This window comes from Corynebacterium lehmanniae (genome assembly GCF_043161975.1).
Classification (GTDB): Bacteria; Actinomycetota; Actinomycetes; order Mycobacteriales; family Mycobacteriaceae; genus Corynebacterium; species Corynebacterium lehmanniae.
The window spans coordinates 1023484-1249608 of sequence record NZ_CP170998.1 but is presented as its reverse complement, the minus strand read 5'-3'; the positions used below and the strand labels follow the sequence as shown (position 1 = coordinate 1249608).

At 65.1% G+C, this 226125-nt stretch carries 217 protein-coding genes, 1 tRNA gene and 2 pseudogenes (2 of these 220 cut by a window edge); 117 read left to right on the top strand and 103 right to left on the bottom strand.

The genetic code is table 11. The features are described from left to right. Window positions 1-580: the 3' portion of a CPBP family intramembrane glutamic endopeptidase gene (locus ACF3NP_RS05970; RefSeq protein WP_181888113.1), read on the top strand. It extends 113 nt beyond the left edge of the window; the window shows 580 of its 693 coding nt (coding positions 114-693); the start codon falls outside the window, past its left edge; it ends in the stop codon at window positions 578-580. 8 nt (window positions 581-588) lie between these two features. Here the strand turns inward: ACF3NP_RS05970 and glpX are convergent, their stop codons facing one another. Then, a complete protein-coding gene (gene glpX / locus ACF3NP_RS05965) occupies window positions 589-1599 on the bottom strand; it encodes a class II fructose-bisphosphatase (protein WP_181888114.1) in 1011 nt (336 codons plus the stop codon). A gap of 122 nt (window positions 1600-1721) precedes the next feature. Between glpX and ACF3NP_RS05960 the strand changes: the two genes are divergently transcribed. Next, the gene (locus tag ACF3NP_RS05960) at window positions 1722-2303 is read left to right on the top strand and encodes a DUF4245 domain-containing protein (protein ID WP_392399110.1); all 582 of its coding nucleotides are present in this window, start codon (window positions 1722-1724) and stop codon (window positions 2301-2303) included. Here ACF3NP_RS05960 and ACF3NP_RS05955 read toward each other — a convergent pair. Both ACF3NP_RS05955 and xseA read right to left on the bottom strand, forming a co-directional pair. Beyond that, window positions 2269-2532, bottom strand: coding sequence for an exodeoxyribonuclease VII small subunit (locus ACF3NP_RS05955; RefSeq protein WP_181888116.1), 264 nt, complete (start codon window positions 2530-2532; stop codon window positions 2269-2271). The genes ACF3NP_RS05960 and ACF3NP_RS05955 overlap by 35 nt on opposite strands. A gap of 10 nt (window positions 2533-2542) precedes the next feature. After that, complete coding sequence (xseA, locus tag ACF3NP_RS05950; RefSeq protein ID WP_392399109.1) at window positions 2543-3784, bottom strand: exodeoxyribonuclease VII large subunit; 1242 nt, start codon at window positions 3782-3784, stop codon at window positions 2543-2545. Between the two features lie 95 nt (window positions 3785-3879). Between xseA and ACF3NP_RS05945 the strand changes: the two genes are divergently transcribed. Continuing rightward, complete coding sequence (locus ACF3NP_RS05945) at window positions 3880-4857, top strand: 4-hydroxy-3-methylbut-2-enyl diphosphate reductase (protein WP_392399108.1); 978 nt, start codon at window positions 3880-3882, stop codon at window positions 4855-4857. 16 nt (window positions 4858-4873) lie between these two features. On the opposite strand, the gene ACF3NP_RS05940 is transcribed toward ACF3NP_RS05945, so the two are convergent. From ACF3NP_RS05940 to ACF3NP_RS05930, 3 genes are read right to left on the bottom strand one after another with little or no spacing between them, the layout of a single operon-like run. Next, window positions 4874-5560: a DUF6542 domain-containing protein gene (locus ACF3NP_RS05940; RefSeq protein WP_392399107.1), complete on the bottom strand. Its 687-nt coding sequence runs from the start codon at window positions 5558-5560 to the stop codon at window positions 4874-4876. 11 nt (window positions 5561-5571) lie between these two features. After that, a complete protein-coding gene (locus ACF3NP_RS05935) occupies window positions 5572-6618 on the bottom strand; it encodes a DNA recombination protein RmuC (RefSeq protein ID WP_392399106.1) in 1047 nt (348 codons plus the stop codon). Window positions 6619-6649: 31 nt separating this feature from the next. Continuing rightward, window positions 6650-8029, bottom strand: a complete 1380-nt coding sequence (locus tag ACF3NP_RS05930; RefSeq protein ID WP_392399105.1) for an AI-2E family transporter — start codon at window positions 8027-8029, stop codon at window positions 6650-6652. Window positions 8030-8123: 94 nt separating this feature from the next. On the opposite strand from ACF3NP_RS05930, the gene ychF reads away from it, so the two are divergent. Further along, window positions 8124-9209, top strand: coding sequence for a redox-regulated ATPase YchF (gene ychF, locus ACF3NP_RS05925; protein WP_392399104.1), 1086 nt, complete (start codon window positions 8124-8126; stop codon window positions 9207-9209). Here ychF and ACF3NP_RS05920 read toward each other — a convergent pair whose 3' ends face one another. After that, window positions 9210-9560 carry a VOC family protein gene (locus ACF3NP_RS05920; RefSeq protein ID WP_181888124.1) on the bottom strand — a complete coding sequence of 117 codons (351 nt, stop codon included), beginning with the start codon at window positions 9558-9560 and terminating at the stop codon, window positions 9210-9212. A gap of 332 nt (window positions 9561-9892) precedes the next feature. Between ACF3NP_RS05920 and ACF3NP_RS05915 the strand changes: the two genes are divergently transcribed. Then, window positions 9893-10174 (top strand): type II toxin-antitoxin system RelE/ParE family toxin, encoded by a 282-nt coding sequence (locus tag ACF3NP_RS05915; protein ID WP_005290974.1) that lies wholly within the window; start codon window positions 9893-9895, stop codon window positions 10172-10174. Between the two features lie 34 nt (window positions 10175-10208). Further along, the gene (locus ACF3NP_RS05910) at window positions 10209-10469 is read left to right on the top strand and encodes a HigA family addiction module antitoxin (RefSeq protein WP_239306094.1); all 261 of its coding nucleotides are present in this window, start codon (window positions 10209-10211) and stop codon (window positions 10467-10469) included. A 13-nt stretch (window positions 10470-10482) separates the two neighbouring features. Here ACF3NP_RS05910 and ACF3NP_RS05905 read toward each other — a convergent pair whose 3' ends face one another. From ACF3NP_RS05905 to ACF3NP_RS05890, 4 genes are all read right to left on the bottom strand, one after another. Then, window positions 10483-11073, bottom strand: coding sequence for a putative glycolipid-binding domain-containing protein (locus ACF3NP_RS05905; RefSeq protein WP_392399103.1), 591 nt, complete (start codon window positions 11071-11073; stop codon window positions 10483-10485). Window positions 11074-11121: 48 nt separating this feature from the next. Further along, the gene (arfB, locus tag ACF3NP_RS05900; protein ID WP_392399102.1) at window positions 11122-11565 is read right to left on the bottom strand and encodes an alternative ribosome rescue aminoacyl-tRNA hydrolase ArfB; all 444 of its coding nucleotides are present in this window, start codon (window positions 11563-11565) and stop codon (window positions 11122-11124) included. 75 nt (window positions 11566-11640) lie between these two features. After that, a complete protein-coding gene (gene relB / locus ACF3NP_RS05895) occupies window positions 11641-11850 on the bottom strand; it encodes a type II toxin-antitoxin system RelB family antitoxin (protein WP_392399101.1) in 210 nt (69 codons plus the stop codon). A gap of 2 nt (window positions 11851-11852) precedes the next feature. Further along, window positions 11853-13181 (bottom strand): hypothetical protein, encoded by a 1329-nt coding sequence (locus ACF3NP_RS05890; protein ID WP_311389534.1) that lies wholly within the window; start codon window positions 13179-13181, stop codon window positions 11853-11855. A gap of 109 nt (window positions 13182-13290) precedes the next feature. Here ACF3NP_RS05890 and ACF3NP_RS05885 point away from each other — a divergent pair, with 109 nt between their 5' ends. Then, window positions 13291-13710 (top strand): VOC family protein, encoded by a 420-nt coding sequence (locus tag ACF3NP_RS05885; RefSeq protein WP_311389533.1) that lies wholly within the window; start codon window positions 13291-13293, stop codon window positions 13708-13710. A gap of 43 nt (window positions 13711-13753) precedes the next feature. On the opposite strand, the gene ACF3NP_RS05880 is transcribed toward ACF3NP_RS05885, so the two are convergent. Then, entirely contained in the window at window positions 13754-14827 is a 1074-nt protein-coding gene (locus ACF3NP_RS05880) for an FUSC family protein (RefSeq protein ID WP_392399100.1), read from the bottom strand. Between the two features lie 142 nt (window positions 14828-14969). Here ACF3NP_RS05880 and ACF3NP_RS05875 point away from each other — a divergent pair, with 142 nt between their 5' ends. The 5 genes from ACF3NP_RS05875 to ACF3NP_RS05855 are packed head-to-tail and all read left to right on the top strand — an operon-like array spanning window position 14970 to window position 19183. After that, on the top strand, window positions 14970-15809 hold the full coding sequence (locus tag ACF3NP_RS05875) for a CPBP family intramembrane glutamic endopeptidase (RefSeq protein ID WP_311389531.1): 840 nt from the start codon (window positions 14970-14972) through the stop codon (window positions 15807-15809). Window positions 15810-15820: 11 nt separating this feature from the next. After that, complete coding sequence (gene chrA / locus ACF3NP_RS05870; RefSeq protein WP_392399099.1) at window positions 15821-16978, top strand: chromate efflux transporter; 1158 nt, start codon at window positions 15821-15823, stop codon at window positions 16976-16978. Between the two features lie 17 nt (window positions 16979-16995). Beyond that, on the top strand, window positions 16996-17418 hold the full coding sequence (locus tag ACF3NP_RS05865) for a GNAT family N-acetyltransferase (protein WP_392399133.1): 423 nt from the start codon (window positions 16996-16998) through the stop codon (window positions 17416-17418). A gap of 9 nt (window positions 17419-17427) precedes the next feature. Continuing rightward, on the top strand, window positions 17428-18066 hold the full coding sequence (locus ACF3NP_RS05860) for a Fic family protein (protein ID WP_392399098.1): 639 nt from the start codon (window positions 17428-17430) through the stop codon (window positions 18064-18066). A gap of 16 nt (window positions 18067-18082) precedes the next feature. Beyond that, window positions 18083-19183, top strand: coding sequence for a Dyp-type peroxidase (locus ACF3NP_RS05855; RefSeq protein ID WP_392399097.1), 1101 nt, complete (start codon window positions 18083-18085; stop codon window positions 19181-19183). Here the strand turns inward: ACF3NP_RS05855 and ACF3NP_RS05850 are convergent. Beyond that, window positions 19166-20197, bottom strand: coding sequence for a sensor histidine kinase (locus ACF3NP_RS05850; protein ID WP_392399096.1), 1032 nt, complete (start codon window positions 20195-20197; stop codon window positions 19166-19168). The genes ACF3NP_RS05855 and ACF3NP_RS05850 overlap by 18 nt on opposite strands. After that, complete coding sequence (locus tag ACF3NP_RS05845; RefSeq protein WP_449257610.1) at window positions 20194-20868, bottom strand: response regulator transcription factor; 675 nt, start codon at window positions 20866-20868, stop codon at window positions 20194-20196. Before ACF3NP_RS05845 ends, ACF3NP_RS05850 begins: the two co-directional genes overlap by 4 nt. Before the next feature lie 89 nt (window positions 20869-20957). Between ACF3NP_RS05845 and ACF3NP_RS05840 the strand changes: the two genes are divergently transcribed. Together ACF3NP_RS05840 and ACF3NP_RS05835 are read left to right on the top strand one after the other, a co-directional pair. Beyond that, window positions 20958-21797: a DUF418 domain-containing protein gene (locus ACF3NP_RS05840; protein WP_392399095.1), complete on the top strand. Its 840-nt coding sequence runs from the start codon at window positions 20958-20960 to the stop codon at window positions 21795-21797. Continuing rightward, window positions 21778-22617 carry a trypsin-like serine protease gene (locus ACF3NP_RS05835; RefSeq protein ID WP_392399094.1) on the top strand — a complete coding sequence of 280 codons (840 nt, stop codon included), beginning with the start codon at window positions 21778-21780 and terminating at the stop codon, window positions 22615-22617. The genes ACF3NP_RS05840 and ACF3NP_RS05835 overlap by 20 nt, the downstream gene beginning before the upstream one ends. Here ACF3NP_RS05835 and ACF3NP_RS05830 read toward each other — a convergent pair. From ACF3NP_RS05830 to ACF3NP_RS05805, 6 genes are all read right to left on the bottom strand, one after another. Next, window positions 22614-23717, bottom strand: a complete 1104-nt coding sequence (locus ACF3NP_RS05830) for a hypothetical protein (protein ID WP_181888136.1) — start codon at window positions 23715-23717, stop codon at window positions 22614-22616. The genes ACF3NP_RS05835 and ACF3NP_RS05830 overlap by 4 nt on opposite strands. A 47-nt stretch (window positions 23718-23764) precedes the next feature. Beyond that, window positions 23765-25750 (bottom strand): bifunctional metallophosphatase/5'-nucleotidase, encoded by a 1986-nt coding sequence (locus tag ACF3NP_RS05825; RefSeq protein ID WP_392399093.1) that lies wholly within the window; start codon window positions 25748-25750, stop codon window positions 23765-23767. A gap of 72 nt (window positions 25751-25822) precedes the next feature. Then, complete coding sequence (locus tag ACF3NP_RS05820) at window positions 25823-26365, bottom strand: DUF488 domain-containing protein (RefSeq protein WP_239306031.1); 543 nt, start codon at window positions 26363-26365, stop codon at window positions 25823-25825. A gap of 25 nt (window positions 26366-26390) precedes the next feature. Then, on the bottom strand, window positions 26391-27923 hold the full coding sequence (locus ACF3NP_RS05815; protein ID WP_392399092.1) for an HNH endonuclease signature motif containing protein: 1533 nt from the start codon (window positions 27921-27923) through the stop codon (window positions 26391-26393). Between the two features lie 107 nt (window positions 27924-28030). Then, window positions 28031-29152 carry a hypothetical protein gene (locus tag ACF3NP_RS05810; RefSeq protein ID WP_392399091.1) on the bottom strand — a complete coding sequence of 374 codons (1122 nt, stop codon included), beginning with the start codon at window positions 29150-29152 and terminating at the stop codon, window positions 28031-28033. Window positions 29153-29189: 37 nt separating this feature from the next. Continuing rightward, the gene (locus ACF3NP_RS05805) at window positions 29190-29687 is read right to left on the bottom strand and encodes a DUF1707 SHOCT-like domain-containing protein (RefSeq protein ID WP_392399090.1); all 498 of its coding nucleotides are present in this window, start codon (window positions 29685-29687) and stop codon (window positions 29190-29192) included. A gap of 48 nt (window positions 29688-29735) precedes the next feature. On the opposite strand from ACF3NP_RS05805, the gene ACF3NP_RS05800 reads away from it, so the two are divergent. Beyond that, window positions 29736-30509: a MerR family transcriptional regulator gene (locus ACF3NP_RS05800; RefSeq protein ID WP_392399089.1), complete on the top strand. Its 774-nt coding sequence runs from the start codon at window positions 29736-29738 to the stop codon at window positions 30507-30509. 20 nt (window positions 30510-30529) lie between these two features. On the opposite strand, the gene ACF3NP_RS05795 is transcribed toward ACF3NP_RS05800, so the two are convergent. The 4 genes from ACF3NP_RS05795 to ku all read right to left on the bottom strand — a co-directional run bounded on the left by ACF3NP_RS05795 (window position 30530) and on the right by ku (window position 34623). Beyond that, complete coding sequence (locus ACF3NP_RS05795) at window positions 30530-31282, bottom strand: ABC transporter ATP-binding protein (protein ID WP_181888141.1); 753 nt, start codon at window positions 31280-31282, stop codon at window positions 30530-30532. A 4-nt stretch (window positions 31283-31286) separates the two neighbouring features. Next, a complete protein-coding gene (locus tag ACF3NP_RS05790) occupies window positions 31287-32372 on the bottom strand; it encodes a FecCD family ABC transporter permease (RefSeq protein WP_392399088.1) in 1086 nt (361 codons plus the stop codon). Between the two features lie 3 nt (window positions 32373-32375). Then, complete coding sequence (locus tag ACF3NP_RS05785) at window positions 32376-33626, bottom strand: ABC transporter substrate-binding protein (RefSeq protein ID WP_392399087.1); 1251 nt, start codon at window positions 33624-33626, stop codon at window positions 32376-32378. 115 nt (window positions 33627-33741) lie between these two features. Then, a complete protein-coding gene (ku, locus tag ACF3NP_RS05780; RefSeq protein ID WP_392399086.1) occupies window positions 33742-34623 on the bottom strand; it encodes a non-homologous end joining protein Ku in 882 nt (293 codons plus the stop codon). Window positions 34624-34658: 35 nt separating this feature from the next. Between ku and ACF3NP_RS05775 the strand changes: the two genes are divergently transcribed. Together ACF3NP_RS05775 and ACF3NP_RS05770 are read left to right on the top strand one after the other, a co-directional pair. Continuing rightward, entirely contained in the window at window positions 34659-36953 is a 2295-nt protein-coding gene (locus tag ACF3NP_RS05775) for an ATP-dependent DNA ligase (RefSeq protein ID WP_392399085.1), read from the top strand. A gap of 10 nt (window positions 36954-36963) precedes the next feature. Continuing rightward, window positions 36964-37455 carry a 2'-5' RNA ligase family protein gene (locus ACF3NP_RS05770; RefSeq protein ID WP_392399084.1) on the top strand — a complete coding sequence of 164 codons (492 nt, stop codon included), beginning with the start codon at window positions 36964-36966 and terminating at the stop codon, window positions 37453-37455. Here ACF3NP_RS05770 and ACF3NP_RS05765 read toward each other — a convergent pair. Next, on the bottom strand, window positions 37452-38180 hold the full coding sequence (locus ACF3NP_RS05765) for a spermidine synthase (protein ID WP_392399083.1): 729 nt from the start codon (window positions 38178-38180) through the stop codon (window positions 37452-37454). The two genes, ACF3NP_RS05770 and ACF3NP_RS05765, sit on opposite strands and share 4 nt — an antisense overlap. Before the next feature lie 81 nt (window positions 38181-38261). Between ACF3NP_RS05765 and ACF3NP_RS05760 the strand changes: the two genes are divergently transcribed. After that, a complete protein-coding gene (locus ACF3NP_RS05760; protein WP_181888147.1) occupies window positions 38262-38771 on the top strand; it encodes a pyridoxamine 5'-phosphate oxidase family protein in 510 nt (169 codons plus the stop codon). 18 nt (window positions 38772-38789) lie between these two features. Here the strand turns inward: ACF3NP_RS05760 and ACF3NP_RS05755 are convergent, their stop codons facing one another. From ACF3NP_RS05755 to ACF3NP_RS05735, 5 genes are all read right to left on the bottom strand, one after another. Continuing rightward, entirely contained in the window at window positions 38790-40241 is a 1452-nt protein-coding gene (locus ACF3NP_RS05755; RefSeq protein WP_392399082.1) for a DHA2 family efflux MFS transporter permease subunit, read from the bottom strand. A gap of 42 nt (window positions 40242-40283) precedes the next feature. After that, a complete protein-coding gene (locus ACF3NP_RS05750) occupies window positions 40284-41735 on the bottom strand; it encodes a DUF4185 domain-containing protein (protein WP_392399081.1) in 1452 nt (483 codons plus the stop codon). A 138-nt stretch (window positions 41736-41873) separates the two neighbouring features. Continuing rightward, complete coding sequence (locus ACF3NP_RS05745) at window positions 41874-42293, bottom strand: cupin domain-containing protein (RefSeq protein WP_181888149.1); 420 nt, start codon at window positions 42291-42293, stop codon at window positions 41874-41876. A gap of 53 nt (window positions 42294-42346) precedes the next feature. Then, complete coding sequence (locus ACF3NP_RS05740; protein ID WP_392399080.1) at window positions 42347-43399, bottom strand: hypothetical protein; 1053 nt, start codon at window positions 43397-43399, stop codon at window positions 42347-42349. 21 nt (window positions 43400-43420) lie between these two features. Next, window positions 43421-44329, bottom strand: a complete 909-nt coding sequence (locus ACF3NP_RS05735; protein WP_392399079.1) for a DUF808 domain-containing protein — start codon at window positions 44327-44329, stop codon at window positions 43421-43423. Between the two features lie 114 nt (window positions 44330-44443). Here ACF3NP_RS05735 and ACF3NP_RS05730 point away from each other — a divergent pair, with 114 nt between their 5' ends. The 5 genes from ACF3NP_RS05730 (at window position 44444) to ACF3NP_RS05710 (ending at window position 48083) form a co-directional block, all read left to right on the top strand. Next, a complete protein-coding gene (locus tag ACF3NP_RS05730) occupies window positions 44444-44803 on the top strand; it encodes a DUF2218 domain-containing protein (RefSeq protein ID WP_392399078.1) in 360 nt (119 codons plus the stop codon). A 132-nt stretch (window positions 44804-44935) separates the two neighbouring features. Continuing rightward, window positions 44936-45529, top strand: coding sequence for an ECF transporter S component (locus tag ACF3NP_RS05725; protein WP_392399077.1), 594 nt, complete (start codon window positions 44936-44938; stop codon window positions 45527-45529). Continuing rightward, complete coding sequence (locus ACF3NP_RS05720) at window positions 45530-46861, top strand: ABC transporter ATP-binding protein (protein ID WP_392399076.1); 1332 nt, start codon at window positions 45530-45532, stop codon at window positions 46859-46861. It abuts the gene before it with no gap. Beyond that, a complete protein-coding gene (locus ACF3NP_RS05715; protein WP_392399075.1) occupies window positions 46858-47619 on the top strand; it encodes an energy-coupling factor transporter transmembrane component T family protein in 762 nt (253 codons plus the stop codon). The genes ACF3NP_RS05720 and ACF3NP_RS05715 overlap by 4 nt, the downstream gene beginning before the upstream one ends. Beyond that, a complete protein-coding gene (locus ACF3NP_RS05710; RefSeq protein WP_239306013.1) occupies window positions 47616-48083 on the top strand; it encodes a nucleoside/nucleotide kinase family protein in 468 nt (155 codons plus the stop codon). The genes ACF3NP_RS05715 and ACF3NP_RS05710 overlap by 4 nt, the downstream gene beginning before the upstream one ends. Here ACF3NP_RS05710 and ACF3NP_RS05705 read toward each other — a convergent pair. The 6 genes from ACF3NP_RS05705 to ACF3NP_RS05680 all read right to left on the bottom strand — a co-directional run bounded on the left by ACF3NP_RS05705 (window position 48070) and on the right by ACF3NP_RS05680 (window position 55533). Further along, window positions 48070-50037 carry a dipeptide ABC transporter ATP-binding protein gene (locus ACF3NP_RS05705; protein ID WP_392399074.1) on the bottom strand — a complete coding sequence of 656 codons (1968 nt, stop codon included), beginning with the start codon at window positions 50035-50037 and terminating at the stop codon, window positions 48070-48072. The genes ACF3NP_RS05710 and ACF3NP_RS05705 overlap by 14 nt on opposite strands. Continuing rightward, on the bottom strand, window positions 50034-51110 hold the full coding sequence (locus tag ACF3NP_RS05700; RefSeq protein WP_392399073.1) for an ABC transporter permease: 1077 nt from the start codon (window positions 51108-51110) through the stop codon (window positions 50034-50036). The genes ACF3NP_RS05705 and ACF3NP_RS05700 overlap by 4 nt, the downstream gene beginning before the upstream one ends. Before the next feature lie 11 nt (window positions 51111-51121). After that, window positions 51122-52105 (bottom strand): ABC transporter permease, encoded by a 984-nt coding sequence (locus ACF3NP_RS05695; RefSeq protein ID WP_181888158.1) that lies wholly within the window; start codon window positions 52103-52105, stop codon window positions 51122-51124. A 135-nt stretch (window positions 52106-52240) separates the two neighbouring features. Beyond that, window positions 52241-53947, bottom strand: a complete 1707-nt coding sequence (locus tag ACF3NP_RS05690; protein ID WP_392399072.1) for an ABC transporter family substrate-binding protein — start codon at window positions 53945-53947, stop codon at window positions 52241-52243. 374 nt (window positions 53948-54321) lie between these two features. Further along, on the bottom strand, window positions 54322-54858 hold the full coding sequence (locus ACF3NP_RS05685) for a DUF402 domain-containing protein (RefSeq protein WP_392399071.1): 537 nt from the start codon (window positions 54856-54858) through the stop codon (window positions 54322-54324). 3 nt (window positions 54859-54861) lie between these two features. Further along, a complete protein-coding gene (locus ACF3NP_RS05680) occupies window positions 54862-55533 on the bottom strand; it encodes an Rv1157c family protein (RefSeq protein WP_392399070.1) in 672 nt (223 codons plus the stop codon). 164 nt (window positions 55534-55697) lie between these two features. Between ACF3NP_RS05680 and typA the strand changes: the two genes are divergently transcribed. The 8 genes from typA to ACF3NP_RS05640 all read left to right on the top strand — a co-directional run bounded on the left by typA (window position 55698) and on the right by ACF3NP_RS05640 (window position 63768). Further along, window positions 55698-57614, top strand: a complete 1917-nt coding sequence (typA, locus tag ACF3NP_RS05675) for a translational GTPase TypA (RefSeq protein WP_392399069.1) — start codon at window positions 55698-55700, stop codon at window positions 57612-57614. A gap of 11 nt (window positions 57615-57625) precedes the next feature. Then, window positions 57626-59338 (top strand): ABC transporter family substrate-binding protein, encoded by a 1713-nt coding sequence (locus tag ACF3NP_RS05670; RefSeq protein ID WP_392399068.1) that lies wholly within the window; start codon window positions 57626-57628, stop codon window positions 59336-59338. Then, on the top strand, window positions 59335-60207 hold the full coding sequence (gene mshB, locus ACF3NP_RS05665) for an N-acetyl-1-D-myo-inositol-2-amino-2-deoxy-alpha-D-glucopyranoside deacetylase (RefSeq protein ID WP_392399067.1): 873 nt from the start codon (window positions 59335-59337) through the stop codon (window positions 60205-60207). The genes ACF3NP_RS05670 and mshB overlap by 4 nt, the downstream gene beginning before the upstream one ends. Then, complete coding sequence (locus ACF3NP_RS05660) at window positions 60204-60527, top strand: hypothetical protein (protein ID WP_392399066.1); 324 nt, start codon at window positions 60204-60206, stop codon at window positions 60525-60527. The genes mshB and ACF3NP_RS05660 overlap by 4 nt, the downstream gene beginning before the upstream one ends. A gap of 12 nt (window positions 60528-60539) precedes the next feature. Beyond that, window positions 60540-60863, top strand: coding sequence for a ferredoxin (fdxA, locus tag ACF3NP_RS05655; RefSeq protein ID WP_181192369.1), 324 nt, complete (start codon window positions 60540-60542; stop codon window positions 60861-60863). A 4-nt stretch (window positions 60864-60867) separates the two neighbouring features. Continuing rightward, complete coding sequence (gene dapC / locus ACF3NP_RS05650; RefSeq protein ID WP_392399065.1) at window positions 60868-61968, top strand: succinyldiaminopimelate transaminase; 1101 nt, start codon at window positions 60868-60870, stop codon at window positions 61966-61968. Window positions 61969-62028: 60 nt separating this feature from the next. Beyond that, the gene (locus ACF3NP_RS05645; RefSeq protein ID WP_392399064.1) at window positions 62029-62592 is read left to right on the top strand and encodes a GtrA family protein; all 564 of its coding nucleotides are present in this window, start codon (window positions 62029-62031) and stop codon (window positions 62590-62592) included. An 87-nt stretch (window positions 62593-62679) separates the two neighbouring features. Beyond that, entirely contained in the window at window positions 62680-63768 is a 1089-nt protein-coding gene (locus tag ACF3NP_RS05640; protein WP_392399063.1) for an HNH endonuclease signature motif containing protein, read from the top strand. On the opposite strand, the gene ACF3NP_RS05635 is transcribed toward ACF3NP_RS05640, so the two are convergent. The 5 genes from ACF3NP_RS05635 to ACF3NP_RS05615 are packed head-to-tail and all read right to left on the bottom strand — an operon-like array spanning window position 63711 to window position 68969. Further along, on the bottom strand, window positions 63711-64256 hold the full coding sequence (locus ACF3NP_RS05635; protein ID WP_392399062.1) for a GNAT family N-acetyltransferase: 546 nt from the start codon (window positions 64254-64256) through the stop codon (window positions 63711-63713). The two genes, ACF3NP_RS05640 and ACF3NP_RS05635, sit on opposite strands and share 58 nt — an antisense overlap. Beyond that, window positions 64246-65220 carry a 2,3,4,5-tetrahydropyridine-2,6-dicarboxylate N-succinyltransferase gene (gene dapD / locus ACF3NP_RS05630; RefSeq protein ID WP_392399061.1) on the bottom strand — a complete coding sequence of 325 codons (975 nt, stop codon included), beginning with the start codon at window positions 65218-65220 and terminating at the stop codon, window positions 64246-64248. The genes ACF3NP_RS05635 and dapD overlap by 11 nt, the downstream gene beginning before the upstream one ends. A gap of 5 nt (window positions 65221-65225) precedes the next feature. Beyond that, on the bottom strand, window positions 65226-66590 hold the full coding sequence (locus ACF3NP_RS05625) for an amino acid permease (RefSeq protein ID WP_392399060.1): 1365 nt from the start codon (window positions 66588-66590) through the stop codon (window positions 65226-65228). After that, entirely contained in the window at window positions 66590-67978 is a 1389-nt protein-coding gene (locus ACF3NP_RS05620) for an amino acid permease (RefSeq protein ID WP_392399059.1), read from the bottom strand. Before ACF3NP_RS05620 ends, ACF3NP_RS05625 begins: the two co-directional genes overlap by 1 nt. Window positions 67979-68036: 58 nt before the next feature. Beyond that, window positions 68037-68969, bottom strand: a complete 933-nt coding sequence (locus tag ACF3NP_RS05615; RefSeq protein WP_392399058.1) for a 2,3,4,5-tetrahydropyridine-2,6-dicarboxylate N-succinyltransferase — start codon at window positions 68967-68969, stop codon at window positions 68037-68039. Window positions 68970-68998: 29 nt separating this feature from the next. Here ACF3NP_RS05615 and dapE point away from each other — a divergent pair, with 29 nt between their 5' ends. The 7 genes from dapE to ACF3NP_RS05580 are packed head-to-tail and all read left to right on the top strand — an operon-like array spanning window position 68999 to window position 73831. Continuing rightward, window positions 68999-70090, top strand: a complete 1092-nt coding sequence (gene dapE, locus ACF3NP_RS05610; RefSeq protein ID WP_392399057.1) for a succinyl-diaminopimelate desuccinylase — start codon at window positions 68999-69001, stop codon at window positions 70088-70090. A 3-nt stretch (window positions 70091-70093) separates the two neighbouring features. Next, window positions 70094-70879 (top strand): LOG family protein, encoded by a 786-nt coding sequence (locus tag ACF3NP_RS05605; RefSeq protein WP_181888174.1) that lies wholly within the window; start codon window positions 70094-70096, stop codon window positions 70877-70879. After that, window positions 70872-71723 carry a dihydropteroate synthase gene (gene folP, locus ACF3NP_RS05600; protein ID WP_392399056.1) on the top strand — a complete coding sequence of 284 codons (852 nt, stop codon included), beginning with the start codon at window positions 70872-70874 and terminating at the stop codon, window positions 71721-71723. Before ACF3NP_RS05605 ends, folP begins: the two co-directional genes overlap by 8 nt. After that, window positions 71720-72436 (top strand): glucosyl-3-phosphoglycerate synthase, encoded by a 717-nt coding sequence (locus ACF3NP_RS05595; protein WP_392399055.1) that lies wholly within the window; start codon window positions 71720-71722, stop codon window positions 72434-72436. The genes folP and ACF3NP_RS05595 overlap by 4 nt, the downstream gene beginning before the upstream one ends. Window positions 72437-72446: 10 nt before the next feature. Next, complete coding sequence (locus ACF3NP_RS05590; protein ID WP_063937446.1) at window positions 72447-72755, top strand: hypothetical protein; 309 nt, start codon at window positions 72447-72449, stop codon at window positions 72753-72755. Window positions 72756-72770: 15 nt separating this feature from the next. After that, a complete protein-coding gene (locus tag ACF3NP_RS05585; protein WP_070475087.1) occupies window positions 72771-72941 on the top strand; it encodes a DUF3117 domain-containing protein in 171 nt (56 codons plus the stop codon). A gap of 26 nt (window positions 72942-72967) precedes the next feature. Continuing rightward, a complete protein-coding gene (locus ACF3NP_RS05580; protein ID WP_392399054.1) occupies window positions 72968-73831 on the top strand; it encodes a class I SAM-dependent methyltransferase in 864 nt (287 codons plus the stop codon). A gap of 12 nt (window positions 73832-73843) precedes the next feature. Here ACF3NP_RS05580 and ACF3NP_RS05575 read toward each other — a convergent pair whose 3' ends face one another. Both ACF3NP_RS05575 and glgA read right to left on the bottom strand, forming a co-directional pair. Then, window positions 73844-75244, bottom strand: coding sequence for a GH32 C-terminal domain-containing protein (locus ACF3NP_RS05575; RefSeq protein WP_392399053.1), 1401 nt, complete (start codon window positions 75242-75244; stop codon window positions 73844-73846). After that, window positions 75241-76398 carry a glycogen synthase gene (glgA, locus tag ACF3NP_RS05570; RefSeq protein WP_392399052.1) on the bottom strand — a complete coding sequence of 386 codons (1158 nt, stop codon included), beginning with the start codon at window positions 76396-76398 and terminating at the stop codon, window positions 75241-75243. Before glgA ends, ACF3NP_RS05575 begins: the two co-directional genes overlap by 4 nt. A 67-nt stretch (window positions 76399-76465) precedes the next feature. Between glgA and glgC the strand changes: the two genes are divergently transcribed. Continuing rightward, window positions 76466-77683, top strand: a complete 1218-nt coding sequence (gene glgC / locus ACF3NP_RS05565; RefSeq protein WP_181888180.1) for a glucose-1-phosphate adenylyltransferase — start codon at window positions 76466-76468, stop codon at window positions 77681-77683. Here glgC and ACF3NP_RS05560 read toward each other — a convergent pair. Continuing rightward, window positions 77680-78354, bottom strand: a complete 675-nt coding sequence (locus ACF3NP_RS05560) for an O-methyltransferase (RefSeq protein ID WP_392399051.1) — start codon at window positions 78352-78354, stop codon at window positions 77680-77682. The genes glgC and ACF3NP_RS05560 overlap by 4 nt on opposite strands. Before the next feature lie 76 nt (window positions 78355-78430). Here ACF3NP_RS05560 and sigE point away from each other — a divergent pair, with 76 nt between their 5' ends. Genes sigE through tatB form a run of 3 tightly spaced genes read left to right on the top strand, consistent with a single transcriptional unit; the run spans window position 78431 to window position 79843 of the window. Next, the gene (gene sigE, locus ACF3NP_RS05555; RefSeq protein ID WP_239305986.1) at window positions 78431-79024 is read left to right on the top strand and encodes an RNA polymerase sigma factor SigE; all 594 of its coding nucleotides are present in this window, start codon (window positions 78431-78433) and stop codon (window positions 79022-79024) included. Window positions 79025-79041: 17 nt separating this feature from the next. After that, entirely contained in the window at window positions 79042-79413 is a 372-nt protein-coding gene (locus tag ACF3NP_RS05550; RefSeq protein ID WP_181888183.1) for an anti-sigma factor family protein, read from the top strand. Between the two features lie 10 nt (window positions 79414-79423). After that, window positions 79424-79843, top strand: coding sequence for a Sec-independent protein translocase protein TatB (gene tatB / locus ACF3NP_RS05545; RefSeq protein ID WP_239305985.1), 420 nt, complete (start codon window positions 79424-79426; stop codon window positions 79841-79843). On the opposite strand, the gene ACF3NP_RS05540 is transcribed toward tatB, so the two are convergent. Then, entirely contained in the window at window positions 79836-80972 is a 1137-nt protein-coding gene (locus tag ACF3NP_RS05540; RefSeq protein ID WP_392399050.1) for an Mrp/NBP35 family ATP-binding protein, read from the bottom strand. The genes tatB and ACF3NP_RS05540 overlap by 8 nt on opposite strands. Before the next feature lie 52 nt (window positions 80973-81024). On the opposite strand from ACF3NP_RS05540, the gene ACF3NP_RS05535 reads away from it, so the two are divergent. Both ACF3NP_RS05535 and ACF3NP_RS05530 read left to right on the top strand, forming a co-directional pair. After that, window positions 81025-81540: a general stress protein gene (locus ACF3NP_RS05535; protein WP_392399049.1), complete on the top strand. Its 516-nt coding sequence runs from the start codon at window positions 81025-81027 to the stop codon at window positions 81538-81540. Next, the gene (locus tag ACF3NP_RS05530) at window positions 81533-82246 is read left to right on the top strand and encodes a hypothetical protein (RefSeq protein ID WP_181888187.1); all 714 of its coding nucleotides are present in this window, start codon (window positions 81533-81535) and stop codon (window positions 82244-82246) included. The genes ACF3NP_RS05535 and ACF3NP_RS05530 overlap by 8 nt, the downstream gene beginning before the upstream one ends. Window positions 82247-82337: 91 nt before the next feature. On the opposite strand, the gene ACF3NP_RS05525 is transcribed toward ACF3NP_RS05530, so the two are convergent. The 3 genes from ACF3NP_RS05525 to ACF3NP_RS05515 form a co-directional block, all read right to left on the bottom strand. Then, entirely contained in the window at window positions 82338-86072 is a 3735-nt protein-coding gene (locus ACF3NP_RS05525; protein ID WP_392399048.1) for a multifunctional oxoglutarate decarboxylase/oxoglutarate dehydrogenase thiamine pyrophosphate-binding subunit/dihydrolipoyllysine-residue succinyltransferase subunit, read from the bottom strand. Window positions 86073-86195: 123 nt separating this feature from the next. Next, the gene (locus ACF3NP_RS05520; RefSeq protein ID WP_449257611.1) at window positions 86196-89804 is read right to left on the bottom strand and encodes an ABC transporter ATP-binding protein; all 3609 of its coding nucleotides are present in this window, start codon (window positions 89802-89804) and stop codon (window positions 86196-86198) included. Further along, window positions 89800-90666, bottom strand: coding sequence for a hypothetical protein (locus ACF3NP_RS05515; protein WP_392399046.1), 867 nt, complete (start codon window positions 90664-90666; stop codon window positions 89800-89802). The genes ACF3NP_RS05520 and ACF3NP_RS05515 overlap by 5 nt, the downstream gene beginning before the upstream one ends. 80 nt (window positions 90667-90746) lie before the next feature. Between ACF3NP_RS05515 and ACF3NP_RS05510 the strand changes: the two genes are divergently transcribed. Together ACF3NP_RS05510 and ACF3NP_RS05505 are read left to right on the top strand one after the other, a co-directional pair. Then, window positions 90747-92330, top strand: coding sequence for a carboxylesterase/lipase family protein (locus ACF3NP_RS05510; RefSeq protein ID WP_392399045.1), 1584 nt, complete (start codon window positions 90747-90749; stop codon window positions 92328-92330). Window positions 92331-92421: 91 nt separating this feature from the next. Continuing rightward, entirely contained in the window at window positions 92422-93270 is an 849-nt protein-coding gene (locus ACF3NP_RS05505; RefSeq protein ID WP_392399044.1) for a hypothetical protein, read from the top strand. Here the strand turns inward: ACF3NP_RS05505 and ACF3NP_RS05500 are convergent. After that, window positions 93267-93791: a hypothetical protein gene (locus ACF3NP_RS05500; RefSeq protein ID WP_392399043.1), complete on the bottom strand. Its 525-nt coding sequence runs from the start codon at window positions 93789-93791 to the stop codon at window positions 93267-93269. The two genes, ACF3NP_RS05505 and ACF3NP_RS05500, sit on opposite strands and share 4 nt — an antisense overlap. 157 nt (window positions 93792-93948) lie before the next feature. On the opposite strand from ACF3NP_RS05500, the gene ACF3NP_RS05495 reads away from it, so the two are divergent. The 6 genes from ACF3NP_RS05495 to dcm all read left to right on the top strand — a co-directional run bounded on the left by ACF3NP_RS05495 (window position 93949) and on the right by dcm (window position 101044). Beyond that, complete coding sequence (locus ACF3NP_RS05495) at window positions 93949-95169, top strand: MFS transporter (protein ID WP_392399042.1); 1221 nt, start codon at window positions 93949-93951, stop codon at window positions 95167-95169. Further along, window positions 95166-96161 (top strand): nucleoside hydrolase, encoded by a 996-nt coding sequence (locus ACF3NP_RS05490; protein WP_392399041.1) that lies wholly within the window; start codon window positions 95166-95168, stop codon window positions 96159-96161. Before ACF3NP_RS05495 ends, ACF3NP_RS05490 begins: the two co-directional genes overlap by 4 nt. A 111-nt stretch (window positions 96162-96272) precedes the next feature. Continuing rightward, on the top strand, window positions 96273-97070 hold the full coding sequence (locus ACF3NP_RS05485; RefSeq protein WP_392399040.1) for an ECF transporter S component: 798 nt from the start codon (window positions 96273-96275) through the stop codon (window positions 97068-97070). A gap of 21 nt (window positions 97071-97091) precedes the next feature. Beyond that, window positions 97092-97784: an energy-coupling factor transporter transmembrane component T family protein gene (locus tag ACF3NP_RS05480; protein WP_392399039.1), complete on the top strand. Its 693-nt coding sequence runs from the start codon at window positions 97092-97094 to the stop codon at window positions 97782-97784. Beyond that, window positions 97775-98923 (top strand): ATP-binding cassette domain-containing protein, encoded by a 1149-nt coding sequence (locus tag ACF3NP_RS05475; RefSeq protein ID WP_392399038.1) that lies wholly within the window; start codon window positions 97775-97777, stop codon window positions 98921-98923. The genes ACF3NP_RS05480 and ACF3NP_RS05475 overlap by 10 nt, the downstream gene beginning before the upstream one ends. 153 nt (window positions 98924-99076) lie before the next feature. Next, a complete protein-coding gene (gene dcm, locus ACF3NP_RS05470) occupies window positions 99077-101044 on the top strand; it encodes a DNA cytosine methyltransferase (RefSeq protein WP_392399037.1) in 1968 nt (655 codons plus the stop codon). Here dcm and ACF3NP_RS05465 read toward each other — a convergent pair. From ACF3NP_RS05465 to ACF3NP_RS05410, 12 genes are all read right to left on the bottom strand, one after another. Further along, complete coding sequence (locus tag ACF3NP_RS05465; protein WP_392399036.1) at window positions 101018-102307, bottom strand: ATP-binding protein; 1290 nt, start codon at window positions 102305-102307, stop codon at window positions 101018-101020. The genes dcm and ACF3NP_RS05465 overlap by 27 nt on opposite strands. After that, complete coding sequence (locus ACF3NP_RS05460; RefSeq protein ID WP_392399035.1) at window positions 102304-103017, bottom strand: hypothetical protein; 714 nt, start codon at window positions 103015-103017, stop codon at window positions 102304-102306. Before ACF3NP_RS05460 ends, ACF3NP_RS05465 begins: the two co-directional genes overlap by 4 nt. Before the next feature lie 73 nt (window positions 103018-103090). Next, complete coding sequence (locus tag ACF3NP_RS05455; protein ID WP_392399034.1) at window positions 103091-103984, bottom strand: hypothetical protein; 894 nt, start codon at window positions 103982-103984, stop codon at window positions 103091-103093. After that, on the bottom strand, window positions 103977-105869 hold the full coding sequence (locus tag ACF3NP_RS05450; RefSeq protein ID WP_392399033.1) for a hypothetical protein: 1893 nt from the start codon (window positions 105867-105869) through the stop codon (window positions 103977-103979). Before ACF3NP_RS05450 ends, ACF3NP_RS05455 begins: the two co-directional genes overlap by 8 nt. Window positions 105870-105951: 82 nt before the next feature. Further along, on the bottom strand, window positions 105952-106935 hold the full coding sequence (locus ACF3NP_RS05445) for a PD-(D/E)XK motif protein (RefSeq protein WP_392399032.1): 984 nt from the start codon (window positions 106933-106935) through the stop codon (window positions 105952-105954). 8 nt (window positions 106936-106943) lie between these two features. Beyond that, on the bottom strand, window positions 106944-109694 hold the full coding sequence (locus tag ACF3NP_RS05440) for a Z1 domain-containing protein (protein ID WP_392399031.1): 2751 nt from the start codon (window positions 109692-109694) through the stop codon (window positions 106944-106946). 35 nt (window positions 109695-109729) lie between these two features. After that, on the bottom strand, window positions 109730-110104 hold the full coding sequence (locus tag ACF3NP_RS05435; RefSeq protein WP_392399030.1) for a winged helix-turn-helix domain-containing protein: 375 nt from the start codon (window positions 110102-110104) through the stop codon (window positions 109730-109732). 217 nt (window positions 110105-110321) lie between these two features. Continuing rightward, window positions 110322-111281, bottom strand: coding sequence for an L-lactate dehydrogenase (locus tag ACF3NP_RS05430; protein WP_392399029.1), 960 nt, complete (start codon window positions 111279-111281; stop codon window positions 110322-110324). Window positions 111282-111365: 84 nt separating this feature from the next. Beyond that, window positions 111366-111671, bottom strand: a complete 306-nt coding sequence (locus tag ACF3NP_RS05425; protein ID WP_392399028.1) for a hypothetical protein — start codon at window positions 111669-111671, stop codon at window positions 111366-111368. 83 nt (window positions 111672-111754) lie between these two features. Beyond that, window positions 111755-113167: an amino acid permease gene (locus tag ACF3NP_RS05420; RefSeq protein WP_392399027.1), complete on the bottom strand. Its 1413-nt coding sequence runs from the start codon at window positions 113165-113167 to the stop codon at window positions 111755-111757. Window positions 113168-113619: 452 nt separating this feature from the next. After that, window positions 113620-114543 carry a hypothetical protein gene (locus ACF3NP_RS05415; protein ID WP_392399026.1) on the bottom strand — a complete coding sequence of 308 codons (924 nt, stop codon included), beginning with the start codon at window positions 114541-114543 and terminating at the stop codon, window positions 113620-113622. A 19-nt stretch (window positions 114544-114562) separates the two neighbouring features. After that, window positions 114563-115546 (bottom strand): hypothetical protein, encoded by a 984-nt coding sequence (locus ACF3NP_RS05410; RefSeq protein ID WP_392399025.1) that lies wholly within the window; start codon window positions 115544-115546, stop codon window positions 114563-114565. Here ACF3NP_RS05410 and ACF3NP_RS05405 point away from each other — a divergent pair. Together ACF3NP_RS05405 and ACF3NP_RS05400 are read left to right on the top strand one after the other, a co-directional pair. After that, entirely contained in the window at window positions 115524-117596 is a 2073-nt protein-coding gene (locus ACF3NP_RS05405; RefSeq protein ID WP_392399024.1) for a DEAD/DEAH box helicase, read from the top strand. The genes ACF3NP_RS05410 and ACF3NP_RS05405 overlap by 23 nt on opposite strands. A 109-nt stretch (window positions 117597-117705) precedes the next feature. Continuing rightward, entirely contained in the window at window positions 117706-118482 is a 777-nt protein-coding gene (locus tag ACF3NP_RS05400) for a chymotrypsin family serine protease (protein WP_392399023.1), read from the top strand. A gap of 222 nt (window positions 118483-118704) precedes the next feature. On the opposite strand, the gene ACF3NP_RS05395 is transcribed toward ACF3NP_RS05400, so the two are convergent. From ACF3NP_RS05395 to putP, 3 genes are read right to left on the bottom strand one after another with little or no spacing between them, the layout of a single operon-like run. Continuing rightward, on the bottom strand, window positions 118705-119187 hold the full coding sequence (locus ACF3NP_RS05395; protein ID WP_181888206.1) for a DUF2269 domain-containing protein: 483 nt from the start codon (window positions 119185-119187) through the stop codon (window positions 118705-118707). A gap of 33 nt (window positions 119188-119220) precedes the next feature. Continuing rightward, window positions 119221-119820 (bottom strand): HNH endonuclease family protein, encoded by a 600-nt coding sequence (locus ACF3NP_RS05390; RefSeq protein ID WP_392399022.1) that lies wholly within the window; start codon window positions 119818-119820, stop codon window positions 119221-119223. 6 nt (window positions 119821-119826) lie between these two features. Then, the gene (putP, locus tag ACF3NP_RS05385) at window positions 119827-121395 is read right to left on the bottom strand and encodes a sodium/proline symporter PutP (protein WP_392399021.1); all 1569 of its coding nucleotides are present in this window, start codon (window positions 121393-121395) and stop codon (window positions 119827-119829) included. 161 nt (window positions 121396-121556) lie between these two features. On the opposite strand from putP, the gene ACF3NP_RS05380 reads away from it, so the two are divergent. From ACF3NP_RS05380 to ACF3NP_RS05355, 6 genes are all read left to right on the top strand, one after another. Continuing rightward, window positions 121557-124661, top strand: a complete 3105-nt coding sequence (locus tag ACF3NP_RS05380) for a DEAD/DEAH box helicase (RefSeq protein WP_392399020.1) — start codon at window positions 121557-121559, stop codon at window positions 124659-124661. Then, window positions 124654-125475, top strand: a complete 822-nt coding sequence (locus tag ACF3NP_RS05375) for an SWIM zinc finger family protein (protein ID WP_181888210.1) — start codon at window positions 124654-124656, stop codon at window positions 125473-125475. The genes ACF3NP_RS05380 and ACF3NP_RS05375 overlap by 8 nt, the downstream gene beginning before the upstream one ends. A 57-nt stretch (window positions 125476-125532) precedes the next feature. Continuing rightward, entirely contained in the window at window positions 125533-126684 is a 1152-nt protein-coding gene (locus tag ACF3NP_RS05370) for a metallophosphoesterase family protein (RefSeq protein WP_181888211.1), read from the top strand. A gap of 3 nt (window positions 126685-126687) precedes the next feature. Continuing rightward, window positions 126688-129336 carry an AAA family ATPase gene (locus ACF3NP_RS05365; protein WP_392399019.1) on the top strand — a complete coding sequence of 883 codons (2649 nt, stop codon included), beginning with the start codon at window positions 126688-126690 and terminating at the stop codon, window positions 129334-129336. A gap of 11 nt (window positions 129337-129347) precedes the next feature. Further along, a complete protein-coding gene (locus ACF3NP_RS05360; protein ID WP_181888213.1) occupies window positions 129348-129821 on the top strand; it encodes a MarR family winged helix-turn-helix transcriptional regulator in 474 nt (157 codons plus the stop codon). An 89-nt stretch (window positions 129822-129910) separates the two neighbouring features. Further along, the gene (locus ACF3NP_RS05355; protein WP_181888214.1) at window positions 129911-130141 is read left to right on the top strand and encodes a PspC domain-containing protein; all 231 of its coding nucleotides are present in this window, start codon (window positions 129911-129913) and stop codon (window positions 130139-130141) included. On the opposite strand, the gene ACF3NP_RS05350 is transcribed toward ACF3NP_RS05355, so the two are convergent. Next, a complete protein-coding gene (locus tag ACF3NP_RS05350; RefSeq protein ID WP_181888215.1) occupies window positions 130138-130956 on the bottom strand; it encodes a polysaccharide deacetylase family protein in 819 nt (272 codons plus the stop codon). The genes ACF3NP_RS05355 and ACF3NP_RS05350 overlap by 4 nt on opposite strands. Window positions 130957-131023: 67 nt before the next feature. Further along, window positions 131024-131551, bottom strand: coding sequence for a YceI family protein (locus tag ACF3NP_RS05345; RefSeq protein ID WP_181888216.1), 528 nt, complete (start codon window positions 131549-131551; stop codon window positions 131024-131026). Window positions 131552-131741: 190 nt separating this feature from the next. On the opposite strand from ACF3NP_RS05345, the gene ACF3NP_RS05340 reads away from it, so the two are divergent. Next, the gene (locus ACF3NP_RS05340) at window positions 131742-132428 is read left to right on the top strand and encodes a hypothetical protein (protein ID WP_181888217.1); all 687 of its coding nucleotides are present in this window, start codon (window positions 131742-131744) and stop codon (window positions 132426-132428) included. After that, window positions 132418-132873 carry a hypothetical protein gene (locus tag ACF3NP_RS05335; protein WP_181888218.1) on the top strand — a complete coding sequence of 152 codons (456 nt, stop codon included), beginning with the start codon at window positions 132418-132420 and terminating at the stop codon, window positions 132871-132873. The genes ACF3NP_RS05340 and ACF3NP_RS05335 overlap by 11 nt, the downstream gene beginning before the upstream one ends. A 51-nt stretch (window positions 132874-132924) precedes the next feature. Here ACF3NP_RS05335 and ACF3NP_RS05330 read toward each other — a convergent pair whose 3' ends face one another. Continuing rightward, a complete protein-coding gene (locus tag ACF3NP_RS05330; RefSeq protein ID WP_181888219.1) occupies window positions 132925-133515 on the bottom strand; it encodes a hypothetical protein in 591 nt (196 codons plus the stop codon). A gap of 1007 nt (window positions 133516-134522) precedes the next feature. On the opposite strand from ACF3NP_RS05330, the gene cmtR reads away from it, so the two are divergent. Together cmtR and ACF3NP_RS05320 are read left to right on the top strand one after the other, a co-directional pair. Next, window positions 134523-134882, top strand: a complete 360-nt coding sequence (gene cmtR / locus ACF3NP_RS05325) for a Cd(II)/Pb(II)-sensing metalloregulatory transcriptional regulator CmtR (protein WP_181888220.1) — start codon at window positions 134523-134525, stop codon at window positions 134880-134882. Then, the gene (locus ACF3NP_RS05320; RefSeq protein WP_200803038.1) at window positions 134882-135481 is read left to right on the top strand and encodes a cadmium resistance transporter; all 600 of its coding nucleotides are present in this window, start codon (window positions 134882-134884) and stop codon (window positions 135479-135481) included. Before cmtR ends, ACF3NP_RS05320 begins: the two co-directional genes overlap by 1 nt. A gap of 1188 nt (window positions 135482-136669) precedes the next feature. Here the strand turns inward: ACF3NP_RS05320 and ACF3NP_RS05315 are convergent. Both ACF3NP_RS05315 and ACF3NP_RS05310 read right to left on the bottom strand, forming a co-directional pair. Further along, on the bottom strand, window positions 136670-137860 hold the full coding sequence (locus ACF3NP_RS05315) for a hypothetical protein (protein ID WP_392399018.1): 1191 nt from the start codon (window positions 137858-137860) through the stop codon (window positions 136670-136672). 569 nt (window positions 137861-138429) lie between these two features. Next, window positions 138430-139779, bottom strand: coding sequence for an IS256 family transposase (locus ACF3NP_RS05310; protein ID WP_181888223.1), 1350 nt, complete (start codon window positions 139777-139779; stop codon window positions 138430-138432). A gap of 21 nt (window positions 139780-139800) precedes the next feature. Between ACF3NP_RS05310 and ACF3NP_RS05305 the strand changes: the two genes are divergently transcribed. Next, window positions 139801-141030, top strand: a complete 1230-nt coding sequence (locus ACF3NP_RS05305; protein ID WP_181889562.1) for an AlbA family DNA-binding domain-containing protein — start codon at window positions 139801-139803, stop codon at window positions 141028-141030. 85 nt (window positions 141031-141115) lie between these two features. On the opposite strand, the gene ACF3NP_RS05300 is transcribed toward ACF3NP_RS05305, so the two are convergent. From ACF3NP_RS05300 to ACF3NP_RS05290, 3 genes are all read right to left on the bottom strand, one after another. After that, window positions 141116-141559 carry a hypothetical protein gene (locus tag ACF3NP_RS05300; protein ID WP_181888224.1) on the bottom strand — a complete coding sequence of 148 codons (444 nt, stop codon included), beginning with the start codon at window positions 141557-141559 and terminating at the stop codon, window positions 141116-141118. 61 nt (window positions 141560-141620) lie between these two features. Then, on the bottom strand, window positions 141621-144218 hold the full coding sequence (locus ACF3NP_RS05295) for a DEAD/DEAH box helicase (protein ID WP_181888225.1): 2598 nt from the start codon (window positions 144216-144218) through the stop codon (window positions 141621-141623). 2 nt (window positions 144219-144220) lie between these two features. Continuing rightward, a complete protein-coding gene (locus ACF3NP_RS05290; RefSeq protein ID WP_181889563.1) occupies window positions 144221-146224 on the bottom strand; it encodes a site-specific DNA-methyltransferase in 2004 nt (667 codons plus the stop codon). 601 nt (window positions 146225-146825) lie between these two features. On the opposite strand from ACF3NP_RS05290, the gene ACF3NP_RS05285 reads away from it, so the two are divergent. Together ACF3NP_RS05285 and ACF3NP_RS05280 are read left to right on the top strand one after the other, a co-directional pair. Continuing rightward, on the top strand, window positions 146826-147203 hold the full coding sequence (locus ACF3NP_RS05285) for a zinc-ribbon domain-containing protein (RefSeq protein ID WP_181888226.1): 378 nt from the start codon (window positions 146826-146828) through the stop codon (window positions 147201-147203). A gap of 36 nt (window positions 147204-147239) precedes the next feature. Further along, window positions 147240-148175 (top strand): zinc-ribbon domain-containing protein, encoded by a 936-nt coding sequence (locus ACF3NP_RS05280; RefSeq protein WP_181888227.1) that lies wholly within the window; start codon window positions 147240-147242, stop codon window positions 148173-148175. A gap of 48 nt (window positions 148176-148223) precedes the next feature. On the opposite strand, the gene ACF3NP_RS05275 is transcribed toward ACF3NP_RS05280, so the two are convergent. From ACF3NP_RS05275 to ACF3NP_RS05255, 5 genes are all read right to left on the bottom strand, one after another. Continuing rightward, a tRNA-Arg gene (locus ACF3NP_RS05275) sits at window positions 148224-148300 on the bottom strand. 208 nt (window positions 148301-148508) lie between these two features. Next, the gene (locus ACF3NP_RS05270) at window positions 148509-149183 is read right to left on the bottom strand and encodes a LutC/YkgG family protein (RefSeq protein WP_181888228.1); all 675 of its coding nucleotides are present in this window, start codon (window positions 149181-149183) and stop codon (window positions 148509-148511) included. Beyond that, window positions 149184-150737, bottom strand: a complete 1554-nt coding sequence (locus ACF3NP_RS05265) for a LutB/LldF family L-lactate oxidation iron-sulfur protein (protein ID WP_181888229.1) — start codon at window positions 150735-150737, stop codon at window positions 149184-149186. After that, window positions 150734-151519, bottom strand: a complete 786-nt coding sequence (locus tag ACF3NP_RS05260) for a (Fe-S)-binding protein (RefSeq protein WP_181888230.1) — start codon at window positions 151517-151519, stop codon at window positions 150734-150736. The genes ACF3NP_RS05265 and ACF3NP_RS05260 overlap by 4 nt, the downstream gene beginning before the upstream one ends. 91 nt (window positions 151520-151610) lie before the next feature. Then, window positions 151611-153281, bottom strand: coding sequence for an L-lactate permease (locus ACF3NP_RS05255; protein WP_181888231.1), 1671 nt, complete (start codon window positions 153279-153281; stop codon window positions 151611-151613). Window positions 153282-153447: 166 nt separating this feature from the next. Here ACF3NP_RS05255 and argS point away from each other — a divergent pair, with 166 nt between their 5' ends. The 4 genes from argS (at window position 153448) to thrB (ending at window position 158845) form a co-directional block, all read left to right on the top strand. Next, window positions 153448-155100, top strand: coding sequence for an arginine--tRNA ligase (gene argS, locus ACF3NP_RS05250; RefSeq protein ID WP_181888232.1), 1653 nt, complete (start codon window positions 153448-153450; stop codon window positions 155098-155100). Next, entirely contained in the window at window positions 155101-156465 is a 1365-nt protein-coding gene (gene lysA, locus ACF3NP_RS05245; RefSeq protein WP_181888233.1) for a diaminopimelate decarboxylase, read from the top strand. 86 nt (window positions 156466-156551) lie between these two features. Next, window positions 156552-157904: a homoserine dehydrogenase gene (locus tag ACF3NP_RS05240; RefSeq protein ID WP_181888234.1), complete on the top strand. Its 1353-nt coding sequence runs from the start codon at window positions 156552-156554 to the stop codon at window positions 157902-157904. A gap of 11 nt (window positions 157905-157915) precedes the next feature. Further along, window positions 157916-158845: a homoserine kinase gene (gene thrB / locus ACF3NP_RS05235; protein ID WP_181888235.1), complete on the top strand. Its 930-nt coding sequence runs from the start codon at window positions 157916-157918 to the stop codon at window positions 158843-158845. On the opposite strand, the gene ACF3NP_RS05230 is transcribed toward thrB, so the two are convergent. The 3 genes from ACF3NP_RS05230 to ACF3NP_RS05220 all read right to left on the bottom strand — a co-directional run bounded on the left by ACF3NP_RS05230 (window position 158846) and on the right by ACF3NP_RS05220 (window position 163371). Beyond that, entirely contained in the window at window positions 158846-160153 is a 1308-nt protein-coding gene (locus tag ACF3NP_RS05230) for an HNH endonuclease signature motif containing protein (protein ID WP_070474839.1), read from the bottom strand. A gap of 312 nt (window positions 160154-160465) precedes the next feature. Further along, window positions 160466-161611: a glycerol dehydrogenase gene (locus tag ACF3NP_RS05225; RefSeq protein ID WP_070474840.1), complete on the bottom strand. Its 1146-nt coding sequence runs from the start codon at window positions 161609-161611 to the stop codon at window positions 160466-160468. A 29-nt stretch (window positions 161612-161640) separates the two neighbouring features. Next, entirely contained in the window at window positions 161641-163371 is a 1731-nt protein-coding gene (locus tag ACF3NP_RS05220; protein ID WP_392399017.1) for a long-chain fatty-acid--CoA ligase, read from the bottom strand. Between the two features lie 240 nt (window positions 163372-163611). On the opposite strand from ACF3NP_RS05220, the gene rho reads away from it, so the two are divergent. The 19 genes from rho to ACF3NP_RS05125 all read left to right on the top strand — a co-directional run bounded on the left by rho (window position 163612) and on the right by ACF3NP_RS05125 (window position 179842). Beyond that, window positions 163612-165366, top strand: coding sequence for a transcription termination factor Rho (gene rho / locus ACF3NP_RS05215; protein WP_181888237.1), 1755 nt, complete (start codon window positions 163612-163614; stop codon window positions 165364-165366). Next, on the top strand, window positions 165366-166445 hold the full coding sequence (prfA, locus tag ACF3NP_RS05210) for a peptide chain release factor 1 (protein WP_181888238.1): 1080 nt from the start codon (window positions 165366-165368) through the stop codon (window positions 166443-166445). The genes rho and prfA overlap by 1 nt, the downstream gene beginning before the upstream one ends. After that, on the top strand, window positions 166432-167277 hold the full coding sequence (gene prmC / locus ACF3NP_RS05205) for a peptide chain release factor N(5)-glutamine methyltransferase (protein WP_181888239.1): 846 nt from the start codon (window positions 166432-166434) through the stop codon (window positions 167275-167277). The genes prfA and prmC overlap by 14 nt, the downstream gene beginning before the upstream one ends. A gap of 25 nt (window positions 167278-167302) precedes the next feature. Then, window positions 167303-167959, top strand: coding sequence for an L-threonylcarbamoyladenylate synthase (locus ACF3NP_RS05200; RefSeq protein ID WP_181888240.1), 657 nt, complete (start codon window positions 167303-167305; stop codon window positions 167957-167959). A gap of 6 nt (window positions 167960-167965) precedes the next feature. Beyond that, window positions 167966-169129, top strand: a complete 1164-nt coding sequence (locus ACF3NP_RS05195) for an MraY family glycosyltransferase (RefSeq protein WP_070844087.1) — start codon at window positions 167966-167968, stop codon at window positions 169127-169129. 19 nt (window positions 169130-169148) lie between these two features. Then, window positions 169149-169547 (top strand): hypothetical protein, encoded by a 399-nt coding sequence (locus ACF3NP_RS05190; RefSeq protein WP_070844173.1) that lies wholly within the window; start codon window positions 169149-169151, stop codon window positions 169545-169547. 355 nt (window positions 169548-169902) lie between these two features. Continuing rightward, the gene (atpB, locus tag ACF3NP_RS05185; RefSeq protein WP_181888242.1) at window positions 169903-170697 is read left to right on the top strand and encodes a F0F1 ATP synthase subunit A; all 795 of its coding nucleotides are present in this window, start codon (window positions 169903-169905) and stop codon (window positions 170695-170697) included. 97 nt (window positions 170698-170794) lie between these two features. After that, window positions 170795-171040, top strand: coding sequence for an ATP synthase F0 subunit C (locus ACF3NP_RS05180; protein ID WP_034999811.1), 246 nt, complete (start codon window positions 170795-170797; stop codon window positions 171038-171040). Window positions 171041-171087: 47 nt separating this feature from the next. Further along, window positions 171088-171660 (top strand): F0F1 ATP synthase subunit B, encoded by a 573-nt coding sequence (locus ACF3NP_RS05175; protein WP_070844089.1) that lies wholly within the window; start codon window positions 171088-171090, stop codon window positions 171658-171660. A 5-nt stretch (window positions 171661-171665) separates the two neighbouring features. Next, window positions 171666-172499, top strand: coding sequence for a F0F1 ATP synthase subunit delta (locus tag ACF3NP_RS05170; protein ID WP_181888243.1), 834 nt, complete (start codon window positions 171666-171668; stop codon window positions 172497-172499). An 8-nt stretch (window positions 172500-172507) separates the two neighbouring features. Beyond that, a complete protein-coding gene (gene atpA, locus ACF3NP_RS05165) occupies window positions 172508-174172 on the top strand; it encodes a F0F1 ATP synthase subunit alpha (RefSeq protein ID WP_181888244.1) in 1665 nt (554 codons plus the stop codon). 51 nt (window positions 174173-174223) lie between these two features. After that, complete coding sequence (locus ACF3NP_RS05160) at window positions 174224-175192, top strand: F0F1 ATP synthase subunit gamma (protein ID WP_181888245.1); 969 nt, start codon at window positions 174224-174226, stop codon at window positions 175190-175192. Between the two features lie 3 nt (window positions 175193-175195). Continuing rightward, window positions 175196-176707 (top strand): F0F1 ATP synthase subunit beta, encoded by a 1512-nt coding sequence (gene atpD, locus ACF3NP_RS05155; RefSeq protein WP_236883397.1) that lies wholly within the window; start codon window positions 175196-175198, stop codon window positions 176705-176707. An 11-nt stretch (window positions 176708-176718) separates the two neighbouring features. Continuing rightward, window positions 176719-177087 carry a F0F1 ATP synthase subunit epsilon gene (locus tag ACF3NP_RS05150; RefSeq protein ID WP_070474849.1) on the top strand — a complete coding sequence of 123 codons (369 nt, stop codon included), beginning with the start codon at window positions 176719-176721 and terminating at the stop codon, window positions 177085-177087. A gap of 140 nt (window positions 177088-177227) precedes the next feature. After that, a complete protein-coding gene (locus ACF3NP_RS05145) occupies window positions 177228-177692 on the top strand; it encodes a DUF2550 domain-containing protein (RefSeq protein WP_181888246.1) in 465 nt (154 codons plus the stop codon). Window positions 177693-177714: 22 nt separating this feature from the next. Further along, window positions 177715-178407 (top strand): endonuclease NucS, encoded by a 693-nt coding sequence (gene nucS, locus ACF3NP_RS05140; RefSeq protein WP_181888247.1) that lies wholly within the window; start codon window positions 177715-177717, stop codon window positions 178405-178407. Continuing rightward, the gene (locus tag ACF3NP_RS05135; RefSeq protein WP_181888248.1) at window positions 178407-178694 is read left to right on the top strand and encodes a hypothetical protein; all 288 of its coding nucleotides are present in this window, start codon (window positions 178407-178409) and stop codon (window positions 178692-178694) included. The genes nucS and ACF3NP_RS05135 overlap by 1 nt, the downstream gene beginning before the upstream one ends. A 10-nt stretch (window positions 178695-178704) precedes the next feature. Then, the gene (locus tag ACF3NP_RS05130; RefSeq protein WP_181888249.1) at window positions 178705-179007 is read left to right on the top strand and encodes an MTH1187 family thiamine-binding protein; all 303 of its coding nucleotides are present in this window, start codon (window positions 178705-178707) and stop codon (window positions 179005-179007) included. 1 nt (window position 179008) lies between these two features. Beyond that, window positions 179009-179842 (top strand): tetratricopeptide repeat protein, encoded by an 834-nt coding sequence (locus ACF3NP_RS05125; protein WP_181888250.1) that lies wholly within the window; start codon window positions 179009-179011, stop codon window positions 179840-179842. Here ACF3NP_RS05125 and glgB read toward each other — a convergent pair. After that, window positions 179839-182028, bottom strand: a complete 2190-nt coding sequence (glgB, locus tag ACF3NP_RS05120; protein WP_392399016.1) for a 1,4-alpha-glucan branching protein GlgB — start codon at window positions 182026-182028, stop codon at window positions 179839-179841. The genes ACF3NP_RS05125 and glgB overlap by 4 nt on opposite strands. Window positions 182029-182036: 8 nt before the next feature. Continuing rightward, window positions 182037-184064: a maltotransferase domain-containing protein gene (locus ACF3NP_RS05115; protein ID WP_181888252.1), complete on the bottom strand. Its 2028-nt coding sequence runs from the start codon at window positions 184062-184064 to the stop codon at window positions 182037-182039. A gap of 139 nt (window positions 184065-184203) precedes the next feature. Between ACF3NP_RS05115 and ACF3NP_RS05110 the strand changes: the two genes are divergently transcribed. The 5 genes from ACF3NP_RS05110 to ACF3NP_RS05090 are packed head-to-tail and all read left to right on the top strand — an operon-like array spanning window position 184204 to window position 189257. Then, the gene (locus ACF3NP_RS05110) at window positions 184204-184998 is read left to right on the top strand and encodes an ABC transporter ATP-binding protein (protein ID WP_236883464.1); all 795 of its coding nucleotides are present in this window, start codon (window positions 184204-184206) and stop codon (window positions 184996-184998) included. An 18-nt stretch (window positions 184999-185016) separates the two neighbouring features. Next, a complete protein-coding gene (locus ACF3NP_RS05105) occupies window positions 185017-185892 on the top strand; it encodes an NUDIX hydrolase (protein ID WP_181888254.1) in 876 nt (291 codons plus the stop codon). Beyond that, window positions 185882-187021 (top strand): THUMP-like domain-containing protein, encoded by a 1140-nt coding sequence (locus tag ACF3NP_RS05100; protein WP_392399015.1) that lies wholly within the window; start codon window positions 185882-185884, stop codon window positions 187019-187021. The genes ACF3NP_RS05105 and ACF3NP_RS05100 overlap by 11 nt, the downstream gene beginning before the upstream one ends. A 10-nt stretch (window positions 187022-187031) precedes the next feature. After that, a complete protein-coding gene (locus ACF3NP_RS05095; RefSeq protein WP_181888256.1) occupies window positions 187032-188141 on the top strand; it encodes a cysteine desulfurase family protein in 1110 nt (369 codons plus the stop codon). A 51-nt stretch (window positions 188142-188192) separates the two neighbouring features. Then, a complete protein-coding gene (locus ACF3NP_RS05090) occupies window positions 188193-189257 on the top strand; it encodes a glycoside hydrolase family 25 protein (protein WP_181888257.1) in 1065 nt (354 codons plus the stop codon). Between the two features lie 8 nt (window positions 189258-189265). Here the strand turns inward: ACF3NP_RS05090 and ACF3NP_RS05085 are convergent, their stop codons facing one another. The 6 genes from ACF3NP_RS05085 to ACF3NP_RS05060 all read right to left on the bottom strand — a co-directional run bounded on the left by ACF3NP_RS05085 (window position 189266) and on the right by ACF3NP_RS05060 (window position 194352). Then, window positions 189266-190054, bottom strand: coding sequence for a spermidine synthase (locus ACF3NP_RS05085; RefSeq protein ID WP_181888258.1), 789 nt, complete (start codon window positions 190052-190054; stop codon window positions 189266-189268). 14 nt (window positions 190055-190068) lie between these two features. Beyond that, window positions 190069-190818, bottom strand: coding sequence for an ABC transporter permease (locus ACF3NP_RS05080; protein ID WP_181888259.1), 750 nt, complete (start codon window positions 190816-190818; stop codon window positions 190069-190071). Window positions 190819-190821: 3 nt separating this feature from the next. Beyond that, window positions 190822-191568: an ABC transporter permease gene (locus tag ACF3NP_RS05075; RefSeq protein ID WP_070474859.1), complete on the bottom strand. Its 747-nt coding sequence runs from the start codon at window positions 191566-191568 to the stop codon at window positions 190822-190824. Then, window positions 191565-192479 carry an ABC transporter ATP-binding protein gene (locus ACF3NP_RS05070; RefSeq protein WP_181888260.1) on the bottom strand — a complete coding sequence of 305 codons (915 nt, stop codon included), beginning with the start codon at window positions 192477-192479 and terminating at the stop codon, window positions 191565-191567. The genes ACF3NP_RS05075 and ACF3NP_RS05070 overlap by 4 nt, the downstream gene beginning before the upstream one ends. A gap of 83 nt (window positions 192480-192562) precedes the next feature. Next, window positions 192563-193243 carry a response regulator gene (locus ACF3NP_RS05065; RefSeq protein ID WP_181888261.1) on the bottom strand — a complete coding sequence of 227 codons (681 nt, stop codon included), beginning with the start codon at window positions 193241-193243 and terminating at the stop codon, window positions 192563-192565. Beyond that, a complete protein-coding gene (locus tag ACF3NP_RS05060) occupies window positions 193240-194352 on the bottom strand; it encodes a sensor histidine kinase (RefSeq protein ID WP_181888262.1) in 1113 nt (370 codons plus the stop codon). The genes ACF3NP_RS05065 and ACF3NP_RS05060 overlap by 4 nt, the downstream gene beginning before the upstream one ends. A gap of 138 nt (window positions 194353-194490) precedes the next feature. On the opposite strand from ACF3NP_RS05060, the gene ACF3NP_RS05055 reads away from it, so the two are divergent. Further along, the gene (locus tag ACF3NP_RS05055) at window positions 194491-194679 is read left to right on the top strand and encodes a hypothetical protein (RefSeq protein ID WP_181888263.1); all 189 of its coding nucleotides are present in this window, start codon (window positions 194491-194493) and stop codon (window positions 194677-194679) included. 5 nt (window positions 194680-194684) lie between these two features. Next, entirely contained in the window at window positions 194685-195347 is a 663-nt protein-coding gene (locus tag ACF3NP_RS05050) for a hypothetical protein (protein WP_181888264.1), read from the top strand. A 59-nt stretch (window positions 195348-195406) separates the two neighbouring features. Here ACF3NP_RS05050 and ACF3NP_RS05045 read toward each other — a convergent pair whose 3' ends face one another. Next, complete coding sequence (locus ACF3NP_RS05045; protein ID WP_070569367.1) at window positions 195407-195694, bottom strand: metal-sensitive transcriptional regulator; 288 nt, start codon at window positions 195692-195694, stop codon at window positions 195407-195409. A gap of 31 nt (window positions 195695-195725) precedes the next feature. Beyond that, window positions 195726-197672: a heavy metal translocating P-type ATPase gene (locus ACF3NP_RS05040; RefSeq protein WP_392399014.1), complete on the bottom strand. Its 1947-nt coding sequence runs from the start codon at window positions 197670-197672 to the stop codon at window positions 195726-195728. Window positions 197673-197702: 30 nt separating this feature from the next. Between ACF3NP_RS05040 and ACF3NP_RS05035 the strand changes: the two genes are divergently transcribed. From ACF3NP_RS05035 to ACF3NP_RS05020, 4 genes are all read left to right on the top strand, one after another. Beyond that, window positions 197703-197927, top strand: coding sequence for a hypothetical protein (locus tag ACF3NP_RS05035; RefSeq protein ID WP_392399013.1), 225 nt, complete (start codon window positions 197703-197705; stop codon window positions 197925-197927). A gap of 114 nt (window positions 197928-198041) precedes the next feature. Beyond that, entirely contained in the window at window positions 198042-199121 is a 1080-nt protein-coding gene (gene mnmA / locus ACF3NP_RS05030; protein WP_181888266.1) for a tRNA 2-thiouridine(34) synthase MnmA, read from the top strand. A 10-nt stretch (window positions 199122-199131) separates the two neighbouring features. After that, the gene (locus ACF3NP_RS05025; protein ID WP_181888267.1) at window positions 199132-199989 is read left to right on the top strand and encodes a uroporphyrinogen decarboxylase/cobalamine-independent methonine synthase family protein; all 858 of its coding nucleotides are present in this window, start codon (window positions 199132-199134) and stop codon (window positions 199987-199989) included. Then, entirely contained in the window at window positions 199986-200369 is a 384-nt protein-coding gene (locus ACF3NP_RS05020) for a hypothetical protein (RefSeq protein WP_181888268.1), read from the top strand. Before ACF3NP_RS05025 ends, ACF3NP_RS05020 begins: the two co-directional genes overlap by 4 nt. Window positions 200370-200376: 7 nt before the next feature. Here the strand turns inward: ACF3NP_RS05020 and ACF3NP_RS05015 are convergent, their stop codons facing one another. The 3 genes from ACF3NP_RS05015 to ACF3NP_RS05005 are packed head-to-tail and all read right to left on the bottom strand — an operon-like array spanning window position 200377 to window position 201876. Next, entirely contained in the window at window positions 200377-201051 is a 675-nt protein-coding gene (locus ACF3NP_RS05015; RefSeq protein ID WP_392399012.1) for a 3'-5' exonuclease, read from the bottom strand. A gap of 43 nt (window positions 201052-201094) precedes the next feature. Continuing rightward, window positions 201095-201649, bottom strand: a complete 555-nt coding sequence (locus tag ACF3NP_RS05010; RefSeq protein ID WP_392399011.1) for a Fic family protein — start codon at window positions 201647-201649, stop codon at window positions 201095-201097. A 59-nt stretch (window positions 201650-201708) separates the two neighbouring features. Beyond that, window positions 201709-201876 carry a hypothetical protein gene (locus ACF3NP_RS05005; protein ID WP_181888271.1) on the bottom strand — a complete coding sequence of 56 codons (168 nt, stop codon included), beginning with the start codon at window positions 201874-201876 and terminating at the stop codon, window positions 201709-201711. 85 nt (window positions 201877-201961) lie between these two features. Here ACF3NP_RS05005 and ACF3NP_RS05000 point away from each other — a divergent pair. The 3 genes and pseudogenes from ACF3NP_RS05000 to ACF3NP_RS04990 all read left to right on the top strand — a co-directional run. Then, window positions 201962-202201 (top strand): annotated as a pseudogene (locus ACF3NP_RS05000) (DDE-type integrase/transposase/recombinase); the annotation flags it as partial. Window positions 202202-202406: 205 nt separating this feature from the next. Further along, the gene (locus ACF3NP_RS04995; protein WP_042529878.1) at window positions 202407-203009 is read left to right on the top strand and encodes a TetR/AcrR family transcriptional regulator; all 603 of its coding nucleotides are present in this window, start codon (window positions 202407-202409) and stop codon (window positions 203007-203009) included. A gap of 85 nt (window positions 203010-203094) precedes the next feature. Next, a complete protein-coding gene (locus tag ACF3NP_RS04990) occupies window positions 203095-204282 on the top strand; it encodes an MFS transporter (RefSeq protein WP_181888272.1) in 1188 nt (395 codons plus the stop codon). Between the two features lie 149 nt (window positions 204283-204431). Here the strand turns inward: ACF3NP_RS04990 and ACF3NP_RS04985 are convergent, their stop codons facing one another. Then, window positions 204432-204776: an ArsR/SmtB family transcription factor gene (locus tag ACF3NP_RS04985; protein ID WP_181888273.1), complete on the bottom strand. Its 345-nt coding sequence runs from the start codon at window positions 204774-204776 to the stop codon at window positions 204432-204434. A gap of 104 nt (window positions 204777-204880) precedes the next feature. Here ACF3NP_RS04985 and ACF3NP_RS04980 point away from each other — a divergent pair, with 104 nt between their 5' ends. The 3 genes and pseudogenes from ACF3NP_RS04980 to ligA all read left to right on the top strand — a co-directional run bounded on the left by ACF3NP_RS04980 (window position 204881) and on the right by ligA (window position 208519). Then, entirely contained in the window at window positions 204881-205555 is a 675-nt protein-coding gene (locus ACF3NP_RS04980) for an MFS transporter (protein ID WP_202032077.1), read from the top strand. An 8-nt stretch (window positions 205556-205563) separates the two neighbouring features. After that, window positions 205564-206275: pseudogene (locus tag ACF3NP_RS04975) on the top strand (IS6 family transposase). Between the two features lie 216 nt (window positions 206276-206491). Further along, entirely contained in the window at window positions 206492-208519 is a 2028-nt protein-coding gene (gene ligA / locus ACF3NP_RS04970; RefSeq protein ID WP_181888274.1) for an NAD-dependent DNA ligase LigA, read from the top strand. On the opposite strand, the gene ACF3NP_RS04965 is transcribed toward ligA, so the two are convergent. From ACF3NP_RS04965 to ACF3NP_RS04950, 4 genes are read right to left on the bottom strand one after another with little or no spacing between them, the layout of a single operon-like run. Next, window positions 208464-208742, bottom strand: coding sequence for a hypothetical protein (locus ACF3NP_RS04965; protein ID WP_070474869.1), 279 nt, complete (start codon window positions 208740-208742; stop codon window positions 208464-208466). The two genes, ligA and ACF3NP_RS04965, sit on opposite strands and share 56 nt — an antisense overlap. Beyond that, window positions 208739-209752, bottom strand: a complete 1014-nt coding sequence (locus ACF3NP_RS04960) for a serine hydrolase domain-containing protein (RefSeq protein WP_181888275.1) — start codon at window positions 209750-209752, stop codon at window positions 208739-208741. Before ACF3NP_RS04960 ends, ACF3NP_RS04965 begins: the two co-directional genes overlap by 4 nt. Beyond that, the gene (locus ACF3NP_RS04955; RefSeq protein ID WP_181888276.1) at window positions 209752-210216 is read right to left on the bottom strand and encodes an ArsR/SmtB family transcription factor; all 465 of its coding nucleotides are present in this window, start codon (window positions 210214-210216) and stop codon (window positions 209752-209754) included. Before ACF3NP_RS04955 ends, ACF3NP_RS04960 begins: the two co-directional genes overlap by 1 nt. A 51-nt stretch (window positions 210217-210267) precedes the next feature. Next, a complete protein-coding gene (locus tag ACF3NP_RS04950) occupies window positions 210268-210933 on the bottom strand; it encodes an ACT domain-containing protein (protein ID WP_181888277.1) in 666 nt (221 codons plus the stop codon). A gap of 82 nt (window positions 210934-211015) precedes the next feature. On the opposite strand from ACF3NP_RS04950, the gene ACF3NP_RS04945 reads away from it, so the two are divergent. From ACF3NP_RS04945 to ACF3NP_RS04920, 6 genes are all read left to right on the top strand, one after another. Continuing rightward, complete coding sequence (locus ACF3NP_RS04945) at window positions 211016-212155, top strand: cytochrome P450 (RefSeq protein ID WP_181888278.1); 1140 nt, start codon at window positions 211016-211018, stop codon at window positions 212153-212155. Between the two features lie 67 nt (window positions 212156-212222). Further along, window positions 212223-212522, top strand: coding sequence for an Asp-tRNA(Asn)/Glu-tRNA(Gln) amidotransferase subunit GatC (gene gatC, locus ACF3NP_RS04940; protein ID WP_070474874.1), 300 nt, complete (start codon window positions 212223-212225; stop codon window positions 212520-212522). A 6-nt stretch (window positions 212523-212528) separates the two neighbouring features. After that, the gene (gatA, locus tag ACF3NP_RS04935; protein ID WP_181888279.1) at window positions 212529-214010 is read left to right on the top strand and encodes an Asp-tRNA(Asn)/Glu-tRNA(Gln) amidotransferase subunit GatA; all 1482 of its coding nucleotides are present in this window, start codon (window positions 212529-212531) and stop codon (window positions 214008-214010) included. 64 nt (window positions 214011-214074) lie between these two features. After that, window positions 214075-215295 (top strand): MFS transporter, encoded by a 1221-nt coding sequence (locus ACF3NP_RS04930; RefSeq protein ID WP_236883398.1) that lies wholly within the window; start codon window positions 214075-214077, stop codon window positions 215293-215295. Between the two features lie 10 nt (window positions 215296-215305). Continuing rightward, on the top strand, window positions 215306-216337 hold the full coding sequence (locus tag ACF3NP_RS04925; protein WP_181888281.1) for a 6-phosphofructokinase: 1032 nt from the start codon (window positions 215306-215308) through the stop codon (window positions 216335-216337). Next, on the top strand, window positions 216338-216862 hold the full coding sequence (locus ACF3NP_RS04920; RefSeq protein WP_181888282.1) for a mismatch-specific DNA-glycosylase: 525 nt from the start codon (window positions 216338-216340) through the stop codon (window positions 216860-216862). It abuts the gene before it with no gap. On the opposite strand, the gene ACF3NP_RS04915 is transcribed toward ACF3NP_RS04920, so the two are convergent. Both ACF3NP_RS04915 and ACF3NP_RS04910 read right to left on the bottom strand, forming a co-directional pair. Beyond that, window positions 216820-217623, bottom strand: a complete 804-nt coding sequence (locus ACF3NP_RS04915) for a PrsW family glutamic-type intramembrane protease (RefSeq protein WP_181888283.1) — start codon at window positions 217621-217623, stop codon at window positions 216820-216822. The two genes, ACF3NP_RS04920 and ACF3NP_RS04915, sit on opposite strands and share 43 nt — an antisense overlap. Beyond that, on the bottom strand, window positions 217623-218144 hold the full coding sequence (locus tag ACF3NP_RS04910) for a hypothetical protein (protein ID WP_181888284.1): 522 nt from the start codon (window positions 218142-218144) through the stop codon (window positions 217623-217625). The genes ACF3NP_RS04915 and ACF3NP_RS04910 overlap by 1 nt, the downstream gene beginning before the upstream one ends. A gap of 75 nt (window positions 218145-218219) precedes the next feature. On the opposite strand from ACF3NP_RS04910, the gene ACF3NP_RS04905 reads away from it, so the two are divergent. Both ACF3NP_RS04905 and gatB read left to right on the top strand, forming a co-directional pair. Further along, the gene (locus ACF3NP_RS04905; RefSeq protein WP_392399010.1) at window positions 218220-219167 is read left to right on the top strand and encodes a GNAT family N-acetyltransferase; all 948 of its coding nucleotides are present in this window, start codon (window positions 218220-218222) and stop codon (window positions 219165-219167) included. Window positions 219168-219203: 36 nt separating this feature from the next. Then, a complete protein-coding gene (gatB, locus tag ACF3NP_RS04900) occupies window positions 219204-220706 on the top strand; it encodes an Asp-tRNA(Asn)/Glu-tRNA(Gln) amidotransferase subunit GatB (protein WP_181888286.1) in 1503 nt (500 codons plus the stop codon). Between the two features lie 197 nt (window positions 220707-220903). Here gatB and ACF3NP_RS04895 read toward each other — a convergent pair whose 3' ends face one another. Then, the gene (locus ACF3NP_RS04895) at window positions 220904-222307 is read right to left on the bottom strand and encodes a YkvI family membrane protein (protein ID WP_181888287.1); all 1404 of its coding nucleotides are present in this window, start codon (window positions 222305-222307) and stop codon (window positions 220904-220906) included. 178 nt (window positions 222308-222485) lie between these two features. Here ACF3NP_RS04895 and ACF3NP_RS04890 point away from each other — a divergent pair, with 178 nt between their 5' ends. Continuing rightward, the gene (locus ACF3NP_RS04890; RefSeq protein ID WP_181888288.1) at window positions 222486-223346 is read left to right on the top strand and encodes a DoxX family protein; all 861 of its coding nucleotides are present in this window, start codon (window positions 222486-222488) and stop codon (window positions 223344-223346) included. Here the strand turns inward: ACF3NP_RS04890 and ilvD are convergent, their stop codons facing one another. Together ilvD and ACF3NP_RS04880 are read right to left on the bottom strand one after the other, a co-directional pair. Next, a complete protein-coding gene (gene ilvD, locus ACF3NP_RS04885; protein ID WP_181888289.1) occupies window positions 223347-225185 on the bottom strand; it encodes a dihydroxy-acid dehydratase in 1839 nt (612 codons plus the stop codon). Between the two features lie 12 nt (window positions 225186-225197). Then, window positions 225198-225740 (bottom strand): PH domain-containing protein, encoded by a 543-nt coding sequence (locus ACF3NP_RS04880; protein ID WP_181888290.1) that lies wholly within the window; start codon window positions 225738-225740, stop codon window positions 225198-225200. A 313-nt stretch (window positions 225741-226053) separates the two neighbouring features. Here ACF3NP_RS04880 and ACF3NP_RS04875 point away from each other — a divergent pair, with 313 nt between their 5' ends. Beyond that, window positions 226054-226125, top strand: partial view of an acetolactate synthase large subunit gene (locus ACF3NP_RS04875; protein WP_236883469.1) — the 5' portion only. It continues 1722 nt past the right edge of the window; only the first 72 of its 1794 coding nucleotides appear in the window; its start codon is at window positions 226054-226056; the stop codon falls past the right edge of the window.

Here is a 226125-nt window from a genome sequence, read left to right as displayed (position 1 = left end):
CGCCGGTGTGTCCCGGACTGTGGCGCTGACGGTGCTGCCGGTTGCCGTGTTGGTCGCGTTGGCGGTGCCGACGGTGCTGCTCGTGCGCTACATGCGGCACCGCGGGCTCGAGCTCGCCTTCTCCCGGCTCGGGCGCCGGGGCTGGCACCTGCTGTGGCAGGCTCCGGCGGTGGTGCTCGGCTCTGCGGCAGCGACGTCGGTTGTCGCGCCGCTGTTCGGACTTGAGCCCCGCGGCGACTCCGCCAGCGAGACCCTCGCCCGGGACTTGGACAGCGCCGCGCCAGTGCTGCTTTTGCTGGTGGGCTACCTGCTCATCGGGCCGTTCATTGAGGAGATCGTGTTCCGCCGCGTCCTCATGAACTACTTCGACACGCTGATGCCCGCGGCGGCGAGCGTGCTGGCCACCGCGGCGATTTTCGGGGCGGCCCACATCGCGCCGCCGGCGATCGTGTTCACCTTCTTCGCCGGCATTGGCCTAGCGCTGGTGGCACGCTTCCACGGCACCATCACCGCCAGCTACATCGTGCACGTGGTGAACAACCTGCTGGCCAGCGCGGCGCTGATCGGCGCGTTGCTTTAGGCTGCGGCCTAGTTCTCCGGCTCGGTGTAGTCCACCACGGAGTAGTCCTGCAGCTTGGTCAGCTGGTGCTGGGACTCAATGAAGCGCACGGTGCCGGACTTCGAGCGCATCACCAGCGAGCGGGTGGTGGCACCGGACTTGCGGTAGGTCACGCCACGCAACATGTCGCCGTTGGTCACGCCGGTGGCGGCGAAGTAGCAGTTGTCGGAGGTGACCAGGTCGTTGATACCCAACACGCGGTCCAGGTCGTGACCGGCGGCGAGGACCTTCTCGCGCTCCTCGTCGCCTTGCGGGGCGAGCATGCCCTGGATCTCGCCGCCCAGGCACTTCAGAGCGCACGCCGTGACGACGCCCTCCGGGGTGCCGCCGATACCCATCGCAATGTCGATGGAGCTGGTGGCCTGTGCAGCGGCGATGGCGCCGGCGACGTCGCCGTCCATGATGAAGCGGACTTTGGCGCCGGCGGCGCGAATGTCGTCGACAAGCTGCTTGTGGCGCGGACGATCGAGCACGACCACCGTGATGTCGGCGGGGCGCACGCCCTTCGCCTCGGCGACCGACTTGATGTTCTCGGCGGTCGACTTCGTGATGTCGATCGCGCCGACCGCCTCTGGGCCGACGGCGATCTTGTTCATGTAGAACGCGTCCTGCGGGTTGAACATCGAGCCACGGTCCGCGGCGGCGATCACGGAGATCGCGTTCGGGCGGCCCTCGGCCATCAGGCGGGTGCCGTCGACTGGGTCGACGGCGATGTCCACGGCGGCGCCGCGGCCGGTGCCGACCTGCTCGCCGTTGAACAGCATCGGGGCCTCATCCTTTTCGCCCTCGCCGATGACGATCACGCCGTCCATCTCCACGGAGTTGATCATCTTGCGCATCGCGTTGACGGCGGCACCGTCGCCTTCGTTCTTCTGGCCGCGGCCGACCCAGCGGCCGGAGGCGAGCGCGGCGGCCTCGGTGACGCGCACCAGCTCCATCGCGAGATTGCGGTCGGGGTAAAGATCGGACTGTTCGGTCATGGGGAGGCCTTCCTAAACATGAATCACAAAAAGACCCCTCTATTGTGGCACTACCAATCGCACAATTGCCCGTTCTTCCCACCTTTAAGGGGGAAGCGGGGGCGCATGCCATACTGTTCGGCGTGGCTAGCAACAAAAAACCCCGCATCTTCCAGGACGGACGAGACATCGCGATCAACTCCGTGCTCATCATCGTGCTGATGGTCGTCGCTGTCGGCGCGACCGGGCTGTGCTCGTTTAACCCCGGCGCGCCCGAACAGGGGCCGGTCCAGGAGGTCGACGCGGAGACCTTCCTCGACTTGGAGGCGCGCGGCGTGGACTTCCCGGTGCGCTACCCGGAGATGCCGGAAGGTTGGGTCACCAACTCCGCGCGCCGCTCCATGCTCGGCGGCCAGCCGGCGCCGACCGTCGGCTGGATCACCCCGGACCGCGGCTTCATCCAGCTCACGCAGACCGGCGTCGACGCGGAGGAAGCTGCAAAGGGCGCGGACGAGAAGCCGCGCACCCTGGACCGCTCCGAGGAGATCGACGGCCGCAGCGTTGAGATCTACACCTCCGAGGAGAAGGACGTGCGCGACCTCTGGGTCGTCGACGCGGGTGACGCCCGCCTCGTGCTCACCGGCGCAGGGGAAGCCAGCGAGTTCGAGGAGCTGATCTCGACCGCGCTGGCTACTGCTCCGATTCAGGCTGCTGACGGGAACTGATCGCTTCTTCGACGCGCTTTGAGGCGCCGTCGAGAAGCACCTCGCACCGCTTCGCCAGCGCCTCGCCGCGCTCCCAGTACTTCAGTGACTCGTCCAGGCTCATCTGGCCCAGCTCGAGGATCTTCACGGTTTCGACCAGCTCGTCGCGGGCCTGCTCGTAGCTTAAGGTGGCCGGGTCCGGCAGCGCGTTGTCGTTGGCTTGGCCGGTGCCGAAAGCGTTCTCAGTCATGTTCGTGTTCCTAATCTGCTTGCGTGGTGGACATGGAGGCGGCGGTAATGGAGCCGTCGCCGACGCGGATGCGCAGCTGCGATCCGGGCGGGGACTGGTCGATGGAGGTGACAACTTCGGCGTCGGAGCCGTCGCGGGGCAGCACCTGCACCACGGCGTAGCCGCGGGCGAGCGTTGCCGACGGCCCTAGCGCGGAGACCTGGGCGCGCAAGCCCCGCACGTGCTGCGTTTCGCGCTGCAGCAGGTGGGACACGTCGCGGCGGATCAGGGCGGTGGCGCGCTCGATCTCCTCGCGGCGGCGGGTAATGGCCATCATCGGGTCGGCGAGGGCGGGGCGCGTGCGCACGGAAGCCAGGCCGTTTCGTTCGCGTTGGACCCATCCGCGCAGGGCAGCGGCCATGCGGGCGCGTGCTTCGTCGATAAGCAATCGCTCCTGCGCCACATCGGGGACCGCGCGCTTGGCTGCATCGGTGGGGGTGGCGGCGCGCACGTCCGCGACGTTGTCCAGCACCGGGTTGTCCGGCTCGTGGCCGATCGCGGAGATCACAGGGGTGCCAAGCTTTGCGACGGCACGCTGCAGCGCCTCCTCCGAAAACGGCAGGAGGTCCTCCACGGACCCGCCGCCGCGGGCGACGATGATCACGTCCACCTCGGGGTCCGCATCCAGCACCCCGAGCGCCTCGATCACCGCGGGCACGGTGGTCGGGCCCTGGACCGGGGTGTTAATGATCTCGAAGCGCACTTCCGGCCAGCGGCCTTGGGCCACGGTGACCACGTCGCGCTCGGCGGCGGAGCCGCGGCCGGTGATCAAACCGACCTTCGTGGGTAGGTAGGGAAGCGGTTTCTTGCGCGCGGGGTCGAACAGGCCCTCGGAGGCGAGCTGCTTGCGCAGCGCCTCGATGCGGGCCAGCAGCTCGCCCGCGCCCACGTGCCTGATCTCGGTCACGCGCATGGAAAACGTGCCGCGGCCCGGGTAGAAGGACGGTTTGCCCAGCACGACGACGCGGTCGCCGTCGTTAAGTGGCACCTGCATGCCCGTGAGCAGCGAGGTTTCCGCGGTGAGCTGGACGCTGGCCTGCTCCTGGGTGTCGCGCAGCGTGAGGTAGGAATACCGCCACGTGGGCTTGGTGTTGACCTGGGTGAGCTGGCCTTCGATCCACAGCCAGCCGAGGCGCTCGATCCAGCCCTTCACCGAGGTGTTGAGCTTGGACACCGACCACGGCTGCTCCGGCGAGCTCTTCGAATCTGCCACCGCATGCTCCTTTCCATTTGACTTCTGCCACGTTACCCGGCGAGCCGACACGGCCCGCCTATTGTTTTTGACGCTGATTAGTTAGGGTTGGTTCCATGACAGAACAGGGTAAAAAAGTCCTCCTCGCATCCCCCCGCGGCTACTGCGCCGGCGTCGACCGCGCCGTGGAGACCGTAGAGAAGGCCCTGGAGAAGTACGGCGCACCCGTCTACGTGCGCAAAGAGATCGTCCACAACAAGTACGTCGTGGAAACGCTGCAGGAACGCGGCGTGATCTTCGTCGACGAAACCGACGAGGTCCCCGAAGGTGCGCACCTGGTCTTCTCCGCCCACGGTGTCTCCCCGGCGGTGCGCGAGTCCGCCAAGGGGCGCAACCTGCTCACCCTCGACGCGTCGTGCCCGCTGGTGACCAAGGTGCACAACGAGGCCAAGCGCTTCGCCCGCGACGGCTACCACATCCTGCTCGTCGGCCACGAGGGCCATGAGGAGGTCGAGGGAACCGCCGGTGAGGCCCCGGAGATCACGCACCTTGTCGACGGTGTGGACGGCGTGGACCGCCTGCCCGACTTCCCGGACGACCAGAAGCTGGTGTGGCTGTCCCAGACCACCCTGTCGGTGGACGAGACGATGGTGATCGTGGACAAGCTCCACGAGCGCTACCCGAACCTGGAGAACCCGCCGAGCGACGACATCTGCTACGCCACCCAGAACCGCCAGGCCGCGGTCAAAGAGATCGCCCCGCGCTGCGAGCTGGTCATCGTGGTCGGCTCCCAGAACTCTTCGAACTCCCGCCGCCTGGTCGAGGTGGCGTTGGAAGCCGGCGCGCAGGCCTCCTACCTGGTGGACTACGCCTCCCAGATCGAGGACGAGTGGTTCGACGGAGTGAACACCGTCGGCGTGACCTCGGGCGCGTCCGTGCCGGAGATTCTGGTCAAGGAGCTGGTGGAGGAGCTCGGCCGCCGCGGTTACGCGGACGCGGAGGAAGTGACCACCACAGTGGAGACCATCACGTTCTCCCTGCCGCGCGATCTGCGCCTGCCGCGCCGCGAAACCCCGGCGGTGGCGCAGGGGTAGAACCCGGGGCTCGTTGTTAGCCCTTGTAGAGGTCCTCGCCGAGCCGGTCCGCAATCGAAGTGGAGCCGGATCGCGGGGACTTTTTCTGTGCCCGCTCGGTGCGCCCGGCGCGCTCGGTGCGCTTCACGCTGCGCTCAGAATCGGCGCGGCGCAGCAGCTCGTCCACTGACACTGCTTTGGCGCGCTCGCGCGCGCGGCGGCCTTCAGAATTCGTGCGGCGGTTGCTGCGGTTGATCCGGGTGCGCTCAGCGGTTTCGCGGCGCACCAGCTGTTCGTTGTGGCGCTTGATCAGGCGGATGCGCACAAACGCGATGATCACAGAGCCCAGCGTGACGGCGAACAGCACCGGAAACAGCTCCGTGACCGGGTAGAACACCAACAGCAGCGCAGCCTTGCCGGAGGAGCCGCCGGCCGCGATCTGGTCGCGCGACATCACCCAGCCGGCGACCACCACCGCGATCACGAACAGGATCGGCGCGCTGGCCACGTTGAGGAACAGCCCCCGCGGGTTGACCAGTGTGGCCACCACAATCACCGCGACGGCGTACAGGGCCAGAAACGGCCAGCCGATCACCCCGGTGGAAAGCGACAGCAGCACGCCGGTGAACAGCGCGGCGAAGATGATGCCAATGCCGGACCCCGTGGGCAACCCGTGAAACGTTGCGGACGGGGAGGTTGAGTTCCGGTGAGAGACATGCGACACGCCAGACGAGTCTACTCGCCGGTGTGCTCGGCAGCGTGCCGGGCACGCGAAGAAACCGGTTTCAATGCCGGGGCCTCGCCGCGCCGCGACGGCACCTGGGCCTCCTCCAGCTTGCGGGCGGTGACCATCACGCGCGAATCCATCGACGCGAGCGTGGCGTTGTAGGCCTCCACCGCCTTGTCCAACGACGAGCCGACCCGGTTGTAGTGCTCCGCCATGGTGGCCAAGCGCTGGTGCAGCTGCCCGCCTAAGCGCTGGATTTCCTTCGCGGCGTCGTTGAGCGATTCTTGGCGCCACCCCAGCGCCACGGTGCGCAGTAGCGCGAACAGGGTGGTGGGGGTGGCGATGACCACGTCGCGGGCGAAGGCGTAGTCCAACAGTTCGGGGTCGATGGAAAGTGCCGCGTCCAGGAACGGGTCCGCCGGCACGAACAGCACAACGAAGTCCGGGGTGGGCTGGAACGCTTCGATGTAGGACTTCGCAGACAACGTGTCCACGTGCGCGCGCACCAGGTGGGCGTGGCGGCGCATGAACGCCTGGCGCTCCTCCGGGTCCTCGGTGCCCAGCGCGTCCAGGTATGCCTGGAACGGCACCTTCGCGTCGACGACGATGCTTCTGCCCTGTGTGAGGCGGATGATCATGTCGGGGCGGACGCGGGAGCCGTCGATAAGCATGTGCTCCTGGGTGTCAAAATCGACGTGCTCGAGCATGCCGCCGAGCTCAACTACCCGCTCGAGCTGGATTTCGCCCCAGCGGCCGCGGGTCTGCGGGGAGCGCAGGGCGGTGATGAGCTGGTCGGTGCGGTCGCCCAGGCGTGCCGACGTGCGCCCGATCGCCTGCACCTGGCCCGCAAGCGAGGATGCGGAGACCGCCTGCTGCTTGTCCATCTCGTCGAGCTGTTCGCGCATGTCCTTCAGCGCGCGGGCGACGGGGCGTAGGTCCTGCGGGGGCTGTTGCGGGGTGGCGCGGCGCATCCAGGCGGCGCCGGTGAACACGCCGGCGATGAAGCCCGCGAGCAGGCCGGTGGCGAGGAGCAAGAGCACGGTGGCGGTCGACATAGCTGGCAGTCAACCACACCTGCCAGACACGCTAGCGTTCGGGTTCGCTCATATGTTCGCTTGGGGTGTCTTTGCTGCTGTCGCCCGACTGCCACCCACGCAACCGCTCGAGGCCGCTGTCGCGCAGCTTCCGCAGGCTGGAGGTGCCGAAGCGCTCGGTCTTCTCGTCGGCCTCCTCGTCGGCGACGGGGGCGTTGACCCATTCGCGCTCGCCGCGCCACTCCTGGCGTTTGTGCACGGACTCTGCCTCGACGATCTCCGCGATGACCCGGCCCTCGTCGGTGGTGAATTCGATGTCATCTGCGCCCAGCTCGCCGGCGTTGATGCGCAGCACCTCCAGCAGGTAGCGGTACACCACCGCGACCATCGCGGCGGTCGGCACGGCAAGGAAGCCGCCGACAAGGCCGAACAGCGTGCCACCGACCGTGACCGAAACCAGCACGATCACCGGGTGCAGGTTCATCGCCCGCGACTGCAGCATGGGGGAGAGGACGTTGCCCTCCAGCTGCTGGGTGGCCAGCACGATCGCCAGCACGATCAGCGCCTTGGTGAACCCGAGGGTGACCAGAGCGATCAGCACCGCCAGCGCGCCCGCGACCACGGCGCCGACGATCGGGATGAAGCCCGCCATGAACGTGATCAGCGCGAGCGTGAACGCCATCGGCACGCCCACGATCGCGATACCGGTGCCGATGACGATCGCGTCCACCAGCGAGCACACCGCCTGCGCGCGGATGAACCCGGACAGGGTGTTCCAGGCGCGGGTGAGCAGCTCCGTCAGGTACAGGCCGGTGCGGCCGCCGGTGGCGGAGCGCAGCCACGGCAGGAAGCGGTGCCCGTCTTTGAGAAAGAAGAAGGTGAGCACGAACAGCACCATCAGCGTCACCGACAGCCCGGCGGCGGTGTTGATGCCGGAGAACACCCCGCCGGCGATCGCGCCCGCCTGGTTCTGGATCCACCGCTGGATCTCGTTGACGCCCTCGTTGATGTTTTCTGGGTCCATGTTCAGCGGAGGGCCCTGCGCCCATAGCTGAAGGCGCTGAATGCCCTCGAACGCCTGGATGTACAGCAGGCGAGACTGGCCCACGATGTCCGGGGCGATCAACATGCCGATAAATGCCAGCACCCCGAAGAACAACAGCATCGTCAACAGGGCGGCGAGGCCGGAGGGGACCCTTTGGCGTCGTAAAGCAGCTGCGATTGGGGCGAGCACGGTGCACACGATGAGCGCGATGACGACCGGCAAAACACCGGCCCAAAACGTGCCGATAAGCTGGCCCACCGCGTACAAAAACACCGCGATGACCAGGATGCGCAGCGTGAATTTCGCCGCGGAAGCGATCCAGTCGTTGAACACAACGTTGCGGTCCACGCGGTCGTCGCGCACGGCGGTCTGGATCGGTTCACTCACGCGCACCATTATGCCCCATTGCATTTTGCTTTGCGACGGCCCACCTCACGGCCCCCTCCGAACCCCGCGCAAGCCTCCGCTAGGATGTTGCGACGTGAGCCTTACTCTTGGAATTGTCGGTCTGCCCAACGTTGGCAAGTCCACCCTGTTTAACGCCCTGACGCGCAACGAGGTGCTTGCCGCGAACTACCCGTTCGCCACCATCGAGCCCAACGTGGGCCTGGTGGAGCTGCCGGATCCGCGCCTGGACCGGCTGGCGGAGATCTTCGACTCGGAGCGCGTGCTGCCCGCTACCGTGTCCTTCGTGGACATCGCCGGCATTGTCAAGGGCGCCTCCGAAGGCGAAGGCATGGGCAACGCGTTTCTGGCCAACATCCGCGAGGCGGACGCGATCTGCCAGGTCGTGCGCGCGTTTTCCGACGACAACGTCATCCACGTCGACGGCAAAGTCGACCCGTCCTCGGACATCGAGGTCATCAACACCGAGCTGATTCTCGCCGACCTGCAGACCATTGAAAAGGCCCTGCCGCGCCTGGAAAAGGACGGCCGCAAGGACAAGGACATCGCCGCCCAGGCCGAGGAAGCCAAGAAGGCCCAGGCCGTGCTCGAAGACGGCCGCACCCTCTTCGCCGCCTCCAAGGGCGGGGAAGTGGACCTTGCGCTGCTGCACCACCTGCACCTGATGACCGCGAAGCCGTTCCTCTACGTGTTCAACTCCGACGAGGACGTGCTCACCGACGACGCGCGCAAGCAGGAGCTGCGCGACCTGGTCGCCCCCGCCGAGGCCGTCTTCCTGGACGCCCAGACCGAGACCGAGCTTTTGGAGCTTGACGACGAAGACGCCGCCGAGCTCCTCGCCGCCGTCGGCCAAGACGAACCGGGCCTGCAAACCCTGGCCAAGGCCGGCTTCGACACCCTCGGCCTGCAGACCTACCTCACCGCCGGCCCGAAGGAGGCCCGCGCCTGGACGATCCGCAAGGGCGACACCGCCCCGAAGGCCGCCGGCGTGATCCACTCCGACTTTGAAAAGGGCTTCATCAAGGCCGAGATCGTCGGCTTCGACGACCTGGACGCGGCCGGCTCAATGGCCGAGGCCCGCGCCGCCGGCAAGGTCCGCCAGGAAGGCAAGGATTACGTCATGGTCGACGGTGACGTCGTCGAGTTCAAGTTCAACGTGTAACTAGGCCTCGGGGCTGCCCACGCAGAACTCGTTGCCTTCCGGATCCTGCATCACGGTCCATACGAGTCCTGGCGCCTCGTGGGTGGTGAGTTCGGTAGCGCCCAAGTCTGTGAGGCGCTCCACTAAGGTTTCGCGTTCCGCCCCGCCAACGTCGATATGCATGCGGTTCTTGCCAGGCGTGGGATCCTCGACGCGCTGAAACCCTAGCGCTGGAGTCGAATCAACCATCACGAAATCGCCGTAATCCGCGGCGATTTCGCAGCCGGCTGCGGCTGACCAGAACTCGGCGAGCCTAGACGGATCGTGACAGTCGAAGGTAATTTGCCGGATAGTGAGGTTCGGGTCGCTCATGAGCATCATTATGGGGGCGGGGCTTAGAAAGTGCAGCCTGGTCTCCAGGCGGGGACTCAGCCTTCCGGCGTAGTGGAGCGTTTTGAATCGCGAGGGTCACTCCCGCGAGAGCGTAAGAACTCGATGTCGTAGCCTGTTTCGGCTTCGGCGACCCAAGCATCAACCTGATCTTCACTGATCGGCTTCCCGTTTATTGTCTTCACGGAAGTCACCGTAATGCGGGGCTTGCGACGGTGTGGTTGCGTAAAGTGGCTGTGCATTTGCATTCGGGTGAGCACAAACTTAACGTTGTGCGTTATTGACGCTTCGCGTTATGGGGGATAGGGTGAGACATGATCCAGTCATTCGCTGACAAGGACACTGAGCGTCTGTGGAATCGAGAGCGGGTTCGCTCGATCGATTCCCGCATTCACTCAGTAGCGCTGCGCAAGCTTCGCCAGCTTGGGTACGCGCAGACGCTCGATGAGTTACGGATTCCTCCGGGAAACCGGCTCGAGGCCTTGAAAGGTGACCGGCGGGGTCAGTTCAGCATTCGAATCAACGACCAGTGGCGGATCTGTTTTCGGTGGTCCGCCGCGGGGCCAGAGGAGGTTGAGATCGTTGACTACCACTGACAAGCTCCCTCCGGTTCACCCGGGTGAGATCCTTATGGAGGACTTTCTCAAGGAAATGGAGATCACCCAGCACAAGCTGGCCGTCTCCATCGGCGTTCCGCCCCGCCGGATCAACGAAATTGTTCACGGTAAGCGCGCTGTAACGGCTGACACGGCCCTTCGTCTAGCGAAGTTTTTCGAGATGAGCCCCCAATTCTGGCTCGGGTTACAGGCCCAGTACGACCTGGATGTGGCAGAAGACAAAATCCTGGCGGAAATCGAACGGATTCAGCCGTTCCAGGCTGCCTCGGCGTAGCAGGTCAGCGACTCTAAATGCGTCGAGCCATGTCGGGGTAGTAGACGACAACCCCATCTTCGTCGACTTCGAGCTCTACATCGACTCCTCGTGTTCCGCTTGCGTAGCGAACTTTGTGTGAGTCGATTGAACTGTAGTACTGATCCGAGGCGATCACCTGGAGGGAAGGCATATCAATCCAGGCCATGATGAGCGGAGTCTTGGAGACATCTTCTTCGAGCAACCCGAGGCGCCGGATGGGCATCGTGTTTGTCAATGGGCATAGTCCGAGATCACAGTCCAGTGCAGTTTCAAGATCAGCTGGTTGCACAATGCCAGGGGATGGGAGACCGTTCGGCTGGGTACCCGATTCTTTAGTAGTCGATGTCCACTCGCCATCTTTGGTCCGTGTGAGCTCAAGGTGGCGCTCCCAACCGTCGCCCACGACGTTGACCTCCACGTTTTGGGTTACCCAGTTCTCTACAGCACTCAGTTCCCAGCTGGCTTCGTACCCTTCCCCGACCTGGGTACCGCTAGCCGTCAAGCCAGTTCGGTGAAACTGCACTCGGGCCTCGTTCTGGATTGAGGGGTTGTCTACGTGGTGCCATGTGTAAGTCTGTTCCATGCGCCGAAGCCTACTGGCCCAGGGCGCTTGTGGTCGATGGCGACAGCTCTAGGGAATCTGAGGACGCTTCCTCGTGGACTTCAACTCCGAGCGACGCATCTTCGCTTCTCGACGGCGCCGCACCGAGCCCCTGGTCGGCTTCGTCTTGCGCCGCGGGGGAGGCGGCGGGGCGAGCGCCTCGCGCAACAGGGCAGCCAAACGCTCGCGCGCCTCGGCGCGGTTGCGGACCTGCGAGCGTTGGTTCGATGCGGCCACGGTGAGGACGGTGCCGTCCAGCCGGTGTTCGAGGTTGGTGAGGGCGCGGCGGCGTTGGGCGTCGGTAAGCGATGCGCACGCAGCGATATCGAGGGAGAGCTGCACTTTGCTGTCGGTGGTGTTGACACCCTGGCCGCCCGGGCCCGACGCCTTCGCGAACCGCTCCGTCAGGTCGGCGGCCGCGATGACCACGCCGTCGGGGATCCCCGGGCCGGGCGCGATGGTCAGGTCGTTCATGCCGACCACCCTACGTCCTTGCCCCCTGAGTCAATCAACCTAGACTGCAGCTCCAAACAAGCTTCCGATTCTCGATCACCCCAACTCACGACAAATCTCGTCCGCGGTGAACCTCTCACCGGAGTCGAACTCGAGGGCGGCACGAAGTTCTTCAACATCTTGGAGGTCTTCGACCTTTTCCATGATGGCGGATCGAGCGAATTCGGAAACAGTCATGCCTTCGGAACGCGCAAATTCGGATAGGAGCGTTGCTTCCTCGTTACTCAATCGGATCTTCAGGAACACTTTTACGCCTTCGGCTTTTTCTCGTCTCGGCCCAAGCGGAAGCCACGCCGCTTCGAGCGGGATTCAGTTTCAGCATGGTCTTCGTCAGAGGCTTGCTCGATTGCTTCTTGCGCTTCTTTTGCCCGTCGCGCTTCGATCTCTGCGGCCTTTGCAAGCAGCCGGTCTTCGTTCATGTCGCGAATCTTCTCGGTCGCCTTCTGGGCCTGGTCTACCGCGGACCGCCGGGCGCGATTCGCAGCATCGACCGTGCCTCCCGCTAGAGACATCACAGATTGGCGCCACCCCTGGACTTGGAGCTGCTCTGCTTCCTCCACGCTTAGGCGTAAATGCTGAGCAAATGCGCTGATGTTGTCGTGAATACTGTTCGCATGTGCAGTGATGTGGCGTGCGCGAAGCGGGTTAGTCACCCAAACCTGATTGCTCAGCTTCGCTGCGTCGCGGACAGCTGAATCCATCTCGAGCAAACGGCGGGTCGTTGACCCCAATCGAGCCTTTCGTGCTTCGACGATTCCTTCACGGTGGGAGTCCAGCTGGGCGGGCTCAAACTCGTTCACGTGAGCGAGTTCAAGGACGTACATCCTGTCGTGGAGATAGATGCTCCGTGCAGCTACGCCCAGCCAAATCGAGAGATCGTCTTTCAAACCGGCAAGAAGCGTTTCGAGTTTCTTTGAGTTGTTTTTGTGCTTCCGGAGCTGATCAACCGCGTCATCAAGTTGTTCGATCGCGTAAGACTCGATGCTGTTCAGTGCTGATCCGAGGTGGTCAACCTTCGACCAAGTGGTTGCGGACACGCTGCTGCTGCGCCGGTAGAGTTCGTCAGCTTCCTCAATCGTGTACTGGATGCCGCCAAGTTGAGCTAGCGCATTAATCTTGCGCTGCCGAAGGAGGTCATCGAGTTTCTCATCGATAACCTCCAGGTACTCCTTGATTTCCGCGATTGCTGCCTCAATTGCAGCCTGCGCGGCGATGCCGGCGGCAGTCGAGGCCATGACTGGAGAGAACTTCACCTCTTGGAAAGACGTGTGTTTGAAGAACTGGCTTGGGTTGTCAGCGAGCCCAAGATCGCTTCGACGCAGGACTCCTGGCACCGGTCCCGTTGACGTGCGGTGCTGAAGTAGCGCTGCAGTTTCGTCTGTCGCTTTGTAGTACTTGCCGGACTTGAACTTACGGTTGGAGATCGTGCTCAGCACATTGTTCGCGCGGAAAAGCACTTGCGGTGACATTGGCTCAAACGCGGGCGAGGAAGAGGCCGGGAAGCTGTCGTCCTCGCTCAGGATCAGCAGGCCTTCGCTGTCCGCCAAGAAAGCCAGTTCTTTACTTTCAGTCTCCATACACAGAAACAGTAGTCTTCAGGTCGTTCATTGCGCGCACTTTCTAGCGGAACCTCGCAGCTTGCGCAGGAGCTCCTCGCCTCCCACGCGTCCGCTTACACTGACACGCATGAAGACATCGCTTTACGTTTCCTTCCCCGGCAACGCCCGCGAGGCACTCGAGTTCTACCACGAGGTGTTCGGCGGCGAGCTCGACATCATCACCTACGGCGAGCAGCTCGACCGCGGCGCGCAGTTCCCGTTCGACCCGCCGCGCGACGCCGTCGCCCACGGCACCCTGACCGGACCGTTCACGCTCGGCGGCGGCGACGACCTGCAGAACAACTCCAGCACGCTGGAGCGCGGCGATTTCGGCTTCACCGCCGAGGTGGAGTCGGCAGACGAGGGCGAGCAGCTCATCGCGAAGCTCACCCGCGGCGGCGGCAAGGTCACCATGCCGTTCGCAAAGGCGCCGTGGGGAGCGCACTTTGGCGTCGTGGAGGACAAGTTCGGACTCGCCTGGAACATCTCAACTGGCGACGGGAGGTAGGGCCGCGGGGGCGGGGCGGAGTTTGCGTCGCAAAGCAAGTGCGTTAGCGACGCGGCAGCACGACCTCGGGGTACTTGCGCACGTAGCCGACCGCGATGACGACGAGTGCCGCGAACGCGCCGATCGCGGTCTCCGCGGTGCGGGCGAGCAGCATCGGCCAGACGGGGGAGGGCTCGACTGTCTGCACCATCAGCAGGGCGGTCGGGGTGATGAAGCTGGCTGCGATGGTGTAGTTGCGGGTCACGTACATCTCGGTGAGGTACTGCAGAATCACAATCCACACGACGATCTGCCAGCCCTGCATCGGGTGGGACAGAAGGAAGCCTGCCACCGCGATGCCGGTGAGAGTGCCCAGGACGCGCTCGATGGCGCGGTAGTACTGCATCTTGAACCGCGAGTTCACCAGCGGCGCGACGGCGGCGACCATGGCCCAGTAGGAGTGGGTCAGCGGGTCGAAAATAGTCACGGAGATCAGCCCCAGCACACCCGCGAGTAGCGGGGAGAAAAAGAAGCGGCTGGCTTCGACCCGGAGGCGCCGCCACGGCATCCGGCCCGCCTCGGGGGACCGGGAGGGACGCTCCGGTTCCTTCGCGTCGCCGCCTGGCCCCTCGCCGATGAGGTGGGAGATTTGGCCGAGCGCCAGGCACAATAGTGCGGCGGCGCCCGCGATGGCGAAGGCGAGTACTGGGTGGACGGGGTTGTTCAGCGAGCCGACCGCAGCCACCGAGAAAATCACAAACACCGACCCGGTCGGCTTCATGTCCGCGGCCAGCGCGATGGTCGCCCACACCGCCGACACCAGTGAGGTCACCAGCATCAACGCCCACGGGCTAAGATCCAGCCACGCCATGGTGGCGCCCACGGTCACCGACGTTGTCAGGGCGATGCCCGCAAGGACGTGGTGCTTCAGCCGCACTTGGCGGGTCATGTGCCTGCCGTACACGCCGGTGAACGCGCCGAAGTTCGCGTAGATAGCCAGATCCATGCAGCCCAGCGCGAGCAGGGTGAACATGGGGATCGCAACGCCGAGCGCGGTGCGGAAGGCGGGGATGTGGTCGCGCCGGGCAGGGCCCATCTCAAACAGCGGGCTGAAGTGGTGCAACCGGGAACCTCCCATACGCGATACGTGCTCGATTGTGGTTTTCCGCGGGCAGAGTCTAGCGCGGGCCCGGCGCCGGGGCTGATCGGCCCGTGCACATATCAACAGTCAGGCATATGATGGCCCGGTTGTTGTAACCTCGAGAAGGAGTTTCCTCACAGTGTCACACGCGGGGGAGTACGCGTTCGCGTCAAGAAACCAACCCAACTACGCCTGGTGGAGGCCGCTCGCCGAAATCGTCGCGGTCGCCGTGCTCACCGTCGCGTTCGTCGCGGTGATTGGTGTTTCCCTTGAAGCCGCGGGGGTGGATACGTCGAGCGGCGCGGCGGACAAGTACTTCGGGTACGGCTCCGTGGTCGTGGAGATCCTGGCGGTGCTCGTCGCAGTCCGGTTCATCGGGCGCAGGCCGGTTGCGTCGGTGTTCACAGGGCGAACTGGAACGAAACCTTGGGTGCCGTTCGCCGCGTACGCGTTGGCGTTTGTGGTCATCGCCGCTGTCATGGGCGCGGTCGGCGTGGTCGGTTACGGCGCGTCCTGGGACCAAGTTATTGGAGATATCCGGAGCGATCTTCCGTTGGAGCTCGTCGTTATTGTGCTCGCGGCGCTCGCGGAGGAAATGGCGTTTCGCGGCGTGTTCTTCCAGGCGTTTACGGCGTGGACCAGGCACCCGGCCGTGGGCGCGGTGCTCGCCGCGATCCCGTTCGTGGCGATGCACCCGCAGGCGTACGGCTCACCGGTCGCCTTCGCCCATTATTTCCTTGACGCGCTGCTCTATGCGCTTTTGGTGTGGGCGTTCAACAGCCTCTGGGTCGCGGTTGCGGTGCACGCGGCGTGGAACACCTTCGGCTCGGTCCAAGCCCTGGGAATCCCGAACTCGGCTGCGAGCATGGTGGCGGCATTCGCGGCTGCTGCGGCGGCTTCCGCCGTGGTGCTCGCAGTGCTACCCCGCGCCGCGTCGAGTCACGCACGGACTCCTGCTCAGCGTGGCGACGTCCGCTAGCATCACATCTTGTGCTTGAGGTATTACACATATTCACCCGCCTCGGCCTGACATCCTTCGGCGGGCCGACGGCGCATTTGGGGTACTTCCGGGACGAGTTCGTTGATAAGCGAAGGTGGCTCAGCGACGACGAATACGCCGACCTCGTCGCCCTGTGCCAGTTCATGCCGGGCCCCGCATCGAGCCAGGTCGGCATGGCAATCGGCCTCAAGCGCGCGGGCTACGGTGGCATGCTCGCGGCGTTTTTGGGCTTCACGCTGCCGAGCGTCATCCTCATGGTCGCGTTCGCGCTCGGGGTGGCGCGCCTCGGCGACATCTCGGACGCCGGCTGGCTCGCGGGACTGAAGGCGGCGGCGGTCGCGGTCGTCGCGCAGGCGGTGATGGGGATGGCCAAAAGCATCGTCACGGACCGGTTGCGCGCGGCCGTCGCGCTCGCCGCCTTCCTCATCGTCCTGCTCGTCTCACACCCGGCGGCCCAGGTCGGCGCGATCGTTGCGGGCATGCTCGTGGCCAGCTTCGCACTTTCGCCTATCGACGCCCCTCCGGCCCCCAACCGCACCTCCACCGCCAGCCGCACCGTTGGGCTTGTCAGCTTAGGAGTGTTCGCGGCGCTGCTCGCGCTGCTGCCGCTGGCCTGGCGCATGGGCACGAGCTGGGGGATGTTCGACAGCTTCTACCGCTCGGGTGCCCTGGTCTTCGGCGGCGGGCACGTGGTGCTGCCGCTGTTGGAGCAGGCCACGGTGCCCACCGGCCTGGTGGACCACGACACCTTCCTCGCCGGCTACGGCGCCGCCCAGGCGGTGCCCGGCCCGCTGTTCACCTTCGCGTCCTTTCTCGGCGCCTCGGCCGAGGGCGTGCACTGGCTGTGGGGCGCAACCCTGGCCACGGTGGCGATCTTCCTGCCGGCGGCGCTGTTGGTCGTCGGGATCATGCCGTTTTGGGACCGGCTGCGCGCCAACCCGCGCGCGGCCAACGCCCTGGCCGGCGCGAACGCGGCCGTGGTGGGCATCCTCGCCGCGGCGCTGTACACCCCGGTGTTCACCTCCGGCATCCATGGGCCGGCGACGATGGCTGTGGCGGCCGCGGCGTTCGTGACGCTGAAAAACTTCAAGGCCCCGGCCTGGGCGGTGGTCATCGGCGCCGCGGCGGTTGGGTGGGCGGTGTTGTGACTGCGCCCGTGATTCGGATGGCGACGGTGGGGGAGGCGGAGCTCGTCGCAAAGCTATTGCACGACTTCAACTCCGAGTTCGACACCCCGGTGCCCGACAACTTAGAACGCAGGTTCGCGCAGCTCATCGCCCGCGACGACGTGATCGTGGTGCTGGCGGGCGAGGTCGGGTTCGCGTATTTAACGCTGCGGCCGAGCCCGTACTACGACGGCCCGGTGGCGATGCTGGAGGAGCTCTACGTCGCCCCGGCGCACCGCGGCCGCGGGCTGGGCACGCAGATGATGGCGCGGGTGCTGTCTGAGCTCGCGGCGCGCGGGGCGGGCGAGATGCAGATCAACGTCGACGAGGTGGACGCGGGCGCGCGGCGGTTCTACGAGCGGCACTGCTTCACCAACATCGAGGCCGGATCGCGGATGCTGCTGTATATCCGGGAGCTGTAGCGTAAAGGCATGCACGCGATCGATCTGCTCGACGTCATCTACACCGCCGGTGTCGTCTTCGACGGGCTGTCCACCAGCCGTCCTGCCACCGACCGCTACCTTCGCTCGGGCGATACGGACGGGGTGCGTGGCCGCGGTGATCTGGCGTTGCTGCAGGACCTGGAGGCGGCTGCGGAGTTCGTCATCGCCACCGCCGGCGAGCCAATCACCGCGGCATATCTCGGGCGTATCAACGCACAGCTCACCCGCAGCGCCGCGCTCAACCCCGGCAAGCTGCGCCGAGCGGAACAGGGCATCGGCGTGCACACCGCCCACGGCCGGCACGAACCCGCGGCGGTCACGGCTGAAGAGCTTGACGCGCTCATTCAACAGCAGCTCAAGCTTGACGACGCCCTCCGGTCCGCCGCACATCTCTTCGTTGAAGTCGCTCGAGCCCAGCCTTTCGAAGACGGCAACAAGCGCACCGCGATCTTCGCCGCGAACAGTTACTTAATCGGCCAAGGGACAGGTGCGCTGATGGCGGTGCCGCACGACGACGCGGACCCGTCGGTGAGCCGCGAGTTTCACGATCTGCTCGCTCGGGCCTACGTCTTCGGCGAGACCGGACCGGTAGTGGACGCCCTGGTCCGGCACAACTCGGGCCAATAGGGAATACTTAACCCCCATGACGAGTAGAAACCAGGCAGAAGTTACCCAAACCGTGATCCTCCCGCAGTCGCGGGACGCGCTGTTTCTCACCCTCGGCTTCAAGGAAGGCGGCGAGGCGGCGGCGCTGGAGGTGCTGTCCAGCCTGTCCAGCCTGACCAACGGGGTGGGCTTCCGCTATCCCAAGGCGCACCTGACCGCGGTGGCCGGCATCGGTGCGAAGATGTGGGACCGCCTCTTCGCGCTGGACAAGCCGGAGCACCTGCACGAGTTTGTGGAGCTTCAGGGTGCGAAGCACCACGCGCCGTCCACCCCGGGCGATCTGTTCTTCCACATCCGCTCCGACGAGTTCGACGTCGCCTTCGAGCTGGGCCGCCGCATCAACGCGATCGTGGAGGACCACATCGACTACCACGACGAGGTCCACGCCTTCCAGTACCAGGACTTCCGCGACCCGCTCGGCTTCGTCGACGGCACCGAAAGCCCCCGCGGCCAGGAAGGCGTCGAGGTGGCGATCATCCGCGACGGCATCTGGAAGGGCGGCAGCTACATCGTCGAGCAGAAGTACGTGCACAACCTGAAGGACTGGAACGACCTGCCGGTGGAGGAGCAAGAACAGGTCATCGGCCGCACGAAGCACTCCGACATCGAACTGGACGAGAAGGCGCCGAACAGCCACGTCGCCGTCAACCAGGTCGAAGACGAGGACGGCAACGGCCTCGAGATCGTGCGCAACAACCTCTCCTTCGGCGACGCGCTGGGCAAGCAAGGCACCTTCTTCATGAGCTACGCCCGCGACCCCCGCGTCACCGAAGTGATGCTGCGGCGGATGTTCATCGGCGAGCCGGAGGGAAACTACGACCGCATCCTGGACTTCTCCGAGGCGCTGACCGGCTGCAACTTCTTCGCCCCGCCGCGCGTGTTCCTGGACCACTGCGCCGACTACGCGCACCCGCACCTGCGCGGTGAGGGCGGCCAGGAGCCGAACCAGCCGGCGATCAACCTGCCGCAGGGCAAGACGGTCTTCCCGGACCGCGCGGACGTGCCCACCTCCCACAACGCCGAGGACATCGAGGCGGCGAAGGCCCGCTTCGAGGGCGCGCTACGCAGGGAGCAGTAGCTTTACGACGAGCCCGCCCCCGGCCCGCGCCGCCAACTCAACCGAGCCGCCGTGGGCCTTCGCAATCGCCTTGACCAGGGCAAGACCCAGCCCGTGGCCGGAACCTGAGGTGCGGCGGGCGCGGGCAAACGGCTCGGTCCAGGTGGCGACCTCCGCCGGGTCGAGCTGATCGCCGCCGGATTCGACGGTGATCTCGGCGCAGGCCCCGGCGCGCCGGAGCGTGATCGACCCGCCGGTGCCGTGGATCGCGGCGTTGCGCGCGAGGTTGTCCACGGCCTGGCGGATCAGGGTGGGGGAGGCCTCGACCGTCAACGGCTCGGCGGTAACGGCCATGCCGTGGGCGGCGCCGACCTCGCGGCACACGGCGGCCAGGTCGACGGGTGCGCGGTCGCGGACCTGCACGTTGGCCAGCTGCAGCAGCGAGGAGACGGTCGCGGCGTTGCGGGCGTTGACCTCGCGGATCCGGCCCAGCGCGGGGCGCAGGTCGGCGTCGTCGCCGGAAAGCGCAACGTCGGCGACGGTCTGGATCGTCGCGATCGGGGTCTTCAGCTCGTGGGAGGCGTTGGCGGCGAAGCGGCGCTGGCGCTCGACGGCGTCGGCGAGCTCGTCCAACATGGCGTTGAGCGCCTCGGCCAGCTCGCCGACCTCGTCGCGGGGGCCGTCGTAGTCGATGCGGGCTTTCAAGTCGCCGCGGGTGACGGTGCGGGCGTCGTCGGCGATCGAGCGCAGTGGGGTGATCACCAGCCCCGCCACGAACCAGCCCACCACGCCCGCAAGCGCGGTGAGCAGCGCGAGCGCCCCGAGGGAGGCGAGGAGGATGCGGCGCAGGATCTCGTCGGTGACCGGCACGGCGCCGTCGATGACCACGCCGTCGTCGGCACCCGGAAACGACGCCATCACCGGCACCGGGGTCAGCTTCAAGTACGCGTACACCAGTCCGATCAGCGCCAGGCCGACGCCGAGAACGGTGGCCACGAACATCACCGTGATCCGCGCCCGCAGGCTCAGCCTCATCGCTCGGCCTCCGCCACGTAATAGCCGGCGCCGGTGACGGTGTGCACGATGCGCGGCTCGCCGAGCTTCTTGCGCAGGTGCGACACCGTCACGCGCGGGGAGTTGGTGAACGGGTCGGCGTTTTCGTCCCAGGCCTCCGCCAGCAGGTCCTCGGCGGAGATCACCCCGCCGCCGGCCTCCATGAGCACCCTGAGCACCGCGAACTCCTTCGGGCTCAGGCTCACCGGTTCCTCGCCGCGGGTCACCTCGCGGCGGAAGGTGTCCAGGCGCACGTCCCCGCAGCGGTACACCTCGCCGCGCGACGGCGCGTTGCGCTTCGCCAGGGCTTTCACCCGCGCCACCAGCTCCGGCAGCTCGAACGGCTTGGCCAAGTAGTCGTCGGCGCCGAGGTCGAAGCCCTCCAGCCGGTCGTCCAGCGTCCCGGACGCGGTCAGCATGATCACCCGCGTGGCGGGCTCGGACTCCACGATGCGCCTGCACACCACGTCGCCGTGCACCCCGGGCAGGTCCCGGTCCAAAACGACGACGTCGGGCGGCAGCTCGTCGATTAGCTTCAGCGCCTCAAACCCGTCGTAGGCGACGCGTGTGTGCATCCCGGCGCGCGACAGGCCGGTGGCGATGGCGTCGGCGAGGAAGGCCTCGTCGTCCACGATAAGCACCCGAATTGTCATGGTTGCGATCGTATGCGCCGCGATGTTGCGCGCGCGTAAACATCCGGGTTAACGCGGGCGCAACACGCGGGTTCGTAGCTTCAAGCGGCATGCAGACCAGAATCGTTGGAATCGACGCGGCCCGGGCGGTGGCGCTCATCGCGATGATCGTCGCGCACCTCACCGCGCCGGGCGGCATCGCAGCGCAGCTGTTGTTCGGCTTCCCCGCGGGGCTCTTCGCGTTCCTCGCCGGGGTGTCCATGGGGCTGATGCGCGCCCGGCCGGCGCAGTTCGTGGTGCGCGGGGCGTGCCTGATTGCGCTGCACTTCGCGCTGGTGCCGTTCTCCGGAACCATCGAGGTGGTCCTGGGCACGATCGGGGTCTGCATGATCGTCCTCGCGTGGGCGCCGAAGCTGGATTCGGCGTGGCTTGCCTGGCTCGCCTTCGCCGGCACGTTGGGCTCCGCGGCGCTGGCCCCGTCCAGCTCGCCGTACCCGCCGCTGATGTGGGCAGTGCTCATGGTCGCCGGGATCCTGTTCGCGCGCCGCATGCCGCTGCGCGCCGGGGCGGTCGTCGGGTGCGTGCTGTTCGCGGCCGATGTTGCGCTGCGGTGGTGGGTGCCGTTGCCCCCGCTTCTCGACGCCACCGGCCACGCCGGCGGGCTTGCCGATGTGGTGGGGACCGCCGGGGCGTCGATAGGCATCTGTTCCCTGTGCTGCCTGGCGCAGCGATGGCTGTGGTGGCTCGCGCCGCTGGGGCGGATGACGCTGACCCTGTATTGCCTGCACGTGCTGAGCGCGCAGTGGGTCGGGGTGTGGGCGAGCGTGATCGGCGCCGCCGTGATCGCGTACGGCTGGCTCACCGTGTTTAAGCGCGGGCCGCTGGAAAGTACTGTTCGCCGCCTTACGGCGGTGGTTGGAAAGGAAAATAATGAAAAAGTTGGCGTTTAGTGTTGCAGTTGGTGTTGCTTTGGCGGCGCAGCCCGCGGGGGCGATGGAATCGGAGCGGTTCGCCGGCGACGCGGCGGAGGCCGAGCCGGTGGTCTCGGTGCGCGTGGACGACTCCGACCCCGACGACGGCGTGTGCACCGGCACCGCCATCGACCCGCACTGGGTGATCACCGCCCGCCACTGCGTCGAGGCGGCCGCCAAGCCCGGCGGCTCGGTGCGCACCGGCCAGGGCGAAAACCAGAAGGTGTTCCAGGTGGACCGTCACGAGGTCGCGCCCCGCGGCGACATCGCGCTGCTGCACACCACCGAAGACCTGGGGCTTTCCACCTACGCGACGATTGCGGACACGGTGCCGTCCGGCGAGGTGAACATCTACGGCTGGTCCTCCGACGGCTCCGGCGGGTCGACCAAGCTGCCCGCCGCGGAGGCGACGGTGCGCGGAGAATCGCCGCTCGCGCTTTTCGACGCTCCGTCCGCCCTCGACGTCGCTCTAAAGCACGGGGCGCGGATCCAGCCTGGCGACTCCGGCGGCGCCATCTTCTCTGAAGGCAAGGTTGCCGGAGTGATGTCGGCCGGGCTGTTCGAAGACCCGGAAAACCCCACCGAGGAGGAGATGACCTCGAACGCCGCGGTGGCGGTGGCGCCGGTGGCGGAGCAGGCCGAGTGGATCCGCGGTGTGGTCGCGGGTTCTTCTGGGGCTGCCTCAGGGAGCGAGTCCTCGGAGCCCGCCGCCTCCCTGCGCTATGTGGTGCTCGGCCTCGGCGCGCTCGCGCTGGTGGCGGCCGGGTTCGTCATGGCGACGCGCCGCAAGGCTCGTTAGAGAATCTCCGCGCTCTTGTATTGGCTCACGCGCAGCGCACCTGTCGGCATGGAGGTGTCGGTGGGGAAGTGCACGTGCTCCGGGGCGACGGTGAGCCGGACGCGCTCGCCTTGGAGCTGCTCCCACTCGAGGCCGTCGAGGCGCTCGTTACCGCGCGCGCTGATCTCGCGCCGGCCCAGGGAGACGTACTCGGCATCGCGCGAGTACACCGAGCCGGCGTGGTGGTGGTCGGTGAACTCGCGGGGCGCATCCAGCTGGAGCAGGAGGTACTCGCTGGCGGGGTCTTCACCGTTCGGCATGCTGTCGATGAGCTCGGCGCCCGTCTTCGCCACCACGGTGCCTTCGACGACAACATCAGGCTCATCGACGGGCGCCGGACCGCGCACCTCCGGCATGGAAACCGTCAGCTCGCCGGCATCGAGGGCGGCGCGGTCCTGTGTCGGCTGCCAATCAATGGCCAAGTGGCCCGGGTGGGGATACTGCACGTTCATCTCCTCCGGCTCGGTCGGGGAGGAAAGGGTGGCGCCGTCCACGTCGTGCCAGACCGTGGAGCCGTCACCGGTGCCGCTGACCCAGTGTGCCTGGAACAGACCCCGGCCCAGCTGGGACGCCTCGACGCCGGCGCGGCTGCCGCCCGCGCCGGCAGCACCGTAGATGAGGGAATTGCTGGAGGTTTCCAGAGAGCCGCCGTCGGTGGAAAACACGAGCACGCGGGCGAAATGGTTCGAGTGCTCGTCGGAGCTCATGGAGCTCAGCAGCAACTCGGGCGCGCCGCCGCCGTTGGCCTCTACGAGCGCATAGAAGTACTCGCCGTCGGGCACGTGGTCGACCTCGTCGCGGCCCGGGCTGGGCACGTTGAAGTTGTAGGAAGCCGGGTCGTCGAGGACCTTGGCGTACTCCGCGGGCCAATCGGCGGCGCCGTCGTTTTCTGCGGTGTCGCCCTCCGGGGCCGACGGTGCCCCGATCTCGGTGGTCACCACCTCTCCCGAGTCGGGATCAACCCACTCGGTTGCGGTGACGACGACCGTCTCGCCAGCTGTGGAACAGGAAGCCAGGAAGAGGGCGCAAGCGAGTGGGGCCAGGGCGCGGGAAACCTTCATGCAGCTAACGATAAGCCAGTCGCCGCGCACCCGCGCCGGCAGGCTCGCTAACGCTTCGCGATCGGCCCCAGCACCCCATCCACCGCAAACGGGAACAGCAGGGCCACCAGGTTCGCGAGCCCGAAGGCGCCGGCGATGGCCACCGGGATGATCCAGCCGAGGTTGTCGGCGCTCGAGCCGTTGCCGACAGCGGGCTTGTTCGGCTCGGGCTTGTTCGGGGCGGGCTTGCTCGGCTCGGCCTGCCCCGCGGCGGGCGCGACCTCGACGGGCACGGTCACCTCGGTGCCGGCGTCAGTGGTGATGCGCAGTTCCTGGGCGCCAGACATCCCCGCCGGGACGGTCAGCTTCACGGTGGCGGTGCCGTACTCGTTGGCGGTCTGGTCGCCGTTGTTGGGGGAGATGGAGGCGGAACCGGAGGCGTCGCCAAGCGTTGCGGTGGCGGTGGTGGCGGCCTCGCCCTTGTCGAAGAGCAGGGAGCTGAGCTCGATGGTTGCCTCCTTGCCCGCGGTGAGCGGGGCGGGGAGGTGGACGCCCACGTTGGACTGGCCGGTGCGCTGCTTCTGGCCGGAGCTGAGCGCCTCCACCAGCGCGTTGAGGTCCACGTAGCCCAAGTTCGCGGGCTCGGAACCCTTGGTGAAGGCCTTGAAGTTGTCGCCGCCGGCGAGCAGGAAGGTCGAGCCGGCCACCACGTAGGTCTTCTCCGGGTCGATCGGGGCGCCGTCGACGGTGACCGAGGTGACCTTGGAGCCGACCGGCGCGGCCGGGTCGTAGGTGTAGGAGACGTTGTCGGAAATGCCCAGCGGGAACATGGGACGGTCCGGGTCGTCGCGCCACTGCTCCTCCAGCGCCTGTACCACGTCGGAGCCCTTCAGCTCGACGTAGGTGTTCTCGCCGCCGAACGGCTGGACGGAAAACGCCTGCTCGTAGGTGACGTCGCCGGCTTCGATCTCGGCGCGGACGCCGCCCGCGTTCATCACGCCGATGTCGGCGGTGACCGACGAGTTCTTGGTCACGCCCTGGCGGGTCGCTTCCGCGATGTAGTTGTTGAGCTGGGACTCCTTGTCGCCCGCCCTGTACAGGTCCTCGTCCGCGTGCCCGATGACCTTCTTGCCTTCGGTGCCGGCCTTGTCCAGGGCGTCCTTGATCACCGCGTCGATTTCGGGCTGCGGGGTGTCGCAGGCGCGGATCGTGTCGGCGTCGAGAAGCTCGGCGTTTCTCACGGTCAGCTTCTTGGTGGCGCGGTCGAAGCTCAGGTCCACGTTGGCAAGGTTGGCGCCGTAGGAGCCGGCCTGGATCAAAAGCGGCTTCTCGCCGGTGGGCTCGATCGACTGGTGCGAGTGGCCGAGGAACGCCACGTCGACGGCGTCCGAGAACTCGTCGGCCTTGATGCCGCCCTCGTGCACGAGTGCGATGACCACGTCGGCCTCGCCGCTATCTTTTAGCTGCTCGGCGAGTTTGTTCGTGGTTGCGACCGGGTCGTTCCAGGCGATGCCCTCGATGGACTTCGGGTTGACCAGGTTCGGCATGTCGTCGGTGATGGTGCCCACGAAGGCGACCTTCGCGCCGTCGAGGTCCTTGACCACGTAGTCCTTCGTGTTCTTCACGGTCTTGGCGTTGGCGGCGAGGTAGTCGAAGTCCGCGGCCTTGGTGACGCGGTTTGAGAAGTCCTCGGCGCCCTCGTCGAGCTCGTGGTTGCCCAGTGCGGAGACTTGGAGGTTCATCCGGTTGAGGATCTCCAGGGTGGGGGCGTCGTTGAGCAGCTTCGATGCGAAGGGGGAGGCGCCGATGTTGTCGCCGGCGGAGGTGAAGACGTGGGTCTTGCCCGCGGCGGCCTCGTCTACGGCGCACTTGAGGTGGGCTGCGCCCGGGACGTACTTCGTTTCCTCCCAGTAGCCGTGGAAGTCAGTGACGTTGGAGATGGTGAACTCGGAGGTCTCGGCCGCCAGCGCCGCCGGGGTGAACGGGGTGAAGGCGGCGGCGAGGGCGGCGGTGGTGGTCGCGGTGATCAGCTGGATGCGGTAACGGGCGGACACGAGGGGCCTTTCTTTCTTAGGTAGGTTGTGTGAGAGCAACCTTAGAAAGGCCGTTTTGCGGTGAGGTTTCTTTCAGGTGAATTCTGGGTAGCGGACAAGGAGGTCGTCGCCGACGACGGCGCCGTCGTTCAAGGTTGCATTGCTTATCGACGCCCCCTCCGCCGTGGTCCCCATAATGTGGCCAACCTCGTCCCCGTGGGCGATGAGGTGGTCGGCGATGATGCGGCGGTGGCAGCGCCACCACACCGCTTCGGAGCACATCACGGCGGTGGGGGTTTCGGCGGCGTGCTGGCGCAGTTCGGCGAGGGCGTCGGCGAACTCGCTTCCGAGGGCATGGTCGGCGTAGTTGTGGAAGCTGCGGTTGCGCCAGTTGCCGTTGAGCTCGAAGGGGACGGTGTGTGAGACGTTGCGGCGGCCGGTGAGGCCCTCGCTGCGACTGTACGCGATGCCGTGCTCGGGTAGTTGCGCGGCGAGGTGGTCGTCGTTGAACCACGGGTACTTGCGGGACCCGGGGAGTTTGCGCACGTCAACGATGGACTTCACCCCGGCTGCGGAAAGCATCGCGGTGAAGTCGTCGAAGTCGAGGTTGGAGTGGCCCACGGTGTAAATGCGCATGTCGACCACGCTACGCCCGACGCAATCACACTCGCATCGGTGTCCAAGTGTCTTTCATCGGTGGGTGGTCGGGCGGGTAGAACGCGGGGTCGCGGCCAGTGTGTTTGGCGCACTCGCATCTGCCTTTAGCGGCATAAATCCTGCTCACCGCCGAATGTTTCGCCGGGACTGATTGGTTAAATTGCAACGGGTCGCTTGGACGCCGCCGGAACCCTGACCTGCCCGTTTGCGGGTCGAAATCCATGTACCCCTTGTTAAAGGAGCCGTCTCTGTGGTCGTTGTTGCACCTGTGGTGCTCGCGACATAGCCCGGTGAGGTTTTCGATGTCGGTGTTTCCGCCTTTGATCCACGCGAGGATGTGGTGGGCCTCGCACTCCGACATGGCTGCGGTGCACCCGAGCCAGGAGCAGACCCCTTGCACCGCAAACATTGCGATGCGCTGGGCCACCGACGCCAGCCGGCTGGTGCGTCCCATCCACAGCGGCACGGAGCTGACCCCGTCGACTTGCAGCAGGAAGTCGGTTGTACCGTCCATGCCCAGGCGAACGAGGTCGAAGCAGTCCACCTCGATGCCGGTGTTGGTGTCGAAGAGCATCGCGGCGTCGCCGTCCGCGAGGTCGTCCAACGTCAGCGCAAGCACGACGGACGCGGCCCCGTCGTTAGCCTTCTGGCACTTCTCCTCGTACTGCTCAAAGATGGCGAAGAACTGATCGAATCGGCGTTGCTCCGGTGTGCGTGAATCCGCCTCGCCCTGCAGTTCCTCCGGCAGGTTCGAATTCGGCGCCAGCCCTTTGTCCATGTGCGCCTTCATTAGCGCCGCGTGGCCGGCGGTGGCGTTGATGTGGATGTCCACCATGCCGTCTGCCTTGCGACGGCCAAAGGTGGCACTCCTCTTTTCAAACCCGGCGTTCGGGTTGGAGTGGGGCGCGTGCTTCCGGTTCGCCGCGTTTACCGCCTTGCGCACGAACAGGCGCAGGTCCTCGGGGCTGCGGTGCAGTGCTTCCTCCATAGCCTCAGAATGAATGCGGGTTCGCTCGCAGGACGCGGCCTTGAGCAGTTTGTCCAGCTCGCGGCGGATAATGTCCTGCTTTTCCGCGCTGACCTTCGACGAGTTCTCGCGTGCTTTCTTCTGGCGGGCGCGTTCCTCCTCGGCGGCAGCCTCCGCGGCGGCCTGGGCTTCGGCCTCGGCATCCTCCCCGGTCATGTCGAACAGGTCTTCCACGTCCTCGGGCGGGGGAGGGGTGGGCTCCGGTGGCGCGCCGTACAGTAGCCGGCCGCGCTCGAGGCGGTTGTAGGCCTCGCCCTTGGATAGGTCCAGGCACTGCTGCAGGTAGGCGTTCGGGTAGTTGGCTCCGACGACACGTCCGGCATCGTCCCGGTCGGCGATGAAGGCGAATGCTGCGTCGATAGTTGCCTTCTTTTTAAACTGCTCCTCCAAGCGCTCCATGTCGTGCCGGACGTCCTCAAATGCGAGGGCGGAGGGGTCCTCGAACAGTGCGCTAAGTGTGCGCAGCGCTGAAGAAATCTCGTTGACGCACCGGGTGATCTCGCTGGTCATGGCCCCTCCTTCCTGCCGGGAGTGCGGTTGTTTGAAAGTGATGAACTCAATCTAACAACGCGCCCGACACGGCCATTCGAAATTAGAACATCTGTTCGAAAGGGGGATTAATTTAGCACTTCAATATCACTTGGAGAGAGGCCGAGCTGACTGCCAAAGGGGAGGCTTGCATCGGACGAGTAACCGAAGTCGCCCGCAGGAACATGCAGCCGCACCCGTTTTCCCACGTACTGGTCCCAGCCGTTGGTGTGATCTGAGGTTCCGAAATCCCAGTGCTGCACGGACCCGAGGCGGGCGAACGGACTTTCCTGTGCCACCTGGCTTCCGGCCTTGTTCGCCGTGACGCTCACGGGGGAATCGAAGACCAGCACGTAGTATACGTTGTCCGGGTCTTCATCATTCGGCGTGGGACGTCCTTGTCGCGCCTGTTCGGTCGACCACGCTTCCACGTTTCCGGTGAAAACTGCGTCACCATTTGCGGCAACAACCGCCGGTCCCTCCTCCGCAGCAGCGACGCTTCCGCTCGCACTCTCGCCGGAGGGTGGAAGCACCGTGAGGTTGCCGTCGTGAAGCGGCTGCGGGTTGCTCACCGGAATCCAATCGATGAGCTGGTGGTCCGGGAGGTGCCCTTCGCTGGGGAAGGTCTCTTGAGCGCCCCCGCTTAACGACGTGCCGTTCAACGCGAACAGCTCAGAAACGGATTCCTTGCCCAGCGACGAACCGCTGATCTGATACACGCCCCTGCCACCCGCGGACGCCCACACCGCCAACCGGCCGCCACCATTGCCGGGTGCGCCCATCACGAGCACGTCCGTGGACGCGCGGGCCTTGCCGTCCTCGCCGATGGTGAACACGATCACCGGCGTGGTGTCGCTGCCGCCGACCGCGAGTAGGAGTTCGGGCGTGCCGCCACCAGTGGCCTCAACCAGCGCGTACTCGTAGGTGCCGTCCGGGGTGTACTGCGCCGCGGAATTCACTGCATAGTCGCCAGGGTGGGAGAGGACCCATTCGTACTCGCTTTGCCAATCTGTGCCAAGCGAGGGCCCCTCGGACCCCGCATCCCTCTCAGGCGCGGCGGGATCCTCCGTGTCAGTGGCCTCGCCGGTTTCCGGGTCCACCCACTGCGTGGACGTGACCACCACGGTCTCGGGCTCGCCACCCCCGGCGCAACCCGAAACCACCCCAACAGAACCAGCTACAACAAGCGCGAACGCACGACGAAAACGCATGTACCCACTCTAACCGGCGGGCGCAGGAAACTCTCGGCTATTTCCCAAGCTCCTTGCGGCGTTCGGCGGCGAGTTTCAGCCGCTCGGCGCGATCAGCACGCTCCTTCTCCAGCAGTTCCTCGAGGACCTCGTCTTCCTCGTCGGAGATGTCGAAGACGGCGTACCAAGCGACCACCAGAATGCCCACCACCGGCCACACCACCCAGGCGTAGTCGAGATCGAGCCCGATCTGCAGCACGAAAAATACCGCCAAACCGCCGATGAGGGTGGTGTATGTCGCGGTGTCCAGCTTCCGCTTCGCGGCGAGCTTTTCCTCCAGTTCAACCTCGGACGGCTCGCGCTTCTCCAATGCGGCGGGCTCGGCCGGGAGGTCGTCGAAAAGCATCGAAAGCTCCCCGCGCGTGCGCGCAACCGCCGCCTGACCTGTGCGTTCCTCAAACTCTCCTACATCGAGGTAGCCGTCCGCGAACAGGGTGCCCAGCCGGTCCAGCGCGTCCGAACGCTCGGCATCGCCCACGCGGATTTCGTCCATCATCGCTCCCAACTTGCGCTTGCCCCTGCGGCAAGCTGTTCAATCGCAACCATGACAGATGGTAACGAGTACACAATCGGCGAGGCCGCAGAAGCCCTCGGCATTTCCACCAAGGCACTGCGCCACTGGGAGGCGCTCGGCCTCATCGCACCCGCGCGCACGTGGGCCGACCACCGCGTTTACAGCGAGGCGGACCTCGAGCGCGGCGCGGCCATCGCCCTCTACCGCGGCGTTGGCGTGCCGCTTGCGCAGATCGCGCAGCTTCTCGACGCCTCCGGGGCCACCCTCACCCGCGCTCTCAAACACCACCAGGAAGCACTCGCTTCTCGACGGCGCACGCTCGACGCCCAGCTCGCATCTGTCCAGCACCTCATTGACAACGCAACGAAAGGAACCATCAACATGGACGCAATGAAGAAGTACCTCGGCGAGGATATGCCCGCCTACCAGGAAGAAGCCGAGCAGCGCTGGGGTGATACCCCGGAGTGGGCGCAGTCCCAGGAGAAGCTCGCGCAGATGGGTGAAGGCGACTTCAAGCGCCTCAAGGATGAACAGGACGCGCTCGCCGCGGACCTGGTCAAAGCCCGTGACGCCGGCGTGGAACCCGGCTCCGAAGAAGCCGAAGCCTTGGTGGAGCGCCACCGCGCCAGCATCGCCCAGTGGTACGACGTCACCCCGGCGCGCCAACTCATCCTCGCGCGCATGTACGTTGGCGACCCCCGCTTCCACGAGGCGTACAACGGCGCGCAGGATTACCTGCTCGAGCTGGTCACCGCCCACGCGGCGGCTGAAGGTGTGGACGTGGACAACCCGCAGTGGGGCTAGCCACACCCCACTTGTCCTCCCTACACGGGGCAGACCACGGGCACACCGGCGTCGTCTAGGACGCGGGCGCGGAAGCCGTACACGTCTTCGAGCAGGTCGGGAGTGAGCACCGCATGGGGTGTGTCTTGGCCGACGAGGCGGCCGGCCTTGAGCACGAGTAGCTCGTCGCAGTAGCGGGCGGCGAGGTTGAGGTCGTGGATGGCCACCAGCGCCACCCGGTCGGTCCCGCGGACCTCGTCGCAGATGAGCTGGAGCAGTTCGACTTGGTGGCGTAGGTCGAGGGCGGACGTGGGTTCGTCGAGAAGCATGACGCTCGGCTCGCGCACCAGCATCTGCGCAACAGCGACGAGCTGGCGCTGACCACCCGACATGTCCGAGACCAGCCGGTCGGACAGATGCGTGATACCCAAACGGTGCATGACATCGGCGGTGCGCTCCAGCGGATCCCACCCGTCGACGCCGCGGCGGCGGGCGGAGACCATGACCGATTCGAACGCGGTCAGCGTGGCGCTGCTCAACAGGTCCTGCGGCACATAGCCGATCGCCTCCACGCGGTCCCTGCCGGTGAGCTCCGTGCCGCCCTTGCTGATGGTCACCGACCCCGCCGTCGGCTTTTTAATCCCGGCGATGGCTTTGACCAGCGTCGACTTGCCGGCGGCATTGGGGCCGATCAGGCCGACGACCGTCCCGCCCTCGAGCGGGCCGAACGACAACGAGTGCACGATGGTGGACCGTCCGTAGGAAACGGAGAGGTTCTGCGCGCTAACAGTCATGGTTTTAGGCCCCCTTCCGGCGGGCACGGGTGAAGATGAGGAACACGAAAAACGGCACGCCGACCAGCGAGGTGATGATGCCGATCGGGATGGCCAGGCCGGGGATGATAGACAGCGACACGGCGTACGCCAGGCTCAGCAGCATCGCGCCCGCGGCGGCCGCGGCGGGGAGGAAAAACTTCTGGTCCTCGCCCACGAGCATGCGCGCCACGTGGGGTCCGACGAGCCCGATGAACCCGATGATGCCGGTAAACGCCACAGACGCGGCCGCCAAAAACGATGCGACGAGCAGGGTGGCAAGGCGCAGGCGTTTGACGTCGATGCCGAGGGCGGCGGCGCGGTCGTCGCCAAGCCGCAGCGCGGTCAGGCGCCACGCGTTGGCCACGCAGAACGGGATCGCCGCAGCGAGGACAACAGCGAGGATGATGTTCGCTGTCCAATTTGCGCGCTGCATCGACCCCATAGTCCAGAAGACGATCTGCTGTAGCGCCTCGACGTTGGCGCCGTACTGCAGCAGCGACAGCAAGGCCTGGAAGAAGAAGGACAGTGCGATGCCGAGCAGGATCATCGACTCGGCCGTGGCACCGCGCCACACTGAAGCGCCCGCCACAATCGCCACGGCGATCAGCGCCGCCAGCGCGGCGGTGGCGGCGAGGTTGAACTGCGGGTTGGCCACCAGCGACCAGCCCATCACGATGGACAGCGCGGCGCCGAACGCCGCTGCGGCCGAGATACCGAGGGTGAACGGCTCCGCCAGCGGGTTGTCCAAAATCGTCTGCATCTGGCCGCCCGCAAGCCCCAGCGCGGCACCGCACAGCACCGCCATCACCGCGGCCGGCAGGCGCAGCGTGCGAATCACCACCAGGGTCTGCTCGTCCACCCGCTCCGGGTGGAACACCGCGTTAAATACGTCGGTCGCGGCGATGTCGATCGGGCCGACCACAACGGCGAACAGGAAACTCACCACTACCGCGACCAGCAGGCCGGCAATGGCGAAGGACTTCTTCCGCCCGCGCTTGAGGTAGCTGTCAATCGCGGTCTGGCGGGCGTCCTCGGCCAAATCGGGTTTCGCGGGCACGTGCGTGGTCATGCTCTACATGGCCTCCGGGTGCGCCGGGTCGGCGAAGAACACGCCGCTGTACTCGAACGGCAGCCACTCCTTGTGGAAGTCCTTGAAGTCCTGCGCCGGGTCCAGGTCCGCGAACTCCTCCGGGTGCAGCCACTTCGCAAACGCCTCGAGGGCGAACACGTTGAAGGGGTTGTCGTAGAACTGGTGGTAGATGGCGAAGTAGTTGCCTTCCTTTGGGGCGTCGAGAAGCTCCATGCCCGGTTGCTGCAGCGGGCCTTCGCACGTTTCGAGCACGAGGTCGGGGTTGGACTGGTAGCCCAGCTCAACGTGGCGGAAGGTGTCCGCCTTGTTCGGGTCGCGCGCCCACTCGCCGCCGGTGACGATGAGCTTGTCCGGATTCAGCTCAACCAGCTTCTCCGGGGTGAGTGTCTTCGTCTCCGGGCCGAGCACCTCGGGGCCCAAGTTGTGCCCGCCAGCGGCGGTGATCAGCGTGCCCAGGTGCACATCTCCGGCGACGGCGCAGCAATCGCTGAACCCGGCGGCCGTCCACAGCAACACATCCGGCTTATCAGTGATCTTCGCCGCCCGGTCAGTGATCTCCTTGACCTTGGCCTGGTAGAACTCGTTGTACTTCTGCGCACGCTCGCTCTGGCCGAGCAGGTCGCCCAGCAGCTGCATGGACACCGTGGTGTTTTCCAGCGGCTTTTGACGGAAATCGATGAACGCGTAGGTGATGCCGGCCGCGTCCAAATCGGAGATGAAGCCGCTTTCTTCCACGGACTTCTTCTGGTCCAGCGTCATGATCACCACGTCCGGCTTCTGCGCCAGCAGGTTCTCCACGGTGACGTCGCCCTCCTGGATCATGCCGATCTCCGGCATGTCCTTCGCTTCTGGCTGCATCTCGAAGAGTTTCTCGCGGAATGCCCCGGCCGCCTTTTCCAAGTCCTGGCCGTAGGCGACGACGTTGTCCAGCGGATTGTCCTGCAGCAGGGCAGTGGCGTACGCCGCGCGGCCCTCCGCCAGCACGATGCGCTCCGGCAGTTCGTCGAACTGGAGCGTGCGGCCGGCGGCATCGGTGACGGTGACCGCGCCCTCGGCGGATCGGGTCTGAGTTCTGGCAGCGGTGCCGCCCGCCTCTGTGCTGACTTCGGCGCTGACCTCAGTGCCGGTTTCGTTGCCGGCAGTGGGGGCCGTCTCGCCGCTCGAGCAGGCGACCAGTCCGCAGACGGTGGCAAGTGAGACGGCGAGGGTGCCGATCCGGTGTGAACGTTTCACTACGTTTCCCTTCGTTAGGTGACGTTAGCCTAAGCTAAATTGCAGGAACTATAGCGACACTAAGGTAAGCCTAAGCTGAGTGTCAACTGTCACGGGGGGAGGCGGGGGCTCGGACTTAAGCGCTCTTGCCCTTCTTTGCGGATTTCTTCCCGGACCCAGATTTCTTCCCAGACTTCCCGCCGCCGGAGGACCGCTTGTCCAGCGACGCCTTCAGCGCGGACATCAGGTCCACCACGTTGTCGTCGTCCTCGGAACCGGAACCGTCCTCCGAACCATCCGCACCGAACGTTGCCTCGGTGTCCAGGGTCTCGCCCTCTTCGAATTTCGCGTCGATGAGTTTGCGCAGCTCCGCCTGGTAGTCGTCCTCGAACTCTTCGGGCGTGAAGTCGGAGGCGTAGGACTCCACCAGCTGCTTGGACAGCTTCAGCTCCTTCTCGCCGATCTTCGCCCGGGATTTCGTGCCCTTGAACTCGTCGTCGAAGTCGAGCTCGCGTACCTCGTCGGCCCACATCAGCCCCTGCAGCACGATGACCTTGTTCACCACCCGCAGCACGCCCAACCTGGTCTTTTGCCGCAGGGCGAAGCGCACCACGGCGATCAGATCCGAATCCTGAAGCGTCTGCCGCAGCAGCAGGTACGACTTCGGGGTTTTGCCCTCGGGCGCCAGGTAGTAGGACTTCTCCAGCATCAGCGGGTCGATCTGGTCCGCGGGGACGAACTGCACGACCTCGATTTCGTCGTTGTCGGCTTCGGGCAGGGAGTCGAAGTCTTCGTCGGTGAGCACGACGGTGTCGCCGTCTTCCTCAAAGGCTTTGTCGATGTGCTTGTACTCCACCTTTTCGCCGCAGACCTCGCAGCGCCGCTCGTAGCGGATGCGCCCGCCGTCTTTGTCGTGGACTTGGTGGAATGACAAGTCGTGGTCCTCGGTCGCCCCGTACGCTTTGACGGGGACGTTGACGAGGCCGAATGTGACAGAACCTGTCCATACTGCGCGCATGCGCCTCACTCTACGCACGCCTCTACAGTGGGGCCATGGCGAACGACCAGAAGGTCCGCGTCGGCGGCCGCGAGCTCACCGTGAGCAACCTGGACAAGGTGCTCTACCCGGCCACCGGCACGACCAAAGCCGATGTCATGCGCTATTACCAGGTGGTCGCCGACGTACTCGTTCCGCAGGTCAGGCGGCGTCCGGTGACCAGGAAGAGGTGGCCCGAAGGCGTCGATAAGCAAAGCTTCTTTCGCAAAGACCTCGAGGATTCCGCGCCCTCGTGGGTGCCCACCGGCACCATCCAGCACACCACGAGCGTCAACGCGTATCCGCTTATCGACGGCTCCGCCACCCTCGCGTGGCTTTCCCAAGTCGCGGCACTCGAGCTGCACACCCCGCAGTGGCGCTTCGGCGCGGACGGCAAACCGCAAAACCCGGACCGGTTGGTGCTGGATCTCGACCCGGGCCCCGGCGCCGAACTGCGAGACACCGCCGAGGTGGCGCTGATGTGCCACGAGATCCTCGAAGACATGGGGCTGACCTGCGTGCCGGTGACCTCGGGGTCCAAAGGCATCCACCTGTATGCCAGCCTGGACGGCACCAGTGACGCCATTGCTGTGACCAAGGTGGCCAAGACCCTTGCGCAGCACCTGCAGCGCGCGTACCCGGACCGCGTCACCGCCGTCATGGCGAAGGCCGAGCGCAAAGGGCGGGTGTTCATCGACTGGAGCCAGAACAACGGGAAGAAAACCACCGTCAGCCCGTACTCGCTGCGCGGGCGCGAGCGCCCCACCGTGGCGGCGCCGCGCACGTGGGAGGAGATCGCGGACCCGGCGCTGCGGCAGCTGGAGCTCGACGAGGTCATCGCGCGGGTGGAGGACGGGCTCGACCCCATTGCGGCCCTCGGCGCGCCGGGGGAGGACCGGCTGGCCACGTACCGCGCCATGCGCGACAAAACCAAAACCGGCGAACCGGTGCCCGACGCCGCCCCGGCCCCGCGCGACGGCGAGCCGATCTTCGTCATCGGCGAGCACGACGCCTCCCACCTGCACTGGGATTTCCGCCTGGAGCACGACGGGGTGCTCGTCTCCTGGGCGGTGCCGAAGGGGCCACCGCTGGACACCGACGTCAACCGCCTCGCCGTGCAGACCGAGGACCACCCGATCGAATACGCCGAGTTCGAGGGCACCATCCCGAAGGGCCAGTACGGCGCGGGCACAGTGAAAATCTGGGACATCGGCACCTGCGAGATTGAAAAGTGGCGCGACCGCGAAATCATCGCCGTCCTCCGCGGACGCGACGGCGGCGGTTTGGGCGGCATCCCGCGCCGCTTCGCGCTGATCCGCACAGACGAGAAACACTGGCTGCTCAAGCTCACCCGTGACCAGCCCAGCGCCGCGCCCACCACAACGCCGTTCGCGCCGATGCTGCCCACCGCCGCCACCCGCGGTGAGATCACCCTCGAGCAAAAAGACGGCGCCGAGTTCGCCTACGAGATGAAGTGGGACGGTTACCGCATCCTCGCGGATGTCGGCGACGCGGTCCGCCTGCGCAGCCGCAGCGGCAAGGACTACACGCACCTGTTCCCGCACACGGACGAGCTCGCACAATTGCTTGTCGACGGCGGCCGCGTCGACGGCGAACTCCTCGCCCTCGATACCGACGGAAAACCGGACTTCTCAGCCCTGCACCACGCCGACCAACACGGCACTCGCGACAAAGGGGCCAACCTGCGCTACATGGTCTTCGACGTGCTGCGCCTTGCCGGGCGCGACCTCACCGGCGAGCCCTGGAACGTCCGCCGCGAGCTGCTCGAGCAACTCACCGAGACCGAGCACGTGGTCATCCCGCCCGCCTACACCGGCTCTTTCGACACCGCTTGGCGCGCCGCCGAAGAGCTCGGTCTGGAGGGCGTGGTGGCCAAGCGCACCGACGCCGCCTACGCGCCGGGGGAGCGCTCCCGCGCGTGGCTGAAGGTCAAGCGTGCCCTGCACCAGGAGGTGGTGGTCGTCGGCGTGCGTACCGGCAAGCGCGGCATCGCATCCCTGTTGGTTGCGGTGCCTGACGAGGCGGGCGAGCTGCGCTACGCGGGCCGTGTGGGCACCGGGTTTTCCGACGCCCAGCTCGCAGAGATCGGCCGCACGCTGCGCCGCGTGGAGCGCAAAACCCCGCCCATCGACATCCCCGCCTCCGACGCGAAGGACGCCTGGTGGGTGACCCCGAAGTTCGTCGCCGAGGTGCAGCTCGCGGGCGCGACCACGGATAACAAAGTGCGCCAGGCATCCTGGAGGGGCTGGCGCGAGGACAAGGACCCCGGCCAGGTCCGATGGGAAGTGTGAGGAGGAGACCGTGTCGCCTGAGAACATTCTGTTGCGCCTGCCCGAGGCGGAGGAGCAGGCTGTCCGCGCGATCTACGCCGAGCTCGCCGAGCGCGGCTTTCCGCAGCAGCACCAGCGCCCGCACATCTCCGTCACTTTCGCGCCCGCCATGCACCGCCGCGCCATCGCCGCGGCGAGCGACCTTTTGCCGCCCGTGTTGCCTGCAGCTTTACGACGTTCCGGTGTCGCCATCTTCGGCACCAAGTCCAAACAGACCGTGGCCTGGCTGCTCGAGGCACCGGAGGATCTCGAGCGCGCGGCCCGTGCCGTCAGCGCCGCGAACCCGGAGGGCCGCGGCGAGCGCTGGATCCCGCACCTGACCATGGGGCTGCGCCTGCCTAAACGCATCGTGCCGGACTATATAGCCGCGCTGCAGGAGGTCACCTCCCCGCACTTCAAGGAGCTGACCGCGGAGCGGGCGGTGTTCTACCAGCCGAGTTTGGGCACTGAATTCGAGTTCTAGTCGTGGACGGGCGAAGCGCCGTCGATAGGCAATTGTGTGCCGGCGAGCGGATTGTCGCTCGCGGCGACGACGACGTTGCCGTAACCGCGGCCGGCGTATGTGACCGCGGTGTGGGCGAAGACCTGCTGTAGCCCGGCAAGCGTGGAGCGGGTGCGCGGCAGGCCGGCCACATCGCCGACGTTGGCCACGAACAACCCGCCCGGAGACAGCGCGCGGTGCGCCGCCCGGTAAAACTCCACCGTGGTCAGCGGGCGGGGAGTGTCGGGGCCGGCGAAGACGTCGCGCACGATCACGTCCACCGAGCCCGGCGCGAGCGCGTGGGTGAACGCGCGGGCTTCCACCACCGCGATTTCTACGGGCGGGTCGAACGCCTCGCGCACCAGGCGGGCTAACCCGCGGTCCAGCTCGACGGCGATGTTGCGGCTGTCCCACCGGTGCTGCACGTAGCTGGGCAGCGCGCAGCCGGCCGCGCCCAGGTGCACCGCGGCAAACGGCTCCGGCAGTTCAGCGGCCTCGATGAAGTCCGCGATCCACTCCATGTAGTCGTAGCTAAGCACCTCCGGCGCGCCGGGCACGACGTACGATGACGGCACCTGGTTGACCTCCAACACGTATGCGCCGTCGCGGTCCGGGTCCGCAACGATGGTGGCGGTGCCGGTGTCGATGGGGTAAGTGCCCTCGATGCGTTTCTTCGGCGCGCGCGGTTTCCGCCTCCGGTTGGACATGGGAGTATGCATACCTGTTGTGTGGCCGGTATCGCACCCGGAACCGCCGCTGGGGGTAGGCGGGGTTGGTAGAATCGTCATATGGTGTATTTGTCGCAGGACTATATCAGTGAGCTGCCGAAGTCGCACGCCTCGCTTTCAGAGGTCGACTTGAGCCCACTTCCTCGCGACCCCAACGAACTCTTCGCCCAGTGGTTCAAAGATGCGGTGGAACACAACGTGGGAGACCCCACGGCAGTCACTATAGCCACTGTGGACGAGAAATCCCGGCCTGATGCGCGCATCGTCGACATCATTTCTCTCGACGAGAAAGGCTTCCACTTCGGCACCGCGACCCGTACGGCCAAAGTTGAGCAGCTCGAAAAGACTGATTTGGCGTCGCTGGTATTTTGGTGGCAGCCGCTGCGACGGGCGGTGCGCGTGCGTGGCACAACGTCGCGCGATTTCGGCGGCGAGCGGCTCAACGTGTGGTGCGTCAAGCCTTATCATTTCGAGTTCACCTATATCTGGGACGACCGGATGCACTCAGATCGGGTGATTTACAACATCGATGAATTCGGTGAGTGGGAACGCATCCGCATCCAACTCTGAGGCCGCTAAAATGCTGTCCTAATCGTTCCAGGACTTCGTCCGCGCGAAGAAACACGCGGCGACGGCGCCGGCGGCGATGACGGCGCACGGCAGCCAGATCGAGTTGCCCATCGCCAGCGCGAACGGCTCGTGCAGCGCCTCCGGGAGCGGGCCCGTGGTCTGGCCAGTGTTGGCCATGTTGCCGGCGCCGGTGCCGTCGCCAAGCTTTGCGGCGAGCTGCGCCGACATCATCGCCGCGATCGCCGCCGAGCCGATCACCGCGCCGATCTGGCGGGTGGTGTTGTACACGCTCGAGCCGGCGCCGGCCAGGCGCGGGTCCAGGTTGCGGGTGGCGATCATGGACAGCGGGCCCCACATCAGGGAGTTGGCCACGCCGTAGACCACAGCGACGGCGTACATCCAGCGCGGGTCCACTGCCGGGGTGGTGATCAGCGCGGAGGCGCCCATGGACGCCGCCGCCAGGGTCAGGCCGGTGATCGCGAAGGGCTTCGGGTCGTGCGCGTTGGTCAGCTTGCCGACCCACGGCGACAGCAGCCCGGAGATCACGCCCGACGGCAGAACTAGCAGCGCCGCCTCGGTGGGGGTGAAGCCCTGCACCGTCTGCACGTAGATCATCCACGGGATGATGTAGGTGGAGATGGCAAAACCCACCGTGGAGATGGTGGCGCCGGCGAGCGAAAAGTTGCGGTCGCTGAACAGCGCCAACGGCACCAGCGCGCTGTCGCCCTGCCGGGCCTGCCAGCGGAAGAACAGCACCATCGTGGCCGCCCCGAAGAGCACCAGCGCCCACACGCGCCAGTCCCAGTTGAAGTTCTCCGCCTCCTGGATGCCAAAGACCAGGCAGAACATGCTCACGGAGCTCAAACCCACGCCCATCCAGTCGAAGTGCCGGTTCGTCCTCTCCAGGCGCGGCACGTAGATCCACGCCAGGATCAGCCCGAGCACACCGACGGGGACGTTGACGAAGAAGATCCAGGGCCAACCGGAGGCGTCGACAAGCACACCGCCCAACAGCGGACCCGTCACGGTGGCAAGCCCCGCCGTGGCGCCCCACACGCCCATCGCGCCGCCGCGCTCCTTCGGGGAGAACGTGCGGATCATCACCGACATGGTTTGCGGGGTGACCATCGCCCCGCCCAGGCCCTGGAACGCGCGCGCGGCGATGAGCGCGGCAGACGACGTCGCCAAGCCGCATGCAAGCGACGAGGCGGTGAACAGCGCCAGGCCGATCAGGTAGATGCTGCGGGGCCCGAAACGGTCGCCGAGGCGCCCGGTGATCAATAGCGGTACCGCGTACGCCAAAAGGTACGCGGAGTTGACCCAGATGACCTCGTTATAGGAGGCGCCGAGGCCTTCCGAGATGGCGGGAATCGCCACCGAAACGATGGTGGAATCCACCAAGATCATGAAAAAGCCCAGCATCATCGACCACAAGGCCGGCCACGGTGAGCGAGTTGAGGTTTCCTGCACCGGGGAGATGATACTGGGCTTTGTTGGGGCCTACCGGAAGGCCTAGATCGGCAGCATCTGCTGGATCGGCTCCGGCAGCATGTCCCGATACATCGGCAGCGTCACGGCACCGATGGCGCCAACGGTCGCCAGTACGCCCAGGATGATGCCGACGGTGCGCAGGGTGCCCAGCGCCTCGCTGTCCTCGGAGGACATGAACAGCTCCGGCTTGTCGTTGACCAGGTTGTCCTCGGCCTCCATGTCCGCGGTGGTCTCGGAGCCCTGCTTGACCACCGTGACCTCCGGCTCCTCGCGCACCTCGTCCGCGTCGATGCCGTAGACCTTGTCCAGCCCCTTCACGTTGAACTGGGTGGCGGTGTAGCGGCTGTTGTCGGAGGTCTTCCACTGGGAGACGACAATGTCCATGTCGTCCAGGTGCGAGCCCGGCACGATGTAGCCGCCGTAGGGCTGCGACCAGTTCAGCGGGGTCTGCTCGTTGTCCCAGGACCCGTTCCGCGCGATCTTGGCCACGCGCACGTTGTCCCAGTTGCGCCCCAGGGTCTCGGAGATGCGCACCTCGACGTCCTGCGAGTCCTCGTTGAACATGACCAGGACCCAGTGGCCGTCGATGTAGCGCAGGCACATCTCTCCAGCCTTCACGTTGTTCTTCAGGATCGGCTCGGCGTGGTTGGACCAGTCGTCGATCTGGGCGCTGTAGCCCTCCCAGTTGCCCGGTTTGTCAATGTCTTCCGGCTTGAAGCGCCACAGGTACACGGGCGATTCGCGGCCGAACTTGGTGGAGGTGGCGTAGATGTAGCCGTCCGGACCATTGTCCCAGCTGATCAGCTGCGTCATACCGCGCATGTGGTTACCGGGGGTGGAGCTGATTTCCTTCCAGGTTTTGCCGCCGTCGTCGGACCTCCACACGTTGGAGGACACGACGGTGCCGAAGGGGGCGTGGAACGTTCCGTGGAGGTACAGCGTGCCGTCGACGTTGATCACGTCGGATGGGATCAGGGTGCTGTCGTTGATGCGGTGGTACGAGATCATGTCGCTGACCTCGGAGGTGTTGTCGATGGGGCGGAGGATCTTGATAAAGCCGTCCTCGTCCATCTTGGCCACCACGCCGACGGGGCTCATCCACCCTTGGCCGAAGTTGCCGCGGAAGGAGTCGCCGAAGATCATGGCGAACTCGCCGTTGCCCATCGGCGCCATTGCGCCCAGGTCGCCGGAGCGGAAGCCGGTGTGGGCGGAGTATTTGCCCAGCACGTCGTCCATGACCTGGATGGTGGTGCCGTTGGGCAGACGCAGCGGCTTCGACGCGGTCTTCTTCGGCGGCTCCACGGGCACCCAGGGCTTCTTTTCGCGCTTCTTCTTCGCGGGGGTGCCAGAGGAGGAAGACAGGCTGGACACGCTCGACTCTGCGTGGGCCTGGGGCACCGCCACGGCGGACAGTGCGAGGGCGCTAGCCACACCAGCGCTGATAAGGATCTTCGGGGTTGTCTGGGTGCGCATGAGGCTCGCCTTTTCTACAGATGTTGGTTAGACATTTCAGAACCATCGAGCACTCTAGCACCTGAAACGGCGCTGAGGAGGCGTTCGGAAAAGCCCGGAAACGACACGTTCGTTTCCGGGCTGTGACCTGCGTTGCGTCTAGACCGCGTCGGTCTCCTGCGGGTCGTTGTCGGCCTCCGCTTTGGTCTCGTGGCGGGTGCCGGGGGCGTGCTCCGGCGGGGCGTAGATGGAGTACAGCTTCGCCGGTGCGTCGGATTCGTTGACGAAGTTGTGCCACTTGCCGGCCGGCACGAACGCGGCCCAGTCGGCCTTGATCACTTCGTCTACTTCGAGGTTGTCCTCGGACGGGCCGATCTGCGCGCGCAGCTCGCCCTCTTCGAGGCGGAGGAACTGGTCGTGGTCGTCGTGGATCTCGGCGCCGATTTCGCCGCCGACCGGGATGGTCATCACGGTCAGCTGCAGGTTCTTGCCGGTCCACAGCGTGTCGCGGAACGCCTCGTTGTCCAGCGTCGCCTTCTCAATGTCCACCACAAACGGGTTCGGTCCCTGGTCGGCCATCATGCCTCCTCGGTTGTCGGAAGTTGTGCACACCTCAGCCTAGGAGCTTTTGCTTATCGACGGTGGCGTCCGCCCCGCCGACGCTTCCTATTTTTCCTCCTGAGCTGGACTTTCTCCACCTCGGTGAGGTAGCCGTCCCGGGTGTTTTGCGCAGCCACGGCGGTCGGCTCCGGCCGCCTCGGGGATTCGGCTTCGGCGGGCTCGTCGACGCGGCCGAACATCTCTGTCGGCGCGGAGAGTTCTTCGGGACGCGCCCCGCCTCCCAGCGAGACGTAGCGGGCCGTGTGCTTCGGCTTGACCTCGTCGGCCGGGTCGGTGGCGAAGTCGCGCTCCACGGTGACGGCCCAGCCGCCGCCGGGGAACTCGATGAGCTGCCACGGCTCCGGGCGCCGCTGCGGCGCGGCACTCAAGGCGGGGATCTGCTCGGTGCCCTCGCCTGGGCTGGCCGCGTCGAGGGCGGCCATGCCGTCGAGTATCACCGCGCGTGCCCAGAGTCCGCCGTTGGGGAACTGTGACAGCCACGCGAGTACAGCCTCACCGTCGGGCTCGGCGATGGCGCCGAGGACTCGGCCGTCGAGGGTGGCCAGCGGAGTGCCGTCGATAGGCACAAGCCCCACGAACCACTGGCCGGGGGAGCGGGCGGAAAGTTCGGCGGCCTCGAATTCGCCGACGGAGGTGTCGATGACCAGCATGTCTCCCGGCAGCAGCACCGCAGCTTCTTCGGGCGCGTTGTTGCGCGGCACCGCGAGCTGCGGCTCCGGCAGGACCACGTGCACGTCGAAACGCCCCGTGACGTTATTCAGGTTGACCGCGGCCACCGTGGCGGGCTGCAGAAACGACGAGTGGACGCGCTCCACTTCGTCGAAGTGGGCGCGCCACTCGGGCGCGACCTCGCCGAGCACAGGCCCCGGCAGCTCCCCGCCGCTGCGACGGCGCACGCGCCACGAGCGGTTCAGCGGGTTCGCCTCCAACACCACATCGACGTACGTGGTGCCCTTGCGGCCCGCAAAATCGGAGAAGAGGGCGGCCTGCGAGACGTGGTCCACCGGGACTTCCACGCCGGCACCCCACGTCGACGGGGCGAGAGAGTACTGCTTGGCTGCCATGGACAAAATTGTAGGCAGGAGCTAGCGCAGCTTCTTCACCAGCTGCACCACGCCCAGCACAATGAAACCGACGACAAGGCCCGCCACCAGGGAAACGCCGGTCTCCACCAGCCAGCCCAGCGCGCCGCCGCCGACGGCCTCCTGGCCCATGGCGATGACGTCGTGCGGCCAGTGCCAGCCGAAGACCTCGTCGAAGCCACGGATGAGCAGGTGGCCGCCCACCCACAGCATTGCCACGGTGCCGATGATGCCGATGGCGTTGAGCACGTACGGCATGCCCTTGACCAGCGCGCGGCCGGTCTTTTCGGCGTTGCCGCGCTTGATCATGCCGTGGCCGATGTCGTCGATCTTGACCAAAAGCGCCACTGCACCGTAGACGGCGATGGTGATGAAGATCGCCACCGCGATCAGCACGGCGGCTTCCATCCACACCGACTGATCCTTGACCTCATCGAGGGAGATGAACATGATCTCCGTGGACAGGATCAGGTCCGTGCGGATAGCACTGTTGACCAGCGCGTCTTCGTCCTGGTCGGACTTGTTGGCCGCCTTCTCGGCTTCCTCGTCGTCGTTGGAGGACAGCTTGTGCGCGATCTTCTCCGCACCCTCGAACGCGAGGTAGGTGCCACCGAGCATGAGAATCGGGGTCAGCGCCCACGGCGCGAACGCGTTGAGCAGCAGCGCGACCGGCAAAATGAAGACCAGCTTGTTGCGCAGCGAACCCTTGGTGATGCGCCAGATCATCGGCAGCTCGCGCGCCGGCGTCACGCCTTCGACGTACTGCGGGGCCACCGCGGCATCGTCGATGACCACGCCGGCGGCCTTCGAAGACGTCTTTGCGGTCATGCCGGCAACGTCGTCGATGCTTGCGGCGGCTTGGCGGGCGATCAGGGCGACGTCGTCGAGCAGGGCGAGTAGGCCACCGGCCATGTGGGGGTTCTCCTCGGGAGGTGGGGAAAAGTAACTTGGCCAGTATACGGAAACAGGTGTAACCGGCCTCGCGGCGTGGGGTAAGGATTGCCTAACCTCTGTTAGGGTGGTGGCATGCAGACATCACAGGCCAACGTGAAAACAGCCCGTCCCGAGCGCTACGGCAAACAGCTCGCTTCCCACTTCAGCAGGAAAGTCGAGGCGTCGTGGGACGAGGATGCCAGCGAGGGTGCGATTACATTCCCCGCGCCAGAAGATGCTGGGGAGGGCACCACGTGCAGCCTCGCTGCGGGGGAGGAGGTGCTGCACATGCGTATCGACGGCACGGCCGACGCGGTCGAGCGCTTCGAGCGCGTCGTCGGCACGCATCTGGTGCGTTTCGGCGCCCGCGACGGGCTTGTCGTGCAGTGGCAACGCGGCGACGGGCCTGGGCAAAGCTTCACAGCCTCCGAGCCGGAGCCTCCCAGCCAATGATGTAATATCTTTGCGACAACTGAATGCCCCACACGGGTGCTGCCGCGCAACAACGCGGTGGCTGAGACGCCGAGGATGTTCGGCGAACCGTAGAACCTGATCCGGGTAATGCCGGCGCGAGGAAGGAAGATTATGACGAAGAATTATTCGTGGCGTGTCATCGACATCGTCACCGCCGCGGTCCTCGGCGTGGCCTGCGGCCTGCTGTTTTGGGTGTGGAACAGCATTGGCGACGCAGGGTTTAAGGCGCTCGACGCCCTGACTCCGGGCCTGGGCGGTCTGGTTACCGGCATCTGGTTCACTGGCGGTGTGCTCGGTGGCCTGATCATTCGCAAGCCGGGCGCCGCGGTGTTCGTCGAGCTTGTCGCCGCATCCGTTTCTGCGGTACTTGGCAGCCAGTGGGGCATCGAGACGCTTTACTCAGGTCTGGCCCAGGGCTTCGGCGCCGAGCTGATTTTCTTGATCTTTGCCTACCGTCGTTTCGGCCTGTTCACGGCGGTGCTTTCCGGTATCGGCGCTGGTGTCGGCGCGTTCATCCTGGAGCTGTTCCTCACGCCGAACCTCGCGATGAGCCTGCAATTCAACCTAATCTACCTGACCTGCCTGATCATCTCCGGCGCGGTCCTCGCCGGCGTGTTCTCGTACTACCTGGTCAAGGCGCTGGCAAAGACCGGCGCGCTGGACCGCTTCGGCGCCGGCCGCGAGCGCTTCAACAACGCCGCGTAAATGTCGCCGGCCATCCAGGCACGCGGGCTGACCTACCAGCACGCCACGCGCCCGCAGCCCGCGTTTTCCAACGTCGACCTCGACGTCGCGCGCGGGGAGCGGGTGCTCATCACCGGCGATTCGGGCTCGGGCAAGTCCACGCTGCTTGCGGTCATCGCGAAGCTTATCGACGACTCCGAGGACGGCAGCCGCGCCGGCACCTTAGACGTGAACGGGATCGTCGGCATGGTGCTGCAGGACCCCGAAGCGCAGACGATCCTGTCGCGTGTGGGCGACGACGTCGCCTTCGGTGCGGAGAACCTCGGCGTGCCCCGCGACGAAATCTGGCCGCGGGTGGAGCGCGCCCTCGACGCCGTGGGCCTCGACGTCGCCCTGGACCACCGCACCGCGCACCTGTCCGGCGGGCAGAAGCAGCGCCTGGCGCTGGCGGGCGTGATCGCGATGGGCGCGGACATCCTCATCCTGGACGAGCCCACCGCCAACCTGGATCCGCGCGGGCGCGACGAGGTCATCGCCGCGGTGGACCACGTCTGCCAGCTCACCGGCGCCACCTTGATTGTGGTGGAGCACCGCCCGAAGCACTGGGCGCACGTGGTGGACTCCTACTACCGCCTGGACCAGACCGGACTTTCCCGCATCAGCGCGGACGAGCTGCCGGACGCGCCTGAGCTGCCGCCTGCGAAAAGGGTGCCGGCGGGGGTGCCTTCAGCCGTCGCAACGCAGGAGGTGCTCACGCGTTTCGGGCCGCCGCGCACCATGCGCGCGCCGGAGGGGTACTCCACCGTGATCACCGGCGAGAACGGCTCCGGCAAGACCACGCTGGTGCAGGTGCTGGCGGGGCTGACCCCGCCAGAGCGCGGCCAGGTGGAGTACTCGGAGACGATCCGGCAGGGGCTGACTGCACCGTCGATCAAGTGGTCGTCGAAGGATCTGGCCAACCGCATCGGCTACGTGTTCCAGGAACCGGAGCACCAGTTCGTCACCGCCACCGTGCGCGAGGAGATGGCGCTGTCCGGCGCGCCGCAGGAGCACATCGACGACCTGTTGCAGCGCCTGCGCCTGGAACACCTGGTGAACGCCAACCCGTTCACCCTCTCCGGCGGCGAGAAGCGGCGCCTGTCGGTGGCCACCGCGCTGGTCAACGCCCCGCAGCTGCTCATTTTGGACGAGCCCACGTTCGGCCAGGACGACCGCACCTTCGTCGAGCTCGTCGGCCTGATCCGTGAGCTGACGGAGCAGGGCGTGACCGTCATGTCCATCACCCACGATGAGGCGTTCATCGCCTCCCTGGGTGACCACATCGTAAATATCGTCGCCGGAGGCGACCGATGAACCTGCTGCGCGACATCAACCCCGTCACCCGCATCCTCGGCCTGGTGCTTCTGACCACGCCGCTGATGTTCACCATCGACTGGGTCTCCGCCACCTTCGTCCTTGCGTTCACGCTGCTCATGGTGCCTGTTTGCGGGCTGGGCTACGGCCGCTTTTTCAAGCGTGCCCTGCCGATCCTGCTCATCGCGCCGCTGGCGGGCATCCCCATGGCGCTCTACGGCCAGGCGGGCGGGGACACCTACCTCGAGTGGGGCCTGGTGCACGTCACCGAGCTATCCGTGTCACTCGCGTGGGCGGTGATCCTGCGCGTGCTCGCCATCGCGCTGCCGGTGGTGCTGCTGTCTGCGGACGTGGACCCCACCGACTTAGGCGACGGGCTCGCGCAAGTGCTGCACCTGCCGGAACGCTTCGTCATCGGCACCGTCGCGGCACTTCGCATGCTCACCCTGCTTCGCGACGACCTCGACGCCATGCGCCGCTCCCGCCGCGCCCGCGGCATCGCCGACCAGGGAAAAATCAAGTACTGGTTCTCCCTGTCGTTCGGCCTGTTGGTGATGTCGCTGCGCCGCGCCGGCAAGCTCGCCACCGCGATGGAAGCCCGCGGCTTCGGCGGGCCGAACAAGCGCTCCTGGGCGCGCGAATCCAAGCTGCACTCCCGCGACTGGGCGGTCATGGCCGCCTGCCTGGCCGTCGCGCTCGCCGCGCTCGCGCTCGCGTGGGCGACCGGCTACCTGCGCCCGGTGTGGGCGGTGCGATGACGTATACGCTGCTTATCGACGGCCTCTCGGGCTCCGGCAAAACCACCCTCGCCAACCACATCGGCTCCGTACTGGGCATCCAGGTGGTGCACCTGGACGATTTCTACCCCGGCTGGGGCGGGCTTGCCGAGGGCGCCCGCATGGTCGCCGACGACGTCCTCGACCCGGTCGCACCCGGGTTCTGGCGCTGGGACTGGGAACACAACCGGCGCGCGGAGTGGGTGCCGCTCGTGCCCGGCGCGGACCTCGTGGTGGAGGGGGTAGGGGCGGTGACGGAGGCGTCGATAAGCAAGGCGAAAGCGCGCGGGGACGTGGACACGCTGAGGGTTGTCGCGGCCGAAGAGATGCGAAAAGCCCGGGCCCTGAAGCGGGACCCGGGCTACGCACCCTGGTGGGACATGTGGGCCGAGCAGGAAAAACTCCTGCCCGCACTCCCGGTGGACGTGGAGGTTAGGAGGGGGTGACCTCCTCCGGTGTGTACACCGTGCGCACACGCGCGCGCTCCGCGTCCGGATCCGGGATCGGGATCGCCGACAGCAGCGCCTTGGTGTAAGGGTGCTGGGGGTTGTCGAAGACGTCGTCGGTTTCGCCGAACTCCACGAAGTCGCCCTTGTACATCACCGCCACGCGGTCCGACAGGTGGCGCACCACCGACAGGTCGTGGGCCACGAACAGGTAGGACAAGCCGAGTTTGCGCTTGAGCGAATCCAACAGGTTGATCACGCCCGCCTGGATGGACACGTCAAGCGCAGAGACCGGCTCGTCCAGCACGATCACCGACGGGTTCGTCGCAAGGGCGCGGGCGAGGCCGATGCGCTGGCGCTGGCCACCCGAGAAGTGGCCGGGGAAGCGGTCGATCTGCTTCGCGTCCAGCCCCACGGTGCGCATCAGCTCGGAGATGCGGGCGTCCTTGTCGCCCTCGTAGCCGAGTGCGTCCAGCGGCTCCTGGATGATTTCCTTCACCGTCATGCGCGGGTTCAGCGAGCTCATCGGGTCCTGGAAGACCATCTGGATGTTCTTGCGGGCCTCGCGGCGCTGCGCGGTGTTCATCTTTGCCGCGTCCTGGCCGCAGATGACAATGCGCGAATCCGGCTCCGGCTCGAGGTTCATAATCTCCATCAGCGTGGTGGTCTTGCCCGAGCCCGACTCTCCCACGATGGCCATGCACTCGCCGGCGCGCACGTCGAAGGAGAGGTTCTTCACGGCCTCCACGGTGCCGATGCGGCGCTTGACCAACGCGCCTTTTGTCAGCGGGAAGGCGCGGTAGAGGTTCTCTACCTCGAGCGTGATTTCGCGGTCCTCGCGAGGTATGCCCGCGTACTTGTTCTCCGGCAGTTTCGGAGCGGGGAAGAGCGGCTTGCCGTCGATTTTGCCCTCCACGATCTCATCGCGGCGGATGCAGGCGACCAGGTGCTCATCGTCGTCGCCCTTGTCCGGGACCAGGGCCGGCTCCTTGGCCAAGCACTCGTCTACGGCGATGGGGCAGCGGGGGGCGAACTGGCAGCGGTCCGCGACGTCGATAAGCATTGGCGGGTTGCCGTCGATGTACGTCAGCGGCTCGGTGGACGGCTGGTCCACGCGCGGGGTGGAGCCCAACAGGCCCACGGAGTACGGCATTTTCGGGTTGCCAAACAGCTCGTGCACCTCGGCGCGCTCCACCGGGCGGCCGCCGTACATCACTAGCACGTCGTCCGCGGTGCCGGCGACGACACCCATGTCGTGGGTGATCATGATGCAGGCGGCGCCGGTTTCGCGCTGGGCCTTCTTGATCACCTCGAGGATCTGCGCCTGGATGGTCACGTCGAGCGCGGTGGTGGGCTCGTCGGCGATGAGCACCTTCGGGTTGTTCGCGATCGCAATCGCGATGACGACGCGCTGGCGCATGCCGCCGGAAAACTCGTGCGGGAAGGAGCGCAAGCGCTTCTTCGGCTCCGGGATGCCCACCAGATCCAGCAGCTCCGCGGCGCGGTCCATCGCCTTGGACTTGGGGATGCTGTTGTGCGCCTGGATGGCCTCCACCAGCTGGGTGCCGATGTCGTAGACCGGGGTCAGCGCGGACAGCGGGTCCTGGAAGATCATGCCGATGCCGTTGCCGCGGATCTTGGACATCGCGCTATCGGATTTGCCCAGCAGCTCGTCGCCGGCGAACTTCACGGAGCCGGTGACGTTGGCGTACTCGGGGAGCAGCCCCATCACCGCGAGCGAGGTGACGGACTTGCCGGAGCCGGACTCGCCCACGATGCCGAGGGTGCGGCCGGGGTAGAGGTCGAAGTCCACGCCGCGCACCGCCCGCACCACGCCTGCCTCCGACGGGAAGGAGACGTTGAGGTCGCGCACGGAAAGCACCGGGTCGCCCGTCGGTGCCGGGGCCGCGCCGCCGAAGCCTGCGCCGCCGGGGTTGTGGATGCTGGTTGTCATGCTGCGGAACCTCCGGAGTTCGAGTTCGGGTCGAGCGCGTCACGCAGGCCGTCTGCGATAAACGCCATGGACACGGTGAGCAGGGTCAGGATCAGCGCCGGGAAGTAGAACTGCCACGGGGCGGTGATCAGCGTCGACGTGCCCGTTTGCAGCAGCGTGCCCAGGGACACGTCGGGAAGCTTCACGCCCAGGCCGAGGAAGGACAGCGCGGTCTCCGACATGATGGTGGAGACGATGCCCAGCATCAGCTGGATGATCAGCAGCGAGGCGACGTTCGGGATGATGTGGCGCATGATCGTCTTCGGGCGGGAGACACCCATGAACTTCGCGGCGCGCACGTAGTCGTTTTCGCGGATGGACAGCGACAGCGACCAGATCACACGCGCCGAGTACATCCAGCCGAAAGCGATGAGCACGACGGTGAGCACCTTCCAGTCGCCGCCGGAGCCGGAGACCAGCAGGGCGATGATGAGGAAGGTCGGCACTGCCAGAAGGAAGTGGATGACGGCCAGGACAACCTTTTCCACGCTGCCGCCGTAGAGCGCCGCGCCCGCGCCGATGAGCGCGGAGATGATGGTGGTGGCGATCGACGCCGGCACCGCGATCGTCAGCGAGCGGCCCAGGCCGTGGACGACTTGGGCGAAGAGGTCGTTGCCGGAATCCGTCGTGCCGAACCAGTGCTCTGACGACGGCGGCACGGACAGGTTCAAAAAGTCCGGGTCCTGGTAGTTCCACGGGGTGAGGAATTTACCGAAGATGGCGAGCAAGACCAGCAGGAAGAAGATGATCAGGCCGAGGACCGCAGCCTTGTTGCGCATGAAGCGGCGGAAGTAGATTTTCGACTTCCGCGTCGCGCGCATCGTCCGCTGGTCGTCGATGCTGTTGCCCTGCTTCGGGATGGGTGGGGGAGTGTCGCGCTCCTCGCTCATCACACCGTCGGCTTGGCGGCCGGTCTCGGAGATGGCGGTGAGGTCGTTGAGCGGCATGTTCGCGTGCATGCCCAGGCTGGTGGAGCTGTGCGCGCGGGGGTCTTTCAGTTTGCGGGATACGCCGCGGGAGGTGTTCGGTGCCATTTCGGTGCTCCTTAGCTCACGCGCACGCGCGGGTCGAGGGCGACGACGATGAGGTCCGCCAGGATGGCGGAGACGGCCGTCATGGCGGCGCCGAACGCGGCCACGACGACGACCCCGTGGACGTCGTTACGCGCAATGGTTTGGATGAAGTACTGGCCCATGCCCTGCCAGGCGAAGATGCGCTCCGTCATCACGGCGCCGGTGAAGATGCCGGGCACGGAGAACGCCACGGAGGTGGCCACCGGGATCAGCGAGGTGCGCAATGCGTGACGACGCACCGCCTTCGCCTTGGTCAACCCCTTCGCGCGAGCGGTGCGCACGTAGTCCGCGTTCAGGTTATCCAGAAGTAGTGTGCGCTGCATGAAGTGGTAGCCGGCGTACGAGATGATCAACAGTGACAGGGTGGGAAGCACCAGGTGTTGGGCGTAGTCCACCATCTTCGCGCCGAAGCCTTCAACACCGGGGGAGGAGGCGCCGGTGACGTAGAAGATGCGCTTGCCGGTCCACTCGTTGACCTTGAGGCCGAACCACACCACGGCGATCGACGCCACAACCACGTGGATGTTCATGGTGATGATCGAGATGCCCTGCCACATGCGGTCCGCCCGCTTGTACTGGCGCGATGCGGTGTATACGCCGAGCGCGACACCGATGATGATGGACAGCAGGGTCGCGAACAGCGTCAGCTGGGCGGAGACCCAGATGCGGTAAGAGACCTGCTCGTTGACCGAGTCGCCGAGCGGGGATTTGCCCCAGTCCCAGCGTGTGAGGATGCCGGTGAGCCAGGTCCACCAGCGCTCAAGGAGCGGGGTGTTGGGGCTCAGGTTCAACGGCTCGAGCAGAGCGTCGATCTGGTCTTCGGGCAAAGGTGGGCGGCGGCCGAAGTAGTTGGCTCGCGGGTCGAGGAAAAAGCTGGCGAGGAAGTAGGTCAGGTTGGTGGCCAAGAAAACGATCAGGCCCCAACTCAGCGTCTTCCTGAGCAGGTATCGAAACATGTGCGCTCTCAGTTCCGGTGTCAGCGGGTGTGCAGGAGGTTATTCGGCGATGCAAGTGCGGAAGCCCGCCCAGCGCTCACGCTGGGCGGGCTCACACTCATCGCGGGTGTTTCACCAGGTTGAAGGTGGGGGGAGTTACTTCGCCCAACCCACGTTCTCGATCGGCAGGACCGCAAAGGAGTTGGCGCCGTAGTTGGCCAGGCCCTTCTTCACGGCCACGATCTCGGGGCCGTTGGCGTACGGCATGATGCCGTACTGCTGCAGGGCTTCCTTCTCCAGCTCGTTGGCGCGCTTGATCTGCTCGTCCGCGTCCGCGATCTGCTGCAGTTCCTCGATCTTCTTGTCCATCTCCGGGGTGCCGGTGGCGGACTTGTTCAGCTCGGAGTCGGAGGCGTAGATCTGGCCGAAGTACGCCACGCCGAACGGGTCGGAAGAGTTGAAGCCGGACATGAACAGGTCGAAGTCGCGCTCAGCGGTGACCTTGGAGAAGTCGGATCTCGGGCGCTCCTCCACCTGGACGTCGATGCCGATGTTGCGCAGCATCGCCTGGATGGCGGAGGTGGTGGCCTGCACCATCGGGGAGTCGCCGAGGGTGACGTAGCGGATGGACAGCGGGTTCGCCTCGTCGTAGCCGGCCTCCTTCAGCAGCTCCTTGGCCTTCTCCGGGTCGTACTGGACTACTTCGCCGAAGTTGTCCTCGTAGCCGTCCTGGGTCTGGAAGAGGTTGAACGAGCCCGGCAGGTCCTCCTCGTAACCCAGGCCCTGGAAGCGGATGGCGGCGAGCTGCTCGCGGTCCACACCGCGCATGATCGCCTCGCGGACCTTGATGTCCTCCAGGCCCGGGGCAGTGGAGTTGATGGTCATGAGGAAGGTGGACGGACGCAGCGCGGTGCGGATCTCCACCGCATCGCCCATCTCCTTCGCAGTGGCCAGGCGGTCGCGGGTGCCAACGCCGGTGGCATCGAGCTCGCCTGCGCGGAAGGCGTTCAGGGATGCCTGGTCTTCCATCTGGCGGAAGGTGATCTTGTCCAGCTTCGGTTTCTCGCCCCACCACTTCTCGTTGGGTACGAAGGATGCGATGCCGCCTTCGAAGTCGACGTTTTCCACCTTGAACGGGCCTGCGCCCCACTCGGGGTGGACCTGCTTGAGGTAGGCGTTCATGAAGGTATCCGCGTCCTTGACCTGCGGTGGGACCAGGGAGTCGAAGAGGCCTTCCCACCACGGGTACGCCTGCTTGAAGGTGACCACTGCCTGCTTGTCGTCTGCGCCGCGCTCGACGGACTCGATCAGCTCGTAGCCGTCGGTGGAGTTGACCTGCACCTCCGGGTTGGAGCCGTTGTTGAACTTCCAGGTGTTCTCGTAGGCGGTCCAGTCGATCGGGGTGCCGTCGTTGTAGTTGGCCTCCGGGTTGATGGTGTAGGTGACCACGGTCTTGCCGTCGACGGTCTCGTCCTTGACGTCGGTGAGGTACGCCGGGTTCGGGTGGTAGGTGCCGTCGCCGTCGAAAAGCGAAAGCTGCGGGTTGTACTTCGTCCACAGCGAGCGGGTGTAGAGGTTCATGTTTGCGTGGAACAGGTTCTGCTGCTCGGCGATCTCGGTGATCGCGAGCGTGAGCTCGCCGCCGTCCTGGATCTGGTCGCGCTCGAGCGGGTTGTAGTCGCCCGCTGCGTTGACCTCGAGCTGCTCGCCGTTGTCACCGGATTTTTCGGCCTTGGTGTTTGCGGTGTCCTGGCCACCACCTGCGGCTGTGCCCTCGGAGTTTCCGTCCGAGGAGCAGGAGGCGAGGACGAGGGAGATGGAGGAGAGGCCGGCGAGAGCCGCGACGCGGAGGCGTTTGCTCATGGTCAGTTCCTTTCGTAGGTCGTCCGTCCGCAGATTGCTTTGCGACGGTTGCCCAAGGCGGGCAATGGTGCCGGTGGAATTTCCGGCGGCCCCTGCACACGGTTCGTACAGCACCGTTCGGTAAACACGACGTGAATCAGGTTGAACACAACCTACCGCACGTGTCACCTAGTTCACATTGTTTTGAGAAAGTATTTTGTGTTTTATGCCCAGTGGGTTTCCAGCTAATCCGAATGATCTGACAAAAAGGCACTTCAGAATACTGATCGGGCGCTGGCAATGAAAGCTGCTGAACTATAGAAAATGTGAATGATATTCATGGCACGCAAAAACCCCATCCACCAAAGCGGTGGATGGGGTGAACGCGAGGTGAACTACCCGACCGGAGTCAGCTCCACGTTGTCGGCCCACGTCAGCTCGATGCCCTGGGCGCGCAGCCACTCCATGGCGTCGTCGCCGTGGCGGGTGATGCCTTCGACGGCGGCCAGCGTGACGTCGATAGCCTTCTCCGCGTCCTCGGCGGTGATGTAGCCGGCAGAGGTGGCGGCGGCGAGCTCGTCGATGTCCAGCACGTCGATCGGGTTGCCGGTCAAAGACACCAGGTCCACGTAGAGGTCCCGGGTGCTCCACACCTCGCCGTCGACGTCGATGTCGGCGACGTCGAAGTAGAAGTCCTGTGCGCGCTCCGACCCCTCGCGGTAGTGGAAGATGTTGGCGCGCAGCCCCAGCTCCGGAAGCAGCCAGCTCTCCAGGTAGCCGAACTCCGGGTGGTCGGCGCCGCGGCCCATGTACAGGCCGAAGTCGGTGACGCGGAACGTGTCCACCTCGCGCAGAAACCCCTTCGGGTCGGTGTTGATGTTCGCTGCGGTGTCGAATGTCTCCTGCTTCACGGGGTGCAGATCGGCGGCCATTGGTTACCTCACGTCAATAGATGCGGCGGTCGGTGCGAAGGGGCAAAGCTTGTCGACGGTGCGCACACTCCCGTCAACGACTGCCAGGACCCGCCCAGGGCCCGTATCCGCGGTCGCAGACAGGGTGGCCGGTCCTGTTGGGTTAATCCCGTTATTGCCCAACGGCGTTACGCCGGTGCGGAAATTGCCCAGGTTGATCCAGTACACCTTCATCTGGCCTTGCTCTTTGGCGGCCGCTGGGGTGCCGAGTGCTGTGAAGACGAACGTGGTCTGGCCGGTCTTCGCGCCCGGGGCGGGGGACTGGGCAGGGCCTGGCACCGCGATCGCGGAGGCGGTGGAGTGCAGTCCCTCGCCGATGCAGTTGCCGGAGACTGTGGGCCAGTAGAACTGGGTGAACCGTGGGGCGTCTGCAGGCAGTGGCGGGCCGCCGATTTCGCCGCCGCCCGCGTAGAACTGCACCGCGGTGCGCAGTGCGTTGCCCACCTTCGGCGGGACGTGAGGCTGGTCCGCGAACGCGTTGACGCGCGCGACAGTCTCGGGGGTGGGCCTGCCTAGCGGGTCGAGGAAAGAGGACTGCGCAGAAGCGGTGTGCTTAGCGACGCTTCCGGTCACCAACAAACCGGCAGCACACACCGCCGCAACGACGGTCCTGGAGATCGAAAGATAGTTGTGCACTTGCGCCACATTAGTCACATCCGTAACAACGTCAAGCGGGACCGGGATATTACTGCGGGAATCGTGCGCGCGCAGGCCGCGGTTCGCTGGCGGGATAATGCGATTCGGCGCAGGCGGGAGTATCGTTTAGGCGTTATTTCCGCCAACGCAAAGGACCTATCTCTGTGTCGCACCCTGAATTTCGCAACGTAGCCATCGTCGCCCACGTCGACCACGGTAAAACCACCCTGGTCAACGCCATGCTGGAGCAGTCCGGCGTGTTCGGCGACCACGGCGAGCACGGCGACCGCGTGATGGACTCCGGCGAGCTCGAGTCCGAGCGCGGCATCACCATTTTGGCCAAGAACACCGCCATCCGCCGCGCCGGCAAGGGTAAGGACGGCGCGGACCTCGTCATCAACGTCATTGACACCCCGGGCCACGCCGACTTCGGCGGCGAGGTCGAGCGCGGCCTGTCCATGGTCGACGGCGTCGTACTGCTTATCGACGCATCCGAAGGCCCGCTGCCGCAAACCCGCTTCGTCCTCGGCAAGGCACTCGAGGCGAAGAAGCCGGTCATCATCTGTGTGAACAAGACCGACCGCCCAGATGCCCGCATCGACGAGGTCGTCGAGGAAGCCCAGGACCTGCTCCTCGAGCTCGGCGCTGGCCTGGAGGACCCGGAGGCGGCAGAGGCCGCCGAGAATCTGCTCGAGCTGCCGGTGCTCTACACCTCCGGCCGCGCAGGCCGCGCCTCCCTGGAAAACCCGGGCAACGGCAACCTGCCGGACAACGAGGACCTGCAGCCGCTGTTCGACGTCATCTACGACGTGCTGCCGGAGCCGTCCGCCGAGATCGACGCGCCGTTCCAGGCGCAGGTGACCAACCTGGACTCATCCTCCTTCCTCGGCCGTATCGCACTGATCCGCGTGTACAAGGGCGCCGTGAAGAAGGGCCAGAATGTCGCCTGGGTCCACTACGACTCTGAGGGCAACCAGCAGGTCAAGAACGTCAAGATCGCGGAGCTTCTGGTCACCGAGGGCCTGGACCGCGTCCCGGCAACCGGCGACGTGGTCGCAGGCGACATCGCCGCCATCTCCGGCGTGGAAGACATCATGATCGGCGACACCCTCTGCGACCCGGAGAACGTCGAGCCGCTGCCACGCATCGCTATCGACGACCCGGCGATCTCCATGACCATCGGCGTGAACACCTCCCCGATGGCCGGCCGCAACGGCGGCGACAAGCTCACCGCACGCATGGTCAAGGCCCGCCTGGACCAGGAGCTGATCGGCAATGTCTCCATCAAGGTGCTGCCCACCGAGCGTCCCGACGCGTGGGAGGTGCAGGGCCGCGGCGAGATGGCCCTGACCGTGCTGATCGAGACCATGCGCCGCGAAGGCTTCGAGCTGACCGTGGGCAAGCCGCAGGTGGTGACCAAGGAGGTCGACGGCAAGACCTACGAGCCGTACGACCACATGATCATCGACGTCCCGTCCGAGCACCAGGGCGCCGTCACCCAGCTGATGGCCAACCGCAAGGGCCAGATGACCTCGATGGGCAACGCCGGCTCCGGCGACTGGGTGCGCATGGAGTTCGACGTGCCGTCGCGAGGCCTGATCGGCTTCCGCACCACCTTCCTCACCGAGACCCGCGGCGCCGGCATCGCCAACTCCTACTCCATCGAGCACCGCCCGTGGGCGGGCGAGATCAAGGGCCGCCCGACCGGCTCCCTGGTCGCCGACCGCTCGGGCCAGGTCACCGCCTACGCCCTGCAGCAGCTGGCAGACCGCGGCGACTTCTTCGTCGAGCCCGGCGCGGAAACCTACGAGGGCATGGTCGTCGGCGCGAACTCCCGCGACGAAGACATGGACATCAACATCACCAAGGAAAAGAAGCTTACCAACATGCGCTCCGCCACCGCGGACGCCACGGTCACGCTGCAGAAGGCCCGCACCCTCTCCCTGGATGAGGCCATCGAGTTCTGCGACGACGACGAGTGCGTCGAGGTCGCCCCCGAGGCGATGCGCGTGCGCAAGATCATCCTCAACGCCACCGAACGCGGCCGCGCCCGCTCCCGCGCGAAGCAGAAGAACAGCTAGCCTGTTCTTCCATGCACCCAAGTAGAACGCGCCGCCCAGCCACCCGTACTGCGGCGGCGTTTTCCGTGCTCTGCCTTGCGGCGTCCTGCGCGGCCAATCCGGGCCCGCCGCCGCTGGTGGAGCCGGAGGACCGTCCCGACGCTGTCTCGGATCGCGACAACGCCGACGCTGACAGTGCCGATACCGACGCCGACGCCGACAACGCCGCCGACGAGCCAGGCACCGGTCAAGAGCCGGCCAATTCCCGCCCGCAGGCCCAGATCGGCATCGACCAGGTGCGCGCGGGGTTCAACCCGCACTTGGTCGGCGACGAGTCCGCCGTCGTGCGCGGCATCGCCGACCTTGTCCTGCCCAGCGCGTTCCAGGCGGACGGCGCGAAGGACCCGAACCTGCTTGTCGGGGCGTCGGTGCTGCCGACGTCCCCGGACGCGTTCACGGTGCGCTACATCATATCGCCGAACGCGCAGTGGTCCGACGGCACCCCGATCACCGGCGCGGACTTCGCCTACCTGTGGCGCGGGATGACACAAACCGCCGGGGTGGTGGACCCGGCCGCGTACCGCGCGGTGTCCAACGTGCGCGTCAGCGGCCCCGGCGGCAAGGTCGTGGACGTGGATTTCGCGCAACCGGTGGGGGACTGGCGGGTGCTGTTCCGCCACCTGTTGCCGTCGCACTTGCTCGCCGCGGACGCCGCCGATTTCGCGTACGCGCTGCGCAACACCGTCCCGGCGTCAGCGGGCCGTTACCTGGTGCGCAGCGTGGACCGCGCGCACGGCACCGTCACCCTGAACCGCAACGACAGGTTCTGGGGCCCGGACCCGGCGCCGATCGACATCCTCACCCTCGCCGCGGCGCGCGACACCACCCAGGTGGCGGACCAGCTGCGCAGTGGCCAGCTCGCGTTCGTGGACATGGTGCCGCAGGACACCACCGCGGATGTGCTCGGGCTAATCCCGGACGTGGACACCCGCACGTTCCCGGGCGCCCGCACCTTGGGCGTCACACTGTCCGCCACCAGCGGGCTTTCGGCGCAGGAGCGCGCCGAGGTGCGTTCGCTTATCGACGTCCCCCTGCTCGCCCACATCGCCGCCCGCCGCAGCACCGACGTGGCAGCCGCCGAACCGACCGAGCCCGGTTCGCTGGCACTGCTGCACGCCCTCGCCGCCGACGGCAAGGTGCTGCGCGTCGCCGCCGACGCCGCGGACCCGGCGGCCACCGCGGCCGCGCGCTCGCTGGTGGACCTGCTTGAAAACGCCGGTGTGCCCGCCCGCATCGTAGCCAACGAGCTGCCCGCCATCGCCGCGCGCAGCCTGCCGGCGGGCGAGGTGGACATCGTGGTGCACTGGCGCAACGACGGCGCATCCGCCGACACCGCCGCCCACACCCCCGCTGACACACTGGCCAGCCGCATCGCTTGCCCTGCAGAAACCGGCCGCGCCGGCAACCTCGCGGGTTTCTGTTCGGTGGCCGGCGACGAGCTGGCCAAAGCAATCCTTGCCGGCGACATCCCGCCAGAAACAGCGACCGAACGCGTCGCGGCGATCGAGCACCGAGAAGCGCTCTGGGTGCCCCTGCTGCGCGAGACCCGTCTGGCCGCCACCGCGGGCGGGGTGCGCGCGGCGGGCACGCAGCCGGGGCAGTGGCCCGGCGGGCTGTCGTCCGCGGGCGCGTGGACGCTGGCCGATACAGTGGGGCGGCGAACAAAAATACAGGAGGTTCCATGACCGATAGAGACCTTTCTGGCTACCGCGTTGTAGCCGTGCACGCCCACCCGGACGACGAGGCGATCACCACCGCCGGCGCGCTCGCAGACCTGTCGGCACGCGGCGCGGACGTGCTGGTGGTCACCTGCACCCTTGGCGAGGAGGGCGAGGTCATCGGCGAGCCCTACCAGCACCTTGTCGCCGACGAGGCGGACCAGCTCGGCGGGTTCCGCATCCAGGAGCTGCAGCGCTCCCTCAACGCGATCGGCGCGCGCGGGCAGTTCCTCGGCGGCGCCGGTTTTTTCCGCGATTCCGGCATGGCGGGCTCGCCGGCAAGTCAAAACCCGCGGGCGTTTGTGAATTCGGATGACGTGGCCGTCGAGAAGCTTGCTGCCATCTTCGAAGCGGAAAAGCCGCACCTTGTGCTCACCTACGGCCCCGACGGCGGCTACGGCCACCCAGACCACATCCGCGCCCACGAGATCACCCACGCCGCCGCCGAGCGCGTGGATGTCCCGCGGATTATGTGGGCGGTGCGGCTTGCCGAGGAGACCGCCGCGCTCATGCCCGCCGAGGCGCCCGAGGGCTGGCGCCTGCCCGACGACGGCGAGCTCGACGGCGTGGAATCCTCCGACGTCCGCATCGAGCTCAATGACGCCGCCTACAGCGCCAAGGTGGAGGCGATGCGCGCGCACGCTACCCAGCTGTGGATCGCGGACGGGCGCACCACCGACGTCAACCCCCACGCCGCGCTCGCCGCCGGCCCGGTGGTGTACTACGCGCTTTCTAACCTGATCATCCAGCCGATCCAGCGCGTCGAGCACTACCAGCTGGGCGCGGGGCTTCCGCTTGACGACGGAGCTTCGCTGCTCTCCGGGATTGCGCGATGACACAACCCGCAGTGCGCGACGACTTCTCCCGGGGCGAGGCGATCGCCGGGCTGGTGTGGCTCAGCGTCGGCGCGCTCGTCTCGCTCGTGTTGGAGGTGGTCTACCTCAACTGGATCTGGGCGGTTGTCGCGCTGTCGTTCAACGCGGTGCTGACGAAGACGGCACGGTTGTGGTCGGAGACCTGGGCGCTCGCGCCGCTGGGGGTGTGGGGCTGCGCGTTTTTCATTTCACTGGCCGTACTCCCGCCAACTGGCTGGTCGTTGATGCTATTTGTTGCCGGCATAGTGGGTGGCGTTTGGCCCATGATTCGTTCGAAGTGACATACTGTTGCCATGACTTACGTGATTGCTCAACCGTGCGTCGACATCATGGACCGCAGCTGCGTTGAAGAATGCCCCGTTGATTGCATCTACGAGGGCAAGCGCATGCTCTACATCCACCCCGACGAGTGCGTCGACTGCGGCGCCTGTGAACCTGCATGCCCGGTCGAGGCCATCTTCTACGAGGACGACACCCCCGACGAGTGGAGCGAATACTACGACGTCAACGTCGGCTTCTTCGACGAGCTCGGCTCCCCGGGCGGCGCCGCCAAGACCGGCCCGCAGGACTACGACCACCCGTTCGTGGCCGCCCTGCCGCCGCAGAACCAGGACTAGGCTATTGGCTCGCACTCCACTCGGATCGCGGCTGCCGGACTTTCCCTGGGACACCATCGCGGACGTGCGCGAGCGCGCCGCCGCGCACGACGGCGGGCTGATCGACCTGTCCGTCGGCGGCCCCGTCGACCCGGTCGCGCCGTCGATCCAACTCGCGCTGACCGAGGCCGCCGCGGCCCCCGGCTACCCGCAGACCGCCGGCACGCCCGAGCTGCGCGCCATCATCGTCTCTTCGCTTGCGCGCCGCTTCGGCATCGCGGGGCTGAACGAGCGCTCCGTGCTGCCCGTGATCGGCCTGAAGGAGGCCGTGGCGTGGCTGCCCACGCTGCTCGGCCTGCGCGGCGCGAAGGTGGTCATCCCGGAGGTCGCGTACCCCACCTACGAGGTCGGCGCACTCATGGCCGACTGCGAAGTCGTGCGTTGCGACGACCCCGCGGCCGCCCCGCGCGACGCCGCCTTGGTCTTCGTCAACTCCCCGTCGAACCCGACCGGGGCAGTGGCGTCCGCGGACGAGCTGCGCGCCTGGGTGGAATTCTCCCGCGACACCGGCGCGATCATCGCCTCCGACGAGTGCTACCTCTACCTCGGCTGGTCCGCCGAGCCGGTGTCCATCCTGCACCCGTCCATCACCGGCGGCGACAACACCGGGCTGCTCGCCCTGCACTCGCTGTCGAAGACATCCAACCTGGCGTCGTATCGCGCCGGCACCATCTCCGGCGACGAGGCGCTCGTGCAGGAGCTGCTGCTCGTGCGCAAGCACTCCGGCCTCATCGTGCCCGGCCCCATCCAGGCCGCCATGGTCGCAGCCCTCGGCGACGACTTGCACGAGGAAATGCAGCGCTCCACCTACGCCATGCGCCGTGTCGAGCTCATGAAGGCGCTGCCGGAAGCTGGCTTCACTATCGACGACTCTGATGCTGGGTTGTACCTTTGGTGCCGTCGAGAAGCAATGAGCTCCCGCGAAACGTTGGACTGGCTCGCGGACCGCGGCATCCTCGCAGCTCCCGGCCACTTCTACGGACCCGCAGGCGCAAACCACGTGCGTATCTCGCTGACCGCCACCGACGAGCGCATCGCCGAAGCCGCCAAGCGCCTGGTTTCTTAACTTCGACCTCCCGGGACTACACTTACGTAAGTTTTGCGTACTTTTACGAGGAGGTTGTCCGTGACGCACGAGCACGCCGCCGCACCAGCCGGCGGGAGCACCGCGGTGCGATTCGTTGCCGGGCTGCGCCAATTCCTGCGCTTCGGCATCGTCGGCGGCTCCGGCGTGCTGGTGAACTTCGTCGTGTTCTACCTGGCCAACAAGGCCCTGGAAAACGGGCTGGGACTCCATGCCAACGACATCGTCATGCAGCTCGGCCCCACCCGGTGGAACGTGCGCTGGTACCACGTCATGTACACCCTGGCGTTCGTGCTGGCCAACACCTGGAACTACCAGCTCAACCGCTCCTGGACATTCCGCGGGGTGCACGCGCGCTCCTGGCTGCGCGGGTTCTTCCCCTTCTTGGCCACCGGCGCGCTCGCGTTCGCGGTGTCGCTGACGTGCATGACGCTTTTGATGAACCCCACCACGCCAGTTGGCCTGCCGGACCACATCTTCGACGACTCCACTGGACTGCGCACCAAGTCGTACTGGGCGCTAGCCATCTCGACGTTCATTGCCATGCCGGTGAACTTCATCATCAACAGATTCTGGACCTTCGGAAAACTAAAATCTGCCTTCTAGCTGGGGATTGTGAAATTCTCAGGAAAAGTTATCCACATTTTCGACCGGGTCTAGATTTGGGGCTTGCGCGGTCATAGCTTGTCTGCCATGACGCCATTCCAAGAGTTTCTGAACACACAACCGACCATCCGCGTGCTTGAAGGCTTTGACAAGCGCGCCGCCATCGCCGCCGGCGTGATACCGAACCTGGCCAGCAAGTGGGAAGCGATCCACAAGGTCTACTTCGGCCCCACGAGGTGGACCAAACACCAACGCCTTGCCCGCAAGGCCGCCGAAGCGTTCCCGCTGAGCCAGCTGGTCTACATCGAAGACCGGTTAAAGAAGATCCCCAACGAAGCCGAGCGGTGGCGCGTGCGCCGCAAGCTGCTGGAAAAGTTCAGCACCCACCACGAGCTGAAAGCCAAGGCCGACAGGCTGATTCTCAAACCGGCCCGCACGAAACCGAAGCTGCAGGTCAGGTTCGGACGGTCCGTGCACGGCAGGCGCTCCATCCACATCACTGCCGACGAGCACGACGCCGCTGACATCGAGGCCTACCTGCGCGAGGACCTCGACCCGACCAAGCCGCCGGGGCCGCAGATGCTGCGGAGATTCCTTGACCTTGTCCGGGGATGCGGCGGAGGCCTACCTTTCGCCGTTCGCCGCCCGATTGTGGTGGTGGGGCTGGACCAGCACGTGCAGATCCTCTCCGGCGACGGAGACGACGTGATCCTCGGGCTCACCGACGGCACCACCATCACCGGCGCTGAATACCTAGCATCGGAGCCCGAACTCGCAGAGGTAGCGCTGTTCCACCCGACCGAAGGCGCGCTGAACCTGTACAACACGCAGCGCTACGCCAACGACAAGCAGCGCGACCTCGCCCGGCTGACGCTGACGGTGTGCCCGTGGCCGGGCTGCCGCCACGGTTCCGACTCCTGCGAGATCCACCACATGCAGTCGTGGGCCGAAGGCGGCGAGACGAACATGGCCAACCTCGTGCCGGTGTGCCGCTACCACAACCAGATCAACCACGACATCGCCTCGCACGCCAACCGCCGCGGCAGCGTGAAACGCGTCAAGGGGACCCCGACGTGGGTCTCGCCGAACGGCATCCCCGCGGCGAACCGGTACCACCCCTACGGGGCGATGGAGGTGCTGTTCGGCTCCGGTTCCTCGGGGGTGCGGAGGACGTAGCGGGCCAGCGTGTCCTCGTGGCCGCGCAGGCGCACTGGGTCGGGGAGAAGGCAGTCGTAGGTGAATCCCGCCTTCTCGGCGGCGCGGCGCGAGGCGGCGTTGTCCACGGCGATGTGCAGCTCCAGCCGGCGCAGACCTTGGGCGATCGCGTGGGCGGCGACGAGCCGCAACGCCCGGGTGGTCAGGCTCCGGCCCCGGGCCCATGGTGCGGTGCTGTAGCCCAACACGCCGCCGGGGCGCAGCTCGATGCTTCCGGCGTAGCGGCCGTCAACCACATACGCCCACCGCTCGACGCCGTCCGGCACAGTGGCGAGGAATTCGTCGGCGTGCGAGCCGGTGTAGGGGTGCGGCACGGTGGTCCAGCGCACCATCGCAGGGTCGTTGCTGGTGGCCACAATGTCGGCGCGCACCCCCGGCAACGAATCGACGTCGCTCCAGGGCAGCAGCGTCAGCTCCGCGTCGCGGAGGAGGGGCACGTTAGTTGGCATGCAGCGCTTCGTTGAGCTCGATGCCCTTCGCGGGCACAGCCTCGACGGAGCCGGTGACGGAGTTGCGGCGGAACTGCAGACCGTTCGCGCCGGAGAGCTCGAGCGCCTTCACCGTGGCGCCAGCGTCCTTGCTCAGAGCTTCGGCCACCGGCGCGGTGAGCACGACCTTGGTGCCGGCGGTGACGTAGAGGCCGGCTTCGACGATGCAGTCGTCGCCGAGCGAGATGCCCACGCCGGCGTTCGCGCCAAGGAGGCAGCGCTCGCCGAGGGAGATGACCTCCTTGCCTCCGCCGGACAGGGTGCCCATGATGGACGCGCCGCCGCCGATGTCGGTGCCGTCGCCGACGACAACGCCGGCGGAGATGCGGCCCTCAACCATGGAGGCGCCGAGCGTGCCGGCGTTGAAGTTCACGAAGCCTTCGTGCATGACGGTGGTGCCTTCGGCGAGGTGGGCGCCGAGGCGGATGCGGTCGGCGTCGCCGATGCGCACGCCGGACGGCACGACGTAGTCGACCATGCGCGGGAACTTGTCCACGGAGAACACAACGACGGGGCCCTTGGCGGCGAGGCGGCCGCGGGTCATCTGGAAGTCGGAGACGGCGCAGGGGCCGTAGTTGGTCCACACCACGTTGGACAGCAGACCGAACACACCGTCCATGTTGGCGCCGTGGGGGCGGATCAGGCGGTGCGACAGCAGATGCAGGCGCAGGTATACGTCGTAGGCGTCCACGGCTGGCTCGGCCAGGTCTTTGATCGCGGTTTCCACGGCCACGCGTGCGACGCCGCGCGCCTCGTCGGGGCCGACGAGCTCTTCGAAGCGGGCGTCGGGCTCTGCCAATCGACGCGTCCCGGTCTCCTCAACCGGCTCATCAACTAACGGGGCGGGGTACCAGACGTCAAGCACGGTGCCGTCGTGGGTGATGGTGGCGACGCCGCGCGCAATCGCGGAAGTTGGGGAATTCATGCCAATTACCTTACGGCACCCCGGTTTCGGGTGAGGAAGGACATGGCGACCAGGATCAACGACAGGACGCTGACGCTGATGACTTGGGAGCGCGAAGCATCGTCGAAAAGCATGAGCACCGTCAGCCCCAAAAGCGCCGCCAGGGTCACCCACGGCACCCACGACGCGCCGCGCACACGCACCGCGGAGGAACGGATGCGCGGGTGGAGTTTGATGAAGCTCAGGGTGATCATGATCCAGGTGACGATGAGGCAGCCGCCGGTGGCGGACATGATGAAGTCGATCATCCCCGGCGGGTTCCACCACTGCAGGCCCACGGCCACGAACGCGAAGAACACGGAGACGAGCACGGAGTTGCGCGGCACACCGGCGGCGTTGGTGCGCGCCATCCACGCCGGCGCGTCGCCTTCGAGCGCCTGCTGGTAGCCCAGCCGCGAGGTGCCGTAGATCTGCGCGTTGAACGCGGACAAAAGCGCGAGGACGATCACGACCTCCATGAGCCCGGCTGCGCCCGGGATGTTGGCCATCTCCAAAACGGCGGTGAAAGGCGAGTCGGCGGCGGAGTCCGCGCCGTCGATGGCGGCGTAGGGCAGCAGCAGGATGATCACGGTCACGGACCCGATGTAGAACAGCGCGATGCGCCAGATAATGGAATTGACGGCGCGCTTGACGTTGTCGGAGGGGTTTTCGGACTCGGCCGCGGCGATGGTGACCACCTCGATGCCGCCGAACGCAAACGCCACCGCGAGTAGGCCGGCGGCGATGCCGGCGATGCCGTTGGGGGCGAAGCCGGATTCGCGCACGTTGCCGAAGCCGACGAAGTCGCTGGCGGGCAGCACCCCGGCCCACAGCAGCACGCCGATGACCAAGAATCCCAGGATGACGGCGATTTTGATCATGGCGAACCAGTACTCGAACTCGCCGAAGCCCTTGACCTGCGCGAGGTTCACGGCGGTGAGCACCACCACCACGACAAGCCCGGGCACCCATTGCGGCACGCCGAACCAGCCGGCCATCATGGCGGAGGCGCCGGTGAGTTCGGCGCCGCACGCCATGATGAGCAGGAAGTAGTAGATCCAGCCGAGCAGGAATCCGGCCCAGTGGCCGAACGCCATGCGTCCGTAGGTGGCAAACGAGCCGGAGGAGGGGTGCGCGGCGGCCATTTCGCCGAGCATGCGCATCACTGCGATGACGATCAGCCCGGCAATCGCGTACGCGACAAGGATCGCGGGCCCGGCGGCGCGAATGCCCACGCCGACGCCGAGGAACAGCCCGGCGCCCACGGCGGTGCCGAGCCCCATGAGGGTGAGGTGACGCGATTTCAGGCCGGAGCCCAGATCGCTATTGCTTGTCGACGTTCCTCCGGTCATCAGGCGCCCCTATTCTTGTGCACGTTTTGGTGGATCGCGCCGGCGATGGCGATGACGCCGACGACGACGGCGACCGCGAGCATCTGGAAGCGCCCGTCCGCGTCAGCCAGCATCAGCGCGATGACGCCGGCGGCGAGGGCGATCATGACCCACGGCAGGACGTTCGGTGCCCACATGCGCACGTCGGTGATTTCGCCGGTGGCGACGAGCTTGGGGTGGATGCGCACGAACGACAGGGCGACGACGATCCACAGCACGATCAGACAGCCGCCGACCGCGTTGAGCAAAAACGCGAGCAGCCCTGGCGGGTTCCAGTACTGCAGGGCTACGGCGGCGAAGCCGAAGGCGACGGAGACGATGACGGCGCGCATGGGCACGCCGCGGGCGTCGGTGCGGGCGAAGGAGGCGGGGGCGTCGCCGCGCACGGCGAGGTTCTGTATGAAACGCGAGGAGCCGTAGATCTGGGTGTTGCAGGCGGACAGCAGCGCCACCACGATGACGGCTTCCATGATGCCGACTGCGCCCGGGATGTTCGCCAGCTCCAGCACGGCGGTAAACGGGGAGTCGGCGGCGGAGTCGGCGCCGCCGATCTCGTCGAAAGGCAGAAGCAGCACGATCAGCAGCACGGAGCCGATGTAGAACACGGAGATGCGCCAGATAATGGAGCGGATGGCGGAGTGCACGCCGGCCTGCGGGTCCTCGGATTCGGCGGCGGCGACGGTGACCAGCTCGATGCCGCCGAACGCGAACGCCACGGCCAGCAGCGCGGTGGCTACGCCGGACCAGCCGTTGGGCATGAAGCCGACTTCGCTGACGTTGCTCAAGCCCACGAACCCGCCGACGGGCAGCAGCCCGAGCCACAGCGCGACGCCGATGATCAAGAACGCGACGATGACGGCGACCTTGATCAGGGCGAACCAGAATTCGAACTCGCCGAAGTTTTTCACGGCGGAGAAGTTGATCACGGTAAACGCCACGATGGCCACCAGCGCCGGGATCCACGGCGAAATGCCGAACCAGGCGGCGACGATGGCGGAGGCGCCGGTGATCTCCACGGCCATGATCATGATCATCATGAACCAGTACAGCCAGCCGATGGTGTACCCGGCCCACGGGCCGAACGCCTGCGCGGCGTAGGTGGAAAAGGTGCCGGAGGACGGGCGCGCGGCGACCATCTCGGCGAGCATCTGCATGAAGCAGACGGTGATGAATCCGGCGATGACGTACGCGATCAGCACGGCCGGCCCGGCGGCTGCGATGCCCACGCCGGTGCCCAGGAACAGGCCGGCGCCGATGGCGGAGCCGAGGCCCATCATGGTCAGGTGGCGTGTCTTCAGTCCGCGAGCGAGCGCGGTGGATTCCGCGACGGGGGAAACTGGTGTCGACATGTCGAACACCTTAAACGCAAGCTATTGCGCCAACGGCATTATATTCCGCATTTTTGCGCTAATCGACGCCTAAAGTGCGCCGCCGCACCACCGGCGAGGTGGAAAACGGCTCGTGCTCGATGCGCAGGTCGTCGCGCCCGGCGATTGTGCGCGCGGGCACCTGCGCGCCGGCCGCCACGTCGAAGACCATGGTGTCCGGTTCGAGCATGACGCCGACGCCGATTTCGCACCGGTCGCCTAGGTCCACCCCGATCACACCGGCGGACGGGTGTAGCCGGCAGTCCCGCCCGACCCGCATCGGCGCGCGCTCGTGCTCGCTCACCCTTGACGCCATCAGCGCCGACGACAGCGACAAGTCGGTCCCGCCGCCGACCACCACGGACGACGACAAACGCCCCTCCAGCCGCGCCGGCCCCAGCGTGCCGGCGTTGTAGGACACGTAGCCTTCGCGCATCACGGACGTCCCCTCGGCCAGATACGCCCCAAGCCGCACGCGCTCGGCTTCGGCGATGGTCACCCCGGATGGCACGACGTAGTCGACCATGCGAGGCAGCCGGTCGATGCCGTAGACGTGGATCAGCCCGCGCGCCCGCAGGTTGGTCCGCACGGTTTCGAAGTTGTCCGCCAAGCACGGGCCTTTGTTGGTCCACACCACCGGCTGCAACAGGTCCAGCGCGCCGTCCATGTTGATCGTCAGCGGCTCGACCATGCGGTGCGACAGAAGGTGCAGGCGCAAAAACACGTCGTGCGCGTCGATGGGTGGCGCGTCCAGGTCCGCGATGACGGTGCGCACCGGCACGAGTTCCACCAGCCGGTCGTGGTCCGCGCCAATAAGTTTCAGAAACTTCGGGGTCAGTTCGTGGGCGCTGACGCGGTGGGTGCCGGAGGTGGCGTCGATAGGCAATAGCTCCGGCGACGGGAACCAGGTGTCCAGCACGGTGCCGTTCATGGCGATGTTGGCGATTCCGACGGCGCGCGCTCCTTGAGACATGGCTGCGAGTCTAAACGTAGGATCGCCGTGTGACTTCCTTAGATCTCTTCGCCGACCCAATTGCACTTTCTGCGGCGCTCGTGGACATCGAGTCGCCCTCGCACCATGAGGAGGCGATCGCGGACGCCGTCGAGAACGCGCTGCGCGGCCTCGAGCACGCGGAGGTTGCGCGCTTTGGCAACACGGTGGTGGCGCGCACGAACTTCGGCCTGGGCTCGAGGGTGGTCTTGGCCGGGCACATTGACACCGTCCCGCTCGCGGACAACACCCCGCACAAGCTTCTCGACGGCACCCTCCACGGCTGCGGGTCCGTCGACATGAAATCCGGCATGGCCTGCTACCTGGCAGCCTTCGCGCGCCTGGCCGAGCCGGGCAAATCCGTCCACGACCTGACCGTGATCGCCTACGAGGGCGAGGAGGTCGCGCAGGAGTACAACGGCCTGCACCACCTGGAGCGCGACCACCCGGAGTGGCTCGAGGGCGACATCGCGCTGCTCGGCGAGCCGTCCGGCGGCATCATCGAGGCCGGCTGCCAGGGCTCCATCCGCGTGTTCGTGGACGCGGCGGGCACCCGCGCCCACTCCGCCCGCAGCTGGCTGGGCCACAACGCGGCGCACGATCTGGCCGGGGTGCTCACGCGCATCGCCGCCTACGAACCGCGCGCGGTGGAGATCGACGGCTGCGAGTACCGCGAGGGCCTCAACGTGGTCGGCCTGGAGGGTTTCGTGGCCACCAACACCATCCCGGACCACGCGCGGCTGATCGTGAACTTCCGCTACGCGCCGGACCGCTCCGTCGAGGACGCCAAAGCGCACCTCGAGGAAGCGCTTTCGCTTGAGGACGGGCTCACGCTGACCTACGACGACATCTCCCCGGCCGCCCTTCCCGGCCTGGGCGACCCCGTGGCCGCCGGCCTAGTCAAGGCTGTGGGCGGGCAATTCCGCGCGAAGTTCGGATGGACGGACGTGGCGCGCTTTTCTAGCCTGGGAGTTCCCGCGGTCAACTTCGGCCCCGGCGACCCTGGTTTTGCCCACAAGAAGGACGAGCAGTGCCCGACGGACCAGATCACGCAGGTTTTCGAGCAGCTGCTGTCGTATTTGAGCGTCAACGAAAGCGAGTAGTTAATGGCCCCGCTGAACATTCCCCGCCCGGAGCGCGACCGGAAGTTGCGCGGCCCGATCGCGTTGCGCGGTTCGGACCACCAGGCGTCCACGTTCGACCAGCGCCTGCTTGAGGCGTTCGGGCACGCGGACAGTCAGTGGCGTCACGAGGACCCGTGGCGCGTGATGCGCATCCAGAGCGAGTTCGTCGCAGGCTTCGACGCGCTGAGCGAAATGCCGAAGGCCGTCACGGTGTTCGGTTCGGCGCGCCTGGGGGAGGGCACGGAGGAGTACCAGCTGTCCTACGACGTGGGCAGGGCGCTCGTGGAGGCCGGCTACGCGGTGATCACCGGCGGCGGGCCTGGGCTGATGGAGGGGCCGAACCGCGGCGCGCACAACGCCGACGGCCTGTCGGTGGGCCTGGGCATCGAGCTGCCGTTCGAGCAGGGCCTGAACGACTGGGTGGATCTGGGCCTGAACTTCCGCTACTTCTTCGCCCGCAAGACCATGTTTTTGAAGTACTCGCAGGCGTTTATTGCGCTGCCGGGCGGTTTCGGCACGATGGACGAGGTCTTCGAGGTGCTGTGCATGGTGCAAACCGGCAAGGTGACCAACTTCCCGATCGTGCTGATGGGCACCGAGTTCTGGTCGGGCCTGGTGTCGTGGATTGAGGAGCAGCTGCTGGGCCGCGGGCTGATTTCGCCGGGCGACGAGAAGCTCTTTTTGGTCACCGACTCCGTCGACGAGGCGGTGGCGCACATCGTGGATAAGCACAAGGTGATGACGGATCAGCGCCTCAAGGATGAGTAAGCCGCTCGCCGAAGTGATGGCGATTGTCAACCGCACGCCCGACTCGTTCTACGACAAGGGCGCGACGTTCGCCTCCGAGAAAGCACTTTTGCGTATCGACGGTGCCGTGTCCGCCGGAGCCAGCATCATCGACATCGGCGGCGTCAAGGCCGGGCCGGGCGACGACGTGTCCGTGGCCGAGGAAATCGACCGCGTGGTGCCGCTGATCGCCGCCGCGCGCGGACGCCACCCGGACGTGACGTTGAGCGTGGACACGTGGCGCGCGCCCGTGGCCGAGGCCGCGATCGCCGCCGGCGCGGACCTGATCAACGACACGTGGGCAGGCTTCGACCCGGAGCTGGTGGAGGTCGCCGGACAGCATCGGGTGGGCTACGTCTGCTCGCACACCGGCGGGATCACCCCGCGCACCCGCCCGCACCGGGTGCACTACTACGACGTGGTCGCCGACGTCATCGCCGAAACCACGGCGCTAGCCGAGCGCGCCGCGTCGCTGGGTGTGCCGGAGGAGCGCATCTTCATCGACCCCACCCACGACTTCGGCAAGAACACCTACCACGGCCTGGAGCTTTTGCGCCGCGTGGACGAGCTGGTGGCCACCGGCTGGCCGGTGCTGATGGCGCTGTCGAACAAGGACTTCGTCGGCGAGACCTTGAACCGTGGCCTCGACGGCGCGGACATCACCGAGCGCGTCCCCGGCACCCTCGCCGCCACCGCGTGGGCGGCCGCGCGCGGGGTGGCGGCATTCCGCGTGCACGAAGTGGAGGCCACACTCGATGTGATCCGCATGACCGCCGCCATCCAGGGCGAGATGGCCCCGCTTCACACCGTTCGGGGGCTCGCGTGAGGGTCAGCGTGGTCATTCCTGCGTTGAATGAGGAAGCGACGGTGGCGGGGGTCGTCGAGAAGTGTCTGGCATCGCACGCCGACGAAGTGCTGGTGATCGACCCGGACTCCACCGACGCCACCGCCACACTCGCGGCGGAGGCGGGCGCGCGGGTGGTGCCGTGGCGCGAGGTGGACCCCCGCGAGCCGTGGGAGGGCAAAGGCGAGGCGCTGTGGCGCGGGGTGAAGGCGGCCGCCGGCGACGTCGTGGTCTTCGTGGACGCGGACGTGACCTCGCTGGAGCCGTGGTGGGTCGACGCGCTCGCCGAACCGTTGCGCGACGACAGCATCCACCTGGTGAAGGCCTCCTACGAGCGCGCCCGCGCCGGCGGCCGCGTCACCGAACTGACCGCCAAACCGCTCCTGCGCGCCCTGTTCCCGCAGCTTACGCACATCCGCCAGCCGCTCGCCGGCGAGTACGCCATCCGCCGCTCCACCGCCCTGCGCCTGCCGTTCGTCGCAGGCTACGGCGTCGAGGCGGGCCTGCTCGTCGACGTCGCCTCCGCCCACACACCCTCTTCGATTGCCCAAGTCGAGCTGAGCCCTCGCGAGCACCGCAACCGCCCGCTGGCGCAGCTCGGACCGATGGCGGACGTGGTCTCCCGCACGATCCTGGCGCGCGCCGGGGTGGGCGAAATCCAGGTCCGCGAGCGCCCCGCCTGGGTTGCCGGTTAAACTAACCGTCATGCTTTCCTGGATCGTGCTAATCCTCATCCTCGCGCTGCTGAGCATCATCGGTGTGCGCGTGTTCGCCTCCGTCTTCGGCCGCGGCGAGGCCCAGCCGCCGATGCCGCCGACCGCCGACGTCAAGGAAGCCAACCGCCGCGCCGTGGAGGAGGGCAACTTCGGCGACATTCAGCTCGAGGTGGTGCACCGCGGCTACCGCATGGATCAGGTGGATGCGCTGCTGGAGCAGTTGGCGGGCGGCAACCTTGGGCCCGTCGAGAGGCAGGATGCTCAGGTAGAATCGTCTACGTCAACTATCGCGAAGTAAAAGGAGCGTAGACGAATGGCAGCAATGAAGCCGCGTACCGGCAGTGGCCCGATGGAAGCGGTGGAGGAGTCCCGCAAGATCGTGATGCGTATCCCGTCCGACGGTGGCGGCCGCCTCGTGGTGGAGCTGTCCAAGGAGGAGGCCGGCGAGCTCGGCCGACTGCTCACGGAGGCCGCAGAAGCCTAACGCGCCGAACGCGGTAGTATCGCCACATGCTCAACGACATTGTGGACGTGCTCGCCGACCCGGCAGACCTCACCCCGCTTCGGGGCGAAGACGATTTTTCCCGTCTCGTCTCCGAATCGGGGCATTCTTATGACGTGGCCAAGCAGGGCTACGTCACCCTCGCCGCCGGCAAGGGCATCGGGCACGAGGGTGACTCGCTGGAGATGGTCACCTCCCGCGAGACGTTTTTGTCCAACGGCCACTTCGCGCCGTTCGTGGAGGCAGTCTCCGACGCGCTCGCCGACGTTGTGGAGCGCGCCGCCGGCGACGCCGCGAACCCGGTGATCATGGAGGCCGGCGCCGGCACCGGCTACTACCTGGCGCACACCCTGGACCTGATCGAGGGCGCGCGCGGCGTCGGCCTGGACGTGTCCGTGCCGGCCGCGAAACACCTGGCCAAAGCCCACCCGCGCGTGGGCGCTGTGGTGGCGGACGTGTGGGAGCAGCTGCCGATCCGCACCGGCTCCGTGCACGCTTTATCGGTGGTGTTCGCGCCGCGTAACCCGGCGGAGTTCGCGCGCGTGCTTGTGGACGGCGGCGAGGCCGTCATGCTCGTCGCCGACCAGGGCCACCTGGACGAGCTGCGCGAGCCGTTGGGCATCCTCGGCGTCGAGGAGGGCAAGGTCGAGCGCCTCATCGCCCAGTCCGAGGGCCACCTGGTCCCCGCGGCGGAGCCCGAGCTCATCGAGTTCCCGATGCTGCTGGAGCGCGACGCCATCGCCGCCCAGGTGGGCATGAGCCCGTCGGCGCGCCACTTGGACAAAGAGACGCTTCAGGCCCGCCTCGCGGAGCTGCCGGAGCAGATGCGGGTCACCGCTCGCGCGCAGCTGATCCGCATGCGCAAGGCCTAGAGCCTCAGCGCGTTAGCGCACGTAGCCGCGGCGCCACTCGGAGTGGATCTCCGCGCCGTCGTGGGCGCGGGTGCGGATGCCGGAGCAGCCGCCGTCGAGCCACACGCGCGAGGACATGACGACGCTGCCGCCGCCGGCGTAGACCTCGATGGTGGAGCCGTCGACGATGACGGTGATGTTGTCCTCGTCCTCGTCGTTGAGCGCGGCGCTGGCGGGGGAGCCGTCCAAACGGTCGAGGGTGATCTGGTCGCCGGAGTGGGTGATCACCACGCCAGGTTCGCCGTTTCCGTCGAGGACTTCCACGATGACCGAGGAGCCCGGCGTGACCTCGCACAGCCCGGCCCACATGCGGGCGCGGTCGGTGCTGTCCACGGCGTCCGGCAGTCCCGGGGCGGGGACCTGGTAGATGCGGCCGCCCTGCAGGGTGACGCGGCGCGGCAGGGTCAGGGCGTTGGCCCAGCCTTCGGCGTCCCAGTTGGGCTCTTTGGTGGGGTCGCCGGCGCGGTCGGTGTTGGTCATGAACCCGTAGAGATAGGCGCGCTCGTACAGCTTCGCGGTTTCCACCAGGTTGTAGGTGGTGTTGCGGGGGCGGGTGAAGTCGTGGCCGTGGTCGACGATGGTGAACGGGGTGTCCACGCGGAAGGTGTGGCCGCGCAGTTCGCCGACGGCATAGACGGCGGTGTCTTTGCCGTCGCGCTCGAGGGTGACAAACAACACGTCGCGGATTTGGCCGTCCACCTCGTCGCGCAGGCGCACGATGCGCGGGGCGACCAGGGAGGCATCAAGGTCGAAGCCGGTCTCGCCCTCGAATTCGAGGATGCCCTCGAGCGTCCAGTCGCGGCCGTCGCCGGAGGTGAGCACGACCGGCTTCGGCGCGGTTTCGGGCCCGGAGACGGCGAGCATGAGCCAGCCGTCGTGGGCGTCGTCGCGGTCGGTGTCGGCGTCCCAATCGGGAACGACGCAGGGGGAGCGGAAGTTGCTCACGCCGGCGACGTCTTCGACGACGGCGCCGAGGCGGGACGCGGCCGCGGAAACGTCCAGGTCGGTGTCCTCGTCGAGGTCTGCGCACAGCTCGTCGACGTGCGGCACGTGCGCGACCTGGATCGTGTTGCCGGCCGCGGTGGCGGAGGTGAAGTACAGGTCCACGCCGTCGCCGGCGGCGGAGACGCTGCCGGCGCGCACGGCGATTTCGCCGCCGACGGGCACGATGACGTCGTTGCAGTCCACCCAGCTAAACGCGTCTTCTTCGCTTTGCTGGTGGCCCCAGCGGCTGGGCGCGTCGGGGGTGGGGCGGTACTGGTAAAACATGTTCCACACGCGCTCCGATGCGGCCCCAGTGCGGTAGATGCCGGCGGGGCCTTCGAGGATGCCGCGCTCGGCGGTGACGTGCAGTTCCGGACGGTAAACGGTCATCTGTTCAGCCCCTTGTAAATCTCTACGGTCTCTTGCGCGATGGTTGCCCAGGAAAAGTCGGTTTTGGCCCGCTTGAGCCCGGCCGCGCCCATCGCGGCGGCGCGCTCGCTATCGCCTGCGACGGCGTTGACGGCTTCGGCCAGGGCGGCCTCGAAGCCTGCGGTGTCGTTGGCATCGTAGTCCACCAGCACGCCGGTTTCGCCGTCCACGACGACCTCCGGGATGCCGCCGACGCGCGAGGCTACCACGGCGGTCTCGCACGCCATCGCCTCAAGGTTCACAATGCCGAGCGGCTCGTAGATCGACGGGCACACGAACACGTCGGCAAGCGAGTACACCTCGCGCACCTTCTCCGCGGGCATCATTTCTTGGATCCAGAACACCCCGTCGCGAGAAGCTTTGAGCTTGTCGACGAGCCCTTCGGTCTCCGCCGCAATCTCCTCGGTGTCCGGGGCACCGGCACACAGGATGAGCTGGATGTCCTCGTCGAAGGCTTGGGCGGCCTTGAGCAGGTGGGCCACACCCTTTTGGCGGGTGATGCGCCCGACGAAGGCCACGACGGGTTTGTCCGGGTCCACGCCCAGCTCCTCGGCGATGGTGCCGGAGTCGGGGTACCACTTCTGCGGGTCGATGCCGTTTAAGACGGTGTGGACTTTAGAAGCGTCGACACGCGGGTAGGCCCGCAGGACTGCCTCCTTCATGCCGGCGGAAACCGCGATGACCGCATCGGCGTACTCGAAGGCGTTCTTCTCCGACCAGGAGGAGACGTTGTAGCCGCCGCCGAGCTGCTCGCGCTTCCAGGGGCGGTCCGGCTCCAGGGAGTGGGCGGTGACCACGTGGGGGATCTCGTGCAGCTGGCCGGCCAGGTGCCCGCCGAGGCCCGCGTACCAGGTGTGGGAGTGCACCACGTCCAGCCCGGCGGCGGCGTCCGCCATGCGCAGGCCGGTGGACAGTGTCTTGATTGCCCCGTTGGCGTCCTCCAACGCGGGGTCGACGCCGTGGACATAAACGCCTTCCGCGTCGCGGGGTGCGCCCATGCAGTGCACGTCCACGTCGACGATGTCGCGCATGAAGCGCGTCAGCTCGGTGACGTGGACGCCGGCGCCGCCGTAGACCTCCGGCGGGTATTCGCGGGTGAACATTCCGACTTTCATGACCGCCGAGCCTACTTACGCGCGCGATTCCCTGCAGGGACCTGAAATTCTCATTAGCCTAGCTGTCATGAAAAGCCAGCCTCGAGTTCTCGCCATCGTACTGGCCGGCGGTGAGGGCAAGCGCCTGTTTCCGCTGACCGCTGACCGTGCCAAGCCCGCCGTGCCGTTCGGCGGCAATTACCGTCTCATCGATTTTGTCCTGTCCAACCTGGTCAACGCGGGCTACATGCGCATCGCGGTGCTGACCCAGTACAAGTCCCACTCGCTGGACCGCCACGTGGCCACCGCGTGGAACGTCTCCGGCCCGACGCAGCAGTACATCGCGTCGGTGCCGGCGCAGCAGCGCCGCGGCAAGCGCTGGTACTCGGGCTCGGCGGACGCGATTGTGCAGTCGCTGAACCTGATCTACGACGATGCGCCGGACTACGTCCTGGTCTTCGGCGCGGACCACGTCTACCGCATGGACCCGTCGCAGATGGTGGAGGACCACATCGCCTCGGGCAAGGCCGCCACCGTGGCGGGCATTCGCGTGCCGCGCTCGGAGGCGCACGCGTTCGGCTGCATCCAGGCGGACGACGACGGCACGATCACCGAGTTCCTGGAGAAGCCGTCGGACCCGCCGGGCACCCCGGACGACCCGGAGACCACGTTCGCGTCCATGGGCAATTACTGCTTTTCCACCGAGGCGCTGATCCAGGCGCTGCTGGAAGACGAGCAGAACGAGGACTCCGCCCACGACATGGGCGGCGACATCATCCCGTACTTCGTGGCCCAGGGCGAGGCGAACGTGTACGACTTCTCCCGCAACGAGGTCCCGGGCGCGACCGAGCGCGACCGCGGTTACTGGCGCGACGTGGGCACCGTGGACTCGTTCTACGAGGCCCACATGGACCTGATTTCCTCGCACCCGGTGTTCAACCTCTACAACAAGGCGTGGCCCATCCACGCGACGGAGGAGGACAACCTGCCGCCGGCGAAGTTTGTCATGGGCGGCATCGCGCAGGAGTCCATCGTGGCGTCCGGCTCCATCATTTCGGGTGCGACGGTGCGCAACTCGGTGCTCTCCACCGACGTCCGCGTGGAGGAAGGCGCCACCGTGGAAGGCTCAGTGCTGATGCCGGGCGTGCGCGTGGGCAAGGGCGCAGTGGTGCGCCACTGCATCCTGGATAAGAACGTCTACGTCTCCGACGGCGAAACCATCGGCGTGGACGCGCAGCGAGACGGGGAGCGCTTCACCGTCTCCGACAACGGCGTGGTGTGCGTGGGCAAGAGCGAGGTAATTTAGCGGCGCTTGGTCAGAAGCGTCAGCCCGCCGTCGAGAGGCAGGCGCGCAAGGGCCGCATCTTCGAGCGCAAGCGTATCGACGTAAGCGTCCGCCTCGCGCGCCGCTTCAGTGTCGCGGTCGCGGCGGGTGGGGTCGGCCACGGTGCCGTCGAGAAGCGAGCCCGCGATGACGAGCGTGCCGCCGGGGGCGAGCAGGGGCCACGCGGCGTCGATGAGCGGGCGCAGCTCCACGGCGGAGACGTCGGCGTAGATGAGCTGGTACGCGCCGGTGGCCAGGCGCCCCATCACATCCAGCGGGCGGGAGGTGAGGAAGCGCACCCGCGACGGCGCGAAGCCCGCGGCGCGGAACGCCTCCTTCGCGCCCGCCTGCAGCGCCGCTTCCGGCTCGATGCAGGTCAGGGTGGCTTTCTCGCGCAGGCCGGCGAGGATGTGCAGGCCCGCAACCCCCGCGGCAGGGGTCACCGCGACCGCACCCTGGGAGGCCTCGTTGCCCGCCGCCAGCACGGACAGCAGATCGCCCACAAGCTGGCTGGGAACCGGCACGCCGTTTTCCTCGGCGTCCTCGCGGGCGCGGGCGAGCGCTTCGCCCACCTCATCCGGCAGGTGGTCCCGTCGGGAGTCGATGTAGGTGCTCAGTTGGGTAAACGCAGTCTCACTCACACGCGCAATCATAGCGGGGCGCACATGCCCAGGGAGCTCACAGGAGACGCGCTGGATTCCGGGAGGTGAGTCTGCCAAACTACTTGCTATGACCTCTGAGGAAAGCCAGCTGTCCGGCACTGCCGCGTTCGACGCGGGCGAGGGGGCAATGCCCACCTGGTCGGAGCTGGTGCAGGAACACGCCGACAGCGTCTACCGCCTTGCCTACCGCCTCTCCGGCAACCAGCACGACGCGGAGGACCTGACGCAGGAGACCTTCATGCGCGTGTTCCGCAGCCTGAAGAACTACCAGCCCGGCACCTTCGAGGGCTGGCTGCACCGCATCACCACCAACCTGTTTTTGGACATGGTGCGCCGCCGCGCGAAGATCCGCATGGAGGCGCTGCCGGAGGACTACGAGCGCGTGCCCGGCACCGACATGACGCCGGAGGAGGCCTACAACGTGGCCAACCTGGACCCGGCGCTGCAGCGCGCGCTGGACGATCTCGCGCCGGATTTCCGCGTCGCCGTCGTGCTCTGCGACGTGATGGGCATGACCTACGAGGAAATCGGCGACACCCTCGGCGTGAAGATGGGCACCGTGCGCTCCCGCATCCACCGCGGGCGCGCGCAGTTGCGGGAGTCGCTGGAGAAGCAGGCGCTTGACGACGCGCACGCGAAGGAACTCATCCGCACCCGCTAACAAGCGACGTGATGTCAATGTCCAAACGCGAATTCAACTCCACCGACCACCTGAACCCGGAGGCGGTCGCCGCCTTCGTGGACGGCGAGCTGTCAGATGCGGCGTTCCGTCGCGCCGCCCGCCACTTGGAGGATTGCGAGGAGTGCAGCGCCGAGGTCGACGCCCAGCGCCGCGCCGCGAACCGGCTTCGCGTGGTGGATAACTCCAGCGTGCACGCCCCGGTGTCGCTGGTGGAGCGCCTGGCGGGCATGTGCGCCGAGGACCTCGACGGGGTGGGAGAGGCGCCGGGTCCGCGCGGTCGGGGCAGGAAGCTGGCCACTGACCTCGGCACCAACCTCGGCGCGGCGCTGCAGTCGGCTCTGGGCGCGCTGAAGCGCCGCGGGGAGTAGGGTGTTGTAGGTGTTTTCCAACATCGGCTGGGGCGAGATTTTCTTCATCCTGATCATCGGACTCATCGTGATCGGGCCCGAACGCCTGCCGTCTGTCGTGGAGGATGTGCGCGCGGCGATCTACGCCGCGAAGAAGGCCATCAACAACGCCAAGGCCGAGCTCAACGGGGAGCTGGGCGAATTCGAAGAGTTTAAAAAGCCCATCAACACCGTCTCCCAGTACGCGGCGATGGGCCCGCGCCGCGCGATGGCGAAGGTGCTGTTCGAAGACGAGGCAGGCACGGCGCAATCAGAGCCGGAACCCACCCGCTCCGGACCGCGTTCAGCGCAGTCGCAGCAGAGCCAGCCTGCGCCGCAGGAGCGGCCGAGGCCGGATCAGGCGGAGCGGCCGTCGAAAGGCAGGAGCTTCTCCTGGGAGGACATCACTTAACCCGTGGGTTGAGGCTCTTGCCGGCGAGCGACTCGCGGCGCACCTTCAGCTGGTCCGCCACCGCCTGGATGGCCTTGGCGGCGGGGGAGTCCGGCTCGGAGATGGTGACGGGGGTGCCGGTGTCGCCGTGCTCGCGAAGCTTCGGGTCCAGGGGGATGGAGCCGAGCAGCTTGACGTCGGAGTCCGTCAGCTGCGTCAGGCGCTCGGCGACCTGCTCGCCGCCGCCCTCGCCGAAGATGTTCATCACGGTGCCGTCGGGCATGGTCATACCGGACATGTTCTCGATCACGCCGGCGATCTTCTGGTCGGTCTGCTGCGCGATCGTGCCGGCGCGCTCGGCCACCTCCGCGGCGGCGGCCTGCGGGGTGGTCACGATGAGCAGCTCCGCGGTCGGCACCAGCTGCGCCACCGTGATGGCCACGTCGCCGGTGCCGGGCGGCAGATCCATGAACAACACGTCCAAGTCGCCCCAGTACACGTCCGCCAGGAACTGCTGGATCGCGCGGGTGAGCATGGGCCCGCGCCACACGATCGGCGCGTTGCCTTCCACGAACTGGCCCACGGAGATGTGGCGCACGCCGTGGGCGATCGGCGGCATGATCATCTCGTCGACAACCGTTGGGCCCTTGTTGTTCGAGCCCATCAGGCCGGGCACGGAGTGTCCGTAGATGTCCGCGTCCACCACGCCCACGCTCAGGCCCTGCGCGGATAGCGCGGTGGCCAGGTTCACGGTCATGGAGGACTTGCCCACGCCGCCCTTGCCGGAGGCGACGGCGAAGATGCGGGTGCGCGTGTCCGGGTCGGCGAACGGGATCGCAGGCCCGGTCTGCTCGCCGCGCAGCTTCAGCGCCAGCGCCCGGCGCTGCTCGTCGCTCATGGTGTGCAGGGTGACAGAGACGTCGCCGACGCCGTCGAGTTCCTCCAACACGGCGCGTGTGTTGTCTTCGATGGTGTCGCGCATCGGGCAGCCGGCGATGGTCAGGTAGATGCCCACGGCCACGTCCGCGCCGTCAATGCGCACGGATTCCACCATGTCCAGCTCGGTGATGGGCTTGCCAATCTCGGGGTCCTCCACGCGCTCGAGTGCGGCGAGGACGTCCTGCTCTGTGATGTTGTGTTCAGTAGCCATGTTGCCCTGCAGTATAACGGTGCCCCGCGGTCGAACGGATACACTGGTGGGCATGACAAATCCCATGAGCAACTCGTCTCGCGTGCCCGCGCGCGAGGTTCCCACGGGCTGGCCTGTCGGCAGCTTCAAAACGTACGCGGAGGCGCAAGCCGCGGTGGATGCGCTTTCTGACCGGGAGTTCCCGGTGGAGAAGCTGTCCATCGTGGGCGTGGATCTCATGCAGGTGGAGAAGATCACCGGCCGCCTGACCTGGGGCAAGGTGCTGGGCACCGGCGCGCTGTCCGGCCTGTGGATGGGCCTGTTCATCGGCCTGATCCTCTCGGTCTTCACGGAGCCGGGCTCGGGTTGGGTGACGTTTACCACCACGTTGATCATCGGCGCGATCTTCGGCGTGATTTTCGCGGCCGTGGCCTACGCGTTCACGGGCGGCAAGCGCGACTTCTCCTCGGCGACGGCGATCGTGGCGGGCCACTACGACGTGCTCTGCGATCCGGATGCCGCCCCGCAGGCGCGCGACCTCATCGCGGGCCAATTGCCTATCGACGACACGTCGCAGCCTAATGCGTAGACACACCCGCGCCCTGGCGGCACTTTCCGTGTGCGCGATCACGCTGTCCGGGTGCGCCGCGCTCGGACAGAAGAGCACCAGCAAGGAACCGATCGCGATCGGCATCGACGCCGACGACCCGGAGCAGCGCGTCCTGGGCGAGATTTACAGCCGCGTGCTGCAGCAGCTGGGCCGTCCCACTAGCGTCACCGCCGCCGATTTCTCGGCGGGCGACACGCTGCGCGTGCTGAAGGAAACGCCGGTGGACTTCGTGGTGACCTGCACCGGCCGCCTCGTGGAGGAAACCGACGTGGAGGCCGCCAAACGCCTGAAGAAAGAAGCGAAGGAGGAGCCGGCCGGGTTCTCGGACGTGGTCTACGACCAAGCCATCGCGGGCCTGCCCAGCACCCTGCGGACCGTGGATCCTTCGCCGGCGCAAAGCTGCGGGCGTTCCGGTGAGCTGCCGCAGAACATCATCCCGCTGTTCGACAAGTCCGGCTTCGACCGCGGCGAGATCAACCGCCTGAACTTCATCACCCGCGTCATTTCCACCAAGTCGCTGGAGGAGATGGTCGAGGACATCGAGGGCGGCGCCGACGTCCAGGACACCCTGGCGGCGTGGATGATGGAAAACGCCCACATCAACATCTACAACGACGAGCTGCCGGAGGCCGACGAGGACGGTGCCGCCGCAGGCGATTCCGCCGACAGCGCCGGCGCGCGCTAAACACGCATACCAGGCACGAGGAAGGGCCCCGGGGTCAACCCTGGGGCCCTAGCGCTTGTGGGGGAGCGCGGTGACGTGCTCCGTCGTCAAGCTACTTTGCAAATGCCTCCTCGAGCAGCTGCTTCTCCTCCTGCTGGTGCACCTTGGCCACACCGGTTGCGGTGGTGGACTGGGCGCGGCGGGACACGCGGACCATCTCCGGCATGTCCGGGATCAGGGTGCGCAGGTGCTCGTTGTAGAACGGCCATGCGCCCTGGTTTGCCGGCTCGTCCTGGACCCAGCGGATCTCCTTGGCGTTCGGGTAGTTCTTGAACGCATCCGAGAGGCGGTTGAACGGGATCGGGTGGAGCATCTCCACGCGGATGATCGCGATGTCGTCGCGGCCGTCCTTCTCCTTCTTCTTCGCCAGCTCCCAGTAGATCTTGCCGGAGCACAGCAAGATGGTGGTGACCTTGTCGGTGTCGCCGATCTTCTTGTTGCCGCGCTCGACGAAGTTCGGGTCGTCGATGACGGACTGGAAGCGCTCCACCTCGATGAAGTCAGCCGGCTGCGAGACAGCCGCCTTGTTGCGCAGCATGGACTTCGGCGTGAAGACGATCAGCGGTCGCTTCATCTCGCCGAGCGCCTGGCGGCGCAGCAGGTGGAAGTGGTTTGCCGGGGTGGACGGCTGAGCGATGGTCATGGAACCTTCCGCCACGAGCTGCAGGTAGCGTTCGATGCGGGCGGAGGAGTGGTCCGGGCCCTGGCCCTCGTAGCCGTGCGGCAGCAGCGCGATCAGCGAGGACATCTCGCCCCACTTGGTCTCGGAGGAGGAGACGTACTCGTCGATGATGGTCTGCGCGCCGTTGGCGAAGTCGCCGAACTGCGCCTCCCAAGCGACCACGGCTTCCTTGTTGCCCAGGGTGTAGCCGTACTCGAAGCCCATGCCGGCGTACTCCGTCAGGGCGGAGTTGAACACCTGGAAGTGGCCGCCGTCGCCGTTCTCCTGCGCGTTGTGGTCCAACGGGTTGTACGGCTCGGCGTTGTCCGGGTTGTACAGCACCGCGTGGCGCTGGGTGAAGGTGCCGCGCTGGGAGTCCTCGCCGGCGAGGCGGACAAACTTGCCCTGCTCCGCCAGGGAACCGAAGGCGAGCAGCTCGCCCCAGCCCCAGTCGATGTCGCCGTCGGTGAACGAGCCGCCGCGCTTCTTCAGCACGGACTTCAGGCGCTTGTTCGGCGTGAAGTCCTCCGGCAGGTTCGCGTACGCGTCCGCGAGGCGCTTGAACTGCTCCTCGGGGATGTTGGTGTCCAGGCCGCGGGTGAGCTCCTGGGACTCGGTGATGCCGGTCTGCTCGCTCGGCTGGCCCTTCTCCGCCTTGACGTCGGAGAAGACGGAATCCAGCTGGTCGTGGAAGTCCTGTGCTGCCTTCTCAGCGTCTTCCTCGGTAATGTCGCCGCGGCCGATGAGGTCCTGCGTGTAGCGGGTGCGCACCGACGGGTGGGAGTTGATGCGGTCGTACATGACCGGCTGGGTCACCGTCGGGTCGTCGGCCTCGTTGTGGCCGCGCAGGCGGTAGCAGATCAGGTCGATGAAGACGTCCTTGCCAAACTCGCGGCGGTACTCGGTGGCCAGCTGGGCAACCCATGCGGCGGCCTCCGGGTCGTCGCCGTTGACGTGGAACACCGGGCAGTCGAAGCCCTTGGCCAGGTCGGTGGCGTAGTAGGAGGAACGGCCGGAATCCGGGGTGGTGGTGAAGCCGATCTGGTTGTTCACCACGATGTGGATGGTGCCGCCGACGGTGTAGCCCGGCAGGCGGGACAGGTTCAGGGTCTCCTGAACCACGCCCAGGCCGGTGAAGGAAGCGTCGCCGTGCAGCATCAGCGGCACGACCGGGTGGTCCTCGCGGCCCTTGGCAAGCTTGATCTGGTCTTCCTTGGCGCGGGCCATGCCCACCAGGACCGGGTCCACGGCCTCGAGGTGGGACGGGTTGGCGGCCAGGGAGACCTTGATCTCGCCGTCGCCGAACATCTGGATGTGCTCGCCCTCGAAGCCGAGGTGGTACTTCACGTCGCCGGAGCCGCCCTGTTGGGCTGCGCGCATGTTGCCCTCAAACTCGTTGAAGATGGTGGCGACCGGCTTGCCCACGATGTTGAACAGCACGTTCAGGCGGCCGCGGTGCGGCATGCCGATGACAACCTCTTCGAGGCCCTGGCCTGCGGCGGTGTCGATGATGGCGTCCATCAGCGGGATCAGGGTCTCGGCGCCCTCAAGCGAGAAGCGCTTCTGGCCGAGGTACTTGGTCTGCAGGAAGTTCTCGAAGGCCTCGGCGGCGTTGAGCTTCTGCAGGATGTACTTCTGCTCCGGGCCGGTCGGCTTGGGCATGCCGGCCTCGACACGGTCGCGCAGCCACTCGCGCTCGTCGCGGTCCATGATGTGGGAGTACTCGGTGCCCACCTTCAGGGTGTAGGCGGCGCGCAGGCGCGACATGACCTCGCGCAGAGTCATCTGCTCCTTGCCACCGAAGCCGCCGACGTGGAAGACGCGGTCCAGGTCCCACAGGGTCAGGCCGTGGGTTTCCATGAGCAGGTCGCGGGAGTCCGGCTTGGGCAGGCCCGGCTGGTGCCAGTGCAGCGGGTTGGTGTCGGCGATGAGGTGGCCGCGGGAGCGGTACGCCTCGATCAGCTGCATGACGCGGGTGTCCTTGTTGATGCCGGTGTTCGGCTCGTCCTGTGCCCAGCGCAGCGGCGCATACGGGATCTGCAGGGAGCGGAAGATCTCGTCCCAGAACTTGTCGTCGATGAGCAGCTGGGAGATGTCGCGCAGGAACTCGCCGGACTCCGCGCCCTGGATGACGCGGTGGTCGTAGGTGGAGGTCAGGGTGACCAGCTTGCCCACGCCGAGCTCGGCGAGGCGGTCCTCGGAGGCGCCTGCGAACTCCGCCGGGTAGTCCATTGCGCCGACGCCGACGATGGTGCCCTGCCCCTTGGTCAGGCGCGGGATGGAGTGGCGGGTGCCGATGCCGCCCGGGTTGGTCAGCTGGATGGTCACGCCGGAGAAGTCGTCCATGGTGAGCTTGCCGTCGCGGGCGCGGGCGACGATGTCCTCGTACGCCTCGACGAACTCGTTGAAGGACTTGTTCTCGCACTCCTTGATGGCGGCGACGACCAGGGAGCGGGAGCCGTTCTTGCCCGGCAGGTCGATGGCCAGGCCGAGGTTGATGTGCTCCGGCTGCACCGCGAAGGACTTGTTGCCGTCCTCCTTGTAGTTCTTGTTCATGTCCGGGTGCAGCTTGGTGGCCAGGACAATGGCGTAGCCCAGGATGTGGGTGAAGGAGACCTTGCCGCCGCGGGTGCGCTTGAGGTGGTCGTTGATCAGCGCGCGGTTTTCAAACATGAGCTTGACCGGCATGTCGCGCACGGTGGTCGCCGTCGGCACCTCGAGCGACTCGTTCATGTTCTTGGCAATGGCCTTGAAAGCGCCCTTGAGCTGGAACTCGCCGGGCTCTGCCTCGACCTGGTTGACCTTGTCCAGCGGGGAGGACTTCGCCGGGGCGGCGGGGCGCTTCGGCTTCGCGGCGACCTTGGCCGCTGCCTCGTCCACCTTGGTCTCGCGGCCGTCCTGGCTCGGGGCGCCGGTGCTGCGGGAGACCTTCGGGTCAGTCTTCGGAGTGCTTGCGCTCTCGTCGGAAGGGGTGACGTTGGGGGTGCCCTTCGCGGTCTTCGGAGCGCCCTTGTTCTCGAAGAGTTCGCGCCATTCGGCGTCCACCGAGTTGGGGTCGTCCTTGTACTGCTGGAACATCTCGTCAACCAGCCAGCTGTTCTGGCCGAACGTGTTTTCGCTGCTCACGGCAGGTTCTCGCCTTCCTTCTGGGTTGTGTTCGCGGAACGTTTCTTTGACTGTAATCGTCGGCGCTGGTAACGCGCTAACTTGGGTTGTTCCTCTCCACGGGGGCCCATAGTTTCACCCCCGTTATCGGTTAACAGCCCACATATGGGCATATCTTCCGCCTGCGGAGATGAGGTCCTCGTGGCAGCCGTCTTCAATGATACGTCCTTCATCCACGACGAGTATGCGGTCGGCCCGCGCGGCTGTGGCGAGGCGGTGCGCGACGACGACGGAGGTGCGCCCCGCCATCGCCTTGTCGGAGGCATCGAGCACAGCGCGTTCGGTGGCGGGGTCGAGGGTGGCCGTGGCTTCGTCGAGAAGCAGCACCGCGGGTGTGAGCATCTCCGCGCGGGCAAGCGCGATGATCTGGCGCTGCCCGGAGCTTAAGCCCCGGCCGCGTTCGCCGACGCGCGCGTTGAAGCCGCCGGGGATGGTGCCGATGACGCCGAGGGCGCCGATGCGTTCCACCGCGGCCTGCACCTCGGCGTCCGTGGCGCCGGCGGCCCCGTAGGCGATGTTGTCCGCGACGGTGCCGGGGAAGAGGTAGGACTCCTGCGGCACCTGCGCGAGCGCGCGCCGCCACTCCGCCAGCGGGAACTCGGCGACGTTCGTCCCCGACGCGCGCACGACACCTTCCACTGGGTCGTAGAAGCGGGCCAGCAGCTTGACGACGGTCGACTTGCCCGCCCCCGTCGGACCCACGAGAGCCACGGTGGAGCCGGGCGAAAGGGACAAATCCATGCCGTCGATGACTGGCTCTGAATCCGGCGAGTAGCCGAAGGTGACGTCGTCAAGCGAAAGCTCCCCGGACGCTGCGGTGCGCGCACCGGGGCGGGTGCCGGTGTCGGGGACGGTGGTGCGCTCGGCGAGGAGTTCGCGGATGCGGTCGAAGCTGACGGTGGCTTGCTGCCAGGAGTCGAAGATTTGGCCCAGCTGCTGGATCGGGCCGTAGAGCTGGCTGAGGTACATGGTGAACGCGACGAGCACGCCGACCGACAGCGTGCCGTCCGCGATGCGGGTGGCGCCGACGCCGATGATCACCGCGGTCATGACCTGGGAGACGAACTGCATGCCGGGGAAGTACAGGCCCACCAGGCGCACAGAGTTCATGCGGATGCGCCGGTATTCGTCGCTCATCCGGGCAAAGCGCGACTCGAAGTGGTCTTGGGCGAGGTGGGTCTGGGTGACGCGGATGCCGCCGATGAGCTCGGCGAACTCGCCGTTGACCGCGGAAATCTGCGCACGCGCGGCGGCGTAGAAGCGCTTGGAGAAGTGCCGGAAGCCCCAGGTGGCCAGCGCGATGACGGGCACGGCGGCGAACGCGACGAGGGCGAGCTGGCCGTCGGTGGCCACCAGCATCACCGTCACGCCAGCGAGCGAGCCGACTGCGACGATGGCTTGGGCCAGCCCGGTTTGCAGGAAGCTGGACAGTGTGTCGATGTCCGTGGTCATGCGCGTCATGATCTTGCCGGACAGGCGCGACTCGAAGTAGCTCAAGCCCAGCTGCTGCAGGTGGGCGTACGAGCGCAGGCGCAGGCCGTAGAGGAGGCGCTCGCCGGAGCGCGAGGACAGCACCGTCATCACGGTCATGGACGCCCACGCCACCGCCACCACACCGAGCGCGATCAGCCCGGTGTGGATCAGGCTGGCCTGGTCCGAGTTAGCGATGCCGCGGTCCACGGCCGCGCGCACGAGGGTGGGAAACGCGAGGTCCGCCAGCACGCCGACCACCAGCAGCGCCACGGTGCCGGCGATGAGCCAGCGCACCGCGCGGAACAGGTCGCGCACGTGGAAGTCGCTGGATGGGGTGCGAAGCTGCTCCAGGCGCTCGGCGCTCAAATCCGGCTGCTCGGTGGCCTCCGGGAGTTTCTCCACCCGGGCGAGCAGCTCCGGGGTGGCGTTGACCGTGGACGCGCGACCGGTGGTGGGCACGATCACGCGCTCGCGCTCGGGCTCGGTGACCTCGGGCCACAGATCGGTGCGGGTCGGGGCCGCGGGCAGCTCCGTAGGCGTGTCCGCGGACATGGTGGCCAGGTACTCCGGGCTCTCAACCACCTCATCGCGGGGGCCACACTTGACGACGGCTCCGCCGCGCACCACCGCAACCTCATCCGCGTGGTCCACGGTGGACTGACGGTGCGCGACCGTGAGCACCGCGACGTCTGTGAGCTCCTCGCGCAGGTTGGCCAGGATGCGGGATTCGGTGACGGCGTCGATGGCGCTGGTGGCGTCGTCGAGCACGAGCACCTCCGGCTTCGCCATGAGCGCGCGGGCCAGCGCGATGCGTTGGCGCTGCCCGCCGGAAAGCGTCAGGCCTCGCTCGCCGACTTCGGTTTCGTAGCCGTCCGGCAACCGCTCGATGAATTCGTCGGCGCAGGCCAGGCGCGCCGCCTCGCGCACCGCGGCGTCGAGCTCATCCGGCGGGAGGTGAGAGCCCATGGCGATGTTGTCGCGCACGGACGAGGAGAACAGAAACGCCTCGTCGAACACGCACAGGACCTTGTGGCGCAGTGCGGCGGGGGAGGCGGAGCCGTCGAGAAGCTTCACGCTCCCGGAATCCGGCTGGTAGAAGCCGCCGGCGAGCTGGACGGCCATGGTTTTGCCCGCGCCGGGCGGGCCGACGAGCGCGACCGTTTCGCCCGGGCGGACGGTGAGCGAGAAGCCGTTGAGGACGGGGTTGCCGCCGGTGGAAAAGTGCACGTTGTCAAAGCGCAGGCCGGTGCCGGCCGTGGGGGCTGCGGCGGTCTCAGCGGCGGGGGCAAGCTTGAGCACGTCGTCAAGGCGGTCGAAGGAACTCATGCCCATCTGCAGGCGCACGTACTGGTTGGTCAGCATGGACAGCATCGACGTCATGGAGGTCAGGTACGCCGTGAACGCGACGAACTCGCCGATGGTGATCTGCCCGCGGATGGCCAGCATGCCGCCGGCGATGATGGTGACCACCAGCGCGACCTTGGGCAGCTGCGAGAGGACCGGCTGGAAGCGCGCCGTGAGCTTCGCCGCGCGCATCTTCACCGCGTAGAGGTGGCGGCCAAGCTGATCCAGCTGGTCGATCTCGCGCTGCTCCTGTCCGAACGCCTTGACCACGCGAACGCCCGAGACGGTCTGCTCGACGTGCTCGGCAAGCTCCGCGGTGGCGTGCTGGTTCACCCACGTGGCGGCGTAGAGCGTTTTGCGCGAGCGGTTGGCCTCCCACAGGATCAGCGGCAGCAGCGCCAGCGACATCAGGGTCAACGGGATGTCCATCCACAGCATCACCGCCAGGGTGAGCGCGAGCTGCACCACGCGCGTGAGAAGCATGGGCAGGTTGGCCAGCACCATGTGGTACTGGTTCAAATCCGAGATGGAGCGCGAGACGATTTGTCCGGTGACGATTGTGTCCTGGCCCGGGCCGTCTAAGCGGTGCAGCGTGCGCAGGATTTCGGTGCGCAGCCAGTGCTGGGAGCTGGATGCCAGCCGGCCCGCCGTGACGCGGCGGGTGAAACTTAAGACGTAGGTGGCCGCGGCGACGGCGACCATCGCCCACGCGGTGCGCGTCACCGATCCTTCCGCGTTGCCGGTGGCGATGTCCACCGCGTGGCCGGTCAGCGCCGGCACCGCCGTCTGGAACACGGCGGCGAGCGTGGCGGCGGCAAAGGCGGCGACGGCTGCGGGCCGGTTGGCGCGAAGGGATCTGGTGAGCAGGGGGTTAATTGTTGTCGCCGTCCTTGTCCTCGTCCTTGAACTGGCGCAGGATCCAGGCGGCGAAGTCCTTCTGGTTCAGGCTCAGGCCCTTGCCATCCTCGTCGGTGTCTTTGTCCGGCAGCGGGGTGGCAAAACCTGCCGGCACCGCGCCGAGGCCGGACTGGATGTTGCCGATCACGCCGTCGGCCAGCTTGCGGTTGGCGGTGGTGCCGGCGACCGCGCCGATGCCCAGTGGCATGAGCTTGCCCAGCCACGCGCGACGCTGGGACTTGCGCATGGAGCGCATGGCGATGCGCTGCAGCACGTTGTTGGTGTTGGACAGGGTCGGGCCGGAGAATTTGGTCAGGGTGGACTTGCCGGGGATCTTGCCGGCGTCGTCGCCAAGCATGGCGTCCACAATCGCCAGGCCCTTCGCGCCCATCAGCAGCGAGAGCACGAGCGCGCGGCGGCGCTCCGGGTCCTCGATGTCCTCGCCGCGTAGGTAGGCGGATGCCACGGCGTAGAACGCGGCGAGGTCCAAAAACAGCACAGATTCGCCCGCCACTGCGGCCGCGCCGGTAAACAGGCCGATGCCGGGCACGGCGGCTGCGGCACCCACGCCCGCGCCGGTGCCGGTGACGGTGTTTTTCAGGTGCTCGTCCATAAGATTCTGAATCTCCGCAGGCGTGGCCTCCGGGTTCTGGCGGCGCAGCCAGTTCACGTAGGTGCGGATGGTGGAGGTCTGCATCTGAACAGCCTTATCCACCGCGCCGATAAACGCGCGCCCCAGCGGGCCGGCGTCCTTTTCTAACTGCGTCGGGTCTTCGCGCAGCGCCTCTTCAATTTCCTGGCGGACGGCGAGGTCCTGGTTCTTTTTCTTGTTGCCGAACATCGTGTGCTCTTTCGTTAATAGGTTTTTTACGTCGGTCCAGCTTAGTTGGATGTTGTGCGCATGCGTCTACGCTGGATGCCATGACTGCCGCCGAGCACCCTGTCGCAGACACCACCGCGGGCAAGGTCCGCGGCGTGGTGGATGCGCGCTCCGGCATGCGCACCTGGCGCGGCGTGCCGTTCGGCGCCTCCACGGCGCACACAGGCAGGTTCCGCGCCCCGCAGCCCGCGGAGAAGTGGCAGGGGCTTTACGACGCCTCACGGTTCGCCCCGCCCGCCATGCAGGGCACCTTCGGCTGGCGCGACGCCGTCATCGGCACCGAGGACTGTCTGACGCTCGACATCGTGCGCCCCGACACCGACGAGGAGCTGCCGGTGGTGGTCTACTTCCACGGCGGCACGTTTGTCACCGGCGCCAGCAACGAGAAGGTGCTGCAGGGGCATTTGCTTGCCGACGCCACGAACGTCGTTTACGTCTCCGTGAACTTCCGCCTGGGCGTGCTGGGGTATTTGGACTTCCGCTCGCTGGGCCACGACTGCGTGGCCACGCCTGCGCTGTTGGACCAGATCCTGGCGCTGGAGTGGGTGCGCGCGAACATCGCCAACTTCGGCGGGGACCCGGGCCGGGTGACCATCATGGGCGAATCCGCCGGTGGGGCGGCCGTGGTGCACCTGATGTGCTCGCCCTCGGCACGCGGGCTGTTCCACGGCGCGGTGGCCCAATCGCCGCCGCCGGCCAGTGTGCACTCGCGCCTGCAGGCCGCGATGTGGGTGCGCGAACTGGTCAACCGGATGGGTCTGCCGCGAACCACCACGCTGGCCGACCTGCGCGAGACCCGCGCCGAGGAACTCGTGCGCGCCGGCCAATCCATGCTGCTCAACACCAAGGAACTGGTGCAGCTGAACACCAGCTTTATGCCCACCGTGGACGGGGAGACGCTCACCGCGCACCCCATCGACACCTTCGAGGCCGGCGAGCAGGCGGCCGTGCCGCTGATCGTGGGCACCAATTCGGACGAGGCGAGCTTTGCCAAGGCGATCTACCAAACCACAAAGACTCGCCAGCGGGCGGCGCGCCGGGCGCTGGAGGCGTTCGACCCGGACAACGCCCAGTCGGTACTGCGCGCCTACGACTACGCCGGGGAGCGCGGCGACTATGCCGACCTCATCGCCGACGCGGTGTTCTGGGCGCCGACGGTGATCCTGGCCACCGCACACCGCAGGAAGGCGAGCACGTGGATGTACCGCTTCGACCACGCGTCTGCCGCGATGCGCATGCTGGGCTTGGGCGCGATGCACACCGCCGATCTGGGCGCGGTGTTCGGCGAACCGAACGCCACGAAGGCCTCGCGCTGGGACGTCTTCGGCGGATCTGAGGCGTTCACTGAGGTCAGCCGGGTGATGCAGCACCACTGGGGGCAGTTCTTCCACACCGGCGCGCCGGGCGAGGAGTGGCCGGTCTACGGTTTCCGCTCCGACGATAGGCCGGGACGTGCGACGGCCGTGTTCGACGCTGGTATGCGGGTGGAGTGGGACCCGAAGGCGTCGCAGCGCAGGGCGTGGGAGGGCTTTGACATGCGCGAGTGGGGCATCCACCGCCAGGACCTGATGGATTCGGCCGCATCGCTGCTCGGTGCCGCCCATCCGTCATGGGGTGACAGTTAACCCCGCCGTGACAGGGAAATGCCACGCATGCGCAAGCATTCGTGGCTAGGCTTGTGCCCGTTGTGGCCGAGCTTGGGAAGGAACCACCGACATGAGCTTTTTCGAGGACATCGCAGCGGCGCTCGACCGCGAAGGCATCGAGTCCCGCGTGGGCGGCGACACCATGTTCGTGCCCATGACGGCGGCGCTGGAGATCCAGTTCGTGGAGATTGATCCGCACTTGCCGGCCGCCAACGTCTACATCGCGGCCGCGGACGTGGACGAGGACGACGAGGACTTCGAGGCCGTGCTGGTAGCCGTGGTGTTCTCCGTGGAGGACGCCGTGGCCGCGGTGGCGGAGCACATGGCCACCGACCAGGTGATCACCGTGCTGCGCGACCTGCTGGAGGGCACCGACGAGCGCATCGGCGACCTGGAGTTCTTCCAGGACCACTTGAACCCGCAGCAGGTGCGCGCCGAGGTGGGCGAGAACGCAGAGCTTTTGGTCACCATCGACACCGTCGAGGGCACCCCGCACGCCAAGGTCACCTTCATCGCGCTGCCGGACGATTACGACGACGTGCTCGACGACGCCGAGGGCGAGCTCTGGGAGTCCGACGGCGACGCGGAACTGACCGAGGAGGACCGCGCCCGCCTCTTCGACGCCATCCACGACGAGGCCCTCATCGACGCCGAGCGCCTCGAGCTGGGCAGCTTCACGGACTTTGACAGGCTTTTCGACGTGCTCTCGCTCGCCGCCGACCAGGCCGAGGACTGGGAGTCACAGCTGCTACCCGTGGACGACGAGTTTGATGAGCCGGAGATCTACGACCTGTTCGGCCAGGACGACGAGGACGACGATGCCGACTTCGACGAGGATGTCGACTCCGAAGAAGACGACGAAGACGAGGGTCTCCCCGGCATCGACGAGGACGACAGCAGCGACGCCGCCCGCGGCTAAGCGGCGCTGAGCCCCTCGAACATCGACGACGGCGAGGCGATCGGGGTGAACGTGCCGTCGACGAGCCACACGTAGTTCGCCGTGCGCGCGCCGGCCAGTTCGTGCACTGCGTGCGCGCAGTCGTCAGGGATCAGCGCGCGCACCCACGCTTCGGTGAGCACGGTGTCCACCAGGCTGCCGGTGGTGTCGGCGATGCGGACCTCGATCAGGTACGCGGGTACCTGGTCGCCTCCGTAGCCCTGTATCCGGGCCCGCGCCCGTGGGCCGACCCTGCGCCGTGTCACGGCCAGAGTTAGCTGCGGCCCGTTGGCCACCCGCGGCAGGGTGAGCACCGGCGGGCGCCACGCGGCGGTGGGCCGGGACAGGGAACGAGGGTGGTGCATGACGGCCTGGGCGGACTCGATGATTGCGGGGTGGCGCTCGCGGATCTCCTCGGCAAGCGCCTCCGGGGTGTAGGCGGGGGAGTGGGACATATCGTTTCGGCTGACGCTGCGCAGCGGATTCTTCGTGTTGAACTTCATGGCGCACACACTACGAAGCGCAGCCGACACCACCGCCCACCCGTTCGAACATATGAACTAAAGTGATGACTCTACCTGGGGTGATTTTGCATTGCGGCAAATATTTGCCACATTGCCAAATCGGAACACCCCACCCGCCGATGTACGCTAACCAGCAATGAGCGCCGACAATTCAACACCACAAACAACACAAGCACAGAAGCCCCAGATCCAACCGAAGATCCCGCGCACGATCTGGGTCCTTGTCGGCGCCGCGTTCATCATCGCCCTCGGCTACGGGCTCATCGCCCCGGTGCTCCCGCAGTTCGCTGGCAGCTTCGGCGTGTCCATGGCCGCGGCCGGCGCGGTGATCTCCATCTTCGCGTTGGCGCGGTTGTTGGGGGCGCCGGGGGCGGGCTGGCTCGTCGATAGGCTTGGCTCCCGTCCGATCTACCTCACTGGCCTGCTTATCGTCGCCGCCTCCACGTTCTTCGTGGCCTTCGCGCAGGCCTATTGGCAGATCCTGGCCCTGCGGTTTATCGCAGGCTTCGGCTCGACCATGTTCACGCTGTCCGCCCAGGCGCTGATTGTGCGGGTGACGCACCCGAGCATCCGCGGGCGCGCCAACGCGCTGTACGCCTCCGCGTTTCTGGTGGGCAATGTCGTCGGCCCGATTATCGGCGCCGCGCTGTCCTTCCTGGGGTTCCGCGCGCCGTTTGTCATTTACGGCCTCGCGGTGGCGGCCGCTGCCGTCGCGGTCGGCGGGCTCACCCAGCCACGGCCCGGCTCCGAGCCGCTGCCTGCGGCGAAGCCGAAGATGCGCGTGCGACAGGCGTGGCAAACCTCCACCTACAAGGCGCTGTTGGCCGCCGGGTTCACCAACGGATTCGTCAACATGGGCTCGCGTGTGGCCATCCTGCCGCTGTTCGCGGCGGCCGTCTTCGAGCGCGGGGGAGCGGCCGCCGGTTTGGCGCTGACAGCCTTCGCGTTCGGCATGGCCGTGACCCTGCAGTTCTCCGGCAGGCTCGCCGACAGCCTGGGCCGCCGCCCGATGGTCGCCGCGGGCTTGGCCACCTCCGGCGTGTTCACGGCACTCCTCGGCGGCGCCACCAGCTTCTGGCCGCTGGTGCTGCTCTCCGCCGCGGCCGGCATCGGCGCGGGCCTGATGAGCCCCGCCACCCAGGCCACGCTCGCGGACATCATCGGCAATGAGCGCTCTGGCGGTACAGTGCTGTCCACGTACCAAATGACGCAGGACGCTGGCACCATTCTCGCGCCGGTGCTGCTCGGCGCCGTCGCGGAGGCCGCGGGCTTCCAGGCCGCGTTCGGCGTCTGCGGCGCGGTGTGCGCCACCACGCTTGTGATCTGGCTTGTTGCCGGGAAGGAAACGAAACCGTGAGAGTCATCCTGGACTGCGACCCCGGCATCGACGACACCTACGCCATTATCTTCCTCACCGCCGCGGCGCATGGGGGGCTCATTGAGCTCGATTGCCTAACGACGACCTCCGGCAATGCCCCCGCCGACCAATGCGCGCAAAACGGCGCCTGGATCCTGGGGCAGTGCGGGCTGCCCATCATCTCCCTTGCCGCCGGCATTCCGGAGCCTCTCGAGGTGGAGCTGACCACCACGCCCGAAACCCATGGCGACACCGGCCTCGGCTACGCCCAAGCACCCGAGCGCCACGTGGAGCACGACTGGGACGCGCTGTGGATCGACTCCATCGAGCGCGGCACCGACGACCTCTACCTGATCGTCACCGGGCCCATGACCAACCTGGCCGCCTTCGCGCACGCTCACCCGGAACACTTTGCGAAGCTCAAGCACATCACCGTCATGGGCGGGGCGGTGAACTACCCGGGCAACACCACGCCGAGCGCGGAGTGGAACTTCTGGGTGGACCCGCACGCCGCCGCCGACGTATTCGCCATGGCACAGACCCCGATCACCTTGTGCTCGCTTGGCGTGACGGAGCGGATGGTGCTCAAGCCCGAGGCGTTGGCGGAGTTCGTCGATAAGCTTGGCGGCTCCCCCGTGGCGCAGCACCTGGAGGCGATCACGCGGTTTTACTTCGAGTTCCACGAGGATGTGGGCGAGGGGTATCAGGCGCAGATCCACGACCTGCTCACTGTGCTGATCGCGCTGGGGCTGGTGGGGTACTCCTGGAAGGACACCACCGTCGCCGTGGAGGCGGATTCCGAGCTCATGCGAGGCACCTCCGTGGCCGACCTGCGCGGGATCTGGGAGCGCGAACCCAACGCGCGCCTGGTCACCGACGCGGACGTCGAGTTGGCCTGGGGCTGGTTCACGTGGGCGTGCGAGGTGCACGCGAAGGTCGCCGCCGGCGACGCCGAGATTGTGGAGCTGCGCCACCAGCGTGCCGACGACTAGGTGGTTCGCGCCCGCCGCCTGCTACACTCCCGAACCGATAGCCCAGCCGAGGTGACATAGGCGATGAGGGCTGTACTTCCCGTTCCTCCCCGCACACCACTCGGAGTTTCCATGTCACACACTGTTTCCACTCAGGCCGCGCAGACCGCGCAAAAGGCCGAATGGACCCCCGCCCGCCGCGCGCTCGTCATCGCAGGCGCCGTCCTCATCGCCGCTACCTGGCTGTACTTCGTTCTGGTTCACCCGGCAGATTGGGATCAGGTCACCGGCTCCGGGCAGGGCATCGCGCTGCTCGCCGGCTACGGCATCGGCACCGCGCTGCTGCTCGCAGCGGTGATCCCGGTGCTTCCGGCGCGCACGCTGGGGCTGATCCCGATCGCGATCATCATCAACTCCGTCGTCGGCGAGATCGTCGGCTCGATCGGCCTGCCGCTGTACCTGGATTCCGTGGGCACGGTGCTCGTCGCAGCGCTCGCCGGCCCGGTTGCGGGCATGGCCACCGGCGCGCTGAACAACGTGGTGTGGGGCCTGCTCAACCCGGCCGCGCTGCCGTTCGCCGCGGGTGCGGCGCTGATCGGTTGGTTGGCCGGCGTGTTCATCCACCGCTTCAACGCCCTGCGCAACATCGCCACCGTGATCGGCTTCGGCCTGGTGCTGGGTCTGGTCGGAGGCATGGTCGCCGCCCCGGTCGCGGCCTACGTCTACGGCGGCACCGCGGGTGTGGGCACCGGCGCGCTGGTCAGCCTGTTTCGTGAGATGGGCGGCTCGCTGATCGCGTCCGTGACCACCCAGGCGTTCATCTCGGACCCGGTGGACAAGGTCATCGTCATGCTGGTGGCGTTCTTCACGGTCAAGGCGCTGCCGAAGCGCACCGTCGCCGCCTTCGCCCCGCAGACCAAGCAGAGCTAGCCCAGCAAGAAGCCAACCAACATGCCCCAGACCCGCCTGAACCCGCTGACCGCCCTGGTCATCGGCGCGTCCGGCTGGATTCTGGCGCTGGGGATCAATACCCTGATGGCCTCGCTCGCCATCATCGCCGCAGCCCTGACAGCCGGCACCTGGCGCACCCGCAACCCCTCCGTCGTGGCGGCCACCGCACTCCTCGCAGCACCTGTGGCCGCGTCGATGGTGCTCATCCACGCGCCCTACGGCGAGCACCGCATCGCCCCGCTCATCACTTCCGACGGGCTTGCCGACGCCGCCCACCTCACCGCCCGCTTCACCGCGCTCGTCGCGTGCCTGCTCGCGGCCGTGGCCTGGACGCGCACCCCGGATCTGGCCAAGGCCTTGCAGAGCACAAAAGGCGGCAACCGCATCGGCTACATCGCTGGCACCACGCTGCAGCTCGGCCCCCAGGGCGCGCACCGCGCACGCATCACACGCGACGCCAACCGCCTCAAGCAGCGACCGATCAAAGCCAAAACAGTCGTCCCGCACCTGATTATGCCCGTGCTCACGGAGCTGCTCACCCAGGCCGGTGCCCGCGGCCAGGCGCTGGAAACCGCAGGCTACGACCTCACCGGCCCCCGCACCGTCCTGCGCCCCGTGCACGACAGCACCCTCCAGCGCGCCGCGCGCATCCTCATCCCGCTGATCTGCGTGGCGGTGGCCCTATGGATCTAACGCCGCTGAAGCAAGCACTGGACCAGCACCGCGCCGTCGAGGTCATCGGCAACTCTGGCGCGGGCCTGACCACCCTCGCGACCCAGGCGCACAACGAGTGGGACGGCGCCGCCGTGGTCCAGCAGGACGCCACCGCGCACGTGTCCTACCTGCGCGACACGGTCATTGAGGAGGTCGCGCTCGGCCTGGAGCAGCGCGGCACACCCATCCCAGAGATGCAGCGCCGCTGCGAGCGCATCCTCAACGCCGCGGGCATGACCGAGCTCGCCGAGCGCCACCCCGCACAACTCTCCGGCGGCCAAACCCGCCGCCTGGCCATCGCAGCCGTCGCGGTCCTCGAGCCGGACATCCTGCTTCTGGACGACCCCTTCGCCGGCCTCGACCCCACCTCCGCCACCCACATCATCCGCCTCCTCGAAGCCCTGCCGTCGTGCGTCGTGGTCCTCGGCAACCGCCCCCGCCTCGATGCAGCAAAGCTTTCGCTTATCGACGGCATCCTGTCCCCCTCACCCCCTCCCACCCACGAAATCAGCCTGCCCCCACGCGTGAAACCCACCGGTGAGCTGATCGACCTCGGTGAGGTGTCCGCCACCCGCGGCGGAAAACCCCGGAAGTGGTGGCAGTTCCGCGCAAACGAGGACCCGGAGTTCACCGCTGGCCCTATCCACCTGACCGTGCGCCCCGGCCAGGCCGTGTGGCTTCGCGGCGACAACGGCGCCGGCAAAACCACACTGCTGCGCGCGATGGCCGGCCTCGACGGCAACCCTGGCCTCGCTCTCGGCGTCTCACTCGCCCTGCAGCGCGCCGCCGACCAACTTGCGGAATCCACGGTGGGGGAGTTCGTCGGCGACCCAGACGCCGTCGCCGAACTCGGCCTGGACCCGGAAACCCACCCTCTCGACCTGCCAGCCGCGCACCTACGCCTGGCTCAGCTCGCCCAAGTCTTCGCTCAGAACCGGCCGCTCGTGCTTCTCGACGAACCCGACGTCGGCCTCGATACCCCTTCACGCGACCGCGCTCACGCCCTTATCTCCGAGGGACTAAGCACCAGCCAGGCCGTGATCTTCACCTGCCACGACACCTCCTTCGCTGCGGAGGTAGGGGAGTACGCGGTAGTAGGTGAGGTGTGTATGAGGTGACAAGATTTCAAAGGCGTAAAATTTAGATGCTGCGGCCATGAACCCCGATGACACTTGACGAAGGTATGTTCGATTTTAAGTTCTGGCTGCCCGCGCTCTCGATATGCTTTAGCGGATTTACACTTTCCCTGTTTCCGACGTTAAGGTATCGAAGTGTCTAAACCCGATCCATTTGCAGTGCGCCAAATCAAAGGACCCTTTATCAAACTGCCGCTGCATCCGCATTACTGCAGCTCAGAGGCGGAGCTTCTGGAGTATGCGGAGAGCCGGAGGAAGAATGGAGCGCTTTTGGGAGCGGACCTATTTGCTGGCGCTGGGGGATTGAGTGAGGGTCTTGGCCAGGCGGGGATTGAAGTGATCCTAGGGGTCGATCACTATCCATATGCTGTGGAGACTCACGCGGCTAGATTTCCGGGAATGTCCACAAATTGGGACCTCTCTACTTCCGGGAATGTTCAGCGTGTGGCCGATTTAATGAAGAACGCTGGGATTGATGTCTTGGCTGGAGGGCCACCTTGCCAGCCATTTTCTAAAGCGGGAAGAGCGGGCATTCGGAATCTGGTGGAGCGAGGTGAGCGTGATCCAATCGACCAGCGTAGAAATCTATGGCGTGCGTATTTGGAAGTAGTGCAATTGGCACAGCCGCGCGCGGTAATTATGGAGAATGTCCCTGATATTGCGCTGGACAAAGAAATGTTCATTTTACGTTCGATGGTTACAGAGCTCGAACAAATGGGCTATAGCGTTGAGGGGAAAGTTGTTGACGCGTGGCGTTATGGTGTTCCACAGTTTCGACAAAGGTTTATCCTAGTCGCTCTTCGAGACGGAATTTCATTCGAATGGCCTAACGAACAAGCCAGTAAGGTCTCAGTGTGGAACGCAATTGGCGATCTTCCCGAAATTGAAGGAGGGGCTCGGCCAGCGGGTGAAGATGGCGGATGGTGGAGATACAACGAGCCGATTACAAGCTTTCAGCGAGAGATGCGAAAAAACGTTCCGATGTCAATGAATCATCGCATCTACGACCACATCACGAGGCCTGTGCGTGAGGATGATAGACGAGCTTTCGAGCAGATGACGGCATCAACGAAGTATTCTGATCTACCAGCAGAATTGCGGAGATACCGGTCGGATATCTTCAACGATAAATACAAGCGGCTCGACGAAAATGATCTTTCCAGGACAATAACGGCTCACATCGCGAAGGATGGATACGGATTCATTCATCCGCGACAGCCTCGCACGATCAGCGTAAGAGAGGCTGCTCGCTTACAAACATTTCCTGATGATTTCAGGTTTTCAGGTCCCCCAAGCGCAGCTTTTAAGCAGATTGGAAATGCAGTACCCGTTCGTTTGGGGAAAAGTATCGGCAAAGCAGTCGTAGAGTCTTTGGAAGCTGGTAGGAAAAAATCAACCAATGCGAATTGGACCTGTTCGGCTTTAGCATCATGGTATGAGGAGCGTCCTACCCAGGAACTGATTTACCCTTGGCTAAGGGAAGGTACGCGGTGGCACATTGTGGTAGCGGAAACATTTCTTGTTCGGTCCACTATGCACGAAACGCGGTTTGTATGGCCACTAATTCATCAAACCCATGTTCGTCCAGGTGAGCAGGTTCCACCCGAGGCTGTTGATCTTCTAATGAACGTATTTGCGGGTGAAAGGTTTCGAAAGAGGAGAACCCAATTTGCCCGGATTGTTGATGACTTAAACAGGAATCCTCATGCCCTTTGGTCTCCTAGGGTGGACCGCGAGGAGTTACCCACCATAAGTCCAAGCCTGGCTGAACTTATCGAACTTGCAGTGCCAGTTACGAGCGAGGCTGACCGGAGTGAGGAGCCGGTCATTGTGGCAAAAGGCGTCTTGCGTGTAACCTCCAGATTTTTAGGAATAGATACAGAAACGCGCAATAAGCTGACGAATGGACGCATCAGTGTCGGAACGCAATTGGTCTTGCAGCCTAGCGCGCGATTCGCTCATTTAGCACTCTTCGAAGTTGCACGACAGTTGTGCACACCCGAGCGCCCGAGATGTGAATTGTGCCCATTACGGATTCATTGTCAGACAGCCTCTAAGGAACCGAACAAGTTGGTGTTAGTCGAACCCGAGGAAAGCAGCTAGTTCCGGTATTTCTTTCTTGATCAGGCCCATCATTCTGGTGAGTGCCTCAAAATCACCAGTCCGTGCTGCCGCAGCCCGAAGAGACAAGCCGATACTCTCTCCTGTTTCCGAGTCCCCGCTAGAGAAAGGAATTGGATCCGGCGGCGTGGTTTCAAGTGCACTCCTACTTTGGCTCCTACGATAAGCAGCGTCTGCTTGCATGCAAAGCTCGTTGAGCGGCCTTGCAATCATCTTACGCAGCTCAGATGGTAGTGTTACCCGCATTTTTGCGACATTGATATTGAAGGTCTCGTCTAAATCCGTATCAAAATCCAACGAGGCTCGGGCGAGTTTGGTGTGCTCGTCTGTGGTTCGGATACCGGCCCAGCCTCCCCATTGAACGAGGCGGTCGGCTCTATATATATAAAGACCTTGCTGACGGTTCCACTTATCTAGGCCGGAGGCCTGCTCGTAGGCATCGGACGAACTGAACTGATCCCGAGTGGGAAGAAGGAAGCGTCGTAATTTGACCTGCCCAGAGCCAGCCTGCTTCTCAATTTCAAATACATCGGCTTGAAGTTCCCTAGAATCTTCCTCATTTCGGACAAAAGGGTCCCAGGGTTCCAAAGGTTTACCGTTAATACTGATCGATAAGGATCGGTAAGCTTCACCAGACAGAAATCGGTGAAAGACCATGGATAAGTAAGGGGCAAGCTTCTCTGGTATTCGTTCAATTCGCCTTCGTGCCCATCCACCATCTGGAGACTTTGCTGGCAGGATACGGTCTAAGCGTTTCCAGACAACAGTGGTGCCATGTGGTGTTCCCAAGAAACTATCGGGCTGCGCTCCATCAGCCTCATCTGAAATGTCGTAGATGAGCCAGTCGTCTGTGGCGTGAATAAAGTCGAGGTCTAAAGCTCGAGCTTCGGTTTCTGTGGTTGCGGTCCTACTGAATACTTCGATCCTTCTGCATTGTGACATTGACGCAGTTTTGAGACCCAGCCCGTAGCGACCGAGATCCCCTTCGCCGTATTCACGGTGTGAACCAAAACGCATAGCTTCGTTAAGAGCATCGGAATCCATCCCGGCGCCATTATCAGCAATCCGAATGAAGCTGTCGCGCCCGTCGAACACGACGCTGATATCTACCTCGCTAGCACCAGCCATGATCGAGTTGTCGACTAAGTCTGCGATTGCTGACTCTAAGCTGTATCCGACGTCCCTTAAAGATTCTGATAGACGTCGAGCAGATGGTGGAATTCCCAGGGAGCTTTCGATTTTCAATTCTTGCCTCCTAGCGAGTTTCGCGTTTGGAATCGGGAAGCGCCCAACCTGTAGGTATTTAGCACATGATGATTTAATTCGGTTTCGCTAAGACCGGAGAAGTCGTAAAGGGGGTTTTGCGCACGGACCAAAACTGCGCTGAACCGGGCGAATTGGGACCTAGGCAAGTCTGGGTACTCTTGCGCGACCGTAACTGCTGCTCGAGCCATCGCACGCGCAAGTGGAGCCTGGCCAGCTAGAGTCGTACGTTCCATGATCGAAACTGCTTCGTCCTCACCGAGGGCGGAATTCAGCTCAGTGCCGAGGACAACTTGCCGCCACCAAAGCTTCCGAAACACGTTTCTGGCGTCGCCAAGCCACCTATTGTAGCGGGGGTCTTTGTTGGGGTTTGGGTATCGCCATTTTGCTAAGTCTGGCAAAAGAATCAGGGTCAGAAAATTCCAAACTTCTCGATCTGCTGCCTCAGCCGGAATCAAATTCATGTTCTTACCGTCTAAAATCGGGGCAGCACGTTGATCAAACTCTCTTCGAGCATCTCTAGTCGATTCGTTAGGAAACCCTAGCTCGGTAGCGAGAGAGAGCAGATCCGATCTGAGCTGAGCCAATGAATCCTCAGATATCCGTTCTTTCGCAAGGCTGTAGTAGGTTGCGAATGGGTGGGTAGGGGAGGCTTGGGCGCTAAGCTCTTCGAGATCCTCAGTGTTATTCATGTATCCGACAACTTGCAGCGAAGCACTTTCGGATAATCGCGGAAAATAGGTAATTGGCAATTCGAACCTTTAACTATTTGTTGAACTGATGAGTAGCGGCTAGCAACACAGATGGATCTCGTGGAATATCGAGGATGTTTGAATTTGGAAAGCATCTCTCCAGCAGATCCAACATCGATTCCCCTAAGCTCCCTTCGGGAAAGCTGGCCGTTGCAATCATCGTTGGGTCGTTGTTAAGTAAGAGCTCGAGCAGCATGCATGCCCGTATTTCGCTATCCAGCCAGTTAGCTAAAGTCTTCGCCTTCGGACTGGCTGGCTTTTCAAGCAAAAGCAGCCCATCGGAATTCCCCACGTTAATGAAAACGCTAAGGCCGAGCTCGACAGGCAAGTGAAGATCCTTCTCGACCTCGACTTTCCACATCGCATCGGACGGCTTTAAACCATCTCGCTTGAAATCCCGAGTTGACATCGTCAGCCGTGAACCGATTCCTTCGAGCGGCAGTTTGAATCGGGGACTCTCCCAAAGACGAGCCCCCTTGGTCTGAGCTGTTACTGATTGGCTGTCGCTGCGTTGATCGCGAGCTAGGTAGATCGAGACCCAGAGCTCTAGCACGCCGCCCACTAGCTCACTTGGAATGTCAACAGAAAGATGATTACTACCGCGTTGAACTGCGGAAGGATCGCCTGAGCCTTGTTGATTCGTTTTTGTTGACCTCCACTGCAGGTGTGCTGCGAACCTCTTGTCTAACGGCCCAGTAATATTGTCAAATCCTGCGCTTGAGGCAAACCGATCTAAATCAACGTCTAACCCAACCTCAGCTGACAGTGGCGTTTCGTAGTCCCAGTAAACTTCTTCGTCAAAGTTGGAGTCAACCAGCTGTTCACCGACACGAAAGTTTACGAAGCTGACGTTGACCGAATCTAAGTCTGGTATCCGAAATCCTCGGCTAATAGGGCTTCTAACCATTATTTGAATCTTTCATAGAAACATCCTCTTCGAAGTGCACATCGAGGAAAACTGCGAAGATTCGCGGCTGTCGAACATGGACCTCCACCACGGATTCTGGCTTTGTAAAAGTTAAGTCAAATTGAGGAATTGGGCCAGCTCCATGACAAACATCACGCCCATCGGCCAAAACACAAACAATAGACGGGGTAAAAAATCCCGCGTCTGCCAAGTCGCTGGGTGGAATGGTGCCTTCATCAAGCGCGACAATTGGACTCAGCCTAGCCGTCCATTGCCCGTGTTCTGGGGGCAGTGTGACAGTGACCCGGAATCGACTCAGTACGAAGTTTTGATCGAGGGCGGTCAACCCGATGTGCTCTTGAGTAGCGATCGGTGTCGTACGGGATTTAACCGATCTGCCGGACCGAGGCGCTTTTGACTGGGAAACTGAAAGGGAGGTTCCGGATCTTGCGCTGGAAATAATTGATCCGAAACGATCTGAAAGCGCAGTAAGGGACTGAAAATGTTTTTGGTCGCCACCCAATTGGTTCTTTTCACCCGAAGTAGCTAGGAGTGAGTCTATTTTGTCGTAGAAAACTTTTACGGGATTAGTCCGTGCTTGCGAACCCCAAAACTTTGCCAAAATCTGTCGTTCTTCTTGGAGCGCCATCGGGTTCCATTCATGGTGGGCTTCGGGTTCACTTCTTGCGAAAACAGGATCTGCCTCCAAAGAAGAAATAAAAACGCCGCAGTATGGCTGCTCTGATCTTTGAACAGGCCCTCGATAATATTGGACAACCATCCGTGGTTCACGGATAAGAGCGATGTGATTAGAAATATCGTGCCCAATCGTAGTTTGTGAGCTTGCTATTTCGCTTGGCATGTTGAGTGCGACTAGGGTCCCCAGTCTTTTTGCAGGGCTTAAAGACCACACTTCGGCAATGCGTTGGAGGAATGTCATTTTCCACTCATTTTTTGGGGTGGAGGGGGCATCTAATGCCGCACGGTAAGCATCCGAAAAACGTCTTAAGGCCGGATCTTCCTCCGGGGATTGCACCGGTACGATCTGCTCATTGATTGTTACTTCGAAATCTATTGAGGGTGCCGCACCTTCAGCACACAACATGTGAGGCCATGCCCACCGTGTTAATGCAGAGGAAATGGTCTGCATAAGAAGTAGCGGAGATGGCTCGTCTCCTAAAGAATCATCAATGTTTGGAGAAATTACGGCAATCGAAGTCCCAGTTGGTGCGCTATCCGTGAAGTCTCTGTCCATGCCAAAAACTTGGGCGAATACATCAGCCTGCTCACCGATAAAAGGCTCTGCGTATTCGATTGAGCTCCTTCCGGCACCGCCTATAGCTCGTACTCCCCACCAGTGTCGGCCGGTGTATTGCACACCATCGGATTGGAAATCGTTACCGCTTGCCATTGCGATGAAGCGGCTCGAAGGGTTGCCATTCTCGTCATGTGTACGCGTGTAAACCAGAATCGTCGAGACTTCACTGGCTACGAAGAATACCGCTTTGCCAACCCCGAAGGTTCCTCCTCTTAACTTTTTCGTGTCGCTACGTCCAAAATTTCGAACAAAAGCAGTGAAATCTTTGTGCTCGCCAGCGGATACCGCTGCGGAGGTGGGCCCTCGCAATCCATTGGTACCCCTATCAGAGATGACGAGCATTCCGAGTCTGTCGGCAAAGAGGTGTTCTTGGAGGTCCGGAATTCCGTCGAAATTCCCTCCTAAAACATTCTCACGCAAACAACTGACCTGACTGCTAGTTAAGGACAAGTAGTCGGCTCGAAATTTGATCGAGGCAGTGGTGCGCTCGCTGGCTCTGGCGTCCCAGCTATTCTGTAACGCCTCCCGAGTGAATTTGTCCCATCTGGGGAGTGGCTGATTTTTCATCGGCCGAGTGAAAGCATGGCTATATACGTCGCCGTCGGGGTTGAAGGGCTGCTTATGGTGGAAAGCCTTTGGAAGAGGGGCCCTAGTCGAAAAATTCATTAATCTCTCTCAAGCCAGGAACGGATTCTGGTTCGGAAAGATCCAAAACGTACTCCACGTTTTGGACTCTCGAAACAATGTCAACCTCTCGTATTCTGGGGAAATCTTTAGTTACATCGAATTCGAATGCTCCGACAGGCCTATACGTCCTGAAATTATCTGGGCAACTCAGAATCGAGTTCACGTCGAGATTGAATTTTCGAAGCTGCGCTATGAACAGGTCTTGATCTGGGAAGGGGATGTCTAATATTTGCCGTGTAAGGCGAGGAATGGAGAGGGTGCCTGAGGGGACCATTTCATACTGGCGGACAGCTAATACTAGCGGAACGGACGGCAATGGATTCAGCTGTTGGCTCCCGTGTACCGCAACACGTAGCCCAGAATGCGAAATGGTGGCTTTACATTCAATCGACTGGTCAGGCAGCTTAAAATCGTGCCGGTCAGAATTGGGGCCAGTCCAACATGCTGGTGATTCGCCACGATTGAGGAGCTCGGCCAGGACCTCAAGTTCGCACAATAAACCTATTTCCTCGTTCACCGAGATTGACTGCGGTAACGCTGCATCGGCAAATAGACGCTTCCAACGGTTGTAAAGTCTGATTACGCCGGCGACGGGCGAATCAGGCTGCCCAAGAAGATAAGAATTCACTTCCTCCACAAAAACGGAGAAAAGCTCGAGTTGTGAAGAGTCCCGGAGAGTCAGCCTTAACTCAGGCCTCGATGAAGCGATAGCACGAGATAAGTCAATGGTCAGGCCCCTCCGATCTGTCTGGATACGTTCAAATTCGTCCCGAGTCGCTGGTACAGCGATACCGAAGTGGCCGTCTACGTTGCGGAATAGAGAAACTTCCTCCTGACCCCTCAAAAAGGCTCCGGTTGCTAGACGTGTTTCAGTCCGAGGATGCGGCTGTCCTTCTGAAAGGCGTTGAAAAATTGTAGGAATGCTCTTTGGTTGGTGATTATCCATGGGTGCCGTCACTGATTAGCAAGCTCAAACTCTTCGGTATCCCTGATCATCTGCAGGGTTTCTTCGTCTGGCGGTGGTGCTTGGATATACTCAACATCCTCTTCTGGAGAATTTGAGTAGGGGAAGAAAATACCGACGCCGATGACGTCCTCGACGGCATTTAGATCTTTCCTTCGGTTACGAGGCTGAATAACCATCCCGTTTGCTTTGACGCCGTCCTCCGACTGTGTGGTCTTAGAGTTTCGGTCAATCAAATAAACTACTAGGTGCGCCACGTCAGGGCCGATCTGTCGATCTCGAACCTTGATGAGCTTGTCGTTGTAGCTAGTGCCGTTCTTTACCTCGTCCAGCAAACGATCCATTTCGACCTTGGGGAGGTCTATATCGTTGAGACGATCCATTGAACCAACCAAAGCCTTGATATTGGCTACTTCCGGCTTTGAAGTGGCGAGTTGTGATCGGTTTACAGGATTAAGTGGACGTCCCAAGCCCAATTTATCAACCGAGTTCCCACTGGAACGTACTTGTCCATAGAAGGACACACTCCACTCTCGAATCGACGAGTTCTGTCGCTCCCGCTCGATGTAGCGAATCAGCTTCTCACCACCGTTTTCCCCAAGGGTAGAATTTTCGTAAATCTGATAATCGCTGAGAAACTGTATTACGTCATCGTTAGAGACGCCCCTGAAAACTACGGTCCCGTTCGACGACTTGTCGAATCGACGGGCAGTAGAATTGGACAGACGGTTCACAAAAGCTTTAGCGGCCTCGAGATTTTTCTCCAACCAAGCCTTGTCTTTATGCCTGAAGAGGATGGTTTGGACTCTTTGGCCACTAAACCCGGGATTTGCAACGATCGCAGACTGCTGCTTGGACCGACTGGTGATTGCCATCGACGAGTGCGTACGAATTCGAGCCTGAAACTCAAGTGGAGACAAACCCTCGATCGCGTAACTCGAAAGATCTTGGCGTAGGTCAGCCTCAACAAGCGCCAAGTCTCGGAACCAGTTTTCTAACTCTTCTGTCATCCAGATTCGGGGTAGGTCTTGGTACCCGTTTCGAAATCCGAACCAGCGACCCATTTGCGAGAGAGTATCGAAAGCGGTGGTGTTTCTAACGAAATAGCTACAAACGAGGCCCTCTAACGTTAGGCCACGGGAGAGGGTGTTGCCCCCAATAGCGATGACAGTCTGGGGGTCGTCATCTGGGTATTTGAGCCGCTTGCTCTTCTCAGCCCCACCGTTGTCAACGACGACCTTGATGTCAGCTAAAACTTCCGAAATGTAAGGTTCGATTTCTTCGTAGGTAGCCCTGCGGTATCCGAAGCGCTCTGGTGGGACATCGGTGGTCTCTTGGTACCAGGTTCTGGACAGGGAGTCGGTTAACTTGCCGGATGCATAATCGTTCTTCAGTTTCTGTAGTTCGTCGACTACAAAAGTTTCCGCTTCGCCGTGTGCAATGGTCTTCATCGCCGTGTGCACCAGCATTGATGCATGTTTGTCGCGCTGACCGCGACGGCGTCGTTCCGCGGTAGCTAGAACAAACCACTTCATTGCATCAAGCAGGGAGTCAGGAAACTGTCCTGACCAAGCCGCAGTCTGTTCTGGCTTATTCGGAGGTTTAAGAAACGACGCTTCCTCATCGGGGATGTGTCGAATCATATTTAAGCCGTCGGAATCCTCTAAATCTTCTCCAAACAAGGGCTCTCGTCCGAAGATATCCTCCGCGCCAAAGTATCCATCGGGTTTCGGTAATACGTGGACAAAATCCTTCGGGTATATATCTTCCGAATCGTTGGGGTTAACGAGAATATTCGCAAAGGGAGTTGCAGTATAGGCGACATAAGCAGTCTTCTTGTTGCGCAACAACGCTCTAATCTGCGCGTTTATGGCAGAAACTTCAGATTTTTTCTGACTCGAGACGTTAATGCTTGCTTGATCTGCTTCGTCGTCGATGATCAAAATGGGGACTTTGTCCGCAAGATCTCGACTAGAGCGGATAAACTCAACTAGATTCTTCAAGATTGTCGAGTGCTTCTTGACCACCGCGATGATGCGCTGATTCTGATTTTGGAAGATAGTCGTAGCGTTTTGTTTTTGGCTTTGTTGGTTGTTGCCGAAGTCGCTTTCTTTGGTATTGGTCTCGGGATTGTCAACGAATGTTGTTTTGTACCAATTATCAGTCTTGGTAAGGAGCTGTTCTTCAAGGCGTTCCTGTGTTTGAACCCTCAAATTATCCGTCATCCCTGCTAAGACAATGATCAGTCGGTAGCCGACATCCGCGGCTTTAGCGATTAGAGATACGAAGTTCGTGGTCTTCCCGCTCTGTACGTAACCGACAACTAGCCCCCTGACATCGAACTCTTCCTCGCCGGGAGGACGGAGTGATGCAACGACTCTGCTGGAAGTTGCGTCAACTGATTCGACTGCAGCACCTAAACTCTTTTCAAGAACTTTGCGTAGTGAGGGCCAGTAATGTGCTGATTCGAAGTCTGGACCGTCATACCAGCGCCCTTCTTTTGCTTCTCTCGACTCCAGGGCGTCCATACGCTCATACTCGACTATCATCCCGCAATTGACTTTGTAGCGGCGGACCGCTTCATCAACCAGTTGAGAGGGAGGTTTTGGTCCAAATACTGGGTTATTCAGCTTTTGGATGGCATCGTCTAAGAGCGTTCCGCCGCGTGTGTAGTTCTCGATGAACTCATAGAGTGCGTTGATCTGCCGCTCCATATCATCAGATGAACGGTGATCGGTCATTTATCCTCCAGCATGGCTAGTTGTTCTTAGCCAGTTTACTTGGCTCTCGGCATGGAGCCCGGATGGGCGGTCGGGCGTACCCCCGCGTCTTTCCGGCGTTTCCAGGTTGCAACTAGATTATTTGTGCTTTCTTCGTTGGCGTCTCGGCCAACCTCTGTTAAGGCCCAAATACCGCGTTTACTGTTGACCACCAACCCTGCGTTCTTTAAATATGTTCTCGCCCAAGCAAGTCGATATTGAATTTCAGTTCTAGGGCCAGAACCATGTAAAATGACCCGAATCTTCTCGTCGAAGCCCTCGTTCGCGATGACCTCCGAATCTATTTCTTCGATTGAACCCGAGCCTCCTAGTTGCTGTAGCGCGTGGATGACGGGCCACGGTAAGTCCATCTGGGCGGGAATACCGTTCATTTTCAATCTCCTGAACATATTTGTGCATGTCGAAATGGCTAGGGGCTAGACGCTGTTTATACTTTGAGTGGTCTAGTGGCAACGATCGGATGTGGCGCCACCGTGCCGTAAGAGCGGCCGTCGTGCACGAGAACTGCACCGACGATCTCAATCCGTTTCACCATGTAGACATCCTAAACGGCAGCGGGGCGGAGCTGCCGTCGATAAGCGAAGGCTCCTAGAACTCGGCGCGGTCGATGACGTCGCGAAGTGTGGTGGCGGAGTGGCGGAACTTCTCCAGCTCGTCGGAGTCCAGGCGCAGTTCCACGACGTTGCGCACGCCGCTGCGGTTGAGCACGGTGGGGGTTCCGATGTAGAGGTCGTCGAGCCCGTACTCGCCCTGCAGGAGGGCAGAGACGGGCAGGACCACGTCCTCGTTGCGCAGGACCGCACGCGTGATGCGGGCGAGCGCGTTGCCGATGCCGAAGGCGGTGTTGCCCTTGCGTTTGATGATGTCGTAGGCGGCGTCGCGGGTGCGGACGAACATCTCGTCGATCTGGGTGTAGATCTCCGGGTTGGTTTCGGCCTCGGTCTCCAGCAAGGCGCTCAGCGGCACGCCTCCGACGGAGCCGGAGGAGAACACGGGCAGCTCGGTGTCGCCGTGCTCGCCGATGATGTGGGCGTGCACCGCGGACGGAGCGATGTCGAAGTGCAGGCCCAGGTTGTGGCGCCAACGCGCGGTGTCCAGCACAGTGCCGGAGCCGATGACCTGGTTCGACGGCAGGCCGGTCTGCTTCCAGGTGATGTAGGTGAGCACGTCCACAGGGTTGGTGGCCACGACGTAGATGCCGTTGAAGCCGTTAGCCATGACTTCCTTGTTGATGGACTCGAAGATGGCGGCGTTGCGGGCGATCAGGTCGATGCGGGTTTCGCCGTCGCGCTGCGCCACGCCGGCGCAGTTGACCACGAGTGCGGCGTCTCGGCAGTCCTCGTAGCTGCCCACCGTGACGTCCATGTGATGGCCAGAGAACGGAACGGCGTGGTTGAGGTCCTCAACCTGGGCCCAGACGAGGTCCTCGTTGAGGTCGATGATGGCCAGGTGGTCCGCCAGGCCCTGGTTGACAATTGCGTATGCGAAGGCGGTGCCGACAGCGCCGGCGCCGATAAGGACGATCTTGTTGCCTTGAGTCACGGTCATGCGACCAAGTTTGTCAGAAGCCGGGCGATCGCGTGCGGTGGGGTTGGGCGGGGTGGGGCTGGGCGGAAAACGGCCTCGGAGGCGTCACCATGGTTCATAATTCGGGTCCCGGCCGGGGAGATATCCGTTGTGCGTCCGTGAACCCCGGCGAGCTTTATTAATGACCAGGAAGAAGATCTGCGAGCCGTCCAGGCTGGGTAGTTCGTGGATGACCGTGTTCATAAGCTCGGCCACATGGCCCCAGGGGTCCCGCTCGATTTCTGCTGCGAAGAATCGCCAGTCGGGATAGTCGCCGTATTGAAGTGTTGCCGCGTAAACCTCGTATGGCCACGTTTCGATAGGGTCTTCCGGCGTGGCTTTGACGTTCCTGAACAAGGATCCGCTGATCATATGTTCCTCCGAACAGACGTAGCCGCCGCAGCGAAAAAGCTACGGTGGCTAGGAAAATTGGGGAAGAGTTCACACCTGGCAGTCTATGCCTTCGCGTACTCCTCCTGCGTCTGCTCAATCACCTGCGGGCGGCCGGTGGCGAAGTACAGCACGGTCATGATCACCGTGAACGCCACACCGATGCCCAGCGCGAGGCGGAAGTCCGGCAGCCACGCCATGATGCCGAAGGTGAACAGGATAAACGCGATGGCGAAGTACTGCCCGTACGGCCAAAACGGCACGGCGAACTTCAGGGCGCGCTGCTCCTCGACGGTCATCTGCTTGCGCATGGCCACCTGTGCGAACAGGATCATCAGCCACACAAACACCGTGGCGAAGGTGGCCAGTGCCGCGATGGTCTCGAAGACGTTGGGGTAACGCGCATTGAGGAACACACCGATGACCAGCACGGCGAGCAGCGAGACAATCGTCATCACCGGCACGTCGCGGTAGGTCTTTGCCATGCGGCGCGGCGCCAGGTTCTCCTTGGCCAGGCCGGTGAGCACGCGGCCGGTGCCGAACAGGTCGGCGTTGATGGCGGAAAGCGCGGCGGTGATGACCACGAAGTTCAGCAGGCCGGCAGCCCAGTTCACACCGAGGGTGTTGAAGATCTGCACGAACGGCGACTCCTCGCCGGTGATCGTGCGCCACGGGTTGAGCACCAGAATGATCGAGATCGCCAGCACGTAGAAGATCAGGATGCGCGCCGGGACGGTGTTCACGGCCTTCGGGATGGAGCGCTCCGGGTCATCAGCCTCCGCACCTGCGACACCGATGATCTCGGTGCCGCCGAACGCGAACAGCACCAGGATGAAGGAGGCGACCATGCCGGAGACACCGTTGGGGAAGAAGCCGCCGTCGTTCCACAGATTGCTAATCGACGATACCTCCGGCTGATCCCCGAGGTTGAACACAAGAATCGCCGCACCGCCGACAATCATGGCCACCACGGCCGTGACCTTGACGATGGTGAAGACGAACTCCAGCTCACCAAACCAGCGCACGGTGGCCAGGTTGGCCGCGCCGATAATCAGCAGCGTCACGGCGATCCACACCCAAGCAGCGGTGTCCGGGAACCACAGTTTCATGTAAATGCCAATGGCGGTTAAGTCCGCCAAACACACGATCATCATCTCGAAGGCGAACATCCAGCCAGTGATGTAGCCGCCCCAGCCACCCAGGTACTTGCGGCAGTACACGGCGAAAGAACCGGTGATCGGGTTGCGCACGCTCATCTCGCCAAGCGCGCGGAGCATGAAGTACACCACTGCGCCGCCGAGCAGGTATACCAGCAGCACGGACGGGCCGGCGGCCTGGATCGCGCCTGCGGAGCCGTAGAACAGGCCGGTGCCGATGGCGGAACCGAGCGCGATGAAGTGGATGTGGCGTGCGTTCAGGCCGGGGCGTTTCGGTTTGGGCTTCGAGGTGTTCTCAGATGGGGCAGTCATAACAGACATAACTGTGCTCTTTCGGGAAGCAATGCGCGAATCTGGCGCGGAGAAGTGGATTGAAGTGTGCCCAAAGCTGGGGCGGCGGCGTCCCGGTTGGCCGTCGATAGGCGAGTGCAATGCTTCGCGGACGGATCCGGGGGCGCGGCGCGAACGACATAAGCCTTTGAGTGTTGCCCGTGCTAACGAGAAACCCCCTGCGCTTTGAGCAGCAGAGGCTGTTAGCGCAGGGGGCTGGAGTCGGCCGACACCGCGCTACAGATGATGATGCAGGCGGGCCGGCTGGGTATTCAGCATCGCAGAACGCTTGGCCGTGGCCGAGGTTGCAAATGCGGTGCTGTTGATCATGCGGACGACCGTAGCACGGTGGGTGGTGCCTTCGCAGCGGATTGTGGAAATTATTTGCCACAATGCGCGAAGCACTAGGTCAGGGACGGCGCGGGTTACTGCGACGGCCCGGGTTACCCGGACGCACTGTCCTCCGCCGAGCCCAGCGTCACCGGCACCATCACCACGCCACCGACGTCTTCGTGCAGGCAGTGGGTGAAGTCGCCGTCGGGGAAGTCGACGTGGAACCGGGGGAAGTAGTCCACGTCGCAGCGCCAGCCGTCGGGGGAGGTCCAGGCGTCGGGCGAGTGCTCGTCGCCAAGCTGCTGCTTATCCAGCGCAAAGTACTGGCGAATAGCTTCGTTCACGCTGTTGCAGTCGGTGCCCTTTTGGGTGGCCACCGCCACAAGTTGGTGGTTCTCTTGTGGCTTGGACATGCCGCAGATCGTGCCTTCCTCTGCCGCGCTGAGGTCGATGTTGTCCAAGCTGTCGCCGGCGAGGTAGGGGATGGGGGTCTTCTTGCCCAGGCGCTGGTAGTCCACCACGGGGCTAAACGGGTAGGGCTCCGAGTTCTTGATCACCACGGCGTTGGCGCCGCGTTTGATTAGCACAGTGTCCTCGGTCGGCCTAGCCAGGATGAATCCGCTGGCGTTGACTTTCTCGCCGGGTTTGAGCTCTCTCGTGTCCGAGGTCAGCTCGATCCTGCTGGACTCGTTGCCCGAAAAACCGAAGACCGTGCCGTATTCGAGGGTCATGCGCGCACGAGTACCTACGTGGATGGCGTCGCAGCCGAACGGGATCAGCGCGTCCATGTCGGTTGGGTCGATTGGCACCGTGCATCCGTTACTTCCGGTGCCGGGGAAGGTAAACAGGTACGCGTCGTGGTCCAAGAAGTCCTCGGCGGGCACCTCCGTGAGCGCCTCCAGGTCGATCTGGCCTTTGTCATTGAGCGCTCCGGGCTCGTCCGCAGCATCGTCCGACGAGCTGCAGGCCGCCATCGCCAACGCAGACGCGGCAAGGACGGCGACGATGGAAACGGGGCGGTACGTGCTGGTCATGGCGGCTGCTCCTTTGCGTTTACTGCCCGGCGCCGCGCGGCGGCAGGTCCACCACCACGGCACCGCCTGAACCTTCGCGGTAGCAGTTCGGGTACGAGTCCGCTCCAAACTCGTGGTGGGGCATGGGGAAAAACGAGATGTCGCAGCGCCAGCCGTCGGGGGAGTTCCAGGCGACGGGGGAGTGCTCGTCGCCAAGCGTTGCGCGGTCTTGTCGGAAGTACTGCGAGATCGCCTGAAGCGCCGCGCCACAGTCGGTGTTGTTGGCCAGGGCCACCGGAACCGACACGCCGCCGTTGGCAAGCGGCTTGAACCCGCACAGGAACCCTTCCGGCGCCGCGTTGAGGTCGTACCGGTCCGGGGTGCGACCGCGGATGATGGTGTTGGCGCGCTGTTCGCCGTAGCGCTGGAAGCTGACAATCGGGCTGAAGCTGAACACGGTTCCGGCGACGATCGCTGCGGCGTGCGCGCCGCGTTCAATCACCGCCACGTCGTGCTCCGGGCGGCCGACGATGAAGCCGCCGACGGTCACCTTTTGGCCGGGCAGAAGCTCGGTGTCGCTGTCGCCGAACTGCAGCGACCGGTTCTGGTTGGCCACGAACCCGACGATCGGGTCGTACTCCAGAGCGAAATGGCTGCCGTCGCTGTACACGGCGTCGATGCCGAACGGGAACGGCGCGTCCGCGGCCGCAGGGATCGCGCACCCGTTGCTGCCCGTGCCGGGGAGCGCGATGACGAACAGGTTGTTGTGCAGGAACGGCTCTGCGGGGACTGCTTGCAGGGAATCGATGTCGATGTCGTGGGCCTTGCGTGCTGCGGTGTTGGGGTCCATCGTCGGGGCTCCTTCGAGGTGTGGGGCAGGGGTGGCGTCGATAGGAAATGTGACCTGCACCACGAACTCTAGCGGGAGGTGTGTGACTTCGCCCGCCGAGAAAATCCAGGAATAGTTACCGGGGCGCACAATGGCGTACGCTGGGCCAGCGATGAGCATTTCCGAAAACGCCACCGGCGGCGAGAATGAGCCGGATATGAATGTGTCGGAAAACCAGAACAACCCGCAGGATGTCGCGGCCGAAATCGTTGAGGCCGTAGTAGAGGACACCAGGGATGCGGGGGTTTCTGAGGAGACCGGCGCCACGGACACCGTGGCCATTGAAAACGACAATGATGTGCTGAAGCTTAACGACGAGCCTTCGGCCGAACCCGCCGCCGAGCCCGAGAAGCCCGAAAACGGCTTTGAGAAGCTCGGCCTGCCCGACGAGGTCATCGAGGCGGTCAAGCGCGTCGGCTTCGAGCAGCCCTCGCCGATTCAGGCGCAGACCATTCCGCTGCTCATGGACGGCCGCGACGTGGTCGGCCTCGCACAGACCGGCACCGGCAAGACCGCGGCGTTCGCGCTGCCGGTGCTGTCCCAGATCGACCCGGAGAAGCGCTACCCGCAGGCCCTCGTGCTCGCGCCGACGCGTGAGCTGGCGCTGCAGGTGTCCGACTCCTTCCAGAGCTTCGCCGACCACATCGACGGCGTGAGCATCCTGCCGATCTACGGCGGCCAGGCCTACGGCATCCAGCTGTCCGGGCTGCGCCGCGGCGCCCAGGTCATCGTGGGCACCCCGGGCCGTGTGATCGACCACCTGGAGAAGGGCTCGCTGGACATCTCCAACCTGAGCTTCCTGGTGCTGGACGAGGCCGACGAGATGCTCAACATGGGCTTCCAGGAAGACGTCGAGCGCATCCTGGAGGACACCCCGGATTCCAAGCAGGTGGCGCTGTTCTCGGCGACGATGCCGAACGCGATCCGCCGCATCTCCCGCGACTACCTCAACGACCCGGAAGAGGTCACCGTCAAGTCGGAGACGCGCACCAACACCAACATCACCCAGCGCTACCTGTTCACCGCGCACCGCAACAAGCTCGACGCGATCACCCGCATCCTCGAGGTGACCGAGTTCGAGGCAATGATCGTGTTCGTGCGCACCAAGAACGAGACCGAGGAGTTGGCCGAGAAGCTGCGCGCCCGCGGGTTCTCCGCCGCCGCCATCAACGGCGACATCGCCCAGCAGCAGCGCGAGCGCACCGTGGACCAGCTTCGCGACGGCCGCCTGGACATCCTCGTGGCCACCGACGTCGCCGCCCGCGGCCTGGACGTCGAGCGCATCTCGCACGTGCTCAACTACGACATCCCCAACGACACGGAGTCCTACGTCCACCGCATCGGCCGCACCGGCCGTGCGGGCCGTTCCGGCGAGGCGATCCTGTTTGTCACCCCGCGCGAGCGCCGCATGCTGCGCTCCATCGAGCGCGTGACTAACGCGACCATCGAAGAGATGGACCTGCCCACCGTGGACGAGGTCAACGAGTCGCGCAAGGCCAAGTTCATGGACTCCATCACCGAGTCGCTCGAGGCCACCGACCTGCAGATCTTCAAGACCATGGTCCGCGAGTACTCCGCGGCGAACAACGTGCCTATGGACGACATCGCCGCCGCCCTGGCCACCCAGGCCCTGGCCGGCGACGAGTTCCTGATGAAGGAGCCGCCGCGCGACAAGCGCGACCGCCGCGACCGTGACCGCTTCGACCGCGACGATCGCCGCGGGCGCGGACGCGACCGCTTCGACCGCGACGACCGTGGCGACAGGGGCCGCGGCCGCCGCTTCGACGACAGCGGCAACTTCGACACCTACCGCCTGGACGTGGGCAAGCGCCAGCACGTCCGCCCGGGTGCCATCGTCGGCGCCCTGGCCAACGAGGGCGGGCTGAGCTCTAAGGACTTCGGCCGCATCACCATCGGCGGCGACTTCACCCTGGTGGAGCTGCCGAAGAACCTGGACCAAGCTGTGCTGGACCGCCTGGAGGACACCCGCATCTCCGGCCAGCTGATCAACATCCAGCGCGACCACGGCGCACCCCCGCGCGATCGCGGCGGCCGAGGCCGCGGCGGACGCGGGGGCTACCGCGGCGGGCGCGGACGCGACGACCGTGGCGATCGCGGTGGACGCGGCGGCTACCGCGGTGGCCGTGGACGCGGCCGCGACGACAGGCGCGACCGCTGGGATTAATCCCCGGTATTGAAGCAGCCGGCACAGCACAAAGCAGCGTGCCGGCTGCTTTAGGTTTTCGGTGGGGGACCGGAGGGCGTCGATAGGCAAAGGTGCTAGGTTAATGCGCATGTCTTCCCAGCGCACGCACCGAATTTCCCGAGCTCTTCTCGCAGCGGCCGTCGCGCTGGGGATGCAGGCCGCGCCCGCCGAGGCCCAGGTGCGTGTGGAGCAAGGCGCGCCCGTGCGCATCGACGGCACCGGCACCTGCACCATCGGCTTCAATGATCCCGCGCGCCACCGCAGCCTCGTCGCCGCGCACTGCGGAGCCGAAGGCGCGCGGGTCAACGCCGGCGGCGCCACCGGGACGCTATTCCGTTCCAAGGCCTACGACGGCCACCTGAGCAACGACTGGGCCGCCATCCAATGGGACGCAGGCGTGGCAGTCGGCGGCAACCGCTTTTCCGGCGACGCGTGGGTCCACCCAAATGACGTGCGCCTCGGCGAGACGATCTGCTACTTCTCCCGCACCCGCGGCGCGCAAACTTGCGGGCGCTTCTCCGGCTCCGCCGACGGCACCTTCTTCGTCGCGGCGCCGCTGAGCCACCCCGGCGACTCCGGCGGGCCCATGTGGGTGCCCGGGCGCGGCTTTGTCGGCGTGGTCTCCAGCATGTGGACCTCCAACCCGTTGCCGTTTTTGCGCGGCGGCGACTACGTCATCGGCATCGTGCCCCACGATGGCCCCGCCGTCCCCGAAGCTCGCCTCGTCGGCGTGTGGGGGCAGAACGTGCTGTTCGGCGGGCTGACCGGGCCGGTAGCAGAGGTGCTGCGGAAGGTCGTCGACGGGATCTTCCGCGTCTTCGCCGGCCTGGGCCTCGGCGGGCCGTCTGCGCTGCGGTACTCGTAGGGGGCCGGGCAGAACGACTCACGCGCACAGACCCTGGGATCCAAAGCCTGGGATCGCGCCGATTTTGGCCATTGCCAGGGTTTGCCTCCCAGGGTCTGTGCGCGGGGGAGGCGTCTCGAGCTCCGACAACCGGGGCGAAACTGGCCCTACCAACAAAGGCCCAGCCATTCGCTGAAAAGGGAATAGCTGGGCCTTATTAGCGGAAACGCCCCCGCGCGTTCCTTACGCCGGGGTCGGCAGGAACATCAGGATCAGGGTGAGCATCCACAGCAGGTTGAAGATGCCGGCGCCGGCGGTTGCCTTTGCCTTGGACTTCTCAAAGTTGGTGGTCTGGTCGGCCGGGTCTGCGTCAGCGGCCGGCAGCGCGCCGAGGGTGCCCATCATCTTGCGCTGCTGCGGGATGACCATGCCCAGCAGGATCGCCCAGGCGATCACGGAGAGCACGATGGCGGTGTGGAACCAGTAGTTGGCCTTGTAGGTCTCCCAGTCGGAGGCGAGCACGGCGCCGCCGAGCAGCGGGACGAGCAGGGAGAGCATGCCGTAGGTCTTGGTGATGCGGTAGAGCACCGATGCACGGCCGGTGGCCTCCTCGCCGCCGGCGCGGGATTCTGCGACCTGGCGCGGGAACATCGAGGTAGACACGACAACGGGGCCGAGCAGCAGGATGGCCGCGACCACGTGCAGGAAGATGAGGAATGTAGTCATGTGCCCACACCTTACGGCATGGTGGGAAAATCCTCACAGCTCGCCGCGCGCGAGCAGCCCGGCGACCCCGGAGCACGCGCGCCGCACCGCCCGCAGGTCTGCCCGGGGCAAAGGAAGGGCATAGTGCTTTGCGACGTCCACGAGCCGGCGCCCATACGCACACCGCGCGCGCCTATCCGTGGGCATCCATTCGGACGGGAGTTTGTCGCCTTTGGCCTGGTTGGCGGCGGAGGACACGGCGACCAAATTGCGCGGGTCGTTGTAGAAGCGCTCGCGGGTGGCGGCGTCCCACCGGTGGGCGCCTAAGTCCCAGGCGGCGGAGACGGGCAGGACGTGGTCGATCTCCACGTCGTGGGGCAGAAGAAAATCCCCGGTGTAGGGGTCTACAACTCGGGGATTGCCCCACTGCGGCCAGGGCTGGGCGCAGTCCGCGTCAAAGGCGGCGGCCATCACCGCGGCGCGGGTGTCGCACCCGCCGGTGCCGGCGGCCCAACCGGGGCCGAACTCGGCTCTGTCGTAGCCGAGGATGGTGGTGCGGTGGGGCACCGTTGGGACGTCGATAGGCAATAGCCCCGTGGGGAACGGCACCACCAGCACAGTGAGGGCGGAGAGAATAAGAAGGTATCGGCGCATACCTTCTTAGACTGCGGTGGAGCCTCCGCGGTTCCGCAGCGCTGCGGCGAAGCCCTCGTCGGGGTGGGCGAGCGCGTAGTCGGTGGCGGCCGCGGCGGTGTCGAACTCCTCTTCCACGCCCTCCTTCGGGCGGGTGGCCAGGGAGACGATGACCATGGCCAGGGTGGCCAGAATGACGCCCGGGACGATCTCGTAAATGATGCCGTTGAGCGCGTCCACGGAGCCCCAGACAAACGAGGTGACGGCGCCGACGATCATGCCGGCGATCGCACCCTGGGAGGTGAGGCGCTTCCAGTACAGCGACGCCACAACCACCGGGCCGAACGCGGAGCCGAAGCCGGCCCACGCGAAGCCGACCAGGCCGAGGATGGTGTCGGACGGGTTCAGAGCCAGCAGCATGCCAATCAGGGCCACGCCGATGACCATGGCGCGGGAGAGCACGAGCAGGGTGGTGTTGTTCGGGTTCTTCTTGAAGATGCGGTAGACGTCCTCGATCAGCGCGGACGAGGTGACCAAAAGCTGCGAGGACATGGTGGACATGATCGCGGCGAGTACGGCGGTGAGCACGATGCCGGCGATCAGCGGGTGGAACATGATGCGGGCCAGGTCCAAAAAGACGGTCTCGTAGCCGGACTGGTCGGTCACGGACGCGGACTTCTGGCCGAAGTAGACGGTTGCCACCAGGGCGGTGAAGATGCCGCCGAGGTAGCAGATGGCCACCCAGATGGTGCCGGTGCGGCGCGCCGCCTTCGCCTCAGACGGGGAGCGCAGCGCCATGAAGCGGGTGATGATGTGCGGCTGGCCGAAGTAGCCCAGGCCCCATGCGATGTTGCCGATGATGGTGGCGGCGGACACGCCGGCGACCATGTTGAAGTAGTCCGGGTTGCCGTGCTCCCAGGGGCCGTACGGGTTTGAGGTGGCCCAGCTGAAGATGTCGTACGGGTTGTCCAGGGACATCAGCGCCATGACCGGCACGGTGATCAGGGCGAGGAACATCAGGCCGCCCTGCACAACGTCGGTGTAGCTCACGGCGAGGAAGCCGCCGATGAAGGTGTAGAGCACCGTGATGGAGCCGACGATGAGCACGCCGTGGATGTATTCGCCGCCGAAGGTGGATTCGTAGTAGCGGCCGCCGGAGACCATGCCGGAGGACACGTAGAAAGTGAAAAAGAAGATGATGATCACGGCGGAGGTGAAGCGCAGCACGCGCGAGGTGTCGTGCGTGCGGTTTTCGAAGAAGCTGGGCAGCGTGATCGAGTTCTTGGCCACCTCGGTGTAGGCGCGCAGCCTTGGTGCGATCCACTTCCAGTTGGCCCAGGTGCCGATGAACAGGCCGATGACGATCCACAGCTCACTCATGCCGGCGACGAACAGTGCGCCGGGCAGACCCATGAGCAGCCAGCCGGACATGTCTGATGCGCCTGCGGAGATGCCGGCGACGAGCGGGCCGAGGCCGCGGTCGCCGAGGACGTAGTCGTCGTATTTAGTTGTCTTGCGCCACGAGTAGAACCCGATGGCGACCATCACCCCGAAATACAGGACGATGGCAAGCACTAGCCAGAAACTGTCGGACATGTGCACTCCCTTACGTCGGTGGTCGGTGTAAGTTTCGCCACACTGTAACGCATCCTTCCGTCGCGCTGTATTGATTTGCAGAATCGGCTGAGTGTGGGCTGAAAGATTTTGTTCGAACGCTCGGCGGGGGCGATGTCGGTGTCGGTGGTATAAGGGTGGGTATGCCTGAATACCTTCTCCATGGCCTGTGGCTCCCCGAGTCCGGGCTTTCGGTGTGGGTTGAGCGCGTACAGGGACACCGCATTGTGACCATGGATGACGTGCCGCCCGGCACGTTTCCGCCGATCGTGCATTCGCTTTTGGACGACCAAAGGTTCCGCCACTTCCATACCCTGATCCTGCAAACCCCGAAGGGCCGGCACGTCAGCTTGCGGGCGCCGTTGGCGCAGTTCGCGCCCGAGGATGCGGTGCGCTTTTTGGACAACCTGGCGCACCTGGACGGGGATTCGCCGGCGGCAACGCCCGCGCAGCGCGAGGCGGTCGCGCCGGACATGTACTGGATCCTGCGCATGTATCGGGGTCTGACCCAGTTCGTGCGCGCGGGGCGCGTGAGCATCAACGTGCCGTACCACGACGGGCTGTGGTACGCGCAGTGGCAGTTGGGCACCGGACTGGAGGAGCGCAGCTGGCTGGCGGAGATGATCGCCGCCTCGCCGGGTGTGCTCACAGTGAACAACGCGAACCTGAGCGAGGACTGCGCGCAGATGTTCACGCACTGGATCGCCACGGAACGCCTGCAGGGCGCGGTGGAGAAGGCGGCGACGAGGCCGTACCCATGGCACGATTTTGTGAAGTCGCTGCTCTACAGCATCCCGCTGCGCCGCGGCGGGGCGGTGCTGGCCCGCCAGATGGGGGATTGGAACGGCACGATCACGGCGGTGAACATGCAGCTGGTGTTCATTGTGGAGTCGCCAGACGGGGCCGAGGAGTCGGGCCCGGACACGCTGTGGCCGGTGCGGGTGCAGGTACGTTCCAGCGCGGATTCGCCGCGGCCGGTGCGGCTGGGGGATTACGACTCGAAGACGGCCGACGTCCTGCGCGGCCAGCTCGACCGGGCAATCGCGGTGACCTCGCTGGTGGATCCGGCACAGCACGGCCGGTTCCGCTCCACCGTGGACCAGGGCTTCGACCCCAACGCGGGCGACTGGGACCTGTACTTGAACGGCGACGAAATTGTGAAGTTCGTCCGCGAAAGCGCCGCGACCCTGCGGGCCCACGGCTTTGTGGTGCTGCTGCCGCGCGCGTGGGCGACGGCGGAGACGGCGTCGAAGCTCAAGGTCAGCGAGCACCAGGACCCGCACGATTCCTCCACCGTGACCATGATGGGCTTTGACACCCTGGTCAAGTACGACTGGCGGCTGTCCATCGGCGGCGTGGAGCTTACGGACGAAGAGATGGCCCAGCTGGTCAAGTCCAAGTCCGGCCTGATCAAGCTGCGCGGCGAGTGGGTCCTGGCGGATAGCCGCGAGGTGGCCAAGACTGCTAAGTACTTGGAGAAGTTGCACGACACCTCCCTGGAAAACGCCATGCGCGAGGCGGACAGCGCCATCAAACGCGCCCGCATCGCAGAGGCCGCCGGCTCCGAGGACGCCGAGGAGCTGCAACGTCTCGCCGAGGAGGCACAAGCCGAGTACGAGCGGCTCAAGAACGCCGAGGGGGAGGGCGTGGTGTCTGCCGCGGAGCTGCGCCAGCTCGCACTGGAGGCGGGTGCGGACAGCCCGATCGAGTTCACCGGCTCGCCCTGGTTCACCTCCCTGGTCGGCGGCACGGACCGCCCGGCGCCGGAGCGGGTGGACGTCCCAGACACCGTCACCGCCGAGCTGCGCGAGTACCAGCGCCGCGGCGTGGATTGGCTGTACTTCATGTCCCGCAACAACTTGGGCGCGGTGCTTGCGGACGACATGGGGCTGGGCAAGACCCTGCAGCTGCTCACCCTGCTCGCGGTGGAGCAGGCGCAGGGCACGCGGCGCGGCCCGTCGCTGATCGTGGCGCCGACGTCTGTGGTGAACAACTGGGCGCGCGAGGCCGCCCGCTTCGTGCCGGAGATGCGCGTGCGCGTGCACCACGGCGCGGGCAGGCTCAAAGGCGACGACCTGTTTGCGGCCGCCGAGGAGTCCGACATCGTCATCACCTCCTACGGCACCGCCGCGCGCGACGCCAAGGATTTGGCGTCCGTGCAGTGGGATCACGTGGTGTTGGATGAGGCGCAGGCGATCAAGAACGCGGGCACGCAGTCGTCGAAAAGCGTTCGCGCAATTCCCGCACGACACCGCATCGCGCTGACCGGCACGCCGATTGAAAATAAGCTTTCTGAGCTGCGCAGCATCCTGGATTTTGTGAATCCGGGCATGCTGGGCTCGCAGAGTTTCTTCCGCAACCACTTCGCCAAAGCCATCGAGTCGCGCAGGGACCCGGAGCTTGCGGACGAGATGGGCGAGCGGCTGCAGCGCCTCACCGCGCCGTTTATCCTGCGCCGCCTGAAAACGGACACGGCGATCATCTCGGACCTGCCGGACAAGGCCGAGCACGTCATCGCCGTGGACATGACCCCGGAGCAGGCCGCGCTGTACAAGGCGCTGGTGGACAGCACGCAGGCGGAACTGGACGAGCGCAAGGGGATTGCGCGAAAGGGGCTCGTGCTGGCCACGATTACCCGCATCAAGCAGGTGTGCAACCACCCGGCGCACTTTCTTGGCGATGGCTCCGCGGTCACCGACAAAGGCCGCCACCGCTCCGGCAAGGTGGAAAAACTCATGGAGCTTCTGGAAGAAGCCGCCGCGTCCGACCAGCGTGTGCTGATTTTCACCCAGTACAAGGCGTTCGGAGACATTTTGAAGCCCTACCTGTCCGAGCGCCTCGGCGAGGACGTGCCGTTCCTCCACGGCGGCGTGGGCAAGTCCGCGCGCGATGCGATGGTGGAGCGCTTCCAGCAGCCGGACGGGCCCCGCGCGATGATCCTCAGCCTGAAAGCCGGCGGCACCGGCTTGAACCTGACGGCGGCGTCCATGGTCATCCACTTGGACCGCTGGTGGAACCCGGCGGTGGAGAATCAGGCCACGGACCGCGCGTTCCGCATCGGGCAGGAGAAGAACGTCACGGTGTACAAGATCATCACCCGCGGCACGATGGAGGAGTCCATCCAGGACATCCTGGACGGCAAGACCCAGCTCGCCGGCGCCGTGGTGGGCCAGGGCGAGGGCTGGATCACCGAGCTGGGAACCGAGGAGCTCGCCCAATTGATCAGTTACAGGGGGCAAAATGACTGAGAAGAAGAAGCGCCCGCAGGATAACAACGTCATCTACGCCAACTTCGGCGCGCGCAAACGTGTGTCCAGCGCGGCGGAAACTGGCGGCACGGACGTCGGCACGTTCCGTCCGCGGTCGCTGTCGCCTGCGGCGATGACCATTTACAACGCCGCGGTGCGCCAGACCGACGTGGGCCGGGCGAAACGTGGTGCGGAGTACGCCGCCCGCGGGCATGTGGTGGAGCTGCAGGCGGTGTCCCACGGTGTGCGCGCGGCGGTGGTGGGCAGCCAGAATGACCCGTTCCGGGTGGCTATGTACTTGCCGCGGCGCCACGCCGAGGAGATCCGCGAGGCCACCAGCGCGATCGTGCGGGCGCCAGGGTCCATCGCCGCGGCGAAGGCTGGCACGCTCGCCGAGGATGTCTTGGAGATTCTGCTGTGCAGAACTCCGCAGGAGGTCACCTTCCACTGCGACTGCCCGGACGGCGCGGCCGTGTGCAAGCACGCCGTCGCCGTGGCGCAGCGCACCGCGGAGCTCATAGATAAGGACCCGAGCGTCATCTTCACCATGCGCGGACTGCGCCTGGAGGAGCTGGAGAACCGGAAGCGCAACCAGGCGGATGACCTGGCCAGGGAAAACGCCGAGCCCGGCTCGGAGTACTTCTGGTCCGGCCGGGAGCTTCCAGAGCTGCCGCGTCCGAAGGTGGCGCCGATGATCGAGGATTCGGACATCGACCTGCTCCACCGCGCGATGCAGACCGTGTCGTTCACCAACATTGACCAGTTGCGGGCCGTGGCGGACATCGAAGATCTCTACGACGAACTCACCCGTTAGCTCATGTGTTCGAATGTTCGTGCTGGCGTGTCGGGCGCGGTGGTAGGTGTATAAGACATGACGCACACCACCTTCATCCACACCTCCGACCTGCAGTTAGGCATGCGCCGAAAATTCTTGTCGCTCGAAGCGCAGTCGCGTTTCGACGACGCACGCCTCCGCGCCGTCACCCGCTTGGGGGAGATCGCCCAGGACCGCGGCGCCGAGTTCATCGTCGTGGCCGGCGACGTGTTTGAGCACAACTCGCTCGAGCCGACCACACTCGGCCGCGCGCTCGAGGCGCTGCGCAAGCTCCCCGTGCCGGTCTATCTGTTGCCCGGCAACCACGACCCGCTGGTGGCGGACAGCATCTTCCAGCGCACCGAGGGGATCGAAGGCGTCACGGTGCTCGCAGATTCGGAGCCGGTGGTCGTGCGCGAGGGTGTCGAGGTGGTGGGCGCCCCGCTGCTAACCAAGCACGCCTCGGAGGACCTGTGCGCCAAGGCGATCCGCGACCTAGAGCCGACGGAGGCGGTCCGCATCCTCGTCGGCCACGGCGCCGTGGAGGGCTTCGGGGAAGAGGAGGCACATTCGCTTATCGACGTTGCTTCGCTCGACACCGCCATCGACCAGGGCACGATCGACTACGTCGCGCTGGGCGACACCCACTCCACCGCGGCACTTACCGCCTCGGAGCGGATCTGGTACTCCGGTGCGCCGGAGACCACGGACTACTTCGACCGCACCCCTGGTGTTGCCGGCGGCGAGGTGGATTCCGGCAACGCGCTGGTGGTCACCGTGGACAAAAGCGGCGGGCGCGCCGACGTCTCGGTGGAGAAAGTCTCGGTCGGCGCTTGGACGTTCGAAGCCCGCTTCTGGGAGGTCGCCGGTGCCGAGGACGTGGCCGGGGTGATCGAGGACCTCAAGGCGTACCCGGAAAAAGACCGCACCGTGATTAAGTACGCGCTTTCTGGCACGCTAGGCCTAGAGGACACGCGCACCCTCGAGCGCGAACTCGCCGAGCTCGAGCCGGTCTTCGCCGCGCTTTACCCGCGCGAGCGGCTGATGAGCCTGCACCTCGAGCCCGACGAGGAAGAGATGGAAAACCTGCCCTTAACCGGCTTCGCCCAAGACGCGATGCGGGAGCTGATCGGCCAGGCGGCCGAGGACAACGCCACCGCCCGCGACGCCGTGAACCTGCTGTTCCGCCTGTCCAAGGAGGTGGGCTAGACCATGCGCATCCACGACCTTGTCATCGACAACTTCCGCGCCATCGAGCACCTGGAGCTGCGCGACCTGCCGGATACCGGCGTGATTGTCATCCACGGCCAGAACGAGGCCGGCAAGTCCACCATCCTGGACGCCATCGGCACCGTGCTGCAGGAGCGCCACTCTGCCGGCGGCAAAAAGATCAAGATCTTCGCCCCGGTCGGCCGCGACGCGTCCCCCGAGGTCACCATGACCGCGACGGTGGGGGAGACCACCTTCACAATCCACAAGCGCTGGCTGAAGGGCAAGCTCTCGGAGCTGGAGATCCTCTCGCCGGTGCACAAGAACTTCACCGGCCGCCAGGCGGACGACGAGCTCGCCCGCATAATCGCCGAGCAGATGGACACCAGCCTGGCCAAGACCCTGTTCCTGCGCCAGGGCGAGCTGGACCCGGGCATCGCCGCCGCCGGCATCCCGTCGATTTCCCAGGCGCTCGACGCGGAGAACGGCACCGAGAGCTCCGGCGAGGAGGACACCGAGCTCATGGCCGCCATCGAAGCGGAGTACGCCCGCTACTGGACGGCCGCGACCCCACCCAAGCCCAAAGCCTCCTTCACCGCGAAGTCCGACGCAGTGGACACCGCCCGCGAGACACTGCGCGCCGCTGAGGCTGAGGTGCAGCAGCTCGCCACGTTTGTGGACGAGGTGGCCCGCCGCGAAGAAGAAATCCGCGCGGTGGACATGGAGCTGCCGCAGGCCCACGAGGAGCTCGCCGAGCGCGAAGCCGAGTTCGCCCAGGCCAGACAGCTCGCCGAGAAAGCCAAGTCAGCAACCGAGCAGCTCGAGCGCACGACCGTCGCCAGGGAGCGCGCCGAGCAGGACCTCGCCGAGCGCATCGCCCTTTCCGAGCGCGTGGCCAAGCTGCGCGAGGAGGAAAAGGACCTGCAGGCCGCGCTCGCTCCGGCCCAGGAGGCGCGCGACGCCGAACGCGAGAAGGTCGCGGAGCTGACGGCGCAGGTCGAGGAGGCGAAGACCCGCCTCGCCACAGCCCGCACCACCCTGCGCGGCGCCGAAAATGTCCGCGACCACGTGCGTGCTTCCCGACGCCTCACGGTCGTCACCGACCAACTCACCCTCATCGGCAAAGCAGAGGAAGCCTACGCAACCCTGCTGAAAAACGCCCCCGCCCTGCAGGTCACGGACGCGGACGTGCGCAAGCTGGAGCAGGCCGAAAGCGAACTGACCCTGCAGCGCCGCCTGCGCGAGGCGGCCTCCGCCAAACTGGAGATCACCGCCAAAGGAAAGACCATCCAGGTCGACGGCGAAAGCGTGGGCATCGACGGCACCGAGTCCGTCGCCGTTTACGAGGGCACGCGCCTCACTCTCGACGACTTCGACGTGGTTTTCCGCGCCGCCCAGGGCGCGGAGGATCCCCGCCGTGCCGTGGAAAAGGCCGAGGACGCCCTTGCCAGCCTGCTGTCCAAGCTGGGCTGCGCGGACGTCGACGAAGCCCGCGCCGCCCGGGACGCCTGCAAGGCGCACGACGCAGAGGTGAAGTCCGCCCGCCAGCGCCGCGACGACGCGCTGGCTGGCACCGACGCCGACGAGCTCGCTGCGGAGCGTGACCGCCTGGCCACCCAGATCGAGGAGCTCGCCGAGGCGATCGACACCGTCGAGCTGCCCGACACCGAGCAGGCCGCGGAGCTGACAGTAAAAGACGCCCAAAAGGCGCTGGATAAGGCAGAAAAGGACGTCGACGCCGCCGACGCCGCGCTCAAGCCCTACGCCGACCGCACCGCCGCAAGCGAGCTGACCGTCGTGCAGACCAAGCTTGAGGCGAAGCAGGCCGAGGCCAGCCACGCCGCCGACGAGCTGGCGCAGGCGGAGACCACCACGCCGAAAACCTCACTCGAGGACAGTCTCGAATCCGCTCGCGAGCAGGAACGCGAGGCAAACGAGGCGCACACCCTGCTTTCCGCCGAGCTCGCGGCCGCCGACCCGGAGATCGCCCAGCAGATGCTCGAGGGCGCGAAGGCGCGCCTGCAGAACCTGGAGAAGCGCCAAGCCGAGGCCAAAAACCGCATCACCGAGCTGACCGGCCGCATCGAGATCGCCGCCGGCGCCGCCGAGAAAGCTGACCGCGCGGCCGCGGAGCTCGACGCCGCGGAGACCGAACTGGCCCGCACCACGCGCCGCGCCGACGCCGTGCGCCTGCTGCGCGAGACGATGCACACCCACCGCGACGCCGCCCGCGCCCGCTACACCGCGCCGTTCAACGACGCGATCCGTAACCACGCCCGCGTGCTGTTCGGCCCGACCGTGGACTTCAACTTCGGCGACGACCTCACCGTCACCGAGCGCACCGTCGACGGGGTGAGCGTGCCGCTGGACCAGCTCTCCGGCGGCACGAAGGAGCAGCTGGCTATCCTCACCCGGTTCGCCATCGCTGACCTAGTCACCGCCTCCGGCGAAACAACGCCGGTGCCCGTGGTGGTCGACGACGCCCTCGGCGCCACCGACCCGGAGCGTCTCGCCCGCATGAACTCGCTGTTTTCGCAGGTGGGGAAGACGTCGCAGGTGCTGGTGCTGACCTGCTTCCCGCAGCGCTTCGACCGCGTCGCCGCCGCGCGCACGTACTCCATGGACGAGTTGAAAACCGCGACCATGGGCTAGGATCTGCCGGTATGACTACACAACCGCGGTGGCTTGACGACGAAGAACAGCAACTGTGGCGGCTAATCCTGGCCGGATTCAACAAGATCTCCCGCACCATCGACGACCGCCTCCAAGAGGGCAGCGAGATTTCTTCGTCTGAATTCTCTGTCCTCGTCGCATTGTCGGAGGCGCAAGACCGCACCCTGCGCCTTCGCGAGCTGTGCGAGGAACTCGGCTGGGACCGCTCTCGCGCCTCCCACCAGGTCACCCGCATGAAAAAGCGGGGTCTGCTGACCAAGAGCAAGTGCCCCGGCGACGCCCGCGGCGTTCTGGTCACGCTCACGGACCAGGGCATGACGCATCTCGAGGACGCGGTTCCGGACCATGTCGAAACCGTCCGGCGCCTCATCTTCGACCACCTCAACGAGGACCGCGCCGATAAGATCCGCGAGTTCTTCGCCGACGTAGTCGGCGCCCAAGAACTACCCACTCGCCAGTGCTAACACGGTTTTGCACGACGCCCGTCCTTGCGGGCTTCCGCGAACGGGGGTTGGATAGGACGCACCAATTCCGAGCATGAAAGGACCCCGCAATGTCCAACCCCTACAACCCGCAGAACATCAACCCCGGCAACTCCCCGAAGCGCCTCGAGCGCTCCATGACCGACAAGTACATCGCCGGCGTGTGCGGCGGCATCGCCCAGTACCTCGGCGTGGACCCGACCGTCGTGCGCGTCGTTTTCGTCCTGCTCGCACTCATCGGCCTGTTCCCGGGTCTGCTGGCCTACGGCGTGGCCTGGATGATCATGCCGGCCGAGTTTTAGGGCCCGCTCCCGTCGAGGAACGTAAACCGCACCGCGTCGCCGCGCAGCTGCTCCAGCGCGCGGCGCACACCCGGCCCGGTGCCGGAGGAGGGGTGGTTCATGTGCGCCAGCACGATCGCCCCGTCGGGGGCATGCATGATTGTCGACGCCACATGGCCCGCCGCCGCAGTCGCCCCAGCGTCGCCGTTGACGGAATAGCCCGCGATTTGTACCCCGCGCTCGCGGGCGATGTGGACGGCGACGTTGTCGTAGTGGGCCGTGCCTGAGCGAAACCACGTCGAATCCACCCCGTATTCCGCCAGCAGCGCGCGGTTGCCGTCGATTTCCGCGATGGCCTCCGCAGGCGTCGCAGTGCCCGCGATGCCGTAAGCCGCCTGGCCGTTGACGCTTAGCGGCAGGTGGCGAGTGCCGTGGTTTTCCAGGCGGAACAGGGGATCCGCCGCCAAGTTCCGCGTCGCCTCCGGGTTCGCGTCGATCCAGGTGGCGCTCAAAAACAGCGTTGCGGGCACGGCATGCTCGCGCAGCGCGTCTATCAACCCCTGGTCCACGGCCGAACCACTCGGCCCGCCGCAGGCGTCGAAGGTCAGCGCAATCGTGCGCCTGCCCGGGGTCACCGGCACCGTCTCCACGATGCCGCGCAGTGAAGTCCCGAACGCTTGCGGCACCCGGCCCGCGTAGCGCTCCGGGCCGGGATACGCCGTCACCGTCTCACGGACCGTCGTGGTCGCCGTCTCCGTCACAGTTATGCCTGTGGTGCCCCGCGGGCCGGCACACCCCACCAACGCAGAAAAGCCCGCCACTGCCGTGGCGGACATGAAGGTTTTCCTGCTCAGCACAGACTGAAATTCTAGTGGGTGGGGGAGCGGAGTGCTCGTCGAGAAGCTACTGCTTGATCGCGGAGCCCTCGATCTCGATGCCCACCTTCTCGCTGACCAGCATGCCGCCGGAGTTCAGCGGCGCCTGGAAGTCGATGCCGTATTCACTGCGGTTGATGGTGGTGCGGGCCTCGAAGCCGAGGCGGGTGTTGCCGAACGGGTCCTCCTCGACGCCGAAGGTCTCGACGTCGAAGGTGACCGGCTTGGTGGTGGTCTTGATGGTCAGGTCGCCGGTGACAGTGCCGTTGCCCTGCGCGTCGACGTCGAAGCTGGTGGCGGTGAAGGTCATCTCCGGGTATTGCTCGACGGCGAAGAAGTCCTCGCCGCGCACGTGTGCGTCGCGGTCGGCGTTGCGGGTGTCCACGCTCGCGGTGCGCACGGTGCCGGAAGCGGTGCTTGCGGACGGCTCCTCCGCGATAGTCACGGTTGCGTCGAAGTCGGTGAACTCGCCGCGGACCTTGGTCACCATGGCGTGGCGCACGGTGAAGCCGATGGAGGAGTGGGCGGGGTCGAGAGTGTAGGTACCGGTCTGCATGATTGTCTCCTTCGAATTTTGTTGATGGGTCAACTATGGAACGAGAGTGATGCTACGCGCGCCATGGTGACGTGTCAACAAGTTCTCCTGCCGGCACCTACTATGTCGAACATATGTTCTTGACAATTCCCCTAGCGGGTCTTACCGTACTGATCGGTCTAGAAAAACGACGGATTCAAAGGAGAACCATTTGGGAGAAGTACTTTCTGACGCAGTGATGCAGGTGATGACCCCATCACTGGAGTACCAAGACAAAACGGCCCTCGCACATGTGAGCAAATACGCCGATGACTACACCGGCGAGATCATTGATCGCCACGGGAACTTCCGCCGCGGGTGCATCGGGATGATCCACTACATCCCGGAGGAGGCCTATGAGCGTCCCTGGTGGCGCGAACCCAACTTTCCGCTCAAAGGATGTATCGAGCGATTGGTCAATGCCGGTTGGATCACACGCGTGGACGGCGAAGAGTTCGACGGAGCGCTGATACTGAACACGTCGCGCCTGATCCGCCTGATGGACATTGCGGAGACGGAAATGGCGCAAAACCAGCACGTCATCGACTACGTGTACCTCCCGGACGGGACTGTCATCGACCCGCCGTGCGAAGACTTCGCTGACCCGCTGTTCTTACCGTTCATTCGCTGGGCTGACCAGCTGTTCGACGGCGACTTCGCCCACACCCTGGCCGACGACGTCACCGACGCGACCACCCGCCTCCTGGACGCGCACCTTTCCATCGAACGCGACCACAGCTGGAAAGAAACCGATCCGGGCCGCTGGACACGCGCAATTGCGAACTGGAAGGACCACCATCTGGGCGATGGCAATTTCCGCATCCCGCCGCAGTGGAAGGTGACCGCCGATGATCGCTAACTCGAACCCCAACATGACCGCCGGCATGCTTCGCGCCGAAGTCGACCATTGGCGCGGCAGCGACGCTCCCGCCGAGTTCCTCGTGCTCATCGACCCACGCGACAACCCTCTGCTCACCCTGCTCCAGGTAGCCAAGCTGCACGCCGCCGACGCCCTCGAGCCGGGCTGCGACTACACCTTCGGCACCGTCGAGGACGCCTCCACCCGCTACATAGCGTTCACCTACAGCGGCAGCCGCGACGACTTCTGGCGCGGCCTCACCGTCGTCACAGAGCAGGTGATTATGGAAGCGGAAGAGCTTATCGACGAGCGCAGCCCCAGCCACCGCTCCTTCGCCCGCATGCTCATGTCGTACGGCCTGCCGCCGGTGGAAGTGCTGCCGCCTGTCGCCATGGACAGCGGCGGCCACGTGCTCGTCGACACCGAATGGGACGAGCTCGCTTAGAGGTGAATTAAAGGCGGGGGCTTCGGTCCGCCTTAGGTCAGAGATTGCGCATCATTCGAGGTTGTCATCTTCTTCCCTGCGAACAGTCCTGACAAACTTTCCTAGGAATTGAAAAACTGGGGGCGCGAGGAAGACACCAGCCAGCCACTCAGAACCCCCGCCGAAGTAAACGGCCAAGGCAGCGCCGATCGAGGCCAGAAACATGCCGAAACTCAAGTATTGACCACGTTTGAGAGCGTCCACATCCCCTTTGGCAAGCCACTCTTTCTCGTGGTTCGAGGCTGCAATGCTTTGTTCCGCCATTCGCATTGCACGATCGGCAAAAGTGGGGTCAACTTGTCGGTAAGCTTCCAGCGTCTCCGGTGCTGGTGCAGGGGCACTCCACAGGTACGCGGAACTTGCAATCTGGCGGGTGACCTCCTCGACGAGTTCAGCGTCAATTACTTCGCCGGGAGAACCGTCCGAATGCTCTTGTCCATTGCGTTGAACGTCACTTTCCACCCGTTGTAAATCGTCGCCCGGGGATCGTTGGCCTTCATGCGTGCCTGCGTTCGCAGCGGGCGAGGGTTCGTCTCCATGACGTCCACTCCCCGGCGGCGTGCTCGACCGGCGGCGCTCATCATCTTGAGAGTCATCGTTCATGCACCTGCTTCCTTCCGGTAATGGCATTATCCACGACTGTTCGGGCTGTGGAGTCTAGGGTTAATTGAACCACAATTAGTTCCTCACCGGCATGCAGAACCCCGATTGTGCACGCCGGCGAATCATTTCGCGCCAGATTGAATGTTGTCGGGGTCAGTCTCTCCGAAAGTCACCCGATTTGAAAGCAGGGTTAAATCTGGCAGCGTTTCCTGAATTGAACGGGAAAAGAAACCAGAACCCCTGCTCGGAGCTTTCAGTAAACTCCCCGACCAGTTGTAGCGGGTTCGTGGCTACACCCCGGTTACACCGGGTTCCGACTCCGGTTACACAACAGAAGTCAATTATATGACGTGAGCAGGAGCGCTCCTTAGAGCGGGAAGTCAGGAAATTCCGCTTCCGCCTCTTCCTACCTCTCGGCAAGCTCCACGCTCCACCGTGAACGCTCGACAAGCTCGTCAAAGGTGAGCACCTCCGGTGACTTGCGGTTCGAGCGGAAACTTTCAAAGCTACGGAACTTCGAGCCAATTCGGTTGCCTTGGGCGCGGCACACAAATCGCACATGGGCCGATCATCAGAAACGAGCGTGGTTCAACCAAGTATGCACCGTCGCCAGTGTTGTCTCCCTCGTTGTCCCTCTCGGCAATCCATCCGGCAAGGCTCTCCTTGGCGGCGCGAACCGTCGTCGAACCCCGATGTGTCCCCGCTGCAAACGGGAATCGAGTCGAGGCTGCGGATGAGGTAGATAAGTTTGTTCGAGCCTTCCCGGTTCAAGATGATGAGGCCATCGAGTTTTGTCCCGTTCGGATCATTGCTTGGGGCCTGAAAACCGATCTCCCGAACTACGCCAGGCTCGTGCGCAACTTGAATCTCGAGCCGGCGACGCTGTTTTCGCAACTTTGCCGGAATCTCTGCCAGCTCTGCTCCTTCCACTGTCTCTTGAGCAGCACACACAGCTGCACCGCTACATCGGGTTTGACACGTTCAGCGCTCGCTGTATAGTTCAGTGCATGCTGACTATTGCTTCGCGTCTCGACGTGATGAACCGCCTGGGTCGTGCACTGGCCGACCCCACTCGATCCCGGATCATCTTAACCCTGCTCGACCATCCCGCTTACCCGGCGGAACTGGCTCGAGCTCTGGACCTGACACGCTCGAATGTGTCCAACCACCTGGCATGCCTGCGCGATTGTGGGATCGTCGTCTCCGAGCCCGAGGGGCGTCGGACGCGATACGAGATCGCCGATCCGCACCTGGCGCAGGCGCTGACTACATTGGTCGATGCCACCTTGGCAGTAGACGAAGATGCCCCGTGCATGGATCCCGCCTGCACGCTTCCCGGATGCGATGTAGCTGGGGTGGGCGCGTAATGCTCACCACGGTCTTGCAGGCGATAGGCCTGTTCGCAGCTACCAACATCGACGACATCATCGTGCTCTCCCTCTTCTTCGCGCGAGGGGCAGGCCAGAGCGGCACCACCGCCCGTATTCTGGCCGGCCAGTACCTCGGATTTGCCGGCATCCTCGTCGCCGCGATCCTCGTGACCATCGGCGCCGGAGCATTTCTGCCCCCGGCAGCTATTCCATACTTTGGTCTCATCCCGCTGGGCATCGGCCTCTGGGCCGCATGGGAGGCCTGGCGCGGAGACGATGACGACGATGACGACGAGGCCAAGGTTGCCGGCAAGAAGGTCGGCGTGGGGACAGTCGCAGGCGTCACTTTTGCCAATGGCGGCGACAACATCGGTGTCTACACCCCTGTCTTCCTCAGCGTGGAGCCTCTCGCAGTAGTCGCCTACTGCGTTATCTTCCTCGCGCTCGTTGCGGTCCTGGTGGCCCTGGCAAAGTTCGTCGCCACCCGCCCCCCGATCGCGGAAGTGCTCGAACGCTGGGAGGACATCCTCTTTCCCATCGTTCTCATCGGCCTCGGCATCGTGATCCTCGTCAGCGGCGGAGCTTTCGGGCTCTGACATAGCAGCAGTGTTCCAACGGCGGTTGCGTCCCTTAGTGTTGTGTAACGCTTGCCGATGGGACTTGACCTCTGGCATGTGCAGTGCGGTCTGCTCCCAGGCCTCTATTACCGTGCAGAACACGCCCGAGGACGGTGCGAAGTACCTCAACCAGGGCGCGCCCTACGGCACGAAGGAGGGGCAGGAGCAGTACCACCGTCGCAACACCATTGAGTCTCGCAATGACCGCGTGAAGTCCTCCCGGCACCAGGGACACGGCGACCCCACCATGCGGCTTATGCGTGGTTGGGCAGCCCAGGCCATTTCGGCTGTCATGTCCGTCGTTGCGGCCAACATTGGTTTGCTGTCGGCGGAGTCTCGCTGGCGCTTCCCGAAGAAGCCCACGCCTCCCACGACCCCTCCTGACGGGCGCAAGACCCGCGGCCGCGACGAGACTGGCACCGACGCTTTTCCCCAACGCGCCACCGCTTGCGGCATAGACCGACCAAGGCCACCGGCTGGTCCTCAAACAACGAGGACGAAGCCCGTGGCCGAGAGGTCGTGGGCGAGTGCCGAAATTCGGCCCAAAACGGCGTTCAGACGAAGAAAAATGACCCCTCCGAACGAGCGGAGCGGGTCATTTTTGTGTTCGCGGCCGTTTTTCTTCGGCCGGCAGGAGGTTTCGTGAAAAGATTGGAACAGTTTCGTGAAACCCCCTGGTCGGGGCTTTCAGTAAACTCCCCAACCTCTAGACTCGCCGCCGCTTACGCGGCGGCTTACACGTTTTCCGTCGCTTCCTTACACAGCCCGCAACGACCCCCGACCCGGAAACCGCAGTCGAACTTCGTGACGTTTCCCGCCTCGAACCCCGCCGCGGAACCCGCCGCCTTTCCCGCAGACCCCCGACCCGGAGCCCGTCTCGTTTGCCGGACCGGGCGGACGTGTCGTAGCGGGGTGCGCCGCGGCCACCGCCCCGAGGCTCGTCTCGGTGTCCGGTGGGGTTCGCTTCGAAGTCCCGTTGCGGTATTCGACCCGGTTGCCGGACCGGGCACGTTTGCACGCTTCGGAGTCCGACACGTTTGCCGGAGCGGTTGCCGACACGGAAGCGGGGTGCGTTGCGGTGGCGGTTGTCGTTACGAGGGTCGGGGCGGAAAGCGCGGCGCGCGGGGACATTGAACTACCTGCGTGCCTGGTGGCTTTCTGCCTTCGTCAGCCCTTCTCGTGACGTTCGAGCTCTGCTTCGCACCGGTCGCCCAAGTCGGTGAACGTTTCGACATGTGCCGAAACGAGGCTTGTTGTGACGAGCTCCGACTCGAACAAGTCGCGAATGGTCTGCGGCTTGCCCGTGTTCCACTGGTCGGCAAGTTTGTCGAAGTCTTTCTTGGTCAGCGGCCGGCGTTTGACCACCCGGGTGACGTTTGCGAGCTTTTCGAACCACACGCGCCTGGACTGGTGTTCGGCGGAGGCTATCTCATTGCCAACGAACCAGTCGCCGTGGACAAGGGTGTTGCGAAAGTCGATGGGGTCTTTCGTGTCGGCTGCAAGCTCGCGGCACGCCCCGCACTCCGCATTGTCTTCGAGGTAGCCGCGCATCCGGCCGAATGACGTGTGCGCGAGGTGAGTGGCGTTGCCGAATTGGGTGTTGCCGAAGTGGATTTCGCACAGGTCGGCCATGAGGTTCTCGACGCGGGAGGCGGCCAGGACAAGTAGCGCGAACTGTGTGAGGAAGTCTTCGTGGAACTTCTCCAAATACGGCAACGGGTCGTTGTCGCCGACGACGTCAACGTATTGCTGCGCGAGATTGTGCGCTGCTTCGACAGCCGGTGCGAGTGACGTTGCGGCTTTCGCTGCCTCGGCGAACTCGGCAAACGTTTCGTCAAGCGAGTGCTTCAGCGCCGCGCCGGTGACCTGGTCCCAGACGTCATTTCCGAGCAGGGTTTTCACGTCGGGTACCGGGGCGATATACCGCGACGGGTCGAGTGACGGGGCGGCTGCTAAGGCTTTCATCTGATAGTCAACGAGGTTTGGGAGCAAGGACTTCCACTGTTGCGAATAGGCGTTCGTGGCGTGAGCGAGAAGCCCCGATCTGGTGGCGTCCTGAAGCGACTTGAAGAGGTGTTCGTTGTGGAAATTCCGAAGCGAGTTATTCGCGGCGTGAGCCGCTGCGGTGAGCGCGTCGGGGTACGAGGCGTCGTAAAAGTGTGCAAACTTCTCGGCCAGTGAGAATGCCGGGTTGGTGGGATCGAAGGTGGCGGAGGCGGGGTTGGGGTTGTCGGGGTGCTCGGGCTCGGGGTCTATGGGGTCGTCGGTGCGGGGTTCCGGTTCGTCGTTGGGCGGGTTGGTGGCGTTGTCCTGGTTGGGGTTGTCGGGGTCGGGCTCGTTGCGGGGTACGTCTGACATGCCCTAACTATGCCTGTCCTGGGTGATATGGTGCGGGAAATTAGAACAGAATTGCTATTGATGCGTATTCGGAGTGAGGAGTAGGTAAAGCGAACGAACCGTCTACCAGCCCCGCTGATCTCAAATCTGACCAGATGCACACGGTTCGACGTCAGGCTAGGACACCACTCTGATCGGGGGCTCAGACCTACGGGGGCTAGGACTGGGCACTGCGTGTCTTTGTGTCACGGGACAGGAGCTAACCGGCCTCCGGGGGCGCCATCGCGGTTGACCAATAGGCGGGATGAAGGGGGCTCTTTTGCCGCGCATCCCCACATGGACAACGTTGTAGCGGAATGGTCTGAGAAGAGATCGCCGTCCCTCGGCAAAAAAGCGTTGCTGGTGCAGTTTTTTCGCGGTGTGGAGTCGGCTAAACACATCGAGCTCATTTTTCGAGAGCAGTACCTACGCTGGGGTACATGTTCACTTCACTCCACCGAGCTTTGGGGCTATCCGCAGGTCCTATTACTGACGAAATGGTTACCCAAACCGTCAGAGAGTGTCCGATTTTTTGTGTGCGGGGGTTTGGTTTACAAGTAGTCCGCGAATCGGTCGGGGTAAGCCACGGCTAGTTGGTTGATGGCTTGTTTCCACCCGGTGGCTTTCGCTCCTTCAATATAGCCGTTGCATTCAACGTCGCGCTTTGCTTTCTTCGCTCGCTGCGCAGCGCGCTTGTCTTCGATGTTGCAGATCATCAGCCACAGCGTCTTCAGCGCCGCGGTATCGTTCGGGAACTGGCCCCTGTTGCGGGTAGCTTTACGCAGTTCAGCGTTGAGCGATTCGATTGAATTGGTGGTGTAGAGCACCCGGCGTGCCGCCGGCGGGAACTGCAGAAACGGCACGAACCGCTCCCAGGCGTCGCGCCAGACTTTGACCGACTGCGGGTATTTCCGGCCGAGTTCACTGGCTTCGAAAGCATCCAAGCTGGCTCGGGCGGTGTCCTCGTTGGTGGCCGTGTAGACCTCACGCAGCGCCCGGGAGACGGGTTTGCGGTCCTGGTAGGACACCCACCGGTTCGCAGCCCGAATCAGGTGCACAATGCAGGTCTGCACCATGGAATTCGGCCAGGTGGCTTCCACGGCTTCCGGCAAGCCCTTGAGCCCGTCGCAGCACACGATGAACACGTCCTGGACACCGCGGTTGGCCAGATCCGCGCACACCGATGCCCAGAATGCAGCGCCTTCGTTGTCGGCGATCCACAATCCCAGGATGTGCTTGATGCCGTCCATGTCGACTCCAACCGCCATGTAGCAGGCTTTGTTGACCACGCGGTGGCCGTCACGGATTTTCACGCGTAGCGCGTCGAGGAAGATCACCGGGTAAAACTCGTCGAGCTGGCGGTTTTGCCAGATCATGACCTCGTCTAACACCGCGTCGGTAATGGTGCTGATCGTATCCGGGCTCATATCCACCCCGAGCGTGGTCACGAGGTGATGCTGGATATCGCGCACTGTCATCCCGCCGGCGTATAGCGAGACGATCATGTCGTCGAGTTCTGTGAGCCGGCGTGCACCCTTGGGCACCATCCGGGGAGTAAACGTGCCGGCACGATCCCTGGGCACGGTCACTTCTACCGCGCCGTAGCCAGAATTGACGGTCTTGGTGTACGACCCGTTGCGGTGATTGCTGCCCTGCGCGGTCTCCACCTGGGCTTTGGACTTGCGGTCGGAATGGCTATAGCCCAAGTGCGCATCCATCTCCGCCTGCAGACCAGCGTTGATCGATGCCTGCAGCAGGCCTTTGACCAGCTCGCTGGCATCATCAGCGGAGGTCGACAGCTCGCTGATCAAGCTGGCAAGCTCAGGATTTTCCATCAGCTTCTCGCTGATCTCATTGACCCTCGCCGGGTCATGGTTTTTCTTCGGTGACACCGTAGTCATTATCGGTGAAACTCCTTCTAGATCAGAGCCTCACACACAAACTTCCTGACACCCTCAACCGTCACGAACAGTATCCCAGAGTCCGAGTCTCTGGACTTCAAACGTTCTCTGCCTCCAAAGGAGTCGCTCGTCCAATCAGATGTGAAGAAGGACTTAGCGGCCATGGCCAACTACGGAGGTGGGGTGCTCGTCTACGGTGTGACGGACAATAACAGTCGTGCGGGCAGCCGCCTAGATGTCGGCGAGGTCGATGACAACTACATCCAGGCTTACCAGCGTGTTGCCTACAACCATGTTACGCCCCCGTTGCACAACGTTGAACTCATTCCCCTCGGTTCGGATGACGGCCCGAGAGCCCTAGTGGTCGTAGTACCGGCAAGCCATCAAGTGCCTCACATGCTCATTGACAAGGACAGGAAATTTCACGTCCCGGTTCGCCACGGAGCGGACACCGGCTGGCTTCCCGAGTCGGAAATCGCGCGTCTCTACCAGCAGCGATTCGTCGCATCCCGTGAGCGGCGCCAGATGCTGCTGGATCTCTATGGGCGTACCTGTGACATGTGCGCACCAGATGGCTATTGGGCGGTTACCGTCGCACGGCCCGTCACGAAAACTGTGACGGAGCCTATGGAAAACCAGGACGTGAGCCAGTTCGTCAACCGGCTTGTGAACCAGCGGGACAATCTGTGGCGGTACACGCGCCCTGAAACGCCGCTCGGGGCGTATTTCAGTAACGCTTACCCACGCCGAGGGTTTCGTAGTTGGCGCTACGTCCTACTAGCTGACGAGACGAACCGTCCCGAGTCGTACCTAGGCTTCCACGACGACGGCTCGGTGTCCGCTCTGGTGAACCTTCCGGTGACGGAGGAAAACGGAACGGCGGTTGCTGCGTTCTTCATCGAGACGTTTGTGGCCGATGTCATGCTTGCTGTCCGCGGGATGAGTAAACGTAGTGGCAGTGGCGTGTACGACTTGAAGTTCGGGATTGAGTGGGAAGGTAGCGAGCCGCTTCGTCTACACAGACAGCATGAGTTCGCTACTTTCGACCCGCTGCCCGTGTCGAGGTTCGTTCCGGTTGACGCGACGGTCGATTTCTCGGATGACAACGTCTTCTTCGATCATGTCGAGGCGATTGGTCAAGATTGTCTCAACCAGGCAGGCATTGTCTCGCTCAATGTCATCCCGCGTGGACGCGAGCACCTTGCCCAGGTTCTGGAGTGGTTCCCGGACCAGCTAGGTTCCGACGAATAACTAGTCAGGTAATACTTACACCTAGTGGGTTTGGCACTGCTCCTCGAATTAGCCGCGCAATTCTGGGAGCTTCAGGACAAGTTTTCTAGGCGTTGTACAAAGCCACGAGCGGGACCCTCCAGTCTTCGTGGTCTTCGTGTATGAGTGGCTTGTCGCTATTTGCCCAAGCGGTCCAAAGCACGGGGAAGTCCTCGAAACGGTGAGTGTGCAGCCCGTTGAGGTCGAGGTACAAGGTGTTCGGATGCGTTTCGTTGTGGCTGCGTACCTCCTCTTTGGTTCGCAGCCACGCCAATTCGGCCCCGTCTTGAATCATGTCGCGAATTTCCGTGGCGGCAATTTTGCTCCGACCGCTCGTTGACCATTCGAGCTCCTCAGCAGCCTCCATAAAACCGACAAAGAACCTGTCCGTGGGCAGCGCGGTGGCGATAGTATGGCCTTCGTTTTCCATGATCCAACAGCCGTCTTCTCGCTGCTCAGCGATAATTGCTCGCGGGTAAGCATTGCCTTGGTGGTAGTAAATGTCTCGCATGGCCGCAGAGCATAGACCAAGTTGGGCGGCGGTCAGTTTCGCCCAACTTGGCATCCCGCGCTTAGAGGCTTGGCATCCGCTCCGTCACCGAACCGGCAACCAAGTCGGCCCACGAGTCGGAAGAGTCAATGTCATCCTCGTAGGCAATGAGGTAGCCCCAGGTCTGGTCCTCGTACTCCGGCATGCCTACGAGCTGGCGCACCACGCGCTCGGCGGCTGCTCGCTTGGCCTGGACGCGCTCGTCGTCGCGTCCGCGGTTCTCCTTGGCCTCGACAATCCAGTGGGTGCCGTCTTTGTCGTAGACCACGAAGTCTGGGACGTACGAGTTGTGCGGAGTGTAGGCCACCCGCGCGCCCTCGTGCGCGTAGATCCGCTTCCACCACACCACGTTCGGGTCGAGGTCGAGCAAAGCCGCCAGGCGGTACTCGCCGGTAAACGAGTCGAAGCGGGCGGCCTCGAACAGCCCCTTCTTCCAGGTGCCGTAGTATTCCGCGGTGCTAAAACCTGCCTTGCCCGCGCTCTTTTCCTGCCGGTCGAGCAGGTCGAGGATCTTCTTGTCGAGGTCGAGAGCGAACGAGTCGTCAATCGGGAGGGTAACCGGGTGGATCGACACGGTGGTCCCGGTCTGGGCGTTCGCCTTCCTGGACTCTTCGGCAATGAGCTCCTTGAGGTGGCGGGCCGCGGATTCCTTGGCCTTCTCCGTCCACTGCTCGATCTTCGTCGCTTCCATGAACGCTGGCACGATGCGGCGTTTGAGTTGACTGTTGTTTTCTGGGGTCGAGGCAACCGTTCCGGGACCCATGACGCGGCGGATGAGTTCCGCGGCGACTTGGGAAGGAGTCTGTTTGAAACTCGGTACCGCGGAGCGGTCGTCGTTGTCGAGTTCGATTTTGTTGCCCTCTTCTGCCACGCCGATCTTCGTACGAGCCAAGTACTCATCAGTATCGGTGACCTTGTCCGCTCGTTTCACAATGACGGAGTTCGGGAGGTCGACGAGTTCAAACTGTTTCTTCGTCTTCGTCATGGCCGACGACGGGAAGTCGAAGGTGGTGCCAGCGAACTTCTCGTTGACGTGGACAACGACCGGCGTGAATATCTCAACGCCCTTCGCAACGTCGTCTTCGTCGGTGAGTGCTCGTGTGCCCACAGTGCGGTCAACTGCTGGGGTGTCAGGACCGTCACCACGGGTGCGAGAGTCTTCGCCAGGCTGCACCGTGGTGCCAGTCTCGGCGATGTCGGTAGAGGGGTCGCCCGCGGTGTCAGTGCCAGCACCAGTTCCGGTTCCTGCGCCGGCGCCAACCTGCGGCGGATTAGTTGTGCCAGGCGGGGTGATGATCTCTTTGCCGTCGCCTTCTCGAACCGCGTTCTCGATGCCGAACTGCTTGAGCACGTTCTCACTTTCAAGCAGTTTGACGAAGGACTCGTGCGACAGAATGTCTAATTCGTCAATGGCCGGCACTTTAGTCAGCGCCCCGAACGGCAGGCGAAGGCCTCGGCCCATGACCTGCTGGGTGAGCACCTCAGAGCCCATTGTGCGAAGCGTACACATCACGGCAATGCGCTTGGTGTCCCAACCTTCGCGCAGCTTGTTGACCGAGACGATCACTCGTACCGGGGAGTTGTCCGTGTCGAGGTAGCGCAAATAGGACTGGGTAGCATTGTTGTTGTGCTCGTTGTCCACCTGGAGCACCGCAAGCGGGTCACCCACGAACCCTGGGCCGCGCAGGCGCTCGGCGATCTTGGTGGCGTGTGCCACGTCAGAGCAGACCACAAACAGCAGCGGTTTGGTCTGCTTTCCGTTCGGGTGTGTGGCCCTGTAGTTCGCGTACGCCTCCTCCTTGATAGCCAAAAGCGACAAAGCGTCTTGGAGCTGGCGGTCTTCCGAGGCGTAGCCCGATTCTCGGTAGACCAGCACCGGTTGTTTGACGTAGCCGTCCTGGATTGCCCGCCACAGCGGGTAGTGGTAGACAATGTCGTCGCCCTTGTCTGGCGAGGCCGTAAGCCCCACGGTCACGGCGGGTTTCAGCGAAGTCAGCGACTTGCGGAACGTCTTCGCAGTGGAGCCGAACAGGTGGGACTCGTCGGCAATGATGACCAAGTCTTCCGTGTCGATCAACCGTTGCGCCAGCGCGCCGGAGTCCTCCTGGAACTTCCACGTCTTGCGGCGCGCCGCTTCGTCCCCCGTAGCGACGTTCTTACCGCCGTCTTTCGGCGGGAAAAGCTGCTGGACATTGAAAACGTACAGCGTAGAGGCACCTTCGCCCACAAACAGGTCGGATGCGACGTTATCTGCTCGAAGGTTCGACACGTCACCCGGAGTGACAAGCCGAGGCGGAACGTCGAAGCCGCCAATGTAGCGGTGCGAGCCTTCCGTGAAGTCGAGAACGGTCTTGTCCTGCACCACCTTCGTCGGCGTGACCACCATGACGTTGGGGTGTCCCTGGCGGCGCAGGTACTCGATAAACGCGGCCATGACGTAGGTCTTGCCAGCACCCGTTGCGAGGTTGAGCACCAGCGGTTCTAAAGCGTCGTAGTCGCCTTTTTCGATTCGCTTCACCAATTCGGCAAGCGCTTCGGCGTTCGGTGCGCGGAGAGTGAACTTGTTCGAGAGTTCTGCAACCAGGTTTTCGTCGTAGGAGAGGTTCAATTTCTGTGCCATGGTTACTTCTCCTCCTCGGCAGCGTCGGAGTACGGGAAAATCTCAAGCGGGACGTGGACTACTCGCGAGCCATTCTTGAACGACCGGACATGCTCGCGGGCGAAGTCATCGACCACGGTCGCCGCGAACAGAACAGAGTGGCCGTCGGGGAGGTGGGACATGACTTCGTCAACCTTCTCCTCGTCAAGCACACCCTCGACAACGACCAAGTGCTCACGGCCACGCTTGCCGTCGAAGTGCAAGTCGTTCGGAGTGGGTGCAAAGCGAAGCTGTGCTGCCACAGAACGCACAAGCAGGTCGCCGGTGGCGTGCTCGGTCAGGGTGGTGAGTGCCACCTCCGGGTCGTAGTCGAAACAGGCCGGCTCAAGATGGGCGACCTGGAAGCCTCCGCCTCCTCGCCAGTTGACGACACCCTTGACCGGCTTGGTCTTGGTCATGGCCTTGAGTTGCTTGACCGCGGGGTTCTTCTTGAGCTCGTCGGCGTTCTTGATGGTCTTATTCAGCAGCGAGGTGAACTTCTGCGCTTCCTCCGGGGTAAGCCCCTCGGGCAGACCGTCCTCAGTAGCGTCCGCTCGGTCTTCCTTCTGAAGGGAGATGCCGCCCTGGTCCTCATTGTTTACGACCTTCTCCAGGCGTGGGCGGGTAAAGCGGTTGAACGTGTCCTCCACGAGTTCGCAGGTCACCCAACGGCGTCCCATCTTCTGGGCGACGGCGGCGGTGGTGCCGGAGCCGCCGAAGCAGTCGAGGACAATGTCGCCGGGGTCCGTGGCGACGTGGATAATTCGCTCTAGCAGGCGCTCCGGCTTCGGGGTGGAGAACGCCGCGGTGTCGGGGAACAGCGCACGGATTTCCTTCGCGGCGGTGTCAGTGTGGCCGACCTCGACGTGGGGCAGGAAGTTCGTGGCAAGTCGTCCCTCCGAGAGTGACAGCGAAACCTTACGACCAAAACCAGTGTCAGAAACAAAGAACTCGGGCCAATTACCAATCGACTTTCGGCGCATTGCTTGTGTCTTATCGCCCTGCCTTGAAGATTCGTCCACGACCAAGTCGCATACGTCGGACCGCAGTTTCTCAACAGGTATGCCAGTTCGCTTTGAGCGCGCGACAAGGTTAGGTGCTTCGCACCTGTAGTCGGCGTATTGTGACAGCGACTCCAGAAGTCGCTCTTGCCCAAAACACCACATTCTCCCGTAGGAGGGATAAATAAACTCGCCGGTAATTGGGTGCTGCACCGCAAACACGCTGGGGTGCTGCTTCTGTCCCGACATGTTACCTGGCGCCGTAGTGTCGGCGGTCTTCCACGGCCCGTTCCTGTCAAAATCCGGGTTCTTGTACCGTGCGTCCATCTCTGCTGTGCGCGCCAGCCGGTTAGGGACGAACCCGCCCTTGGAGTACACCAGAATCACGTCGGTTACGGAGGGAACACCTTTGGAGTCATTGCGCGGTGAATATGTCTTGTGCCAAATCGTCTCGGTGACAAAGTTCTCCGCCCCAAAAACCTCATCGAGCAACACCCTCATCCTGTGGTTCTCCACATCGTCAAGGTGAACCCAAATCGACCCATCCTCCGCCAGTAGGTCACGCATATGCAGCAGGCGGTCTCGCATCATGGTGAGCCAAACCGAGTGCTCCAGGTTGTCCTCGTAGTTGGCGAAGGTCTGCGCTGTGTTGAACGGCGGGTCAATGTAGATGCACTTGACCTTCCCGACATACTTCTCGGACCACTCGGGCATTCGCGTGAGTGCCTCCAGTACGTCGCCAGACTCGCCCAGAATGAGCAGGTTGTCCGACTGTGGTTCGAGGTCGGCACGTTCGGAGTAGGTGGTGCCCTCCTCCTTGTCCGCCCTCGTCCCGGCCACCGTCTCGTCAACCGTCAATACCCGCGTTTCGCAATACCTCGGGTCGCGTGGGTCTACCCAGGTGTAGCCGTAGCGGCCTTGCTCGGTGGGAATGAGTGCCTTGTTCTTGTTCGTCCAGGTCAGCTCAAGGCGTTGTTGTCTGCCCAACTGTGTCTCCTTCGCTAATCGGGTGTGTTTTTCGTCGCTTATCAGAGTAGCCGGGGGCACGACAGAGACCAGAGATAATGGGCTTTGCGGGCGAACATGCTTTCGAGTCGCACAACTCCGTTGCGTTCCATCCTCCGACACTTAAAGTAGGCGTATGGCAACGACCCAGGTGTGCAGTGCTGAGGGCTGCAAAGAGTTCGCGCTTTTTCGCACTCGAACAAAGCCAGCGTGGTGCGAGACGCACCTTGGCGACATATACGACCAGGCTGGCTTGCGGCTTCTCGAACCGTTTACAAAGCCCAAGGAGTATTTGCTTACCCGCTGCACCTACTGTGGCTTCGAAGGGCACTACCGCTTCGAATTCGTTTTGCAAACTGTCGGCCGGCACGAAAAGACTTGTCGAGCGTGCTACTGGCGAGGGTGGGCTCGTGACCAGCGTGCGCGACTACGCAAAGACTCGTCGCGGGAGTCTACTGAGCACGCCAGGGCCGCAGCGGAGGAAAATGGTTACACCTACCTTGGTCCGCTCACAGAACCATGCTTGGAAAACGACCCACATAAAGTGAAGTGCAAGCGCTGCGGGGTTATTACCGCGGAGCGGGTGGGTGACATTGGCTGGGGCTGCACCTGTGTGAAGTCCAACAAGACAGCAACGGCCGGCACTTCGAAGGCGGTGGGGTCCAACCTGGTCAAAAACGCCACAGACGAGTGTGTTTCCTGGTGGGACCACGAGAAGAACTCCGAGCAGTTGTGGCATACGGCGAAGAAGGGCTCCCGAAAGACGGCGTGGTGGACTTGTTCGAACGGGCACACGTTTGAGAGTCGAATTGATGAGATGTTCAAACGCGGCAGTTGCACGCAGTGCGACGAGGAGAAGTGGCGCGAGAAGAAGGCTCAGGATGCTATCCGCACTTTGGCCTGGCGGCTGGCTTACGCGTTCAGCTCCGTCGCGGACGTGCCAGAGCTCGCCGCTGCGTAGAACGAACCGGACATCGACCCGGCTGACGTTCCGGCGTTGTCGGAGCAGACGTTCACGTTCCGCTGCGAAAGGGGGCACACAATCCGCACAACGCCGCAGGGGGCGAGTCTCTACGAGTGCCGGAAGTGCATCGGGGTCAAGACTAGGGAGCGCAATCTTGCCGCCGCGAAAAGCGGTGCGGTGAAGTCCAGACTCACGCCGGAAATCACCTCGCAATGGCACCCGACGAAAAACGAGGGGCTACTGCTCGGGGCCATCCCACCGACGTCGACGCGCAATGTGTGGTGGCTCGACCCAGTGTGCGGGCACGAGTGGCAGGACGTAGTAGGAAACAGAGACAAGTACGAGCGCTACCGCTGCCCGTTCTGTGAGACCATCCTCGACTCACTCGCGTACCACTATCCGGACGTGGCCGCGCAGTGGTCAGAGCAAAACGACATCAGCCCGTGGCAGATCCGCCAGTATACGACTCAACTCGCACAACCACCGCTGTGGGTGTGCCCTGACAATCCTGAGCACACATGGCGTGCCATGCCGTCGAGGCTGGTAAACGGCGCAAGTTGCCCCGACTGTAAGACTGTCGGAAAGTCTGCCGTGGAACGTCTCTACGCAAAGGCAGCGAAGAAGATCTGGGGGAATGCCGCGTCAGGGCAGCGGGTGTACTCCGACTCGTTTACGAACCACTCGTCATGGAGCGTGGACGTGCTCGTTGAACTCCCTGATGGAAAGCAGCTCGGCATTGAGTACGACGGGTCCTACTGGCACAAGGACAAAACCCAGACCGACCTAGTGAAGACTCTTGACTTGCTGGGGCACGGTCTCATTCTGTGCCGCGTTCGAGAGCACCCCCTTCCCAGACTCGACGTCGAAAATCAGAACTACTTCGAGCTCACTGCGTACGCTGGCTCCAACGACCCGGAGCATGAATTGAAGGAGTTCGCAGAGGTGCTAACACAGCGCTTGGAACGCTGAAAAACACTTCGTGCCCCAAAGGGGGAGCAAGTGAACCGCCTGGTCAAGTGGTGTCCCCGACAGGATTCGAACCTGCGACCTTCGGTACCGGAAACCGATGCTCTAATCCACTGAGCTACGGAGACAATGCCGTCTAGGTTAGCACCCGGTATCACAGCCAACGAAATTGGAACGAACCCTAGGGTGACTCCCAGCTTGACCCCATGGATTTGCAACACCCATGTCGCATAATCATCTCTGCGCGCCGCGGGAACGGCGTGACACGGGAAACAATGACAGCGAAACGGCCGGCCCCGAAAGGGACCGGCCGTTTCGTTATGCCAGCTAAAGCGGCTACTTCACAACCATCACGATGAGGTCGCGCGGGCCGTGCACGCCCTCGACGCGCACGAGCTCGATGTCGGAGGTCGCGGACGGACCAGAGATCATGGTCGCCGGGCGCTCCGGATTGATGCGGGAGATCATCTCCGGCACGCCGAAGACGACGGTCTCAGGGCGCACGATGCAGATGTGGCGGTCCGGCACCAGGGACAGTGCGCGGCGGCCGCACACGTCGCCGGACTCCAGCACGATGGAGCCGGTCTGCGCGGAGGTGACCTGGGAATCGGTGATCACGGCGTCGACGTCGGAAAGCTCGCGCGGATCGGTGTCGTTGGAATCCGGGCGGGCGGTGCCAGCGAAGCCGTCGAAAAGCGAGGCGTCGAGGCCTGGCGCGTAGACGACCTCGTTGCACTTGCGGTCCGCGAGCACCTTGACGATGTCCTCGGCGAGGGTCGCCTCGGTGGTCTCCACAACGTCCGCCTTGTAGTCCACGAGGCGGTCGATGAGGATCTCGCGCAGGTCGTCGCCGGAGATATCGGAGGAGGTGTTGTAGTTGCGCACCACCTCGACGTGCTCCGGGGTGTTGGACAGCTGCTGTGCGTCGCGGATGCGCTTGAGGATCTCGCGCTTGGCGTCCTCGTTGCGGGCGTCGCGCGGGGCAGAATTACCGGTTACTCGAGTAGTCATTTACTTGTCCTCTTCCTCGAAACGCTTGCCGGTGACCTTCTGGCCCTCCGGGATGCCCTGCTCGCGGGCCTCGGCCAGCAGACGCTCTGCCTCCTCGGAGCCCCACCACTGGCGGAAGGACTTCTTCGGCGGCACGGCGACATCGCGGTACTCGGTCCAGCCGGAGATCGGCGGCGGCATGAGGTCGATCTTGCCGTTGAAGCCGCCGAGCACGCGGCCCAGGGCCACCATGCGCACAAGCTTGTCCCACACGCTGCTGTGGCCCCAGACCTGAGAGATGGTCGCGAACGCGGCCTTTTCCAGGTGGTTCGGCTCGTTCTTGGCCTTCTGGTAGCGCAGCTCCAGCAGGATGTCCGTGATCGGGATCTTCACCGGGCAGACCTCGTTGCAGCGGCCGCACAGGGAGGACGCGTACGGCAGGGAGCCGTTCGGGTCGTCCGAGGAGTCGATGCCGGTCAGCTGAGGGGTGATGATCGCGCCGATCGGGCCCGGGTAGGTGGAGCCGTAGGAGTGGCCGCCGGCACGCTCGTAGACCGGGCAGACGTTCAGGCAGGCGGAGCAGCGGATGCACTTCAGGGCCTCGCGGCCGATCTCGCTGGACAGCGCGGCGGTGCGGCCGTTGTCCAGGAGGATGATGTGGAAGTTCTGCGGGCCGTCGCCCTCGGTCACGCCGGACCACAGGGAGGTGTACGGGTTCATGCGCTCACCGGTGGAGGAGCGCGGCAGCAGCTGCAGGAACACGCCGAGGTCCTCGAAGTTTGGCAGCAGCTTCTCAATGCCCATGACGGTGATCAGGGTCTCCGGCAGGGTCAGGCACATACGGCCGTTGCCCTCGGACTCCACGATGGAGACGGTGCCGGTGTCCGCGCAACCGAAGTTGGCGCCGGAGATGGCCACCTTGGCCTCCATGAACTGCTGGCGCAGGAACTTGCGGGCGGCCTCGGCCAGCTCCGCCGGGTCCTGGGTCAGGGTCTCGTCCGTGTTCGGCATCTTCGCGGCGAAGATGTCGCGGATCTCCGCACGGTTGCGGTGGATCGCCGGGACAAGGATGTGGGAGGGGAAGTCCTCGCCGAGCTGCACGATGAGCTCAGCCAGGTCGGTCTCCTGCGCGAAGATGCCGGCCTTGTCCAGCTCTTCGTTCAGGGCGATTTCCTGGGTGGCCATGGACTTGATCTTGACAATCTTGTCCTCGCCGGTGGCCTTGACCAGGTCCTGGATGATCTCGTTGGCTTCTTTGGAGTCGCGCGCCCAGTGGACGTGGCCGCCGCGTTTGGTCACGTTCTCCTCGAACTGCTCGAGCAGCTCGGGCATGCGGGAAGCGACGTCGCGCTTGATGGTGGAACCTGCCTCGCGCAGATCCTGCCAGTCGTCCACCTCGTCCACGACAGCCTGGCGCTTCACGCGGATGGTGGTGGTGGCGTACTGGTAGTTGCGGCGCTTGGTTACGTCGTTGAGCTCGTGGTGCGCAGCTTTTTGGAACTTCTCCTTGCCGCGCAGGTGGGACGGGCCGTTCGCGTACGGCGGCATGGTGGGTTGACCGAGTGCGACCTTCACAGCATCTTCTCCTTCTTGTATGCCGCGGACGTCGGGGTCAGCGGGTGCTCCTTGGTGGAGGCGAGGATCTCCGCCATGTGCACAGCGCGGATGCCCTGGTGCTGGCGGGACATTGCGCCCGCGATGTTCATCAGGCAGGAGGAGTCGCCGGCGGTGACGTACTCGGCCTGGGTGTCCTTGATGTGGCGCACTTTGTCCGAGACCATGGCGGAGGAGACCTCCGGCATCTTCACGGAGAAGGTACCGCCGAAGCCGCAGCACTCCTCGGAGTTCTGCAGGTCCACCAGCTCCAGGCCCTCGACGTGGCGCAGCAGCTCGGTCGGGCGGTCGCCGACCTTGAGGAAGCGCAGGGAGTGGCAGGAGGAGTGGTAGGTCACGCGGTGCGGGAAGAAAGCGCCCACGTCGTAGGTGCCTGCGACGTCAACGATGAATTCGGAGAGGTCGTAGGTCTTCTTCGACGCGGTCTTCGCGCCGTCGACAAGCGCCTTGGAGCCAAAGCGCTCTGCAAGCTCGACGTGCTGCTCACGCACGGCGCCGGCGCAGGAGCCGGAGGGGGCGACCACGTAGTCGATCGACGGATCCGAGAAGGCGTCGACGTAGGTTTCGATGATCGGAAGGGCCTGCTCTTTATAGCCGGTGTTCACGTGCATCTGGCCGCAGCAGGTCTGCTGTTCGGGAAAGACAACGTCGTAGCCCAAGCGGGAAAGCACAATGGCCGTAGCCTTGTGCGCGTCGGGGAAGAGGGCGTCGCCGATACAAGTAGAAAACAGCGCTACTCGCATGTTCGGACTCCTAAAATTGTGAGATCACAGGGAAAAATGAAAGCCCCCGCAGGCTGTGATGACCTCGAGGGCTCCGATATTCGGTTGTCAGTTACGGAACGACCGGCGCAAGCACGCTCAGAACGTTCGACTGAAGGAAGACTATCACGCACACTGCAACCAAGAAGCCGAAGCTCCAGCCGACGACATTCTTGAAGATCTCGGATTCCTTGCCCTCCATGTTCACCGCGGTGGCGGCGATGGCGAGGGACTGCGGGGAAATCATCTTGCCCACAACACCACCGGTGGTGTTGGCTGCCAGCATGAGGTCCGGGTTGAGCCCCAGGTTGTTCGCGGCGGTGACCTGCAGGTTGGCAAACAGGGCGTTGGCGGAAGTGTCGGAGCCGGTCACAGCCACGCCAACCCAACCGAGGACCGGAGAGAAGAAGGCGAACGCCGGGCCGAGGTTGGCGAAGAACTCGCCGATGGTCACGGTCTGGCCGGAGTAGTTCATCACGTACGCCAGCGCCAGCACGAGCACGATGGTCAGCGCGGACCAGCGCATCTTCCACACAGTATCGGTGAATTCTTTGCCCACCTGGCCCCAGGTCAGGCTGTAGCGGCCGTTCTCGTTGAACACCATGTACGCCACGGACACGATCAGGGCGGAAATGACCAGCAGCGTGCCCGGGTTGTTGATCCAGGCGAAGTTGTAGTCGCTGTTGACGGTCTCACCTGCGGCGTCGAGAAGCTTGCCGTCCAGGCCCGGCCACGGGAAGGAGATCTTGAACTTGTTCAGCCAGTCCGGGATGGTGCTGCCCAGGTTGGCCAGACCGAAGATAACCACAACAACTGCGTACGGCATCAACGCCATCCACACACGGTGTCCTGGCAGTTCTGCTTCCTCGGTGCGCTCCGGGAGTTCGAGGCGCTGGCGCATCTCGTTGATGCCCTTCGGCTGCCAGAAGCGCAGCAGCAGGAACGCCGCGCCGAGCGCGACGATGCAGGCGACGACGTCGGTGAGCTGGTAGGCGAAGTAGTGGGAGGTCCACCACTTGGCCACGGCGAAGGTCAGGCCGATGGTGAACGCGGCCGGTGCGGTTTCGCGCACGCCGCGCTTGCCGTCGATGATCAGCGCGATGATGAAGGGGACGAAGAACGCCAGGATCGGGGTCTGGTTACCGATGATCGCCGCGATGTTCTCGGTCTGCTCGACCGTGCGGCCGCCGACCTCGCCGGCGGTGGTGATCGGAATGCCCACGGCGCCGAACGCGACCGGGGCGGTGTTGGCGAGCAGCACCACGGTGGCGGCCTTCAGCGGCGGGATGCCCAGCGCGAGGATCATGGTGGCGGTAATGGCTACCGGCGCGCCGAAACCGGCGAGCGCCTCAAGCAGGCCGCCGAAGCAGAACGCGATGAGCATCGCCTGGATGCGCACGTCGCCGTTGCCCATCTTGTCGAAGACCAGGCGCAGGTCTTCGAAGCGGCCGGAGGCGACGGTGATCTGGTAGAACCAGATGGCCGTCAGGATCACGAAGACGATGGGGAACAGGCCGAACAGGCCGCCGCGGAAGGCCGAGGAGATGGCCATGCCGGTGGGCATATTGAAGCCGAGGATGGCTACCAGCAGCGCAACAACGAGCGCGACGGCGCCGGAGGTGTGTGCGCGGGCCTTCAGGCCGAGCAGCATGATGAAGAAGGTGAGCAACGGCAGGGTGGAAACCAGTGCCGAAAGGCCCACGCTGCCACCGATTGCGTCGGTGAACACTTGGAATTGATCCATGGGGGAGGCTCTTTCGAGTCAGTACGGGCAATGACTGGGAAACAATATGCCACCATAACCCCGGAAGTGACCAATAGAGGGGTATTACTTTGGTGTGACCTATTGCACCGCGGTGCCTGTGGGCATGCTTCGTGCGGTGTCGGCGGGTGTTTTAAACTTGTGCCCCATGACGCCAGCTGAACTCGCAACCACCGTGAAAGAGGCCGCGACCCGCGTGCTCGCCGCCCACGACCTCGACGCCTCCGTCGTCCCTGAGACCGTGACCGTGGAGCGCCCCCGCAACCCCGAGCACGGCGACTACGCCACCAACATCGCGCTCCAGGTGGCCAAGAAGGCTGGCACCAACCCGCGCGAGCTTGCTACTTGGCTTGTCGACGACCTGTCGGCCAACCCCGCAATCGACTCCGCCGAGATCGCCGGCCCCGGCTTTATCAACCTTCGTCTGGCCGCCGGCGCGCAGGGCCAGCTCGTGGCGAAGGTACTGGAGGAGGCCGAGAAGTTCGGTCACTGCGACCTGTACGCGGACGAGAAGATCAACCTCGAGTTCGTCTCCGCCAACCCCACCGGCCCGATCCACCTGGGCGGCACCCGCTGGGCGGCGGTGGGCGACTCGCTCGGCCGCGTGCTCGAAGCCGCCGGTGCTGAGGTGACCCGCGAGTACTACTTCAACGACCACGGCGGGCAGATCGACCGCTTCTCCCGGTCACTGGTCGCCGCGGCGAAGGGCGAGCCCACCCCGGAAGACGGTTACGGCGGCGATTACATCCGCGAGATTGCCCAGGCGGTCGTCGAAAAGCATCCTGATGCTCTCGACGGCACCGACGCCGAGGTGCAGGAGACCTTCCGCGCGGCTGGCGTGGAGATGATGTTCGCGCAGATCAAGCAGTCCCTACACGAGTTCGGCGTGGACTTCGACGTGTACTTCCACGAGAACTCGCTGTTCGAGTCGGGCGCTGTGGACAAGGCCGTGCAGACGCTGAAGGACAACGGCAACCTGTACGAAAACGACGGCGCGTGGTGGCTGCGCTCCAGCGACTTCGGCGACGACAAGGACCGCGTCGTGCTCAAGTCCGACGGCGACGCCGCCTACATCGCCGGCGACATCGCGTACGTGGCCGACAAGTTCGACCGCGGCCACACCCTGGCCATCTACATGCTGGGTGCGGACCACCACGGCTACATTGCCCGCCTCAAGGCCGCGGCGCAGGCGCTGGGCTACAACGCAGACGCTGTCGAGGTGCTCATTGGCCAGATGGTGAACCTAGTGCGTGACGGCCAGGCCGTGAAGATGTCCAAGCGCGCCGGCACCGTGATCACGCTCGAGGACCTCGTGGACGCTATCGGCGTCGACGGTGCGCGCTACTCGCTGGTGCGCTCCTCGGTGGACTCCACCCTGGACATCGACCTGGACCTGTGGACGAAGCAGTCCTCCGACAACCCCGTCTACTACGTGCAGTACGCCCATGCCCGCCTGTGCTCCATCGGCCGCAAGGCGGAGGAAGCTGGTGTGTCCTTCGCTGACCCGGACCTGGCGCTGCTCACCCACGACAAGGAGGGCGACCTCATCCGCACCCTCGGCGAGTACCCGGCCGTCGTGCGCGCCGCCGCCGAGCTGCGCGAACCGCACCGCATCGCCCGCTACACCGAGGAGCTGGCAAGCGCGTTCCACAAGTTCTACGACTCCTGCCAGATCCTGCCCAAGGCTGGCGAGGACGCGGAGCCGATCCACACCGCGCGCCTCGCGCTGGCGATGGCGTCGCGCCAGGTCGTCGCAAACGCGCTCGGCATGATCGGCGTGAGCGCACCGGAGCGGATGTAAATGACCGTTTTTGTCTCCACGCCCTACGAGAAAGACAGCGGCGACTTCAACGACCTGCCCGCACACGTCTGGCCCCGCTGCGCCAAGCGCGAAGAAGATGGCGTGGTCACCATCGCCGGTGTGCCGCTTTCCGAGATCGCCGCGGAGTACGGCACCCCGGTCGTGGTCATCGACGAGGACGACTTCCGCTCCCGCTGCCGCGACATGGCCGCCGCGTTTCTGGCGCCAGGCAACGTGCACTACGCCTCCAAGGCGTTTCTGACCCGCCGCGTGGCGCGCTGGGTGGATGAGGAGGGCCTCGCCCTCGACGTGGCCAGTGAGAACGAGCTTCGCATCGCTTTGGCCGCGGACTTTCCACCGGAGCGCATCACCGTGCACGGTAACAACAAATCGGACGAATTCCTGCGACTGTGCGTGGAGTCCAAGGTCGGCCACGTGGTCATTGACTCGCACCAGGAGCTGGCGCAGCTCGAGGCCGTCGCTAAGCAAGCTGGCGTAAAACAGGATGTCTTCGTCCGTGTGAAGCCCGGCGTGGACGCGCACACGCACGAATTCATCGCCACCAGCCACGAGGACCAGAAGTTCGGCATCTCGCTCGCAACCGGCGACGCACTGACGGCCGCCACCGCAGCCATCGCATCCGACTGGCTGGAGCTGACCGGCCTACACTGCCACGTCGGCTCGCAGGTCTTCGACGCCGAGGGCTTCAAGCTCGCCGCCGAGCGTGTGCTGGGCCTGTACGCCGAGATCTGGAAGACCCAGGGCGTGGCGCTGGGCTACCTCGACCTCGGCGGCGGCTACGGCATCGCCTACATGCCGGGGGAGTCGCCCCTGGATGTCAACGCTGTGGCGCGCGACCTGCTCGCCGCCGTCCAGGAGGTCGCCGACGAGCTGGGCATCGCCGCGCCCACCGTGGTGGTCGAGCCCGGCCGCGCGATCGCCGGCCCGTCCGCGGTTACCGTGTACACCGCCGGCGTGATCAAGGACGTGGACACCTCGTACACCACCTCGCGCCGCTACATCGCCGTCGACGGCGGCATGAGCGACAACATCCGCCCCTCGCTGTACGGCGCGCTTTACGACGCCCGCGTGGTCAACCGCTTCACCGATGGCGCCCTCACGGACACGCGCCTGGTGGGATCCCACTGCGAGTCCGGCGACATTCTGGTGGAGGAGGCCTCCTGGCCCGACGACATCGCCCCAGGCGACCTCATCGCCCTCGCCGCCACCGGCGCCTACTGCTACTCGATGGCCTCGAACTACAACGCGTTCGGCCGCCCGGCGGTGGTTTCAGTGCGCGGCGGTGAAGTCACGCCGATGGTGCGTAGGGAGACGGTCGAGGATCTCATCGCCCGCGAATATTAATTGACCGTCGGTGCCATTTGCGCGATAGTAGACAAAGCGGTTCACCGCTGATCCCCGCCACGTACGACGAAGGAGCTACACGCAACATGACTTCCGCCACCGCCGAGGGATACAACGGCAACTACCCGGGCAAGGGCATCGGCACCCCCGTGGGCATCGCCGTGCTGGGCAAGGGCACCGTCGGTACCGAGGTGCTGCGCCTGCTGTCGGAGTTCTCCTCGAACTTGGAGCACCGTATCGGTAGTCCGATTGAGGTGAGGGGCGTTGCGGTATCGGACGTCGAGAAGCATAAGGATGCTCCCGAGGTCCAGGGCTTGTACTTGACCGGGGATGCGCGCGAGCTGGTCACCCGCGACGACGTGGACATCGTGGTCGAGCTGATCGGCGGCATCGACTACCCGCGCGAGCTCGTCCTCGAGGCGCTGAAGGCGGGCAAGTCCGTGGTCACCGCGAACAAGGCCCTTGTGGCCGCCCACAGCGCCGAGCTTGCCGACGCCGCCAACGCCGCCGGCGTCGACCTCTACTACGAGGCGGCCGTCGCCGCCGCCATCCCGGTGGTGGGCATGCTGCGTCGCTCGCTGGCGGGCGACCAAGTGCAGAGCATCTCCGGCATCGTCAACGGCACCACCAACTTCATCCTCGACGCCATGGCCTCCACCGGCGCGAGCTACGAGGAAGCGCTCGCCGAGGCCACCCGCCTCGGCTACGCGGAGGCAGACCCGACCGCGGACGTGGAGGGCCACGACGCCGCATCCAAGGCCGCGATCCTCGCCTCCATGGGCTTCCACACCCGCGTGACCTTCGACGACGTGTACTGCGAAGGCATCACCAAAATCACCGCAGACGACATCGAGGCCGCGAAGAAGTCCGGCCACACCATCAAGCTGCTGGCCATTTGCGAGCGGCTTGTCGACGACGCCGGCAACACCACCGGCGTCAACGCCCGAGTCCACCCGACGCTGGTGCCCAACGAGCACCCGCTCGCTACCGTGGACAAGTCCTACAACGCCATCTTCGTCGAGGCAGAAGCAGCAGGTCGACTTATGTTTTACGGTAACGGCGCCGGCGGCGCCCCCACCGCATCCGCAGTGCTCGGCGACCTCGTCGGCGCTGCCCGCAACAAAGTCCACGGCGGTCGCGCCCCGGCCGAGAACCCTTACGCGGACTACCCGGTCGTCCCGTTCGAGCAGGTGACCACGCGCTACACCATCAACATGACGGTCAACGACCGCGTCGGTGTGCTCGCCGACCTCACCGCCCGCTTTGCCAAGGCCGGGATTTCGCTGTCCGCGGTGCGCCAGGAGGAGTCCGGCGACGGGGCCCACCTGATCGTTGTCACCCACGCCGCGCTCGAGGAGGATCTCAAGGCGATCGTGGAGCAGCTCACCGGCCACGACGACGTGCTCGCCGTCAACTCCGTTATCCGCCTCGACTCCTAAGGTTTCCGTCTATGGCTATCGATCTGCAGCCCGGCCTGAAAGTCAAGGTCACCGTCCCCGGCTCGTCGGCGAACCTGGGCCCCGGCTTCGACACCCTCGGCATCGCGCTGAGCATCTACGACACCGTTGAGGTCGAGGTCACCGAGTCCGGCCTCGACGTGGAGATCTTCGGCGAGGGCGCCGACGACCTACCCCGCGACAGCTCCAACCTCGTCGTCCGGGCCATCCAGTCCGGCCTGACTGCCGCCGACGTCTCCGCACCCGGCCTGCGCGTGGTGTGCCACAACAACATCCCGCAGTCCCGCGGCCTCGGCTCCTCTGCCTCGGCCGCCGTCGCGGGCGTGGTGGCCGCCAACGCGCTGGCGGGCTCGCCTTTGGACGAAGACGCCGTCGTGCAGTTGTCCTCCGAGTTTGAGGGCCACCCCGACAACGCCGGCGCATCAGCCCTCGGCGGGGCAGTGGTGTCCTGGACGGACATCCCCGTCGACGGCCAATCCAAGCCGTCCTACCGCGCCGTGCGCATCCCGGTCGACGAGTCCATCAAGGCCGTCGCCCTCGTTCCTGATTTCCACGCCTCCACCAACGCCGTGCGCAAGGTGCTGCCCAGCCACGTCACCCACACCGACGCACGCTTCAATGTCTCGCGCACCGCAGTGATGACGGCCGCGCTGCAGCATCACCCGCAGCTGCTCTTCGAGGGCACCCGCGACCGCCTCCACCAGCCGTACCGCGCCGACGTTCTGCCGGTGACGGCTGAGTGGGTCAACCGCCTGCGCAACCGCGGCCACGCCGCCTACCTCTCCGGCGCCGGCCCGACCGCGCTGATGCTCACTACGACTGAGGTGGAGCCTTCGCTTCTCGACGAAGCCCGTTCCGCCGGCCTCCGCGTCATCGAACTCGACGTCGCAGGCCCAGCCACCGCGGAGCTCGTGCGCGACTAACTATTCCGCGAACGAGTCACCCGGCGTAACTGTGTCGCGCAGCGGACCAGTGTGGTCGCGCGTCCTCGTCGGCAGGGAGCGGTTCCTAGACACATACTGCGTTCCGTCCTGAAGTCGGAAGTACAGGTCAGGGCCGTGCGGCTGAATATAGGCGAGTCCGTGGCTAATCTTTGCGTGGCAGCTCGAGCACAGTGGGATCAGGTTGTCCATGTTCGTCTCGCCACCTTCTTCCCATTCCCGGATGTGGTGGATCTCGATGAAACGCTTGTGGTTGCAACCGGGCATCGCGCACTGGTGGCCCCAGGCCGTGAGCAAGGCGAGCACCTGGGCGTCCGTGGCGAAGCGGCGGGACCGGCCGACGTGGATAGTCAGTCCTTTCTTGTCTAGCAGGTGCAGCCGAACATTCGCGTTTGCGATGTAGCTTCGAACCTCCGCTGAGCGAGCCGAGGTGTTCTGCGGCATCCATGCCCCGCCGTCCTCCGTGAGCACAATATTGACGTGGGCGCCCGGTGCGCGCAGGGCGCTGACTGGGTTCGTACGCACCATCTCCATCATGGCAACAAAAGCGGGGTAGAGGTCCTTCCTTTCCGGATTGCCGTAGCGGGACGGGGGCCGCAAGATGCTGTCCATGTCCAACTTTGTCCGTGGGCGTTCTGTTTCCACCGTCTCGTCTGCAGGGCACGCCTCCGGTTCGTTTTCTACTGCGTCAATGAGCCTCTCTAGCTCCTCTGGGTCTGCAAGCTCGTCCACATCGGGGAGTTCTGCGCAGTAGTTCGCCAACTGCGCGATTTTCAGCGCGCAGAGCAGCGCCTGGCCCTGGACAGCCGGAAGCAGTGCGCGGAAATCGAGCATGCCGTCCGTGCGAAACTTCGCGGTCACCACTGGTTCCTCCGGCTCCCGTTCCTCGGCGGGATCGCTGCCGGCAAGGACCTGCTCGAGTTCGGAGTAACCGTGAATTAGAGCGAGGTCTACCAGTTCTTCCTCGTTCTGCTCGTGCATGTAGCGCAGCAGCAGGCGCATGGTGGAGTACGGCATGATGCCGGAGCGAAACGTCTCATACAGCAGGCGGAATCTGCGAAGACCCCGGGAGACGTGGACGTATTCGTAAGCCGTGGCCGTGGCAAGGTTGAGCTCGCGTTTGAGCCAGGTGGCGGTGGATGTCTCACCTCGCTGGGAGGCGATGTCGGCTTCATCGAGTTGGCCGAGGGCGTTAAGCATTTCGGCGCGGTGGAAGTGGGAATTGCGGTGGTGGTGCTTTAGCTCGTCGATAAGCAGAGATGTGCGCTCGGTTTCGATGGCTGCTGTCATGGCAGGTCCCCCGGGGATGGTTTGGCGGTTGCTGTTTGGCGTCGAGCGTAAACGCAAGAGTGTTCGATGTAAAGGATTTTTGTGTTCATTTTAGTGGACATCTGGGGGCGGATCCTGCAATTGCGGAACCATCTCAAGTGCACATTTAGGGAAATGTCCGATTGTGTCCGATCGTTCCGCAACTGCAGAATGGAAAATGGAAAACGGGGGTATGTTCGATATGTCCGGTTGTGTCCGAACGTTCTGCAATTGCGGAAACAGGCATAAAAAGGGGCCGCACGAAAGCATCGTGCGGCCCCGGATCGCGCGAGTTTAGTGCTTCGCCTCGTACTTCTTCGGTTCCGGCAGGCCGCGCTCTTCGCGGACGCGGCGGGCGGTGTGCTCGAGGGTGATCAGCGCCTCGACAACCTGGGCCGGCTCGACCGGGAACGGCATGTTGTGGATGGTCTCCTCTTCGGCGGTCGCGGCCTTGGCAACAGCCTCGAGGACGTCGGTGTCCTCGGGGGACAGGCCCACCTCAGTCAGCGTGGTAGGCAGACCGACCTTGGTGGTGAACTCGATGAAGTCTTCGATCTCCTCGGAGTCGGCGCCCTCCATGATCAGCTGGGCGAGAGTGCCGATGTTGACCTTCTCGCCGTGGGAGAGGCCGTGGGTTTGCTCGGCGGCGGACAGGCCGTCGTGGATGGCGTGGGCCGCGGCCAAGCCGCCGGACTCGAAGCCGAGGCCGGACAGCAGGGTGTTCGCCTCCACCACGGCGTCAAGCGCCGGGGTGACTACGCCTGCGCGAACCGCATCGAGGGCGGCGAAGGAGTCCTTGCGCAGAATGTCAGCGCACAGCTCTGCAAGAGCAGCGCCTGCGCGAGTGGGGTGGCCGCCGTTCATGGTGGTGCCATTGCCCCTTGCGGTCGCGCGTGCCTCCACCCAAGTAGCCATGGCGTCGCCGATGCCAGCGATGAGGAACTGCTCCGGGGCGCCGGCGACCAGCTGGGTGTCAATGAGCACCAAGTCGGGGTTGCGGGGGAAGAAGCGGTATTCGTCGAAGGCGCCGTCCTCGGTGTATATCACCGAAAGCGTGGAAGTCGGAGCGTCGGAAGACGCCGCGGTGGGCACCGAAGCCCAGCGGATGTCCGCCTCGAAGCCGGCGGCCTTCGCGGAGTCGATGGCGGAGCCGCCGCCGAGGCCGACCACCACGTCGTAGTTATTGTCCTTGATCAGCTTGACCGTGTCGTTGACACGCTCGGCGGTTGCGAAACCTTCGAACTTGACGCGGTTGACCGGGAGGCCTTCCTTTTCAAACCCGTCGGTGAGGGACTGTTCGACGAGGCCCCACACCGTGTCGTCGGAAAGCAGCAGCGGGTTCTCGCCGAGCTGCTTCAGGTACTTGCCCAGCTCGTGGATGGCATCTTTGCCCTGCACGTAGCGGGATGGACTGGAGAAAATGCTTGGCTTTGCTGTCATGCCCCGCCATCGTACCGTGACTTTTCGCTTTACGACGTCGCCTTCGGCCGGCTGCCGGGGCCGGGCAAGGCGATGATGTCGAACTCGTCTTTGGCGAGGTGTTTGCGCAGGTCCTTCTTGTCGAACTTGCCCACGGACGTCTTGTCGATGGAGTCGACAAAGGTCCAGTACTCGGGCGCCATCCACTTCGGCAGCACGTCGGCGAGCCCGGCGCGCAGGCGAGCGGCGGTCTCCGCAGTGGGGGCGACCTCGGCGGTCAGCTTGGTCACAGCGAGGGGGCGCTCGCCCCACTTGTCGTCGGGGATGCCGATGACGGCGCACTCGATGACTTCTTCGGATTCCATGATCAGGTTTTCCACCTGGGCGGAGTAGATCCATTCGCCGCCGGAGCGGATGACGTCGCGGGCGCGGTCGTAGAGCGTGAGGAAGCCGGCGTTGGTCACGGTGCCCACGTCGCCGGTGCGCAGCCAGCCGTCGGCGGTGAAGTGCTCGCGCTCGTCGTCGACATCTTCGCCGCGGAAGCGCGAGGCGATCTCGCCGGGCTCCTGGGTGGGCGAGTGGTAGTAGCTGGCGGCGACCATGTTGCCGCGCACCTGGATCTCGCCCTGGGTGAGGTCGGTGGGCGCCATGACTTGGCCGTCGTTGACCAAGCGGTACTGCAGGGTGGGGGCGAAGCGACCCTGGGAGACGCGGTAGGCCCAGCGGGCCTCACCCGACGCGCCCGACGGCGGCCGCGCCACGGTGCCGACGGTGGAGGTCTCGGTCATGCCCCACACGTGCACCACGTCCACGCCGTAGCGCTCCTCCCAAACCTTGATCAGTGCGGGCGGGGCGGGGGAGCCGCCAACGAAGATCTCCTGCAGGCTCATGCGCTCGGGCGGGTTGTGCAGGTAGTGCACCATCAGCTGGATCCACAGGGTGGGCACGCCGTGCGCCACGCGCGGGTGGGTGCCGGCGATGAGCTTGGCCAGGGTGGGCGCGGACATGTCCGAATCCGGCAGCACCAGCGGAGTGCCGGCCAAAAACGCGGCGAGCGGCACGCCCCAGCTGAGCACGTGGTAGATGGGGATGCAGCACAAAAAGGTCTCGCCGTGGGTCACGGCGAGCGAGTCGGTGGCGCGCAGGCCCGTGGCCTCCAGCCACAGGGAGCGGTGCGAGTACGCCACGCCCTTCGGCGCGCCGGTGGTGGCGGTGGAGTACACCAGCGCTGCGGCGGTGTTTTCCGGCAGTTCGGGCCATGGGTAGGACGTCGGCCGGCCGTCGAGAAGCTGCTCGTAGCTGTGCACCTGGACTGTGTCGGGGAGGTGCGAAGCGGCGTCGTCAAGCGGGGCGATGCCTGTAAACGCCACCGCGCGCACGGTGGGGCAGTCCCGCAAGATTGCGCCGAGCTTCTCCGCCAGGCGCGGGTCCGCGACGATGACTTCGGACTCGGAGTGGTTGACCACGTACGCGATCTGATCCACCATGAGCTGCACATTCAACGGGTTGAACACCGCGCCCTTCGCGGCGACGGCGAACATCACCTCGATGTGCTCCGCGCAGTTGTACAGCAGCGTGGAGACACGCTGGTCGCCGTCGATGCCCAGGTCGCTGTGCAGCGCGTGCGCAAAAGCCGCGGCGCGCGCGCCAATCTCGGCGAACGTAGTCTCCTCCGCGCCGGATGCGCGCCACGTCGTGCACTTCGTGTTGGCGTGGGCGGTGGTGCCGAACTCCAAAATCCTGGCGACGGAGAACGGCACCTCCTGCATCGTTGAAAGCATGCAGGCCATGTTAGCGCGGGCCTGATTAGCGCAGGGCCTTCTATGCGCTACACTTTTGCGTGGATCGTGCGAATTGCACCCGTCCCGGAACTTTTCCGGTCGAGGGTGCTGGCGGAGCAACCGGGAGGAACGTTTCCCCGGGCCCGCGGGATCCGTAAGACCGCACACGACCGCTACCGGTGTATGCAAACGCGAATATCTGCGCGATGAAGCAGCTGGCTTAGCGACGAAAGGACACACGTGACCGAAACCGGCACCGCGGCCGACCTCGCCGCAATGAAGATTCCGGAGCTGCGCAAGCTCGCCGCCGAGAAGGGACTCAAGGGGATCTCTGGGCTCCGCAAGGGGGAACTCATCCAGGCCATCGTCACCGGGCAGGTGCCGCGCAAGGCCGCCGCCGAAAAGGCTGCGCCGGTGGAGAAGCCGGAGAAGGCGGAGAAGCCGGCCGAGCCAGCTGAGAAGCAGCAGCCTGGCGACGACGACGAGTCCCGCGGGGCGTCGCGCTCCGCGGCACGCCGCGCCCGCCGCAACCGCGCGCGCTCGCAGCACGACGAGCAGCAGGGCGGCGAAAACCGGGACAACCGGGACAACCGCGACGAGCAGGACGGCAATCAGGAGCGCGGCAACAACGACCGTGGCGGCCGCAACAACCACGGCAACAACAACCACGGCGGCAACAACAACGACGACCACCACGGCGGGGGACGCCGCGGCCGCCGCGGGCGCCGCAACCGTAACCGCAACCGGGACCACAACAACGGCGGTGGCAACCACGGAAACAACGGCAACAACAACGACAACCAGAACTTCAACCCGGAGGACCTGCAGGATGTCGCGGGTATCGCGGACGTGCAGGACAACGGCTCCGCGTTCATCCGCACCACCGGCTACCGCCAGTCCAACGCGGACGTCTACGTGCCGCAGAAGCTGGTGCGCCAGTCGGGCCTGCGCTCCGGCGACGCGGTGACGGCCCAGGTGCGCGCGAACGGCCAGTCCCACTCGCAGGGCAACGGCCGCAACCGCCGCAGCTACAACCAGGTTGTGCGGGTGGATGCCATCAACGGACAGACCACTGAGGCGGCGAAGGCGCGCAAGGAGTTCCACAAGCTCACCCCGCTGTACCCGAACCGCCGTCTGCGTCTGGAAACTGAGCCGAAGATCCTCACCACCCGCGTGATCGACCTGGTCATGCCGATTGGTAAGGGTCAGCGCGCGTTGATCGTCTCCCCGCCGAAGGCCGGTAAGACGACGATTCTGCAGAACATCGCCAACGCGATCGCCACCAACAACCCGGAGTGCTATCTCATGGTGGTGCTGGTGGACGAGCGTCCGGAGGAAGTCACGGACATGCAGCGCAGCGTCAACGGCGAGGTGATTGCCTCCACGTTCGACCGCCCGCCGTCAGAGCACACCGCCGTGGCCGAGCTCGCAATCGAGCGCGCGAAGCGCCTGGTGGAGATGGGCCAGGACGTGGTGGTCCTGCTGGATTCCATCACCCGCCTGGGCCGCGCGTACAACAACTCCTCCCCGGCGTCCGGCCGCATCCTCTCCGGCGGCGTGGACTCCAACGCGCTGTACCCGCCGAAGCGTTTCCTGGGCGCCGCCCGCAACATCGAGGAGGGCGGCTCGCTGACGATCATCGCCACCGCGATGGTGGAGACCGGCTCGGCAGGCGACACCGTGATCTTCGAGGAGTTCAAGGGCACCGGCAACGCCGAGCTCAAGCTGGACCGCAAGATCGCGGAGCGCCGCGTGTTCCCGGCTGTGGACGTCAACCCGTCCGGCACCCGCAAGGACGAGCTGTTGATGAGCCCGGAGGAGGCGCGCGTGATGCACAAGCTGCGCCGCATCCTTTCTGCGCTGGATCCGCAGCAGTCCATTGACATGCTGATCAAGCAGCTGAAGAAGACGAAGACCAACGGCGAGTTCCTCATCGGCGTGGCCAACTCCGCGCCGATGGCGCAGACGGAAAACGATGAGGAGGACTACTCCTAATGGCAGACAAGACGCAGGTTTCGCTTGTCGACGACTACGTTGCCGAATACCAGGGCATCCAGGCCCAAATGGGCGACCCGGAGGTTGCGGGTGACCAGGACCAATTCCGCAAGCTGTCCAAGCGCTACGCCGAGCTGCAGCCGATCATCAACGTCTACAACGACCTGACCCAGGCACAGGAGGACCACGAGGCCGCGGCCGAGATGGCCAACGAGGACAAGGAGTTCGCCGAAGAAGCTAAGCGCCTCGAGGGCGAGATTGTCCGCCTGGAGGAGGAGCTGGCCGACCTGCTCGCTCCGCGCGACGAGCACGACGGCGACGACATCATCATGGAGCTCAAGGCCGGCGCCGGCGGCGAGGAAGCCGCGCTGTTTGCCGGCGACTTGGCGCGCATGTACCAGAAGTACTGCGAGAAGCACGCCCTGACCTGGGAGGTCCTCGACGTCGCAGAGTCCGATCTGGGCGGCGTGAAGGACATGACCGTCGCGGTCAAGTCCAAGAACCCGTCGCGCGACGGCGCCTGGTCCAAGCTGAAGTTCGAGGGCGGCGTGCACCGCGTGCAGCGCATTCCCGTCACCGAGTCCCAGGGCCGCATCCAGACCTCTGCGGCTGGTGTGTACGTCTTCCCGGAAGCGGACGAGATTGAAAGCGTCAACATCGACGAGAAGGATCTGCGCGTCGACGTGTACCGCTCCTCCGGCAAGGGCGGCCAGGGCGTGAACACGACTGACTCGGCCGTGCGCATCACCCACCTGCCTACCGGCATTGTGGTGACCTGCCAGAACGAGCGCTCGCAGATCCAGAACCGCGCCCGCGCCATGCAGGTGCTGCAGGCTCGCCTGGACCAGCTCGAGCGCGAGAAGCAGGAGGCCGAGGAGGCCGAGGGCCGCGCGTCCCAGGTGCGCACCATGGACCGCTCCGAGCGCATCCGCACCTACAACTGGCCGGAGAACCGCATCTCGGACCACCGCATCAACTACAAGTCCAACAACTTGGACTCGGTGCTGGACGGCAACATGGACGACCTCATCACGGCGCTGCAGACCCACGAGCGCCAGGAGCGTCTTGAAGCAGAGTAGCGTTCGCTCACTCATCGCGAGCGCCGCAAACACGCTGCGTGAGGCGGGCGTCGACTCGCCTGAGGTGGACGCGCGCCTGCTTGCCGCGCACGTGCTCGGCGTCGCGCCGATGCAGCTCATGTTCGCCGACGCTCCGGCGGACTTCGCCGAACGCTACACCGGACTCGTCGCCCGCCGCGCCGCGCGCGAGCCGCTGCAGCACATCATCGGCACCGCGCCGTTTTACGGCGTCGATCTCGCCGTCGGCCCCGGCGTGTTCATCCCCAGGCCCGAAACCGAGGTCCTCGCCGAGTGGGCGGTGCGAAAGCTTATCGACGCCCCTCCGGCCCCCACCGTCGTCGACCTCGGATCCGGCACCGGAGCCTTAGCCATAGCGGTGGCCCGCGACAGGCCGGATGCGATCGTCTACGCGGTGGAACGCTCGGAGACCGCGCGCGCTTATCTGCAGCGCAACGTCGAAAAACAAGCGCCCCAGGTCAAGGTGGTGGCGGGGGACATGACCGACCCGGAGCTGCTCGCCGGGATCGGCGCGGACGTGGTGGTGTCCAACCCGCCGTATGTGCCGGAGACGCCCGAGCTGCAGGCGGAGGTCTACGCGGACCCGCACGAGGCAGTGTTTTCAGGCGCGGACGGGATGGCGGCGATTCGCGGGCTCGTGCCCGTCGTCAAGCAAATGCTCAAAGATGGGGGAGCGGTGGGCATCGAGCACGACGACACCACCTCCGAGGCTGTGCAGGCCGAGCTGCGCGCCGGCGGTTTCGCGGACGTGCGCCCGCTGGAGGACATGACTGGGCGGGCCCGGTTTGTCACGGCGAGTAAGCTAGCCCGGTAACTGCCCGACGGCCAAGGAGCGAACATTGAGGGAAACGTACGACTGCCTCGACCCGCAGAAGCGCATCGAAGGCGTGCGCGCGGCCGCCGACGCCGTCCGGGCCGGCCGCTGCGTCGTGCTGCCGACGGACACCGTGTACGGCATCGGCTGCGACGCGTTCAACAACAACGCCGTGGAAACACTTCTGGCCACCAAACGCCGCGGACCCGACATGCCGGTGCCGGTGCTGGTGGGCTCCTGGGTGACCATCCAGGGGCTCGTGCGCGAGTTCACCGAAACCGCGAAGACACTGGTTGAGGCCTTTTGGCCGGGCGGGTTGTCCATCGTTGTCCCCGAGGCGCCCAGCCTGCCGTGGAATCTGGGCGACACGCGCGGCACCGTGCTGCTGCGTATGCCGAACCAGCCGCTGGCACTCGAGCTTTTGCAGGAGACCGGGCCGATGGCCGTGTCCTCCGCCAACATCTCCGGCAACCCGCCGGCGACCACCGCCACCGAGGCGCGGCAGCAGTTCGGCGACGCGGTGCCCATCTACCTCGACGGGGGCACGGCGGAGATCGGGGAGCCGTCCACAATCATCGACATTTCCGGCCCCGCGCCGCGGATCCTGCGCGAGGGGGCGATTTCCGCCGAACGCATTGGTCAGGTCTTAGGGCTTGACCCGGAGAGCTTGCGGAGGAAGTAGCCGCCGATGAACGCCTCCGGTGTTCCGCTGCGTGAGCTGGGACTTGTCCTGCTCGTGGCGGCCGCAGTCACGTACCTGGCCACCGGGCCGGTGCGGTCCATGCTCGTGCGCACGGGCAGGGTGGCGGAGATCCGCCAGCGCGACGTGCACACGCAGCCGACCCCGTCGCTAGGCGGGCTGGCCATGTTCACCGGATTCTTGGCTGCCTACGGGCTCGCGCAGCAGTTGCCGGCGCTGACCCGCGGGTTCGCCCCAGTGACCCCGGAAATGACTGCGGTACTGGTGGGCGGGCTCGCCATCGTGCTCGTCGGCGTGGTGGACGACCTGTACGAGCTGCGCGCGCTGACCAAGCTAATCGGGCAGTTCGCCGCCGCGATCATCATGACCGCGCTGGGCATTATCTTCACCGTGTTCTATCTGCCGTTCGGGGAGGGCACCACGCTCATCCTGGATCAAGCCCAGGGCATGGTCTTGAGCGCGCTGTTTACGGTGCTGCTCATCAACGCAGTGAACTTCGTCGACGGCATCGACGGGCTCGCCGCCGGGCTGGGCATGATCGCGGGCTCTGCGATCCTGATCTATTCGCTGGCGGTGCTCCACGACCAGGGCGGGGCAGTCTCCGCCTACCCGCCGGCGATCATCTGCGCGATCCTGGTGGGGATCTGCGCGGGATTTTTGCCCCACAACTTCGAGCCCGCGCGCATCTTCATGGGCGACTCCGGGGCGATGCTGATCGGGCTGCTGCTCGCCGCGGCGTCGATTTCGGCATCCGGCAAGATCAACATGTCGCTCTACGGCGCCGCCGACCTAGTGGCGCTGGTCAGCCCGATCATCGTTGTGCTGGCCGCGATCGCGCTGCCAGTGCTGGACCTGGTGTGGGCCGTGATCCGCCGCACCGCGCGCGGGCAGAGCCCGTTTGCCGCGGACGCAGGGCACATCCACCACCGCCTACTTCGGCTCGGGCACACGCACCGCCGCACCGTGCTGGTGCTCTACATGTGGGTCTCCGCCGTCGCCTTCGGTGCAGTGAGCTTTTCCGTGGTGCCGTTCAAAGTCGCGGCGTCGTTAAGCGTGGCGGCGCTGCTGGTTGCGTTTTTGCTCACGCTGGTGCCCTTGGCCAAGGGAAAGATCGGCCCAGCAGGTAGGATGACGCAGCGTGAAACCGCTTGAAGTCAACGACGCTAACGCCATGACCGACCACCGCAAGCCTCTCGTGCGCGCGCTGAAGGTGGCCAGCTGGGCGCTCGTGGTGCTCACTGTGGTCGCACTGATGGGGTGGGGCGCCGCCCGCGACCTGCCCGGCATCTGGGCCGCGCTGATGGGCGTCGCAGTGGGCGGAAGCTTCGTGCTGCTCACCGCCGCAACCGTGCTGGCCACCTCGAACTCCACCCCGAACGCCACGATGGCGATCGTGCTCGGCGGCTGGCTGCTCAAGATGGGTGTGCTGGTGCTGTTTTTCCTGTGGATCCGCGGCTTCGACTTCTACGACCACCAGGCGTTCGGCATCACCACGATGGCGGCCCTAGTTGTCGCCCTGGGTGCCGAAACCTGGGGCTTGATCACCACCCGCACCACCTACCTGGATTAGAGGTACGCGCAAGCTGTGACAGACCTAACAGCAGGGCGGAAAAGCGTCCGAGCTGGGTAGTTGCCCGGTTTCGTGGGTTGGGGTGGTGCGTCGGGGGGACAACTACACAGGTAAAACCTACTTTGCGCGGACGGCCTGTTAGGATTACCGCTGGGTTTGTTCCGAGTCGATATTAACCCTCGTAAGCAGGGGAAACCGGCGCAAGAACGACATCCCCTGCCCCCGCGGAAGCAGATGTGCGACGGAGTCCGCCGCGGAGGCAGTCTTTGTTGAAGACGTCCATCGCACCGCGCGCCGAGCGCATCGGAGCGCGGCCCGAGAACGGGAGAGAACGCTGAGCGTTACAACTTTGGCCATGAAGGGTGAATTCCACGCACCTTCGCTTGGTCCAGAATTTTTCCCGGGGCAGACGTACGGCCAGCTCATTGGCGAAGACTTCGCTAATGGGTGGTTCGCACTCGATCGCATCATGCTCGTCCGCCTGTTCATGGCGGCGATTTTGGTGCTCCTCTTTGTTATTGCCTTCCGGAACCCGAAGCTGGTTCCCAAGGGCTTGCAGAATGTCGCCGAGATCGGTGTCGATTTCGTCCGCGTGCATATCGCGGAGGACACGCTGGGGAAGAAGGACGGCAAGCGGTTCCTGCCGCTGCTGTGCACCATCTTCTTCACCACGCTGTTCATGAACGTCGCAACGATCATCCCAGGCCTGAACATCTCGCCTAACGCACGTATCGGCATGCCGATCGTCATGGCGGTTGCGGCCTACATTGCGATGATTTACGCCGGCGTGAAGCGCTACGGCATCGCATACTTCAAGCACTCGACCGTGATTCCCGGCCTTCCGCCGCTGCTCCACCTCCTGGTGGTGCCGATCGAGTTCTTCTCGACGTTTATTCTGCGTCCGGTCACCCTGGCTCTTCGTCTTATGGCGAACTTCCTGGCTGGCCACATCATTCTCGTCCTGCTGTACTCCGCCACGAACTTCTTCTTCTGGCAGCTGAACGCATGGACGGCAGTGAGTGGCCTGACCCTCATCGCAGCGCTGCTGTTCACCGCATACGAGTTGATCATCATCTTCCTGCAGGCGTACATCTTCGCTCTGCTGACTGCGGTGTACATCGAGCTGTCGCTGCACGCGGATGCGCACTAACAAAGCGCGACCACACGGCCAACTGAATAACCCCACCATCTGTCACTCGCTCACCCGCACCCCGCGGGAGAGCACCTAGAAAGGGAACGACTTTCACATGAACGACATCATTCTTGCTCAGGCAGCGGAGACCGTGAACCGCTACGAGGGTCTCGGCACCATCGGCTACGGCCTTGCAACCATCGGCCCGGGCATCGGCATCGGTATGCTCGTCGGCAAGACCGTCGAGGGCATGGCTCGCCAGCCGGAGATGGCTGGCCAGCTGCGCACCACCATGTTCCTGGGTATCGCCTTCGTTGAGGCGCTTGCCCTGATCGGCCTCGTCGCCGGCTTCCTGTTCTAAAAAACACGAACGAGTAACCCGTACATTTTTTAGATCAGGAGCAACCAATGACTGACGTCACTGCATTCCTCGCTGCCGCAGAGGCCAGCGAGAAGCTGCCGCTGGAGAAGGAACCTTCCATTCTTCTGCCGGCAGCGTACGACGTGGTTTGGTCTCTTGTCGTTTTCATCATCGTCGGCCTACTTTTTGCGAAGTACGTCATTCCGAAGTTCCAGGAAGTGCTGGCGGAGCGCGAAGACCGAATCAAGGGTGGCATCGAGCGTGCTGAGGTCGCCCAAAAAGAAGCCAAGGCTGCCCTGGAGAAGAACAACGCCGAGCTTGCGGAGGCGCGCCACGAGGCCGCTGAGATCCGTGAAGCCGCCCGCACCCGCGGCAAGGAAATCGAGGCTGAGTCTCGTGCCCGCGCCGAGGAAGAGGCCCGCCGCATCATCGAGTCCGGTGAGAAGCAGCTGCTGGCCTCCCGCGAGCAGGTTGTCGCTGAGCTGCGCAACGAGATGGGCCAGAACTCCATCTCGCTGGCTGAGCGTCTGCTGGGCACCGAGCTGTCGGATTCGACCCGCCGCTCGAACACGATCGACGAGTTCCTGAGCGAGCTCGACCGCGTGTCGACGAGGAAGTAGGCGAGATGAAGGCAGCTAGTCGCGAAGCACAGTCGCACGTTACGGGCAAGCTCGAGGAGCTGATCCGGAACGCCGACAATTCCGTCGCCGTGGCTGCGCAGATCGGTACCGAGCTGTTCCTCACCGTGGACCAGCTCGACACCGAGCGCGCGCTGCGTATTGCCGTGGCCGACACGTCGCTGGAGTCCTCGCAGCGCGAGGGCATCATCCGCGACGTCTTCGGCAACAAGGTTGCGGAGCCCACCCTGAACATCCTCATCGCTGCGGCGCAGCAGGAGTGGTCGACCCCGCGCGAGTTCCGCGCCGGTCTGGTCAACCTCGGCCGTCACGCGCTGGAGCTGGGTGCCAAGGAGCAGGGCCAGCTGGAGCAGGTGGAAAACGAGCTGTACCAGCTCTCCACGCTGCTCGAAGGGGAGAAGGAGCTGACCCAGCTGCTCTCCGACCGCACCGCGACCCCGGCGCAGAAGCGCGGACTGTTGGCTAGCGTGATTTACGGCAAGGTGACGATGTTCACCGAGGCACTGGCATTGCAGGTTATCGGCCGCCCCAACCACAACCCCGTCGACGACTTGGCCGAGCTGGCCGCGGGCGTCGCGGAGCTGCGTGGCAAGGCTGTCGCACGCGTGAAGGCCGCTGAGGCACTCAGCGACACCCAGCGCGATGCACTGGCCCGCAAGCTGGAGCAGATTTACGGTCGCGAGATGGCCATCCACTCTGAGGTTGACCCCAGCCTCCTCGGCGGAATGGTTGTCCGTGTGGGCGATGAGGTCATCGACGGTTCGACGCGCGGGAAGATTAACCGCCTGCGCACCGACATGGCGGCCCAAGCGACCAAATAGAAAACAACATGCTGGAAGAAACTACCGAGAGCAGGAAGAACATGGCGGAGCTGACGATCTCCTCCGATGAGATCCGTAGCGCGATAGCGAACTACACCTCGAGCTACTCCGCGGAGGCCTCCCGTGAGGAGGTCGGCGTGGTGACTTCGGCTGCAGATGGTATTGCCCAGGTTTCCGGGCTGCCAGGTTGCATGACGAACGAGCTGCTCGAGTTCCCGAACGGCGTCATCGGCGTCGCACAGAACCTCGAGACCGATTCCATCGGTGTCGTGGTGCTGGGTAATTTTGAGACCCTTTCCGAGGGCGACGAAGTCAAGCGGACGGGCGAGGTTCTCTCGATCCCGGTCGGCGAGAACTTCCTCGGCCGCGTGATCAACCCCCTGGGCCAGCCGATCGACGGCCTGGGCCCCATCGAGTCCAACGAAGAGCGTGCCTTGGAGCTCCAGGCCGCAAGCGTGCTCGACCGCCAGCCGGTCGAGGAGCCGCTGCAGACCGGCCTCAAGGCGATCGACGCCATGACGCCGATCGGCCGCGGCCAGCGTCAGCTCATCATTGGCGACCGCAAGACCGGCAAGACCGCAGTCTGCATCGACACCATCCTCAACCAGAAGGAATTCTGGGAGACCGGTGACCCGTCGAAGCAGGTGCGCTGCATCTACGTCGCCGTCGGCCAGAAGGGCTCCACCATCGCCGGTGTGCGCCAGACTCTGGAGGACAACGGCGCACTGGAGTACACCACCATCGTGGCGGCTCCGGCATCCGACTCCGCAGGCTTCAAGTGGCTGGCACCGTTCTCCGGCGCCGCCCTGGGCCAGCACTGGATGTACCAGGGCAAGCACGTCCTGGTGATCTACGATGACCTGACCAAGCAGGCCGAGGCATACCGTGCCATCTCCCTGCTGCTGCGCCGCCCGCCGGGCCGCGAGGCATACCCGGGCGATGTGTTCTACCTGCACTCCCGCCTGCTGGAGCGTGCCGCCAAGCTCAACGACGAGCTCGGTGCCGGCTCCCTGACCGCGCTGCCGATCATCGAGACGAAGGCGAACGACGTGGGCGCCTTCATTCCGACCAACGTCATCTCGATTACCGACGGCCAGGTCTTCCTGCAGTCTGACCTCTTCAACCAGGGCGTGCGCCCGGCTATCGACGTGGGCATCTCCGTGTCCCGTGTCGGTGGCGCCGCGCAGACCAAGGGCATGAAGAAGGTTGCCGGTAACCTCCGTCTTGACCTCGCCGCATACCGCGACCTGGAGGCCTTCGCGGCCTTCGCGTCCGACCTCGACGCCGCTTCCAAGAAGCAGCTCGAGCGCGGCCAGCGTCTGGTGGAGCTGCTGAAGCAGTCCGAGAACTCTCCGCAGGCAGTCGAGTACCAGATCATCTCGATCTGGTCCGCGAACCAGGGCGTTTTCGACGTCGTTCCCGTCGAGGATGTCCGCCGCTACGAGGCAGAGCTGCACGAGGCCATCCGCGCCAACGCACCGCAGGTCTACGACCAGATTGCGGGCGGCAAGCAGCTTGACGACGACTCTCAGGCCGCGATCCTGCGCATCAACGAGGACCTGGCGCGTAACTTCCAGGCTTCCTCCGGCGAGCGCATCGTCCGCGAGGCCGAGGCGGAGCCGCTCGACTCCAAGCACGTGGCCAAGAACCAGCTCAACGTCAGCCGCTCCTAGTGCGCGTGCAACGCGACTAGGACTACTACATAAAGGAAGGGAGGAAACACCATGGCAACGCTTCGCGAATTGCGCGACCGCATCAGGTCCGTCAACTCAACGAAGAAGATTACGAAGGCCCAGGAGCTGATCGCCACCGCGCAGATCACCAAGGCCCAGCAGCGCGTCGAGGCGGCTAAGCCGTACGCCGACGAGCTGAAAGACGTCATGGAACGCCTCGCGTCCGCGAGCTCCCTGGCCCACCCCATGCTCCACGAGCGTGAGAACGGCCGGGTCGCGGCAATCCTCGTGGTCACTTCTGACCGCGGTATGGCCGGCGGTTACAACCACAACGTCCTGAAGAAGGCCGCGCAGCTGGAGCGCATGCTCACCGATGCCGGGTACGAGGTAGTGCGCTACGTCACCGGCAACAAGGGTGTCACGCACTTCAGGTTCCGCGACATGGACGTTGAAGGTTCTTGGACCGGGTTCTCGCAGCAGCCGTCGTGGGATGACACCCACGGCGTGCGCCACCAGATCATCGACGGCTACATGGCAGGCTCCGAAGGCTCGGTGCCGCTGCGTGTCGACGGTGCCGAAGGTGCATCCGTGCGCGGCTTCGACGTCGTGCACGTCGTCTACACCGAGTTCGTCTCCATGCTGTCGCAGGAGGCCCGGGTCACCCAGCTCCTGCCGATTGAGCCGGTGCTGGAGGAGTTCAAGTACGAGCAGCAGGACATGCTGACCACCTCCGGCGAGGTGGGCCCGGACATGAGCTTCGAGCCCGACGCTGACACGCTGATGGAAGAACTGCTTCCGGTGTACGTCTCCAGGTTGCTCTACTCGATCTTCCTGGAGTCCGCTGCAGCGGAGTCGGCATCGCGCCGCACGGCTATGAAGAACGCGACGGATAATGCTACGGAGCTGGCTAACGACCTGTCCCGTGAAGCTAACCAAGCCCGTCAGGCAAAGATCACCCAGGAAATCACCGAGATTATCGGCGGCGCTGGCGCGCTGTCCGGTAGTGGAGAAAGTGACTAAATCATGACTACTGCTCACTCTTTTGATGAGCGCAACGACGAGCTGGCGGGTGCGGCTTCTGAGACCGACACCGCACCGGCTCAGGTCGAGAACACTCAGAACCCGCGCGGTTCTGAGAACGGCCGTGTCGTGCGCGTCATCGGCGCAGTCGTCGACGTGGAGTTCCCGCGTGGCGAGCTGCCCGCTCTGTACAACGCGCTCGAGGTCGACATCGACCTCGGCGAGATGTCCAAGACCATCGTGCTCGAGGTCGCCCAGTTCCTGGGCGACAACCTCGTGCGCACCATCGCTATGGCGCCGACCGATGGCCTCGTCCGTGGCGCTAAGGTGGCAGACTCCGGCAACCCGATCTCCGTGCCGGTGGGTGACCAGGTGAAGGGCCACGTGTTCAACGCGCTCGGCCAGTGCCTGGACGACCCGTCGGTGGGCGAGAACGGCGAGCGCTGGGGCATCCACCGCGAGCCGCCGGCGTTCAAGGACCTCGAGGGTAAGACCGAGATCCTGGAGACCGGTATTAAGGTCATCGACCTGCTCACCCCGTACGTCAAGGGCGGCAAGATCGGCCTGTTCGGTGGCGCTGGTGTGGGCAAGACCGTGCTGATCCAGGAGATGATTACGCGTATTGCACGCGAGTTCTCCGGTACCTCGGTCTTCGCCGGCGTCGGCGAGCGCACCCGTGAGGGCACCGACCTGTTCCTCGAGATGGAGGACATGGGCGTGCTGCCGGATACCGCGCTTGTCTTCGGCCAGATGGATGAGCCGCCGGGGGTCCGTATGCGCGTGGCCCTGTCCGGCCTGACCATGGCGGAGTACTTCCGCGATGTGCAGAACCAGGACGTGCTGCTGTTCATCGACAACATCTTCCGCTTCACCCAGGCGGGCTCCGAGGTGTCGACCCTGCTGGGCCGCATGCCTTCCGCCGTGGGCTACCAGCCGACCCTGGCCGACGAGATGGGTGTGCTCCAGGAGCGCATTACCTCGACCAAGGGCCGTTCGATTACGTCGCTGCAGGCCGTCTACGTGCCGGCGGACGACTACACCGACCCGGCTCCGGCCACCACCTTCGCCCACCTCGACGCGACCACCGAGCTTTCCCGTTCGATCGCGTCGAAGGGCATCTACCCGGCCGTGGACCCGCTGACCTCCACGTCTCGTATCCTCGAGCCGGGCATCGTCGGCGAGCGTCACTACGCGGTCGCGCAGAAGGTGATCGGTATCCTGCAGAAGAACAAGGAGCTGCAGGACATCATCGCCATCCTCGGTATGGACGAGCTGTCCGAGGAAGACAAGATCACCGTGCAGCGCGCGCGTAAGATCCAGCGCTTCCTGGGCCAGAACTTCTTCGTCGCAAAGAAGTTCACCGGCGACGAGGGCTCCTACGTGCCGCTCGAGGAGACGATCGACGCGTTCGACCGTCTCTGCGAGGGCGAGTTCGACCACTACCCGGAGCAGGCCTTCAACGGCCTTGGCGGTCTGGACGACGTCGAGGCTGCGTACAAGAAGCTGCAGGCGTAGGAGGGTAGAAGATGGCTGAACTTACCGCTCAACTGGTCGCGGTCGACCGCATGCTCTGGAAAGGCCAGGCAAGCATCGTCACCGCCCAGACCACGGAGGGTGAGATCGGCATCCTTCCTGGCCACGAGCCGCTCCTTGGCCAGCTCAAGGACAACGGTGTGGTGACCATCCGCCCGGTGGACGGCGAGCGCATTGTCGCCGCCGTCCAGGGTGGGTTCCTGTCCGTTGTGGGCGACAAGGTGACCATCTTGGCCGACTACGCGATCTTCGCCGACGAGGTTGACACCGCTGACGCGGAGTCCCACCTGCACGACGAGGACCGCGTTGTCAAGGCACGTTCCGAGGCGGAGCTCGCCGCGGTTCGCCGTCAGAGCCAGTAGAAGTCTCTGGCAAGGAAGGCATAGACGCCGACCGCCACGAACGCACCCCTTCCCGGGAAACCGGGAGGGGGTGTTTCGCATTTGTGCGATATGATCACTGGCAAATGTCTATCCAGCGTGGTCGAGGAGGTTGGGCCGGGATGATGGTCGTCGCAGGTGTTGCAGCGCTAGTCCTGGTAGTCCTCGCAGCGGCCGCGGGGTGGCGCTTTGCAATGGTGCGCAACTCCGGCGCGCGGGCGATGATGCGCGAGCTGCCGGCTGAGGGGATCCACGGCTGGCGGCATGGCGTGCTGCGCTACGACGGCGAGCGGCTGCTGTTTTTTAAGCTGCGCTCCCTGACGTTCCACCACGACGTGGAGCTGGATCGCCGCGGGGTGGAGTTCGAGGGGTTCAGGGACGTGACCGAGGGCGAACGCGAGTTCATGCCGGAGATCGGTCACGTCCTCCGCTTTACTGGCCCGCAGGGCGATTTCGAGTTCGCGGCGGACCGCCACACGGAGATGGGGCTGGTGTCGTGGGTGGAGGCGGCACCGGATGTGCGCCAGGAGCGTATCGACGTACGTTCGCTGGTCCAGCGCGCGCAGCGCGATGCAAACCAGCGTTAAGGGCGGCTGTACCCTGACAGGCATGCGTCTAGTCATAGCCCGTTGCTCCGTGGATTACGTCGGCCGCCTGGATGCGCACCTGCCGGAGGCGATGCGCCTGATTCTGGTCAAGGCGGACGGGTCTGTGTCCATTCACGCGGACGACCGCGCCTACAAGCCGTTGAATTGGATGACGCCACCGTGCACCACCCGGGTGGAGCACGTGGTGGACGTGGACGGCGAGGACACCGGTGAAGAGCTGTGGATCGTGGAGAACCCGAAGGGCGAGCAGCTTCGCATCACCGTCTCCGAGGTACTGCTGGACGAGACGAAGGAACTCGGCCAAGACCCGGGGCTGGTCAAGGACGGCGTGGAGTCCCACCTGCAGGAGCTTCTGGCGGAGCACATCACCACGCTCGGCGACGGCGTGACTCTGGTGCGCCGCGAGTACCCAACCGCGATCGGCCCGGTGGACATCCTGGCGCGCGACCCGCAAGGAGGCACGCTGGCGGTGGAGGTGAAGCGCCGCGGCGGCATCGACGGCGTCGAGCAGCTCAGCCGCTACGTGGAGCTGCTCAACCGCGACGAGCTGCTGCGCCCGGTGCGCGGCGTGTTCGCGGCGCAGGAGATCAAGCCGCAGGCGCGCACGCTCGCGGGCGACCGCGGCTTCGAGTGCGTGACCCTGGACTACGACGAGCTGCGCGGCATCGAGTCCGCGGAGCTGCGCCTGTTCTGATGCCGCGCAGGAACCGTCGCCAGCACCAGGTGCCGCGGTACGTGCTGCCCAAGGACGGCTCCACGTTCCTCGGCACCCAAGAGATGGAGGGGCCGAGCTGGACCAACGGGGAGATCTTCAAGGTCCGCCAGATCGGCTCGGCGGCTGCGACGAAGTACTACATCTGCCCGGGCTGCAACCAGAACATCCCACCCGGGGTGGCGCACGTGGTGGCGTGGCCGCGCGATACCGGCCGGGGCGCGGACGACCGGAGGCACTGGCACAAGCACTGCTGGCAGCGACGCTAGTATTGGCCGCATGATTGCAGCGTTTTCTGTGGCACCGACCATGACCGAAAACTCCAACGCGGAGATGTCCGACGTTGTCGCCCGGGCGGTGAAGGTGGTCCGCGAGTCAGGCCTGCCGCACGAGACCACGGCGATGTTCACCACCATCGAGGGGGAGTGGGACGAGGTCATGGACGTGATCAAGCGGGCGACGCAGGCGGTGGAGGAGGTCTCCCCGCGCGTGTCGCTGGTGGTCAAGGCGGATATCCGCCCCGGCTACGAGAACATGATGCAGCAGAAAGTCGAATCCCTGAACAAGCACCTGGAGGCGTAATATGACCAACCCGCAGTTCACCGGCGGCGCGATCGACCTGGGAGCGCTCGCGGACCGCAACGACGAGGCGCAGGGCGGCTTCGAGCCGTTTATCACGGTCACCGAGGCCAACGTTGAAAAGGACATCTTCGAGCGCTCCATGCAGATTCCCGTGGTGCTGCTCATCGGCACGCCGCGCAGCCCGGATTCGGAGAGCTTGAAGGCCCAGTTTGAGAAGTTGGCGGCGGGCCAGCGCGCCTTCCTGGTCGGCTACCTGGATGCGGACGCCACCCCGCAGGTCGCCCAGGCGATGGGCGTGCGCGTGCTGCCTACGGTGGTCGCGCTTGCGGGTGGGCGCCCGGTGGCCAACTTCGAGGGCAACCAGCCGACGGACGAGCTCGAGCAGTGGGTGGGTGCTTTGGTCAGCCAGGTGGGCCCGCAGTTGCAGGGGCTTGCCGACGACACCACGCCCGCCGAGGACACCGAGGACCCCCGCTTAGACCGCGCGACGGAGGCGCTCAACGCGGGCGACTTCGACGCCGCCACGGCGGTCTACGACGAGATCCTCGCGGACGACCCAACCAACGCGGACGTCAAGCAGGCCAAGGCAACCGTGGCTGTGCTCAAGAGGGTGCAGGGGCAGGGGGAGCCGGAGGTTGGCGTCGAGAAGCTGCTGTGGTTGGCGGACAAGGAGTTTGTCGCAGGCCAGCCTGAGGCGGCCTTCGACCGCCTGCTGGAGCACGTCAAGGCCGAGCCGCGCGCCAAGGAGCGGCTGCTGGAGCTGCTGACGCTTTTGGAGCCGGGTGATCCGCGCGTGATCGCGGCGCGCACCCGGCTCGCCAGCGCCCTGTTCTAGCGGCGCAGGATGTAGTACTGCGCGCTCATCGCCGGCACGTGCAGCTCGGCGGACTGCTCGAAGCGGTCCCACTCGGTCGGCTCGGTGTGAAGCACCTGCGGCAGGTCGTTGCCGGCGCCGCCGTAGACGGCGTCGTCGGTGTTGACCAAAAGCTCCCACTCGCCGGCCTCGGGAAGCCCGAGGCGGTAGTTGGGCTGGGAGGCACCGGAGAGGTTCACCACGGCGAGCACCGGGGTGGCGTCCACGCCCCAGCGGATGTAGGCGAGGATGTTGTTCGCGGCGTCGTCGCCCTTGACCCACTGGAAGCCCATCGGGGTGTTGTCCTGCGAGTACAGCGCCGGGGTGTCGCGGTAGACGCGGTTTAAGTCGCGCACGAGGCGCTGGATGCCGCGGTGGTAGCCGTGGCCCCAGCTATCGGCAATGTTGTCCCAGTTGACGGAGTGGGCCTCGTCCCACTCGGTGGTCTGGCCCCACTCGCAGCCCATGAACAACAGCTGCTTGCCGGGGTGCGAGAACATGTAGCCGTACAGGGCGCGAAGGCCCGCGGCCTTGTTCCAGTCGTCGCCGGGCATGCGAGTCCACAGCGAGCCCTTCCCGTGGACCACTTCGTCGTGGCTAAAGGGCAGCACGTAGCGCTCGGAGAACGCGTAGACCAGCGAGAAGGTGATCTCGTTGTGGTGGTAGGAGCGGTGGATGGGATCCAGGGAGAAGTACTCCAGGGTGTCGTTCATCCAGCCCATGTTCCACTTCAGGGAAAAGCCCAACCCGTCCGCGTCGGTCTGCGCGGTCACGCCCGGCCAGGCGGTGGATTCCTCGGCGATGGTGAGCACGCCGGGGTGCTCGCGGTGCACGGTGGCGTTCATCTCCTGGAGGAACTGCACGGCCTCCCAGTGCTCGCGGCCGCCGTACTGGTTGGGCAGCCACTCGCCGGGCTCGCGGGAGTAGTCCAGGTAGAGCATGGAGGCCACGGCGTCCACGCGCAGGCCGTCCAGGTGGAACTCCTCGCACCAGTACAGGGCGTTGGCCACCAGGAAGTTGCGCACCTCGCGGCGGCCGAAGTCGAAGACGTAGGTGCCCCAGTCCTTCTGCTCGCCGCGGCGCCAGTCGGGGTGCTCGTAGAGCGCGGAGCCGTCGAAACGCGCAAGCGCAAAGTCGTCTTTGGGAAAGTGGGCGGGCACCCAGTCCACCAGCACGCCGATGCCGTTGGCGTGCAGGGTGTCCACGAGTTTGCGGAACTCGTCCGGGCAGCCCCAGCGCGCGGTCGGGGCGTAGTAGCCGGTGACCTGGTAGCCCCAGGAGCCGCCGAAGGGGTGCTCCGCCACGGGCAGAAACTCCACGTGGGTGAAGCCGTTTTCCACCAGGTAGGGCACGAGCTCCTCGGTTAGCTGGGCGTAGTTGGAGCCCTGCTTCCAGGAACCGATGTGGCACTCGTAGACGCTCATGGCGGAGTTGGTGGCGTCGATGTCGGCGCGCGCATTCATCCACTCTTCGTCGGTCCACTCGAACTCGCTCGGCGCGGCCACCACGGAGACGGTCTCCGGCGGGGTGAGCGTGCGCTTGGCCAGGGGGTCGGCCTTGTCCACGCGGGTGCCGTCGGCGGTCTGGATGGCGTACTTGTAGGTCGCGCCGTCGCCGATGCCCGGGATGAAGATCTCCCACACACCGGAGGAGCCGAGGGAACGCATTGGGTACTGGTTCGGGTTCCACTCGCAGAAGTCGCCGATGACGGCCACGCCCTGAGCGTTCGGCGCCCACACGGCAAACGAGGTGCCGCGTACCTCGCCCAGGGAGGTCTCGTAGGAGCGCACGTTCGCGCCGAGGACCTCCCAGAGGCGCTCGTGGCGGCCCTCGTTGATCAGGTGCAGATCCAGCGAGCCCAAGGTGGGCAGGAAGTGGTACGCGTCCGCCACAATGCGCGGTTCGGCGCCGGGGTAGGTGACGCGGAAGCGGTAGTCGGGCGCGTGCTCGTCGTCAAGCAAAATTGCCCAGATGTCGTCGCCGATGGGCTCCATGGCGCGGGCGCCGTTGTGGATGAGCAGCTCCACGCGCTCGGCGCCGAGGAAGCGGGTGCGCACGACGGATCCTGCGCCCACGCGGTGCCAGCCGTAGAAATCGTGGGGCGCGTGGTGCTTGCACTCGGTCAGGCGCTGGCGGTCGCCTTCGGGGATGAGCAGGTCGGTGTTCATTGGCTTCCTTAGGGACGGTAGTCGTGGTCTGAGATCTGACGGTACGCAAGTGCTTCTCGACGAACCGAAGGCACCTCCGGCAACCGGAAAATATGCGCGACATTCTTCTCGGGGGCGAGGCGGATGAAGTTGCCGGTCTCGGCGGTGGTCCAGGTGTAGCGCTCGCCGGTGATCTGGTCGTGCACCTCGAAGGTTTCGCCGTCGTTGAGGCCGACCGCGGAGGCGTCGACACGCAGCATGCCCTCCTGTGTGGAGGAGGGATCCAGGTTGACCACCACGAGCACCGCGTTGCCGGTCTCGGCGTCGACCTTGGAGTAGGCGATGATTTGGTCGTTGGCGATGTCGTGGAAGCGGATCTGGCGCAGCTGCTGCAGCGCCGGGTTGTCGCGGCGGATGGTGTTGAGCAGCGTGAGGTACGGCTCGAGCGAGGCGCCCTTTTCCAGCGCGGCGGCGAAGTCGCGGTGGCGCAGCTGGTACTTCTCGCTGTCGTGGTACTCCTCGCTGCCCTCGCTAACGGGGCGGTCCTCGTAGAGCTCGTAGCCGGAGTAGACACCCCACAGCGGGCTCATCGTGGCGGCCAGGGTGGCGCGCAGCGCAAATGCCGCCGGGCCGCCCTGCTGCAGCGTGGCGTGCAGGATGTCGGGGGTGTTGACGAAGAGGTTGGGGCGGGAGACGTCCGCGACGTCGACGAGCAGCTGCGCGAAATCGGTCAGCTCCGCCTTCGTGGTCTTCCACGTGAAGTGGGTGTAGGACTGCGAGAACCCTGCTTTGGACAGCCCGTACATGCGCGGAGGACGGGTAAACGCCTCCGCCAGGAAGATCACGTCCGGGTCGGTCTCGTGCACCTTCGCAATCAACCAGTGCCAGAAATCCACCGGCTTGGTGTGCGGGTTGTCCACGCGGAAGGTGGTGACGCCCAGGTCCACCCAGTACATGAGCACGCGGTAGATCTCCGCGTAGAGCTTCTCCGGGGCGTTGTCGAAGTTGAGCGGGTAGATGTCCTGGTACTTCTTGGGCGGGTTTTCGGCGTAAGCAATCGTGCCGTCGGCCAGGACGGTGAAAAACTCCGGGTGCTCTTTCGCCCACGGGTGGTCGGGGGCTGCCTGCAGCGCGAAGTCGAGGGCGATTTCCAGGCCCAGCTCGTTGGCGTGGTCCATCATGTCCAAGAACTCGTCCTCGCCGCCTAAGTTCGGGTCGAAGGCGTCGTGGCCGCCGTGCTTGGAGCCGATCGCCCACGGCGAGCCGACGTCGCCGTCTTCGGGGGTCAGCGTGTTGTTGCGGCCCTTGCGGTTGACCTCGCCGATGGGGTGGATCGGCGGGAAGTACACGGTGTCGAAGCCCATGTCGGCCACGCGTTGCAGCTGCGCCGCGGTGGTTTCCCACGTGCCGTGGACGGGGTTGCCCATCGCGTCCACGCCGCCGGTGGAGCGGGGGAACAGCTCGTACCAGGAATTCACCAGCGCCTCGCGGCGCTCCACCAGGATGTCGGCCACGGGCCCGCGTGTGACAAGCTCGCGCAGCGGGTACTCGGCCAGCACGTCGCGCACCTGCTTGGAGACGCACGGCGCGATGCGGTCGGCGAGCGGCAGCGTGTCGTCGAGAAGCAATGTGCGAGCGCTTTCTAACGCTTGCGGGGAGGGGGTCTGGGCGATGGCCGCGGCGAAGAGGTCCGCGCCGTGGGCGATGTCGTTGGCCAGCTCGGCTTCGGTCTGGCCCGCGGCGAGCTTCTTTTCCACCGCGTTGCGCCACGTGGCCATCACGTCGCTCCACGCGTCCACGCGGTAGCGCCACAGCCCCTTCTCGCGGGGGATGAAGATGCCGTGGACGTAATCCGGGCGGTAGACCTCCTGGTGCATCGGCACCGAGAACTGCTCGCCGGACGGAGAAACAAGCACCAGTGTCGCCGCGATGGCGTCGTGGCCCTCGCGCCACACCAGCGCCGAAATAGGCACCACCTCGCCGACCACCGCCTTCGCGGGCAGCGTGCGCCCGGAAACTTGGGGGCGCACATCGTCGATGCCAAAGCGAGCAACCATTTTTCAGACCCTCTCAACCTGCCTGCATTCCATCAGCCAGGGTAGCGCGGGCCTCCCACACACGCGGGCCGAAATAGGTAAAGATGGATGCGTGAATGCGAGTGAGGAATTGGTGACAGATCCGGACCTGCTGGTGGACATGCGCGACGTGGAGTTCATCCGCGGCGGCAACACCCTCGTCGGTCCCGTGACGTGGCAGGTGGAGCTGGATGAGCGGTGGGTTGTCGTCGGGCCCAACGGCGCAGGCAAGACCACGCTGATCCGCATGGCATCGGCGCAGGAGTTCCCGTCCAAAGGCAACGTGTTCATCCTGGGTGAGCGCGTCGGCGCCACCGACATGCGCGACCTGCGCGCGGCGATCGGCGTGACCTCGTCCGCGGTGGCGCAGCGCGTGCCGGACAACGAGAAGGTGGGCGACTTGGTCGTCTCCGCCGGCTACGCCATTCTGGGGCGCTGGCGCGAGGACTACGACCAGATGGACTACGACCAAGCCCTCGAAGTGCTCGAGCAGGTCGGCGCGATCCACCTGATTGACCGCACTTGGGGCACGCTGTCCGACGGCGAGAAGAAGCGCGTGTTGGTCGCGCGCGCGGTGATGACCAATCCGGAGCTTCTGATCCTGGACGAGCCGGCCGCAGGCATGGACCTGGGCGGGCGCGAGGACCTGCTGGCCTACCTGGGCGATCTGGCCATGGACCCGGACGCACCGGCGATTGTCATGATCACCCACCACTTAGAGGAGATCCCGGCGGGCTTCACCCACGCCATGCTGCTGGACGAGGGAGAGGTGGTCGCCCAGGGGCTTATCGACGACGTGCTGACCTCCGAAAACGTCTCGCGCGCATACCACCAGCCCATCGAGGTCACGGTGGACGAGGGCCGCTTTACTGCGCGCCGGGCTCGCGCCAAGCGCGGGGGTGCGCACCGGGCGTAAGCCTGGGGGTTTTCGGCCATGCCCACGAGAAGGAATCGCACCCAGGGCGTGCTGACGCACGACGTCGGCGACACCATCGACGTCCACGAGCGCAGCGGGTTTCAAGGTGCCCGCCTGTCCGCGACGGTGATGCTGCTTCGCGACGGTGCGGACGGGCTCGAAGTGTGGATGCAGGAGCGCGTGTTATCCATGCCGAATTACCCGGGCATCACGGTCTTTCCCGGCGGCGGGGTGGATTCGCGCGATTTCCCGCCGCGCGCGTGGGACGACGGCGAGCTGTGGCTCGGCCGCTCCGCCATTTCCCTGGCCCGCCAGCTGGGCGTGACCAAGTACAAGGCGCACGCGCTGCTGTTCGCGGCGGTGCGCGAGCTGTTCGAGGAGACCGGCACGCTGCTCGCCGTGGACGACGACGGCGTGTTGCTGGGCGACGCGCGCCCCTTCCACGAACACCGCCTGAAGCTGGAGTCGCACGAGCTTTCGCTTACCGACGTGCTCCGCGAGTCCAACCTCAACGTCTGCGCCGACCTGGTCAAACCGCTCGCGAGGTGGGTAGGCAAGTCTGAAAGCGGCAACTGGTTCGACACCTTCACCTTCGTCGCCGCCAACCCGGAGGGTCAGGAGCCGGATTCCAACACCGAGGAGGCGGACGACGCCAACTGGTTTCCGCCCCAGCTGATCTTGGAGGGTTGGCGCCACGGATTGGTGCGCCTGGCGCCCTCGACGTGGGCGCAGCTGAACGAGGTGGCGCGCTTTGCCGACGTGGAAGAGGCGCTGGCCGCCGCGTGGCGCGCGGACTTGTCGCCGATGGTGGGCGACCCGGTGGACGACCTGCGCTACCACGACTTCTTCTCGTTCACGCCGATGGACAGGATTGGACGCCGCGGTGGGATTTAGCGTTGCAGAAGCCCGCTTTTTGGCGGCGCACGCCGGGGAGGTCGCAGACGTTGCGCCGGAGGTGGCGCTGACCAAGCAGTCGGTGTTCGCGGACCGCGCGGTGCTCGACGCCCGCTTCGGCGAGTACGCCCGCGCTGTCAGCGTGCTCATCTCCTCCCAGCGCGCGGCGGTAGGGAAGTTCCCAGGGGATTGGCTCACCGACGCCGACGCCGTCCAGCAGGCCACCCCGGCGCGCGTGGCGCGTGTGAGGGCGCAGCGGATTGCGGCGGCCGGGGTGGAGTTCGTCCACGACGTGACCTGCTCGGTGGGCTCGGAGGCGCCGGCGTTTCGTGATGCTGGCGTGGCCTGGCTCGGCTCCGACCTGGACGCCGCCCGCCTGGTCATGGCCAGCCACAACCTCGGGCCGGACGCCTGGCTGGCCCGCGCGGACGCACTTGCGCCGGTGAGCAAGGGCGGGGCGGTGGTGGCCGACCCCGCGCGCCGGGCCGGCGGCAAGCGCATCACGGACCCCGCCAAGCTCCTGCCGCCGCTGCCGGACCTGCTGGCCGCGCACGCAGGCCGCGAGATGGCGGTCAAATGCGCGCCGGGCATCGACTACTCCGGGTGGGACGGGCTGGTTAGTGTCGTGTCCGTGGATGGGGGAGTCAAGGAGGCGTGCCTGTATACGCCGGGGTTGGCGGGCGGAGCTCGTCGAGAAGCAGTAGTGCTGCGGGACTCTGAGGAGCGCGTCACCGACGACGAGCCGGACGAGGTGGAAATCACCGCGCCGCGCAAATGGATCATCGAGCCGGACGGGGCGGTGGTGCGCGCCGGGCTGGTTCGGCAGTGGGCCGCGCGCCACGGCCTGAGCATGCTGGACGAACACATCGCCTACACCACGGGAAATGCGATCCCGGAGGGTTACAGCGGCTTCGAGTTCATCGAGGCGGTGCCGCTGCGCGCGCTGAAGAAGACGCTTGCCGGCCACGGCGCGGGCAGCGCGGAGATCCTCGTGCGTGGGGTGGACGTGGACCCGGACCAGCTGCGCAAGAAGCTCAAGCTGCGCGGGGACAGGCAGATGGGCGTGGTGATCGCGCGCGTGGGCAACGACGCGGTGGCGCATGTGTGCGGCGCGCGCGTGCACGCCTAACCTTTGGGGCATGGTCTACCTCGATCACGCAGCCACCACTCCCATGCGCCAAAGCGCCATCGACGCGTGGGTGGAGCACGCCGGCGCCCTCAACGCCGGCAGCCAGCACGCCGCCGGGCGCAAGGCGAACGCGGTGCTCGCCGACGCGCGCGAGCGCATCGCCGCGGCACTTGGCGCGGACCCGGTGGAGGTGGTGTTCACCGGCTCCGGCACCGAGGCGAACAACATTGGGGTGCGCGGGCTTCACGACGCCTCCGGCGGCGGCCGCGTCGTGTCCACCCCGATCGAGCACCCGGCTGTGCTCGAGGTAGTCAAGCCTCTGGACCAGACCGAATGGCTGCCGGTAGGGCGAAACGGCGTGGTTTCGGACCTTGCCGCGCTGGATGCCCCGGCCGCGGTGGCGGCGGTGATGTGGGCGAACAACGAAACCGGCGCGATCCAGCCGGTGCGCGAGGCGGTTGCGCGTGCCGAGGCCGCGGGCACCCCGGTGCACGTGGACGCGGTACAGGCGGTCGGGCACATCCCGGTTCACTTCCACGAGCTCGGCGCGGCCACGCTTGCGGCCAGCGCCCACAAGTTCGGCGGCCCGCGCGGGATGGGCCTGCTTCTGGCGCGTCGTTCGCCGGCGCCGAAGCCGGTGATCCTGGGCGGCGGGCAGGAGCGCGGCATCCGCTCCGGCACAGTGGACGTGGCCTCGGCCGCGGCGACGGCGGCGGCGCTGGAGGAGGCTGTCGCCGAAATGGGGCAGGAGCAAAAGCGGATCGCGGGCCTGCGCGATGCGGTCATTGCTGGGGTGAAAGAGACGGTGCCGGAGGTGATCGTCGCAAAGCATGAGCCCTGCCTGCCGGGGCACGCGCACTTCATGTTCCCCGGGGCGAACGCGGATGCGCTGATCATGCTGCTGGACGCGCAAGGGATCCAGGTGTCGGCCGGGTCGGCGTGCGCCAGCGGTGTGCTGCGCATGAGCCACGTGCTGGAGGCGATGGGCTTCACTGAGCGCGAGGCGATGGGCGCGCTGCGCGTAACGGTGGGGCGGACGAACACGCGCGAGGACGTGGAGAAGTTCCTCGCCGCGATCCCGGAGGTGGTGGAGCGGGCGAGAGCCGCCGGCGCGCTGTAACTTGCGTGTCGCGTGTGGTGCGTGTGACTTGAGTGGTTTAGTGTGTCGGTCATGCAGATTTCTCGCCGCATCCGTACCGCAGCCGCCGCCGTGACCGCGCTCGCCTTGGGCCTGAGCGTGATCAACCCGGTGACCGGGCCCGCAGACGCCCAGTCCATCCCGGGCGTGGTCTCCGGCGTGGACGTGGCGGGCCACCAGCGCCCGGGCGGCGCCGCCATTGACTGGCGCTCCGTGAGCACCGTCGGCGGCCAGGATTTCGCCTACGTGAAGGCCTCCGAGGGCGACGGCTGGAAGAACGACTTCTACGACGAAGACGCCCAGGCCGCGGCCGACGCCGGGCTGAAGGTGGGCGCCTACCACTACGCGCGCCCGGCGGAGGACCCGGTGGCGCAGGCGCGCTACTTCGCCTCCGTGGTCAACGACGGCCCGGCCACCCAGCTGCCGCCCGTGCTGGACCTCGAGGTCGATGAAGGCCTGGGCCCGGTGCAGCTGGCGGGCTGGACGCAGGCGTTCCTCTCCGAGCTGGAGGCGCGCACCGGCAAGCGCCCGATGATCTACACCTACCGCTACTTCTGGTACGAGCGCATGAACGATACCCGCGCCTTCACCTCGTACCCGCTGTGGCTGGCGGCTTACCAGAACCGCCCGCCGGCCCCGGTCGGCGGCTGGGACAAGCTTTCCTTCTGGCAGCGCAGCGATTCCGGCCGCGTGGTAGGCATCAACACGCCGGTGGACATGAACATCTTCAACGGCAACGCCGCGCAGCTGGGCCAGTTCGCGGCCGGCGACCTGCGCGCAGGCGGCGGCGTGCTGGAGCAGTTCCAGGCGCCGGATTCCGGCGAGCTGAAGGTGCTCGAGCAGGACAGCACCAAGCTCGTTGTGGCCATTCTCGCGCTCGCCGCGGGCGGTCTGGGTGCGCAGCAGCTTATCGACGCCGCCCGCCTCGCCGGCTTCGACCCGACCGACGCGGACAACATCGCCAACCTCGTCCGCGCGTTGGCGGGTCAGGGCGAGCTGCCGATCGAGGACCTGCAGAAGATGATGGTCGGTGACTACCAGATCGGCGACCTGCTCATCCTGCTGGACAACGCCGCGAAGGAAGCGAACAAGGGCTAGATCGAGCGCTAGTCGTGCCGCGGTGTCGTCGCCAGGCGGCGGCACCACGCCTCGTCCTTGAACTGCGCCGGCACCCCGCCTTTGAGCAGGTTGCGGGTGAGCGCGTCGCTCGCCTCGAGCGGCAAGTTCGCGCCGATGAGGACGATGTTGCCGTAGCGGCGGCCCTTCAGCATCGGCGGATCCGCGATGGCCGCGACGTGCGGGAACACCTCCAACATCCCCGCCAGCTCCTCTTTGGCTTCCTTGAGGTCCGAGTGCGAGCCGCAATTGGCCACGTAGAAGCCGCCTTCGCTTAACGACGTCCACGCCGCGGCGTAAAACTCCACCGTGGTGAGGTTTCGTGGGGTGGTGGCGGAGGTAAACACGTCGCGGATGATCACGTCGCGGGTCGCAGGCTTGAACGCGTCGGTGACTTCGCGCGCGTCGCCGACGCGGATTTTCACGGTGGGGGACCGGGGGACGTCGAAAAGCTCGCGCGCAAGGACGGCAAGCTCCGAATCGATCTCGACGACCGTGCTTCGCGAGCCGGGCCACGCCGCGGCGAAGTAGCGGGCGAGCGTGCACGCTCCGCCGCCGAGGTGCGTCAGACGCGACTTCGCCCGCGCGGGCTCCGGGTAGGCATCGTCGAGGAAATCTGCCATCCAGCGCATGTACTCGAAATCCAGCCGGGTCGGCTCGCCGGGGACGACGTGGGAGCTGGGCACGCCGTTGACCAGCAGCACCATGGAGCCGTCGGGTTCGTGCAGGACTTCGGCGACGCCGGTGTCGATCTCGTGAAACTCACTTTTGGCAGCCATGGCTGGTGAGAGTACTAGAGGCGCGCGTCGGTCCCGCGCAGGTAGGCCACAGAGGCGGCCCATCCGGCCGCCGCGAGTGCGGCCGAGGCGAGCACCACGGTCAGAACGGTCCCGGCGTCGATTGCGCCGGCGTCGGCGACAGCGGTGCTGCCCAGCCACAGCGTTTCCGACAGCAGCGCCGGCGCCGAGACGAACCGCACGCCGGGCATGCCGGACGCGAGCGCGCCGAAGGAGATGAGGCTGGCCACCACGCCGATGCCGATGGGGACCGCGAAGTTGCGGATCACCATGGAGAAGAGCGACTGCCAGGCCGCCACCGCCACCATCGGCGCCAGCGACAGGAACGCGGCGGCGAGGAGGTAGACGGGGATCTCGCCCGGCACGCCGAGCACCAGCCCGACTGCGAGCGCGAGGATCACCAGCACCGCGTGCATCATTGCGGCGACGACGCTGATCGCCGCGATCTTTGCGGCCACGAGGCTGCCGGTGCCGCGGGTGGAGGTGAGCATGGTCAGCCAGTTGTGTCCTCGGTGCTCCACGCGCCAGGCGTACGCGGCCAGCACTGCGATGCCGGCGGTGCAAAACAGCAAGCCGTAGAAGAGCATGATCTGGGAGAAGTAGCTGTCCCATCCTGCGGTCAGTGTTTCGGAATTGGCGGAGTAGTTGCCGGCGCCGATGCCGACGGCGATGAGCGGCACGAGGACCACCACCGCCCACATGTGGGAGCGCTTGAACTTCAGCAGGTCGTTTGTGATCAGGTGCATGGTTTAGATTTCCTTCCGGTCCAGTGCCTTCGAACCTGCGGTGAACACTGCGGCGGCGAGCACGAGGTATGCGGCCCACAGCCACCAGCTGGGCTGGGTCGGCGCGACGCCCGACTCGGTGAAGCTGAACGGCAGCAGCACGGCGTAGTAGCCGAAGGGGTTGAGCGCTGCGAGCCAAGACGGGGAGAGCAGCGCGGCGACGCCTAAGAACCCGCCGACGATGCCGACGCCCAACACGACGATCTGGGAATCGACCACCGCCGCCAGCAGCAGCATCACGGCCAGCAGCGCAATGCTGGTGCCCACAGCGCCGAGCCCGAAGCGCAGCCACGTGGAACACATCGCCGCGTCAGGGGCGGGTGCGCCCATCGCGACGGGCAGCGCGAGGGTTGCGGCGAATTCGAGCGCGGTGAACACGACCACGATCAGGCTGGCAACGCCGAACTTCCGGGAAAGCAGCGTCCCCGGCCTCGTGCCGGCAATCGCGTTGAGCCGCCACCCGCCGCTCGCGTGCTCCGCGTCGACGATGCGGCTGGCCACCAGCGCCAGCTGCAGGGGAGTGAGAAACGCCAGGGCCATGCCCAGCCCGACGAGGTGGCTGGCCCATTGAGTGTGCGGGTCGGCCTGGAAGTCGGCGATGGGATCGCCCGCGAACAGATTCATGTTGGCAAACAGCACGATGCCGGCGCACATGAGCAGGCACAGCAACACAATCTTGGTGCGCTTGAGCTTTGCAAACTCGACCATCATGCGCCCATCGCCTCCTTGCCCGTCAGGCCGATGAAGACGTCTTCCAGGCTGCGCCGCTTGCGCACCACCTGGTGCAGCGCCACGCCGTGGGAGACGAGGTGGGCGCAGGTCTCGGCGACCTGGGCGTCGCTAAGCCCGGAAAGCTCCAGGCCACCCTCGACGTAGGTGGGGCCAAGCGCTCGCAGTACCTCGGCGGCGGCATCGGGGTGAGGGGTTTGGATGAACACGTCCGGCAGCTGCGCGCTGTAGAGCTCGTCCTGCGAGCCCTGAAAGACCAGTTCGCCGTGGTTGATGATGGTCAAATCCGAGGCCATCTTCTCAATCTCGGACAACAGGTGGCTGGACACCAGCACGGTGCGGCCGTGGTCGCGGGCGAGGCTGATGATTAGCTCGCGGATCTCCTCGATGCCGGCGGGGTCGAGGCCGTTGGTGGGCTCGTCCAGGATCAGCAGCTGCGGGTCGCGCACCAGCGCCATCGCGATGCCGAGGCGCTGCTTCATGCCCAGCGAGTAGTTCTTCACCAGCTTGTCCATGTGGTTCTCCAGGCGCACAAGCTTCACTGCGCGGCGCGCCTGCTCCTTGTCGGCGCCGAGCAGGCGGGTGACTATGCGCATGTTCTCCCCGCCGGTTAAGTGCGGGTAGGCGGCCGGAGCCTCAATGAGCGAACCGACGCCGGAGAGCACCTTCGCCCGGTTGGCGCGGGTGATCGGCTGGCCCAACATCGTGATTTCGCCGCCAGTCGGCGCGATCAGCCCGAGGAGCATCTTCATGGTGGTGGACTTGCCGGAGCCGTTCGGCCCGAGCAGCCCGTGCACCACGCCCGGCCGGACTTCGAGGTTGAGGTCGTGGACAACGTCTGTGCTTCCGTAGGTCTTGGTCAGGCCCCGGGTGTGAATGATCGGTGTTTCCATGCGTTCAAGGTTCGCGCATGGCACGGGCCTTCCGCGTCGGCGCGGGGCACGATTTTGGACGTGATACCCAGGTATGACGCGCCTTAGGAATCCAGCAGGTCCGCGCGCGAGACCAACCCGGTGCGGTACGCGAAAAGGGCCGCGTGCACCCGGTCGCGCGACTGCGTCTTCGCCAGCACCCGGCCCACGTGCGTCTTCACCGTGGGCATGGAGATGAACATCCGCTCCGCGATCTCGCCGTTGCTCCAGCCCCGGGCAATCGCGACGAGCACCTCGCGCTCGCGCTCGGTGAGCTCGCCCAGCGCGAGGCGGTCGGCGGGGGATAAGGCCACCGCATCTTCTGTCGGGGCAGCAAGCTTTGCGACGATCCGGTTCGTCGCCCTCGGCGAAATCACCGCGTCACCGCCTGCAACCGTGCGGATCGCGTCCAGCAGCGCCTCCGGTTCGGCGTCCTTGAGCAGGAACCCGCTCGCGCCCGCGCCGATCCCGCCGAGCACGTAGTCCTCGTCGTCGAACGTGGTCAGCACGATCACCTTCGTGTCCGGGTGGTGCTGGGTGATACGCCGGGTGGCGGCGATGCCGTCGAGGACGGGCATCTGGACGTCCATAAGCACAATGCCCACCGGATCGCTATTGCTTGCCTGCACTGCCTCCTCGCCGTTTGCGGCGAGCCAGCGGACCTCCATGTCCGGCTGGGAGTCCAGCACGTTGCGGATGCCGTGGAGAAACAGCGCTTGGTCGTCTGTGAGTCCGAGAGTGATCATGAGTTCAGCGGGATCCTTGCTGTTGTGGTCCAGGTGCCGGCGGGGGTGGCGGCTGCGGTCACTGTGCCGCCGGAAAGCGCCGCGCGCTGCCGCATGCCCTCCACGCCGTGGCCCGGACGGGTGGCCGCGCCGGGAGCGACCGGGTTGGTTGTTTCCACCACGACGTTATCTGCGCCCCAGCGCACCGCGAGCTGGGCGCGGCCGGTGCCGTGCTTCATGGCGTTGGTCAGGGATTCCTGCACGATGCGCTGGACGGTGAGCGCGGTTGCCGGGGCCAAGTCCCCGGGAGGTGCGCCCTCGGCGGTGTATGCGACCTGGAGCCCGCCCGCGCGGCTGGTGGCGACAAGGCCGTCGATGTCCAATTCCGTCGCCGGTTCAAGGGGGCGCTGCTCGGCGCTTCGCAACAGCTCCACCACGCCGCGCATCTGGCGCAGCGAGTCGCGGCCGACGCCGCCGATGGTGCGCAGCGCCTCGTCTTTCGCCTCCGGGGTGGCGGCGAAGCGCGCGCCGTCGGCCTGCGCGACGATGACGGTCAGCGAGTGGGTGACAATGTCGTGGATCTCGCGCGCGAGGTGGGCGCGCTGCTCCTGGGCATCGCGCTCGAACTGCTCGCGCTGCCGGGCCAGGTCCTTCTCCGCGGTCTCCTCGGCCCGGCGGCGCAGTTCACCGAACAGCAGCGCGACGGTGAGCAGAATGATGCTCCAGAAGACGTAGGGGATCCGCTCAACCGGTTCGAGTGCGGTGAGCGCGGGGATGACGAACGCGGTGGCTGCGGCGTCGCCAAGCAAAAGTGCAGCCGTGGCGATATCGCGGTGCGGGGCAGGCAGGTGGCGCCTGGCGACGTACGCGGCGAAGGACGACACAGCGATGGCGCCGACGGGGAGGGTTTCGCAAAACGCCGTGGGAATGAGCACCGCGACAATCGCAGCGAACGTTTCCAGGGGCCAGCGCCAGCGGGTAAACGGGGCCACAACGGCGCAGGCTAGCAGCGCGAGTCCGACGACCAACTGCCGCGAATCCGGCAGCAGCCCAATCAGGCAGGCAACCAGCATGACCGCCGCCATGCTGGCATTGCGGATGCGCACTGCGCGGGTGGTGGAAAAGTTCATGGCCGTCCACGCTACTTGCCGCTGCGAGCGGCCACGTCGTACTGCGGTATGACGTTTAAGAATGAAGGTCTTGCGCTATCATCGCTAGTACTGATCCAGAGGATCGACGTCTGCGGGACATTCGCGAAAGGAGGGCAAATGTCGACTCCGGTTCCCCGAATGCTTTCGAACGACGAGATCATCCAGGAATTGGCAAACATCGAAAAAGAGATGCAGCCCTACAACGTCGAAGTCCTACGTAGGCTGCGAGACGCAGGTGCCTTGAAGTTCGACGAAGAACGTCTGCTGGAACGTCACGAAGCCTTGTCGTGGATGCTTAACGGGTAAGTGCTTTGACCGACACAGCCTGGGTACAACACGCGACTACGTTCGTCGGGGAAATCCAGGATCTGCTCGAAAGCACACTAGTAGGGTCCACCACACTCGAAGTTTTCGAGAATTCCAAAGAGAGCCTTCGATCGTGGTTCAAAATCTCGAAGGAACTCGTAATAGGCAAATCTGGAAGCAATCGATTACATCTTGCTGTCGAGTTCCGGTTGCGTCCAAGCAGTTCCGGGAGCGGTGTAGCCGTCGAGAAAAGCTCGATAAAGGTCGAATTTAGAGCTACGCAACGCTTTGTACCCATTGTTCGGTTCGAGTTCGACCGCGAAGCCAGAAACAAGCCCTCAAGTCATTTTCAGTTTCACGCGGAATCTGTACCGCTGGGATTGCTCCTGGCAAGAAGCGGGCGCTACGAGACCGCGGCGCAGCAGCAGAATATTCACTTTCCCCTCGGTGACCCGCAGTTCCGCGTCACGGTGGAGGATGTTGTGGAGTTAGTTGTTAGAGAATTCGATGCACAACCAATGCCGGGGTGGGAGGAACGCGTGGAAGAGGGGCGTAGACGATTCGTAGAAAAGCAAACGGAAGCAGTAATACGTCGGGACCCCACCAAAGCAGCTGAGGTATTGCGCTCCGCTGGATTTACTGTGCATCCTCCATCAGACATAGGCTGACGTTTCACCTTTCGCTGAGTACGGACACGCAACAGACGCACGAGTCCTCCCACGGCTGTCTAGGACTTCACCATTCGCGCGATTGCGGCGGACGCCTCTTCGATCTTGGCGTCGGCTTCCTGCCCGTCGCTGATCGCATCGGCAACACAGTGCTTCAAATGGTCGTCCAGCAAACCCAGTGCTACGCCCTTCAGCGCCGCGTTGACCGCACTGATCTGGGTGAGGATGTCAATGCAGTAGGCGTTTTCGTCGATCATGCGGTGGATACCGCGGGTTTGCCCCTCGATTCGTTTGAGCCGGGCGAGGTAGCGGTCTTTATCGCTGATGTAGCCGTGGTCGTTCATCATGGGCCTCCTGAGTGGTGTGGACGGTGTCGGGTCACTTGGACCGGTTAAGTATCCGGTCGGCGCTGCTCTGCGGGGTGAGGTCGAGGCGGCGGAGCAGCTGCGCATTGAGGGCGACGACGACGGTCGAGGCCGACATCAGAATTGCGCCGACGCTCATCGGCATCACGAACCCGATTGGGGCGAGGATACCGGCAGCCAGCGGAACGGACAGCAGGTTGTAGCCGGCCGCCCACCACAGGTTCTGCTTCATCTTCCGGTAGGTCGCACGGGAGAGCTCGATGACCGAAAGCACCGATCGCGGGTCGGAGCTTGCCAGGACGACGCCCGCCGAGCCGATCGCCACGTCTGTGCCGGCACCGATCGCGATGCCGACATCGGCCTGGGCCAGCGCGGGGGCGTCGTTGACGCCGTCGCCGACCATGGCGACCTTGTGGCCCTCGCCTTGCAGTTCCTTGACTTTCGCGGCCTTGTGCTCGGGACGCACACCCGCGAAGACCCGGTCAATGCCCAGATCCTTGGCGACGGTGTCCGCGACGGCCTGCGCGTCGCCGGTGATCATGACGACCTGGGCGCCCGCAGAGTGCAGTGCGTCGACGGCGTCGCGGGACTCGGGACGGATCTCGTCGGCAAGCCGGAGTGCTCCGATCACTTCGCCGTCGGCGAGGACGTGGAGAATGATCGCGCCCTCCTTTCGCCACTCGTCTGCGATGGGGAGCTCTTCGGCGGAATGCTTCTCAAGCAGGTAGGGGCCGCCGACCTCGATTACCTCACCGTCAACAGTTGCCTTCACGCCCACGGCTGGCGACGAGGAGAAGTCGCTGGCACTCGGCACAGCCACGTCACGGGTCTCCGCCGCACCGGTGATGGCGCGAGCGAGTGGGTGCTCACTGTCCGCCTCGGCGGCCGCTGCCAGCGCGAGCACGTCTGCTTCCTCATATCCGCTGATGGTGTCGATCGCGGTGACGGTGGGTTCGCCTTTGGTGAGGGTGCCGGTCTTGTCGAACAACACGGCGTCGACGGTGCGCATGGATTCGAGAGCGAGCCGATCCTTGATCAGTACCCCGCCGCGGGCGGCGCGCTCAGTCGCAATCGAGACGACCAGCGGGATTGCGAGACCTAGGGCGTGAGGGCAGGCGATGACGAGCACCGTAATGGTGCGCACTACGGCGTCGTTTGGCATGCCGACGACGGTCCAGACCACGGCGGTCAGAATGGCGGCGCCGAGGGTGAACCAGAACAACCACGCGGCGGCCTTGTCTGCGAGGCGCTGCGCCCGCGATGACGATTCTTGCGCATCGGTGACGAGCTTTTGAATGCCGGCCAACGCGGTGTCGCCACCCGTGGCTGTGACCTCGATGCGCAGACCCGAGTCTGTCGCGATGGTGCCAGCGACCACGTGCTCGCCCTCACCGCGCCGCACCGTTTTCGACTCACCGGTGACCATCGACTCGTCCATGCTGGCGCTGCCGTCGACGATTATGCCGTCGGCAGGCACGGACGCGCCGGGCCGCACGATCACGACATCGCCGACCTCAAGATCCGCCGGGGTGACCTTCACTACTTCGTCGCCGTCGATCTTCTCGGCCTCGTCGGGCAGAAGTGCGGCGAGCGAATCCAGGGCCGAGGTGGTCTGGGCGAGGGAGCGCATCTCGATCCAGTGCCCCAGCAGCATGATGACCACCAGCAGCGCCAGTTCCCACCAGAAATTCAGCTCGCGGTCCAGCAAGTTCAGGCTCGCACCCCAGGAGGAGACGAAAGCGACCGTGATCGCCAGGGCGATCAGCAGCATCATGCCGGGTTTTCGTGAGCGGATCTCGGAGACAGCACCCGTCAAGAACGGGCGACCTCCCCAGAAGTAAATGACCGTGCCCAAGAGCGGCGAGATCCAGCGGGTCCATTCCGCGTCAGGTAGCTGGTAGCCGATGAGGTGGGCGAAGGTTTCGCTAAATCCGACGACCGGGATCGCGAGAACCAGCATGATCCAGAAGAGCCTGCGGAACTGGGCTACGTGATCGCCATGGCCTGCGTGGCCCGCGTGGCCATGGCCTCCATGTTCTCCGTGGCCCGCGTGCTCTGTGTGGTTGTGGCCGGCAGGGCCTCCGTGGTTGCTGTGTTCGTGATGGCTGGCGTGCCCACCGGGTTCGGTGCTGGAGTGGGCGTGTCTGTCGTTCATGGTTCTGTCCTCTCGTTGCAGTTCATCGTTGTGGTCGGTTCGGTCGTGCCGGGGGCCTAGCACGACGGCCGTCTTCCACCTTAATACCCCAGGGGGGTATGTGTCGAGGGGGTGTTTCCACGCGACCAGCCGGACGTTTCACCTTTCGCCTTCACGGGACTACACTGCGCCGACATGCGAGTATTGGCGGCCATGAGCGGGGGAGTGGACTCCTCTGTCGCTGCTGCGCGCCTGGTGGAGGCGGGCCACGACGTTGTCGGCGTGCACCTTGCACTGAGCAAGGACGCGCAGCAGACGCGCGAGTCTGCCCGCGGCTGCTGTTCCCTGGAGGACTCCGCCGACGCGCGCCGCGTGTGCGACCACCTGGGTATCCCGTTTTACGTGTGGGACTTCTCTGACCGCTTTAAAGAAGAGGTCATCGACAACTTCGTGTGGTCCTACGAACACGGCGAGACCCCCAACCCGTGCCTGCGCTGCAACGAGAAGATCAAGTTCGCGGCACTGCTCGACCGCGCGGTGACCTTGGGCTTCGACGCGATCGCCACCGGGCACTACGCAATTATCGACGACCAAGGAAACCTCCGCCGATCCACCGACCCGAAGAAAGATCAGTCCTACGTGCTCGGCGTGCTCACCCGCGACGAGCTGGACCGCTGCATCTTCCCTGTAGGGGATACTGAAAAGCCGCAGATCCGCGAGGAGGCGGCCCGCCACGGGTTCGCCACTGCGTCCAAGCCGGATTCCTACGACATCTGCTTCATCCCCGACGGCAACACCCAGGCGTTTCTGGGCCGCTCGATCGGCATGCGCCCCGGCATGATCAAAGACACCGAGGGCCACGAGTTGAAAGAGCACGACGGCGCGTTCCAGTACACGATCGGCCAGCGCAAGGGACTGAACATCCGCGTGCCTGCGGAAGACGGCAAGCCGCGCTACGTCACCGACGTGGACACCACCACCGGCACGGTCACCGTCGGCCCTCGCGAGGCGCTGAAGGTCCACGAGATCACCGCCGACCGCCTGAAGGTGCTGCACCCGGCGATGGAGGGCGAGTTCGAGGCCAACGTGCAAATCCGCGCCCACGGCGGGGTCGTGCCCTGCACTGCCCGCATCGACGGCGATCAGATGACGCTCGCCCTGCACGAGCCGCTCGAGGGCGTGGCGCGCGGCCAGGCTGCGGTGCTCTACCTGCCGGACCCGGACGGTTTGGGCGACATCGTGCTGGGCTCCGGAACCATCTGCGCCACTGCGTAACATCGGCTCCGTGACAACACTTCCTCCCACAGCGTTCGGCCTCGGGCCTCTGCCCGGCACCGACCTCGCGCAAGCCGCGGACGTGGTGCTCTCCGAGTCGCCGCTGCCGCACGTCCCGCAGCTGCCGGACCGTGGCGCCGGCTCGGACCTGATCGGCCGCACCGCCGCGATGCTGGAAATCCCCGTGGCGCGCGGGCCCCGCGGCTGGCGCGTGGCGGCTCGGGCACGCAAGGATGCCGACCGCATGGAGCGCGACCTCGACCACCTCGAGGAGCTCTGGCACGGCAAGGCGGACACCGTGAAGGTGCAGCTGGCCGGCCCGTTCACGCTCGCCGCCGAGATCGAGATGGCCAACGGCCACCGCATGATCACCGACCCTGGCGCGCTTCGCGACCTCACAGACGCGCTGTTGGAGGTGTGCGTGGGGCACCGGAGGGACGTCGAGAGGCGGTTTGGCAAGAGTGTCTTGCAGTTGGACGAGCCACGCCTGCCCGAGGTCGTCGCCGGCACGCTGCAAGGCGCGACCGACTTCGAGACCATCCGCGCGATCCCCGAGCCGGAGGAGACGCTCGCGCGCTTCGGCGAGCACCTGCTGCATACGCCCAAGCTTGTCGACGTTCCGTGGCTCACCTGCGACCCGCGCCGCGCCGGCAAAGACGCGCTTGCCCGGCTGCTGGACGCCGGCACACGCATCGCGATTCCCGTTATGGCCCCGCGCGAGCTGTACAACCTCTTCGACGAGCTGCAGCTTGACCCGGCCACCACGACCGTGGACGTCTACGCCGAGCCGGCCGCCACACTGGTGGACAGCGCGGCGAACTACCGGGCGGCCCGGGAGATGGCCGAGGCACTTACAGTGGAGGCATGAGCGCACCGCTGCACTGGGACAAGAAGAAGGCCGACCTCTCCACAGGGATCGTTTTCGGCGTGATGTTCTTCGTCGTCTTCGGCCTCATGATGGACGACATGATTTTCGGCATTGCCATCGGCATCGCGTTCTTCGCCGCGTTTGGGCTTTTGTCGGGCAAGCGCGAGGCCGATTTTGACGGGCAGACGCTGCGCCTGGTGGAGAAGAAAGAGACCACAGAGCTCGATTCCGCCAGCATTGCCGACGTGATCATCAGCGAGTCGGGCGCAATGGTGGTGAAGACGAAGTCGGGGGAGACGTACTCGGTCGAATCCGAGGGCGACAACCGGGGTCTGCACGACTTCGCCGAGAAGCTGCGCGCGGAGCTTGCGCTCAACTAGCCCAGAACTAGCCGAGCATGGGCCAGCCGGGCAGCACGTTCGAAGCGTCGCGGCCCTGGGACTCGAAGTAGCGCTTCCGATCCTCCTGCAGCGTGAAGTACTGCACCGCCTGATATTCCATGAGCTCGCCGGTGTCCATCTGGGCAAGATCCGGGTAGAGCTTGCGCACCTGCATCCACGCCACACGCGCGGCGGCGAACGCGTCGGCGGTGGCCTCGTGCGCGTTGTCCAGCCGCACGCCGTAGTGCTCGCACATCGACGTCAGGTTGCGCGGGCCTTTTCGGTAGCGGTCCTTGGCGCGGTCGATGAGCAGGGGGTCGAATACCGGTCCGGTGACCGTGAAGTCACCGGTGAGCTGGCGCAGCACCGTCAGGTCGTAGGGGGCGTTGAACACCACCAGGGTCAGTCCGTCCTCCCAGCCCTGCTTGATCGCCTCCACGGTCTCGCGCACCACCTCGTCGTGGTCGCGTCCCTCCGCGCGGGCCTTCTCGGTGGTGATGCCGTGCACCTTCGCGGCCTCTTCCGGGATCTCCACCCCAGGGTCGGCGAGGGTTTCGTTGGCGTCGACCTCGGAGTCGTCGATACGCACGAGCGCAGAGGTGACCACACGGGCCTCGCGCGGGTTGGCGGAGGTGGTCTCCAGGTCGAAGGAGAGCATGCGGGAGGCGTCGAAAGTGGCCATGAGCGACATTGTAATGAGCGCGCCGACACGGGCAGCGGGCAAGTCATTCGCCGAGCGTACGCACGCTGATGAACTCCGACAGAGGCACTGGGTCGCGGTTGAGGTCGTAGGCGCGCAGCAGGCGGATGTATTCGGACTTATCCAGGTCCCAGTCGTACTCCTGCGCGTGCGGGAGGCGCTGCGCGGCGGCGAAAACGAGGTCTGCCATGAGACGGGTGACGCGACCATTGCCGTCCGAGAACGGGTGAATGCGGACGAGCTCTGCGTGGGCGGCAACGCCCAGCTGGCGGGCGGTGAGAAGCCTCTCGCTGGCCTGGTAGCCGAGGTTGCCAAACGCGGTGTGCAACTCCGTCGAAATCAGGTGCGGATCCACCCCAATGTTCAGACCCGTCCGACGCAGTGCCCCGGCCCACGTCCAGATGCCCCCGAAGAGCTGTTCGTGGAGGTGTACGAGAAACGACGTGGTGAGGATGTCGTCGAGGGAAAGCCGGGCGGCGTCGACGCTTTCGAGCAGCCGGGTCCGGGCGATAAGAAGCAACTCTGTTTCGAGGTCGTAGATCTCAGCCTTGCTAGGAATTCGGCCGTACCGGTCGAGCACCAGCGGCTCCAAAGCGTCGATGCGATCACCTTCGAGTGGTGTTTCGCCGTACCCGGGGCTTAATCCCAACCGCGTGCCCTTCGGAGGTCAGAAAGAAGTGCGGCGGTCGTTTGAGAACGCGAGTACTCGGACGGCAGGCTGCGGTTTTCTAACTTCATTGATGCCACTGCTGCTTCGCGGGAAAATTCCGTGAGGGTCTGAACGGCGATTGTTCGTGCTTCGGTCATGTGCTGGCCTCCTTCCTCAAAAACATCCTAGATGGTGCTGTTGCAAAGTTGGGGCAGTAGGAAGAGCGACGTGAAATAATCACAGCCATGGGTATCTGAACACCGGCAGGTGAAATACCTCAACAACATCCTGGAAGGCGACCATGGTCGGCTGAAGCGGATCCTCGGGCCGAAAGACGCGTTTAAGAACCGGACATCTGCATATCGGACGTTGAAAGGGATGGAGGCGATGCACTCATTGCGGAAAGGGCAAGGCACGATGTTTGCCTACGGGCAACCGAACCCGGACGCGGTGATCGTCAACCGGGTCTTCGAGACGGCCTGAGAACGCCCACACGCAGCGGCCATCAGGGAATGAGAAACTGAGTCTTCGCCGCTCTCCCCCCCAACTTTGCAACAGCACCTATACGAGCCAGGTGCGCGTCATGCGGGCAGCCCATTCAACAACGGCTGCACCAGTCGACGCTGCGTCGGTCACGGCCTGTGTTTGTTTTGTACTCCATAGTCCATCAACTGCTAGCATCGCGGATATGGGTAGACCAAGAACGTTTGACGAGGCGACGGTGCTGGATGCCGCGGCCGCGCAGTTCAGGGTGCGTGGATTCGCGGACACGTCGACTGAGCAGTTGTGCGCGGCGGCCGGGGTGCGGCGGAGCAGCCTGTACAACGCCTTCGACTCCAAGGATGAGCTGTTCGTTCGAGCACTGGAGCGCTATGTCGAGGTCACTGGTGAGAGTCAGGAGGCGGTGCTCGCCGATGCCGAACTGGATGGCTTCGCACGCGTGAGCGGTGTTCTGAATCTCATGATCGCCGAGGAGTACGAGGCGTCCACTGAAGGGCACGCGGCCGGGTGCATGGTCGTGACGACACGCATGACGCCGGACCGCGGCAGTCAGGACCCGCGCGTCGCCCGCATCCTCGACCGTGCACTGGGACGCCAGCTCGCGATGCTGGAGCACGCCGTCAGGGCCGGCAGGTTCGACGGCAGCCTCCGGCCGGACCTGGACGCTCGGGACACCGCACTGCTGGTCGTCACCCTGATCTCAGGGATTCGCGTCATGGCACAGGCCGGCTCCGCACCCGAGGAACTGCGGCGGATCGTCGCACTCGGCCTCAGTGCCCTGACACCTTGATACGCCACTACTGAGAAATCCGTGAGCTGTCGGGCTCACCTGCACCTTTATTTTGTACTAGAGAATCCACATTGGAGACCGAGCAATGAAGAAATACCTGTACGTACTGATGCTCACGATCATGGTGGTGGTCATGAGCGAGTTCCAGACCGCGGGGATGATGCCGCAGATCGCCGCAGACCTGGGCGTCTCGACCGGCCAGGTCGGGACGGTGGTCACTTTGTACGCGCTCGGCATGGCGCTCGGAGGCCCGCTGCTGGTGTACCTCCTGCGGCATCGCCCACCCAAAGCCTCGCTGTTGATCGTCATCGGAACCTATGCCGCGCTGGAGGTCCTGGTCCCGCTGATCCACGAGTTCTGGTGGCTGGCACTGCTTCGCGTTCTGACCGGATGCCTCTCCGGCGCCGCCTATGGCATCGCCGTGGCCTACAGCGCCCGACTGGCCCCGAGTCCGGAGAAGATCGGCGAAGCAGTGTCCATCGTGCTCGGCGGCATCATGATCGGAACCGTCATCGGCCTGCCGCTGTCGCACTTCCTCGCGGCCCGCTGGGGCTGGCAGTCCAGCTTCTACATCCTAGGCATCGCGGCCTTCGCCGTGTTCCTCATCAGCCTGCTCACCCTGCCCGCCCGTGAAGCCGCCACCCAGGAAGCCGCCGCACAGGACCTGCGCAAGCTGCGCTCGCCGAAACTCTGGTCCAGATACCTGGTCAGCCTGCTGACCATCGGCGCAGCCTTTGCCGGCTTCTCCTACTTCACCCCGCTGCTGGAACAGAACGCCGGCTTCGCGACGAATACGACGACCCTGATCCTGCTCGCCTACGGGATCGTGTCCTTCATCGGCAACCTCATCGTCGGCAAGTTCGCCGACCAGCACGCCATCGGCATCCTGCGCATCGGACACACACTGCTATTCATCTCACTCGCGCTCCTTGGAGCCTTCAGCAACGCACAGCCGCTCGTGCTGGCCATGGTGCTCATCGTGGGCGTCGCCGGAGTGCCGATGAACCCCGCCATGGTCGCCCGCGTCGCTGAAATCGGAGGAACCGGGAACATGGTCAGCACGGTGCACACCTCCGTCATTACCATGGGCGTCGCCCTGGGATCAGCAATCGGCGCGCTCGCCATCGGCCGAGCCGGTGACGATCCCTCCGCAGCCATGTGGATCGGAGCATCCTTCGCCGTTCTCGCCACACTCACCCTCGCAACACAAGCACGAGGCAGAAGACAACCTCTTCGACCGCCCCATGCAACTGAAACAGTAGATTGTGTCTGATCTGCTGATCTGATCAGATCACATCTCAAATCGGCAGGCCCGTCGATCTCCTGGACCATCAAACAGACGTAGCTACTTTCGCATCCCAACGGCGTTCTCGTCTCCATGTAGCGCTGTGTTGCTTATGACACTTGGTCGAGCGGGTCGGACTACTTGAGCCCGACGGGTGCGGCGTCCTCGTCCGCCGAACTCAGGACGGATGCCAGGAGTCCGGGGAAGCGTTCTTCGAGGTCGTCGGCGCGCAGATGGACGTAGCAGCGGGTTCCTTCGTCGCGGGTGCGGGTGATGCCCGCGCTGCGCAGCGTTTTCATGTGGTGGCTCAGCGTCGACTTCGACACGGGGGCATCCAGTTCGCCCCACTGCCGCTCTTGCCCGTCGGAGAGCAGGCAAACGATGCCGAGGCGTAGCGGATCGGACAGCGCGGAGAGCACTCGCGTGAGCGAGAGGTCCGCGGTGGCCGGGTGCTTGGTGTCCGCATGGTCGGTCGGGGGCATGCCTCGATCCTACCTTGTTCGCCGCCTATCGAACGATCTGCTAACGTGTTCGATGTTCGTGAAACATAGAACATCACCATGCTTCGACGCGACCGGAGGTGCCCATGCCCCGCAGTTCCCTGTGGCTTACCGCCCTGTTCATCGCCACGCTCTCGCTCGGCACCGACGAGTTCGTGATCGCCGGCGTGCTCAACACCGTCGCCGCCGACCTCGACGTCACCCCCGGCGCGGACGGCCAGCTCGTGACCGGCTTTGCCTTCGCGTTCGCCCTGGGCGCTCCGGTGCTCGCGGTCTGGTTGGATCGCTACCCGCGCCGGCTCGTCCTGTTCGGCGGGCTGAGCGTGTTCGTGCTGGCGAACCTCGGCTGCGCGATCGCACCCGACCTGACCACGCTCTTCATCCTGCGGATCGTCGCGGGCTTATCGGCTGCAGCGGTCTCGACCACCGCGTTCGCCGCCGTGGCCGAGGGCGCGCCCGAGGGCAATCAGGGCACCTACCTGTCCGTGGTCACCGCAGGGCTCACGGTCGCCCTGTTCACCGGCGTGCCGGTGGGTACCTGGCTCGCCGGCGCGTGGGGCTGGCGCGCTACGTTCGTGCTCATCGCGATCGTCGCCGCCCTGGCCGCGATCATCGCGCTGACGACGATGCCCCGCCTGCCCGGAGCGAAGCCCGGCACTCTCGGCGAGCGTCTTGCGCCGCTGCGCAACCCCGGCGTGCTGCGCATGGTCGCCGCGGTGCTGTTGCAAAGTTGGGGCAGTAGGAAGAGCGACGTGAAATAATCACAGCCATGGGTATCTTCTCCGGTCGTCATTTCCCCCCGTGACATCATTCTGTGGGCAGTGCGGTGGTACTGCCGCTACGGGGTGAGCTACCGCGATCTGGAGGAAATGATGACCGAGCGGGGCGTGCCGGTCGATCACACCACGATCTACCGCTGGGTCCAGAAATACGCCCCTGAGCTGGACAAGCAAACACGGTGGTACCGGCAGGTACCTGACTGGCAGGCCAGTTCCTGGCGGGTGGATGAGACCTATATCCGGGTCGGCGGCAGGTGGTGCTACCTCTATCGGGCGATCACCGCCGGTGGCCAGACCCTGGACTTTTACCTCTCTCCGAAGCGGGACGTGGCCGCAGTGAAGCGTTTCCTGGCCAAGGCTCTCAGATCCAATGCGTCAGCCGGGTATCCCAGAGTGATCAACACCGATAAAGCACCCTCCCTAGCCAGGTCAATCGCCGAGTTGAAGTCAGAGGGAATCTGCCCGCCAACAGTGGTACACCGGCAGGTGAAATACCTCAACAACATCCTGGAAGGCGACCATGGTCGGCTGAAGCGGATCCTCGGGCCGAAAGACGCGTTTAAGAACCGGACATCTGCATATCGGACGTTGAAAGGGATGGAGGCGATGCACTCATTGCGGAAAGGGCAAGGCACGATGTTTGCCTACGGGCAACCGAACCCGGACGCGGTGATCGTCAACCGGGTCTTCGAGACGGCCTGAGAACGCCCACACGCAGCGGCCATCAGGGAATGAGAAACTGAGTCTTCGCTGCTCTCCCCCCCCCAACTTTGCAACGGCACCTCCTAGATGCACCGGTGCACCGATGAATAGAAACTTGTCGGGCCCGCGGAAATCCAGGGCGCGCCAAGCATCACCTCTCTAGTCTTGGCACTCTTCAACAACTATGTACCCGTGTAAGACCTACACTGGCTTGCCGTGAGTGAAATTTCCGCTGATCTGCACCGTGAATGGGACGAGCTGGCCGCTGAGGTCCGCAAGCACCGGGACCTGTACTACAACGGCCAGCCGGTGATCACCGACGGCGAGTTCGACGAGCTGTTCCGCCGCCTTCAGAAGATGGAGGAGGATCACCCGGAGCTGGCGGTGCCGGATTCGCCCACGAAGGAGGTCGGCGCACCCGCTACCGACACCGCGTTCGCGGACGTGACCCACCCCGAGCGCATGATGAGCCTGGACAACGTCTTCAATGAAGACGAGATGCGTGAGTGGCTCTCTAAGGCGCCCGGCCCGTACTTGACGGAGCTGAAGATCGACGGGCTGTCCATCGACCTCGTTTACGAAAACGGCGAGCTGACCCGCGCGGCCACCCGCGGCGACGGCACAACCGGCGAGGACATCACCGCCAACGCCCGGGTGATCGAGGACATCCCGCAAAAGCTCACTGGCGACGCCCCGGCGTTCCTGGAGGTCCGCGGTGAGGTGTTCATCCGCCCCGAGGACTTCCCGGAGCTCAACGAGCTGCGCCAGAAGGAAGGCGGCAAGCCGTTCGCCAACCCGCGCAACACCGCGGCTGGTGGGCTGAGGCAGAAGAACCCGGAGGACGTCAAGAAGCGAAAGCTCCGCATGATCTGCCACGGCATCGGCGCGCGCGAGGGCTTCACCCCGAAAAGCCAACACGAGGCGTACGAGAAACTCGCCGAGTGGGGACTGCCGGTCAGCGAGTACACGCGCCGGGCTGAGACCGCCGACGAGGTCATCGAGGCGGTCAATTACTGGGGCGAGCACCGCAACGACGCCATCCACGAGATGGACGGCTTGGTGGTCAAGGTGGATTCCGTGGCCGAGCAGCGCGCGCTGGGGGCGACCTCGCGCGCGCCGCGCTGGGCCATCGCGTACAAGTACCCGCCGCAGGAGGTGACCACGAAGCTGCTCGACATCGAGGTCTCCGTTGGCCGCACCGGCCGCGCGACCCCGTTCGCGGTGCTGGAGCCGGTGTTCGTCTCCGGCTCGACAGTGTCCATGGCCACGCTGCACAACCAGCACGAGGTCAAGCGCAAGGGCGTGATGATCGGCGACACGGTGGTGGTGCGCAAGGCCGGCGAGATCATCCCGGAGGTGCTCGGGCCTGTGGCGGATCTTCGCGACGGCACCGAGCGCGAGTTCGTCTACCCCGAAAACTGCCCCGCCTGCGGCACGAAGTTGGCACCCGCGAAGGAGGGCGACGCGGACTGGCGCTGTCCGAACACCCGCTCCTGCCCGGCGCAGCTGGCCACGCGCTTGGAGTACATCGCCTCGCGCGGCGCGTTCGACATCGAAGCCCTCGGGGAGAAGGGCGCGGTCGACCTCATCGCCTCCGGCGTGCTCGAGGACGAGGCGAAACTCTTCGATCTCACCGAGGACGACCTGAAAAAGTCCAGCGTGTACACCCGCAAGGACGGCGAGGTCAACGCGTCGGGCAAAAAGCTGCTTGCCAATCTGGAGACCGCCAAGGGCGCCGACCTCTGGCGCGTCATCGTCGCGCTATCCATCCGCCACGTCGGCCCCACCGCGGCCCGCGCGCTCGCGTCGCGCTTCCACTCGATGCAATCGCTTATCGACGCCCCCGTGGCCGACCTCGCCGAAACCGACGGTGTGGGCGACGTGATCGCCGAGAGCTTCAAAGAGTGGTTCACCGTGGACTGGCACCAAAACATCGTGGACAGCTGGGCCGCGGCCGGCGTGACTATGGAATCCGCCGAGGAGGACCGCGCCCCGCAGACCCTGGAGGGGCTGACCATCGTCGCCACCGGCACGCTGGAGGGCTTCACCCGCGATGAAATCAAGGAAGCCATCTTGTCGCGCGGCGGCAAGGCGGCCGGCTCGGTGTCGAAGAAGACCGACTACGTGGTCGTGGGCGAAAACGCCGGATCGAAGGCCGCGAAGGCGGAGGAGCTGGGCCGGCCGATCCTCACCGAGGCGCAGTTTGTGCAGCTGCTCGAGGGCGGCCCCGACGCGCTTGCGTAAGGCGCGCGGCGCTCAGGCCGATCAGTGCAGCCGCCCAGACGGCGAGGGCCCACCACAGCCAGATGGGGAACTGGCCGTTCCAGTTCACGCCGAATGAGAGCAACCACACCACCGCTGCGGAGATCACAGCGTTGACGAGGGCGTAAGTGGGGCCCTTGGCGTTCCGCACGGCGCTGAACGTCGCGGACGCAAGGAGCAGCAGGATCATGACGAGTGCGATCATCGGGTCTCCTTCATAAGGTCGATGCCGAGCGCGTCCACCCAGGCTTCGGTGTCGCCCGCGACAAACGCGGCGCGGCTGTGGTCGGTGCGCTCGGGGTCCCAGACCAACATGGTGCGGAAGCCGCCGGTGCCGCCGTTGTGGAACGTGATCTCCTGTCCGTCTTCGTCGAGGCTTGCCCAGCCATAGTCGGGCACACCGTGCGAGGACACCCATTCCACGTATTTCGCCATGTCGGCAGCAGTGGAGCGGATCGCGCCGGCCGGGGCCCAGCCGTCCATGTCCCACGGGCCGGCGGGGTGCCCGTTGGCGGCCAGGCCTGTGGGTGCTTCGTCGACGGTGCCCGGTAGCGCCACGTAGGTCGACGTCATGCCGGCGGGCTCGAAGATGCGGGTGCGCAGCAACTCGTCGTAGGGCACGCCGGCATGCTTGGCAAGCAGTTGGCCGAGCAGCGCGTGGCCGTAGTTCGAGTACTGCTCCTCGCCGCGGTTGTTCAGCTCGGCGGAACCGGCGGCGTCGAGAATGTCTTGCGGTGTGTCGCGCCGGTAGGGGTTACCGCCATCGCGGATGTTGGCCGCGAACATGTCCGCGAGGCTGAGGCTTTCGGTGGTGGCGAGCCCGGAGGTGTGGTTGAGCAGCTCCTCGATGGTGACATCGGCAACGGGGGCGGAGGGGACGTCGATAAGCTCCTGCACCTGAGTGTCCAGGCTGAGCTCGCCGGCGTCGATGAACTGGCGGACCAGCTCTGCGTTGAATGTCTTGGTGATCGAGCCGATTTCGAATTCGGTGTGCTCGTCGGCGCCGAGGCCGCCGAAGCGGGCCTCTCCGTCGTCATAGGTGAAGGCGGCGAGGTTGTGGTGGCCGTTTTCCGAGAAGCTTTCGAGGGCGGAGGAGATCTCGGTATCGCCAGTGTGCTCGGAGGCCACGGAAATCTCACGGGGGCCGGTGGAGAGCATCAACGCGGCGGCGAGGACGGCGGAGATTCCTCCGGTGGCAATGTTGGTAGCACGCATCAGTGGTCCTCTCCGGCGATCACGATCGCCATCAGTGGGATGACGCGGGCCGGGGGAATCTCAAACATCCCGCCCTGCTTGCGCACCCAGCCGGCGGCCTGCAGTTCCTTCAGGTGGTGGTACGCGGTGCCGGTGGAGGAGACCAGCTCAGATTCGACCAGCTCCGTGACACTCGCTGGTGTGGCTAAGAGGTGGCGCAGGATGGCGCCGCGGACGGGGTGCGCGAGCGCGGCGATGCGGTCCATCGCGTCGTCCCACGGTTGGTCTGCTATCCAGGCTGTGGGGCGGATCCATTCGTACGAGTAAGTGCCGGTCGGCAGCTCCACGTCGCCTTTGAAGGTGACTGTGCCGTGGTGCGTTTTGTCGTCGGAAGCGGGGAGAGTAGTGGGTTCCAGCGATGCCGTCTGTTCGAGCGCGGTAACGCGAGCTTCTAGGTCAGAGAGGCGTGTTTCAATCGGTTGCATAGTTTCCAGAATTACAGAATTCTAGAAAGTGTGCAACGGTGTGGGTTGCGGCTACCGCAGCATCGCGCCGGTGATACAGCCGAGGTCGCCAATCTCGCGCACCTCGGACGCGAGGAAATCCGGTCCGCCCACACGGCCGACCACCAGCACCATGTCGGTGCCGGGCAGGGGAGTGATGGTGAGCGAAGTGCCGAGCTGGAACCAGGACTCCGGGGCCCAGCCGTCGAAGTCCGGCTGGAGGATGCGCGCGACCTCGATGGGCGGCATCTTTGGGTGCGACCCGTCGTCCTCCGGCGCGGCGGGGGAGGCGGCGGCGCGGGTGAGGCCCTCGTCTGAGGTGCGCAGCACCACGGCCCAGGAGGAGGTCACGGCGCTCGGTATGACGTCGACAAGCTCGCTAATCCGGTCCTCGACGCTTCCGGACTGCGCCGCGATTTGGGCGAGCATCTGGATCTGCCCGCGGCGGTCCACGCGTCCGGTGAACGGGCGGATGGAATCCACCTCCGCGCCGTCGACAGAAGAGACGGCGGTGATCAGGGTGTCCACCATCACACCGGTGGGCAGGGTGACCACGATGTCGTCGGTCACAGCGCCGTCGGTGGAGGTTTCCACAATGTCCACGGAGTTGATGTCGGCGTCGACCATGCCGAACGCCTCGGCGAGCTGACCAAGGCTGCCGGGGACGTCCGGAAGGGAAACGCGGATGAGGTACGACATGGCCTTATTTATAGCAATTCGGCACACCGGCAGCGGGTGTACGGTCGAAACCGCAGCAGTCTTCTAACTAAGGAGGAGCACGATGAGCCGCACCGAAATCCCGCAGACCACACTCGCCGGCGCCGAGCCCCGCGCGGTCGGAGACGCGTTGCTTCGCGACGGCGCGAAGTTGGCTCGCGACGGCAAGGAGGTCGTCGTCACGGGCAACGCTCTCGCCCGCGAAGTGGCGGAGAACCCGGAACAGTTCTCGTCGGGTGTGTCGCGATTTTTGCAGTTGCCCAACGGTCTCGACGGCGAAAAGCACACCGAGATGCGCGCGTTGATCGACCGTTACCTCGCGGCGGAGGAGGTCGAGCAGCTCGATCCGGTGTTCCGCAAGATCGCGCGCCAGTTGGCTGAAGAAGCGCTGTCGAACGGCGAGGTCGACGCCGTCGGCGACTTGGGCGCCCAGTATGCGGTCCGCGCCATGACCGCCTGGCTCGGTTGGCCCAGCGAGCTCGACGACACCCTCATTGCGTGGGTGGCCGACAACAACGCGGCAACGCGGTCCGGCGAACTCGAGCGCACAGCGGCGGTCGCTGAGCGTTTCGACGACATCATTCGCTCCGTCGTGCAGCCTCTCCAGGACAGTCCCGACGATTCGGTCACCTCGCGTCTTGTCTCCGACGACAGTTTCGGTCGACGTCTGGAATTCGAGGAAGTGGTCTCGGTGCTGCGCAACTGGACTGCGGGCGATCTGAGTTCGATGGCCTACTGCATCGGGGTTGTGCTGGACGCGCTGATCGAACGCCCTGAGCTCCAGGACCGCCTCGCAGGCGGCGTTTCGCAAAAGGAGTTCACTGCGATCGCCGACGAAATCCTTCGCGCTGACTCGCCGTTTGTGAGCAACCGGCGAGTGACCACGTGCCCGGTGTCGCTCGACGGGCACGATCTGCCCGAAGGCCAAAGGGTGCGCATCCACTGGACAGCGGCAAACCGCGACCCGGAAACGTTTGCAGACCCGGACGGCTTCGAACCGGAGACGAACGCCGACGAGAACCTGGTCTGGGGCGCCGGGCCGCACGCTTGCCCTGGCAAGACGTTGTCGATCGTTGAGCTTCAAGCATTCACCGAGGAACTCCTCGCAGTGGCGGAGCTATCCAGCGCCGGACAAGGCGAACGGGAGGTTCACCCTGTGGGCGGCTGGGCTTCGCTGCCAGTGCGCCTCACCGCTCGCGGGTGAGCGAATTGCGTTGACGTAAGATAAGGCGCGTCATACGCAACCCACGCGATGTGGAAGGGATTGGACTGTGGCTGAGATTTCACGCGACGAGGTGTCGCGCATCGCACGCCTGGCGCGAATCGCGCTGAAGGACGAGGAGCTGGACGACATTGCCCAGCAGCTGGACACGATCGTGGACGCGGTCTCGAAGGTGCAAAGCGTCGACACGGAGGGTGTCACGCCGATGAGCCACCCGCACTCCATCGACGCAGGTATGCGCGAGGACGTGGAGAAGAAGACGCTGACGCAGGCCGAGGCGCTGGACCAGGCCCCGGCCGTGGAAGACGATCGCTTCGTGGTTCCGCAGATTCTCGGAGAGGGAGACTAGAAGGAAATGACGCAGTACACGATTCCGGCCGAAGGTCTCGTCGCAAAGCCAGCGCACGAGCTCGCCGCAATGATCCAGTCCGGCGAAGTCACCTCCCGCGAGGTCACCCAAGCCTTCCTCGACCGCATCGCTGAGGTCGACGGCGATCTCGGTGCCTTCCTGCACGTCGGCGCCGAGGAGGCGCTCGCGGCTGCGGACAAGGTGGACGAGCAGGTGAAAAGCGGCGAGGAGCCGGCCTCCAAACTTGCAGGCGTGCCGCTTGCGCTGAAGGATCTGCTGGTCACCACCGACGCGCCGACCACCGCCGCGTCGAAGATGCTTGAGGGCTACATGAGCCCGTACGACGCCACCGTGGTGGCCAAGCTGCGCGCGGCCGGCATCCCGATTCTGGGCAAGACCAACCTGGACGAGTTCGCCATGGGGTCGTCCACGGAGAACTCCGCGTACAAGCAGACGAAGAACCCGCACGACCTGGAGCGCGTCCCTGGCGGCTCCGGCGGCGGCACCGCGGCGGCGCTCGCGTCCGGCGAGGCCCCGCTGGGCATCGGCACCGACACCGGCGGCTCGATCCGCCAGCCGGCATCGCTGACCGGCACCGTGGGCGTGAAGCCGACCTACGGCGGCGTGTCCCGCTACGGCGTCATCGCCTGCGCGTCCTCCCTGGACCAGGTGGGCCCGTGCGCGAACAACGTGCTGGACACCGCGCTGCTGCACGAGATCATCGGCGGCCACGACGAATTCGACGCCACCTCCGTGGACCGCGAGGTCCCGGCGCTCGCCGACGCCGCCCGCGAGGGCGCTTCCGGCGACCTGAAGGGCGTGAAGATCGGCCGCGTGAAGCAGTTCGAGCGCCCCGGCACGCAGGACGGCGTGAAGGACGCCATCGACAAGGCCTACGCGCAGCTTGAGGCGCAGGGCGCGGAGATCGTCGAGGTGGATTGCCCGAGCTTCGAAGACGTCATGGGCGCGTACTACCTGATTCAGACCTCCGAGGTCAGCTCCAACCTCGCCCGCTTCGACGGCATGCGCTACGGCCAGCGCGTCGGCGACGACGGCTCCCGCTCCGCCGAGGAAGTCATGGCCGCCACCCGCGGCGAGGGCTTCGGCGCGGAGGTCAAGCGCCGCATCATCCTGGGCACCTACGCGCTGTCTGTGGGCTACTACGACGCGTACTACCTGCAGGCGCAGCGTGTGCGCACCCTGGTGGCGCAGGACTTTGCCAAGGCATTCGAGCTTTGCGACGTCATCGCCGCCCCGTCAACGCCCACCACAGCGTTCAAGCTGGGCGACAAGGTGGACGACCCGCTGGCGATGTACAACTTCGACCTGTTCACCCTGCCGCTGAACCTGGCCGGCCTGCCCGGCATGTCGGTGCCGGCGGGCGAGGCGTCCGACACCAACCTGCCGGTGGGCCTGCAGCTGATCGCCCCGGCCTTCGAGGACGCGCGCTTGTACCGCGTGGGTGCCGCTTTTGAAGCCGGCCGTTAATCCCTGGAATACCCTCGCAGCCCTGGCTGCGGGGTATTTTCTTGTCCTGATCGATCAGGGCTTCATGCCCGTGATCACGCCGCTTTTGCCTTTCGACGTCAGCTCCGCCGTGTGGCTGACCAGCATCTACCTGCTGTGCACGGTGGCCCCGATGCCGGCGACGGGCAAACTTGGCGACGCCTTCGGGCAACGCCGCGTCTTCCTCATCGGCTTAGCCATCTACGTGGCCGCACTAGTGTTCGCGGGCGCGTCCTGGTCGTTCTGGGCCCTGGTGGTGGCCCGCGGCCTGCAGGGTGCGGGCGCCGCAGTGTTTTTGCCGCAGGCGTTCGGGCTGATCCCGCGCGTGTTCGCGGAGGACAAACAAGGCCGGGCGTTCGCCGCCTGGGGCGTGATCGGCTCCGTGGCGTCCCTGATCGGCCCGGTGGTCGGCGGGGCAGTGGCAGACGGCTTCGGCTGGCGCGCGGCGTTCTTCGCCCAAGCCGCGCTCGGCGCGGTCGCGCTTGTCGCCGGGCTGGTTGCGCTGCCGCGGCTGCCGCGCAGCGGCGAGCGGGTGACCCTGCTGCCGGTGCTGCTGTCGTTCGGCGGGCTGGGGCTTTTGGTCTACGGCATCCAGTTCGGGCAGTGGCCCTCGATCCTCTTCGGTGCTCTGCTGATCGGCGTGCTGGTGCTCTCCGCCCGCAACGGCACCGACGACGGGTTCCTGCCCCTGGAGCTCATGCTCAACCGCTCGTTCGCCCTCGGCGCCCTGGGCGTGTTCGCGATGGGCTTTACCGTGGCGTCGATGTTCATCCCGCTGATGTACTGGCTGCAAACCGTCGCCGGAGCCTCGCCGACGGCATCCGGCGCGATCACCGCGCCCATGTCCGTGTTCGCGCTCGTGCTCACCCCGGTGGCCGGGTACCTGACGGACCGTCGCGACCCGGGCAAGCTCTGCGCCGCGGGCTTTACCGTCTCCGCGGCCGGGTTAGCGCTCGCGATCGCGCTGATCCACACAGGGGCGGGCGTGTGGTTGTTTACCGCAGTGACCTCGCTTCTGGGCATCGGCGGCGCGTTCGTGTGGGCGCCCAACGCCGCGGTGACCATGCGCGGCATCCCCGAGCACGAAACGGGGGCGGCCTCGGGGCTCTACAACACCGCCCGCCAGGTCGGCTCGGTGCTTGGCGTGGCTCTGGTGGGCGTGGTGCTCGCCTCCGGGGCCATCGAATCCACGGCCGGTTTAGCGCTCGCGCTGCCGTGCGCCGCGATGCTGATCGGGGCGGTGTCATCGCTTCGTCTTCGGGGGTAGCCTGGCAGTCATGCGACTTGCCACTTTGACCTCCGGCGGCGACTGCCCCGGCCTGAACGCCGTCATCCGCGGCATCGTCCGCACCGCCAACACGGAGTATGGCTCCACCGTCGTGGGCTACCGCGACGGCTGGGTGGGCCTGATGGAGGACCGCCGCGTCGACCTCTACGACGACGCCTACATGGACTCCCTCCTCCTGCGCGGCGGCACCGTGCTGGGAACCGGCCGCCTCCACCCGGACAAGTTCAAGGCCGGGCTGGACACCATCAAGGCCAACCTGGACGACGCCGGCGTGGACGCCCTGATCGCCATCGGCGGCGAGGGCACGCTCAAGGGCGCGAAGTGGCTTTCCGACAACGGCATCCCCGTCGTCGGCGTGCCCAAGACCATCGACAACGACGTCGCCGCGACCGACTACACCTTCGGCTTCGACACCGCCGTGTCCGTCGCCACCGACGCCATCGACCGGTTGCACACCACGGCCGAGTCCCACAACCGCATCCTCATCGTTGAGGTGATGGGCCGCCACGTCGGCTGGATCGCCCTCCACGCCGGCATGGCCGGCGGCGCCCACTACACCGTGATCCCGGAGGAGCCGTTCGACATCGCCGAGATCTGCAAGGCCATGGAGCGCCGGTTCCAGATGGGGGAGAAGTACGGCATCATCGTCGTCGCCGAGGGCGCGACGCCTAAGGAAGGCACCATGGACGCCGGCCTGGGCGAGGAAGACGAGTTCGGCCACAAGACCTTCAACGGCATGGGCCAAATCATCGGCGACGAGGTGAAAAAGCGCCTCGGCTACGACGTGCGCACCACGGTGCTCGGCCACACCCAGCGAGGCGGCACGCCAACCGCCTACGACCGCGTGCTGGCCACCCGCTACGGCGTCCACGCCGCCCGCGCCGCCCACGAGGGCAACTTCGGCTCCTGCGTGGCGCTGCACGGCGAGGACATCGAACTCGTGGCGCTCGAGGACGCCGTAGCGCACCTCAAGACCGTGCCGGAGCGCCGCTACACCACCGCGAAGGCCATGTTCACGTAGATGCACGACCGTATCCCGGACCCCTGCCGTCTCCTCATCGTCGGCATCAACCCCGGCCGCCTCACCGAGGAGGTGGACGCGCCCTTCGCGTTCCCGGGCAACCGCTTCTGGCCGGCGCTCGAGGCCGCGGGCATCACGCCCTACCGCGTCCACGCCAACGAGGGGCTGTCCGACAAGGACGCCGCTATGCTCGCCGAGCTCGGCATCGGGTTCACCAATCTGGTGAACCGCATGACGCCGAAGGCGTCCGACCTCACCAAGACAGAGCTTGTTGAGGGAGGCGAGGTCGTGCGGAGTGTCGTCGAAAAGCATCGGCCTAAAGCCGTCATGTTCGCAGGCATCGGGGCGTACCGCGATGCCTATCGACGACCAAAGGCCACCCGCGGCCTCCAGCCCGAGACCCTCGCCGGCGTGCCGGTGTGGGTGGTGGGCAACCCCAGCGGGCTCAATGCGCACGAGACGGTGGTCACGCTCGCGGAGAGCTACCGCGAGGTGTGGGAGGCGACGGCTCGGGAGCGGCGGTAGAGCCAGATCAACAGCACCCACAGCAAGATCGTGATCGCGATCGAGCCGAAGAGACTCGCGACACCGGGAAGCTCTTTGGAGGCGTTGAACGCCCCGTGGATCGCGGCGGCGAGGAGGAACCAACCGATGAGCCGCGACACGCGCCAGCCGAGAGGCTGATCGGTGCGGCACAGGAATTGGCCGAGGCCCCACGCCGCCAGACCGGTGTACACGGCGTGCGAGAACGGGCCCGTGACAACCATTACGAGCATTGACGCGACACCGTCGTAGTACTCGGACTGCAGATCTAGCGCCGCCGCGATCGCGGAATTGTTCACGGTCTCGGCGACGGTGTATCCCGCGCCGATGGCCATGCCGACCACGGCTGCCTCGACGGGCCGGCGCACCGGCGCGAAAGCGGCGATGACAAGGAACGCAGCCAGTAGTTTGGCAGTCTCCTCCGGAATCGAGGAAAACAGGTACGTAACAGCGTCGGGCAGCTCCTGCGCCGCGGCGAGGTACGCGGAGTTGACGAAGGGCACTACGCCGCACAAGCCCGCCGCGGCAATCATGCCGACTGGCAGCCACCACGGATTCTCAGGCCGTCCTGGGTGGCGGTGCAAAAGGAGCCACGCCACCGCGACAGAAATGAGGACGAATGCCGCCGCTGCAGCGCCGAACGCGGGCGTCCACGGCACCTGGGTGAGCGCGTAGACGTAGCGCGCCACGCCCGCGAGGATGACCAGGCCAGCGATGCCTTGGAAAATACGGTTCTTCTGCACTACCGGGCCTCCTCTTCGACTAGACGCTCGACGATCTCTTGGCCGGCGGCGAGAGCCGTTGCCACGTACACCGTGAGGTCACCGCGTTCGACGGCGGCGACGGAAATGTCGTTGCGGTGCACCGCGTACACCCCGGGCGCTGGCTGATCGAGCTCGTCCGTGTCGATTCGCTCGCCGTCTGCTGCCAGCCAGTACATGCGCGTGACCGCGTTGGCGCGCTCGGCCTCGTCGGTCATGGTGTAGTCGGTGCGCAGCTGGATTTTCGTGCCGTCACAGTCCCACACCCACGTGCCGGTGCCGTCACCCGCACTGTCGGCGGCAGCAGTCTGGGTGCACTGTAGAGGAGCGCCGTCCGCGTCGCGCAGTGTGACGCCACCAGCGGACACCTCCGTGGTGGCGGGCTCGCCTCCCTCCGCCGCTGCCTGGGCCACGAATGGTGCCGCCAAGATGAGCGCTCCGACGGCGACGATCCCTATGGTGCCGGTGCGGGTGTTTTTGTCAGAAAAATCGGGGAAATTCACTTGAGCCAGCATAGGGAAACCCTCTCTCGTTCGCATCGGGGTCCTATATGTGCGGGGAGTGGCTAGGGTGATCGCATGAGTCTGCTTGACCAGATGACTAACGCCTACGAGGCGTGGATGCCTCAACAGCTACGCGAGTGGTACACCGCAGACCAGCGGCGTGAGCTCGCGGTGAAGGAGATGCGCCCGCAGGCCGAGCACACTGCCGACGTGGACTTCGGCGCTGGCTTCCGCGACCATCTGAAACCCCTCGGCGGGCCGGACATGTCCGACCCTCTGGCGTGGGCGAACCGGCGCGTGGAGTTTGCGGACGGGCACTGGTGCGTCGCCGGGATCCGCTTTTTGGGGCTGGACCCGGAAAAGCCGTTCGTGCACGTCGTCGCCACGTCGGTGCCGCCGCAGCTCGCTCTCCTAGACGCGTACGCCGAGCAGCTGCACCGCGAGTTCGCGGACTTCGGCCCGCTGGCCATCCGCTTCGAGCTGCCGAACCCGCCGGAGGACGCGGACATCGACCAGTGGATCATCGCCGGGCTCGTCTCCGGGCTGCGGCGGAAACCGCGTCGCCCGCAACACGAACGCGTGCGCCTTACCCCGGCGGACCCCGCGGAGACGGCAGGATATGCCGACGAGGTGCTCGGCAACGTCGCAAAGCAGTTGCCCGAGGTGCGCACCTGGACGGAGGCCGCAACTCTGGAGCAACTGCAACGCTGCGCGGACACGGGCGCGCTGCGCGAAATCGAGGTGGACGGGCAGCGCGCGGGCATCATCGCCGCAGCCCGCGACGACGCAAACGGCATGCGCGGATTCCAGGTCTACGAATTCCTCCTCGACGACAATGCTCGCGGACGCGGCCTCGCACCGGCGGCGATGCAGTTGCTTTGCGACGTCCTACCGGCCCAAACCGGCGACACATTGTGGGGGACGGTGCACGTGGGCAATGGGCCGTCGATAGGCAATGCGCTCGCTGTCGGCCGTGAGAAGACCGCCGCATTTGTGTGGGTGCGGCGGCGCGGCGAGCTGTAGCGCGGGTGCGCGGGGCGGGGCAGTAGACTGATGCGCATGACTGCGTACGACCTGATGGATTACGACGAAGTACTGGAAAAGTACGACCCCGTGATGGGCCTTGAGGTGCACGTCGAGCTCGCCACCGAGACGAAGATGTTCTCCACCTCCTCCGCCCACTTCGGCGCGGAGCCGAACACCAACATCGACCCGGTCTCGCTCGGGCTGCCGGGCGCGCTGCCGGTGGTCAACGCCAAGGGCGTGGAGTGGGCCATCAAGATCGGCCTGGCGCTGAACTGCAAGATCGCCGAGTCCTCGCGGTTTGCGCGCAAGAACTACTTCTACCCGGACCAGCCGAAGAACTACCAGATCTCCCAGTACGACGAGCCAATCGCCTACGACGGCTACCTGGACGTCGTGCTCGAGGACGGCACCGAGTGGCGCGTGGAGATCGAGCGCGCGCACATGGAGGAAGACACCGGCAAGCTCACCCACCTGGGTTCCGCCTCCGGCCGCATCACCGGCGCAACCGCGTCGCTTGTGGACTGCAACCGCGCGGGCATCCCGCTGATCGAGATCGTGACTAAGCCGATCATCGGCGCCGGCGAGCGCGCACCTGAGGTGGCGAAGGCCTACGTGGGCGCGCTGCGCGAGCTGGTCAAAGCCCTCGGCGTCTCCGACGCCCGCATGGACCAGGGCAGCATGCGTTGCGACGCCAACGTGTCCCTGCGCCCGGTCGGCCAGGAAAAGTTCGGCACCCGCACCGAGACGAAGAACATCAACTCCCTGAAGTCCGTGGAGCAGGCCGTGCGCTTTGAGATGCAGCGCCAGGCCGCCGTGCTGCAAGACGGCGGGGAAGTGGTGCAGGAGACCCGCCACTACCAGGAGAAGGACGGCACCACCTCCAAGGGCCGCCCGAAGGAAGAGGCTTCCGACTACCGCTACTTCAACGACCCGGATCTGCCGCCGGTGATCGCGAAGCCGGAGTGGGTCGAGGAGATTCGCGCGACCCTGCCGGAGCTGCCGTGGGTGCGCCGCGCACGCATCCAGGAGGAGTGGCAGCTGCCGGAGAAGGAGTTCCGCGACCTGGTCAACGCCGGTGCGCTCGACCTGATCGTGGACACCGTTGAGGCCGGCGCCACCCCAGATGAGGCCCGCGCCTGGTGGGTCTCTTACATCAACGGCAAGGCCAACGAGTCTGGCAAGGACCTGGACGCGCTCGGCGTCACCCCGGCCGACGTGGCCCGCGTGGTGGAGCTGGTCAAGGAAGGCAAGTTGACCACCAAGCTGGGCCGCCAGGCCATCGACGGCGTCATCGCCGGCGAGGGTGCTGTCGACGAGGTCGTCGCCGCACGCGGCCTCGAGGTCGTGCGCGACGACGGCGCGATTGAGAAGGCTGTCGACGAGGCGCTGGCCGCCAACCCGGACATCGTGGAGAAGTACCGCGCCGGCAACAAGAAGGTCACCGGCGCCATCGTCGGCGCCGTGATGAAGGCGACCCAGGGCAAGGCCGATCCGGGGCAGGTCAACCAGCTCATCGCGAAGAAGCTCGCGGAGTAGCGTCTAACTTCACTAACCCGCCACGAAACCGGCTACCTAGAACCGGCTACCACACGAAATATTTGCTGGTAGCCGGGTGTAGGAAGCCGGTTTTCGCGTCGTTGCCGCGGGATCCCGACGATTCCGAGGCGCCACGCAAAACCCCGACCAACAAACGTTGGCCGGGGCGGAGCTGGACGTCGTAAAGCGAAACGCGCTTACTTGTCCTGGGGCTTGACGGCGGGGAACTCGCCCGTCTTGTACATCTCCTCGTACGCCTCCCAGTGGATCTTCTCGCCCTGGGAATCCGGAGCGCCGGCGTAGGAGTCGGACTCGGGGTCCAGGGCCGGGACGGTCTTGATGTCGAAGTCGCTGGAGGAGTCGGCGTGCATGTCAGCCGCCACTTCCTCCTGCACGGACTGCCACAGCTCGCTGCCGCCGACGTTGGAGTCGGAGGTCAGCTCGTCGACCTCGCTGCGCTCCGCACCGGTGAGATCCGAGCTCTCGGGGTCCAGCTGGCTGCCGGCGAGCTCGGCCAGGCGCTCGCGGCGGCCCGTCTCGTCCTGGATGTTCTTGCGGTCGCGGAACCAGGCAACGCCCATGACGATGCCCAGCACGAGGCCCAGGTAGCCCAGGACCGGGTAGACCCAGCCGACCAGGTCGGCGAAGCCGATGAAGGACAGCGCGAAGCCGACCAGCACGACGATGCCGTAGTAGACGCGGAACTTGCCCGGCTTGTCGTTGCTCAGGCGGCGGCCGAGGGCGTAGAAGAGGCCAACGGCGGTGTTGTAGATCATCAGGTAGATCACGATGGACACGAACACGCCCACGGCTGGGTGCATGGTGTCGAAGACCTTCAGCAGCGGCAGGTCGGCGTCCATGACGTTTTCCATGTTGCAGAACAGGATGAACACCAGGATCATCAGCAGCACCGCGAACATGATGCCGCCGAGCAGGCCGCCCTTGCCGGTCTTGGCCGGGTTCATGTGGGAGCCGGCGAAGACGAGCATCATGGAGGTGTCCATGATCATCACCAGCGTGGCGTAGTTCAGCGCGGTGATCAGCCAGTTGTCGAAGGTGCCGGATGCGTGCGGGTTGGTCTGGGCGATCTCGTTGATGTAGCCGAAGTCGTCCGGGATGTTCATCAGCGTGATCACGAATGCGCCGAGCAGGCAGATGATCAGCAGCGGCGTGATAAAGGAGATCACGCTGGTGAGACGGTCAACGTCGAGAAGCCCGGAGAGCAAAAGCAGCACGACCATGATGGCCGAGCCAACCCAGGTGGGGAAGCCGAACTGCTGCTCCAGGTTGGCGCCTGCGCCGGCGACCATGACGAAGCCGATGCAGAACAGTGTGAACATGGTGGTGATGTCCATGTACTTGGCCAGCCATGGTCTGGACACGCTGCGGAAGACCACACTGTGGTTGTCTGCCAGGTAGTAGGAGCCGAGCTGGTAGACCCAGCCGCTGAACACAGCGATGGCGGTGCCGGCCACCGCGGCGCCGAGGATGCCCCAGTAACCGAATGACAGGAAGTACTGGATCACCTCCTGGCCGGATGCGAAGCCCGCGCCGACCGTGAGGCCCACAAGCGCAAGGGCGATTTTAAAGGTTTTACCCATAATTTTCCTCAAAGAAATCTAGAAAAAGAGCGGAGCCGAGGGTAACACCATTAAGGGGCCATTGCTAGCCGACGCCCACAGGTTCTCCCCGCCAACAGCGCAGCGCACAGGCTCGGATTTGCTGTTTCAACGGCGCGTTACCAAGGATCAGGCAGCGCTTTCGCATACATTTGTTGGCATGGCTAACAACCCACGTGACCTCACGCCTAATGAGCAAAACGATCTGACGAACCTGGATTCTCCTGAGGTGCCGGAGTACACCGGCGACGCGAGGAGCGCCTCGGACGGCCTGTACACCCGCACGGGCAAGGCCGCGCCGACGGAGATTTTCCCGCGCGGCGAACAGGCGGACGGGCCGCTGATCCCGCAGTCTCCGGAGACCACCTCGTTTGCGGGCACCTCTGAAACGGTGGCTGTGAACCGCGAGCCGGCGTACACCGCTGCGACGCCTACGTACGCAACCGACACCACGGAGCCGGTCTACGCAGAGACGGCCGAGCCGGTCGTGGTGGAGGACGAGACCCGCCGCGGCACCACGGACTTCGGCCTGTTTTTGATGCGCCTGTTCCTCGGCGCGTTTTTGATCATCGACTCTGTGGGCACCTTCTTCCGACTCGGCGGCAACGAGGGCATCTCCGGGCTAGAGAGCGCCTTCGCGGATTACCCGTACGGCTCCGGCCTTGCCGTTGTCGTGCCCACCCTGGAGCTGGCCGCCGGCGTGTTCCTGGTGCTGGGTCTGCTCACCCCGGTTGCGGCGCTGGTCGCCATCGCCGTGACCGGCTTTATGGCGCTGCACGCGTTCACTGAACAACCGGACGGTTTCAACGTCTTCGCCTGGACCCCGGAGACCTGGGTGCCGGTCATGCTGCTGGCTGCGTCCCTGGTGGTGCAGTTCACCGGTCCGGGCCGCTACGGCGTCGACGCGTCGCGCGGCTGGGCCAAGCGCCCGCTGGTTTCCAGCTGGATCTGCGCGCTGCTCGGCCTGGCGGCAGCCGGGCTGATGTGGTGGTTCGGCACCGGCATCAACCCGGTCGCCTAGTTAGTCCACCTGGCGCACGGCACCTTTGTCGGCGCTGGTGGCCATCTTCGCGTACGCACGCAAAGCCTTCGACACCTCACGGACGCGGTTCGGCGTCCAGGGGTTGTCGGAGGCTTCCATCGCTTCGCGGCGCTTTTGCAGCTCCGCCTCGTCCACGTCGAGCTTCAGCTCGCGGTTGGACACGGAGATGGAGATGGTGTCGCCGTCTTCAATCAGGCCGATCAGGCCGCCTGCCGCTGCCTCGGGGGAGATGTGGCCGATCGAAAGCCCGGAAGTGCCGCCGGAGAAGCGCCCGTCCGTGATCAGGGCGCACTTCTTGCCCAGGCCGGCGCCCTTCAAGAACGACGTCGGGTGCAGCATCTCCTGCATGCCCGGCCCGCCGGCGGGGCCCTCGTAGCGGATCACCACGACCTCGCCCTCGAGCACCTCGCGGTTGAGGATCATCGAAACGGCCTGCTCCTGCGAGTCCACCACGTGCGCAGGGCCGGTGAACTCCCACAGTCCTTCTTCCACGCCGGCGGTCTTCAAAATCGCGCCGTCGGGCGCGAGGTTGCCGCGCAGCACCACCAGGCCGCCGTCGGAGGTGAAGGGGTGCTCGACGTCGTGGATGACGCCGTTTGCCGCGTCGGTGTCCAGCTCGGCCCACCGCGCGCTCTGGGAGAACGCCTTCGTGGTGCGCTCGCCGCCGGGAGCGGCGTGGTACAGCTCCAGCGCCTCGTCGGTGGCGGACCCGCCGCGGATGTCCCAGTCGGAGAGCCATTCGCTTAACGACGGATACGCGATCGAGTGCACATCCGCATGCAGCAGGCCTGCGCGGTTGAGCTCGCCCAGAATCGCCGGGATGCCGCCAGCGCGGTGGACATCTTCGACGTGGGCTTCGCCGTTCGGCGCCACCTTAGACAGGCACGGGATCTGGTGGGACAGATCGTCGATGTCGTGCAGGTCGAAGTCGATCTCGCCCTCTTGGGCCGCGGCGAGGATGTGCAGGATGGTGTTGGTGGAGCCGCCCATGGCCATGTCCAGCGCCATGGCGTTGCGGAAGGCGTGGACGTTGGCGACGTTACGGGGCAGGACGGATTCGTCGCCCTGGCCGTAGTAGCGCTCGCACAGCTCCATGACGGTGCGGCCGGCCTTTTCAAACAGCTCGCGGCGAGCAGTGTGGGTGGCAAGGGTGGTGCCGTTGCCAGGCAAGGACAGGCCGAGTACCTCGGTGAGGCAGTTCATGGAGTTGGCGGTGAACATGCCGGAGCAGGAGCCGCAGGTGGGGCAGGCGTTGTTGGCGACGGCGTCGAGCTCGTCGTCGGACACGCCGTCGTTGGCGGACAGCGCGATCGCGTCGATGAGGTCGGACTTCGGCTTGGTCACCCCGCCGACGGAGAACGCCTTGCCGGCCTCCATTGGGCCGCCGGAGACGAACACGGACGGGATGTTCAGGCGCATCGCGGCGTTGAGCATGCCCGGGGTGATCTTGTCGCAGTTGGAGATGCACACCATGGCGTCGACGGTGTGCGCGTTGACCATGTACTCCACCGAGTCGGTGATGATCTCGCGGGACGGCAGGGAATACAGCATGCCGGAGTGCCCCATGGCGATGCCGTCGTCGACGGCGATGGTGTTGAACTCCTTGGGCACTCCGCCGGCGGCGCGCACGGCGTCCGCGACGATGTCGCCGACCTCTTTCAGGTGCACATGCCCCGGAACGAATTGGGTGTAGGAGTTCACAATGGCCACGATCGGCTTGCCAAACTCGTTTTCGCCGGTGCCGGTGGCGCGCCACAGTGCGCGGGCGCCTGCGGCCTGGCGGCCGATGGTGGTGACGCGTGAGCGAAGTGGGATCACGGTGTTTACTCCTTAAGCTTCAGGGGAAGTTTTCGGCGCGGACGGGCGCGGGCCCGGCAGGTCCGGGTGCTCGGCTACGTAGGCGTCGTACTCTTCGCGGGAGAGCAGAACCTTGTGGCCGCCCTTGTCGATGATTTCGTACTTGCCGTCGGCAGCCTCCTGGGCTGCGGTGATCACGTCGGTGATGCGGCCGTTGGAGGCCTCGGCCAGGTCGGGCAGGGAATTGAAGGTCACGCCGGGCAGCGGGTGCTCCGCGCCGTCGACAGTTACCGCGTTGACGGCGGAGCCCTTGAAGGCGAGGCCTTTCAGGTCGCGCCACGGCAGGGTGGTGTTCTTGCGCACGAGGTACTTGGCGGTGATGCCGCGCTCGTCCACGGTGGTGGAGGAGGCCAGCACCCACGCCAGCCAGATGGCGGGGAAAATCAGCAGCCAGGCCAGGTACTTCGGCGCCCAGAGGATGCCCATCAGGGCGATGCCGGTGGCAAGCACGATGGCGAGGATGTGCTCGCGCGTCGGCTTGAAAACGTGCTGGGTGTGCTCCGGCGTGTCAGTCATAGTTCGGAATGGTAGTCACCTTTGGTACGTCGATAGGCAATAGCCCGTAATTTAAATACTTGAATAAAAACCCCCGCGACGTTGCCTGTGCCACTACAGTTTGAAATCGTGATCAACGAGCGACTTGTAATTATTCTCTCCCGACGGCGCTTGCCGTAGCGGGTGCGTTTTACACGCCGCTGACACACCAAGCGCCCTCGAGAGCACATCGCTCGCCGGGGGCTTTTGTTGTATTGGATCGCGATTGACAAGCAGAGTCGAGCAAGCAAGGAGCCTTCACGTGGCAGCTGCAGAGAAAAGAAAGCCCGAACGCATGACGGGTGCGGACGCAGTCGTGCGCAGCCTCGAGGAACTGGGCACCGAGATCGTATTCGGTCTGCCCGGT

Coding starts and splice junctions, on each gene's coding strand:
- glpX (WP_181888114.1), bottom strand. CDS start 1,599: ATGACCGAACAGTCCGATCTTTACCCCGACCGCAATCTCGCGATGGAG.
- ACF3NP_RS05955 (WP_181888116.1), bottom strand. CDS start 2,532: ATGACTGAGAACGCTTTCGGCACCGGCCAAGCCAACGACAACGCGCTG.
- ACF3NP_RS05945 (WP_392399108.1), top strand. CDS start 3,880: ATGACAGAACAGGGTAAAAAAGTCCTCCTCGCATCCCCCCGCGGCTAC.
- ACF3NP_RS05935 (WP_392399106.1), bottom strand. CDS start 6,618: ATGTCGACCGCCACCGTGCTCTTGCTCCTCGCCACCGGCCTGCTCGCG.
- ACF3NP_RS05920 (WP_181888124.1), bottom strand. CDS start 9,560: ATGAGCGACCCGAACCTCACTATCCGGCAAATTACCTTCGACTGTCAC.
- ACF3NP_RS05915 (WP_005290974.1), top strand. CDS start 9,893: ATGATCCAGTCATTCGCTGACAAGGACACTGAGCGTCTGTGGAATCGA.
- ACF3NP_RS05910 (WP_239306094.1), top strand. CDS start 10,209: ATGGAGGACTTTCTCAAGGAAATGGAGATCACCCAGCACAAGCTGGCC.
- ACF3NP_RS05905 (WP_392399103.1), bottom strand. CDS start 11,073: ATGGAACAGACTTACACATGGCACCACGTAGACAACCCCTCAATCCAG.
- arfB (WP_392399102.1), bottom strand. CDS start 11,565: ATGAACGACCTGACCATCGCGCCCGGCCCGGGGATCCCCGACGGCGTG.
- ACF3NP_RS05890 (WP_311389534.1), bottom strand. CDS start 13,181: ATGGAGACTGAAAGTAAAGAACTGGCTTTCTTGGCGGACAGCGAAGGC.
- ACF3NP_RS05885 (WP_311389533.1), top strand. CDS start 13,291: ATGAAGACATCGCTTTACGTTTCCTTCCCCGGCAACGCCCGCGAGGCA.
- ACF3NP_RS05880 (WP_392399100.1), bottom strand. CDS start 14,827: ATGGGAGGTTCCCGGTTGCACCACTTCAGCCCGCTGTTTGAGATGGGC.
- ACF3NP_RS05865 (WP_392399133.1), top strand. CDS start 16,996: ATGGCGACGGTGGGGGAGGCGGAGCTCGTCGCAAAGCTATTGCACGAC.
- ACF3NP_RS05860 (WP_392399098.1), top strand. CDS start 17,428: ATGCACGCGATCGATCTGCTCGACGTCATCTACACCGCCGGTGTCGTC.
- ACF3NP_RS05855 (WP_392399097.1), top strand. CDS start 18,083: ATGACGAGTAGAAACCAGGCAGAAGTTACCCAAACCGTGATCCTCCCG.
- ACF3NP_RS05850 (WP_392399096.1), bottom strand. CDS start 20,197: ATGAGGCTGAGCCTGCGGGCGCGGATCACGGTGATGTTCGTGGCCACC.
- ACF3NP_RS05845 (WP_449257610.1), bottom strand. CDS start 20,868: ATGACAATTCGGGTGCTTATCGTGGACGACGAGGCCTTCCTCGCCGAC.
- ACF3NP_RS05840 (WP_392399095.1), top strand. CDS start 20,958: ATGCAGACCAGAATCGTTGGAATCGACGCGGCCCGGGCGGTGGCGCTC.
- ACF3NP_RS05835 (WP_392399094.1), top strand. CDS start 21,778: ATGAAAAAGTTGGCGTTTAGTGTTGCAGTTGGTGTTGCTTTGGCGGCG.
- ACF3NP_RS05830 (WP_181888136.1), bottom strand. CDS start 23,717: ATGAAGGTTTCCCGCGCCCTGGCCCCACTCGCTTGCGCCCTCTTCCTG.
- ACF3NP_RS05820 (WP_239306031.1), bottom strand. CDS start 26,365: ATGCGCATTTACACCGTGGGCCACTCCAACCTCGACTTCGACGACTTC.
- ACF3NP_RS05815 (WP_392399092.1), bottom strand. CDS start 27,923: ATGACCAGCGAGATCACCCGGTGCGTCAACGAGATTTCTTCAGCGCTG.
- ACF3NP_RS05810 (WP_392399091.1), bottom strand. CDS start 29,152: ATGCGTTTTCGTCGTGCGTTCGCGCTTGTTGTAGCTGGTTCTGTTGGG.
- ACF3NP_RS05805 (WP_392399090.1), bottom strand. CDS start 29,687: ATGATGGACGAAATCCGCGTGGGCGATGCCGAGCGTTCGGACGCGCTG.
- ACF3NP_RS05800 (WP_392399089.1), top strand. CDS start 29,736: ATGACAGATGGTAACGAGTACACAATCGGCGAGGCCGCAGAAGCCCTC.
- ACF3NP_RS05795 (WP_181888141.1), bottom strand. CDS start 31,282: ATGACTGTTAGCGCGCAGAACCTCTCCGTTTCCTACGGACGGTCCACC.
- ACF3NP_RS05790 (WP_392399088.1), bottom strand. CDS start 32,372: ATGACCACGCACGTGCCCGCGAAACCCGATTTGGCCGAGGACGCCCGC.
- ku (WP_392399086.1), bottom strand. CDS start 34,623: ATGCGCGCAGTATGGACAGGTTCTGTCACATTCGGCCTCGTCAACGTC.
- ACF3NP_RS05775 (WP_392399085.1), top strand. CDS start 34,659: ATGGCGAACGACCAGAAGGTCCGCGTCGGCGGCCGCGAGCTCACCGTG.
- ACF3NP_RS05765 (WP_392399083.1), bottom strand. CDS start 38,180: ATGTCCAACCGGAGGCGGAAACCGCGCGCGCCGAAGAAACGCATCGAG.
- ACF3NP_RS05760 (WP_181888147.1), top strand. CDS start 38,262: ATGGTGTATTTGTCGCAGGACTATATCAGTGAGCTGCCGAAGTCGCAC.
- ACF3NP_RS05750 (WP_392399081.1), bottom strand. CDS start 41,735: ATGCGCACCCAGACAACCCCGAAGATCCTTATCAGCGCTGGTGTGGCT.
- ACF3NP_RS05745 (WP_181888149.1), bottom strand. CDS start 42,293: ATGGCCGACCAGGGACCGAACCCGTTTGTGGTGGACATTGAGAAGGCG.
- ACF3NP_RS05740 (WP_392399080.1), bottom strand. CDS start 43,399: ATGGCAGCCAAGCAGTACTCTCTCGCCCCGTCGACGTGGGGTGCCGGC.
- ACF3NP_RS05735 (WP_392399079.1), bottom strand. CDS start 44,329: ATGGCCGGTGGCCTACTCGCCCTGCTCGACGACGTCGCCCTGATCGCC.
- ACF3NP_RS05730 (WP_392399078.1), top strand. CDS start 44,444: ATGCAGACATCACAGGCCAACGTGAAAACAGCCCGTCCCGAGCGCTAC.
- ACF3NP_RS05725 (WP_392399077.1), top strand. CDS start 44,936: ATGACGAAGAATTATTCGTGGCGTGTCATCGACATCGTCACCGCCGCG.
- ACF3NP_RS05720 (WP_392399076.1), top strand. CDS start 45,530: ATGTCGCCGGCCATCCAGGCACGCGGGCTGACCTACCAGCACGCCACG.
- ACF3NP_RS05715 (WP_392399075.1), top strand. CDS start 46,858: ATGAACCTGCTGCGCGACATCAACCCCGTCACCCGCATCCTCGGCCTG.
- ACF3NP_RS05710 (WP_239306013.1), top strand. CDS start 47,616: ATGACGTATACGCTGCTTATCGACGGCCTCTCGGGCTCCGGCAAAACC.
- ACF3NP_RS05705 (WP_392399074.1), bottom strand. CDS start 50,037: ATGACAACCAGCATCCACAACCCCGGCGGCGCAGGCTTCGGCGGCGCG.
- ACF3NP_RS05700 (WP_392399073.1), bottom strand. CDS start 51,110: ATGGCACCGAACACCTCCCGCGGCGTATCCCGCAAACTGAAAGACCCC.
- ACF3NP_RS05695 (WP_181888158.1), bottom strand. CDS start 52,105: ATGTTTCGATACCTGCTCAGGAAGACGCTGAGTTGGGGCCTGATCGTT.
- ACF3NP_RS05690 (WP_392399072.1), bottom strand. CDS start 53,947: ATGAGCAAACGCCTCCGCGTCGCGGCTCTCGCCGGCCTCTCCTCCATC.
- ACF3NP_RS05685 (WP_392399071.1), bottom strand. CDS start 54,858: ATGGCCGCCGATCTGCACCCCGTGAAGCAGGAGACATTCGACACCGCA.
- ACF3NP_RS05670 (WP_392399068.1), top strand. CDS start 57,626: ATGCACCCAAGTAGAACGCGCCGCCCAGCCACCCGTACTGCGGCGGCG.
- mshB (WP_392399067.1), top strand. CDS start 59,335: ATGACCGATAGAGACCTTTCTGGCTACCGCGTTGTAGCCGTGCACGCC.
- ACF3NP_RS05660 (WP_392399066.1), top strand. CDS start 60,204: ATGACACAACCCGCAGTGCGCGACGACTTCTCCCGGGGCGAGGCGATC.
- fdxA (WP_181192369.1), top strand. CDS start 60,540: ATGACTTACGTGATTGCTCAACCGTGCGTCGACATCATGGACCGCAGC.
- ACF3NP_RS05640 (WP_392399063.1), top strand. CDS start 62,680: ATGACGCCATTCCAAGAGTTTCTGAACACACAACCGACCATCCGCGTG.
- ACF3NP_RS05635 (WP_392399062.1), bottom strand. CDS start 64,256: ATGCCAACTAACGTGCCCCTCCTCCGCGACGCGGAGCTGACGCTGCTG.
- dapD (WP_392399061.1), bottom strand. CDS start 65,220: ATGAATTCCCCAACTTCCGCGATTGCGCGCGGCGTCGCCACCATCACC.
- ACF3NP_RS05625 (WP_392399060.1), bottom strand. CDS start 66,590: ATGACCGGAGGAACGTCGACAAGCAATAGCGATCTGGGCTCCGGCCTG.
- ACF3NP_RS05620 (WP_392399059.1), bottom strand. CDS start 67,978: ATGTCGACACCAGTTTCCCCCGTCGCGGAATCCACCGCGCTCGCTCGC.
- ACF3NP_RS05615 (WP_392399058.1), bottom strand. CDS start 68,969: ATGTCTCAAGGAGCGCGCGCCGTCGGAATCGCCAACATCGCCATGAAC.
- ACF3NP_RS05605 (WP_181888174.1), top strand. CDS start 70,094: ATGGCCCCGCTGAACATTCCCCGCCCGGAGCGCGACCGGAAGTTGCGC.
- folP (WP_392399056.1), top strand. CDS start 70,872: ATGAGTAAGCCGCTCGCCGAAGTGATGGCGATTGTCAACCGCACGCCC.
- ACF3NP_RS05590 (WP_063937446.1), top strand. CDS start 72,447: ATGCTTTCCTGGATCGTGCTAATCCTCATCCTCGCGCTGCTGAGCATC.
- ACF3NP_RS05585 (WP_070475087.1), top strand. CDS start 72,771: ATGGCAGCAATGAAGCCGCGTACCGGCAGTGGCCCGATGGAAGCGGTG.
- ACF3NP_RS05580 (WP_392399054.1), top strand. CDS start 72,968: ATGCTCAACGACATTGTGGACGTGCTCGCCGACCCGGCAGACCTCACC.
- ACF3NP_RS05575 (WP_392399053.1), bottom strand. CDS start 75,244: ATGACCGTTTACCGTCCGGAACTGCACGTCACCGCCGAGCGCGGCATC.
- glgA (WP_392399052.1), bottom strand. CDS start 76,398: ATGAAAGTCGGAATGTTCACCCGCGAATACCCGCCGGAGGTCTACGGC.
- glgC (WP_181888180.1), top strand. CDS start 76,466: ATGAAAAGCCAGCCTCGAGTTCTCGCCATCGTACTGGCCGGCGGTGAG.
- ACF3NP_RS05560 (WP_392399051.1), bottom strand. CDS start 78,354: ATGATTGCGCGTGTGAGTGAGACTGCGTTTACCCAACTGAGCACCTAC.
- sigE (WP_239305986.1), top strand. CDS start 78,431: ATGACCTCTGAGGAAAGCCAGCTGTCCGGCACTGCCGCGTTCGACGCG.
- ACF3NP_RS05550 (WP_181888183.1), top strand. CDS start 79,042: ATGTCCAAACGCGAATTCAACTCCACCGACCACCTGAACCCGGAGGCG.
- ACF3NP_RS05540 (WP_392399050.1), bottom strand. CDS start 80,972: ATGGCTACTGAACACAACATCACAGAGCAGGACGTCCTCGCCGCACTC.
- ACF3NP_RS05535 (WP_392399049.1), top strand. CDS start 81,025: ATGACAAATCCCATGAGCAACTCGTCTCGCGTGCCCGCGCGCGAGGTT.
- ACF3NP_RS05530 (WP_181888187.1), top strand. CDS start 81,533: ATGCGTAGACACACCCGCGCCCTGGCGGCACTTTCCGTGTGCGCGATC.
- ACF3NP_RS05515 (WP_392399046.1), bottom strand. CDS start 90,666: ATGTTCGGCAACAAGAAAAAGAACCAGGACCTCGCCGTCCGCCAGGAA.
- ACF3NP_RS05510 (WP_392399045.1), top strand. CDS start 90,747: ATGACTGCCGCCGAGCACCCTGTCGCAGACACCACCGCGGGCAAGGTC.
- ACF3NP_RS05505 (WP_392399044.1), top strand. CDS start 92,422: ATGAGCTTTTTCGAGGACATCGCAGCGGCGCTCGACCGCGAAGGCATC.
- ACF3NP_RS05500 (WP_392399043.1), bottom strand. CDS start 93,791: ATGAAGTTCAACACGAAGAATCCGCTGCGCAGCGTCAGCCGAAACGAT.
- ACF3NP_RS05495 (WP_392399042.1), top strand. CDS start 93,949: ATGAGCGCCGACAATTCAACACCACAAACAACACAAGCACAGAAGCCC.
- ACF3NP_RS05485 (WP_392399040.1), top strand. CDS start 96,273: ATGTCACACACTGTTTCCACTCAGGCCGCGCAGACCGCGCAAAAGGCC.
- ACF3NP_RS05480 (WP_392399039.1), top strand. CDS start 97,092: ATGCCCCAGACCCGCCTGAACCCGCTGACCGCCCTGGTCATCGGCGCG.
- ACF3NP_RS05475 (WP_392399038.1), top strand. CDS start 97,775: ATGGATCTAACGCCGCTGAAGCAAGCACTGGACCAGCACCGCGCCGTC.
- ACF3NP_RS05460 (WP_392399035.1), bottom strand. CDS start 103,017: ATGAATAACACTGAGGATCTCGAAGAGCTTAGCGCCCAAGCCTCCCCT.
- ACF3NP_RS05455 (WP_392399034.1), bottom strand. CDS start 103,984: ATGGTTAGAAGCCCTATTAGCCGAGGATTTCGGATACCAGACTTAGAT.
- ACF3NP_RS05450 (WP_392399033.1), bottom strand. CDS start 105,869: ATGAAAAATCAGCCACTCCCCAGATGGGACAAATTCACTCGGGAGGCG.
- ACF3NP_RS05445 (WP_392399032.1), bottom strand. CDS start 106,935: ATGGATAATCACCAACCAAAGAGCATTCCTACAATTTTTCAACGCCTT.
- ACF3NP_RS05440 (WP_392399031.1), bottom strand. CDS start 109,694: ATGACCGATCACCGTTCATCTGATGATATGGAGCGGCAGATCAACGCA.
- ACF3NP_RS05435 (WP_392399030.1), bottom strand. CDS start 110,104: ATGAACGGTATTCCCGCCCAGATGGACTTACCGTGGCCCGTCATCCAC.
- ACF3NP_RS05430 (WP_392399029.1), bottom strand. CDS start 111,281: ATGACCGTGACTCAAGGCAACAAGATCGTCCTTATCGGCGCCGGCGCT.
- ACF3NP_RS05425 (WP_392399028.1), bottom strand. CDS start 111,671: ATGATCAGCGGATCCTTGTTCAGGAACGTCAAAGCCACGCCGGAAGAC.
- ACF3NP_RS05420 (WP_392399027.1), bottom strand. CDS start 113,167: ATGTCTGTTATGACTGCCCCATCTGAGAACACCTCGAAGCCCAAACCG.
- ACF3NP_RS05415 (WP_392399026.1), bottom strand. CDS start 114,543: ATGACCAGCACGTACCGCCCCGTTTCCATCGTCGCCGTCCTTGCCGCG.
- ACF3NP_RS05405 (WP_392399024.1), top strand. CDS start 115,524: ATGAGCATTTCCGAAAACGCCACCGGCGGCGAGAATGAGCCGGATATG.
- ACF3NP_RS05400 (WP_392399023.1), top strand. CDS start 117,706: ATGTCTTCCCAGCGCACGCACCGAATTTCCCGAGCTCTTCTCGCAGCG.
- ACF3NP_RS05395 (WP_181888206.1), bottom strand. CDS start 119,187: ATGACTACATTCCTCATCTTCCTGCACGTGGTCGCGGCCATCCTGCTG.
- ACF3NP_RS05390 (WP_392399022.1), bottom strand. CDS start 119,820: ATGCGCCGATACCTTCTTATTCTCTCCGCCCTCACTGTGCTGGTGGTG.
- putP (WP_392399021.1), bottom strand. CDS start 121,395: ATGTCCGACAGTTTCTGGCTAGTGCTTGCCATCGTCCTGTATTTCGGG.
- ACF3NP_RS05380 (WP_392399020.1), top strand. CDS start 121,557: ATGCCTGAATACCTTCTCCATGGCCTGTGGCTCCCCGAGTCCGGGCTT.
- ACF3NP_RS05375 (WP_181888210.1), top strand. CDS start 124,654: ATGACTGAGAAGAAGAAGCGCCCGCAGGATAACAACGTCATCTACGCC.
- ACF3NP_RS05370 (WP_181888211.1), top strand. CDS start 125,533: ATGACGCACACCACCTTCATCCACACCTCCGACCTGCAGTTAGGCATG.
- ACF3NP_RS05365 (WP_392399019.1), top strand. CDS start 126,688: ATGCGCATCCACGACCTTGTCATCGACAACTTCCGCGCCATCGAGCAC.
- ACF3NP_RS05360 (WP_181888213.1), top strand. CDS start 129,348: ATGACTACACAACCGCGGTGGCTTGACGACGAAGAACAGCAACTGTGG.
- ACF3NP_RS05355 (WP_181888214.1), top strand. CDS start 129,911: ATGTCCAACCCCTACAACCCGCAGAACATCAACCCCGGCAACTCCCCG.
- ACF3NP_RS05350 (WP_181888215.1), bottom strand. CDS start 130,956: ATGTCCGCCACGGCAGTGGCGGGCTTTTCTGCGTTGGTGGGGTGTGCC.
- ACF3NP_RS05345 (WP_181888216.1), bottom strand. CDS start 131,551: ATGCAGACCGGTACCTACACTCTCGACCCCGCCCACTCCTCCATCGGC.
- ACF3NP_RS05335 (WP_181888218.1), top strand. CDS start 132,418: ATGATCGCTAACTCGAACCCCAACATGACCGCCGGCATGCTTCGCGCC.
- ACF3NP_RS05330 (WP_181888219.1), bottom strand. CDS start 133,515: ATGAACGATGACTCTCAAGATGATGAGCGCCGCCGGTCGAGCACGCCG.
- cmtR (WP_181888220.1), top strand. CDS start 134,523: ATGCTGACTATTGCTTCGCGTCTCGACGTGATGAACCGCCTGGGTCGT.
- ACF3NP_RS05320 (WP_200803038.1), top strand. CDS start 134,882: ATGCTCACCACGGTCTTGCAGGCGATAGGCCTGTTCGCAGCTACCAAC.
- ACF3NP_RS05315 (WP_392399018.1), bottom strand. CDS start 137,860: ATGTCAGACGTACCCCGCAACGAGCCCGACCCCGACAACCCCAACCAG.
- ACF3NP_RS05310 (WP_181888223.1), bottom strand. CDS start 139,779: ATGACTACGGTGTCACCGAAGAAAAACCATGACCCGGCGAGGGTCAAT.
- ACF3NP_RS05300 (WP_181888224.1), bottom strand. CDS start 141,559: ATGCGAGACATTTACTACCACCAAGGCAATGCTTACCCGCGAGCAATT.
- ACF3NP_RS05295 (WP_181888225.1), bottom strand. CDS start 144,218: ATGGCACAGAAATTGAACCTCTCCTACGACGAAAACCTGGTTGCAGAA.
- ACF3NP_RS05270 (WP_181888228.1), bottom strand. CDS start 149,183: ATGACTACTCGAGTAACCGGTAATTCTGCCCCGCGCGACGCCCGCAAC.
- ACF3NP_RS05260 (WP_181888230.1), bottom strand. CDS start 151,519: ATGCGAGTAGCGCTGTTTTCTACTTGTATCGGCGACGCCCTCTTCCCC.
- ACF3NP_RS05255 (WP_181888231.1), bottom strand. CDS start 153,281: ATGGATCAATTCCAAGTGTTCACCGACGCAATCGGTGGCAGCGTGGGC.
- argS (WP_181888232.1), top strand. CDS start 153,448: ATGACGCCAGCTGAACTCGCAACCACCGTGAAAGAGGCCGCGACCCGC.
- lysA (WP_181888233.1), top strand. CDS start 155,101: ATGACCGTTTTTGTCTCCACGCCCTACGAGAAAGACAGCGGCGACTTC.
- ACF3NP_RS05240 (WP_181888234.1), top strand. CDS start 156,552: ATGACTTCCGCCACCGCCGAGGGATACAACGGCAACTACCCGGGCAAG.
- thrB (WP_181888235.1), top strand. CDS start 157,916: ATGGCTATCGATCTGCAGCCCGGCCTGAAAGTCAAGGTCACCGTCCCC.
- ACF3NP_RS05230 (WP_070474839.1), bottom strand. CDS start 160,153: ATGACAGCAGCCATCGAAACCGAGCGCACATCTCTGCTTATCGACGAG.
- ACF3NP_RS05225 (WP_070474840.1), bottom strand. CDS start 161,611: ATGACAGCAAAGCCAAGCATTTTCTCCAGTCCATCCCGCTACGTGCAG.
- ACF3NP_RS05220 (WP_392399017.1), bottom strand. CDS start 163,371: ATGCTTTCAACGATGCAGGAGGTGCCGTTCTCCGTCGCCAGGATTTTG.
- prfA (WP_181888238.1), top strand. CDS start 165,366: ATGGCAGACAAGACGCAGGTTTCGCTTGTCGACGACTACGTTGCCGAA.
- ACF3NP_RS05195 (WP_070844087.1), top strand. CDS start 167,966: ATGAACGCCTCCGGTGTTCCGCTGCGTGAGCTGGGACTTGTCCTGCTC.
- ACF3NP_RS05190 (WP_070844173.1), top strand. CDS start 169,149: ATGACCGACCACCGCAAGCCTCTCGTGCGCGCGCTGAAGGTGGCCAGC.
- atpB (WP_181888242.1), top strand. CDS start 169,903: ATGAAGGGTGAATTCCACGCACCTTCGCTTGGTCCAGAATTTTTCCCG.
- ACF3NP_RS05180 (WP_034999811.1), top strand. CDS start 170,795: ATGAACGACATCATTCTTGCTCAGGCAGCGGAGACCGTGAACCGCTAC.
- ACF3NP_RS05175 (WP_070844089.1), top strand. CDS start 171,088: ATGACTGACGTCACTGCATTCCTCGCTGCCGCAGAGGCCAGCGAGAAG.
- ACF3NP_RS05170 (WP_181888243.1), top strand. CDS start 171,666: ATGAAGGCAGCTAGTCGCGAAGCACAGTCGCACGTTACGGGCAAGCTC.
- atpA (WP_181888244.1), top strand. CDS start 172,508: ATGCTGGAAGAAACTACCGAGAGCAGGAAGAACATGGCGGAGCTGACG.
- ACF3NP_RS05160 (WP_181888245.1), top strand. CDS start 174,224: ATGGCAACGCTTCGCGAATTGCGCGACCGCATCAGGTCCGTCAACTCA.
- atpD (WP_236883397.1), top strand. CDS start 175,196: ATGACTACTGCTCACTCTTTTGATGAGCGCAACGACGAGCTGGCGGGT.
- ACF3NP_RS05150 (WP_070474849.1), top strand. CDS start 176,719: ATGGCTGAACTTACCGCTCAACTGGTCGCGGTCGACCGCATGCTCTGG.
- ACF3NP_RS05145 (WP_181888246.1), top strand. CDS start 177,228: ATGATGGTCGTCGCAGGTGTTGCAGCGCTAGTCCTGGTAGTCCTCGCA.
- nucS (WP_181888247.1), top strand. CDS start 177,715: ATGCGTCTAGTCATAGCCCGTTGCTCCGTGGATTACGTCGGCCGCCTG.
- ACF3NP_RS05135 (WP_181888248.1), top strand. CDS start 178,407: ATGCCGCGCAGGAACCGTCGCCAGCACCAGGTGCCGCGGTACGTGCTG.
- ACF3NP_RS05130 (WP_181888249.1), top strand. CDS start 178,705: ATGATTGCAGCGTTTTCTGTGGCACCGACCATGACCGAAAACTCCAAC.
- ACF3NP_RS05125 (WP_181888250.1), top strand. CDS start 179,009: ATGACCAACCCGCAGTTCACCGGCGGCGCGATCGACCTGGGAGCGCTC.
- glgB (WP_392399016.1), bottom strand. CDS start 182,028: ATGAACACCGACCTGCTCATCCCCGAAGGCGACCGCCAGCGCCTGACC.
- ACF3NP_RS05115 (WP_181888252.1), bottom strand. CDS start 184,064: ATGGTTGCTCGCTTTGGCATCGACGATGTGCGCCCCCAAGTTTCCGGG.
- ACF3NP_RS05110 (WP_236883464.1), top strand. CDS start 184,204: ATGCGCGACGTGGAGTTCATCCGCGGCGGCAACACCCTCGTCGGTCCC.
- ACF3NP_RS05105 (WP_181888254.1), top strand. CDS start 185,017: ATGCCCACGAGAAGGAATCGCACCCAGGGCGTGCTGACGCACGACGTC.
- ACF3NP_RS05095 (WP_181888256.1), top strand. CDS start 187,032: ATGGTCTACCTCGATCACGCAGCCACCACTCCCATGCGCCAAAGCGCC.
- ACF3NP_RS05090 (WP_181888257.1), top strand. CDS start 188,193: ATGCAGATTTCTCGCCGCATCCGTACCGCAGCCGCCGCCGTGACCGCG.
- ACF3NP_RS05085 (WP_181888258.1), bottom strand. CDS start 190,054: ATGGCTGCCAAAAGTGAGTTTCACGAGATCGACACCGGCGTCGCCGAA.
- ACF3NP_RS05080 (WP_181888259.1), bottom strand. CDS start 190,818: ATGCACCTGATCACAAACGACCTGCTGAAGTTCAAGCGCTCCCACATG.
- ACF3NP_RS05075 (WP_070474859.1), bottom strand. CDS start 191,568: ATGATGGTCGAGTTTGCAAAGCTCAAGCGCACCAAGATTGTGTTGCTG.
- ACF3NP_RS05070 (WP_181888260.1), bottom strand. CDS start 192,479: ATGGAAACACCGATCATTCACACCCGGGGCCTGACCAAGACCTACGGA.
- ACF3NP_RS05065 (WP_181888261.1), bottom strand. CDS start 193,243: ATGATCACTCTCGGACTCACAGACGACCAAGCGCTGTTTCTCCACGGC.
- ACF3NP_RS05060 (WP_181888262.1), bottom strand. CDS start 194,352: ATGAACTTTTCCACCACCCGCGCAGTGCGCATCCGCAATGCCAGCATG.
- ACF3NP_RS05055 (WP_181888263.1), top strand. CDS start 194,491: ATGTCGACTCCGGTTCCCCGAATGCTTTCGAACGACGAGATCATCCAG.
- ACF3NP_RS05045 (WP_070569367.1), bottom strand. CDS start 195,694: ATGATGAACGACCACGGCTACATCAGCGATAAAGACCGCTACCTCGCC.
- ACF3NP_RS05040 (WP_392399014.1), bottom strand. CDS start 197,672: ATGCTGGTTCTCGCGATCCCGGTCGTCGGATTTAGCGAAACCTTCGCC.
- mnmA (WP_181888266.1), top strand. CDS start 198,042: ATGCGAGTATTGGCGGCCATGAGCGGGGGAGTGGACTCCTCTGTCGCT.
- ACF3NP_RS05020 (WP_181888268.1), top strand. CDS start 199,986: ATGAGCGCACCGCTGCACTGGGACAAGAAGAAGGCCGACCTCTCCACA.
- ACF3NP_RS05015 (WP_392399012.1), bottom strand. CDS start 201,051: ATGGCCACTTTCGACGCCTCCCGCATGCTCTCCTTCGACCTGGAGACC.
- ACF3NP_RS05005 (WP_181888271.1), bottom strand. CDS start 201,876: ATGACCGAAGCACGAACAATCGCCGTTCAGACCCTCACGGAATTTTCC.
- ACF3NP_RS04995 (WP_042529878.1), top strand. CDS start 202,407: ATGGGTAGACCAAGAACGTTTGACGAGGCGACGGTGCTGGATGCCGCG.
- ACF3NP_RS04990 (WP_181888272.1), top strand. CDS start 203,095: ATGAAGAAATACCTGTACGTACTGATGCTCACGATCATGGTGGTGGTC.
- ACF3NP_RS04985 (WP_181888273.1), bottom strand. CDS start 204,776: ATGCCCCCGACCGACCATGCGGACACCAAGCACCCGGCCACCGCGGAC.
- ACF3NP_RS04980 (WP_202032077.1), top strand. CDS start 204,881: ATGCCCCGCAGTTCCCTGTGGCTTACCGCCCTGTTCATCGCCACGCTC.
- ACF3NP_RS04965 (WP_070474869.1), bottom strand. CDS start 208,742: ATGATCGCACTCGTCATGATCCTGCTGCTCCTTGCGTCCGCGACGTTC.
- ACF3NP_RS04960 (WP_181888275.1), bottom strand. CDS start 209,752: ATGCGTGCTACCAACATTGCCACCGGAGGAATCTCCGCCGTCCTCGCC.
- ACF3NP_RS04955 (WP_181888276.1), bottom strand. CDS start 210,216: ATGCAACCGATTGAAACACGCCTCTCTGACCTAGAAGCTCGCGTTACC.
- ACF3NP_RS04950 (WP_181888277.1), bottom strand. CDS start 210,933: ATGTCGTACCTCATCCGCGTTTCCCTTCCGGACGTCCCCGGCAGCCTT.
- ACF3NP_RS04945 (WP_181888278.1), top strand. CDS start 211,016: ATGAGCCGCACCGAAATCCCGCAGACCACACTCGCCGGCGCCGAGCCC.
- gatA (WP_181888279.1), top strand. CDS start 212,529: ATGACGCAGTACACGATTCCGGCCGAAGGTCTCGTCGCAAAGCCAGCG.
- ACF3NP_RS04930 (WP_236883398.1), top strand. CDS start 214,075: ATGCCCGTGATCACGCCGCTTTTGCCTTTCGACGTCAGCTCCGCCGTG.
- ACF3NP_RS04925 (WP_181888281.1), top strand. CDS start 215,306: ATGCGACTTGCCACTTTGACCTCCGGCGGCGACTGCCCCGGCCTGAAC.
- ACF3NP_RS04920 (WP_181888282.1), top strand. CDS start 216,338: ATGCACGACCGTATCCCGGACCCCTGCCGTCTCCTCATCGTCGGCATC.
- ACF3NP_RS04905 (WP_392399010.1), top strand. CDS start 218,220: ATGAGTCTGCTTGACCAGATGACTAACGCCTACGAGGCGTGGATGCCT.
- gatB (WP_181888286.1), top strand. CDS start 219,204: ATGACTGCGTACGACCTGATGGATTACGACGAAGTACTGGAAAAGTAC.
- ACF3NP_RS04895 (WP_181888287.1), bottom strand. CDS start 222,307: ATGGGTAAAACCTTTAAAATCGCCCTTGCGCTTGTGGGCCTCACGGTC.
- ACF3NP_RS04890 (WP_181888288.1), top strand. CDS start 222,486: ATGGCTAACAACCCACGTGACCTCACGCCTAATGAGCAAAACGATCTG.
- ACF3NP_RS04880 (WP_181888290.1), bottom strand. CDS start 225,740: ATGACTGACACGCCGGAGCACACCCAGCACGTTTTCAAGCCGACGCGC.